At 73.2% G+C, this 227589-nt stretch carries 214 protein-coding genes, 4 tRNA genes and 1 other RNA gene (2 of these 219 cut by a window edge); 128 read left to right on the top strand and 91 right to left on the bottom strand.

Annotation, left to right across the window (positions count from 1 at the left end):
- On the bottom strand, positions 1–430 hold the beginning of the coding sequence (locus J2S58_RS05150) for an FGGY-family carbohydrate kinase (RefSeq protein WP_205257565.1). Its footprint begins 1148 nt before the window's first position; 430 of the gene's 1578 nt are visible here — the first part of the coding sequence; its start codon is at positions 428–430; the stop codon falls past the left edge of the window.
- 154 nt (positions 431–584) lie between these two features.
- Between J2S58_RS05150 and J2S58_RS05145 the strand changes: the two genes are divergently transcribed.
- The gene (locus J2S58_RS05145) at positions 585–1580 is read left to right on the top strand and encodes a LacI family DNA-binding transcriptional regulator (protein ID WP_205257564.1); all 996 of its coding nucleotides are present in this window, start codon (positions 585–587) and stop codon (positions 1578–1580) included.
- 53 nt (positions 1581–1633) lie between these two features.
- The gene (locus tag J2S58_RS05140; protein WP_205257563.1) at positions 1634–2041 is read left to right on the top strand and encodes a VOC family protein; all 408 of its coding nucleotides are present in this window, start codon (positions 1634–1636) and stop codon (positions 2039–2041) included.
- Between the two features lie 27 nt (positions 2042–2068).
- Here the strand turns inward: J2S58_RS05140 and J2S58_RS05135 are convergent, their stop codons facing one another.
- The gene (locus J2S58_RS05135) at positions 2069–3019 is read right to left on the bottom strand and encodes an acyl-CoA thioesterase (protein ID WP_205257562.1); all 951 of its coding nucleotides are present in this window, start codon (positions 3017–3019) and stop codon (positions 2069–2071) included.
- 193 nt (positions 3020–3212) lie between these two features.
- Here J2S58_RS05135 and J2S58_RS05130 point away from each other — a divergent pair, with 193 nt between their 5' ends.
- Together J2S58_RS05130 and J2S58_RS05125 are read left to right on the top strand one after the other, a co-directional pair.
- Positions 3213–3560 carry a BlaI/MecI/CopY family transcriptional regulator gene (locus tag J2S58_RS05130; protein WP_205257561.1) on the top strand — a complete coding sequence of 116 codons (348 nt, stop codon included), beginning with the start codon at positions 3213–3215 and terminating at the stop codon, positions 3558–3560.
- Between the two features lie 8 nt (positions 3561–3568).
- Positions 3569–4558 carry a M56 family metallopeptidase gene (locus J2S58_RS05125; protein WP_205257560.1) on the top strand — a complete coding sequence of 330 codons (990 nt, stop codon included), beginning with the start codon at positions 3569–3571 and terminating at the stop codon, positions 4556–4558.
- Here J2S58_RS05125 and J2S58_RS05120 read toward each other — a convergent pair.
- From J2S58_RS05120 to cei, 9 genes are all read right to left on the bottom strand, one after another.
- A complete protein-coding gene (locus tag J2S58_RS05120; RefSeq protein WP_205257559.1) occupies positions 4472–5446 on the bottom strand; it encodes an ECF transporter S component in 975 nt (324 codons plus the stop codon). The genes J2S58_RS05125 and J2S58_RS05120 overlap by 87 nt on opposite strands.
- The gene (locus J2S58_RS05115) at positions 5443–7107 is read right to left on the bottom strand and encodes an ABC transporter ATP-binding protein (protein ID WP_205257558.1); all 1665 of its coding nucleotides are present in this window, start codon (positions 7105–7107) and stop codon (positions 5443–5445) included. Before J2S58_RS05115 ends, J2S58_RS05120 begins: the two co-directional genes overlap by 4 nt.
- On the bottom strand, positions 7104–8366 hold the full coding sequence (locus tag J2S58_RS05110; protein WP_306826451.1) for a CbiQ family ECF transporter T component: 1263 nt from the start codon (positions 8364–8366) through the stop codon (positions 7104–7106). The genes J2S58_RS05115 and J2S58_RS05110 overlap by 4 nt, the downstream gene beginning before the upstream one ends.
- Positions 8279–9460, bottom strand: coding sequence for a hypothetical protein (locus tag J2S58_RS05105; protein ID WP_205257557.1), 1182 nt, complete (start codon positions 9458–9460; stop codon positions 8279–8281). Before J2S58_RS05105 ends, J2S58_RS05110 begins: the two co-directional genes overlap by 88 nt.
- Positions 9460–11577: a hypothetical protein gene (locus J2S58_RS05100; RefSeq protein WP_205257556.1), complete on the bottom strand. Its 2118-nt coding sequence runs from the start codon at positions 11575–11577 to the stop codon at positions 9460–9462. The genes J2S58_RS05105 and J2S58_RS05100 overlap by 1 nt, the downstream gene beginning before the upstream one ends.
- A 360-nt stretch (positions 11578–11937) precedes the next feature.
- Positions 11938–12354 (bottom strand): hypothetical protein, encoded by a 417-nt coding sequence (locus tag J2S58_RS05095; protein WP_205257555.1) that lies wholly within the window; start codon positions 12352–12354, stop codon positions 11938–11940.
- Between the two features lie 100 nt (positions 12355–12454).
- A complete protein-coding gene (locus J2S58_RS05090; protein WP_205257554.1) occupies positions 12455–13792 on the bottom strand; it encodes an RNA polymerase sigma factor in 1338 nt (445 codons plus the stop codon).
- A 294-nt stretch (positions 13793–14086) separates the two neighbouring features.
- Positions 14087–14881 carry a polyphosphate--glucose phosphotransferase gene (gene ppgK / locus J2S58_RS05085; protein WP_205257553.1) on the bottom strand — a complete coding sequence of 265 codons (795 nt, stop codon included), beginning with the start codon at positions 14879–14881 and terminating at the stop codon, positions 14087–14089.
- Between the two features lie 147 nt (positions 14882–15028).
- Positions 15029–15781, bottom strand: coding sequence for an envelope integrity protein Cei (gene cei, locus J2S58_RS05080; protein ID WP_205257552.1), 753 nt, complete (start codon positions 15779–15781; stop codon positions 15029–15031).
- Between the two features lie 554 nt (positions 15782–16335).
- Between cei and J2S58_RS05075 the strand changes: the two genes are divergently transcribed.
- The 4 genes from J2S58_RS05075 (at position 16336) to J2S58_RS05060 (ending at position 18421) form a co-directional block, all read left to right on the top strand.
- Positions 16336–16635: a DUF4193 domain-containing protein gene (locus J2S58_RS05075; protein WP_205257551.1), complete on the top strand. Its 300-nt coding sequence runs from the start codon at positions 16336–16338 to the stop codon at positions 16633–16635.
- A gap of 32 nt (positions 16636–16667) precedes the next feature.
- Complete coding sequence (locus J2S58_RS05070; RefSeq protein WP_306826446.1) at positions 16668–17192, top strand: pyrophosphohydrolase domain-containing protein; 525 nt, start codon at positions 16668–16670, stop codon at positions 17190–17192.
- Positions 17193–17297: 105 nt separating this feature from the next.
- Positions 17298–17663 carry an OB-fold nucleic acid binding domain-containing protein gene (locus tag J2S58_RS05065; RefSeq protein WP_205257550.1) on the top strand — a complete coding sequence of 122 codons (366 nt, stop codon included), beginning with the start codon at positions 17298–17300 and terminating at the stop codon, positions 17661–17663.
- Positions 17660–18421: a DUF3159 domain-containing protein gene (locus tag J2S58_RS05060; RefSeq protein ID WP_306826444.1), complete on the top strand. Its 762-nt coding sequence runs from the start codon at positions 17660–17662 to the stop codon at positions 18419–18421. Before J2S58_RS05065 ends, J2S58_RS05060 begins: the two co-directional genes overlap by 4 nt.
- An 84-nt stretch (positions 18422–18505) precedes the next feature.
- Here the strand turns inward: J2S58_RS05060 and J2S58_RS05055 are convergent, their stop codons facing one another.
- Positions 18506–19159, bottom strand: a complete 654-nt coding sequence (locus J2S58_RS05055) for a potassium channel family protein (protein ID WP_205257549.1) — start codon at positions 19157–19159, stop codon at positions 18506–18508.
- Positions 19159–19824 (bottom strand): potassium channel family protein, encoded by a 666-nt coding sequence (locus J2S58_RS05050; RefSeq protein ID WP_205257548.1) that lies wholly within the window; start codon positions 19822–19824, stop codon positions 19159–19161. The genes J2S58_RS05055 and J2S58_RS05050 overlap by 1 nt, the downstream gene beginning before the upstream one ends.
- A 211-nt stretch (positions 19825–20035) precedes the next feature.
- Between J2S58_RS05050 and J2S58_RS05045 the strand changes: the two genes are divergently transcribed.
- Both J2S58_RS05045 and J2S58_RS05040 read left to right on the top strand, forming a co-directional pair.
- Positions 20036–22090: an APC family permease gene (locus J2S58_RS05045; protein ID WP_205257547.1), complete on the top strand. Its 2055-nt coding sequence runs from the start codon at positions 20036–20038 to the stop codon at positions 22088–22090.
- A complete protein-coding gene (locus J2S58_RS05040; protein ID WP_205257546.1) occupies positions 22087–23385 on the top strand; it encodes a class I SAM-dependent RNA methyltransferase in 1299 nt (432 codons plus the stop codon). The genes J2S58_RS05045 and J2S58_RS05040 overlap by 4 nt, the downstream gene beginning before the upstream one ends.
- A gap of 45 nt (positions 23386–23430) precedes the next feature.
- On the opposite strand, the gene J2S58_RS05035 is transcribed toward J2S58_RS05040, so the two are convergent.
- Positions 23431–24186 carry a glycerophosphodiester phosphodiesterase gene (locus J2S58_RS05035; protein ID WP_205257545.1) on the bottom strand — a complete coding sequence of 252 codons (756 nt, stop codon included), beginning with the start codon at positions 24184–24186 and terminating at the stop codon, positions 23431–23433.
- A 346-nt stretch (positions 24187–24532) separates the two neighbouring features.
- Here J2S58_RS05035 and dxs point away from each other — a divergent pair, with 346 nt between their 5' ends.
- Genes dxs through J2S58_RS05020 form a run of 3 tightly spaced genes read left to right on the top strand, consistent with a single transcriptional unit; the run spans position 24533 to position 28590 of the window.
- The gene (gene dxs, locus J2S58_RS05030) at positions 24533–26521 is read left to right on the top strand and encodes a 1-deoxy-D-xylulose-5-phosphate synthase (RefSeq protein ID WP_205257654.1); all 1989 of its coding nucleotides are present in this window, start codon (positions 24533–24535) and stop codon (positions 26519–26521) included.
- Between the two features lies 1 nt (position 26522).
- Entirely contained in the window at positions 26523–27236 is a 714-nt protein-coding gene (locus J2S58_RS05025) for a response regulator transcription factor (protein WP_205257544.1), read from the top strand.
- 52 nt (positions 27237–27288) lie between these two features.
- Positions 27289–28590, top strand: coding sequence for a sensor histidine kinase (locus J2S58_RS05020; protein ID WP_205257653.1), 1302 nt, complete (start codon positions 27289–27291; stop codon positions 28588–28590).
- A gap of 48 nt (positions 28591–28638) precedes the next feature.
- On the opposite strand, the gene J2S58_RS05015 is transcribed toward J2S58_RS05020, so the two are convergent.
- Positions 28639–30471, bottom strand: a complete 1833-nt coding sequence (locus J2S58_RS05015; RefSeq protein WP_205257543.1) for a bifunctional metallophosphatase/5'-nucleotidase — start codon at positions 30469–30471, stop codon at positions 28639–28641.
- Between the two features lie 202 nt (positions 30472–30673).
- Here J2S58_RS05015 and J2S58_RS05010 point away from each other — a divergent pair, with 202 nt between their 5' ends.
- Positions 30674–31474 (top strand): GolD/DthD family dehydrogenase, encoded by an 801-nt coding sequence (locus J2S58_RS05010; RefSeq protein WP_205257542.1) that lies wholly within the window; start codon positions 30674–30676, stop codon positions 31472–31474.
- 67 nt (positions 31475–31541) lie between these two features.
- On the opposite strand, the gene J2S58_RS05005 is transcribed toward J2S58_RS05010, so the two are convergent.
- From J2S58_RS05005 to J2S58_RS04975, 7 genes are all read right to left on the bottom strand, one after another.
- Positions 31542–33662 carry a 3-hydroxyacyl-CoA dehydrogenase NAD-binding domain-containing protein gene (locus J2S58_RS05005; protein WP_205257541.1) on the bottom strand — a complete coding sequence of 707 codons (2121 nt, stop codon included), beginning with the start codon at positions 33660–33662 and terminating at the stop codon, positions 31542–31544.
- Positions 33659–34987, bottom strand: a complete 1329-nt coding sequence (locus tag J2S58_RS05000) for a thiolase family protein (RefSeq protein WP_344470286.1) — start codon at positions 34985–34987, stop codon at positions 33659–33661. The genes J2S58_RS05005 and J2S58_RS05000 overlap by 4 nt, the downstream gene beginning before the upstream one ends.
- A gap of 175 nt (positions 34988–35162) precedes the next feature.
- Positions 35163–36515 (bottom strand): HRDC domain-containing protein, encoded by a 1353-nt coding sequence (locus J2S58_RS04995; protein WP_205257540.1) that lies wholly within the window; start codon positions 36513–36515, stop codon positions 35163–35165.
- An 82-nt stretch (positions 36516–36597) separates the two neighbouring features.
- Positions 36598–37281: a helix-turn-helix transcriptional regulator gene (locus tag J2S58_RS04990; RefSeq protein ID WP_205257539.1), complete on the bottom strand. Its 684-nt coding sequence runs from the start codon at positions 37279–37281 to the stop codon at positions 36598–36600.
- A 176-nt stretch (positions 37282–37457) separates the two neighbouring features.
- Positions 37458–38057 carry a DUF3000 domain-containing protein gene (locus tag J2S58_RS04985; RefSeq protein ID WP_205257538.1) on the bottom strand — a complete coding sequence of 200 codons (600 nt, stop codon included), beginning with the start codon at positions 38055–38057 and terminating at the stop codon, positions 37458–37460.
- A gap of 73 nt (positions 38058–38130) precedes the next feature.
- Positions 38131–38541: a peptide-methionine (R)-S-oxide reductase MsrB gene (gene msrB / locus J2S58_RS04980; protein WP_205257537.1), complete on the bottom strand. Its 411-nt coding sequence runs from the start codon at positions 38539–38541 to the stop codon at positions 38131–38133.
- Positions 38542–38583: 42 nt separating this feature from the next.
- Positions 38584–40185, bottom strand: a complete 1602-nt coding sequence (locus J2S58_RS04975; protein WP_205257536.1) for an alpha/beta hydrolase — start codon at positions 40183–40185, stop codon at positions 38584–38586.
- A 149-nt stretch (positions 40186–40334) separates the two neighbouring features.
- Between J2S58_RS04975 and zapE the strand changes: the two genes are divergently transcribed.
- From zapE to J2S58_RS04945, 6 genes are all read left to right on the top strand, one after another.
- Positions 40335–41333 (top strand): cell division protein ZapE, encoded by a 999-nt coding sequence (gene zapE / locus J2S58_RS04970; protein WP_205257535.1) that lies wholly within the window; start codon positions 40335–40337, stop codon positions 41331–41333.
- Positions 41334–41411: 78 nt separating this feature from the next.
- The gene (locus J2S58_RS04965; RefSeq protein ID WP_205257534.1) at positions 41412–42278 is read left to right on the top strand and encodes a PPK2 family polyphosphate kinase; all 867 of its coding nucleotides are present in this window, start codon (positions 41412–41414) and stop codon (positions 42276–42278) included.
- Between the two features lie 64 nt (positions 42279–42342).
- Positions 42343–43005 carry a 2-phospho-L-lactate guanylyltransferase gene (gene cofC, locus J2S58_RS04960; RefSeq protein ID WP_205257533.1) on the top strand — a complete coding sequence of 221 codons (663 nt, stop codon included), beginning with the start codon at positions 42343–42345 and terminating at the stop codon, positions 43003–43005.
- 53 nt (positions 43006–43058) lie between these two features.
- A complete protein-coding gene (locus J2S58_RS04955) occupies positions 43059–43556 on the top strand; it encodes a hypothetical protein (protein WP_205257532.1) in 498 nt (165 codons plus the stop codon).
- A complete protein-coding gene (locus tag J2S58_RS04950) occupies positions 43546–43974 on the top strand; it encodes a DUF3817 domain-containing protein (protein WP_205257531.1) in 429 nt (142 codons plus the stop codon). Before J2S58_RS04955 ends, J2S58_RS04950 begins: the two co-directional genes overlap by 11 nt.
- 109 nt (positions 43975–44083) lie before the next feature.
- Positions 44084–44548 (top strand): VOC family protein, encoded by a 465-nt coding sequence (locus J2S58_RS04945; RefSeq protein WP_205257530.1) that lies wholly within the window; start codon positions 44084–44086, stop codon positions 44546–44548.
- Between the two features lie 57 nt (positions 44549–44605).
- On the opposite strand, the gene J2S58_RS04940 is transcribed toward J2S58_RS04945, so the two are convergent.
- From J2S58_RS04940 to J2S58_RS04925, 4 genes are all read right to left on the bottom strand, one after another.
- Positions 44606–44680, bottom strand: a tRNA-Val gene (locus J2S58_RS04940).
- A 25-nt stretch (positions 44681–44705) separates the two neighbouring features.
- A tRNA-Cys gene (locus tag J2S58_RS04935) sits at positions 44706–44779 on the bottom strand.
- Positions 44780–44809: 30 nt separating this feature from the next.
- Positions 44810–44881, bottom strand: a tRNA-Gly gene (locus J2S58_RS04930).
- A gap of 85 nt (positions 44882–44966) precedes the next feature.
- Complete coding sequence (locus J2S58_RS04925; RefSeq protein ID WP_205257529.1) at positions 44967–45428, bottom strand: SsgA family sporulation/cell division regulator; 462 nt, start codon at positions 45426–45428, stop codon at positions 44967–44969.
- A 301-nt stretch (positions 45429–45729) separates the two neighbouring features.
- On the opposite strand from J2S58_RS04925, the gene J2S58_RS04920 reads away from it, so the two are divergent.
- Positions 45730–45804: transfer RNA gene (locus tag J2S58_RS04920), tRNA-Val, on the top strand.
- 141 nt (positions 45805–45945) lie between these two features.
- Here the strand turns inward: J2S58_RS04920 and J2S58_RS04915 are convergent.
- Positions 45946–46887, bottom strand: coding sequence for a YihY/virulence factor BrkB family protein (locus J2S58_RS04915; RefSeq protein WP_205257528.1), 942 nt, complete (start codon positions 46885–46887; stop codon positions 45946–45948).
- 454 nt (positions 46888–47341) lie between these two features.
- Between J2S58_RS04915 and thrS the strand changes: the two genes are divergently transcribed.
- From thrS to pdxS, 9 genes are all read left to right on the top strand, one after another.
- Complete coding sequence (gene thrS, locus J2S58_RS04910) at positions 47342–49432, top strand: threonine--tRNA ligase (RefSeq protein WP_306826417.1); 2091 nt, start codon at positions 47342–47344, stop codon at positions 49430–49432.
- A gap of 70 nt (positions 49433–49502) precedes the next feature.
- Positions 49503–50000 (top strand): HIT family protein, encoded by a 498-nt coding sequence (locus J2S58_RS04905; RefSeq protein WP_205257650.1) that lies wholly within the window; start codon positions 49503–49505, stop codon positions 49998–50000.
- Between the two features lie 165 nt (positions 50001–50165).
- Positions 50166–50876 (top strand): phosphatidylinositol phosphate synthase, encoded by a 711-nt coding sequence (gene pgsA / locus J2S58_RS04900; RefSeq protein ID WP_205257649.1) that lies wholly within the window; start codon positions 50166–50168, stop codon positions 50874–50876.
- A complete protein-coding gene (locus J2S58_RS04895; protein ID WP_205257527.1) occupies positions 50873–51829 on the top strand; it encodes a phosphatidylinositol mannoside acyltransferase in 957 nt (318 codons plus the stop codon). The genes pgsA and J2S58_RS04895 overlap by 4 nt, the downstream gene beginning before the upstream one ends.
- Positions 51826–53151 carry a glycosyltransferase family 4 protein gene (locus J2S58_RS04890; protein WP_205257526.1) on the top strand — a complete coding sequence of 442 codons (1326 nt, stop codon included), beginning with the start codon at positions 51826–51828 and terminating at the stop codon, positions 53149–53151. Before J2S58_RS04895 ends, J2S58_RS04890 begins: the two co-directional genes overlap by 4 nt.
- A gap of 37 nt (positions 53152–53188) precedes the next feature.
- Positions 53189–53662: a hypothetical protein gene (locus J2S58_RS04885; RefSeq protein ID WP_205257525.1), complete on the top strand. Its 474-nt coding sequence runs from the start codon at positions 53189–53191 to the stop codon at positions 53660–53662.
- Between the two features lie 175 nt (positions 53663–53837).
- Positions 53838–54824: an NUDIX hydrolase gene (locus J2S58_RS04880; protein ID WP_240189118.1), complete on the top strand. Its 987-nt coding sequence runs from the start codon at positions 53838–53840 to the stop codon at positions 54822–54824.
- Positions 54825–55128: 304 nt separating this feature from the next.
- The gene (locus tag J2S58_RS04875) at positions 55129–56223 is read left to right on the top strand and encodes a DUF3048 domain-containing protein (protein WP_205257524.1); all 1095 of its coding nucleotides are present in this window, start codon (positions 55129–55131) and stop codon (positions 56221–56223) included.
- A gap of 182 nt (positions 56224–56405) precedes the next feature.
- Positions 56406–57296, top strand: coding sequence for a pyridoxal 5'-phosphate synthase lyase subunit PdxS (gene pdxS, locus J2S58_RS04870; RefSeq protein WP_205257647.1), 891 nt, complete (start codon positions 56406–56408; stop codon positions 57294–57296).
- A 35-nt stretch (positions 57297–57331) separates the two neighbouring features.
- Here pdxS and J2S58_RS04865 read toward each other — a convergent pair whose 3' ends face one another.
- Both J2S58_RS04865 and yczR read right to left on the bottom strand, forming a co-directional pair.
- A complete protein-coding gene (locus J2S58_RS04865) occupies positions 57332–58108 on the bottom strand; it encodes a DUF2127 domain-containing protein (RefSeq protein ID WP_205257523.1) in 777 nt (258 codons plus the stop codon).
- 44 nt (positions 58109–58152) lie between these two features.
- Entirely contained in the window at positions 58153–59655 is a 1503-nt protein-coding gene (yczR, locus tag J2S58_RS04860; RefSeq protein WP_205257522.1) for a MocR-like transcription factor YczR, read from the bottom strand.
- 93 nt (positions 59656–59748) lie between these two features.
- On the opposite strand from yczR, the gene yczE reads away from it, so the two are divergent.
- Entirely contained in the window at positions 59749–60444 is a 696-nt protein-coding gene (yczE, locus tag J2S58_RS04855) for a membrane protein YczE (RefSeq protein ID WP_205257521.1), read from the top strand.
- 61 nt (positions 60445–60505) lie between these two features.
- On the top strand, positions 60506–61099 hold the full coding sequence (gene pdxT, locus J2S58_RS04850; RefSeq protein WP_205257520.1) for a pyridoxal 5'-phosphate synthase glutaminase subunit PdxT: 594 nt from the start codon (positions 60506–60508) through the stop codon (positions 61097–61099).
- 137 nt (positions 61100–61236) lie between these two features.
- Here the strand turns inward: pdxT and J2S58_RS04845 are convergent, their stop codons facing one another.
- A complete protein-coding gene (locus tag J2S58_RS04845; protein ID WP_205257519.1) occupies positions 61237–61557 on the bottom strand; it encodes a hypothetical protein in 321 nt (106 codons plus the stop codon).
- A 163-nt stretch (positions 61558–61720) separates the two neighbouring features.
- Here J2S58_RS04845 and J2S58_RS04840 point away from each other — a divergent pair, with 163 nt between their 5' ends.
- From J2S58_RS04840 to J2S58_RS04785, 12 genes are all read left to right on the top strand, one after another.
- On the top strand, positions 61721–62674 hold the full coding sequence (locus J2S58_RS04840) for a helix-turn-helix domain-containing protein (protein ID WP_205257518.1): 954 nt from the start codon (positions 61721–61723) through the stop codon (positions 62672–62674).
- A 102-nt stretch (positions 62675–62776) separates the two neighbouring features.
- Positions 62777–63544: a YebC/PmpR family DNA-binding transcriptional regulator gene (locus J2S58_RS04835; protein ID WP_205257517.1), complete on the top strand. Its 768-nt coding sequence runs from the start codon at positions 62777–62779 to the stop codon at positions 63542–63544.
- A 170-nt stretch (positions 63545–63714) separates the two neighbouring features.
- Positions 63715–64386, top strand: a complete 672-nt coding sequence (gene ruvC, locus J2S58_RS04830; protein ID WP_205257516.1) for a crossover junction endodeoxyribonuclease RuvC — start codon at positions 63715–63717, stop codon at positions 64384–64386.
- Positions 64383–65006: a Holliday junction branch migration protein RuvA gene (gene ruvA, locus J2S58_RS04825; protein WP_205257646.1), complete on the top strand. Its 624-nt coding sequence runs from the start codon at positions 64383–64385 to the stop codon at positions 65004–65006. Before ruvC ends, ruvA begins: the two co-directional genes overlap by 4 nt.
- Before the next feature lie 122 nt (positions 65007–65128).
- Entirely contained in the window at positions 65129–66166 is a 1038-nt protein-coding gene (gene ruvB, locus J2S58_RS04820; protein ID WP_205257645.1) for a Holliday junction branch migration DNA helicase RuvB, read from the top strand.
- Between the two features lie 248 nt (positions 66167–66414).
- Positions 66415–66849, top strand: coding sequence for a preprotein translocase subunit YajC (yajC, locus tag J2S58_RS04815; protein ID WP_205257515.1), 435 nt, complete (start codon positions 66415–66417; stop codon positions 66847–66849).
- Between the two features lie 156 nt (positions 66850–67005).
- Entirely contained in the window at positions 67006–68958 is a 1953-nt protein-coding gene (secD, locus tag J2S58_RS04810) for a protein translocase subunit SecD (protein ID WP_205257514.1), read from the top strand.
- 67 nt (positions 68959–69025) lie between these two features.
- Entirely contained in the window at positions 69026–70342 is a 1317-nt protein-coding gene (secF, locus tag J2S58_RS04805; RefSeq protein ID WP_370881853.1) for a protein translocase subunit SecF, read from the top strand.
- Positions 70343–70347: 5 nt separating this feature from the next.
- Positions 70348–70896: an adenine phosphoribosyltransferase gene (locus J2S58_RS04800; RefSeq protein WP_205257512.1), complete on the top strand. Its 549-nt coding sequence runs from the start codon at positions 70348–70350 to the stop codon at positions 70894–70896.
- A 186-nt stretch (positions 70897–71082) separates the two neighbouring features.
- Positions 71083–72348: a serine hydrolase domain-containing protein gene (locus J2S58_RS04795; protein ID WP_205257511.1), complete on the top strand. Its 1266-nt coding sequence runs from the start codon at positions 71083–71085 to the stop codon at positions 72346–72348.
- A gap of 54 nt (positions 72349–72402) precedes the next feature.
- Positions 72403–73212 carry a tyrosine-protein phosphatase gene (locus J2S58_RS04790; protein WP_205257510.1) on the top strand — a complete coding sequence of 270 codons (810 nt, stop codon included), beginning with the start codon at positions 72403–72405 and terminating at the stop codon, positions 73210–73212.
- A 218-nt stretch (positions 73213–73430) separates the two neighbouring features.
- The gene (locus J2S58_RS04785) at positions 73431–75776 is read left to right on the top strand and encodes a RelA/SpoT family protein (RefSeq protein ID WP_370881833.1); all 2346 of its coding nucleotides are present in this window, start codon (positions 73431–73433) and stop codon (positions 75774–75776) included.
- Between the two features lie 14 nt (positions 75777–75790).
- Here the strand turns inward: J2S58_RS04785 and J2S58_RS04780 are convergent, their stop codons facing one another.
- Together J2S58_RS04780 and J2S58_RS04775 are read right to left on the bottom strand one after the other, a co-directional pair.
- Positions 75791–77155, bottom strand: a complete 1365-nt coding sequence (locus J2S58_RS04780; protein WP_205257509.1) for an MFS transporter — start codon at positions 77153–77155, stop codon at positions 75791–75793.
- A gap of 268 nt (positions 77156–77423) precedes the next feature.
- A complete protein-coding gene (locus J2S58_RS04775; protein ID WP_205257508.1) occupies positions 77424–78473 on the bottom strand; it encodes a hypothetical protein in 1050 nt (349 codons plus the stop codon).
- Positions 78474–78739: 266 nt separating this feature from the next.
- Between J2S58_RS04775 and J2S58_RS04770 the strand changes: the two genes are divergently transcribed.
- Complete coding sequence (locus tag J2S58_RS04770) at positions 78740–83473, top strand: RHS repeat domain-containing protein (protein WP_205257507.1); 4734 nt, start codon at positions 78740–78742, stop codon at positions 83471–83473.
- A 199-nt stretch (positions 83474–83672) separates the two neighbouring features.
- Here J2S58_RS04770 and J2S58_RS04765 read toward each other — a convergent pair whose 3' ends face one another.
- Positions 83673–84755 carry a sensor histidine kinase gene (locus tag J2S58_RS04765; protein WP_205257506.1) on the bottom strand — a complete coding sequence of 361 codons (1083 nt, stop codon included), beginning with the start codon at positions 84753–84755 and terminating at the stop codon, positions 83673–83675.
- Between the two features lie 119 nt (positions 84756–84874).
- Entirely contained in the window at positions 84875–85564 is a 690-nt protein-coding gene (locus tag J2S58_RS04760; protein ID WP_306826398.1) for a response regulator, read from the bottom strand.
- A 135-nt stretch (positions 85565–85699) separates the two neighbouring features.
- Between J2S58_RS04760 and J2S58_RS04755 the strand changes: the two genes are divergently transcribed.
- Entirely contained in the window at positions 85700–86047 is a 348-nt protein-coding gene (locus J2S58_RS04755) for a hypothetical protein (protein WP_205257505.1), read from the top strand.
- Between the two features lie 80 nt (positions 86048–86127).
- Here J2S58_RS04755 and J2S58_RS04750 read toward each other — a convergent pair whose 3' ends face one another.
- Complete coding sequence (locus J2S58_RS04750; protein WP_306826394.1) at positions 86128–87114, bottom strand: peptidylprolyl isomerase; 987 nt, start codon at positions 87112–87114, stop codon at positions 86128–86130.
- Positions 87115–87317: 203 nt separating this feature from the next.
- On the opposite strand from J2S58_RS04750, the gene J2S58_RS04745 reads away from it, so the two are divergent.
- The 3 genes from J2S58_RS04745 (at position 87318) to J2S58_RS04735 (ending at position 90508) form a co-directional block, all read left to right on the top strand.
- Complete coding sequence (locus J2S58_RS04745) at positions 87318–87980, top strand: MBL fold metallo-hydrolase (RefSeq protein WP_205257504.1); 663 nt, start codon at positions 87318–87320, stop codon at positions 87978–87980.
- Between the two features lies 1 nt (position 87981).
- Positions 87982–89262: a histidine--tRNA ligase gene (hisS, locus tag J2S58_RS04740; RefSeq protein ID WP_205257503.1), complete on the top strand. Its 1281-nt coding sequence runs from the start codon at positions 87982–87984 to the stop codon at positions 89260–89262.
- 370 nt (positions 89263–89632) lie between these two features.
- Positions 89633–90508, top strand: coding sequence for a hypothetical protein (locus J2S58_RS04735; RefSeq protein WP_205257502.1), 876 nt, complete (start codon positions 89633–89635; stop codon positions 90506–90508).
- A gap of 39 nt (positions 90509–90547) precedes the next feature.
- On the opposite strand, the gene J2S58_RS04730 is transcribed toward J2S58_RS04735, so the two are convergent.
- On the bottom strand, positions 90548–91084 hold the full coding sequence (locus J2S58_RS04730) for a PASTA domain-containing protein (RefSeq protein ID WP_205257501.1): 537 nt from the start codon (positions 91082–91084) through the stop codon (positions 90548–90550).
- A gap of 140 nt (positions 91085–91224) precedes the next feature.
- Between J2S58_RS04730 and J2S58_RS04725 the strand changes: the two genes are divergently transcribed.
- Positions 91225–92283, top strand: a complete 1059-nt coding sequence (locus tag J2S58_RS04725; RefSeq protein WP_205257500.1) for an Rv2578c family radical SAM protein — start codon at positions 91225–91227, stop codon at positions 92281–92283.
- A gap of 49 nt (positions 92284–92332) precedes the next feature.
- On the opposite strand, the gene J2S58_RS04720 is transcribed toward J2S58_RS04725, so the two are convergent.
- Together J2S58_RS04720 and J2S58_RS04715 are read right to left on the bottom strand one after the other, a co-directional pair.
- Positions 92333–93385: a D-2-hydroxyacid dehydrogenase gene (locus J2S58_RS04720; protein ID WP_205257499.1), complete on the bottom strand. Its 1053-nt coding sequence runs from the start codon at positions 93383–93385 to the stop codon at positions 92333–92335.
- A gap of 112 nt (positions 93386–93497) precedes the next feature.
- Positions 93498–95459 (bottom strand): DEAD/DEAH box helicase, encoded by a 1962-nt coding sequence (locus tag J2S58_RS04715; protein ID WP_205257498.1) that lies wholly within the window; start codon positions 95457–95459, stop codon positions 93498–93500.
- A gap of 367 nt (positions 95460–95826) precedes the next feature.
- On the opposite strand from J2S58_RS04715, the gene J2S58_RS04710 reads away from it, so the two are divergent.
- The 5 genes from J2S58_RS04710 (at position 95827) to J2S58_RS04690 (ending at position 100588) form a co-directional block, all read left to right on the top strand.
- Complete coding sequence (locus J2S58_RS04710) at positions 95827–96054, top strand: YdeI/OmpD-associated family protein (protein WP_205257497.1); 228 nt, start codon at positions 95827–95829, stop codon at positions 96052–96054.
- 156 nt (positions 96055–96210) lie between these two features.
- On the top strand, positions 96211–98001 hold the full coding sequence (gene aspS, locus J2S58_RS04705) for an aspartate--tRNA ligase (RefSeq protein WP_205257496.1): 1791 nt from the start codon (positions 96211–96213) through the stop codon (positions 97999–98001).
- Between the two features lie 27 nt (positions 98002–98028).
- Positions 98029–98970 carry a DUF389 domain-containing protein gene (locus J2S58_RS04700; protein ID WP_205257495.1) on the top strand — a complete coding sequence of 314 codons (942 nt, stop codon included), beginning with the start codon at positions 98029–98031 and terminating at the stop codon, positions 98968–98970.
- A gap of 130 nt (positions 98971–99100) precedes the next feature.
- Positions 99101–100003, top strand: coding sequence for a mechanosensitive ion channel family protein (locus tag J2S58_RS04695; protein ID WP_205257494.1), 903 nt, complete (start codon positions 99101–99103; stop codon positions 100001–100003).
- 102 nt (positions 100004–100105) lie between these two features.
- Positions 100106–100588: a VOC family protein gene (locus J2S58_RS04690; RefSeq protein WP_205257493.1), complete on the top strand. Its 483-nt coding sequence runs from the start codon at positions 100106–100108 to the stop codon at positions 100586–100588.
- A gap of 33 nt (positions 100589–100621) precedes the next feature.
- Here the strand turns inward: J2S58_RS04690 and J2S58_RS04685 are convergent, their stop codons facing one another.
- The 3 genes from J2S58_RS04685 to J2S58_RS04675 all read right to left on the bottom strand — a co-directional run bounded on the left by J2S58_RS04685 (position 100622) and on the right by J2S58_RS04675 (position 105056).
- Positions 100622–101587 (bottom strand): glycoside hydrolase family protein, encoded by a 966-nt coding sequence (locus J2S58_RS04685; RefSeq protein ID WP_205257492.1) that lies wholly within the window; start codon positions 101585–101587, stop codon positions 100622–100624.
- A 142-nt stretch (positions 101588–101729) separates the two neighbouring features.
- The gene (locus tag J2S58_RS04680) at positions 101730–103700 is read right to left on the bottom strand and encodes a glycoside hydrolase family 16 protein (RefSeq protein ID WP_205257491.1); all 1971 of its coding nucleotides are present in this window, start codon (positions 103698–103700) and stop codon (positions 101730–101732) included.
- 483 nt (positions 103701–104183) lie between these two features.
- Entirely contained in the window at positions 104184–105056 is an 873-nt protein-coding gene (locus J2S58_RS04675) for a helix-turn-helix transcriptional regulator (RefSeq protein WP_205257490.1), read from the bottom strand.
- A gap of 102 nt (positions 105057–105158) precedes the next feature.
- On the opposite strand from J2S58_RS04675, the gene J2S58_RS04670 reads away from it, so the two are divergent.
- Positions 105159–105857, top strand: coding sequence for an SDR family NAD(P)-dependent oxidoreductase (locus J2S58_RS04670; protein ID WP_205257489.1), 699 nt, complete (start codon positions 105159–105161; stop codon positions 105855–105857).
- 12 nt (positions 105858–105869) lie between these two features.
- Here the strand turns inward: J2S58_RS04670 and J2S58_RS04665 are convergent, their stop codons facing one another.
- Positions 105870–106739 (bottom strand): GAF and ANTAR domain-containing protein, encoded by an 870-nt coding sequence (locus J2S58_RS04665; protein ID WP_205257488.1) that lies wholly within the window; start codon positions 106737–106739, stop codon positions 105870–105872.
- 325 nt (positions 106740–107064) lie between these two features.
- Between J2S58_RS04665 and J2S58_RS04660 the strand changes: the two genes are divergently transcribed.
- From J2S58_RS04660 to J2S58_RS04650, 3 genes are all read left to right on the top strand, one after another.
- A complete protein-coding gene (locus J2S58_RS04660; protein WP_205257487.1) occupies positions 107065–109800 on the top strand; it encodes a circularly permuted type 2 ATP-grasp protein in 2736 nt (911 codons plus the stop codon).
- Positions 109797–110681 carry a transglutaminase family protein gene (locus J2S58_RS04655; protein ID WP_205257486.1) on the top strand — a complete coding sequence of 295 codons (885 nt, stop codon included), beginning with the start codon at positions 109797–109799 and terminating at the stop codon, positions 110679–110681. The genes J2S58_RS04660 and J2S58_RS04655 overlap by 4 nt, the downstream gene beginning before the upstream one ends.
- Before the next feature lie 158 nt (positions 110682–110839).
- Entirely contained in the window at positions 110840–111901 is a 1062-nt protein-coding gene (locus J2S58_RS04650; RefSeq protein ID WP_205257485.1) for a zinc-binding metallopeptidase family protein, read from the top strand.
- A 24-nt stretch (positions 111902–111925) separates the two neighbouring features.
- Here the strand turns inward: J2S58_RS04650 and J2S58_RS04645 are convergent, their stop codons facing one another.
- From J2S58_RS04645 to J2S58_RS04625, 5 genes are read right to left on the bottom strand one after another with little or no spacing between them, the layout of a single operon-like run.
- A complete protein-coding gene (locus J2S58_RS04645; protein WP_205257484.1) occupies positions 111926–112936 on the bottom strand; it encodes an asparaginase in 1011 nt (336 codons plus the stop codon).
- Entirely contained in the window at positions 112933–113859 is a 927-nt protein-coding gene (locus J2S58_RS04640; RefSeq protein ID WP_205257483.1) for a polysaccharide deacetylase family protein, read from the bottom strand. The genes J2S58_RS04645 and J2S58_RS04640 overlap by 4 nt, the downstream gene beginning before the upstream one ends.
- A gap of 56 nt (positions 113860–113915) precedes the next feature.
- Positions 113916–114464 (bottom strand): amino acid synthesis family protein, encoded by a 549-nt coding sequence (locus tag J2S58_RS04635; protein ID WP_205257482.1) that lies wholly within the window; start codon positions 114462–114464, stop codon positions 113916–113918.
- Positions 114464–115054, bottom strand: a complete 591-nt coding sequence (locus J2S58_RS04630) for an amino acid synthesis family protein (protein ID WP_205257481.1) — start codon at positions 115052–115054, stop codon at positions 114464–114466. The genes J2S58_RS04635 and J2S58_RS04630 overlap by 1 nt, the downstream gene beginning before the upstream one ends.
- Positions 115051–115734, bottom strand: coding sequence for a GntR family transcriptional regulator (locus J2S58_RS04625; RefSeq protein WP_205257480.1), 684 nt, complete (start codon positions 115732–115734; stop codon positions 115051–115053). Before J2S58_RS04625 ends, J2S58_RS04630 begins: the two co-directional genes overlap by 4 nt.
- Before the next feature lie 185 nt (positions 115735–115919).
- Between J2S58_RS04625 and J2S58_RS04620 the strand changes: the two genes are divergently transcribed.
- From J2S58_RS04620 to J2S58_RS04585, 8 genes are all read left to right on the top strand, one after another.
- A complete protein-coding gene (locus J2S58_RS04620; protein ID WP_205257479.1) occupies positions 115920–116750 on the top strand; it encodes an alpha/beta fold hydrolase in 831 nt (276 codons plus the stop codon).
- Between the two features lie 44 nt (positions 116751–116794).
- Positions 116795–117910, top strand: a complete 1116-nt coding sequence (locus J2S58_RS04615) for a BMP family lipoprotein (RefSeq protein ID WP_205257478.1) — start codon at positions 116795–116797, stop codon at positions 117908–117910.
- 88 nt (positions 117911–117998) lie between these two features.
- Complete coding sequence (locus tag J2S58_RS04610; protein ID WP_205257477.1) at positions 117999–119540, top strand: ABC transporter ATP-binding protein; 1542 nt, start codon at positions 117999–118001, stop codon at positions 119538–119540.
- Positions 119537–120616: an ABC transporter permease gene (locus J2S58_RS04605; protein WP_205257476.1), complete on the top strand. Its 1080-nt coding sequence runs from the start codon at positions 119537–119539 to the stop codon at positions 120614–120616. Before J2S58_RS04610 ends, J2S58_RS04605 begins: the two co-directional genes overlap by 4 nt.
- A gap of 1 nt (position 120617) precedes the next feature.
- On the top strand, positions 120618–121562 hold the full coding sequence (locus tag J2S58_RS04600; protein WP_205257475.1) for an ABC transporter permease: 945 nt from the start codon (positions 120618–120620) through the stop codon (positions 121560–121562).
- Position 121563: 1 nt separating this feature from the next.
- Positions 121564–122583, top strand: a complete 1020-nt coding sequence (locus tag J2S58_RS04595; protein ID WP_205257474.1) for a nucleoside hydrolase — start codon at positions 121564–121566, stop codon at positions 122581–122583.
- Positions 122580–123362 carry an SDR family NAD(P)-dependent oxidoreductase gene (locus tag J2S58_RS04590; RefSeq protein ID WP_205257473.1) on the top strand — a complete coding sequence of 261 codons (783 nt, stop codon included), beginning with the start codon at positions 122580–122582 and terminating at the stop codon, positions 123360–123362. Before J2S58_RS04595 ends, J2S58_RS04590 begins: the two co-directional genes overlap by 4 nt.
- A gap of 17 nt (positions 123363–123379) precedes the next feature.
- Complete coding sequence (locus J2S58_RS04585) at positions 123380–124150, top strand: SDR family NAD(P)-dependent oxidoreductase (RefSeq protein WP_344470275.1); 771 nt, start codon at positions 123380–123382, stop codon at positions 124148–124150.
- Between the two features lie 37 nt (positions 124151–124187).
- On the opposite strand, the gene J2S58_RS04580 is transcribed toward J2S58_RS04585, so the two are convergent.
- The 5 genes from J2S58_RS04580 to J2S58_RS04560 all read right to left on the bottom strand — a co-directional run bounded on the left by J2S58_RS04580 (position 124188) and on the right by J2S58_RS04560 (position 129644).
- On the bottom strand, positions 124188–126014 hold the full coding sequence (locus J2S58_RS04580) for a glycoside hydrolase family 15 protein (protein WP_205257471.1): 1827 nt from the start codon (positions 126012–126014) through the stop codon (positions 124188–124190).
- Between the two features lie 90 nt (positions 126015–126104).
- Complete coding sequence (locus J2S58_RS04575) at positions 126105–126773, bottom strand: DedA family protein (protein ID WP_205257470.1); 669 nt, start codon at positions 126771–126773, stop codon at positions 126105–126107.
- Between the two features lie 50 nt (positions 126774–126823).
- Complete coding sequence (locus J2S58_RS04570; RefSeq protein WP_205257469.1) at positions 126824–127486, bottom strand: response regulator; 663 nt, start codon at positions 127484–127486, stop codon at positions 126824–126826.
- A complete protein-coding gene (locus tag J2S58_RS04565) occupies positions 127483–128772 on the bottom strand; it encodes a sensor histidine kinase (RefSeq protein ID WP_205257468.1) in 1290 nt (429 codons plus the stop codon). Before J2S58_RS04565 ends, J2S58_RS04570 begins: the two co-directional genes overlap by 4 nt.
- A complete protein-coding gene (locus J2S58_RS04560; RefSeq protein ID WP_205257467.1) occupies positions 128769–129644 on the bottom strand; it encodes a phosphatase PAP2 family protein in 876 nt (291 codons plus the stop codon). The genes J2S58_RS04565 and J2S58_RS04560 overlap by 4 nt, the downstream gene beginning before the upstream one ends.
- 224 nt (positions 129645–129868) lie before the next feature.
- Between J2S58_RS04560 and J2S58_RS04555 the strand changes: the two genes are divergently transcribed.
- The 3 genes from J2S58_RS04555 to J2S58_RS04545 all read left to right on the top strand — a co-directional run bounded on the left by J2S58_RS04555 (position 129869) and on the right by J2S58_RS04545 (position 132097).
- The gene (locus J2S58_RS04555) at positions 129869–130654 is read left to right on the top strand and encodes a dienelactone hydrolase family protein (RefSeq protein WP_205257466.1); all 786 of its coding nucleotides are present in this window, start codon (positions 129869–129871) and stop codon (positions 130652–130654) included.
- 190 nt (positions 130655–130844) lie between these two features.
- On the top strand, positions 130845–131402 hold the full coding sequence (locus J2S58_RS04550) for a hypothetical protein (RefSeq protein WP_205257465.1): 558 nt from the start codon (positions 130845–130847) through the stop codon (positions 131400–131402).
- A gap of 89 nt (positions 131403–131491) precedes the next feature.
- Positions 131492–132097: an ANTAR domain-containing protein gene (locus J2S58_RS04545; protein WP_205257464.1), complete on the top strand. Its 606-nt coding sequence runs from the start codon at positions 131492–131494 to the stop codon at positions 132095–132097.
- A 13-nt stretch (positions 132098–132110) separates the two neighbouring features.
- Here J2S58_RS04545 and J2S58_RS04540 read toward each other — a convergent pair whose 3' ends face one another.
- Both J2S58_RS04540 and J2S58_RS04535 read right to left on the bottom strand, forming a co-directional pair.
- The gene (locus J2S58_RS04540; RefSeq protein ID WP_205257463.1) at positions 132111–133007 is read right to left on the bottom strand and encodes an alanyl-tRNA editing protein; all 897 of its coding nucleotides are present in this window, start codon (positions 133005–133007) and stop codon (positions 132111–132113) included.
- Complete coding sequence (locus J2S58_RS04535) at positions 133004–133618, bottom strand: TetR/AcrR family transcriptional regulator (RefSeq protein WP_205257462.1); 615 nt, start codon at positions 133616–133618, stop codon at positions 133004–133006. The genes J2S58_RS04540 and J2S58_RS04535 overlap by 4 nt, the downstream gene beginning before the upstream one ends.
- A gap of 116 nt (positions 133619–133734) precedes the next feature.
- On the opposite strand from J2S58_RS04535, the gene J2S58_RS04530 reads away from it, so the two are divergent.
- Positions 133735–134454, top strand: a complete 720-nt coding sequence (locus J2S58_RS04530) for an SDR family oxidoreductase (protein WP_205257461.1) — start codon at positions 133735–133737, stop codon at positions 134452–134454.
- A gap of 32 nt (positions 134455–134486) precedes the next feature.
- Positions 134487–135479, top strand: a complete 993-nt coding sequence (locus tag J2S58_RS04525; protein ID WP_205257460.1) for an NADP-dependent oxidoreductase — start codon at positions 134487–134489, stop codon at positions 135477–135479.
- Between the two features lie 24 nt (positions 135480–135503).
- Here J2S58_RS04525 and J2S58_RS04520 read toward each other — a convergent pair whose 3' ends face one another.
- The 3 genes from J2S58_RS04520 to J2S58_RS04510 all read right to left on the bottom strand — a co-directional run bounded on the left by J2S58_RS04520 (position 135504) and on the right by J2S58_RS04510 (position 140273).
- On the bottom strand, positions 135504–137648 hold the full coding sequence (locus J2S58_RS04520) for a tetratricopeptide repeat protein (RefSeq protein WP_205257459.1): 2145 nt from the start codon (positions 137646–137648) through the stop codon (positions 135504–135506).
- A gap of 41 nt (positions 137649–137689) precedes the next feature.
- Positions 137690–139018, bottom strand: a complete 1329-nt coding sequence (locus tag J2S58_RS04515; RefSeq protein ID WP_205257458.1) for an ATP-binding protein — start codon at positions 139016–139018, stop codon at positions 137690–137692.
- A 109-nt stretch (positions 139019–139127) separates the two neighbouring features.
- Positions 139128–140273 carry an NAD(P)/FAD-dependent oxidoreductase gene (locus tag J2S58_RS04510; protein WP_205257457.1) on the bottom strand — a complete coding sequence of 382 codons (1146 nt, stop codon included), beginning with the start codon at positions 140271–140273 and terminating at the stop codon, positions 139128–139130.
- A 238-nt stretch (positions 140274–140511) separates the two neighbouring features.
- Here J2S58_RS04510 and J2S58_RS04505 point away from each other — a divergent pair, with 238 nt between their 5' ends.
- Both J2S58_RS04505 and J2S58_RS04500 read left to right on the top strand, forming a co-directional pair.
- Positions 140512–141801: a replication-associated recombination protein A gene (locus tag J2S58_RS04505; protein WP_205257642.1), complete on the top strand. Its 1290-nt coding sequence runs from the start codon at positions 140512–140514 to the stop codon at positions 141799–141801.
- 2 nt (positions 141802–141803) lie between these two features.
- Positions 141804–142811, top strand: coding sequence for a quinone oxidoreductase family protein (locus J2S58_RS04500; RefSeq protein WP_205257456.1), 1008 nt, complete (start codon positions 141804–141806; stop codon positions 142809–142811).
- 23 nt (positions 142812–142834) lie between these two features.
- Here J2S58_RS04500 and J2S58_RS04495 read toward each other — a convergent pair whose 3' ends face one another.
- The 3 genes from J2S58_RS04495 to J2S58_RS04485 all read right to left on the bottom strand — a co-directional run bounded on the left by J2S58_RS04495 (position 142835) and on the right by J2S58_RS04485 (position 146773).
- Positions 142835–143416 (bottom strand): maltokinase N-terminal cap-like domain-containing protein, encoded by a 582-nt coding sequence (locus tag J2S58_RS04495; RefSeq protein WP_205257455.1) that lies wholly within the window; start codon positions 143414–143416, stop codon positions 142835–142837.
- Positions 143417–143661: 245 nt separating this feature from the next.
- The gene (locus J2S58_RS04490; RefSeq protein WP_205256104.1) at positions 143662–145425 is read right to left on the bottom strand and encodes a glycoside hydrolase family 13 protein; all 1764 of its coding nucleotides are present in this window, start codon (positions 145423–145425) and stop codon (positions 143662–143664) included.
- A 130-nt stretch (positions 145426–145555) separates the two neighbouring features.
- Entirely contained in the window at positions 145556–146773 is a 1218-nt protein-coding gene (locus tag J2S58_RS04485; RefSeq protein WP_205256105.1) for a cation:proton antiporter domain-containing protein, read from the bottom strand.
- A 342-nt stretch (positions 146774–147115) separates the two neighbouring features.
- Here J2S58_RS04485 and J2S58_RS04480 point away from each other — a divergent pair, with 342 nt between their 5' ends.
- From J2S58_RS04480 to J2S58_RS04440, 9 genes are all read left to right on the top strand, one after another.
- Entirely contained in the window at positions 147116–147469 is a 354-nt protein-coding gene (locus tag J2S58_RS04480; RefSeq protein WP_205256106.1) for a hypothetical protein, read from the top strand.
- A gap of 134 nt (positions 147470–147603) precedes the next feature.
- A complete protein-coding gene (gene alaS, locus J2S58_RS04475) occupies positions 147604–150285 on the top strand; it encodes an alanine--tRNA ligase (RefSeq protein ID WP_205256107.1) in 2682 nt (893 codons plus the stop codon).
- Positions 150282–150764, top strand: coding sequence for a Holliday junction resolvase RuvX (gene ruvX / locus J2S58_RS04470; protein WP_205256108.1), 483 nt, complete (start codon positions 150282–150284; stop codon positions 150762–150764). Before alaS ends, ruvX begins: the two co-directional genes overlap by 4 nt.
- Positions 150761–152089, top strand: a complete 1329-nt coding sequence (gene mltG / locus J2S58_RS04465; RefSeq protein WP_205256109.1) for an endolytic transglycosylase MltG — start codon at positions 150761–150763, stop codon at positions 152087–152089. Before ruvX ends, mltG begins: the two co-directional genes overlap by 4 nt.
- Position 152090: 1 nt before the next feature.
- On the top strand, positions 152091–152954 hold the full coding sequence (locus tag J2S58_RS04460) for a shikimate dehydrogenase (RefSeq protein ID WP_306826360.1): 864 nt from the start codon (positions 152091–152093) through the stop codon (positions 152952–152954).
- Between the two features lie 152 nt (positions 152955–153106).
- Positions 153107–153778 carry a prepilin peptidase gene (locus tag J2S58_RS04455; RefSeq protein WP_205256110.1) on the top strand — a complete coding sequence of 224 codons (672 nt, stop codon included), beginning with the start codon at positions 153107–153109 and terminating at the stop codon, positions 153776–153778.
- A 107-nt stretch (positions 153779–153885) separates the two neighbouring features.
- Positions 153886–154539 (top strand): SAM-dependent methyltransferase, encoded by a 654-nt coding sequence (locus tag J2S58_RS04450; protein WP_240188659.1) that lies wholly within the window; start codon positions 153886–153888, stop codon positions 154537–154539.
- A 216-nt stretch (positions 154540–154755) separates the two neighbouring features.
- Positions 154756–157203, top strand: coding sequence for a phosphoketolase family protein (locus tag J2S58_RS04445; RefSeq protein ID WP_205256111.1), 2448 nt, complete (start codon positions 154756–154758; stop codon positions 157201–157203).
- 21 nt (positions 157204–157224) lie between these two features.
- The gene (locus J2S58_RS04440) at positions 157225–157434 is read left to right on the top strand and encodes a hypothetical protein (protein ID WP_205256112.1); all 210 of its coding nucleotides are present in this window, start codon (positions 157225–157227) and stop codon (positions 157432–157434) included.
- Between the two features lie 37 nt (positions 157435–157471).
- Here the strand turns inward: J2S58_RS04440 and J2S58_RS04435 are convergent, their stop codons facing one another.
- From J2S58_RS04435 to arsM, 3 genes are read right to left on the bottom strand one after another with little or no spacing between them, the layout of a single operon-like run.
- Positions 157472–157894, bottom strand: a complete 423-nt coding sequence (locus J2S58_RS04435; RefSeq protein WP_205256113.1) for an arsenate-mycothiol transferase ArsC — start codon at positions 157892–157894, stop codon at positions 157472–157474.
- Positions 157895–157943: 49 nt separating this feature from the next.
- A complete protein-coding gene (arsB, locus tag J2S58_RS04430; RefSeq protein ID WP_240188661.1) occupies positions 157944–159059 on the bottom strand; it encodes an ACR3 family arsenite efflux transporter in 1116 nt (371 codons plus the stop codon).
- Positions 159056–159877 carry an arsenite methyltransferase gene (arsM, locus tag J2S58_RS04425; RefSeq protein WP_240188664.1) on the bottom strand — a complete coding sequence of 274 codons (822 nt, stop codon included), beginning with the start codon at positions 159875–159877 and terminating at the stop codon, positions 159056–159058. The genes arsB and arsM overlap by 4 nt, the downstream gene beginning before the upstream one ends.
- An 87-nt stretch (positions 159878–159964) precedes the next feature.
- Between arsM and J2S58_RS04420 the strand changes: the two genes are divergently transcribed.
- Both J2S58_RS04420 and J2S58_RS04415 read left to right on the top strand, forming a co-directional pair.
- Entirely contained in the window at positions 159965–160339 is a 375-nt protein-coding gene (locus J2S58_RS04420) for an ArsR/SmtB family transcription factor (protein WP_205256115.1), read from the top strand.
- Positions 160340–160615: 276 nt separating this feature from the next.
- The gene (locus J2S58_RS04415; protein WP_205256116.1) at positions 160616–161659 is read left to right on the top strand and encodes an NAD(P)-dependent alcohol dehydrogenase; all 1044 of its coding nucleotides are present in this window, start codon (positions 160616–160618) and stop codon (positions 161657–161659) included.
- A 50-nt stretch (positions 161660–161709) separates the two neighbouring features.
- Here J2S58_RS04415 and J2S58_RS04410 read toward each other — a convergent pair whose 3' ends face one another.
- Both J2S58_RS04410 and J2S58_RS04405 read right to left on the bottom strand, forming a co-directional pair.
- Entirely contained in the window at positions 161710–162918 is a 1209-nt protein-coding gene (locus J2S58_RS04410) for a cysteine desulfurase-like protein (protein WP_205256117.1), read from the bottom strand.
- 44 nt (positions 162919–162962) lie between these two features.
- Positions 162963–163442 carry a MarR family winged helix-turn-helix transcriptional regulator gene (locus J2S58_RS04405; protein ID WP_205256118.1) on the bottom strand — a complete coding sequence of 160 codons (480 nt, stop codon included), beginning with the start codon at positions 163440–163442 and terminating at the stop codon, positions 162963–162965.
- Positions 163443–163505: 63 nt separating this feature from the next.
- Between J2S58_RS04405 and J2S58_RS04400 the strand changes: the two genes are divergently transcribed.
- Complete coding sequence (locus J2S58_RS04400; RefSeq protein ID WP_205256119.1) at positions 163506–164453, top strand: NAD-dependent epimerase/dehydratase family protein; 948 nt, start codon at positions 163506–163508, stop codon at positions 164451–164453.
- A gap of 111 nt (positions 164454–164564) precedes the next feature.
- On the top strand, positions 164565–165191 hold the full coding sequence (locus J2S58_RS04395) for a hemerythrin domain-containing protein (protein ID WP_205256120.1): 627 nt from the start codon (positions 164565–164567) through the stop codon (positions 165189–165191).
- 18 nt (positions 165192–165209) lie between these two features.
- Here the strand turns inward: J2S58_RS04395 and J2S58_RS04390 are convergent, their stop codons facing one another.
- Entirely contained in the window at positions 165210–165902 is a 693-nt protein-coding gene (locus J2S58_RS04390; protein WP_205256121.1) for a FadR/GntR family transcriptional regulator, read from the bottom strand.
- 281 nt (positions 165903–166183) lie between these two features.
- On the opposite strand from J2S58_RS04390, the gene J2S58_RS04385 reads away from it, so the two are divergent.
- The 4 genes from J2S58_RS04385 to J2S58_RS04370 are packed head-to-tail and all read left to right on the top strand — an operon-like array spanning position 166184 to position 170339.
- Positions 166184–167167 carry an ABC transporter substrate-binding protein gene (locus tag J2S58_RS04385; protein WP_205256122.1) on the top strand — a complete coding sequence of 328 codons (984 nt, stop codon included), beginning with the start codon at positions 166184–166186 and terminating at the stop codon, positions 167165–167167.
- A gap of 16 nt (positions 167168–167183) precedes the next feature.
- Positions 167184–168788 carry an amino acid ABC transporter permease/ATP-binding protein gene (locus tag J2S58_RS04380; RefSeq protein ID WP_205256123.1) on the top strand — a complete coding sequence of 535 codons (1605 nt, stop codon included), beginning with the start codon at positions 167184–167186 and terminating at the stop codon, positions 168786–168788.
- Between the two features lies 1 nt (position 168789).
- Positions 168790–169212 (top strand): RidA family protein, encoded by a 423-nt coding sequence (locus J2S58_RS04375; RefSeq protein WP_205256124.1) that lies wholly within the window; start codon positions 168790–168792, stop codon positions 169210–169212.
- Positions 169209–170339 carry an acetamidase/formamidase family protein gene (locus tag J2S58_RS04370; protein WP_205256125.1) on the top strand — a complete coding sequence of 377 codons (1131 nt, stop codon included), beginning with the start codon at positions 169209–169211 and terminating at the stop codon, positions 170337–170339. The genes J2S58_RS04375 and J2S58_RS04370 overlap by 4 nt, the downstream gene beginning before the upstream one ends.
- A 7-nt stretch (positions 170340–170346) precedes the next feature.
- Here the strand turns inward: J2S58_RS04370 and J2S58_RS04365 are convergent, their stop codons facing one another.
- Both J2S58_RS04365 and J2S58_RS04360 read right to left on the bottom strand, forming a co-directional pair.
- Complete coding sequence (locus J2S58_RS04365) at positions 170347–171231, bottom strand: metallophosphoesterase family protein (protein ID WP_205256126.1); 885 nt, start codon at positions 171229–171231, stop codon at positions 170347–170349.
- Positions 171228–171923 carry a hypothetical protein gene (locus J2S58_RS04360; RefSeq protein ID WP_205256127.1) on the bottom strand — a complete coding sequence of 232 codons (696 nt, stop codon included), beginning with the start codon at positions 171921–171923 and terminating at the stop codon, positions 171228–171230. The genes J2S58_RS04365 and J2S58_RS04360 overlap by 4 nt, the downstream gene beginning before the upstream one ends.
- 72 nt (positions 171924–171995) lie before the next feature.
- On the opposite strand from J2S58_RS04360, the gene J2S58_RS04355 reads away from it, so the two are divergent.
- From J2S58_RS04355 to J2S58_RS04340, 4 genes are all read left to right on the top strand, one after another.
- On the top strand, positions 171996–172553 hold the full coding sequence (locus tag J2S58_RS04355) for a hypothetical protein (RefSeq protein WP_205256128.1): 558 nt from the start codon (positions 171996–171998) through the stop codon (positions 172551–172553).
- Between the two features lie 90 nt (positions 172554–172643).
- The gene (locus J2S58_RS04350) at positions 172644–173234 is read left to right on the top strand and encodes a carboxymuconolactone decarboxylase family protein (protein ID WP_205256129.1); all 591 of its coding nucleotides are present in this window, start codon (positions 172644–172646) and stop codon (positions 173232–173234) included.
- A 66-nt stretch (positions 173235–173300) separates the two neighbouring features.
- Positions 173301–173759, top strand: a complete 459-nt coding sequence (locus J2S58_RS04345; RefSeq protein WP_205256130.1) for a MarR family winged helix-turn-helix transcriptional regulator — start codon at positions 173301–173303, stop codon at positions 173757–173759.
- A complete protein-coding gene (locus J2S58_RS04340) occupies positions 173756–174016 on the top strand; it encodes a hypothetical protein (RefSeq protein ID WP_205256131.1) in 261 nt (86 codons plus the stop codon). The genes J2S58_RS04345 and J2S58_RS04340 overlap by 4 nt, the downstream gene beginning before the upstream one ends.
- A 33-nt stretch (positions 174017–174049) precedes the next feature.
- On the opposite strand, the gene J2S58_RS04335 is transcribed toward J2S58_RS04340, so the two are convergent.
- From J2S58_RS04335 to J2S58_RS04315, 5 genes are read right to left on the bottom strand one after another with little or no spacing between them, the layout of a single operon-like run.
- On the bottom strand, positions 174050–174949 hold the full coding sequence (locus J2S58_RS04335; RefSeq protein WP_205256132.1) for an LLM class flavin-dependent oxidoreductase: 900 nt from the start codon (positions 174947–174949) through the stop codon (positions 174050–174052).
- 41 nt (positions 174950–174990) lie between these two features.
- Positions 174991–175617, bottom strand: coding sequence for a peptide deformylase (locus J2S58_RS04330; protein ID WP_205256133.1), 627 nt, complete (start codon positions 175615–175617; stop codon positions 174991–174993).
- A gap of 9 nt (positions 175618–175626) precedes the next feature.
- On the bottom strand, positions 175627–176742 hold the full coding sequence (locus J2S58_RS04325) for a glycoside hydrolase family 76 protein (RefSeq protein WP_205256134.1): 1116 nt from the start codon (positions 176740–176742) through the stop codon (positions 175627–175629).
- Between the two features lies 1 nt (position 176743).
- Entirely contained in the window at positions 176744–177691 is a 948-nt protein-coding gene (locus tag J2S58_RS04320) for an SURF1 family cytochrome oxidase biogenesis protein (RefSeq protein WP_205256135.1), read from the bottom strand.
- Positions 177688–178200, bottom strand: a complete 513-nt coding sequence (locus J2S58_RS04315; protein WP_205256136.1) for a low molecular weight protein-tyrosine-phosphatase — start codon at positions 178198–178200, stop codon at positions 177688–177690. Before J2S58_RS04315 ends, J2S58_RS04320 begins: the two co-directional genes overlap by 4 nt.
- Before the next feature lie 128 nt (positions 178201–178328).
- On the opposite strand from J2S58_RS04315, the gene J2S58_RS04310 reads away from it, so the two are divergent.
- The 5 genes from J2S58_RS04310 (at position 178329) to J2S58_RS04290 (ending at position 182887) form a co-directional block, all read left to right on the top strand.
- Positions 178329–179162 (top strand): Nif3-like dinuclear metal center hexameric protein, encoded by an 834-nt coding sequence (locus tag J2S58_RS04310; RefSeq protein ID WP_205256410.1) that lies wholly within the window; start codon positions 178329–178331, stop codon positions 179160–179162.
- 81 nt (positions 179163–179243) lie between these two features.
- On the top strand, positions 179244–179972 hold the full coding sequence (locus tag J2S58_RS04305; RefSeq protein ID WP_205256137.1) for a zinc ribbon domain-containing protein: 729 nt from the start codon (positions 179244–179246) through the stop codon (positions 179970–179972).
- A complete protein-coding gene (locus tag J2S58_RS04300; protein ID WP_205256138.1) occupies positions 179969–181159 on the top strand; it encodes a bifunctional RNase H/acid phosphatase in 1191 nt (396 codons plus the stop codon). The genes J2S58_RS04305 and J2S58_RS04300 overlap by 4 nt, the downstream gene beginning before the upstream one ends.
- Before the next feature lie 98 nt (positions 181160–181257).
- Complete coding sequence (locus J2S58_RS04295; protein WP_205256139.1) at positions 181258–182397, top strand: serine hydrolase; 1140 nt, start codon at positions 181258–181260, stop codon at positions 182395–182397.
- Positions 182398–182428: 31 nt separating this feature from the next.
- Positions 182429–182887 (top strand): ArsR/SmtB family transcription factor, encoded by a 459-nt coding sequence (locus tag J2S58_RS04290; protein ID WP_205256140.1) that lies wholly within the window; start codon positions 182429–182431, stop codon positions 182885–182887.
- A 29-nt stretch (positions 182888–182916) separates the two neighbouring features.
- Here J2S58_RS04290 and J2S58_RS04285 read toward each other — a convergent pair whose 3' ends face one another.
- The gene (locus J2S58_RS04285) at positions 182917–184206 is read right to left on the bottom strand and encodes an ArsB/NhaD family transporter (RefSeq protein WP_306826358.1); all 1290 of its coding nucleotides are present in this window, start codon (positions 184204–184206) and stop codon (positions 182917–182919) included.
- 62 nt (positions 184207–184268) lie between these two features.
- Between J2S58_RS04285 and rnpB the strand changes: the two genes are divergently transcribed.
- The 3 genes from rnpB to J2S58_RS04270 all read left to right on the top strand — a co-directional run bounded on the left by rnpB (position 184269) and on the right by J2S58_RS04270 (position 185823).
- Positions 184269–184688, top strand: an RNA gene (gene rnpB, locus J2S58_RS04280) — RNase P RNA component class A.
- Between the two features lie 92 nt (positions 184689–184780).
- Positions 184781–185098, top strand: a complete 318-nt coding sequence (locus J2S58_RS04275) for an ArsR/SmtB family transcription factor (RefSeq protein ID WP_205256141.1) — start codon at positions 184781–184783, stop codon at positions 185096–185098.
- Positions 185098–185823 (top strand): cation transporter, encoded by a 726-nt coding sequence (locus J2S58_RS04270; protein ID WP_205256142.1) that lies wholly within the window; start codon positions 185098–185100, stop codon positions 185821–185823. The genes J2S58_RS04275 and J2S58_RS04270 overlap by 1 nt, the downstream gene beginning before the upstream one ends.
- 163 nt (positions 185824–185986) lie before the next feature.
- Here J2S58_RS04270 and J2S58_RS04265 read toward each other — a convergent pair whose 3' ends face one another.
- The 3 genes from J2S58_RS04265 to J2S58_RS04255 form a co-directional block, all read right to left on the bottom strand.
- Positions 185987–186634, bottom strand: a complete 648-nt coding sequence (locus J2S58_RS04265; protein ID WP_205256143.1) for a hypothetical protein — start codon at positions 186632–186634, stop codon at positions 185987–185989.
- A gap of 365 nt (positions 186635–186999) precedes the next feature.
- Positions 187000–187329 (bottom strand): cold shock domain-containing protein, encoded by a 330-nt coding sequence (locus J2S58_RS19175; protein ID WP_205256144.1) that lies wholly within the window; start codon positions 187327–187329, stop codon positions 187000–187002.
- 26 nt (positions 187330–187355) lie between these two features.
- Positions 187356–188570 carry a pyridoxal phosphate-dependent aminotransferase gene (locus J2S58_RS04255; RefSeq protein WP_205256145.1) on the bottom strand — a complete coding sequence of 405 codons (1215 nt, stop codon included), beginning with the start codon at positions 188568–188570 and terminating at the stop codon, positions 187356–187358.
- Positions 188571–188681: 111 nt separating this feature from the next.
- On the opposite strand from J2S58_RS04255, the gene J2S58_RS04250 reads away from it, so the two are divergent.
- The 6 genes from J2S58_RS04250 to J2S58_RS04225 all read left to right on the top strand — a co-directional run bounded on the left by J2S58_RS04250 (position 188682) and on the right by J2S58_RS04225 (position 195027).
- Positions 188682–189506: an SGNH/GDSL hydrolase family protein gene (locus J2S58_RS04250; RefSeq protein ID WP_205256146.1), complete on the top strand. Its 825-nt coding sequence runs from the start codon at positions 188682–188684 to the stop codon at positions 189504–189506.
- Positions 189507–189656: 150 nt separating this feature from the next.
- Positions 189657–190037 carry a YbjQ family protein gene (locus tag J2S58_RS04245; protein ID WP_205256147.1) on the top strand — a complete coding sequence of 127 codons (381 nt, stop codon included), beginning with the start codon at positions 189657–189659 and terminating at the stop codon, positions 190035–190037.
- Between the two features lie 469 nt (positions 190038–190506).
- Positions 190507–191943 (top strand): RNB domain-containing ribonuclease, encoded by a 1437-nt coding sequence (locus J2S58_RS04240; protein WP_306826357.1) that lies wholly within the window; start codon positions 190507–190509, stop codon positions 191941–191943.
- Between the two features lie 88 nt (positions 191944–192031).
- A complete protein-coding gene (locus tag J2S58_RS04235) occupies positions 192032–192229 on the top strand; it encodes a hypothetical protein (RefSeq protein ID WP_205256148.1) in 198 nt (65 codons plus the stop codon).
- A gap of 89 nt (positions 192230–192318) precedes the next feature.
- Positions 192319–193260, top strand: a complete 942-nt coding sequence (locus tag J2S58_RS04230; RefSeq protein ID WP_205256149.1) for a DMT family transporter — start codon at positions 192319–192321, stop codon at positions 193258–193260.
- 69 nt (positions 193261–193329) lie between these two features.
- The gene (locus J2S58_RS04225) at positions 193330–195027 is read left to right on the top strand and encodes an alpha/beta hydrolase (protein ID WP_205256150.1); all 1698 of its coding nucleotides are present in this window, start codon (positions 193330–193332) and stop codon (positions 195025–195027) included.
- Positions 195028–195049: 22 nt separating this feature from the next.
- On the opposite strand, the gene J2S58_RS04220 is transcribed toward J2S58_RS04225, so the two are convergent.
- On the bottom strand, positions 195050–196297 hold the full coding sequence (locus J2S58_RS04220) for an ATP-grasp domain-containing protein (protein WP_205256151.1): 1248 nt from the start codon (positions 196295–196297) through the stop codon (positions 195050–195052).
- Positions 196298–196416: 119 nt separating this feature from the next.
- Between J2S58_RS04220 and J2S58_RS04215 the strand changes: the two genes are divergently transcribed.
- The 6 genes from J2S58_RS04215 (at position 196417) to J2S58_RS04190 (ending at position 201275) form a co-directional block, all read left to right on the top strand.
- The gene (locus J2S58_RS04215; protein WP_205256152.1) at positions 196417–196746 is read left to right on the top strand and encodes a hypothetical protein; all 330 of its coding nucleotides are present in this window, start codon (positions 196417–196419) and stop codon (positions 196744–196746) included.
- Positions 196743–197777, top strand: a complete 1035-nt coding sequence (locus J2S58_RS04210; protein WP_205256153.1) for an FAD:protein FMN transferase — start codon at positions 196743–196745, stop codon at positions 197775–197777. Before J2S58_RS04215 ends, J2S58_RS04210 begins: the two co-directional genes overlap by 4 nt.
- Complete coding sequence (locus tag J2S58_RS04205; RefSeq protein WP_240188666.1) at positions 197774–198436, top strand: ferric reductase-like transmembrane domain-containing protein; 663 nt, start codon at positions 197774–197776, stop codon at positions 198434–198436. The genes J2S58_RS04210 and J2S58_RS04205 overlap by 4 nt, the downstream gene beginning before the upstream one ends.
- A complete protein-coding gene (locus J2S58_RS04200) occupies positions 198433–199710 on the top strand; it encodes an NADH-ubiquinone oxidoreductase-F iron-sulfur binding region domain-containing protein (RefSeq protein ID WP_205256154.1) in 1278 nt (425 codons plus the stop codon). Before J2S58_RS04205 ends, J2S58_RS04200 begins: the two co-directional genes overlap by 4 nt.
- Complete coding sequence (locus J2S58_RS04195; RefSeq protein ID WP_205256155.1) at positions 199704–199937, top strand: ferredoxin; 234 nt, start codon at positions 199704–199706, stop codon at positions 199935–199937. The genes J2S58_RS04200 and J2S58_RS04195 overlap by 7 nt, the downstream gene beginning before the upstream one ends.
- Before the next feature lie 87 nt (positions 199938–200024).
- Positions 200025–201275 carry an MFS transporter gene (locus J2S58_RS04190; RefSeq protein ID WP_306826356.1) on the top strand — a complete coding sequence of 417 codons (1251 nt, stop codon included), beginning with the start codon at positions 200025–200027 and terminating at the stop codon, positions 201273–201275.
- A 10-nt stretch (positions 201276–201285) separates the two neighbouring features.
- On the opposite strand, the gene J2S58_RS04185 is transcribed toward J2S58_RS04190, so the two are convergent.
- Positions 201286–202035, bottom strand: a complete 750-nt coding sequence (locus J2S58_RS04185) for an esterase family protein (RefSeq protein ID WP_205256156.1) — start codon at positions 202033–202035, stop codon at positions 201286–201288.
- A 13-nt stretch (positions 202036–202048) separates the two neighbouring features.
- Positions 202049–203116 carry an alpha/beta hydrolase gene (locus tag J2S58_RS04180; protein WP_205256157.1) on the bottom strand — a complete coding sequence of 356 codons (1068 nt, stop codon included), beginning with the start codon at positions 203114–203116 and terminating at the stop codon, positions 202049–202051.
- A gap of 142 nt (positions 203117–203258) precedes the next feature.
- Between J2S58_RS04180 and glnA the strand changes: the two genes are divergently transcribed.
- The 3 genes from glnA to J2S58_RS04165 all read left to right on the top strand — a co-directional run bounded on the left by glnA (position 203259) and on the right by J2S58_RS04165 (position 206427).
- Positions 203259–204599, top strand: coding sequence for a type I glutamate--ammonia ligase (gene glnA, locus J2S58_RS04175; RefSeq protein ID WP_205256158.1), 1341 nt, complete (start codon positions 203259–203261; stop codon positions 204597–204599).
- Positions 204600–204789: 190 nt separating this feature from the next.
- Positions 204790–205089 carry a DUF2750 domain-containing protein gene (locus J2S58_RS04170; RefSeq protein ID WP_205256159.1) on the top strand — a complete coding sequence of 100 codons (300 nt, stop codon included), beginning with the start codon at positions 204790–204792 and terminating at the stop codon, positions 205087–205089.
- A 612-nt stretch (positions 205090–205701) separates the two neighbouring features.
- On the top strand, positions 205702–206427 hold the full coding sequence (locus J2S58_RS04165) for a hypothetical protein (RefSeq protein WP_205256160.1): 726 nt from the start codon (positions 205702–205704) through the stop codon (positions 206425–206427).
- A gap of 49 nt (positions 206428–206476) precedes the next feature.
- On the opposite strand, the gene J2S58_RS04160 is transcribed toward J2S58_RS04165, so the two are convergent.
- The 3 genes from J2S58_RS04160 to J2S58_RS04150 all read right to left on the bottom strand — a co-directional run bounded on the left by J2S58_RS04160 (position 206477) and on the right by J2S58_RS04150 (position 208063).
- Positions 206477–207004: a hypothetical protein gene (locus tag J2S58_RS04160; RefSeq protein WP_205256161.1), complete on the bottom strand. Its 528-nt coding sequence runs from the start codon at positions 207002–207004 to the stop codon at positions 206477–206479.
- 93 nt (positions 207005–207097) lie between these two features.
- Entirely contained in the window at positions 207098–207418 is a 321-nt protein-coding gene (locus tag J2S58_RS04155; protein ID WP_205256162.1) for a DUF2087 domain-containing protein, read from the bottom strand.
- Between the two features lie 6 nt (positions 207419–207424).
- The gene (locus J2S58_RS04150; RefSeq protein WP_205256163.1) at positions 207425–208063 is read right to left on the bottom strand and encodes a DUF3043 domain-containing protein; all 639 of its coding nucleotides are present in this window, start codon (positions 208061–208063) and stop codon (positions 207425–207427) included.
- 197 nt (positions 208064–208260) lie between these two features.
- On the opposite strand from J2S58_RS04150, the gene J2S58_RS04145 reads away from it, so the two are divergent.
- Positions 208261–208560, top strand: a complete 300-nt coding sequence (locus tag J2S58_RS04145; protein ID WP_205256164.1) for an antibiotic biosynthesis monooxygenase family protein — start codon at positions 208261–208263, stop codon at positions 208558–208560.
- A 49-nt stretch (positions 208561–208609) separates the two neighbouring features.
- On the opposite strand, the gene J2S58_RS04140 is transcribed toward J2S58_RS04145, so the two are convergent.
- From J2S58_RS04140 to J2S58_RS04120, 5 genes are all read right to left on the bottom strand, one after another.
- Complete coding sequence (locus J2S58_RS04140) at positions 208610–209764, bottom strand: zinc-binding dehydrogenase (protein WP_205256165.1); 1155 nt, start codon at positions 209762–209764, stop codon at positions 208610–208612.
- Between the two features lie 66 nt (positions 209765–209830).
- Positions 209831–211123 (bottom strand): MFS transporter, encoded by a 1293-nt coding sequence (locus J2S58_RS04135; protein WP_205256166.1) that lies wholly within the window; start codon positions 211121–211123, stop codon positions 209831–209833.
- 9 nt (positions 211124–211132) lie between these two features.
- Positions 211133–211996 carry a fumarylacetoacetate hydrolase family protein gene (locus J2S58_RS04130; RefSeq protein ID WP_205256167.1) on the bottom strand — a complete coding sequence of 288 codons (864 nt, stop codon included), beginning with the start codon at positions 211994–211996 and terminating at the stop codon, positions 211133–211135.
- Positions 211993–212754, bottom strand: coding sequence for a hypothetical protein (locus tag J2S58_RS04125; RefSeq protein WP_205256168.1), 762 nt, complete (start codon positions 212752–212754; stop codon positions 211993–211995). The genes J2S58_RS04130 and J2S58_RS04125 overlap by 4 nt, the downstream gene beginning before the upstream one ends.
- Positions 212754–213800 (bottom strand): NAD-dependent epimerase/dehydratase family protein, encoded by a 1047-nt coding sequence (locus tag J2S58_RS04120; RefSeq protein ID WP_205256169.1) that lies wholly within the window; start codon positions 213798–213800, stop codon positions 212754–212756. The genes J2S58_RS04125 and J2S58_RS04120 overlap by 1 nt, the downstream gene beginning before the upstream one ends.
- A gap of 124 nt (positions 213801–213924) precedes the next feature.
- On the opposite strand from J2S58_RS04120, the gene J2S58_RS04115 reads away from it, so the two are divergent.
- From J2S58_RS04115 to J2S58_RS04105, 3 genes are all read left to right on the top strand, one after another.
- Positions 213925–215157: a PucR family transcriptional regulator gene (locus J2S58_RS04115; protein WP_205256170.1), complete on the top strand. Its 1233-nt coding sequence runs from the start codon at positions 213925–213927 to the stop codon at positions 215155–215157.
- Between the two features lie 146 nt (positions 215158–215303).
- Complete coding sequence (locus tag J2S58_RS04110; RefSeq protein WP_240188667.1) at positions 215304–215693, top strand: HesB/IscA family protein; 390 nt, start codon at positions 215304–215306, stop codon at positions 215691–215693.
- 218 nt (positions 215694–215911) lie between these two features.
- Positions 215912–216967, top strand: a complete 1056-nt coding sequence (locus tag J2S58_RS04105) for a carbohydrate kinase family protein (protein ID WP_205256171.1) — start codon at positions 215912–215914, stop codon at positions 216965–216967.
- Between the two features lie 44 nt (positions 216968–217011).
- On the opposite strand, the gene asnB is transcribed toward J2S58_RS04105, so the two are convergent.
- The gene (gene asnB / locus J2S58_RS04100; RefSeq protein ID WP_344470180.1) at positions 217012–218940 is read right to left on the bottom strand and encodes an asparagine synthase (glutamine-hydrolyzing); all 1929 of its coding nucleotides are present in this window, start codon (positions 218938–218940) and stop codon (positions 217012–217014) included.
- A 359-nt stretch (positions 218941–219299) separates the two neighbouring features.
- On the opposite strand from asnB, the gene ctaC reads away from it, so the two are divergent.
- Positions 219300–220247 (top strand): aa3-type cytochrome oxidase subunit II, encoded by a 948-nt coding sequence (ctaC, locus tag J2S58_RS04095; protein WP_306826355.1) that lies wholly within the window; start codon positions 219300–219302, stop codon positions 220245–220247.
- A gap of 65 nt (positions 220248–220312) precedes the next feature.
- Complete coding sequence (locus J2S58_RS04090) at positions 220313–220717, top strand: aa3-type cytochrome oxidase subunit IV (RefSeq protein ID WP_205256417.1); 405 nt, start codon at positions 220313–220315, stop codon at positions 220715–220717.
- Between the two features lie 93 nt (positions 220718–220810).
- Here the strand turns inward: J2S58_RS04090 and J2S58_RS04085 are convergent, their stop codons facing one another.
- The gene (locus tag J2S58_RS04085; RefSeq protein WP_205256173.1) at positions 220811–221716 is read right to left on the bottom strand and encodes a siderophore-interacting protein; all 906 of its coding nucleotides are present in this window, start codon (positions 221714–221716) and stop codon (positions 220811–220813) included.
- Positions 221717–221937: 221 nt separating this feature from the next.
- Here J2S58_RS04085 and J2S58_RS04080 point away from each other — a divergent pair, with 221 nt between their 5' ends.
- From J2S58_RS04080 to J2S58_RS04065, 4 genes are read left to right on the top strand one after another with little or no spacing between them, the layout of a single operon-like run.
- A complete protein-coding gene (locus J2S58_RS04080) occupies positions 221938–222966 on the top strand; it encodes a FecCD family ABC transporter permease (protein ID WP_370881852.1) in 1029 nt (342 codons plus the stop codon).
- The gene (locus tag J2S58_RS04075; RefSeq protein ID WP_306826353.1) at positions 222963–224036 is read left to right on the top strand and encodes a FecCD family ABC transporter permease; all 1074 of its coding nucleotides are present in this window, start codon (positions 222963–222965) and stop codon (positions 224034–224036) included. The genes J2S58_RS04080 and J2S58_RS04075 overlap by 4 nt, the downstream gene beginning before the upstream one ends.
- On the top strand, positions 224033–224881 hold the full coding sequence (locus J2S58_RS04070; protein ID WP_205256174.1) for an ABC transporter ATP-binding protein: 849 nt from the start codon (positions 224033–224035) through the stop codon (positions 224879–224881). Before J2S58_RS04075 ends, J2S58_RS04070 begins: the two co-directional genes overlap by 4 nt.
- Positions 224882–224927: 46 nt before the next feature.
- Positions 224928–226076, top strand: coding sequence for an iron-siderophore ABC transporter substrate-binding protein (locus J2S58_RS04065; protein WP_306826352.1), 1149 nt, complete (start codon positions 224928–224930; stop codon positions 226074–226076).
- 62 nt (positions 226077–226138) lie between these two features.
- Here J2S58_RS04065 and J2S58_RS04060 read toward each other — a convergent pair whose 3' ends face one another.
- Positions 226139–227589, bottom strand: partial view of an FtsX-like permease family protein gene (locus J2S58_RS04060; protein ID WP_240188723.1) — the 3' portion only. Its footprint extends 994 nt past the window's final position; only the last 1451 of its 2445 coding nucleotides appear in the window; its start codon lies off the right edge, out of view; its stop codon occupies positions 226139–226141.

Raw genomic sequence — 227589 nt, 5'->3', positions numbered from 1 at the left:
GCTCGTCGGCGGGCATGGCCTGCAGGAAACGGGCGAGCTGGTCGGTGCCGCGGCGGTCCGACCCCAGGGGGGTGACGGCCAGCGGATCGGCCGACCCGCGCCCCCAGGGCACCAGGGCCTCGCCCAGGGTGGCGATGGCCAGCGCGGTGATCCGGTCGCCGCCGACCCGGGCGGCGACGGCCCGGACGGCCCCGTCGACGGCGGCGTGCACGTGGCGGGCGTCGAGCTCGACGATGCCGGGCCGCGGGTGGGACTCCGCGTAGTGCCCGGTGGCCCCGGCGATCTCGACCAGGTCCGTGTCGTAGGCGACGACCCGGCACCCGCTGGTGCCCAGATCGATGCCCAGGACGCTCACCGCAGCTGCCCCCTCGTCGGTACCCCGGTGGTCGGGCCGGACTCCGCGGAGGGCGGGATCGACGGCGACGGCCACGGAAACGTTTCCGCAGTTTACGGTCGTCGTCCGGGTCGGTCAATCGCCGGGCCGGGGTGATGGGTACGAGACCGGTTACGGTAGGGCCAATCTGCCTGCCAATCCTCGCGGGCGGCCAGGAAACGTTTGTCCGGGTGACGGTGCGGGAGGTGCGATGGCCACGATCAAGGACGTCGCCCAGCGGGCCGGCGTCGCCATCTCCACCGTCTCCCGCATCCTCAACGGTGACCCGCGCGCGCGGCCCGAGACGGTGCAGCGGGTGCGGGCGGCCGCCGCCGATCTCGGGTACGCGCCCAGTGCGCTGGGCCGCGGTCTGCGCACCCGGTCGCAGTCGGTCTGGGCACTGGTCGTCGCCGACATCGAGAACCCGCTCTTCACCGGGGCCACCCGGGGGGTCGAGGACGTGGCCAGCGCCGCCGGCTACTCGGTGCTGCTCGGCAATTCCGACGAGGACGCCGTCAAGGAGCAGGAGTACCTCCGCGTCGCGGGGCGGATGCGGGTGGCCGGGATGGTCCTCACCCCGACCTCGCCCCGGGTGGACGTGACCGCTCTGCGCGACTCGGGCATCCCGGTCGTCTGCATGGACCGCCCCCTCGGTGGGCGCCCACCGGCCACCGACGTCGTGCTGGTCGACACCCGGACGGCGGCCCACCAGGCCGTCACCCGGCTCGTCGCCGAGGGTGCCCGTCGGGTGGGGTGCGTGACCGGTGCCCGACGGACCTTCACCACCACCGAACGGGTGGCCGGATACACCGAGGCCCTCGTCGACGCCGGTCTGCCCGTCGACCCGGACCTGGTGCGCTACACCGACTTCCGGGTGGACTCGGCCCGGGACGCGACCGCCCGCCTGCTGCGCGAGGGAGTGGACGCGCTGGTGGTCACCAGCAGCCTGATGACCGTCGGTGCCCTCGGCGCCGTGGCGGAGGCGGGCCGTCGGATCGGGCCGGGCCTCCGCCTGGCCACCTTCGACGACGCCCCGTGGACCTCACTGCTCTCCCCGGACATCGTGCTGGTCTCCCAACCCGCGTACGAGCTGGGGGCCGAGGCCGGCCGGATGCTGCTGTCCCGCATCGCGGACGCCGACCAGCCCGTGCGCAGCGTCACCCTCACCGCGACGGTGGGGAGCCGGACCCGGTCCACCGTCCGCTGACCGCCCCGTCTCCAGCGGCGGCACGGGCGCCCCGGGTGGGTGACAATCGCCGGGTGGACGTCCTGGCCAGTCGCATCCTGCTCCGCCCCGCCGACCGTGCTCGGTCCCAGGCGTTCTACCGGGACGTGCTGGGGCTGGCCGTCTCCCGGGAGTTCGGTCCGCCCGACGCCCCGGGCCTGGTCTTCCACGCCGGCACCGGATTCATCGAGGTGTCCGGGTCGGGCGAGCCGGGCCGCGCCGGGGGTTCGACGATCTGGCTGCAGGTGCGGGACGTGCGCGCCGAGCACGAACGACTGGCCGCGGCCGGGGTGCAGGTGCTCCGGGCGCCCGTTCAGGAGCCGTGGGGGCTGATCGAGATGTGGATCGCCGACCCGGACGGCAACCGGCTGGTGATCGTCGAGATCCCGCCCGACCACCCGATCCGGCGGGACGTCCGGCCGCCGACCGGGCTCGGCGGCTGACTCCCGTCCGCGGCCGGTGGGGCGGTCTCAGGACGGGTGGACCGGGCTGAGCCGGGACCGCAGCTCCATCAGGTGCCGCGCGTGGGTGTCCAGGCGGATGTCCTCGGCGGTGCTCGGTGCCCACCGGGGCGTCGGGGTGGGGCGGCCGTCGGTGTCCAGGGCCACGAAGACGGTGAGGCAGTGGGTGGTCAGCCGCCGTTTGGTCTCCCGCGGATCGCCCGACCGCACGTGCACCGAGATGTGCATGCTGCTCCGGCCGGTGTAGATCAGCCGGGCGGTGACCTGCACCAGATCGCCGATGAGGATCGGGGCGTAGAACCGGATCCCGCCCGAGTACGCGGCGATGGCCTTCCCGCCCGTCCACCCGGCAGCGCAGACGTACGCGGCCTCGTCGATCCAGCGCATCACCGTGCCGCCGTGCGTCTTGCCGCCCCAGTTGACGTCGGACGGGGCGGCCAGGAACTGCAGTGTCGCGGTGGCGGCGGTGCTGTCCCCGGTGTACGTCTGCTCCTTCATGGCCGCCTCGATGTCCCGCCGCAGCGCGATCTTGTCGGCGGCCGCGGCGTCCCGGGCCCGGTCGTCGGGGGTCGCCGGCACCCACGGCGGGACCTCGCGGGGGCGGCCGCCGTCGCCCACCGCGACGAAGATGACGGTGCAGGAGGTGGCGGGGGAGTACCGCCCGTCCAACGGATCGGCCGAGGCCACCGTCACCTCGATGTGCATGCTGGACCGGCCGGTGTGCACCAGGACGGCGCGGGCCTCGACCAGTTCGCCGGAGGAGATGGGCCGCGAGAAGTTCACGTTGCCGACGTACGCGGTGACGCAGTACCCGCCGCTCCAGCCGACCGCACAGGCGTACGCGGCCTTGTCGATCCACTCCAGCACCCGGCCGCCGGCCACCGCCGAGCCGCCGAGGAACGCGACGTCCGTCGGGGCGGCGAGGAACCGCAGCGTGATGGCTCTGGCGCCGGTGCCCATGGTCCGTCCTCCGCATCCCGCCGTACCCGTCGCATCCCGGCTCCGGGGGAGCCGGCGCCGGCGGACGGACCGTCATTGGACCGCATCCCGCCCCGACCCGGCACCCCGGGGCGTGACCCGCCCGAGGTGTGACATCGGCGGTCATGTTCTACGTGTGGTAGAACCCGAACGCGGTGTGTGACAGGATGCCGGTATGGCGGGACGGGGCGAACTGGAGCGGGCGGTCATCGACGCCCTCTGGAACGCCGACGGCCCGATGACCGCGCGAGCGGTCGCCGATGCCCTGCCGGGCCGTGAGCTGGCAGTCACCACCGTGCTCACCGTGCTCTCCCGGCTGGAGACCAAGGGCGTGGTGCGCCGGACCCGGGACGGGCGGGCGCACAGCTACGAGGCCGTCGCCACCCGCGAGGAGCACACCGCCTCGTTGATGCACGAGGCCCTGGACACCGCCGGTGACCGCGACGCCGCCCTGGCCCGCTTCGTCGGGCAGGTCTCCGCGGAGGACCTGGACGCCCTCCGGCGCGCCCTCGACGGTCGCTGAGCTCGGCGGTGGCGCCGCCGGCAGAGCTGCTGGCCCTGGGGTCGACGATCACCGGGGTGGTGCTGACCGCGCCGGTCAGCGCGGTGCTGGCCCGGGCGAGCTGGCCGGCCCGGACCCCCCGCGCCGCCCTGGTGTTCTGGCAAGCCGTCTGCCTGGCCGCGGGGCTGTCGCTGGTCGGCGCGGGTGTCGTGCTGGCGGTCGCGCCCTTCCCCGGGTCCTTTCCGCACGCGGCCTGGACCGGGCTGACCCATCTCGTCACCGGTCGGGTGTTCGGCGAACTGCCCGCCTGGCGGATCGCCGCCGGGCTGGCCGCGGTGCTGCTGGCCGGCGCGCTGCTCACCGTGCTGATCCGGTGCGTCGTCCTCACCCTGCGCCGGCGCCGCGCCCATCGCGAGCTGCTCGACCTGTTGACGGCACCGAGCCCGTTCACCGGAGGCGGGGCCCGGGAGGCCGCGGCCGACGTCAGCATCCTGGACCACGACCGCGCCGTGGCCTACACGCTCCCCGGCTTCCACGCCCGCATCGTGCTGTCGGTGGGGATGCTGGACCTGCTCGACGTCGACCAGCTGGGCGCCGTGGTCGAGCACGAACGCGCCCATCTGCGATCCCGGCACGACCTGCTGGCCCTGCCGTTCCAGGCCTGGGCGGCGGCGCTCGGCCGCGTGCCGGGGGTGCGCCCGGCCCGCCGGGCGGTGGCCGAGCTGACCGAGATGCTCGCCGACGACGCGGCCTGCACCCGGAGCTCGCAGGCCACGCTGGCCGCGGCGCTGGCCCGCGTCGCCCTGGCCGACGGTGGCCGGTCGGCGAACCGTCCGGCGGCGGCGGCGGAGCTGCCGACCGCATCCGGGGCCGCCGAGGTCGACGGCGTCCAGATCACCCGCCGGGTGCGCCGGTTGCTGGACCCGGCCCCGCTACCCGGCGCGGTCACCGCGCTGGTCTACCTGGCCGCCGCCGCCCTGCTCAGCGTCCCCCCGGTACTGCTGCTGCTCGGCTGGTGACCCCGGCCGGGCGGGAACGCCGCCGGTCGCGGCTGCCGCATCGGCCGGTCGGAACGTCACCGGCGCGCCGAAGGCCGCCCGCCGCACCGCCCGCCGCAGCACGGCCAGCACGGCCGGGCCGAGCAGGGCCAGGGCCAGGGCGTTGGTGACGGCCCGGCCGGTGTCCCAGGCCGTCGAGGTGAGCAGGGTGAACCGCAGGAACCGGCCCAGGTTCTCCCCGAGCGGCGCCCCGGGCACGTACGACAACAGCGACGAGCTCGACCCGGTCGCCCCCGTGCCGGTGACGAACGGCCAGAACCACAGGTTCATCAGCAGCCCGAACCCGTACGCCGCGACGATTCCGTAGACGATGAGCAGGGCGATCTCCGCGACACCGGTGATCGCCCGGCCCGCGACACGGCGGGGGAGCAGCCCGGCGAGCATCCCCACCCAGCCCGCCGCGAGCATCTGGAACGGCAGGAACGGCCCGACCCCGGCGGTGAGCAGCGCGGAGGCGAACAACGAGGTGTTGCCGAGGACGAAACCGAAGCCCGGCCCGAAGACCCGTCCGGCCAGGATGAGCAGGAAGAACACCGTCTCGATGCCGTTGGTGCCCGCGCCGAGCATGCGGACGGCCGCGTTCACCGCCGAGAGCACGCCCAGCATGGCCAGCGCCCGGCTGTCCATGCCGCCGTCGCCGATCTGGGCGAGGACGAGGACCACGAGCACCGGCAGGATGACCATGAAGACGAACGGGGCGTCCGCGGTATGACCCTGCGCCAGGGAGTCGGCCGGCGGGGCCTGCAGGAGCAGCGGCCAGGCGAACACCAGCAGCCCGGCGACCGAGGCGATCGCCAGGACCAGGGCCGAGGCCCGGGACACCGGGACGACGGCGGGCGGGCGGGTCATCGCCGCCCCGCCAGCGCGGCGCCGACCTGGTCGGTGGTCAACCAGCGCTGCGGGGCGAGCACCTTCGCCACCTGCGGGGCGAACATCGGCGAGGCGTGCACCACCTCGACGGTCGGCCCGTCGGCGACGATCTCCCCCCCGGCCATCACCACCACCCGGTGGGCGGTCCGGGCCACGAACTCCACGTCATGGGTGGCGACGAGCACCGCGGTGCCCGCGGCGGCCAGCTCGGCGAGCACGACGGTCAGCGCGGCCTTGGCCGGGTAGTCCAGACCGCGGGTCGGTTCGTCCAGCAGCAGGACCGCCGGCCGCGCGCTGAGCTGGACGGCCAGCACCAGGGCCAGCCGTTGCCCCTCGGACAGATCGCGCGGGTGCTGGGCGGGATCGATGCCCGGGACGAGAGCGGCCAGCAGGGCGGCGCAGTCACCGGCGGCGGCGCCGGACTCCCGGTCGGCCTCGGCGCACTCGGCCCCCACCGTCTCGAGGTACAGCAGATCGGCCGGGGTCTGCGGCACCAACCCGACCAGCGCCCGGGCCTGCCGGGGCCCGACGGCCGCCGGATCCGCACCCCGCACGGCCACCCGGCCGGCCCGCCGCCGCCCGGCCCCGCTCAACGCCCACAACAGACTGGACTTGCCGGACCCGTTGCGGCCCATCAGCGCGGCCACCTCGCCGGCGGCCAGGGCCAGGTCGACCCCGGACACCGCGACGGTGGTGCCGTAGGCGACGACCACCCCCGACGCCCGGAGCAGCTCGGCCGGGGCCGGCACGGTGCCGGCGGGGGCGGCTGGACCGGCGGGGCCGGCGGGGAAGGCGGCCGGATCGCTGTCGGCGAGCCGTTCGCGCAGCGGCCCGGCGGCCCGGCGGGCCGCCCGGACGGACAACGGCAGCGGCGACCACCCGGCGATCCCGCCCAGCCGGACGACGGGCGGGACGAGCGGCACCGCCCCCGGACCGGCGAGCAGTCCGGCCATCATCTCCGCCGGCGACCCCGCGGCCACCCGGCCGTCCACCCCCACGGTGACGAGCAGATCCGCGTACTCCACGACCCGTTCCAGGCGGTGTTCGGCGATCAGCACGGTCACCCCGAGGTCGTGGACCAGGCGCAGCAGGGTGGCCAGCACCTCCTCGGCGCTCGTCGGGTCCAGCGCGCTGGTCGGCTCGTCCAGCACCAGGATGCGCGGCCCCGCAGCGAGGACTGAGCCGATGGCCACCCGTTGCTGCTGGCCGCCCGACAGCGACCGCAGCGATCGCCCGCGCAGCTCGGCGATGCCGAGCACGTCGAGCATCTCCTCGACGCGGGTGCGCATGGTCTGCGGCGGGACGGCCAGCTGCTCCATGCCGAAGGCCAGCTCGTCCTCGACGCTGTCGGTCACGAACCCGGCCAGCGGGTCCTGGCCGACCACGCCGACCACCCGGGCCAGCTCACGGGGCGGATGGTCCGCGGTGCTCAGCCCGGCCACGGTCACCCGGCCGGACAGCGTGCCCCCGGAGAAGTGCGGGACCAGGCCGTTGACCGCGCCGAGCAGGGTGGACTTCCCGGCGCCGGTGCGTCCGACGACCAGGGCGAGATCGCCCTCGGCGATGTGCAGGTCGACCTCCCGCAGGGTGGGGGCGTCGGTGTCGGCATAGGTCAGCGAGACCGCGGCGAAGTCGATCACCGGCCCGCCCCGGCGGGCGGCAGGGGCGGGGCCAGCAGGGCGGGCAGGGCGGCCAGCACCACGGCGGCCAGCAGCAGCGGCGTCAGCTGGGGCAGGGCCGGCGGTGCCACCGCGGGGTACAGCGGGGCCGGCGCGTACTCGGCGAGGGCGATCAGGATGCCGCCGACCCCGAGACCACAAGCGGCGACGAGGGTCTCGCGCACCCGCCAGGGGTCGGGGCGGTAGCGGGTCCGGCGCACCCGGCGACCGGCCACCCCGAAGCCCAGCGCGCCCACCAGCAGCCCGCCGACGATCGCCCCGGTCCCGACCGCAGCGGGGATGCCCCCGTCCAGGACGGCGTACACGCCCACGCACAGGGCGAGCACCCCGACCAGCAGCAGGGCCGAGGTCACCCGGGCGGTGCGCACCGGGACGGGTCCGCGGCGCCCGTAGCCGCGGGAGTCCATCGCCGCGGCCAGCAGCAGCGAACGGTCCAACGCGTCGGTCAGCACCGGGATGACGATGCCCCGCAGCGTCCGGCGCCCCCGCCGCGGGCCGGCCCGCAGAGCCCGGGCCCGCCGCACCCGGCGGAGCGACTCGGCCAGCTGGGGGAACACCGTCACGCTGACCACCAGCACGGTACCCAGCTCGTACAGGGCCGACGGGACGGCGGCCAGCAACCGCCGTGGGTCGGCCAGGGAGTTCGCCGCACCCACGCACACCAGCATGGTGGCCAGGCGCAGACCGTCGTAGGCGCCGCCCAGCACCGCCTCCGCGGAGACCGGCCCGAGCAGCCGGAGGCCGGGGACGAGACCGCCCAGGTCGAGGGTGGGCAGGGAGAGGAGCACGGTGGTCCCCTCGCCGGCGAAGACGATCCGGAACAGCACCCGGATGGCCACGACGACCGCACCGAGGATCAGGTAGAGGCGGAACGAGGTGGCCCACGGGGCGGACGGCCGCCGGGCCATCACCACCAGCCCGGCCGCCGCGATCAGCAGCAGGAGCAGGACGGGGTTGGTGGTCCGGGTGGCCGCGACGGCCAGACCGAGCGCCCACAGCCACCAGGCCCCCGGGTGCAGGTACCGCGGCCGGACCCAGCGGCGCGGCTCGGACCCGGCCGCCCCGGCCTGTTCGGCGGGGACGCCGGGGCGGGCGGGATGGCTCGCGCGGGGGGCCGGGCCGGTGGTCGTGATCAGTCCTCCACCCGCCGACGCCGCGCCAGGACCAGACCTCCCCCGGCGAGGGCGGCGAGCAGCACGACACCCCCGATGGTCCACCACCCGGCGCCGGACCCGCCGGACGCGGCTGCGGCGGCGTCCACGTCGGTGGTGGTGGGCGCGGTGGTGGTGGACGCGGAGGTGGGGGGTGCGGTGGTGCTGGACGCGGTGGTGGGAGCCGATGTGCTGACCGCGGTGGTCGGGGCCGACGCCGTGGTGACCGGGGTGGCCTCGGTGGATGCGGCCGGGCCGGATGCGGCCGGATCGGATGCAGGAGCGGGTGGCTCGCCGGCCGCCGGGTCGGTGGTCCCGGCCGCACCGCCCGCCGCGGCGGTGGAGGTGGGTGCGCCGGCGGCCGAGCCGTCGTCGGCGTTGCCGCCGCTGTTCGCGGAGCCACTGCTGTTGCCGGAGCCACCGCTGTTGCCGGAGCCACTGGTGGTGCCGGGGGCCGGTGCTGCCGGGGCGGCGGCCTGGGTGGTGGCTGCCGGGGCAGGAGCAGGTACGGCGGGAGCAGGTGCGGGGGCCGGTTGCGGCGCAGGTGCAGGCTCCGGCGCGGGAGCCGCGGGGAGGCGCGGGCTGACACCCGGCGGGGTGCCGTCACCGGCCGCGAACGACCAGCCCTCGAACCCGCCGAGCTGTACCCGACGGTTCCCGGCCCCGGCCGTGTTGTAGCCCCACGAGCCACCGTCCTGCGCCGACCAGTACGACCACGTTGCCGCGGCGGGCGGGGTCTCCACGCACTGCTCGGTGTATCCGGGGTCGGTGGGGAGCGGGACGATCTCGTCCGCCGCCGGGCGGCCGTCCAGCCGGCAGACGAAGCCGCCGCCGTCGCTGACCGTGCCGGTGGTGGAGATGCCGGCCGCGGCCAGCGCCTGCAGACCGGTGGCCCCGCGGGACAGACCGCTCGCGCAGCGCACGATCGTCCCGCCGCCGAGGGATCCGAAGTCGACGACGACGGTGACGGCGGCGGTGTCACCGGCCGTGCAGTAGCCGTCCCGCGCGGCGGCCGCCGTGTGAACCGAGTCCCCCGGGAGAGCCGAGATGCGCTGCGGCACAGCGCCGTGGGACTCAGCCGCGTGGGCGGGGGTGCCCATCAGGGCGGTGGCCGCGATCAGGATCGCGGCCACCGCACCCGACGGGCGGCGGAACAGGCGCATCAGGACTGGTGCCTGCCCCGACCGTGCCGACGACCGAGGAGCAGCAGGCCCCCGCCCAGCACGATGATCGCCGCACCCACGCCGGCCAGCGGCAGGGTGGAGGAGGAGACACCGGTCTCGGCCAGCGGCCGGTTCGGCAGCGGGCTGACCGCGATCACGGTCTTGGTCGCCGAGGCCTTGGTGGGCGTGGTGATCGGAACAACCGGGTTGACCGGAGCCGGCGCAGGCGGGTTCACCGGCTGGGGCGGGTCGACCGGCGGGACCACCGGGTTCGGATCGGTGCAGCTCGACGCCGGCAGTTCCTCGGCGCCCTCGGCGGTGATCGAGTCCAGCGTGGGCACCCCGAGGCCGAGCACGGCCTGGGCGGTGGCCCGCTTCCACTGATCGGCGGAGACCTCGTCGATGCCGAACTCGAGACCGTCGGCGGCGGCCTGCGGGTCGTAGGCGATGGCGCCGAGGTCGGCCTCGGTGAAGGCGCCGGCGTCCAGGCTGGGGCAGGCGACCTGGTTGGCGGCGATGAACTCGGCGCCGTCCAGTCCGGGCTCCGTCACGGTGCCCAGGGCCTGCACGGCCAAGCCGGTGCTGTTGGTGTTCGATCCACCGAAGCCGGCGGTCCAGCCGCCGTCGGCCTGCTGGTTCGCTGCCAGCCAGGCGAGACCGGCGGCGACCGGGCCCTCGATCGTCTCGGTGGCCGCGGCCACGGCCTGCACGGCGATGGCGGTGCTGTCGGCGTCGACCGCGTCACAGGGGGCGGTGGCGTCGAAGCCGTAGCCGCCGACGTTCGGCGAGGCCGGATCGGCGCACTGGGCGGCGATCAGCCAGTCCACCGCGTCCGCGGGGACGCCGGCATCGGTGCGGAGCAGGGCGAGTACGGCCAGGGAATGGACCAGCGGGAAGTCGTTCGGCCCGAACTGCCCGGTCGCGTCCAGTGCGGCGCGGAGCTCGGCCAGCAGGTCACGATCGCCGGCCGGGGTGGGGAAAGCAGTGGGATCGACGCCGGCGATCTCCAGGGCCAGCGCGGTCTTCGCGATGGCGCCGGCCTTGGTGGCGCTGGCGGCAGGAGCACCGATATACGCCTCGCCGGATCCGGCGAGGGCGATGGTGGCCGCGCCGATGGCGTCCGGGCCGACGCCGGCGGCGGACAGCCCGATGATCGCGTCGGCGGTCAGGCCGTAGTCGTCACCGAGCAGGCCGCCGTCGGCGACGACCTGACCGGCCAGCCACTGCGCGGCCGCACGGGTGCGCTCGCCCTCGGACGGGCCGTAGGCCGCGGGGAACAGGATGAGGTCACGGGCACCGGCGACGGGGGTGCTCGGGTCGGTGCTGCTCGGGTCGGTGCTGCTCGGGTCGGTCGTGGTGGGGCTCGTGGTGGCGGTCGTCGTGGGCGGCGTCGGCTCCGTGGTGACGCCAGTGGTCGGCGGCGTGGTGGCGGTCGTCGACGCGTCGCTGGTGCTGGTGCTGGTGCTGGTGTCGCTGGTCGACGGATCACCGGTGGAGGTCGCCGTGGTGGGCGTGGTCTCCGTCGGAGGGGTCGTCGGTTCGGTGGTCGTCGGTTCGGTGGTCGTGGGCTCGGTGGACGGCACAGCTGCCCCGAGCAGCTCGGGCACGGTGATCCGCGGCTCCGGCGAGTCGGCGTCGTTGAAGTCGGGGTCGACGATGAATCCGAGGGCGGTGTCGACCGGGAGCCCGGGGGAGACGGTGCCGTACTGCGCGGCGTTCCACTCGGCGGTGGGGGTGCCGGGCAGGGTGCCACCGGCGGTGGACAGCCAGAACGACCAGTACCCGGTCGAGGGGGCGGTGACGCCGTCGATGGTCGTCACGAAACCGGCGGGCTCGAGGACGAAGCCTGCGGCAGCGGCGGCGGCGCCGATGCTCGTCTGCGCACCCGGGGCGCAGCCGATGCTGGCCGAGTCGGTGGCGGGCGCGAAGTCGACGACGACGGTGACCCCGGTGCCGGGGGCACAGGCCTGGCCGGTGACGGCGGCCGGGGCGGCAGCGGCGGCGGACGGGGCGACGGCGAGGCCGACCACCGATCCACCCGCGGCCAGGGCCAGGACGGCGGCCGCGGAGGCCAACCGGTGACGGAGGCGCGGAGCGCCGACGGACGGGACGGGCATGGGTCCTTCTTCCACGAGAGGGACGAAGGAGGCACCCGCCCACCGGGGACGGCGGAGTCCGGGCGCAGGTGCGCACACCGCTCAAGGACGGTCCGAAGGCCGGCCGTGAGCGTCGACTCCGTCCGGGGACGGCGGTCCGGGCCCCACCCTGCGGTCCTCGACAGAGGGGAGCGAATCCACGTCCGGCGGGTGTCCGGCTGCCCGACCGGCCCGCGCGGAGCGGGACCGGATCGGATCACGGTTGCGGGTCAGCGCCGGACTTGCGCCGGCTTCCCCGGAACGGGCGTGGGCGTGCCTCGCGGCACTCGCGAATCGTACAGGCCGCTCACACGCCCTCCACACGCGGTGGGGACGTGGGCATCAGCTGTCGTGCGGTTCGGCGTCCGGAGCCGCCGGCACGGCCCGGGTCTCCGGCAGGGTGTCGCCGCGCAGGCCGGAACCGATCTCCTTGGCGTCGGCCAGGGCGTCCTCGCTGGCGGCGAGGTGGTCGTCAGCGTCGCGGATCCCGGGGGTCTGCAGATCGGCCGGCGAGGCGAACGGCGAGGCCCCGTCGTCGTCCGCGGCCGCCTCGTTGGCGCCGGTGTGCTCACCGGCGCCGGTGCTCCCGCCGGCCGAACGCTCCTCGTCGGTGCCGCCGAGGGTGGGATCGGCGTCGGTGTCGTCGCCCGCCGCCGGTCCGGCCGGCACCAGGGCGGAGGCGCTGTCCAGGGCACTGCCGGAGGGGCTGTCCACCGGGGCGTCCGGGGAGCCGTCGGGGGCGGGGGCGGAAGACGTCATCGTCGATCTCCTGATCTGGGGTGGTTCGGGCGTGCGGCGGGAGGACGGGAAACGACAGTGCCCCCGGACGAGGTCCGAGGGCACTGACGTTCGGTTCGATCTATTCGAGGTAGTCGCGCAGCACCTGCGAGCGCGACGGGTGACGGAGCTTGGACATCGTCTTGGACTCGATCTGCCGGATACGCTCACGGGTGACCCCGTAGACCTGGCCGATCTCGTCCAGCGTGCGCGGCTGGCCGTCGGTGAGCCCGAAGCGCAGGCGGACGACGCCGGCCTCCCGCTCGGAGAGCGTCTGCAGGACGGCCTGCAGCTGGTCCTGCAGCAGGGTGAACGAGACGGCGTCCACGGCCACCACGGCCTCGGAGTCCTCGATGAAGTCACCGAGCTGCGAGTCGCCCTCGTCACCGATGGTCTGGTCGAGGGAGATGGGCTCCCGGGCGTACTGCTGGATCTCCAGCACCTTGTCCGGGGTGATGTCCATCTCCTTGGCGAGCTCGTCGGGCGTGGGCTCGCGGCCCAGGTCCTGCAGGAGCTCGCGCTGGATGCGACCCAGCTTGTTGATGACCTCGACCATGTGCACGGGGATGCGGATGGTGCGGGCCTGATCGGCCATGGCGCGGGTGATGGCCTGCCGGATCCACCAGGTCGCGTAGGTGGAGAACTTGTAACCCTTGGTGTAGTCGAACTTCTCGACCGCGCGGATCAGACCCAGGTTGCCCTCCTGGATGAGGTCCAGGAACGCCATGCCGCGCCCGGTGTAGCGCTTGGCCAGCGACACCACGAGGCGGAGGTTGGCCTCGAGCAGGTGGTTCTTGGCCCGGTCGCCGTCCCGCTTGATCCAGTTCAGGTCACGGCGCATCTGGTTGGTCGGCTTCTCGCCGGCCTCGGCCATCTGCCGCATGCGCTCGGTGGAGTAGAGGCCGGCCTCGATGCGCTTGGCCAGGTCCACCTCCTCCTCCGCGTTCAGCAGGGCGACCTTGCCGATCTGCTTCAGGTAGGCCCGGACGGAGTCGGCGGAGGCGGTGAGCTCGGCGTCCTTGCGGGCCTGCTTGAGTGCCTCGGACTCCTCCTCGTCGTCCCAGGAGAACTCCTCGGCCTCGGCGGCCTTCGTCGCCGGGCCGACGGCGGCGGTCTCGGTCTCCTCGTCGGTGGCACCACCGGCCGCGGACACCGCGGGGGAGTCGGGGGTGGTGGCGGGGACCTCGACGACGTCCACGGTGTCGGTGGCGTCCAGCTCCTCGACCAGCTCCAGGGCGCCGGGCTCGGCCTCACCCTCGGCTTCGGGGGCGGCGACCACGGCGGGTGCGGCCTTGGTGGCGGCCTTGCGGGCCGGGGCCCGTCTGGCTGCCGGGGCGGCGGTGGGGGCTGCCTCTCCGTCGGTCACTGCATGAGCCGCGGTTCCGCGGCGTGGAGTACGGGAGGTTGTTGCGCCTGCCACTGATGCCCTTTCGCTTCAGTCGTCCGCTGGCCCAGCAGACCTGACCACCGGGGTGGGGTCTGAATGGGAGGGCCCTGTGCACTCGATCTGGAACCGGGATTCGGCTCTGCCGGACGACCGTTCCAGTGTAACGGCGCGATCCGTCGGTCACGACCCCGAACGGGCCCCTCATGCGCCCGGACGGGGGTATCGACGCCGGTCACGGACCCGTCCGGCGGAACGGGTACCGCGTCGCGAGCCCCCGTCCGGTGCGGATCCCGGGCCGAACGGTGCGATCGTGCCGCGGCGGTGGGATCAGTGCGGGGAGGGGCCGGCGGGGGTGACCCGACGGTCCAGCGCGGCCTCGTTGGCGGCCAGGGCCGATCCGACGATGCCGGCGTTGTTGATGAGCTGAGCGACGGCCAGCGGGGTGCGGGTCTTCAACAGCGGCACCCATTTGTCCGGCTTCTTGGAGATGCCCCCGCCGAGGATGATCAACTCCGGCCAGATCAGGTTCTCCAGGGTCACCAGGTACTTGGAGGCTCTCTTGGCCCAGTGCTCCCAGCTCAGCCCGTCCCGCTCGCGGGCGGAGGCCGCGGCCTTGTGCTCGGCGTCGTGGCCGTCGATCTCGATGTGGCCGAGTTCGGCGTTGGGCACCAGCTTGCCGTCGTGGATCAGCGCGATGCCGATGCCGGTGCCGAAGGTGACGGTGACGACCAGGCCGCGGTGGCCACGCCCGGCGCCGTAACGGGCCTCGGCCAGTCCGGCCGCATCGGCGTCGTTCAGGTAGAAGCCCGGGCCGGCCAGCTTGGGGCCCACGGTGTCGGCCAGGGAGGTGCCGATCCAGGCCTTGTCCATGTTGGCGGCGGTCTGCACGACGCCGTTCAGCACGACGCCGGGGAAGTCGACACCGCAGGCACCGTCGAAGGAGAAGGACTGCGCGACCTTGCCGACGGTCTCGGCCACCGCGTCCGGGGTCGCGGGCTGGGGGGTGTCCAGCCGGAAGCGCTCACCGATCAGTTCGCCCTTGGTCAGATCGACCAGCCCGCCCTTGATGCCGGTACCGCCGATATCGATGCCCAGAGCCTGGTCCGCTGAGATGCCGGCCATGTGGATCCTCCCCAACCTCGGTGGTGTGTCGGTGTCGTCCGTCCGGCACCGCTGCCGGGCCCGGTGATCGTACTGACCGCCGTCCGGCTCCCGCGGGTGAGCCCTGCCCGTCCGCAGGTGGGTCGGGGAGTCGTCGGCGAAGGGCGGTCAGGTCGCGCAGGTCGCCTGCGGCAGCGGCGGGATGGTGGCCTGGGGCCGGGGCGCGGCCGTCTGGCCCTCGATGACCGCGGGCGGAGTGGCCGCCTCCTGGATCGTCCTGAGCTCGGCCTTGACCTCGTCGGTGACCGGTGCGTAGAGGTACCGCGCGCCCAGCGCGAGATCGACGGAGTCGTCGACGCGGCCGTCGAGGACCAGCTGCGCGCACGGCGCGAGGATCAGGACCGTCCGGGCCGCCGCGGCACCCGCCGGGCCGTACCGGATCTCGCCGACGCAGCGCAGGTCGCTGGCCACGTACAGCGGGTCGTTGCCGCTGGTGCGGATGGACGCGAACCCGGCGGCGCGGAGCTCGTCGGTCACCGCCTTGGCCTGGCCACGCACCGTGCTGGCGTTGAAGACGGACAGTCCTATGGTGGTCGGATCCGCGGGGCGGATCCCCGCCAGGGTGGACGCGTCGGTGAAGACGCCCAGCGTGGTCGGGGCGGCCGGGGTCGACGGCGTGCTGGATGCGGTGGTCTCGGCCGCCGGTTCGGACGCGGCGGTGGAGCTCGCCGCGCTGCGGGTGGTGTCCGCGGTGGTCACCGGGGCCGCGCCGGGGGTGTTGCAGCTGCGGCTCTGGGACGGGTCGGGGCGCAGGGCCTGGAACCAGACGATGCCGGCCCCCAGCAGCAGGACGGCCACCACCGACAGGACCGGCCAGTAGCGCCGCCGCCGATAGCGCTCGGGGGCAGTGTCGACACTCACCGGTCACGTCCTCCTGGCTGTCCTGGCGCGCGGGTGCGGGCGTGGCGCAGTCGGGGTGCCCCGTCGGCCAGGGTGCCAGGGTAGTCGGTGGCCCCCACCACGCCCGGACGCGTGACCGGACGACGGGCGCGTGTCCATCGCCCTCCGGCCGGCACCTCCCGTCGGCGGGGAGTCCGGGAGCGGGGTGCGTCCCGCCCGGCCGCGGACTTGGCCTGGATCCGCCCGCCGATCGGTTCGAGGAATTCCGTGTGCTCCGGGGCGTTATGGGCTAAGGTGCGGCGGCGCGCACCGCTCGTTCCCCCGGCGCCGGCTCGGCCGGCGGTCCTGTTCGAGCGGATTCGCACGGTCTCCCGCGTTTCAACGACGAACAGTCCGGGCACACACCGACGGTCGTCGACGTCATGCCTCCCGCTCACCCCACCCGGTCCCGACCGGCGGGGAGGGGGCTGGTCGATCGATCCCGTGGGCCGACACCGCCGGGCCCGGCTGCGGCGCCGCATCCGCGCCTGCACCACCACCAGTACCTCGAACCACACGAAGTGAGGACCCACCTGATGGCCACCGATTACGACGCCCCGCGTCGCAACGAGACCGACGAACCCTCCGAGGACTCCCTCGAGGAACTCAAGGCGCGACGCAACGAGGCGCAGTCCGCCGTCGTCGACATCGACGAGGGCGACACCGCGGAGAGCTTCGAGCTGCCCGGCGCCGACCTGTCCGGCGAGGAGCTGACCGTCAAGGTCATCCCCAAGCAGGCCGACGAGTTCACCTGCACCTCCTGCTTCCTGGTGCAGCACCGCAGCCGCCTGTCCTCCGACAAGAACGGCCAGATGATCTGCGTGGACTGCGCCTGACCGGTTCCCCGGCTGCCCGACCCCCGGGTCGGGTGGCCGCCCAGGTCGGCGAGTTCCACCGTGCGTACGGGCTGCCCATGCGGACGGAACCGACCGCCGGGGTGGACCTCGCCCAGGTCACCCTGCGCCAGTCGTTGATCGACGAGGAGGTCGGCGAGCTGGCCGCGGCCGCCCGGGCGGGCGACCTGGTCGAGGTGGCCGACGCCCTGGCCGACATCGTGTACGTCGCCTACGGCACCGCCCTGGTCTACGGGATCGACCTGGACGCGGTGATCGACGAGGTGCACGCCTCGAACATGACGAAGCTCGGCGCCGATGGCCGGCCCGTGCGCCGCGCGGACGGCAAGATCCTCAAGGGGCCGGGATTCCGCCCGCCCGACATCGCCGCCGTCCTGGCCGCCCGTCCGGACCCGGCACCCACCGCCGCCGAGTCACCCACCGCGGCCGAACTGCCCACCGCGGCCGAATCACCCACTGCCGCTGAGTCGTGCACCGCCGCCGGGGGGCCCACCGGTATCGGCCACCCACCGGTGTCGGGATCTTCACAGCCCGACTGATCCCCCATTCCTCCGGGTGACCCCGGCCCCGCCGGACGAGCACTACCCTGGCGGGCGTGCACGTGGGACCCGTCCGGGGTCACCACGCAGGAGAAGGTGACGACTATGGGAAGCCTCGTCGGTTGGTTCAAGAAACTGACCAGTGATGAAGCTGAATTGGACGCCGACGCGCTCACCGAGGAGGCCGACGCCTGTGGTGCCCAGCGCGCCGCGGTCTGCTGCCAGGGTCAGCGGGTCACGCTGCAGGGCCGACTGCGCTACGTCGACCTGCGCCCCACCGAGGGGCAGGCCAAGCTCGTCGCCGAGCTGTTCGACGGCACCGACGGGGTGATGCTGGTCTGGCTCGGCCGCCGGTCGATCAGCGGCATCGAGCCCGGCCGCACGGTCAAGGTCCGGGGTCGCGTCGCCGTGCGGGACGGTCAGAAGGTCATCTACAACCCCGATTACGACCTGCTCCCGGCGCACGCGTGAGTTCTGCCGGCTCCTCCCCGCACGGCCCGACCGAGGCCGGGACCACCGCCTCCGGTGGGTCCGGACCGGATGCCGCTGCCGACGTCGTGCGTCCCCTCGCGGGGGACGACGACAGGGCGGCGGCCGAAGCTGCCGCGGATCCACCCGCGAAGCCCACCCTGCTCGAGCAGATGGGCGGCCCGATGGGCATGGTGGACTCCGCCGTCCCCGTCGCGGTGTTCATCCTGGGCAACACCCTCGGCGGACTCGGCTGGGGCATCGGTACCGCACTCGGATCGGCGGTCGTCCTGGCCGGGATCCGGCTCGCCCGCCGCAAGCCCATCACCCAGGTCGTGTCCGGCATCTTCGGCGTGGGCATCGCCGCGTTCATCGCCTACCGCACCGGCTCGGCCAAGGGGTTCTTCCTGCTCGGCATCTGGAGCTCGGTGGCTTACGGCGCCGCGTTCGCCCTCTCCATCCTCGTGCGCTGGCCGTTGGTCGGCGTCATCTGGGAACTGGTGAACAGCCGGGGGACCGCCTGGCGCGCCGACCGCCGGTTGGTCCGCAGGTACAGCCTGGCCACCGGGGTGTGGGTGCTCGTGTTCGCGGCCCGGTTCTTCGTGCAGAACTTCCTCTACGACCAGGACGAGGTCGGGTGGCTCGCCACCGCCCGCATCGTCATGGGATATCCGCTGTGGCTGGTCGCCCTGGGCATCACCGTGCTGCTGGTCCGCGGGCACCTGCGCTCCCGGCCGACGGCCGCACCCGCCGCCGGCTGATCCCGCCGACGACCGACCCGTCCCGGAACACACGGAACCCGGACCGCCCCCCGTGGGGCCGGTCCGGGTCTCGTCGTCGTGGGGTCAGCGCAGCGCGTCCCGCACGTCGTTCTCGACCTCCGGGGAGGCCACGAACATCAGCTCGTCGCCGGGTTCCAGAGGTTCGTCGGGCTGGGGGACGATGACCCGCCCGCCGCGCAGGATGGCGACCAGGGCCGCGTCCCGCGGCAGCACCAGATCGCGCACCGGACGCCCGGCCATCGACGTGGTGCTGGGCAGGGTGACCTCGACGAGGTTGGCCTGGCCCTGACGCAGGGTGAACAGCCGGACAAGGTCGCCGACCGTCACGGCCTCCTCGACCAGGGCGGCCAGGATGCGCGGGGTGGACACGGCGACGTCCACGCCCCAGGCGTCGGTGAACAGCCACTCGTTCCGCGGGTCGTTGACCCGCCCGACCACGCGGCCGACCGCGAACTCCGTCTTGGCCAGCAGGGAGAGCACCAGGTTGACCTTGTCGTCACCCGTGCAGGCGATGACCACGTCACAGGTCTGCAGGCCGGCGTCCTCCAGGGAGGCGAACTCGCACGCGTCGGCCAGCACCCACTCCGCCGCCTCGATGCGGTGCGGCTTGATGGCCTCCGGGTCGCGGTCGATGAGCATGACCTGGTGGCCGTTCTCGGTGAGCTCCCCGGCGATGGACCGGCCCACCGAACCGGCACCCGCGATGGCGATGCGCATCAGACACCGTCCAGGGGGGACACGGCGGACCGCTCGGTGACCTCGACGATGGAAGCGGCGAGCACGGAGGCGTAGACGAGGTCGCCGTCCTGCACGACGGTCTCGGACGTCGGCAACAGCCCGTTGCCGAACCGCACCACGAAGGCGACGTGCACGCCGATGCCCTCCTCGAGCTCACGCAGGGGCCGGCCGATCCAGTCCCGGTGGTACGGCAGGTTGGCGATGGACACGGTGCCGGACGGGTCGCGCCACTCGCTGATCAGGCCCTCGGGGATGAGCGAGCGCAGCAGCCGGTCGGTCGTCCACGGCACCGTCGCGACGGTGGGGATGCCGAGCCGCTCGTAGACCTGCGCGCGCTTGGGGTCGTAGATGCGGGCGACCACCGTGGCCACGCCGAACTGCTCACGGGCCACCCGGGCGGCGATGATGTTGGAGTTGTCACCCGAGGACACCGCCGCGAAGCAGTGCGCCTCGCGGATGCGGGAGGCCAGCAACGTGTCCCGGTCGAAGCCGACGCCGGTCACCTGTTGCCCGTGGAAGTCGGCGCCCAGCCGGCGGAAGGCGGCCGGGTCGCGGTCGATCACCGCCACGGAATGGCCGGCCCGGGCCAGCTGGCGGGCCAGGGACGAGCCGACACGGCCGCACCCCATGATCACGATGTGCACGCCTGGGCGCCCTTCGCTGCGATGTTCGACGGCCGCCGGAGGCTGCCGACCGGGACCGGGAACAGATCCGGCCGGGGCAAAGTACCCGGTGCAACGTACCCCCGCACCCGCCCGTCCCGACGGGCGGCGGCCGGGTCCGGCGAGCACCGGAAGATCACAATCACCGCAGGCTGCCCGTCACCGTCGGTCGGGGGTCGTAGGCTCCGGCCTTGTGTCCAGACTGACAGCCGCGGCCAAACGATTCGTGGTCGGCCGCCCGTTCCGCAGCGACCGGCTGGCGCACACGTTGCTGCCCAAGCGGATCGCCCTCCCGGTGTTCGCCTCGGACGCGCTGTCCAGCGTCGCGTACGCCCCGGCCGAGATCTTCACCGTGCTCTCCGTGGCCGGTCTGGCCGCGTACACCTACGCCCCCTGGATCGCCATCACGGTCGCCTTCGTGATGGTCGTCGTCGTCGCGTCCTACCGGCAGAACGTGCACGCCTATCCCAGCGGTGGTGGCGACTACGAAGTGGCGACCAAGAACCTGGGGCCGAACTTCGGCCTGCTGGTGGCCAGTGCCCTGCTGGTGGACTACATCCTCACGGTGGCCGTCTCCACCGCGGCCGGGGTGGCCAACATCGGGTCCGCCCTGGCCGTCGTCGGTGCGCACCCCGTGTGGTTCTCGATCCTGATCATCACCCTGGTCACCGCGGCCAACCTCCGCGGCATCCGGGAGTCCGGGTCCGCCTTCGCGATCCCGGTCTACGCCTTCATCGTCTCCATGATCGCCATGCTGCTCACCGGCTTCGTCCGTTGGCTGCTGGGATCGGAGATGCGGGCGGAGAGCGCCGGCTTCCACCTGCAGCCCGAGCACGCCACCGCCGGTCTGGCCCTGGTCTTCCTGCTGGCCCGGGCGTTCTCGTCCGGGTCGGCCGCGCTGACCGGGGTCGAGGCCATCTCCAACGGTGTCCCGGCGTTCCAGAAGCCCAAATCCAAGAACGCGGCGACGACGCTGGCCCTGATGGGCGGCCTGTCCCTGGTGATGATGCTCGGACTGGTCGGCCTGGCCATCGCCACCGGCGCGCAGATCGCCGACGACCCGGCCCGCCAGCTCGTCGGCGCCCCCGAGGGCTACTACCAGAAGACGCTGATCGCGCAGATCGCCCAGGCGGTGTTCTCCGGCTTCCCGGTCGGGTTCTACATCGTCTCGTTCACCACCGGCCTCATCCTGATCCTGGCCTGCAACACCGCGTTCAACGGCTTCCCGGTGCTGGGGTCGATCCTGGCCCAGGACCGCTTCCTGCCCCGCCAGCTGCACACCCGCGGTGACCGGCTCGCGTTCTCCAACGGCATCGTCTTCCTCGCCGTGGTCGCGTTGATCCTGGTCATCGCCTTCCAGGCCGACGTCACCTCGCTGATCCAGCTGTACATCGTCGGGGTGTTCGTCTCCTTCACCTGCTCGCAGGCCGGGATGATCCGGCACTGGAGCCGGCTGTTGTCCACCGAGAAGGATCCGACGGTCCGCCGTCGGATGCGCCGCAGCCAGACCATCAACGCGGTCGGCTTCTGCTGCACCGCGGTGGTCCTGGTCATCGTGCTGATCACCAAGTTCCTGGCCGGGGCGTGGATCGCCATCGCCGCCATGGCCGTCATCTTCGTGACGATGAAGGCCATCCGGAAGCACTACGACCGCGTCGCCCGGGAGATCGCCGCCGACGAGGACGATCTCGTGCTGCCCAGCCGTGTGCACGCCATCGTGCTGGTCTCCAAGATCCACCTGCCGACCATGCGGGCGCTGGCCTACGCGCGGGCCACCCGCCCGGACACCCTGGAGGCGGTGACCGTCAGCGTCGACCCCAAGGACACCGAGGCCCTGGCCCGCGAGTGGGAGGACCGGGACCTGCCGGTGGCCCTCAAGGTCATCGACTCACCGTTCCGCGAGGTGACGCGGCCGATCCTGGACTACGTCCGGCGCATCCGGAAGAACGCCCCCCGGGACCTGGTCGCCGTGTACATCCCGGAGTACGTGGTCGGGAAGTGGTGGGAGCAGATCCTGCACAACCAGTCCGCGCTGCGCCTCAAGGGTCGTCTGCTGTTCACCCCGGGGGTGATGGTCACCTCCGTGCCGTGGCAGCTGTCCTCCTCCGAGGCGCTGGACGACCGTCTCCGGCAGCGCGCGGACCGCGAACTCGGCCTGCGTGGCCGTATCCCCAGCTCGGCCATCCAGCCCGGCGCCGCCTCCGAGCAGCCGGGCCGCCTGCGCGCCCGCGATCAGGACGAACGATGAGTGCACCCGTGCTGACCCAGCCGGTCCCGGCCGCCGACGACCTGACCCCCGGGATGGTGGTCCGGGTCGACATCGGCCCGGTCGCCCACGGCGGCCACTGCGTCGCCCGCTACGACGGCCGGGTGATGTTCGTCCGGCACGCGCTGCCCGGCGAGGTCGCGCTGGTGCGCATCACCGAGGCCAAGGCCGGTTCCTTCGGCCGGGCCGACGCCGTGGAGATCCTGCAGGCCGACCCGGAGCGGGTGGACGCACCCTGCGCCCATTTCCACCCCGGTGGCTGCGGGGGCTGCGACTTCCAGCACGCGTCGCCCGATCTGCAACGCCGGCTCAAGGCCGAGGTGCTGGCCGAGCAGCTGCACCGACTGGCCAAAATCGACCGCCCGGTGACGGTGGAGGCCCTGCCCGGCGACGGTTTCGGCTGGCGCACCCGGGTGCGTTGGGCGCTGGATCCGGACGGACGGATGGGTCCCCGCTCCTACCGTTCGCACCGCGTGCAGGCGGTCAACCTGTCGGCGCCGTGCCTGATCGCCGCGCCGGGGCTCAACGAACTGGCCGCGACCCTGGACGGGCCGCCCGGTGGTCGCCCGACCGCCCCCACCGGCCCGGCCCGGCGTCCGGTCCGCCGCGCCCCCGCCGGCCGCCACCGCCGGCCCGAACTGCCCGAGGTCACCCTGGTGCGCACCCAGGACGGTGAGCGGCTGGCCGTCTGGGCCGGTCAGCCCGGAGCGGAGATCTCCGAGCACGTCGCCGACCGGGACTTCGTGGTCGCCGCGGACGGCTTCTGGCAGGTCCACCCGGCCGCCGCGCAGACCCTCGTCGACGCGGTGCTGACCGCGCTGGACGGCGTCGACCTGGTCGGCGGCACCGGCTGGGACCTGTACGGCGGGGTCGGGGTGTTCGCCGAGCTGCTGGCCGACGCCGTCGGGATCACCGGATCGGTGGTCAGCGTGGAGGGCGACGCCCGGGCCACCGCACTCGCCCAGCGCAATCTCGCCCGGCACCCGCAGGCCCGGGCCGTGCACTCCTCGGTGGAGGACGCGCTGGCCGGTCTGGGCGACGAGGTCGACGTCATCGTCCTCGATCCGCCGCGGTCCGGCGCCGGCCGGAAGGTGTGCGCGGAACTGGCCGCCCGCCGCCCCGCGGTGATCGTCTACGTGGCCTGCGACCCGGCCGCGCTGGCCCGGGACGCCGCCGCGCTGGCCGAGGCCGGCTACGTGATGACCGACCTCCGCGCGTTCGACGCCTTTCCGCAGACCCACCACCTGGAGTGCGTGGCCCGCTTCGCCCCGGCCTGAGCCGGCCCGTGCGGTGCGGTGCGGTGGAGTGCGGTGCGGGGTCGGTCAGCGCGGCGCCGCGGCCTGCCAGGCGACCAGCTCGGCGGGCCGGTTGGTGATGATCGCGTCTACCCCGCACCCGGTGAGCGCGGCCCATTCCCGGGGGTCGTCGCTGGTCCAGGCGGCCACGGCGACATCGGCGGCGTGCAGGGCGTCGACGAGCCCGGGCCGCCCGGTGAGCTGCGCCGCCGGCGGGTTGTAGGCCTGCACGCCGAGCCGCCGGCACACCTCGACCGGATCGCCGTCGACGTCCTCGACGAGCAGGCCGAGCGGGCGGTGCGGGTCCAGGTCCCGGGCGTGCCCGAGAGCGGCCCGCTCGAACGACTGGAGCACGACCCGGTGGTCGTGCCCGGCGGTGCGGATCTCCCGCAGCAGGGTGCGGACCTGCCCGCGGGAGTGCTCGCCCTTGATCTCCAGCAACACCCGTCGGGTGGCGTCGAGTCGGGTCAGCAGGTCGGCGAACCGGGGGACCGGGGTGCCGGCGAAGGCCGCGCCGAACCACGCACCGGCGTCCAGCGCTGCGATCTCCCGGGCCGAGCGCTCCCTGACCGGACCGGTGCCGGTGGTCGTCCGGTCCAGTTCGTCGTCGTGCAGCAGCACCGGGACCCCGTCCATGGTGGGCTGCACGTCGCACTCCACCCAGGCCGCGCCGGCCGCCCAGCCGGCCTCGAAGGCGGGGAGCGTGTTCTCCGGGGCGACGGACGAGGCGCCCCGGTGGGCGATCACCAGCGGGGTCGGCCCGTTGCGCCGCAGGGGGTTCATGATCGGCCACCCTAGCCACGAGTGCGCCGTCGCACCGGGTGGGCGGGTCCCGGTGGATCGCAGCATGCACCGGGCCCCGGACCAGGTCGGACGCGACACGGACACCCCGGGAGCCCGGGCTGCACGCTGCCGGGCGTTGGCTGTCCGTATCCTAGTCGTCACGATGAGCCATCGAAACGCGTCGCGCCGGACCCCCGCCGCCGCCCCGCCAGCGGGTCGGCGGGGTACCGTCGACCTGCGGGATCGACCCGTGCGCTCCCGCTGCCGACCGGCACGGGCGGCGGAACGAACGTGGCGGCCTGAGGGCCGCGAGCGAGGTGGAGGACGGGTGGCGCAGCGAGGCCCGATGCCGGTGTTGGGCCGGGTCACCTCACCGGCCGATGTCCGGGCGATGTCGGTCGCGGACCTGAACCGACTGGCCCAGGAGATCCGGACGTTCCTGGTCGAGAAGGTGTCCCGCCGCGGCGGGCACCTCGGCCCCAACCTGGGTGTGGTGGAGCTGACGCTGGCCCTGCACCGGGTGTTCGACTCGCCCGCCGACCCGTTGATCTTCGACACCGGGCACCAGGCGTACGTGCACAAGATCGTCACCGGCCGGGCCGGCGAGTTCGACCGGCTGCGGACCCGGGGCGGTCTGTCCGGGTATCCCAGCCGCGCCGAGTCCGTCCACGACTGGGTGGAGAATTCGCATGCCTCCACGTCGCTGTCCTACGCCGACGGGCTGGCCAAGGCGTTCGCACTGCGCGGGGAGCGGGACCGCACCGCCGTCGCCGTCATCGGTGACGGGGCTCTCACCGGCGGGATGGCCTGGGAGGCGCTGAACAACATCGCCGCCGGGCAGGACCGTCCGCTCGTGGTCGTGCTGAACGACAACGGCCGGTCCTACGCACCGACCACCGGTGGCATGGCCCAGCGGATGGCCGCGCTGCGACTCAAGCCCGGGTACGAGCGATTCCTCGGCCAGGTCAAGTCGACCCTCCCGCGGACCCCCGTCGTCGGCGGGCCGCTCTACGGGATGCTGCACGCGGCGAAGACGGCGATGAAGGACTGGCTGCTGCCGCCGACCATGTTCGCCGATCTGGGCCTGAAGTACCTGGGCCCCATCGATGGTCACGACATCGTCGAGCTGGAGACGGCGTTGCGCCGGGCCAAGGGCTACCGCGGTCCGGTCCTGGTCCACGTGCTGACCAGCAAGGGACAGGGGTACGCCCCGGCCCGGGACGACGAGGCCGAGCAGATGCACTCGCCGCCGGCCTTCGATCCGCTCACCGGCAAGCCGGTGGCCGCCGCCACCGCGACCTGGACGGCGACGTTCGGCCGGGAGATGGTGCGGATCGGCACCGAGCGACCCGACGTCGTCGCCATCACCGCGGCCATGTCCGGCCCGACCGGTCTGCAGCCGTTCGGCGCGGCCTTCCCGGACCGCCTGTTCGACGTGGGCATCGCCGAGCAGCACGCGATGACCTCGGCGGCCGGCCTGGCCATGGGCGGCATGCACCCGGTGGTGGCCGTCTACGCCACCTTCCTGAACCGGGCGTTCGACCAGCTGCTGATGGACGTGGCCCTGCACTCGCTGCCCGTCACCGTGGTGCTGGACCGGGCCGGGGTCACCGGCGAGGACGGCCCCAGCCATCACGGCATGTGGGACATGTCGTTGGCCGGTCTGGTCCCCGGGCTGCGGCTGGCCGCGCCCCGCGACGCGGTCACCCTGGCCGAGGAGCTCGCCGAGGCGATCGACACCGACGACGGCCCGACCGTGCTGCGCTTCCCGAAGGGCGCCGTCCCGGCGTCCGTGCCGGCGCTGCGCCGGGTCGACGGGGTCGACGTGCTCGCCGAACCGGCCGCCGGCCAGGACCCGCACGTGCTGCTCGTCGCCGTGGGCGGCTTCGCGGCCATGGCCGTCGAGGTGTCCGAACGCCTGGGCGCCCAGGGCATCGGGGTGACCGTGGTCGACCCGCGCTGGGTGCTGCCCGTGCCGACCGCACTCGTCGCGTTGGCCGCCGGGCACCGCCTGGTGGTCACCGTCGAGGACGGCGGTCGCTCCGGGGGTATCGGCGCGGCCATCGCCGATCTGCTCACCGGCAGCGGCATCCCGGTGCGCTGCTGGACGCTGCCGCAGGAGTTCCTCGAACCCGCGCCCCGGGCCGAGCTGCTCGGCGATCTCGGGCTCTCGGCCCAGTCCATCGCCCGGGGCATCACCGAGGAGTTCGCCGGGCAGGGCGACCACTCCGGGCAGGACTCCGCCCGGGGCTCCTCCACCGACAGCGGCTCCCCGGCGCCGGGTGCATCCCGCACCGCGCCCACCGGGGGCCACCCGACCGGATCGGACAACTGACATGCGCGTACTGGTGGTCGAGGACGCCCAGCGACTGGCCGATGCCATCGCCCGGGGACTGCGGGCCGAGGGCATGGCCGTGGACGTGGCCTACGACGGTACGTCCGGCCACGAGAAGGCCACCTTCACCCGGTACGACGTGGTCGTGCTGGATCGCGACCTGCCCGGCATGCACGGCGACGACCTGCTCGCCGAGCTGGTCTCCGGCGGCGGACTGACGCGCGTGCTCATGCTCACCGCCTCCGGTGGGATCGAGGACCGGGTCGACGGGCTGTCCCTCGGCGCCGACGACTACCTGTCCAAGCCGTTCGCGTTCCCCGAGCTGGTCGCCCGGGTACGTGCACTCGGCCGGCGCGCCACTCCGGCCACCCCGCCGGTGCTGCGCATCGCCGATGTCGAGATCGACCCGGCCAAGCGCACGGTCACCCGGGCCGGCCGCGCGGTCGAGCTGACCCGCAAGGAGTTCGGCGTGCTGGAGGTGCTGGTGTCCGCCGGCGGCTCGGTCGTCTCCAGCGAGGATCTGCTCGAGCGGGTGTGGGACGAGAACGCCGATCCGTTCACCACCACCGTGCGGGTCACCGTGATGACCCTGCGCCGCAAGCTCGGCGAACCGGGTGTCATCGACACCGTGGTCGGCGCCGGCTACCGGGTCACCCCGACCCCGTCCACCCCGGTGGAGACGTCCGCGCCGGCGCCCGCCGAGACCGGCGCCTGACCGCGCGACGGTCGGCGTGAGTGCTGCCCCGGGGGCGGGCGGAGCTGCGGGGATCGCGGTGACCGGTCCGCCGCCCCGACCGGACCGGTCGGCCTGGAGCGACCGGGTCGGTCTGCGGCTGCGTATCACCGTGCTGACCACGGCGCTGCTCGCCCTGATCGGCGCGTTGCTGCTGGGTCTGGCCTACGTGCTCGTCGGGCGGGTGATCGCCGCGCTGCCGCAGTTCCCCCCGGGCACCGAGGTGATCCTGGAGGGCCGGGTCGTCGACGCCGAGCTGGCCTCGCAGATCATCGTCGAGGAGGGTCGGCGGACCGTCCTGCTCGTCGGCTTCATCGCCTTCCCGCTGCAGGTCATCGCCGGGGCCGTGCTGGCGTGGATCCTGATCGGCCGGGCGCTGACCCCGCTGACCATCCTGACCACCGCCGCGCGGGATCTGTCGACGTCCTCGCTGGACCAACGGATCCGGCTCACCGGGCCACGGGACGAGGTCGCCGAACTGTCCGACACCTTCGACGACATGCTCGACCGGCTGCAGGGCGCGTTCGAGGCCGAGCGCCGGTTCGTCGCCAACGCCTCGCACGAGCTCCGCACCCCGCTGGCGGTGATCCGCACCGAGATCGACGTGACCCTGTCCGATCCGCATGCCGATCCGGCCGAGCTGCGCCGGATGGCCGAGGTGGTGCGCGAGGCCACCGACGGAGCCGACCGCCTGCTGTCCGCCCTGCTGGTGCTGGCGCGGACGCAGGCCCGCGGGGTGTCCGAGATCCGGCCGGTCGACATGGCCCTGCTCGTCCCCGGTGCACTGCACGGCATCGAGATCGAGCGGGCCGAGCGTGGGGTGCACGTCACGGTCGACGGCGGCCCCTGCCTGGTGGCCGGTGACCCCGCCTTGTTGCAACGGCTGGTCGGCAACCTCGTGGAGAACGCGGTGCGGCACAACGTGCCCGGGGGTTGGCTCCGGGTGACCACCGAGCCCGCCCCGGCCGTCCTCGTCCCCGCCGCAGCGGGCGCCACCCCCGCCCCGATCGGCGGCGCGGAGGCCGGTGTCGACCTTGGCGAACCGGGGGTCGCCTACGCGGCACTGGAGGTCGCCTCGTCCGGTCCGGTCGTCGACGCGGCCACCGTCGAGGAGATCTTCGAACCGTTCCGGCAGGGCCGCCGGGCCCGGACCTCGCACGGCGGCAGCGGTCTGGGCCTGTCCATCGTGCGGGCTGTGGTCAGCGCCCACGACGGGCTGCTGTGGGCGCGACCCGTCGACGGCGGCGGGCTCAGCATCCGGGTGCTGCTCCCGGCCGTCGACCCGGCCACCGTCGCGACCGGACCCGGCGCCCCCGGCCCGCTGCTGATGGGCTGACCGACCGGGGGCGGGCGCCCCCGGTCGGCCCGTTCCCGGGTGCCGGGGTCAGCCGGAGATCTGCAGCGGTGCTCCCTGGTAGGTCAACGACCAATCGGTGGAGGCGAAGACGGCCGGGTCGATGGTGCCGTTGGCGGTGACCCAGTCGATGATCAGCTGCCGGATCTCCACCTGGGCGTTGTAGACCACGGTGGCGTCGGCGGTGTGCGGGAAGCTGCCGCCGCCGGACGCCCGGTAGTTGTTGATGGCGATGACGAACCGGCCGGCCGGATCGAGCGGGGCACCGGCGTAGGTCAGGTCGACGATGCGCGAGCCCACCGGCTGCCCCAGGTCGATGCGGTAGGCCAGCGGGGCGGTCAGGCCGCCCATCACGTCGTAGTTGTAGTCCGGGGTACCGCCGGGCGCCGTCGCGGTGACGGCGTTGGTGACCTCGTCCGGGGTGAACGGCCCGGCCGAGGTGACGGCCCGGAAGTACCGGGCGGAGAACTCCAGGTACTCCCGGACATCGGAACCCGACATGAGCACGGCCTGCAGGGTGTTGTCGAAGATGTAGAGCCCGGCGACGTCCCGGACGCTGACATCACCCTGGGGGATGGCCGCCTCCCGGTTGAACGGGGCTGCGATGGACAGGACCGGCAGCGCGGCGTACTCCGTCCCGGTCAGCACGGTGCGCACCGCGTCGGCCTGCACGTAGTTGACGAAGTCGATGGCCGCGGTGTCCTCGTAGCGGGCGGTGGCCGCCGACATGGCCACGGCGGACGTCCCGACGACGGAGTTCACGTAGTCCAGGACGACCTGGTGATCGGCCTGCAGCAGCTCGACGACGGCCGGGTCCTCCGCGACGGTGTTGCTGTTCAGCACCTGCGCGGTGACCGAGGTGACCTCGAAACCCCGCGCCGCCGGCCGGACGTCGATGGTCAGCACGGACAGCCGCATGCCCCAGCGCAGTGGCTCGGTGAGCACCACCTCCCGGCCGGTGACCGTGTTGACGACCCGGCGCTCGGCGATCTCCTGGTGCGCGTGACCGACCAGGATGGCGTCGATGTCGGGGACCTGCTCGGCGACCAGGGTGGCCGCGTTCTCCGGCCACGGCAGCGCGTCGCCGTACGACGACGAGGTGTCGGCACCGGAGTGGGCGGACACCACGACGACATCGGCGCCGAGCTGCTTCATGATCGGCACCCAGTACGCGGCCTGCTCGACCAGGCCGGGGAACTCCATCCGTCCCTCGACGTTGGCGCGGTCCCAGATGGCGATACCCGGGTTCGTCAGGCCCAGCACGCCCACCCACAGCGGCAGCCAACGGCCCGGCACCCACACCGGCTTGATGACGAAGGGGCGGAACGCGGGCCGGCCGGTCGCGACGTCGACCGCGTTCGCTCCGAGCAGGGGGAAGTTCAGCTGCTGCTCGAAGGTGCGCAGCAGCGGGATGCCGTAGTTGAACTCGTGGTTGCCCAGGGCGGCGGCGTCGTAGCGCATCGCGTTCATCGCGGCGGCCATCGGGTGGATCACGCCGGGCCCGATCGGGGTGACCTTGGCGTAGTAGTAGGCCAGGGGGGTGCCCTGGATGGTGTCGCCGGCGTCGATCAGCAGCGTGCTGGCCGCGCCGCGTTCCGTGCGCACGGCCTCGACCAGGGTGGACACCTTGGCCAGCCCGACGTCGTTGTGCGGGGTGTCGTCGTACTCGGCGTCCTTGAAGTAGTCCCAGTTGAAGATGTTGCCGTGCAGGTCGGTGGTGCCCAGCACGGTCAACCGGTAGGGGTCGGTGGACCCGCCGATGTCGCGGGCGGCCGCGGTGTCGGTGAAACCGACGGAGGCCAGGACGGCGGCGGCGGAGGCGGCGCCTCCGCGGATCAGGGAACGGCGCGAGAGGGGGCTCATGCGGGCAACTCCAGGTGGGGGGACGGCGACTTGTGGTCGTCACCGACGCTAAACCCGCGCACCGACACCCGCCCAGGGACCATCCGGTTGACGGCCGATGTCCGTTCCGTGCCCGGCGGTGGGTGTCGCCGCGTGCGTCCCGGCCGGCCGCCGGCGTGCGAGGCTGGCCGCTGCACCCGCCGTCCCCGTCCCCGGAGGCTCGATGACCAGCGCACCCACCCCCGTTCCCGGCACCGACCCGCAGGACGGCGACGTGGACCTGACGTTCCGGCTGGACGGCCGGGTCGCCCTGGTCACCGGCGCGGTCTCCGGCATCGGCCGGGCCATCGCCGAGGTGTTCGCCGAGCGGGGCGCCCGGGTCGTGGTGGCCGATCTGGACGCGGCCGCGAGCCGGGCGGGGGCCGCGACGCTGGGCGGTGACGCGGTCGGGGTGGGCTGCGACGTCACCGATCCCGGGTCGGTGCAGGCCGCGGTGGACCAGGCGCTGGCCGCCACCGGGGGGATCGACGTCCTGGTCAACTGCGCCGGCATCGTCGACCTCGCACCGGCCGAGGAGCTGACCGCCCGGGCGTGGGACCGCACGCTGGCGGTCAACCTGACCGGTACCTTCACCGCCTGCCAGATCGTCGGGCGGGTGATGCTCGAGGCCGGCGTCGGCACGATCGTCAACCTGGCCTCGCAGGCGGGCACGGTGGCGCTGCACGAGCACGCCGCGTACTGCGCGTCCAAGGCCGGGGTGCTCGCGCTGACCCGGGTGCTGGCCAGCGAGTGGGGCGGTCGCGGGATCACCGTCAACGCGATCTCGCCGACGGTGGTGCTCACCGATCTGGGCCGCACCGCATGGGCCGGGGAGAAGGGAGAGCGGGCCAGGGAGCAGATCCCCACCGGCCGTTTCGCCCTGCCCCGGGAGGTCGCCGGAGCGGCGGTGTTCCTCGCCTCCGGTGCCGCCCGGATGGTCAACGGCGCCGACCTCGTCGTCGACGGCGGGTACACCATCCGCTGACCCTGTTCACCACGGGCCGCACCGGGGTGGTCCGCCGGCCGGCCGCCCCCGGCCGACCGGCGGAGTCTCAGGCGTGCGGCAGGGTGGCCACACCGCGGGGGGCGAACCGGCGCCCGGTGACCTGCTCGGACACCCCGGCCCGGTCCAGCAGCGGGGTGATGCCGCCGTTCCAGAACGGGAACCCGGCACCGGTGATCATGGCCAGATCGAGATCGGCCGCCTCGGCCACCACGCCCTCGTCCAGCATCCGGCGGGCCTCGTCGGCCAACGCGGCCAACGCCCGGTCGCGGACCTGCTCGCCGGTGGACGGGGCGTCGCCCTGCTGCCAGAGCGCGGCGATGTCCGGATCGAGCCCCTGGCGGCCCTTGTCGTCGTAGCCGACCAGGATGCGGTGCTTCCCGTCGACGATGCGGCGCAGGTTCTCCGAGACTCCGAACCGGTCGCCGAACGCTTCGTGCAGGGTCTCCGCGACGTGCAGCGCGACGGCCGGCCCGACCAGCTGCAGTAACAGGATGGGGGTCATCGGCATGCCCAGACCGGCCAGGGCCTGATCGGCGACGACCGGGTCGGTGCCCTCGTCGATGGCCGCCAGGACCTCGCCCATCATCCGCAGCAGCAGCCGGTTCACCACGAACGCTGGGGCGTCGGCGGTGAGCACCGGCCCCTTCTTCAGGCCCTTGGCCAGCGCGAACGCGGTGGCCAGGGTGGCGTCATCGGTGCGCTCGGTGCGGGCGATCTCCAGCAGCGGCATGGCCGAGATGGGGTTGAAGAAGTGGAATCCCACGACCCGCTCGGGGTGGGCCAGGCCCTGCGCCATGGCGCCGACCGACAACGACGAGGTGTTGGTGGCCAGCACCGCAGTCGGCGGGACGTGCTCCTCGAGCCGGGCGAACACCTCCCGCTTGACCGTCAGCTCCTCGAACACCGCCTCGATGACGAAGTCGGCATCGGCGAACGCCGCGTAGTCCAGGGAGCCGGTGACCAGGGCGGCCAGCCGGTTGGCCTCGGACTCCGACATCCGCCCCTTTCCGGCCCGCTCGGCGATCTTGGCGTGCACCGCGGCCACGCCACGGTCCAGGCGGTCCTGGTCGACGTCGGTGAGCACCACCGGCACGTGCAGCCGCTGGGCGAACAGCAGGGCGATCTGGCCGGCCATCAGCCCCGCCCCGACCACCCCCACCTTGCCGACGGGTCGGGCCAGCTTCGGGTCGGGTGCGCCGACCGGCCGCTTGGACCGCTTCTGCACCAGGTCGAAGGAGTACAGCCCGGCGCGGAACTGCTGGCTGTCGATGAGATCGGCCAGGGCGTTCGCCTCCGCGTCGAGCCCGGTGGTGAGGTCGGCCGTGCGGGACAGCTCGATCATCTCCAGCGCACGGTAGGGCGCGGGAGAGGCGCCATGGGTGCGCATGTCAGCGATGATCCGGCCGCGTTCCAGCGCCTGCGACCAGGTCTTGTCGTCCGCGCCGGCGAACTCGGTGCGCGGCACCGAGATCGAGCCGCCGATGACTGCGCCGGCCCAGGCGAGCGACTGCTCCAGGTAGTCCGCCGCGTCGAGGACGACGTCGACGACGCCCAGTTTCGCTGCGTCCTTCGGACGCATGATGCGGTTCTGGCTGAGCGCGTTCTCCACGATGACGGTGACCGCGTTCTCCGGGCCGATGAGCCGCGGTAGCAGCTGGGTGCCGCCCCAGCCGGGCAGGATGCCCAGGAACACCTCGGGCAGGGCCATCGCGGCGGCGTTCGCGGCCAGTGTGCGGTAGTGGCAGTGCAGCGCCACCTCGACACCACCACCGAAGGCGGCGCCGTTCACGAACGCGAAGGTGGGCACGGGGGAGTCGTGCAGCCGGCGCAGCACCCGCTGACCCAGACGCCCGATCTCCAGGGCGGTCTCCCGGTCCGGGATGAGGGCGATCTGGCTCAGGTCGGCCCCGGCCAGGAAGATGAACGGCTTCCCGGTGACGGCGATACCGACCGGCTCGGCGGCGAAGGCCGCGTCCAGCGCCGCGTCGAACGCGGCCAGACCCAGCTGCCCGAGGCTGGACGGGCGGGTGTGGTCGAGCCCGTTGTCCAGGGTGATGAGCGCGATCCGGCCGGTCAGGCCGGGCACGGTCACCAGCTGCAGGTGCGCCTGGGTCACCACCTCGGGACGGGCGGTCGGGGTGGTCCGGTCGGTGGTCGGCGCACTCACTGCTGGCTCCCCGGGGTGGTGGTGGACGCGTCGGTGGTGGATGTGGTGGACGCGGCGTTCTGCGGATCGAGGGCGGCACCGAGATCCCCCGCGGCGTCAGCGATGTCGCCCACGGCGGCGGCCTGCTCCGGGGTGAGGTCGAGCGATCCGACTCCGTCGAAGTGCGGGTTCTCCCAGATCACCGTGCCGCCCATGCCCAGCCCCACGCACATGGTGGTGAGGCCGTACCGCACCTCGGGATGCTCGGCGAACTCCCGGGCCAGCTGGGTCATCAGCCGCACCCCGGAGGAGGCCAGCGGGTGTCCCATGGCGATCGCGCCGCCGTAGGGGTTGACCCGGGGGTCGTCGTCGGCCAGGCCGAAGTGGTCGGTGAAGGCGAGCACCTGGACGGCGAAGGCCTCGTTGATCTCGATCGCTCCGATGTCGTCGATGGTGAGACCGGCCTTGGCCAGAGCCTTCTCGGTGGCCGGGATCGGTCCGGTGCCCATGGTCTCGGGGGCCACCCCGGCGAAGGCGAAGGCGACCATCCGCATGCGCACCGGCAGGCCGAGCTCTTCGGCCACGTCGGCGGCCACGAGCAGGCAGCCGGTGGCTCCGTCGGTCAGGCCGGAGGCGTTGCCCGCGGTGACCCGGCCGTGCGGGCGGAACGGGGTCCGTAGTCCGTCCAGCGCCTCGGCGGTCGTGCCGGGACGGGGCAGCTCGTCGTGATCGGCCAGGCTCCAACCGTTCTCGGTGGAGCGGGTGGCGACGGGGACGAAGTCGCCGGTGATCTTGCCGGCGGCCAGGGCGGCGGCGTACCGCTCCTGGCTGGCGACGGCGTACGCATCGGCGCGGGCCTTGGTCAGGCGCGGGTAGGCGTCGTGCAGGTTCTCGGCGGTGGCGCCCATGTTCAGCGCGTCCGGGTCGACCAGCCGGTCGGCGACGAAGCGCGGATTGGGATCGGCACCCGCGCCCATCGGGTGGTGGCCCATGTGCTCGACGCCGCCGGCGATGACGGCGTCGTACGCGCCGACGGCGATCCCGGAGGCCACCGTGGTCACCGCGGTCATCGCGCCGGCGCACATCCGGTCGATGGCGAAGCCGGGGACGGAGCGGGGGAGCCCGGCGAGCAGCGCGGCGGACCGTCCGATGGTCAGTCCCTGGTCGCCGGTCTGGGTGGCCGCGGCGATGGCGACCTCGTCGATGCGCTCCGGCGGCAGCTCGGGGTGCCGGCGCATCAGCTCGCGGATCACCTTCACCACGAGGTCGTCGGCCCGGGTCTCGGCGAACTGACCCTTGGCCCCGGCCCGCCCGAACGGGGTCCGGACGCCGTCGACGAAGACCACGTCGCGCAGGGTGCGGGCGGCGGCCGGGCCGGGCGGGCGTCCGGTGGCGGGGCGGTCGATCTCGGGGCTGGTGGTTGGGCTCACGCGAGTGGCTCCTTCTCGTCCGGACACCGGGCCTCGACCGGCCGCAGGCGCCGGTACCCGATGGACGACACCATACCTACTCGCCGGTAACTTAGCCCTCCGACGGGGTGGCGACGGGCGCGGTGGCCGCGTCGGACAGCGCTCCGCGCACCTCCGGCGAGACCAGCTCCACCTGCCACGGACGGGCCCCCAGTCCGGACAAGGCGGTGGCCACGTCGCCGTCGTCCGGCGGGCTCCAGAGCACCCGACGCAGCAGGTCCGGCGACACGAGGTTCTCCACCGGGACCGACACCCGCTCGGAGAGAGCGGCCATCCGGGTGCGCGCGGCGGCGAGCCGGGCGGCGGCGACCGGATCCTTGGCCGACCAGCGCGCCGGGGCGGGCGGGCCGTCGACGACGAGCCGGACGGTGGGCAGCCGGTCCTCGGGGAGGGCCAGTCCGCGGGCCACTGCGGCCGCCCACAGGGCGGACGTCCGGCGCTGCATGCGTCCGGAGAAGACCGGCAGGGCGACCAGCGCGGCCTCGGTGGTGGGTTTGGCCGTCGCCGCCGCGATGATGGCGGTGTCCGGGAGCACGCGGTGCGGGGCGAGGTCCCGGCGCCGGGCCAGCGAGTCCCGGGCCAGCCACAGCTCGCGGATGACGGCCAGGGCGCGTCGGTCGTGCAGCCGGTGGATGCCCGAGGTACGGCGCCACGGGTCCACCCGCGGCGGCGACGGCGGCGCCGCCACGATGGCCGCGAACTCCTGCCGCGCCCATTCGCTCTTGCCCTGCCGGGTGAGCAGGGCGTCCATCGCGTCGCGCAGTTCGACGAGGACCTCGACGTCCAGGGCGGCGTACGTCAGCCACTCCCGGGGCAGCGGTCGGGTCGACCAGTCGGCGGCCCCGTGCCCCTTGCGCAGGTGCAGGCCGAGCATCTGCTCGACCAACGGGCCCAGCCCGACCCGGGGGAGCCCGGCCAGCCGGCCGGCCAGTTCGGTGTCGAACAGCGTCCGCGGACGCATGCCCAGTTCGATCAGGCAGGGCAGATCCTGACTGGCCGCGTGCAGCACCCATTCCGCATCGGCCAGCGCGTCGTCCAGCACGGCCAGATCGCCCAGGGCGGCGGGGTCGAAGAGCGCGGTGCCGACGTCGTCCCGGCGCAGCTGCACGAGATAGGCCCGGGCGCTGTACCGGTAGCCGGACGCTCGTTCCGCGTCCAGGGCCACCGGGCCGCCGCCGGCGGCGAGCCGTCGGGCCCACTCCATGACCTCGACCGGGTCGGTGATCGGCAGGACGTCACCGTCACGCGGGGCGAGCAAGGGGATCAGCTCAGGGGCGTCGGCATCCGCCGGGACGTCGACACCGGGACCGGACCCGTCCGGCGCCTCCGGTGCGAACGGGGCATGGGGCGGGTCGACGGTGGTCAACGGGGCACCGCCGATGGGCGGGGTCGGGGCGACGGACATGCCCGGAACTTATCGTGCGCAGGCGCGTCCGACGGCGAGCCGCCCCCGCGGCGGGGTGAGGGACCCGGCGGGGGCGGGTGGCTCAGGAGATGACCCCGGCCCGCATGGCCAGGGCCACCATGTGCGCGCGGTCGCCGGTGCCGAGCTTGCGGCCGATCCGGGCGAGGTGGCTCTTCACGGTGAGCGCGGACAGCGAGAGGCGGTCGCCGATCCACTTGTTCGAGCGGCCGTCGGCCACCAGTCGGATGACCTCGATCTCCCGGGAGGACAGCTCGTGGATGCTGCTCGGGATGCTGGCCGCGGCCGGGTTGGCGCGCCGACCGATGAGGACACCGCTGACCCCGGCGCCGACGGCGTCGATGACCGGACCGATGTCCGCGGTGGGGGCCAGGGCGACCACGCGATTCCACCCGGAGCGGCGCAGGGTGGTGATGAGCTCCGGTGTCTGCGTCCCGAAGGTCAGGCTGACCAGGGCCAGATCACCGCCGGTGGACTCCGCGGCGATCTCCTGCACGGCCTCGAGGGACCCTGCTTCCTGGATGCGCCCGATACCGATGTCGGCCAGGCTGGCCTGCAGTGATTCCCGGGTGGCGCGATCGGGATCGACGAGCAGGACGGTGGCTCCGCGCAGCGGCACACCTCCGGTGGCGGGTGCGGCATCGTGCACCGGGGTCCGTGGCGAGGGCAGCAGGCCGTTGACCGGCAGCTCACGCGCGCTGTCGGGCGAGTGCATCGCCGCCGACAGACCGATGGACGGTGTGGTCATGCGTCCTCCTCGAACCGGTCGAAGCCCGGCCGACCGGTCCTCGTCCCGCCGGGGCGGGGCGTCCGTGTCGTCACTGAGCACGGGATGCGATCACCCAGTCGGCGGCCGGGGGGCCGTCGCTGTGCAGACCACACGCGTCGAGGTGGGGGCGTCCTGAGCTGACCCAGGGTAACCGATCAGCGTACGTTCGGGGGGCCGATCCGTCCGATTGTGGTCACTCCCTCAGGTGGTAACCCGGCTGCCGCAGCCAAAAGGTTCCCGAATGCCTGGAGGTGTAGGCCAGTTCGGGGGTCCGGGGTCCACGAAGCGCGAAGTTCGAGATCGTCGACCCGGTGCGGCCCGGAGATGTCACCGAATCGGGTCGAGGAGGTCGCCGTCACGGTGCCGCCCAGGGCCGAGTAGTCCGCGCCGGTCTCGGCCAGCGCCTCGACCAGCCAGCTCCAGGCGACCTCGGGCAGCAGCGGGTCGACGGCGATCTCCGGATCGACCTCGCTCGTCGCGAAGACCACGATGCGCAGCGTGCCGCCCCATGCGTCCACCCCGTCGGGGTCGTGCAGCAGGATCAACCGACCGGAGGCGATCTCGTCCTCCCCGTCGGGGGCGGGGATGGTGGCCGACATCGCGTGCGACCACGGCGCCAACCGCCCGGGTGCCGGGAGGGTGCCGATCTCGATCTCCCGGCGCAGGACAGCGGTCTGCAGGCCGGCGACCGCCTCCTGGAAGGCGATCGGGCCGGCCGGGTCGACCGGGGTCAGCGGCTGCGCGGACACGCTCATGACCGGACCCTACGGCCGCGTCATCGGCGTGTCGGGGACGCAACGCCGGTGGGCGGGTGGCGTCGGGCCGCTGTCACCCGGCCGTGGGGGCCAGGGTCAGCGACACCGAGTTGATGCAGTAGCGCTGGTCGGTCGGGGTCGGGTACCCCTCGCCCTCGAAGACGTGGCCCAGGTGCGAGTCGCACCCGGCGCAGCGCACCTCGATGCGGACCATGCCCAGCGTGCGATCCGTGATGAGGGTGACGTTGTCCGACTCGGACGGCGCGTAGAAGCTCGGCCACCCGCAGTGCGACGCGAACTTGGTCTGGGAGCGGAAGAGCTCCACGCCGCACGCGCGACAGGAGTAGACGCCCTCGGTGGTGGTGTCGGTGTACTCACCGGTGTACGGGCGTTCGGTGGCGGACTCACGCAGGACGGCGTAGGCGAGCGGGTCGAGCTCGGCGCGCCACTGCTCCTCGGACTTGACGGTCTTGGGCTGGGACATGGCGTCCACGGTACGCACGGGGAGCGCGGCGACCGGGTGCGATCAGGGCGGGCAGAGGGTGTCCCGGGCCGGCGCCCGGGCGGTGAGGAGGTACCCGTCGACCGCCGCGGTGACGCACGCCGAGGCCGGGTAGCTCCCGTGCCGGCCGGACTGCCAGCTCACGGCGGTGCCCGGGGCGAGTTGGCCGGTGACCGCCTGCACGCCCACGTACGGGCTGACCGGGTCGCCGACGGCGCCGAGCACCACGATCGGCGCGGCGCCGGTGGCCCGGACGGTTCCCAGGGCCACCTCCGGCGCCGGCCAGGACGAGCACAGTGCCGCCCGGCCGACCAGGTACGGACCGAACAGAGGAGCGGCGGCGCGGGCCTGCGTGAAGGCGGCGGCGAGGGTGTCGCCGGTGAGTCGTTCGGCGGAGTCGTTGCAGGCGTACAGCAGCAGATCGCTGGTCAGCTCGGCCGAGTCGCTGCCGCCCTGCTGCAGGTACAGCCGGGCGGTCAGTGCGGACGGGTCGCCGATCTGTGCGCCGGCCAGGTCGTCGGCCAGGGCCGGCCAGCCGTCCGGGTCGCCGAGCTCCGTGGACAGCAGCAGCAGCACGCCGCCGCCGGTGAGCTGCCCGCCGCGGCCGTCGGCGGCGTCCAGGCTCTGCACCAGGCCCTGCACCGCGGCGCGCGGGTCGTCGCCCAGGGCGCAGCCGCCGGGGAACCCGGGACAGGCCGCGGCGAACGCGTCCAGGGACCTCTCCAGGGCCGCGCCGGTGGTCGCCGCCCGCTGACCGGGGGTGGCCGCCGGATCCCACGGGCCGTCGAGCACCACCGACCCGACCCGGCCGGGATACCGGTCCGCGTAGACGGCGGCCAGCGTGGCGCCGTACCCGCGACCCAGCAGAGCCAGGGTGGGAGTGCCGAGTGCGGCTCGGACGGTGTCCAGGTCGTCGGCGGCGAACGTGGTGTTGGCCTGGGTGAGCCCGGGGCCGACCAGGTCCGTGCAGTCGAAGGCCAGCGACCGCGACAGGGCCGTCACGGCGGCCGCGCCGGCACCGGTGGACGGGTCGGCGGGGAGGCCGACGAAGCCTGCCTGGTTCGTCTCCGACACGCAGTCGGTGGCCGACGAGGCCCCGGTGCCGACGAGATCCACGGTGACCACGGCGTACCCGGCCTGCAGGTCCGGGCTCAGTGCGGCCGCCTCCTGCGCGACGGCCGACCGGCCGAGGCGGCCGGGGTCGTCGCGGAGCACGACCAGGGTCGGGGCGTCGTCGGGCAGGCCCGGCGCCCGCGCCCGGGCGATCTCCAGGAAGAACGAGTCGAAGCCGCCGGAGTCGTCCCGGGCCACCTGGACGGACGCGCAGTCGACCGCGAACGCCGCGCCCGCCCCGTCCGCCGGCACCTCCGGGTCGCACGTCGTCCACTGCACCGGCGCCGATTCCCGCCCCGAACCGCCCGGGCCCACCGGGACCGAGCTGCCGGTGGTCGCGGCCGACGTCGGCGGCGGGAGCTCGCCACCGGGCCCGGAGGTGGCCAGCTCCGGCCGGGTGGACGGGCCGATCGAGCAGGCGACCGCGCCGGTGAGCAGGGCCGCGGCCAGCGCGAACGCGGCGAGCGGGCGGACCCGCCGTCGGCGGGGCGTCCCGGCCCGCGGACTCGGCACAGCGGGGATCGGGGCCACCCAGCCATCCCATCACGGCCCGGCGCGGGGGTTCCGTCCGCGCAGGTCGGGACGGGGGCGGTGCGGACCGCCCGGTGACCTCGGACTCACGGCGCCGGGCGGGACGCACTGGAGCCCTAGGGTGACCCGTCGTGTCCGTCGTGCATCTGGCCGATCAGGCCCCGGTCGTCAGCCCGGACGAGTTGATCGCCGGTCTGGTCCCGCCGCTGCGGTTCGCCCAGGCCCGGTTCGAGACCTACCGGCCCGACCCGGCCGAGCCCTCGCAGAGCCGGGCGAAGGAGGCGTTGACCGCCTTCGCCGACCGGATCGCCGCCCCGCCGAGGAAGAAGTGGTTCGGCCGGGCGGAGCCCGAGGCCGGTGCGGTCTACCTGGACGGTGGGTTCGGCGTCGGCAAGACCCACCTGCTCGCGTCCACCTGGCACCGCGTGCCCGGCCCCAAGGCCTACGGCACCTTCGTGGAGTACACCCACCTGGTCGGCGCACTGGGCTTCGCCACCACCGTGCAGCGCCTCTCCGGGCACAAGCTGCTCGCCGTCGACGAGTTCGAGCTCGACGACCCGGGCGACACCATGCTGATGACCCGGCTGCTCGGCGAGCTCGCCGACGCCGGGGTCTCGCTGGCGGCCACCTCCAACACGCTGCCCGACAAACTGGGTGAGGGTCGGTTCGCCGCCGAGGACTTCAAGCGCGAGATCCAGGCGCTGTCCTCCCGGTTCGACACCCTGCGGGTGGACGGGCCGGACTTCCGGCACGCCGGGCTGGCCGCCGCGCCCGCCCCGGTGTCCGACGCCGACGTGCAGCTGCGGGCCGGGTCGACACCCGGGGCCAGCCTGGACGACTTCGACGCGGTGACCGCCACCCTCGGCCGGCTGCACCCGTCCCGGTACGGCCGCCTCGTCGACGGCGTCTCCGCCGTGCACCTGCGCGGGGTCCGGCCGCTGACCGATCAGGCGGTGGCGCTGCGCTGGGTCGTCCTCATCGACCGGCTCTACGACCGCACGGTGCCGGTGGTGGCCTCCGGGGCGCCGCTGGACCAGCTGTTCTCCCCGGAGATGATCGCCGGCGGTTACCGCAAGAAGTACCTGCGGGCCACGTCCCGGCTGCTCGCGCTGGCCCGGGAAGCGGGCTGACCACCCGGCTGTGAGCGGAACGTCAGGCCCGGGTCGGCCGGCGTGGTCGGATGCGGGCGCGTCTGGCAGGCTCCCGGCATGGCGACCTCCGGGCATGATCACCCGTCCTACAGCGAGACCTTCGCCCTGCCCGCGGGGCGCCCCGCGCTGAGCGATCTGCCCACTCGGGCGACCCCGGTGGGGCCGCAGTCGAAGAAGGACGCCGCGGCGGCGTTGGCCGAGCTGGCCCCCACCCTCGAGGGCCTGCAGGAGCGGCTGTTCGCGCAGTCCACCGCGGGTGCGCAGAACCGGCTGCTGCTCGTCCTGCAGGGCATGGACACGTCCGGGAAGGACGGCGTCGTCAAGCACGTGCTGGGCCTGGTCGACCCGGGCGGGGTGTCGCTCGCCTCCTTCAAGTCGCCGACGAAGGAGGAGCTGAGCCACGACTTCCTCTGGCGCATCGAGAAGCAGGTCCCGCCGGCCGGGGTGATCGGGGTCTTCAACCGCAGCCACTACGAGGACGTGCTCATCGTCCGGGTCCGCAACCTGGTCCCGGAGCCGGTGTGGCGGGCGCGGTACGGAGCCATCAACGACTTCGAACGACGACTGACCGGTGAGGGCGTCACCGTCGTCAAGTGCTTCCTGCACATCTCCGCCGACACCCAGCTCGAACGTCTGCGCGCCCGACTCGACGACCCGACGAAGTACTGGAAGTACAACCCGGCCGACGCCGCCGAGCGCGCCCTGTGGCCGCGTTACCAGGACGCCTACGCCGACGCCCTCGCCGAGTGCTCGAACCCGGACGCCCCGTGGCACGTCATCCCGTCGGACCGCAAGTGGTACCGGAACTGGGCCATCGCCGCGCTGCTCACCGAGAAGCTCGCCGAGCTCGACCCGCAGTACCCGCCGCCGGCCTACGACATCGGCACGGAGAAGGACCGGCTCACCGCCCTGGCCGACGTCTGACCACCCCGAGGTGTCGCCGGTCACTGTGGCCCGACCCGGCTCGCGGGAGCGGGAGAATGGGGGAGTGACCGCCGCCGACCTCCGCCCGCCCCCCACGGGGTGGACCGTCGTCGTGCCGGTGAAGTCGACCAGCCGCGGGAAGTCCCGGCTCGACGTCGACCCCGCCGTGCGGCCGGGCATCGCGCTGGCCATGGCCCGGGACACCCTCGCGGCGGTGACGGCGGCCCGGTCGGTGGGCGCCGTGCTGGTCGTCGCGGGCGACCCGGCCGACGTCCCGGCGCTGATCGGCGACAGCGACCGGGCCGTGCTCCTCGACCCGGTGGACGATCTCAACGCCGCCATCGCCCTCGGCGTCCGCCAGGCTGCGGCCCGGGGGGCCACCCGGATCGCCGTCCTGCCCGGGGACCTGCCGTCGCTCCGTCCGGTCGAACTCGACGCCGCGCTGACCCTCGCCGCGCACCATCCCCTCGCCGTGGTCCCCGACCAGGACACCCTGGGCACCACCCTGCTCACGGCCACCGATGTCCGGTTGCTCGTCCCGGCGTTCGGCCTGCACTCCTTCCGTCGACACCAGGACGCCGGGGCCGTTCCGCTCGACCTGCCGGCCGGCTCCGGTCTGCGCCGGGACGTGGACGAGATCGACGATCTCCTCCGGGCCGGCGGGACGAACACCCTCGCCGCGCTGCGGGACGCCGGCCTGCTGCCGTGTGCGGCGGCGGCCCGGTGACCGCCCTCACGCCATCCACCGGTGAGCGGGCGGGCCGGGGGTACCGTTCAGGCGTGCCTCGACGATTCCTGAGCCCCGGGTGGGTGGTCGGCCACGTCGTCGTCCTGGCGGCCGTGCTGACCTGTCTCCGCCTCGGCTGGTGGCAGTGGGATCGGGCGCACGCGAGCACCGGGACCGGCCAGAACTACGGCTACGCCCTGCTCTGGCCCGCGTTCGGCGCCGCGTTCATCTACATGTGGACCCGCTTCCTGCAGCTGGAGCAGCTCAAGGACGCCGAGGACGCCGACCGCGTCGACGCCGAGTCGACGGAACTGTCCGACGACGAGTTGGCCGCATTCACCGGCGACGGCTCGGACGACGAGGAAGAGGCCGCCCTCGACCGCGCCGAAGCGGCCGAGGCCGCGCGCCGCGAACGGCTGCAGCGCCCCTCCGAGGGCGTCGTGGTCGGTGTGGCCACGGTGGGCGCCGAGGACGACGACGACCCCGAGCTGACCGCATACAACAGGGCGCTGGCCGCCCTGGCCGAGGAGGACCGCCGCCGTGCCCGTTGAACCCCGTCAGGACGACGCCCGTCAGGCCGGCCAGGACGAGGCAGTGACACCCGCGGCCGCCCCCGGTCGTCCCACGGTCGCCACCCGCAAGCCCGGCGGGCCGGTGCCGGCGAAGATCCGCAAGGCCCTCGGCCGGTACCGCATCTCGGCGTTCGTCGTCGGCTGGGGCCTCATCCTCCTGGTGCTGGCCATGGTGCTGAAGTACGGCTTCGACATGGGCCAGTTCGTCGCCATCTGGGGCCCCATCCACGGGGTGCTCTACGTGGCCTACGTGCTGCTGGCCTTCGACCTCGCCTACAAGGATCGCTGGTCGTTCGTCGGGATCCTCGGCGTGCTGCTGGCCGGGGTCGTCCCCGGGGTGTCGTTCCTGGCCGAGCGCCGGGTGCACCGGCGCGTGCTGGCCCGCCTGCCCATCTGACGATCCGCCGGCGGACTGCTGTCAGGCCTCCGCGGAGTTCGTCCGGCCGACGGGGGGGTGCCCCCGGGCATCCAACGCACGGACCCGCGTCACCCGCGATGCTGGTGTCATGACCGAACCCCGTGTGCAACAGCTCCGTGTCGTCGTCGTGGCCGAGACCGACCAGGACTACGAGGCAGCCGTGGCCTTCTACAGCGATGCCCTGGGCCTGGCCGAGTCGGCCGCGTTCGCCGAGGGCGGTGACGACCGGGTGGTGATCCTCGACGCCGGCCGGGCCACCCTGGAGATTGCCAGCCCTGCCCACCACCGGGCCATCGACCGGGTCGAGGCGGAGGGGCGGCCGAGTCCGCGTATCCGGCTCGCGTTCGAGGTGCAGGACACCGCGGGGTGCACCCGGGAGCTGGCCGGGGCCGGTGCCGACGTGGTGGCCGAACCGGTGATGACTCCGTGGCGCTCGATCAACGCGCGGTTGGCGGCCCCGGCGGGGCTGCAGATCACCCTGTTCCAGGAGACGGAATCCGCCGAGGTGCGGGCGGCCCGGACCGGCTTCACCCGGGAGAGCGAGCGGGACTGACCCGACCCGGGACACGCGAAAGGCCCCGGAGCGGACTCCGGGGCCTTTCGCGACATCTGGTGGGCGATACAGGGATTGAACCTGTGACCTCTTCCGTGTCAGGGAAGCGCTCTCCCGCTGAGCTAATCGCCCGGGACCGGCCCGGTGAGGACCGTCGTGGAGGTGGGAACGGGATTCGAACCCGTGTACACGGCTTTGCAGGCCGTTGCCTCGCCTCTCGGCCATCCCACCGAGTGAGGCTCTGGGGTCAGATCCTCTCCGAGCGGACGACGGGATTCGAACCCGCGACCCTCACCTTGGCAAGGTGATGCGCTACCACTGCGCTACGTCCGCTTGTGCCTCTCACGTCCCCGGGGGGTCGTTCCTGGCGCTCGTGAACTCTAACCGACGCGGAGGGGTGCTCCAAACCGCGTGGTGGTCAGAGCTCCAGGCTGGGGTCCGCCACCGCCTCGGGCACCGGGAGGACGGACAGCAGGGTGAGCTCGTCGCCCAGGTCGAAGAACGTGTTCTCCTGACCGGCGGGCACCGCACCGAGGCAGCGGCCGAGGAAGGCGAGGACGTCGTCGCGGTCGAGCAGCAGCACCGCCTTGGAGGAGACGCCGTGCAACTCCAGGACGACCCCGTCGTCCGTGGGGTGGAGACGGACATCACCGAGGCCGGCCGGCATGAACGCGCCGGTGACGACCAGGTCGCGGGCGAACTCCCAGGACACGGCCGGGCTCTGATCGAGCGAGAGGACCAGCTGGACGGCGTACGGGTCCGACGTGCGGTACCGCAGCTCGGCGCGCAGGGGCGGGTTGTCGGCCGCGGACACGAGCGTGGCGCGGGCCTCCCCGGAGATCACCCGGTGGGCGGGGCGGTGCGGGTGGAGCTGACCCATGACTCGTCCGTCCTGTGGCCTCGGGAGGTAGGTAACTGGCCTGTCGTCGCCCGGGCCAGGGATGTTGCAGGAAGGACGCACATCCGTGGCGCAGGTCACCTCTTCACCGGAGATTCACCCGTTGGAAGGATCATGCCGACCCGCCTTGTCGCTGCGACGAGCCCGTCACCCGTCCAGGACGGCCCGGCAGCAGGGTCCGCGAGCAGGGGGCGAGCGGGTGGCACGGCGGGTGGCCGGAATCAGGTAGTGTTGGCGAGCCTGCGAACGGCCCCCCAGCCGTCAGCAGCGAGCATCACCTGCAGGGCGATTAGCTCAGGGGGAGAGCGCTTCGTTCACACCGAAGAGGTCACTGGTTCGATCCCAGTATCGCCCACCACAATCGGGTGCCGGGGTCTGTCTCCTCCAGGAGGCAGGCCCCGGTTCTCGTTCTGGTCCGTTGTCGTCAGCTGCTCGCCGCCCGTGGACGAACCCCGCGCAGGGACCGATTGACGGACGCGCCGGAGCACGCCGGGCAGAGTCACGACGACGGTACGGCCGTACCCGAGGGCGCCCGGCGGACGGCGTTGATCTCGGCCCCCAGGAGCAGGCTCACCATCAGGAGATAGAGCCAGGTCAGCAGGATCAACCCGCCTCCCATCGATCCCAGGGCCGGGCTGAATGGTGCGGCCACGGAGACGTACAGAGGGAGCAGCCCCGTCGACACGGCCCATCCGATGACGGTGAAACCCGCCCCGGTCAGTCCCGATCGTCGTCGACGACGACCGCGGGGTGTCTCCTGGGCCAGGAGCACCATCGCGAGCCCGAGGATAATCACCCCGACGAGGGGCCATCGAGCCCACATCCAGATGGTGTCGGCGATTTCGCCCACATGGTCGCGCCCGACTCTCCGGCTGTGACCGAAGAGCGGTCCGAGAGTGAATCCGGCCAGGATGACGTTCCCGATGACCAGCACCGAGACGGCCAGCACGGCCGCCCGTACCCATTCGCGGCGCGGGCTGCGGGGGGCGACGCCCGCGATGGCGGCGAGCGCGCGTTGCAGCGACCGCATGCAGCGGGTCAACAGGAAGACCGCGGCCAGGGTTCCGATGCCGAGCAAGCTGCGATCTGTGGTCTGCAAGAGCGAGTCCGCCGAATCGGCGGCCACGCTGCCTCGACTCGTCAGCACGACCCGGAGCAGTCGAGCGAGATCGGCCGACACCAGCTCGGCTGCGTCGCCGCCGAAGAGCGGACGTTCGATCCGCAGGACGGCGATCACGGTGAGAACGGTCGGTACCAGGGCGAGTGCGGCGAAGAACGCCGATTCGGCTGCACGGCCGGTGACGTAGTCCTGGCCCGCCGCGCTCGAGACACGGCGGACGGCGAGAACGAACCGCCGGTGTGCCGGGCGGCGGACAGCTGGGGCGCCCTCGGCGCCGGGTGACGGGTGAGGTGCAGGCCGAGGGGGTCCACCGCCGGTCATCCCGATCCCTTCCCCTCCTGGTGGGATCCACGACACGCAGTCGCGGGTGTCGACGACCGACCCCTGACCCCGGGTGGTGAGTCCTGGGAATGGGCTGTCACCGGTACCCGGTGACGATAGGCGCGGAAGTTCCGTCGCGGGCTTCCCGTGTGCGAGGTGTCGAGTGCACGGGAAGCCGCGTCGCCCCGGGGAACGGTCTGGTGGAACGGCGGACGGGGTCGGTTCCCCGCGGGAGAGCCCCGAGCCTCGTCGGCGGCAGGTCCGACGGGGCGGCCGGAAGCGATGCCTCAGGTCGGCGGTGCCGGGCCACGGCTCCGGGAGCCGTCCGGGACTGCGACTAGCATCGGGACGCCGAGCGGATGGACCCTTCGATGGGAAGCACGCGCGGCGTCGCGTCCCGCTGTCCGATGCGTCCGTCCCCCCACGTCTTCCAGCCCGACCGAGGAGTCCACCCGTGTCCAGCCCTGCCGACGTCCTGCCCCCACCCATCGTGCGGGTGCCGGCCGGGACGACCGCCGGCGCCGCCGTGCGCGCGGCCGGCCTGCCCGGTGGGGACCAGGCGATCGTCGTCGTCCGGGTGGACGGACAGCTGCGCGACCTCTCCTGGACCGCGGACGTCGACACCGACGTGCAGGCGGTGGCCGCCGACACCGCGGACGGTCGCTCGGTCATCCGGCACTCCGCCGCCCACGTCCTGGCCCAGGCCGTCCAGGAGCGCTTCCCGACGGCCAAACTGGGCATCGGCCCGCCCATCACCGACGGCTTCTACTACGACTTCGACGTCGAGAAGCCGTTCACTCCGGAGGATCTGCAGGCGCTGGAGAAGCGCATGAAGCAGATCGTGAAGGCCGGCCAGCGGTTCTCCCGCCGGGTGTACGCCTCCGTCGAGGCCGCCCGCGAGGAACTGGCGGACGAGCCGTACAAGCTCGAGCTCGTCGGGCTCAAGTCGGCGGTGGAGCAGGGCAGCGCCGACGCGGGGGAGAGCGTCGAGGTCGGCGCGGGCGAGCTGACCGCATACGACAACCTGCACGCGCACACCGGCGAACGGATCTGGGGCGATCTGTGCCGGGGCCCGCACGTGCCGACCACCCGGATGATCCCGGCGTTCTCGCTGACCCGGTCGGCCGCGGCGTACTGGCGCGGCAAGGAGACGAACCCGCAGCTGCAGCGCATCTACGGCACCGCCTGGGAGTCCGCTGAGGCCCTGCAGACCCACCTGGAGCTGCTCGCCGAGGCGGAGCGACGCGATCATCGCCGGCTCGGCGCCGAGCTCGACCTGTTCTCCTTCCCCGACGAGCTGGGCTCGGGCCTGCCCGTGTTCCACCCCCGCGGCGGGATCGTCCGGATGGAGCTGGAGCAGTACTCCCGGCAGCGGCACGTCGAGGAGGGCTACGAGTTCGTCAACACCCCGCACATCACCAAGGGGCGGTTGTACGAGATCTCCGGGCACCTCGACTGGTACCGCGACGGCATGTTCCCCGCCATGCACCTGGACGCCGAGACCGTCGTCGACGACAAGGGCGTGGAGACCGTCCGCAAGCCCGGCCAGGACTACTACCTCAAGCCGATGAACTGCCCGATGCACAACCTGATCTTCGACGCGCGGGGCCGCTCCTACCGCGAGCTGCCGCTGCGGTTGTTCGAGTTCGGCAGCGTCTACCGGTACGAGAAGTCCGGCGTGATCCACGGGCTGACCCGCGTCCGCGGGATGACCCAGGACGACGCGCACATCTACTGCACCCGCGAGCAGATGCGCGACGAGCTGACCAGCCTGCTCACCTTCGTGCTGCAGTTGCTGTCCGACTACGGCCTGGACGACTTCTACCTCGAGCTGTCCACCCGCAACCCCGAGAAGTCGGTCGGCTCGGACGAGGTCTGGCAGGAGGCCACCGACACCCTCGCCGAGGTCGCGCAGGCGTCCGGGCTGAGCCTTGTGCCCGATCCGGGTGGGGCCGCGTTCTACGGCCCGAAGATCTCCGTCCAGGCCCGCGACGCCCTGGGTCGCACCTGGCAGATGTCCACCATCCAGCTCGACTTCAACCTGCCCGAGCGGTTCGGCCTGCAGTACACCGCGCCGGACGGGACCAAGCAGCAGCCGGTGATGATCCACCGCGCGCTGTTCGGCTCCATCGAACGGTTCTTCGGGGTGCTCACCGAGCACTACGCCGGGGCGTTCCCGGCCTGGCTGTCCCCGGTGCAGGTCGTCGGCATCCCCGTCGCCGACGCGTTCGCCGACCACCTCCAGGGTGTCGTCGGCAAGCTGAAGGCCCAGGGCATCCGGGCCGAGGTCGACCACTCCGACGACCGCATGCAGAAGAAGATCCGCAACCACACCACCGGCAAGGTGCCGTTCATGCTGCTGGCCGGCGAGCGGGACGTCGAGGGTGGCGCGGTGTCGTTCCGCTTCCGCGACGGCACCCAGGTCAACGCGGTCCCGGTGGACACCGCCGTCGCCGCCATCACCTCCTGGGTGAAGCGCCGGGTGAACGCCTCGCCCACGGCCGAGCTGCTGGACCTGGGGCAGACCGGGGCAGCCGGTGAGTGACGACGGGGCGGGCGGGCGGGCTGCGGACGACCCGTTCCGGCAGGACGGCATCGGGGTCGACGACGGGCTGATGCGCCTGTGGGCGCCGCACCGGATGGACTACGTGGCGGGCGGGGCGAAGGTCGAGCCCGGCGCCCCCAGCTGTCCGTTCTGCCGCATCCCGGGCCTGTCGGACACCGACGGTCTCGTGGTCGCGCGGGGCGAGCACGTCTACGGCGTGCTCAACCTGTACCCGTACAACCCGGGCCATCTCATGGTGGTGCCCTACCGGCACATCCCGGACTACACCGACCTGACCACGGCGGAGTCGGCGGAGTTCACCGCCTTCACCCAGCGGGCGCTGGCCGTCCTGCGGTCGGTGTCCGCACCGCACGGGTTCAACCTGGGCATCAACGCCGGGGCGGCCGGCGGCGCCGGCATCGCCGAACACCTGCACCAGCACGTCATCCCGCGCTGGGGCGGCGACGCGAACTTCATGCCGGTCATCGGGCACACCAAGGTGCTGCCCCAGCTGCTCGCCGACACCCGCGGGTTGATCGCCGGGGCCTGGGCGCCGCTCGGCGACTGACCCACCGGCCGGCACACCCGACAGTCCGCGCCGGGACCGCCGGCCGGCACCGCCGCGGCGGGCGTGGACGGCCTCGTCGGCGCCGACGGCGACTATCGTCGGCAGACACGTTGCTCCGGCGCGGCCCTCCTCCGGGCGCGCGGAGCCCCACCGGATCGGATGCAGATGCTCAACTCGCTGGCCCGCGCCTCGGTGTCCCGGGTCACCGACCCGGTGGGCCGGGCCGCTCTGCGCGTCGGGCTCAACCCCGATCTGGTCACCGTCCTCGGCACCGTCGGCGTCGTCGTCGGCGCGCTCGCGCTGCTGGCCCCGGGGTACCTGTTCGCCGGCACCATGGTCGTCACCGCGTTCGTGCTGTTCGACCTGGTCGACGGGGCGATGGCCCGGGCCCGCGGGTACGGCACCGACTTCGGCGTCGTCCTGGACGCCTCCTGCGATCGGATCGCCGACGGCGCCCTCTTCGGCGCCCTCGCCTTCTACGCCTTCACCTCCGGTCAACGGGTCCTCGGCATCGCCGCCCTGATCTGCCTGGTCACCGGGCAGGTGATCTCCTACGTCAAGGCCCGTGCCGACTCGGTGGGCCTGAAGATCGGTGGGGCGCTCGCCGAGCGGGCCGAACGGAACGTCCTCGGGTTGGTCGGCGCCGGGTTGGCCGGACTGGGCGTGCCGTACGCGCTGGACGTCTGCCTCTGGGCGCTGGCCGCGGCCGGTCTGGCCACCGTCGTGCAGCGGTTGATGCAGGTCAAGGGGGCCTGGGACGCGCGGATCGCCGCCGACCCGGCATCCGATCCCGCCCGCACGGCCGTCCCACCGCCCGTGCGACCCGACTCGGCCGGCCGTCGCCGCCGCTCCGACCTGCGCCGCTCGGCCCGGTGAGCGGCACCCCACCCAGCCGGCGTCAGGAGCTCACCGATCGCGCCGTCGCGGCCGGCTACGGCGCCGGCTGGCAGCTGGTCCGTTCCCTCCCCGAGCCGGTGGCACGCGCCGCGTTCCGGGCCGCCGCCGACCGGGCCACCGCCCGGCGGGGTCCGCGGGTCGTCCAGCTCGCCCGCAACCTGCACCGGGTGCTCGGTGCATCCGCGACCCCGGCCACCCTGTCGGCCGTCGTCGCGGACGGCATGCGTTCCTATGCGCGGTACTGGCTGGAGACGTTCCGGCTCCCCGCGATGGATCACGCGCAGGTGGTGCTCGACGTGACCGCCGGCACCCACGGGTTGGAGAACATCGAGAACGCGCTGGAGGCCGGCCGGGGTGTGGTCTGCGTCCTCCCGCACACCGGCAACTGGGACGTCGCCGGGCTGATGATCGCCCAGCGCTACGGCTCGCTGACCACCGTCGCCGAACGACTCAAGCCCGAGTCCGTCTACGACCGGTTCCTGGCCTTTCGGGAGTCGTTGGGCATGGAGATCCTGCCGCTCACCGGCGGCCCGGCCGTGTCCCAGGTGCTCAAGGAGCGGCTGCGGGCCGGTGGCATCGTCTGCCTGCTCGGCGATCGGGATCTCACCACCCGGGGCATCGACGTGTCGTTCTTCGGGGAGCCGACCCGGATGCCGGCCGGCCCGGCCCTGCTCGCCGCCACCACCGGCGCGGATCTGCTGCCCTGCCTGCCGACCTTCACCCCCACCGGCTGGAAGGTCGTCATCGGTGAGCCGATGCCGTTGCCCGGCGGGCGGCTGGCGACCACCGTCCGGCAGACCACCCAGCAGCTCGCCGACCGGTTCGCCCGCGACATCGCCACCGCCCCGGCCGACTGGCACATGCTCCAGCCGCTCTGGTTGGCCGACCTGCCCGCCGCGCGCCGGGCCGCGCTGACCGGGGCGGCCCGGTGAAGATCGGCCTGGTCTGCCCCTACTCGTTCGACGTCCCGGGCGGCGTGCAGGCGCACGTGCAGGACCTGGGTCGGGAACTGGTCCGGCTCGGACACCAGGTGTCCATCCTGGCCCCGGCCGCCGAACCCGCCGCCGATCCCGCCCCGACCGCCGAACCCGGCCCGGCCGCGGCGGGGACGGTCGAGTCCGACGCCGAACCCGCCCGCCGGGAACGCCGCGCCGGGGCCCGCCGGTACTCCCTGGCCCGGTGGACCGGCGGTGGTGACGACCAGGACGCCCCGGAGGACGGGGATGCCGACGCGACGGGGGAGGGCGGGAACACGGTCGACTTCCCGGACTACTTCGTGCCCGCCGGCCGCAGCGTGGGCATCCCCTACAACGGCTCGGTGGCCCGGCTGTCCTTCGGCCCCGTCTCCTACAACCGGGTCCGGAAGTGGATCCGGGCCGGTGCCTTCGACGTCCTGCACGTGCACGAACCGGTCGCGCCCAGCCTGTCCATGCTGGCGCTGATGGTGGCCGAGGGTCCGATCGTCGCCACCTTCCACACCGCCAACCCGCGCTCGCGGATGCTCACCGCGTTCCAGCCCGTGCTGCAGCCCTTCCTGGAGAAGATCACCGGCCGGATCGCCGTGAGCGAGCTCGCGCGTCAGGTCCAGGTCGAGCACCTGGGCAGTGACGCGGTGATCATCCCCAACGGGGTCGACGTGCCCTTCTACGCCGCGGCCGGCCCGCTGCCCGGGTATCCGCGCACCGGCGGCACCATCGGGTTCATCGGACGCTACGACGAGCCGCGCAAGGGCATGGACGTGCTGCTCGAGGCCCTGCGTCTGCTCGCCCCGCACCGTCCGGACCTGCGGTTGCTCGTCGCCGGCGGCGGCGACGCCGAGGAACTGCTGGAGAAGGCCGGGCCCGCCCTGGCCCCGCACCTGGTCATGCTCGGGCGGGTGTCCGAGGCCGACAAGGCCTCGATGCTGTCCTCGGTCGACGTCTACTGCGCGCCCAACACCGGCGGGGAGAGCTTCGGCATCGTCCTCACCGAGGCGATGAGCGCCGGGGCCGCCGTCGTCGCCAGTGATCTCGAGGCGTTCCGCCGGGTGCTCGAGGACGGCACCGCCGGGGTGCTGTTCCCCGTCGGCAACGCCCCCGCCCTGGCCACCGCCCTGGCCGACCTGATCGACGACCCGGCGCGCCGCGCCGTGCTGAACGAGCGGGCCATCGCCGCGGTCGCGGCCTACGACTGGCCGGTGGTCGCCGCCACCGTGGTCAAGGTCTACGAGACCGTGGTGGCCCGCGAGTCCCGCACCGTCGTCGAAGCGGACTGACCGGCGCGATCCGGGCGGGCCGGAGATACTGCCGGGCATGCGACGCAGACCCTGGTGGCTCACGGCGGACGGGCCCGGGCGGGCGGTTGCGACACTGGTCCTACCTGCGTTCCTGTTGCTGGTCAACGGTCGGCAGCTACTCCGCGACGGCGTCCGGTGGTGGGACATCCTCTTCGTGGCCGTCGTGCTCGTCCTGATGGCGTGCTCCACAGCCACGCTGATCGCTTTCCGGCGCCGCCCCGACTGGATCGACGCGGACTGGGAGCCCGGCGCCACGAGCCTGTGGTGGGCCCGGTACGGGCGCCGGCTGCTGCTGGGCCTGTTGATCGTGGGCGCGGTCATGACGATCACGGGCATCGTGGGCGCCGTCTCCGGCAGCGACACCTGGGGTCCGATCGTGATGGCCGTGGGGCTGCTCGTCGGCGTCGCCGGCGGGCTGCGGCTGTCCGCGTTCGACGCGTTCGGCCCGCGGGGCTTCGCCGACGTCGATCGGGACCGCAGCACCCGCTGACGCCGGGGACCCGGCGGCGCCCTCCCGTGGCCCGTCCGGCGGGGTCGTCGTCCTCCGCACGGGCCGCCGGCCGCCGCCGGCTGGCGCGGACCTGACCGTGGGCATGCCATCCTGGGCACCGCCACCCGCCCCGCGCACCGTCCGGTGACCGGCCCGTTCCCGACCAGGAGGACAGTTGACCACCCTGTTGGTCGTCGTGGCCGTCCTGCTCGTGGCCCTCGCCGCCCTCAAACTGTGGTCGACCGCCAACCGGCTGGATCGGCTGCACGTGCGCACCGAGGCGGCCTGGGCGGCGCTGGAGGGGGCGCTGGCCCGGCGGGTCGTCGCCGCACGGGCGGTGGCCGCCGCCGGCGGGCTCGACCAGCCGCACGCCGACGAGCTGCGCGCCCTGGTCACGGTGGCCGACACGGCCACCCGCGCCCACCGGGCCGATGCCGAGAACGATCTGTCCCGGGCGCTGGTCGCGCTCCCGCCCGTGCACGAGCCGGAGCTGGCCCTGCAACTGGCCGACGCCGGAGAACGGGTCACCCTGGCCCGACGCTTCTACAACGATGCCGTCCGCGACACCCGGGCGCTGCGCGGTGACCGGTTCACCCGGGTGTTCGGGCTGGCCGGTCGGGCCGCCCTGCCGGACTACTTCGAGATCGCCGAGCACCGGCGCCCCGAACCCGTCCGACGGACGGCGGCGCGGGTGCTGCTGCTCGACGACGCCGACCGGGTCCTGCTGCTGTCGGGCACCGACCCGCGGGCCGGGGCGAGCTGGTGGTTCACCCCCGGCGGCGGGGTGGAGTCCGGGGAGGACCTGGCCCAGGCCGCCGTCCGGGAGGTCGCCGAGGAGACGGGCCTCCAGCTCGCCCCGGGCGATCTGGTCGGTCCGATCTGGCGGCGGACGGCCCGGTTCGCCTTCGTCGGGGTCGATTACGAACAGACCGAGTTCTACTTCGCCGCCCGGTCCGGCGCCCACCCGGGGCGCGACGAGCTGGACACCAGCGGTCGCACCGAGCTCGAACATCAGACGTTGACCGGCCACCGCTGGTGGGAGCACGACGACCTGGCCGAGATCCGCGAACAGGTCTTCCCGGTCGAGCTGGCCGACCGGCTCACCGAGGCCCGGCTGGCCCTGGACCGCGGCGAACCCGCCGAGGTCGTCGAGGTCCGCTGACGTCCACCCTGCTCCACCGGCTGGGTCGCCTCCCCGCGTGGCTGGTCCGGTGAGGATGGCCGCTGCGGCCCTCGGTGGCGGCCCGGTGACGCTCCGCCGTCGGCCGCCGATCGGGTTGCCGGCACGACACGCCGTCCGGAACGCGGCCCGGGACCGTCGATCTCCTAGGTTGAGCCGACCGGACACCCGTCCGAGGATGATCATCCGGCCGGCCGCCCCGCGGTCCCGGCCGCAGCCGACGGAGGTGCGCGTGGTCGTCCGGCCGGGCCGAACGGGTCGCCCCCCACGGCCGCACCGTCTCCCGGTGGCCCTCGTCCTCCTCCCGCTGATGCTGTCCGCGTGCAGCGGGGGACTGCCGCCGGTGGCCTCGGCCGTGCCGTCGACGTCCCCGTCGGTGACGGTTCCGTCGTCGTCCGCGCCGCCCCCCGCCACGACCTCGGCGTCGCCGACACCGTCACCCACCCCGACCCCGACCCCCGAACCGGCGCCCGCGCCCGCGCCGCCGCCCGAGCCGGAACCGGCCCCCGCGCCGCCCGCGGTCGACCCGCTGACCGGGGGTGCGCCGATGCTCACCCCGGTGGTCGCGGTCAAGATCGACAACACCGGCGCAGGTCAGCCGCAGTACGGCCTGGCCGACGCCGACATCGTCTACGTGGAGGAGGTGGAGGCCGGACTGACCCGGCTGCTGGCCGTCTTCCACACCGTGCTGCCCGACGAGGTCGGCCCCGTCCGCAGCGTGCGCACCACGGACGGTGAGGTGCTCAGCGCCTACGGCATCCCGATCCTGGCGTTCTCCGGTGGGGCGGGCGGTCCACTGGCCGCCCTGCAGCGGTCGGGGGCGATCGACGGCTCGGGGGTGGCCGGGGCTTACTGGCGGTCCTCCGCCGCCCGGAACCCCTACAACCTGCACGCCAACCTGGACCGGGTGGCTTCCTCCATCCCCGGCTGGACCGCGCCGAAGGACCTGGGCATGGTGTTCGCCGCGCTCGATCCCCGGGTGGCCGCGGCCCCGTCCCAGAGCTCGATCAGCGCCCGCTTCCCGACGTTGACCCAGACCTTCACCGTCGATGCCGGTGGGCAGTACCGGGTCGGCCGCGACGGAGACCCGCTCTCCGACGCCGACGGCCGGCCCGTCGTCGCCGACAACGTGCTCGTGCAGGACGTGCAGTCCGAACCGGACGGCACCGTCGACTCGGTCGGCTCTCCCTCCTACGTCTCGCACACCGTGGGGTCCGGGACCTTCGCCCTGCATCGCGACGGGCACGTGCTGACCGGCACCTGGAGCCGGCCCGCGGCCGATCAGCCGACCAGCTATCTCGACGCCGCGGGGGTGCCCGTCCCGTTCAAGCCGGGCCGCACCTGGGTGGTGCTGGCCACACCGGGCACCGACATCCGCTGACCGGGCCGGCGAGGGAGATCCGACGCACGACGGGACCGCCCGGCGCGCTTACGATGAGCCCCGGCCAGGCACGGTGGACAACCGCCCGCCGCCCCCGGTCCGCCCAGAACAGGAGCACCACCGTGTCCGCCAGCACCGACCCGCGCCCCGCCACCTCCCCCGACGACCACGACGGCGCGGTGATCGGGTCCTCGGTCACCGGCACGGCCCGGGTCAAGCGCGGCATGGCCGACATGCTCAAGGGCGGCGTGATCATGGACGTGGTCACCGCCGACCAGGCGAAGATCGCGGAGGACGCCGGCGCGGTCGCCGTCATGGCCCTGGAGCGGGTGCCCGCGGACATCCGCGCGCAGGGCGGCGTGTCCCGGATGAGCGACCCGGACATGATCGACAGCATCATCGCCTCGGTCTCCATCCCGGTGATGGCCAAGGCGCGCATCGGGCACTTCGTCGAGGCGCAGATCCTGCAGTCCCTCGGCGTGGACTACCTGGACGAGTCCGAGGTGCTCACCCCGGCCGACTACGCCCACCACATCGACAAGTGGGCGTTCACGGTGCCCTTCGTCTGTGGCGCGACCAACCTGGGCGAGGCGCTGCGGCGCATCACCGAGGGTGCGGCCATGATCCGGTCCAAGGGCGAGGCCGGCACCGGTGACGTCTCCAACGCGGTGACCCACATGCGCACCATCTCGGGCGAGATCCGCCGCATCGGTGCGCTCAGCCCGGATGAGCTGTACGTGGCCGCGAAGGACCTGCAGGCGCCGTACGAGCTGGTCGCCGAGGTGGCCGCGGCCGGTCGCCTGCCCGTCGTGCTGTTCAGTGCCGGCGGCATCGCGACCCCCGCCGACGCCGCGCTGATGATGCAGCTGGGCGCCCAGGGCGTCTTCGTCGGTTCGGGCATCTTCAAGTCCGGCAACCCCGCCCAGCGCGCCGAGGCGATCGTCGCGGCCACCACGTTCTACGACGACCCGGACGTGCTGGCCAAGGTCTCCCGCGGCCTCGGCGAGGCCATGGTCGGGCTCAACGTCGACGAGATCCCGGTCGCGCACCGGCTGGCCGAGCGCGGCTGGTGACCTCCCGCGGTGCCGTCATCCGGTCCGGGTGACGGTCACCGCCGGGCCGGGGCGACGTCCGTCCCGGCCGCGGCCCGCTCGACCGAGAGCAGGCTCTCCGCATGGTGTTCGGCCCGCCAGGCCGCGCCCCCGCCGCGGATCCCGAAGAGCCGCTTGGACCACAGCAGCCAGAGCACCGCGGCCAGGTTGATCGCGAACAACAGGATGCGCAGCCAGGTCACCCGCTCCAGGATCTCGCGGATCTCGATGGGCAGGAACAGGCCGGTGGCGACCACGGCGAGGTACTCGCCCCAGCGGCGCATCATCCACAGCCCGTAGGCCTCGGCGAACTCGATGACGGCGTAGGCCCCGAGCGCGACGGCCAGCCAGGTCAACGCGGTCGGCGACCACCCCAGGAAACGGTCGATACCGCTGACCAGGGACGAGCTCTCGACGTTCCAGCCGATCTGGTCGGCCAACGGGCGGAACAGGCTCAGGTCGGTGTCGAACGCCTGCTGGACGCTCTCCCGGCTGCCGCGGAACCGCAGGATCAGGTAGACGATGCCGAGGACGACCAGGCCGCGGAACACCCGCTCCACCGCGAGCACCCGCATGATCGTCCGGTCGCGCAGGAGCTTGCCGCGGGGCACCTCCGGCGCGTCGTCGGCCGGTCCCGAACCATGCGGCTCGCCGGGGACGAAGTCCCCGCAGCGCAGGCAGCGCCAGGCTTCCCCGATAGGCGTGTCGACGCGCAGTCGGGCGGCGAGTCCGGGCTCGTCGGGGGCGTAGGTGGCGTGACCGCGCACGCCGCACGACCGCAGATTCCAGTCCATCCGCGCAGATTAGGGCCCGGGGGGCTGTGCCCGGGGTGAACGGGTCAGGTCAGCCATCCGGCCGGGAACTGCGCGGCCGGGGTGCTGGCCGCCGCGGCGGCGACGCCGGTCAGCCGGCGGACCGCCTCCACCAGGCGGGCCGGGTCGGCGGTGATCGGCAGGCGGACGAACGACTCGAGGGTGCCGTCCGGTCCGAAACGCGACCCGGGGGCCAGCTGGACGCCGGCTCCGACGGCCTGCCGGGTCAGCTCGGCGGCGAACGGACCGGGCAGCTGCACCCACAGGCACAACCCGCCACCGGGTCGGGTCGGCCGCCAGTCCGGCAGCTCCCGGGCCAGCGCGCCGAGCAGCGCATCGGCGCCGGCGGCCAGCCGGGCGCGTTGCACCGTCAGCCCGGGCTCGGGATCGGCGAGCAGCTCCACCGCGATCAGCTGGTCCAGGATCGGGCCGGCCATGTCCGTCAGGGCCCGGGCCCGGGCCAGTCGGCGGATCGACGCCGGGCTGGACCGGATCCATCCGACCCGCAGGCCACCCCAGAACGCCTTGGACATCGACCCGAGGGTGAGCACCCGACTGCCGTCGTCCAGCGCCGCCATCGACGGGGGCATCGCCCCGTCGACGGCGAAGGCCAGGTCGCGGTTGGACTCGTCGGCCAGCACCAGCGTGCCGGCCGATCGGGCGGCCGCGAGGATCTGCTCCCGGGTGGCGGTGTCCATCAGCGCACCCGTCGGGTTCTGGAAGTCCGGGATGAGGTAGGCCAGCCGGGGGGTGGAGTGCCGCAGCGTGGCGGCGACCAGTTCGACGTCCCACCCGCCCCCGACGGGCGCGGTGGGTAGGTGCAGACCCACCGTGGTGGGCACCCGACCGCCGGCCAACAGGGCGTCCAGCGCGACGGGGTAGGTCGGACACTCCACCAGGACCCGGTCGCCCACGACCGACAGGGTGTTCACGGCCAGGGACAGCGCGTGCTGGGCGCCGTTGGTGATCAGGATCTGCTCGGCCGTGGTCGGCGCACCGCCCCGGCTGTACCGCTCGGCGATCGCCTCCCGCAGCTCGCGCAACCCGAACGGCTGGTAGCCGTCGGCGGCCAGGTACCGGGGGAGTCGGGTGGTTGCCCCGGCCAGCGCGGTGCGCAGGGCGTCGGCCGGCGCGGGCAGGCATGCGGTGGTCAGGTCGATGGGATCCGCGCCCAGCGGGGTGTCCCAGCCGTGGATGCCCGCGGGCCCGAACGGGGCCCGGGGCGGGGCGGTCGCCCGGCCGGGGGCGTCGGGCAGGCGGAGTCGACTGCCCGAGCCCCGTCGGGAGGAGATCCAGCCCTGTTCGCGCAGCAGCGTGTACGCCGCGCCGACGGTGGTCCGGGACAGGTCCATGCCGGTGGCCAGCTCCCGCTCGCTGGGCAGGGTGGCGTCGAGCGCCAGGCGACCGTCCAGCACGCCGGCCCGGATGCGGCCGGCCAGCCAGCGGTAGACCGGGTGCTCCGCCGCGTCGACCGATCCCACGTACCGGGCCAGTGCGGCGGCCGACACCCGGGCGGTGGTCCCACTCATGCGCTGCCGCCGGCCGACCGGTTCCCATTCATCAGGCCACTTTCCCGCAGGTGGACCTTTCTGTCCAGGCCAATCGGGCGCACAGTGATGAGTATGGCTCGCTCGTCCGTCCTCGCCCGTGCATCGCACCTCCTCGCCCCCGTCCCGACCGACCGCCGTCCCCGCCGCTTCGCCCAGCTCCTGGTCGGGCTCCTGCTGTACGGGTTCACCATGGGGCTGATGGTGCGGGCCGCCCTCGGGCTGGACCCCTGGGACGTCTTCCACCAGGGGTTGACCCGGCTGGTCCCGCTCTCCTACGGCACGGTCATCACCATCGTGTCGGTGCTCGTGCTGCTGCTGTGGATCCCGCTCCGCCAGCGGCCGGGGGTGGGCACCATCGCCAACACCCTGATCATCGGCTGGGCCACCGATCTGACGCTGGCCGTGGTGCCCCCGGTGCACGGGCTCACCGGGCAGATCCTGATCCTTCTCGCGGCGGTGCTCGGCAATGCCCTGGCCGGCGCGCTGTACCTGGGTGCCGGCCTCGGGCCCGGCCCCCGTGACGGGCTGATGACGGGGCTGGTCGCCCGCGGGGTGGGGTCGGTGCGCGTGGTCCGCAGCGGTATCGAGCTCACCGTGCTGGCGGTGGGCTGGCTGCTCGGCGGCATGGTCGGGGTGGCCACCGTCGTGTACGCGCTCGCCATCGGCCCGCTGCTGCAGTGGATGCTGCCGGCGTTCGCCGTGGGCCGGGTGCGCGGGCCGGTGCCCCCCTCGGTCGACGACGTGCTGTCCGGTCCGGAGGGCCGCTGACGGCCCGTAGCCTTCCGGACGTGACCTGCACCAGCACCGCCCGTACCGCACGGACCCCCCGATGAGCCCGACGAGCGATCCGGTGATCGGTGTGCTGGCCCTGCAGGGCGACGTGGAGGAACACCTCACCGCCCTGGCCAGCCTCGGGGTGCTGGCCCGGCCGGTCCGCCGGGCGGCGGAACTGGCCCGGCTCGACGGCATCGTCATCCCGGGCGGTGAGTCGACGACCATCTGCCGGCTGCTCGACGTGCTGGATCTGCGCACCGCGCTCACCGGCGGCCTGCAGGCGGGGCTGCCGGCCTTCGGGTCCTGCGCCGGGATGATCGTGCTGGCCCGCGACATCCTGGACGGGCGCCCCGATCAGCGTCCACTGGGCGCGATCGACATGGTCGTGCGGCGCAACGCCTTCGGCCGGCAGGTGGACTCCTTCGAACGGTCCGTCGCCGTCGCCGGGCTCGACTCGCCGATGACCGGCGTCTTCATCCGGGCCCCGTGGGTGGAGGAGGCCGGTCCCGGGGTCGAGGTGCTCGCCGAGGTGGACGGGCACCCCGTCGCCGTCCGGCAGGGTTCCGTTCTCGCCACCGCCTTCCACCCCGAGGTCGGCGACGACCTCCGCCTGCACGAGATGTTCCTGGCGATGGTCTCCGGCGGCTGACCGCCCTGCCTGAATGCGCCCCGCCCTGCGTGGACGCGCCCGCGTTGCGTGAACGCTCCCGCGATCAGGGGCGCGAACGACAGGTGCGGGCGCGTGTGCCGCCCGACCCGGTGCGGGTCGGGCAGCACGGGAGTGGCTCAGCAGCCCCCGCCACCGTCGCCGCCTCCACCACCCCCGCCGCCGTCCCCACCACCGCAGGACCCGCCGTCCCCGCCCCACCCGCCGTGCCCGCCGCCATGCCCGCCGCCGGATCCACCCCCGTGCCCGCTCCCGCCGAGGAATCCACCGAAGCCGGCGCCGGCCGACGACCCGCCGCCGGTGTCGACGAACCGGCTGCGTCGGCGGTCGCACTCGGTGCAGCGCTCGGTCCAGGAGATCGCCCGGGTGATGGTGCGGCCGGCCACCGATCGGTCGGTGGTCCAGCGGTGCAGGCCGAGTGAGCATCGCAGGGAGGTCATCGGGGGTGTCCTTCCGCCGTGGTCCGGGCCGGGGGTCCGGGTCCGGGGATCGTCCGACGGGACCGCCGGACCGATGCCCGAACCGTGACAGCAGCCGTTCGCTCGTGCCAGAGTGCTTGCACAATTGCAGGAGAGATCCCTGCACGACGGCCGGGGAGGGCCCATGAGTGCTCCGGAGTCACCGTCGGTCCGCGAGCGCAGGCTCGCCCACGAGCTGCGGGAAGCCCGGGTCCAGGCGGGCTTCCCGGCCGGCGAGGTCGCCCGTCTGCTGGGGTGGTCCGCGTCCAAGGTGTCCCGGATCGAGACCGGCCGGATCGGCATCTCGGGGGCCGACCTGGACGCCGTCCTCGCCGTGTACGCCTTGTCCCCGGAACACGCCGCCCACCTGCGCCGGCTGGCTCCGTCCGCCCGCACCCGGGGCTGGTGGGACGCGCACGCCGAGTCGTTGTCGCCCGGGTACGCCGGCCTGCTGCGCCTGGAGGCCGGGTCCAGTGAACTGCGTACCTACTGCGCCGTGCTGCCGCATGCCCTGCTGATGACCCCGGAGTACGTGCGCCGGGTCGTCGGTGCCACCTGGCAGGTGCCCTCGCCGGCGGAGACGGATCGCCGGATCCGGGTGTGCCTGCGTCGGCAGGAGGTGCTCCCCGGCCCGGACGGGGGGCCGGGACCGAACGGGCTGACCGTGCGCGCGGTGATCGACGAGGCCGTGCTGCGGCGGGCGGTGGGCGGTGACGACCCGGCCGCCGACCGGGCCGTGCGTCGCGGTCAGCTGCGGCACCTTCTCGAGCTGGCCGCCCGGCCCGGCGTCGACCTGCGGGTCCTGCCGTTCGCCGCGGGCATCCCGCCGGTCAGTGCCGGCTCGTTCTCCGTGCTCACCTCGCGGGCCACGGCCCGGCCCGACGTCGTCTACCTGGAGAACAAGACCCGCATCTCATTCGTCGAGGCGGACACCGAGGTGCACCGCTACGTCCGCGACCACGAACTGCTCACCGCGATGGCCCTGCCCCGCACACGGTCGCGCGAATTCCTCGCCGCGGTGCTCGACGAGCCGGACGATGCCCCGGAGCTGGGCGGGGAGGTCGTCGAGGTCGTCGGGGGGACGCGGGCGGGCACCTAGAATGGTCTCCGCGCGCCAGCGACGGCTACCCGGCCGTCCACCAGGTTGCTCCCGGTCGCCCGGTGAGCCGACCGTCGGCGCCCACCGCGATCGAGGAGCGCCATGTCAGGCCATTCCAAGTGGGCCACCACGAAGCACCAGAAGGCCGCGAAGGACGCCAAGCGCGGCAAGCTGTTCGCGAAGCTGATCAAGAACATCGAGGTCGCGGCGCGGACGGGCGGCGGCGACCCCGACGGCAACCCCACCCTCTGGGACGCCATCCAGAAGGCCAAGAAGACCTCCGTGCCGAACGAGAACATCGACCGCGCCGTGAAGCGCGGGTCCGGCGCCGACGGCGGCGGCGTGGATTACCAGTCCATCACCTACGAGGGCTACGGCCCGGCCGGTGTCGCGATGATGATCGAGTGCCTGACGGACAACAAGAACCGGGCGGCCTCCGAGGTCCGGGTGGCCGTCACCCGCAACGGCGGCAACATGGCCGATCCGGGCAGCGTGGCCTACCTGTTCAGCCGCAAGGGTGTCGTGGTGGTGCCGCGCGAGCACAACGGCGCCGAGGTCACCGAGGACGACCTGACCCTGGCCGTGCTGGAGGCGGGCGCCGAGGAGGTCAACGACACGGGGGAGTCCTTCGAGGTCATCTCGGAGGCCACCGACCTGATGGCCGTGCGTACCGCGGTGAAGGACGCCGGCATCGAGTACGACTCGGCCGACCCCACCTTCATCCCGTCGCTGCAGGTCCCGCTGGACATCGAGGCGGCCCGGAAGTACATCAAGCTCATCGACGCCATCGAGGAGCTCGACGACGTGCAGAACGTCTACACCAACGCCGACATCTCCGACGAGATCGCCGAGCAGCTCGACAACGAGTAGCCCGCTGCCCGGGTCGACCGGCCCGGGAGGGCCCGGGTGGGCCCTGGCCCCCCCGAGCCCGGTCGCCGGGCGGCGTGGCCTCCCCGGCGCGGCCCGGCCGGCCCGGTACCGTCCCCGTGCGAACAGGTGTTCTCATGCGGCGTCAGCCGTCGTCGTCGGGGGGGTATGCCGTGCGGGTTTTGGGGGTCGATCCCGGCCTGACCCGCTGCGGGGTCGGGGTCGTCGACGGGACGGCCGCGGGGCTGCAGCTGGTCGACGTGAGCGTGGTGCGGACCCCGTCCGAACAGGACCTGGCCCTGCGCCTGGTCACCGTGGCCGATCACGTCGAGGCCGCGCTCGATCGCTTCCGCCCCGATCGCGTCGCCATCGAGCGGATGTTCACCCAGCAGAACCTGGGCACGGTCATGGGGACGGCGCACGCCGCCGGCGTGGTCGCTCTGGCCGCCGCCCGCCGTGGCATCCCGGTGGCCTGGCACACCCCGAGCGAGGTCAAGGCCGCGGTGTCGGGGAACGGCTCCGCGGACAAGGCCCAGGTCACCGCCATGGTCACCCGGCTGCTCCGGCTCGCCGTGGCGCCCCGCCCGGCCGACGCCGCCGACGCCCTGGCCCTGGCCATCTGCCATCTGTGGCGCTCCCCGCTGCAGGCGCGCATCCGGGCGCACACCGCCGTCACCTCCCCGGGCTCGCATGCGTTGACCGAGCTCCAGCAGGCGGCGCGGTTGCGCGCCCGCCGCACCCAGGCCCGGCTCGACGAGGCCCGCCGCGATCAGATCCGGCAGACCGCCGCCCGGCGGGCCGCCCTGGGCGGCGGCGCCCCCGAGCAGCCGCGGTGGTCGTCGTGATCAGCTCGGTGCGCGGGACGGTCGCCGCCATCGCGCTGGACCACGCCGTCATCGAGGTCGGCGGGGTGGGTCTGGCCGTCCGGGCCACCCCCGGCACCCTGGCCACCCTGCGCCGCGGGGACCAGGCCCGGCTGGCCACCACGCTGATCGTCCGCGAGGACTCCCTCACCCTGTTCGGTTTCGCCTCCGACGACGCCAGGGAGCTGTTCGAGCTGGTCCAGTCGGTGACCGGGTTCGGCGCCAAGATTGCGCTCGCGCTGCTGGCCGTGCTCGAGCCCGACCAGTTGCGGCGGGCCCTGGCCGCCGGCGACACCACCACGCTGACGCGCGCGCCCGGGGTGGGCAAGCGCAGCGCCGAGCGGCTCGTGCTGGAACTCAAGGACAAGGTCGGCGGGACGGCCGTGGCTGCGCCCGCCGGAGTCGCGCCGCTCACCGGGGGATCGGTCCTGGCCTGGCGGGACCAGCTCGTGGACGCCCTGGTCGGGCTGGGGTTCACCGCCAAGCAGGCCGAGGACGCGACAGCCACCGTCGCCGGCGAGACCGAGGACCCCGCCGTCCGGGACGGTGACGTCGGAGTGCTGCTGCGCCGCGCCCTGGGCCTGCTCGGACGGTCCCGATGACCTGGCGGGACGACGCGGCAGATGACGGCGACGCGCCGGACGACGCGGGCCGGGACGACCACTCCGACGGTTCCTCCGACGACTTCTCCGATGACTTCGCCGACGCGTTCCCCGTGGGGGACATGCAGCCGGGGGAGGTACCGGCCGACGGCGATGTCGAGGCGTCCCTACGGCCGCGGTCGCTCACCGAGTTCGTCGGCCAGGTGCGCGTCCGGGAGCAGTTGGAACTGGTCCTGTCCGGGGCGAAGCTGCGCGGCACCCCACCGGACCACATCCTGCTGGCCGGCCCGCCCGGCCTCGGCAAGACCAGCCTGTCGATGATCATCGCCGCCGAGCTGGGCGCGTCGCTGCGGTTGACGTCCGGGCCGGCGCTGGAACGGGCCGGCGATCTCGCCGCGATCCTGTCCAACCTGGTCGAGGGTGACGTCCTGTTCATCGACGAGATCCATCGCATCGCCCGCCCGGCCGAGGAGATGCTCTACCTGGCCATGGAGGACTTCCGGGTCGACGTCATGGTGGGCAAGGGCCCCGGGGCCACGTCCATCCCGTTGGAGATCGCCCCGTTCACCCTGGTCGGTGCGACCACCCGGTCGGGTCAGCTGACCAGCCCTCTGCGCGACCGGTTCGGTTTCACCGCGCACATGGAGTTCTACACGGCGGCCGAGCTGACCCGGGTGATCACCCGGAGCGCCACGATCCTCGAGGTCGACCTGCGGCCGGACGGGGCCACCGAGATCGCCGGCCGGTCCCGCGGCACCCCCCGGATCGCCAACCGGCTGCTCCGCCGGGTGCGCGACTACGCGCAGGTCAGAGCAGACGGGGCGATCACCAGGGAGGTCGCCCGCGCGGCCCTCGCGGTGTACGACGTCGACGTGCTCGGCCTGGACCGGCTGGACCGCAGTGTGCTGACGGCCCTGTGCGCGTCCTTCGGTGGCGGCCCGGTCGGGCTCACCACGCTGGCCGTCGCCGTCGGTGAGGAGGCCAGCACCGTCGAGGAGGTGTGCGAGCCGTTCCTGGTCCGGGTGGGCATGCTGGCCCGCACCCGACAGGGTCGGGTGGCCACCCCCGCCGCCTGGGAACACCTCGGCCTCACCCCCCGGCCCGGTTCGCCCGCCGCCCAGGACCCGCTGTTCGATGCCGGTGCCACCGACCAGGACTGACCACGTCGCTGCGGTGCGGCCCGGGGTTGGCCGGCTCGGACTCGGTTAGGGTGGGGTCACTCCACGGTGTCGTGACCCCGGCCGGCTCTACGCGGTGGAGGGAACGATCGGGGCTCGCCCCCCGTTCCCCGGAGGAACGGCGCAGCGCCCGTGCGGAGGCAATCCCCCAGGGGATGGATCCGCACCCGAGCGACGACGAACGCAGACCAGCGCCCGACCGGCGCAGTGAACGATCGAGGGAGAAACCCATGGAAGGCCTACTTCTGCCCGTGCTGCTCTTCGCGGCATTCGGCTTCCTGATGTACAGCAGTGTCCGCAAGCAGAAGCGTCAGGTCGCCGAGACCCGCAAGATGCAGGACTCGCTCCGCATCGGCGCCCGCGTGATGACCACGTCCGGTCTGCACGGTGAGGTGACCGCGGTCGTCGACGACACCATCGAGCTGGAGATCGCCCCCGGCGTGCGGACCACCTGGATCCGCGCCGCCGTGCGCGAGGTCATCGTGCCCGGCCCGGAGACCGAGCTCGACGAGGTCAGCTCGTTCGACTCCGCTCCCGAGGACGCGTCCTCCCTCGGCGGTTCGCTGAACGGCTCGTCCTTCCCGGACACCTACGGCACCGAGCCCGGAGCCCGACCGGCCGAGCCGCTCGACCTGCGCAAGGACCCCACGCGTCGCGACTCCTGAGGTCGCGGCAGTGAGCTAGCATCCCCGGACGCTCCGTGAACGTTCACCCCGGATCGTCCGTCCCTGGGGGCGGGACCTCGTCCTTTATGTTCGTCCGACCGGCCCACGGCGATGATGCCGTGGGCCCGTGTCGTGTCGTGGAGAGATAGGCGTGTCGTGGCAACAGCAGCAAGGCAGTTCCGTCCGTGGCGATCGATCCTGATCTTCTGCATCATCACGGCGGGTCTGTACGGCCTGGTGTTCCTGACGCCGGGATCGACCACGCCCAAGCTCGGCATCGACCTGCAGGGCGGCACCCGGATCACCCTCACGGCCCGCACGCTCGACGGCTCCGAGCCCTCCCGCACGGCAATGCAGCAGGCCCGGACGATCATGGAGGGCCGGGTCAACGGCTCCGGTGTGGCCGGCGCCCAGATCCAGATCGACGGTTCCCGCCAGCTGGTCATCACCGTCCCGGGCAACGAGGACCTGAACAACCTCACCCGCAGCGCGCAGCTCAACATCCGGCCCGTGGCCGTCGACCCGTCGACCTCGCAGCCGATCGTCACCGTCCCGGGGGCGGCGTTAACCCCGTCGACGGCGCCCGCCACCGGTACCGACGGCGCCCCGGCCACCAGCGGTGCCACCTCGACCACCGGTGAACAGGTCGCCCCGGCCACCACCGAGAGCCCGGCTGCCGAGACTCCTGCTGCCGAGACTCCTGCTGCCGAGACTCCTGCCGCCGAGACTCCCGCGGCCGAGACCCCGGCCAGCCAGGGCCTGCGCGCCGACCAGGGTGCGGTCCGTGCCGCCCCCGGGAGCGAGACGCCCGCCGCCGAGACCCCGGCGGCCGAGACTGCGGCCGTCGAGACCCCCGCGGCGACCCCGTCCGCGGACGGCTCCTTGCCCGCCACCACCGTCTCGGCGACCCCACCGCCCACCGACGCCAGCGTCACCGCCGCGTCGGCCGCGGAGACCTCCGGCTCGGTGGCCCCCACCTGGCCCACCGGCAGCGACCCGGCCAACCCGACGCAGCCGCTCCCGGGAGATGACGCCTCGTACCAGGCCTGGATCACCTCGGCCACCACCGCTCTGCCCGCACTGACCTGCGAGGACCTGGCGCCGTACCGCGGGCTGGACGACCCGGCCAAGCCACTCCTGGCCTGCAGCACCGAGGGTGACGCGCTGTACCTGCTGGAGCCGACGCTCATCCCGGGCACGGAGATCGACACCGCCACCGCCGGGTTCAACGCCCAGCGCGGTCTGTGGACGGTCAACCTGAACTTCAAGTCGGCCGGGTACGCGACCTGGTCCTCCTACACCGCCGGAAACATCGGCAAGCTCACCGCGATGACGCTGGACGGCCAGGTGCTCAGTGCGCCCAGCATCAACCAGGCCATCACCACGCCGGGCACCGAGATCAGCGGGGCGTTCAACCAGGAGACGGCGAACGCCCTGGCCAACTCGCTGAAGTTCGGTGCGTTGCCGCTCGCCTTCGACCGCGCCGAGTCGGTGAACGTCAGTGCCCAGCTGGGCCTGGAGTACCTGCAGGCCGGGCTGATCGCCGGCGGAATCGGGCTGCTCCTGGTGATCATCTACTGCCTGGTCTACTACCGGATGCTCGGTGTGGTCACCATCCTGTCGCTGGTGCTCTCGTTCGGGTTGGTCTACGCCATCCTGGTGCTGCTCGGCCGGTGGATCGGGCTCAGCCTGGACATGGCCGGCGTCGCCGGTCTGATCATCGCCATCGGCATCACGGCGGACTCGTTCGTCATCTACTTCGAGCGACTCAAGGACGAGGTCCGCGAGGGCCGGTCCTTCCGGTCCGCGGTGCCGCGGGGTTGGGTGCGGGCCAAGCGCACCATCCTGGCCGCCGACGCCGTCTCGTTCCTGTCCGCCGCGATCCTGTACGTGCTGGCCGTCGGCGAGGTCAAGGGTTTCGCGTTCACCCTGGGCCTGACCACGGTGCTCGACCTCGTCGTCGTCTTCCTGGTGACCCACCCGCTCGTCCACCTGGCGTCCGGCTCCAAGGCCTTCGCCTCATCGAAGTTCTCCGGGTTGGGCGGTGTGGCCAAGGCCGGTGCCCGGCAACGGACCGCCGCGGCCCGTCTCGCTGTGAAGGAGGCCTGACATGGCCGAGATCCGTCGCACCACCGTGCCGACCGGGCCGGGCGGCCCGCTCCCGGACGACCTGGGCGTGCCCACACCGGCCCGCTCCGGGTCGGCACCGCTGGGGGCCGCTGCGGCGGACGTCACCGATCCGGCCGATCCGACCGACGGTGTCGGCGCCGTAGGTGGGGCCACCGACGAGGGACTGGCCCCGGCCAAGGCGGCCGCGGCGCGCGGCGGGTTCTTCGGGCGGTTGTCCACCGGCACCGGTGCGTTCAACATCCTGGGGCCCCGGCGGATCTACTACATGGTCTCCGGATTCCTCGTCCTGGCCTCGATCCTGCTGATCCTGTTCCGTGGGTTCACCTTCGGCATCGACTTCGCCGGCGGTACCCGGATGGACTTCGCGCCACCCGCCGGGCAGCAGATCTCCACCTCCCAGGTCGCCGAGGTCGTCAACGGGGCCATCGGCCTGGAGCCGGACTCCGTGCAGACGGTGGGTTCGCGCATCCAGATCAGCACCTCGGCGCTCAGCGTCGACCAGGTGACCGCGGCGAAGAACGCGCTGGTCGCGGCCTACAACCCGGACGGCGGGGTGTCCGACTCCGCGGTCTCGGAGACCTGGGGCGGGGAGATCTCCCAGCGCGCCCTCGTCGCGGTGATCGTCTTCCTCGTCGCCGTCGCCGCGTTCCTCTGGATCCGGTACGAGAAGCGGGTCGCGCTCGGCGCCGTGGTGTCCACGCTGCACGACCTCGTCGTCACCGCGGGCATCTACTCGCTGATCGGGTTCGAGGTCACCCCGGCCACCGTCATCGGCCTGCTGACCATCCTCGGGTTCTCGCTGTACGACACCGTCGTGGTCTACGACAAGGTGCAGGAGAACACCAAGGGGTTGACCTCGCTGAACCGGCGGACCTACCCCGAGGCGGCGAACCTGGCCATCAACCAGACCCTGATGCGCTCGATCAACACCTCCTTGATCGCCCTCCTCCCGGTGGCCGGTCTGCTCGTCGCCGGCGTGGCCATCCTGGGCTCGGGGACGCTGAAGGACCTCGCCCTGGTGCAGCTGGTCGGCATGATCGTCGGTGCCTACTCGTCGGTCTTCGTCGCCGTCCCGATCGCGGTGGACATGAAGCTGCGGGATCCGGCCATCAAGGCGCACACCGCCCGGGTGCTCGCCAAGCGCAAGAACGAGGGCCTGATCGTGGACGCGGACGGCGACCCCATCGGCCGGACCGCCGGCACGGCCGTCCGCCAGCCCGTGGCCGCGACGGCGCCCCCGGCCGTCGGCGCCGGTCTCGCGCCCAGTGCCGCCCCGCGCCCGGGCTCCCGGCCGGTCCGGCCCACCGGCCGCAGCGGTCGGCCGTCCGCGACCGCCCGCCCGACCGGCAAGCGCGGGCGCTGACCGGCATGACCGGCGGACTGCCGCCCGGGACGGCGCACCGGGCGGGAGTCGCCCTGGACACCCTCGTCCGGGTGCAGCAGGACTTCCCGATCCCGGGTGTCCTCTTCCGCGACCTGACCGCCGTGCTGGCGAACGCTCCGGCCCTCGCCGACGTGGCCGACGCGCTGGCCTGGGCGGAAGCGGACGTCGATCTGATCGCCGGGATCGAGGCGCGCGGGTTCCTGCTCGGCGCCGCGGCCGCGGTGCGCCGGGGCCTGGGCGTCGTCGCCGTCCGCAAACCCGGCAAGCTGCCCGGCGCCGTCCTGGCCGAGGACTACGCCCTGGAGTACGGCCGCGGGCGCCTGGAGATGCATCCCGACGACGTCCCGGCCGGGGCCCGGGTGCTGATCATCGACGACGTGCTCGCCACCGGCGGAACCGCGGCGGCCGCCTGCCGGTTGATCCGCCGGGCCGGCGGGATCGTCGCCGGGATCTCGGTGGCCGTCGAGCTGCCCGCCCTGGGGGGTCGGGCCGCGACGGGCGAGGTCCCTCTGCACGCCCTGCGTGCCTGGTGAAGACGAGCCGGATGGACACGCCGGTCCGGCGACACCGCACGGCGTGGGTCACCCCCACCTGACAGCCCCACCTGCGACGATGACGGCGACGTCGTCCCCGGAGCCGATGGTCGTCCCGGTGCGGTCGGCTCCCCGCCAGTCGAGGAGCCCCATGCCGTCCGATCGTGCCGTCCCGCCCTGTCCGCCGTGACCGTGACCCGGCGCCAGGCCCTCGTCGCCGGCCTGGCCGGTGCCGGTGCCCTGCTCGCGGCCTGCGGCGGGGAGCAGCCCGTCCCGCGGACGCCGACCCGCTCCACCGTCGGGCTGACCACGCTGTCCGAGCCGCCCGCGTCCTCCGAGCTGCAGACCACCACCCCGGTCACCTCCGCCGCCGCAGGCACGGTCGCCCTGGACGCCGCGACCCGGACGCTGCTGGACGGGGTGTTCGACGCCGCACTGACCAGCACCGGGGTGGCCGGGCTGTCGGCAGCGGTGTGGATCGGCGACCAGGAGTGGACGCGCACCGCCGGCTATGCCGATCTGGAGACGCAGGAGCCCTTCGACCCGGCGGCCCACGTGCGCATCGCCAGCATCACCAAGACCTTCACGGCCACCGCCGTGCTCATCCTGGTCGACCGGGGTGAGCTCGCTCTCGACGACGTCCTGGAGTCGTACGTCCCCGGCATCGCGAACGGCGACCGGATCACCGTCGAGGACATGCTCGGCATGCGGTCGGGGGTCTTCGACTACACCTCCGATCCCGGGTTCCTGGCCCGCTTCGACGCCGATCCGACGGCATCCTGGTCCGACGAGCAGACCGTGGCCGTCATCCGGGCGAACCCGCCCGCCTTCGCGCCGGGGGAGCAGGTGGTCTACGCGGACTCCAACTACGCCCTGCTCGGCATGGTGATCGAGGCGGTGACCGCCGTGCCGGCCGGGGAGTTCATCACCAGCGAGGTGATCGAGCGGCTGGACCTGCCCGACACCAGCTACCCCACGACGACCCGCATCCCCGACCCGCACCCGACCGGTTACCTGCCGCAGGGCACCCTCGCCGCCGGGCAGCCGTTCGACAACGAGGCCGACCCGCCGGAGATCGTCGACGAGCTGAACCCCGCACTGGCCGGTACGGCCGGCGCGATGATCAGCACGCTGGCCGACCTGAAGGTCTGGGGGACCGAGCTGACCGACGGCAGCCTGCTGGCCCCGTCCACCCACGCCGCGCGGCTCGGGGCGATCCGGCAGATCACCGGGCAGAAGATCAACGTCGGGTACGGCCTGGGCATCCTCGGACTCAACGAGTTCCTCGGTCACGACGGCGCGATCCTCGGCTTCAGCTCGGTGGTGATGCGCCGCCCGGAGACCGACACCACCATCGTCATGGTCGCCAACGAGTCGACCAACAGCACCACGCCGACCTTCGAGGCCGCGCTCGAGGTGATCAAGGCGCTCTACCCCGACCAGGTGCGCTGAGCGTTCACCGGCCCGACACCGGTGGCGTGCCGACCGTCCGGCACCATCGTGGGTATGCCCCCCGCTGATCACGCCACGCAGACCGCCCCGCCCGGCACCGTTCCGGCCGCCCGGGACGGGGTGCCCCCCACCCGGCTGTCCGGCACCTGGAACTTCCGGGACCTGGGCGGTACCCCCACCGCCGACGGCCGGCACATCCGGCCGGGGGTGCTCTTCCGGGCGGCGACCCTGCAGGCCCTGGACGAGCGCGGCCGGGCCGATCTGGTCGCCCTCGGCATCCGCACCTCCTACGACCTGCGCGGCCCCCGGGAGATCGCCCGCACCGGGGCGGACACCGTGCCCGCTTCGGTCACCGTGCTCGTGCGACCGTTCAACGCCGAGGAGGACGAGACCCCCGCGCACGAGACGCACGAGGAGGAGCGGGAGAGCCCCCGCACCCCGGCGGACGGCATGCGCGCCTACAACGCGTCGCTACCCGGTTCGCCCAACGCCCAGTCCTCGCTGGCCGAGTACCTGCGCGTGCTCGCCGGGGAGGGCGGCACCCTGGTGCACTGCGCGGCCGGGAAGGATCGCACCGGCTGGGCGGTGGCCGTGGCCCTGCAGATCGCCGGGGTGGACTGGCCGACGATCATGGCCGACTACCTGCTCTCCAACGACGCGGTACCCGAGCTCGCGGCGTTCATGCTCGCCGAGTACGGCCCGGACACCGTCACCGACCCCGCCCTGCTGGGTGTGGACAGCAGCTACCTGCAGGCCGCCCAGGACGCGATGCTGGCCGAGTTCGGTTCCCTGGACGCCTATCTCGAGGCGATCGGGCTGCGGCCGGCGGAGATCCACCGACTGCGGGACCGGCTGATCGTCTGACGGTGGCGGCAGCAGTGCCCGCAGCGGCGGTGGCCAGGGCCAACTGCGGGACCCCGGGCGGCCCCGCGCCCGCTCCGCCGACGTATATCCTCGCCAGGCCGCAGGAAGACGTCGGTGCGGGAAGCGGGGTGCTGATGAGCGTGGATGGGATCACCCCGGTCGGCACCGGGTCACGGTCGGACCTGGCGCCCACGGGCGGCGATGGCCCGGTCGGTGACGTGTCCCCCCAGGTGGACGTGGCTGCCCGGCAGCCGCCCGTCCGGGTGGGGTCGACGGCAGTGCCCCCGGCCCGGCCGGAGCCGGCCCCCACCCCGTCCGCGACCCGCCGGGTCCGGGCACGGTTGACCCGCCGGATGAGCGGCCAGCGCACCGCGGTGACCGCGCCCGGCCGCACGGTGTTGGAGCCGCTCTTCGCGGTGCACCGCAATCTGCATCCCAAGGCCGACGTGAAGGTGCTGGAGCAGGCGTACGAGGTGGCCGAGCAGGCCCACCGCGAGCAGTTCCGGAAGTCCGGGGACCCGTACATCACCCATCCGCTCGCCGTCGCCACCATCCTGGCCGACCTGGGGATGGACACCACCACGCTGGTCGCCGCCCTGCTGCACGACACGGTCGAGGACACGCCGTACACGCTGGACGATCTCAACCGGGACTTCGGCGAGGAGGTCGGGCACCTCGTCGACGGGGTCACCAAGCTCGACAAGGTGCGGTTCGGGGATGCCGCCGAGGCCGAGACCATCCGCAAGATGATCATCGCGATGGCGCAGGACCCGCGGGTGCTGGTCATCAAGCTGGCCGACCGGCTGCACAACATGCGCACCATGCGGTTCCTGGCCCCGGACAAGCAGGCCCGCAAGGCCCGCGAGACCCTCGAGGTGATGGCTCCGCTGGCCCATCGCCTGGGCATGTCGACCATCAAGTGGGAGCTGGAGGACCTGGCCTTCGCCATCCTGCACTCCAAGCGGTACGACGAGATCGTCCGGCTGGTCGCCGATCGCGCGCCCTCGCGAGACGTCTACCTCGCCGAGGTGACCCAGCAGCTGGACGCCGAGCTGTCCGGCGCCAAGATTCCGGCGCAGGTCGTCGGCCGGGGCAAGCACTACTACTCGATCTACCAGAAGATGCAGGTCCGCGGGCGCGAGTTCGACGAGATCCACGACCTGGTCGCCGTGCGGATCATGGTCGGCACCGTCCGCGAGTGCTACGCCGCCATGGGCGTCGTGCACGCCCTGTGGTCGCCCATGCCCGGCCGGTTCAAGGACTACATCGCCCAGCCCCGCTACGGGGTGTACCAGTCGCTGCACACCACCGTCATCGGGCCGCAGGGCAAGCCGCTGGAGGTGCAGATCCGCACCTACGAGATGCACCACACCGCGGAGTACGGCATCGCCGCGCACTGGCGGTACAAGGAGACCCGGGGCACCCACACCGGCCCGGCGGCCGCCGTGGACGAGGTCGCCTGGATGCGCCAACTGCTCGACTGGCAGCGGGAGGCGGGTGACGCCGGCGAGTTCCTGGACAACCTGCGCTTCGAGATGGCCTCCAGCGAGATCTTCGTCTTCACCCCCAAGGGCGACATCCACACGCTGCCGGTCGACGCCACGCCGGTCGACTTCGCCTATTCGGTGCACACCGAGGTGGGCAACCGGTGCATCGGTGCCAAGGTCGACGGGCGCCTAGTCGCGCTGGAGAAGCCCCTCACCAACGGACAGATCGTCGAGATCTTCACGTCCAAGGCACCGAACGCCGGGCCCAGCAGGGACTGGATGGGCTTCGTCAAGTCCTCCCGGGCCAAGACCAAGATCCGGCAGTACTTCGCCAAGGGCCGCCGTGAGGAGGCGGTGGATCTCGGCAAGGACGCCATCGCGAAGGCCGCGCGCCGGGCCGGCCTGCCCATCCAGCGGCTGGTCTCGCACAACGCGCTGAACGCCGCCGGACACGAACTGGGATACAAGGACATCGCCGCGCTGTACGCGGCCGTCGGCGAGAACCAGGTCTCGGCGCAGTCGGTGGTGGCCAAGGTCGTCGCCGCCCTCGGTGGCGAGGAGGAGGCCGGCGAGGCGATCGCGGAGAAGTCCGCGCCGTCGGTCACCCGGCGCGCCCGGCCCACCCCCGACGCGGGCGTGCTGGTCAAGGGCCTGACCGACATCCAGGTCAAGCTGGCCCGGTGCTGCACCCCGGTGCCGGGCGACGCCATCCTCGGGTTCATCACCAAGGGCGGCGCGGTCTCCGTGCACCGCACCGACTGCACCAACGCCGAGGCGCTGCAGGAGGAGCAGGCCCGGCTGGTCGACGTCAGCTGGGACCCGCACTCCGCCTCGGTCTTCCTCGTCGCGGTGCAGGTCGAGGCGATGGATCGGGCTCGGCTGCTGTCCGACATCACCAAGACCCTCGCCGACGAGAAGGTCAACATCCTGTCGGCGAACCTGTCGATGTCCAAGGACCGGATGGCCATCACCCGCTTCTCCTTCGAGATGGCCGACCCCAAGCACCTCAACCACCTGCTGCGTGCGGTACGCGGGGTGGAGGGCGTCTACGACGTCTACCGGGTGACCAGCGCCTGACCTCCTGCCCTGCTTCAGGACCGGGACAGGGCGGGCAGCGTCTCGGGGCACGCGCGGCCCGTCGGTCCGGGCACCTCGTCCAGCAGCCGACCGCGGGTCTCCGGCAGGGGGATCACGGTGATCAGCGAGACGAGCAGGCACACCACCAGGAACCCGGTGAAGGCACTCGAGCCGTACCGACCGGTCAGCCAGGCCTGCAGATAGGGCGTGCAACCGCCGAACACCGAGACGGTGATCGCGTAGGGCAGGGCGCTGCCGAGGGTGCGGATGTGGGTGGGGAACAGCTCGCACATGACGGCCGGGGCCACCGAGAGCGGCGCGGCCAGGAAGAACAGCGCGATCACGAGGGCGAGGAGCAGGGCGCCGGGGTCGGCGTTCACCAGGGCGCTCAGCGGGAAGGCGGCGGCGATCGAACCGAGGAAACCGACGGCCAGCACCGGCCGGCGGCCGATCCGGTCGGACAGGGCTCCCCACACCGGCAGCCAGACGATCAGGGCGACCTGGGCGACGGCTGTGGCGGTCAGCACCGTGCCGGCGTCGACGTGCCGCTCGGCGATCAGGTACGCCGGCAGCGCGACGACCCAGAAGTAGGTCGCGACGGCCAGGCCGGTGCAGAGCCCGACGACCAGGGCGACGGGTCGGCGGTGGTCGGACAACCGCGGCCGCGCAGCGGGGACCGGCGCGTCGGCCGCCGGGACGAACATCGGGGACTCCGGCATCCGGCGGCGCATCACCAGCACCCACAGGGCGCCGCACCCGCCGAGCAGGAACGGCACGCGCCAGCCCCAGGCATGCATCGTCGTCGTCGGGAGCACCACGGTCAGGGCCAGGGCGGTCACCATGCCGGCCAGGGTGCCGACGGCGCCGAAGAGGTAGACCAGGCTGGAGAACACGCCGCGACGGCGGACCGGCGCGACCTCGGCGAGGTAGGCCTGGGTGGCGGGTTGATCTCCGCCGTAGGCCGTGCCCTGCGCGATCCGGGCCAGCACCAGCAGGGCCGGAGCCCCCCATCCGAGGACGGCCCAGCTCGGGCACAGCCCGATGACCAGACCACCCAGGGCCAGCAGGAGCACGGTCAGCCGCATCGACACCGCCCGCCCGCGCCGGTCGGACAGGCGCCCGAACAGGTACCCGCCCACCGGTCGGGCCAGGCACCCCACGGCCAGCACGGCCATGGTGGCGAGGAACGGCTGCACGTGGTCGGCCGGGAAGAAGCTGGCCGCGAAGAACGGGGAGAAGGTGGCGTAGATGCTCCAGTCGAACCACTCCAGGGCGTGGCCGCCGCCGGCGAGCAGGACGGTGCTGCGGCGGGTCGGGGCGGTGGGCCGGGGGGCGGCTGAGGTGGCGAGCCGGGCGGGGTGGGGGATCGTGGTATTCACCGGGGGATGCTCCTGGGGCTGGGCGACGACCGGTCGTGGGTGCCGGCTGCACGGTGTCCACGTTAGGAAGGCCGACGCCCCCGATCATCAGCACAGCGGCCGATCCGGGAGCCCGGCAGTAGGCCGGAAGGCCGACGACGTGGCGGCCGTGGTCGTCGGCGTTCGGACTCCCGCCCACCTGTGGGTCAGCGGTGGTCCAGCGCCCGAGGCTCTGCCGGCAGTACCCCCGACGACCGGCCGGTCGTCGGGGGTCCGGGAGCGGGGAGTGTCACGGCAGGGTGATCGAGAAGGCGACCGCGCTCTGGCCGCCGTTGGACCCTCCCTGCGTCACCGTGCAGTTCACCGTGTTCAGCGAGGTGGGCGAGCTGATCGTGCACGTCGACTCCTGCTTGGTCGGGTCGTCGAGGTCCATGTCGACGTTCAGGTGGAGCTGGGTGCCGGCCAGCCGCACCCAGGGGCTGGTCGGGTCGGTGCCCGCCGGTGCCTGCGGCACCTCGTAGACGACCTGGAAGCTGGCGTCGTGCTGAGTGGACCGGTAGCCGCCGTAGAAGGCGTTGCCGTCGTGCGTCGCGTCCTCCGGTGCGATGGTCGCAGCGGTGACGTCCTGGTCGGTTCCACGGGGGTCCAGGAGCAACCCGCCTGCCGTCTCGTCCCCCACCTTGACCAGCGGTACTCCGGGCAGGCCGTTGTGGATCTGCACGGACAACGGCCGGTCGGCGAACGTGGTGGTGGTGACGGCGTGGTCGGGATTGTCGGTGGGTGCCTGGATGTCGGCGGTCAGGTAGTCGGAGGAGCTGGATGCCGAGAACTTGTCCTGGCCGCTGTACCAGACCTCTGAGTCGTACCCGACGGTGGCGGCCTCGACTGCGCCGGTGGCGGTGAAGGGAGCGTCCGACACACCGTAGGTCACCCTGGTGATGGCGCCGGTGGCGGCGTTGGCGGCCTTGTTGACGAACTGGAGACCCGGCGCGCCTCCGGTCAGCGTTGCGGCAGGTTCCTGATCCGTGCTGTAGCTGCTGTCGTCGTCGTGTCCGCTGTCGATCTCGTCGGTCAACCGCGTGAGGACGAAGTATCCGTCGGCGTTGACGCCGGGGTGGGTGAACTGCATGACGTTGTCGACCGCGACGTTGCAGGCGCTGCGGTTGTTGGGCGCGGTCGGGCAGTAGGTCATCGAGTCGGCGAACGCCGGTGCGACGCCCACGACGGACGCGGCGGCGGCGATGCCCAGTGCGCCGACGAGGAGGGCGGCGGCGCGGCGGCGCGGGGTGCAGCCGGCGGGCGTGCGGGCCGCAACGGTGTGAGAGCGGTTGTCAGGCATGGTGTCCTCTTGCTGGCGTGTGCGGAGCGATGGCCCCTGGTGGCGGTGTCCGGAGCCGGTCGGTCCGGCGACGAGGGCAACGCTACGAATGCCCACCGGCGCCCGGATCTGTCCGACGGTCGAACGTCCGGGCCGTCGGTAGGCCCTCCGGCCTACCGGCCGACGCACCATGACCGGCCCCGCGGTAGACGTCCTGGCCCCGGCTTCTTCCTAGCGTTGCGGGCAGTGACGACTGCGTGCCGCGGTCGCTGGAGGAGGGGAACGAGATGGGACGCAACGGGGAACGCCGCGATCGACCGGTCGGCATCGAGCGCCGCGGACCGGCCTGGGCGCGGCGGGGTGCCCAGGCGGTGGTCATCGCGGTCACCGCGTCGATGGTGGCCACCGGGGTGAGCTACGCCGGCCCGTCGGGTCCGGCGGCCACCCCGGCCGTGGCGAGCGCCGCGGCGTTCACCACCGCCCCAGGCGGTGACCCGACCACCCTGTCCTGGGCGGGCGGGACCACGGCCGGCGGCCAGGCGGTGCCGGACCAGGCGCACGCAGTCGTCACGCAGACCAGCGGTCTGGCCACGTCCCTCACCCCCGCGCTGCAGGCCTCGACCATTCAGTCCGGGCTCTACTCGTTCACCGTGGGCAATGTGGCGACCGGGACGCCGGTGGGTCAGTTCACGCTGTCCTCGTCCGGCTCGTCGGTGCGCATCCCGGCCGGCAAGCTCAGCGACGGGTCTGCCTACCAGTGGTCGGTGACCGCACCGGACGGGTCGGTCGCCGGCCCGTTCCTGTTCCGGGTCGACACCCGCCGGGCGGGTCTGCAGGCCACCGACTCGATCGGGGCGCTGTCGGTCGCCCTGGGCACCGGGGAAGTCGCGACGGCATGGACGTCACAGTCGGTCAGCTCCGCGGCCGGGACCGCGGCGGTCGGCCTGTCCTTCGAGGCCGACCAGCAGGCTTCGCCCGGCCTGCCCACCGGGTGGGCGATGACCGCCGGCTCGGCATCGCCCTACCGGTCGTTGACCGTCGACCCGGGTGGGGCCGTCGACCTGCACCAGGTGAACGGGGCCACGATCACCTACCGGGCCGCGGCCGGTCAGGCCTATCTGCCCGTGTGGGGCACCGGTGAGCAGGCGCCCACCGCCACGCTGTCCACCGTCGTGCGCAACGGCGACGGGACCTGGACGGTCACTGATCCCGACGGCACGACCACGGTGTTCGGCGCCACCCCCGACCAGCCCGCCGACGCGAACCCGGTCACCGCGCAGGTGGTCTCGGTGACCGCTCCGAACGGGTTGGGTTTCGGGCAGACGTGGAGCGGCGGCCTGCTGACCGCGATCACCGACCCGGTCTCCGGGCAGCAGATCACCCTGCAGTACGGGCCGCAGTCCGGCACGTCGCCCGCCGGGTTCGTCCCGGCCCCGGCCGGGATGCTGTCCGGCGTCACCTTCTGGGACGGCTCGCACGCCCGGGTGCTGTATGTGCCCGGCGCGAACGGCACCGTGCAGATCGGCCGTCTCGTCGCCGACAGCGACGCCGGACCGGCCGCCTCCGTCACCGACTACGGATGGGACGCCGCCGGCCGGCTGGCGGTGCTGCGTTCCCCGACGGCCGCAGCCGTGCTGGCCGCCGGCGTCCCCGGCTATCAGGCGACAGGGGTGACGGCCCAGATCGGTTACGACGACCAAGGACGCGTCGACGCGGTCCTGGCGCCGGCCGCCGCCCCCGGTGGCGTCGCGGTGACCCGCCACTACGCCTACGCCCTCACCCCGGCCGACCAGGCCGACCCGGCAGGCACCCTGCAGACCACCATCACCCAGGACGGTGCAAATCCGCCGGCCGGGTTCGTCCAGCGGGTGGCCACCGATCCGGTCACCCTGCTGCCCATGTCCAGCTGGGACGCCGACGGCCGTCAGGCCACCACCACCTGGGATCCGGCCACCGACCACCAGCTGGTCACCACCGCGAGCGACGGCAGCACCACCACCCGGACGTACGATCCGGTCACCGGCCTGCTCAGCAAGGTGGTCGGCCCGGTCCGGGGCACCGCGGACGGCTCCACGCCGACCGTCACCTACGGGTACGACCAGACCACCACCGGGCAGAGCAACACCTCGGCCGGCACGACCAAACCGATCAAGGGCCTGCTCACCCAGTACTGGGCGAACCCCTCCGCGACCGGCGCGCCCTCGGCCACCGAGACGGGTCCGCAGGTGAACGGCGCCGCGGTGTCCTCGCTGGCCGTCAACTGGCCGACGCCGCCGGTGGCGACGACCGGCGGCTGGTCGGCGCGAATGACGGGGACCTGGCAGGTCGACGCCGCCGGCACCGACACCGTCACGGCCGGACCGTCCGGCGCGGCTGCGCTGTGGATCGACGGCGTCTCCTGCCCGGGCGGAACCTGTACCGGCGTCGCGCTGACCGCCGGCCTGCACAGTGTCCGCATCGACCTGTCCGAGCCGAGCCCGACCCCGGGCGGCGCCGGCTCGGTGAGCCTGGCCGCCGCGCCGACCGGGCAGCAGCCGACGCCGATCCCGCTGGATCACCTGCACCCCGGCACCGGTCGGCAGACTTCCACCAGCACCTCCGACGCCCTGGACGGCACCTCGCCGACCACGCTGACCAGCACCGCAGCCTTCGGTGACGCCCAGGTGGCCGATCCGACCACACTCACCAGCCCGTCCGGGCTGACCGGCACCCGCAGCTTCGAGCCGGTCGACCCGGCGAAGGGCCAGTTCGGCCGGGAGACCGGCTTGACCTCACCGGCCGGCGACACCACGACGCTCGGCTCCTGGGGCGGCGCGGAGACCGCCACCGCCCCCGGGACCACCACGGCGGTGAACCAGGCCGGGCTGACCAAGACGGTCAGTGACCCGGCGCGCAGCGGATCCGGCGCCGGCCCGGTCGTGTCCACCACCTACCACGACGCCGCCGGCCGATCCGATGCCGTGGTCACCGCCGAGGCGACCGTCAGCACCGCCTACGACCCCGCCGGGCGTCCCACCACGGTGACCACCACCCCCACCGGCGCCGACCAACCCGTGAGCACGCTGATCACCCAGTACGACTACCAGGGCGACCCGCTGCAGACCGCGACCACCAGCACCGTCCACAACGGTGACGGCACCACCGATACGCGCACCAGCATCACCGCGGTCGACCTCGCCGGCCGCACCGTGTTCGAGCGGGACGGGTGGGGGACGACCAGCGCGACCACCTACGACCCGGTCACCGGCCAGGCCGCCACCACCACCACCACCAGCGCACCGACCGACGGGGCCGCGCCGACGGTGAAGACGACGAGCAACACCTACAACTCCGACGGCACCCTGCACGGCACCTCGGTCACCACCCAGCCGGCCGGAGCCCCCGGCAGCACCGTCTCCGCCACGCTGACCTGGGCACAGAACGGCGACCTGCAGTCCGTCGCCGAGAGCAACGGCGCCGTCACCACCTACACCACCGACGCGGACGGCCGCACCTCGGCCGTGTCGACGACCACCGGCGACCACCAGGTGCTGACCGACTCCCGGTCGTTCTCACCCGCCGGGCGGGTCCTCGCCGAGACCCTGGCCACCCCGGGCCACCAGTCCGCCTACAGCTACCGGTACGACGTCGACCAGCGGCTCACCGCGGCGACGCTGACCACCGACCAGACCGTTTCCCACACCGGCTGGGCCTACACCTACGATGCCGACAGCAACCGCACCGCCCAGACGGTCACCAACCCCGACGGCAGCACGGCGACCTACTCCTCCACCTACGACCCCGCCGGCAGCCGCCTCACCGGTACCACCGACCCGGCCGTGGGCGCCCTCACCTACGACACCACCGCCGGCAGCGACCTGATCGGGATCGGCGCCACCCACCTGGCCTACGACGCCGAGGACCAGCTGGTCTCGGTGATCGATCAGCAGGAGACGACCAGCTACCAGCGCGACGCCGCCGGCACGATCGTGGCCCGCACCAGCACGCCGTCGACCGGTGCCGCCACCACGGCGGCGACGACCGAGCGGTACACCCTGGACGGACTGACCCTCGACAACCAGAACCACCTCGTCCAGGACGTCACCACCCTGCCCGGCGGGGTCACGGTGAGCACCCCCGCGGCCGGCGTGGCGGTGTGGAGCCAGGACGACCTGGGTGGGGCGGCCTGGGTGACGCTGACGGCCACCGGAACGGTGACCGGGACGCCCGCCCTCTACGACCCGTTCGGGCAGCTGCTCACCGGCGCCCCCGCCGATGGGACGGTGGCGGGCGTGACCGGGCCGGACCTGCCCGGCTGGGGCGTCGGCATGACGGCCGTCCCCACCACCGGTCCCACCCTGCTCCTGGACGGTGCGCGGGTCTACGTGCCCGCCCTCGGGCGGTTCACCACCCCCGACCCGCAGGTCGGCGGCAGCGCCAACCCCTACGACTACGCGAACCAGGAACCCATCACCACCATCGATCCCACCGGGCAGAGCACCCTGACCGACGTCGTCGGTGCCGTCGTCGGCACGCTGGTCACCGGGGTCCTGCTGCTGGCGTCGGCCTTCGTCATGCAACCGGAGATCGCACCGGCGACGGTCGTCATGGGACGGGCCACGGCCACGCTCGTCTCCCGGGCTCTGCTGCGATTCATGGTCGGTGTCCGGCAGGTGGGCTCCATCGCCTCGGGGGCGCTCGCCGGTGCCGCGCTCGGAACGGTCGGCGCCGCCGCGGGGGATGCCGCCGCACAACTCACCGGCCACCTCACCCAGGACACCGGCTGGAGCTGGTCGAAGTTCGGTGACGCAGTCGCGAGCGGCGCCGCTCTCGGCGCTGTTCTGGGCATGGTCGCCGGCCCCATGGCCGCCGGCGTCGGGAATTACTCGATCCGCTTCATCCGTTGCCTCGGTGGCAGGATGCCGATGGGATCGCTGCCGATGACTCCTCCGGTGATCCGTACCGCCTCGGCGGCCCTGTGGAATGCGATGGCCAGGGGAGCGGCCGAGAGCCCCGTGGGTCTGGTGCCCGCGTCGCTCTGATCGCCCCCACCCACCGGCGACCGGTACCCACCTCCCACCCCGTTCCGGCCCGGTCCCGCACCCTGCGGGACCGGGCCGGAGCCGTCGAAGCTGCTGAGCGACGGCAGATGCGAGGGGTTCGACCACCTCCCGCTCCGGCCGTCCCGGTCGGCGGAGCGATGCTCCTGCAGGGCATCGGAGAGCGGGCGGACGGGGAAGATCAGTGCGCCGACTGCTCGCGCACCACCGCGCGCACGCTCCAGCCCCGGGGGCGGAGCGGTCCGGCGGACACCTCGCCCGCCCACTGCTCCAACCGTTCCTGCATGCCGGTCAATCCGTGGCCGGACGAGGACACCGGTGCCGCGCGGGGAGCGCCGGTGTCCGCCCCGCCGTCGTCGGTGACGATCAGATGCAGCCCTGTGCTGTCCCGATCGAGCGAGACGGTCACCACCGCACCGGGACCGGCGTACTTGAGGGCGTTGGTCAAGGCCTCCTGGGCCACTCTGTGCAGGGCGGCGCGCAGTTCGGCGGGCAGTCGGGCCCACAGCTCGCCACCCGTGCTGTCGACGGCGAGGCCGGCGGCGCGCAGCGGTGCGGCGAGATCGTCGACGGGGTCTCCCGGGTCGACCTCCGGACCGGGGCTGCGCAGCACCCCGAGCATGCGGCGGGTCTCGGCCAGGGCCTCGCGACCGGTGGTGGCGATCATCGTCATGGCCGGTCCGGCGCCGTCCGGGGAATCCGGGTCGGGCAGCACCGTGACCGCGGCCTCGGCCAGGGTGACCATGACGGTCAGGTGATGCCCGACGACGTCGTGCATGTCGCGGGCGATCCGCAGCCGCTCGGTGGTGGCGGCCAGTTCCCGTTCGCGCTCCTGCTCGCGTTCCAACGCCTGGGCCCGCTCCCGCCACTGGCGCACCAGGTCACGGCGGCTGCCGCGGTACAGGCCGATCCCGGTCGCGGCGGCGACGACGGCGACGATCAGACCGTAGATCAGGGCCGCGTCGGCGACGGGACGGAACACCAGGTGGGAACCGACCAGGCCGGCGACGACGACGGCCGCCACCGGGGCGACGACCCGGGCCCCGGCCGCGCCGACCGTGTACAGCGCCACCAGGACGACCAACGCCAGGGTGAGTTGAGGTTCGACGAGCCCGCAGGCGAACCACAGACCGACAGCGGCGGCGACGACGGCTCGGGGCGCCACGCGCCGCAGCAGGACCAGGACGACACCCGCCACCAGGAAGGGCACCGCGACCGCCAGGCTGGTGACGTCGGGCAGATCGGCGAGGAGGGCTGCGAGCACCGCCGCGGCGACCGCGCTGTCCAGGAGCCAGGACCGACGTGGCCGGTGGAGTGCCCGCCGGATGCGCCGCGCCAGGGGAACCGGTGAGCCGCTCGTCACCGGGGCGGACACCGGACCCGTCACGCCGCGCCGGGCCGGACCACCCCGGCCTCGTAGGCCAGGATCACGGCCTGGACCCGGTCGCGCAGACCGAGTTTGGCCAGGATTCGCCCGACGTGGATCTTCACCGTGCCCTCGGCGATGTACAGCTTCGCGCCGATCTCCCGGTTGGACAGCCCCGCGGCGAGCTCGGCCAGCACGGCGTTCTCCCGGTCGGTGAGGGTGGCCAGGGCCGCCGCGTGGGCATCGGGTTGCGCGCCGTCCGGGGCGGGCAGGGCGGGCACGCAGACGTCCAGCAGGCGACGGGTCGCCTCCGGGGCCAGGAAGGCCTGCCCGCCGTGCACCGTGCGGATCGCGGCGACCAGGTCGGCCGGCGGGGTGTCCTTGAGCAGGAACCCACTGGCCCCGGCGCGCAGCCCCTGCACCACGTACTCGTCCAGGTCGAACGTGGTCAGGATGATCACCTTGACCTCCGGATGGGCCGCGAGCAGTTCCGCGGTGGCCGCGATGCCGTCCATCACCGGCATGCGGACGTCCATCAGCACCACATCGGGCCGGGTGGTGCCGGCCATGGTCACCGCGACCCGACCGTCCGGGGCCTCGCCGACGACCTCCATGTCGGCCTCGTGCCCGACGATCATCCGGAATCCCAGGCGCAACAGGGCCTGGTCGTCGACCAGCAGCACCTTGATCCTGTCGATCGTGTCCACAGCTCAGCCCCCACCCGCACGCGTGTTATCACAAGTAGTCACGGATGCTAACTCGCAGTTGTGAACACCCAGCGAGGTCCGCGGTCGTAGGCCGATCGACCGACCCGTCGGCGCCCACGCTCGGCCGACGGGCCGATGTGGGTGTCCGGCCGCCGGGCCATGCTGATCAGGACGGGAACGACGGACGGCCCCGCGGCCGACACCTCCTCCCGCACAACGACTCTGCCCCATCCTGACCTGGAGGTCCCCACGAAGATCGCTCTCGCCGCCCTGTTCGCCGGAGCGCTGGCCGCGTTCCTGCCCGCCCTCGCCGACGCCCCCGCGGCCCCGGCCACCCCCTTCCTGGCGCCGGCCGCGAGTGGGGCGTGGGTCGGCGGCTACGAGCAGGACGTCACCGGTGGGGTCGCGCACGGGGCACCCCGGATCCAGAACGGGGTCGCCTACCTGGACGGGGGCGTGTCCGGCGGAGTCGAGCTCATCTGACGTCGAACCGGTTCCGCCGAGAACGCGACAGCCCCCGGGACGAGGGGTCCGGGGGCTGTCGGGTGGTGCCGGTGCTGACGTCAGCTGGTCGGTGCGGCCTCGCTCGTCGCGGGGTCACCGGTCGTGGGGTCCTCCGTCGCGGGATCGGACGGCACGGCCTCGCTGGGCACGGTCTCCAGGCCCGGGTCGGTGGGCACCGCGTTCGGGTCCGCGGCAGTGGTGGTCGGGTAGGAGCCGGTGCCGTCGAGCGATCCCTCGGGGACGCTGACCGAGGTCAGGGTGACCGTCTCGGACGGCGGGCCGTCCTGGACGTTCTTCACGGCCCCCTTCGCGCCGATGGCCTGGATGACGCCCAGGCCGTCCGCGCTGACCTGGCCGAAGACGGTGTAGCCGGGCGGCAGGGTGGAGTCGGCGTAGACGATGAAGAACTGGGAGCCGTTCGTCGCCGTACCCGGGCCGGTGTTGGCCATGGCCACGGTGCCGGCCGGGTAGGTCTGCGTGGTCGCGGTCGAGGTCGGATCGACGGCTGCCTCGTCGGCGAAGGTGTAGCCGGGGCCGCCGTTGCCCTTCCCGCTCGGGTCACCGCACTGCAGGATCTTGAGCGCGTCGGCGTCCGTGACCCGCCAGCAGTCGGTGGCGTCGTAGAAGCCCTGCGAGGCCAGGGACAGGAAAGAGTTGACGGTGCAGGGGGCGTCGGTGCGGTCCAGGGTGACCGGGACGTCGCCCGAGTTGAACGCCAGGGTGACGTCCACCGTGCCGGAGTTCAGCGGGGAGAGGTTCGCCGGGGCGCTGACCTCCTTGGCCGCGGTCCCCGCCGCCGGGTACGAGCACGGGGTGGTGGGCTCGGTCGAGGTGCTGGTCGCCGAACCGGTGTCGCTCGGGCTCGCCGTGGTGGTGCTGGCCGGGCGGGTGACGAGCCAGACCGTGGTGGCCACGACGACCACGCCCACGACGACGCCGAGGATGACGAGGCGTTGACGGCGGCTGCGCGCCTGCTGCTGGCGGCGCTCGAGCTGTCGCTGCAGCTTGCGCTTCGCAGCGTCCCGTCGTTGTTGGTTGTCCGACACCCGGTGTTCCCTCCGCAGCAGATCGGGCCCTGCTCTGACGAGGGGGCCCGGCCGGTGAGTCTAGGTGACCGCACGGAGCCGCCCCGTGCCCGTGGGCCGGTGCAAACCCGGGGAAACGGCTGTGTGTCGGGCGCGGATCGTCCTCCCGCGGGGCCCTCGGCGGGACGACCGGGCGGCACGGGGGCCGGCGTTAGGGTGACCGGGTGTTCATCGCGGGGTTCCCGGCCGGGTCGTTCCAGGCCAACTGCTACGTGCTCGCCGCCGAGCCCGGCGGGGACGCGCTGGTCGTCGATCCCGGTCAGGACGCCCTGGTCCGGCTCGAGCCCCTGCTCGCCGAGCACGGTCTGCGTCCGGTGGCGGTGCTGCTGACCCACGGGCACCTCGATCACATCGCCTCGGCGGCGGCGCTGTGCCGGTCGGCGGGGATCCCCGCCCACCTGCACGCCGCGGACGAGGTCCTGCTCGACGATCCGCTGTCCGGGCTCTTGCCTGAGCTGCGCGCCGCCCTGGCCGGGATGCCGTTGGACGGGCTGCGCCCGGAGGTGGTGCACCCGTTGGGCGGCGAGCTGGTGGCCGGCGGGCTCCGGATCGCGGTGCATCACACCCCCGGGCACACCCGCGGGTCGGTCGTGTTCCGCCTCGCCGCGGCGGACGACCGCCCCGAGGTCCTCCTCACCGGCGACACCCTGTTCGCCGGCTCGGTCGGCCGCACCGACCTGCCCGGCGGGTCCACCGCCGAGCTCACCGCGTCGCTCCACGACCACCTGCTCACCCGGCCGGACGACGCCGTCGTCCTCCCCGGCCACGGACCGACCAGCACGATCGGCGCGGAACGCGTCGGCAACCCCTACCTGCAGAGGGTCTGACATGACCAGCACCACCGGCCCCACCGGGCCGTTCGCCGCACCCAAGGGCGTCCCGGACTACGTGCCGCCGCGGTCCCGCGCGTTCGACGCCGTGCGCCGGACCCTGCTGGCCGCCGCCGACCGTGCCGGGTACTCGCCCATCGAACTGCCCGTCTTCGAGGACACCGCCCTGTTCGCCCGCGGGGTGGGGGAGAGCACCGACGTGGTGGCCAAGGAGATGTACTCCTTCGCCGATCGCGGCGGCCGGTCGGTGACCCTGCGCCCGGAGGGTACGGCCGGGGTGATGCGGTCGGTCATCGAGAACCGGTTGGACAAGGGCTCGTTGCCGGTCAAGCTCGTCTACTCCGGCCCGTTCTTCCGGTACGAGCGCCCGCAGGCCGGCCGGTACCGGCAGCTGCAGCAGGTCGGCATCGAGGCGATCGGTTCGGACGACCCGGCCCTGGACGCCGAGGTCATCGCGGTGGCCGACGAAGCGTTCCGCGCCGTGGGGCTGGCCGGCTACCGCCTGGAGCTGACCTCGCTGGGCGACCACACCTCGCGGCCGGCCTACCGGGAGTTGCTGCAGCGCTTCCTGTCCGACCTCCCGCTCGACGAGGCGACCCGGGAACGGGCCCGGCTCAACCCGCTGCGGGTGCTGGACGACAAGCGTCCGGCGGTGCAGGAGATGCTCGCCGACGCGCCCCTGTTGCTGGATCACCTGGGCGCCGAGAGCGCCGAGCACTTCACCGAGGTGCGCGCGCTGCTGGACGCGCTGGGCGTGCGGTACGTCATCAACCCGCGGATGGTGCGCGGGCTGGACTACTACACCCGCACCACCTTCGAGTTCGTCCACCCGGGGCTGGGTGCGCAGTCCGGCATGGGCGGCGGCGGGCGGTACGACGGTCTGATGAGCGAGCTGGGCGGGGCGGCGTTGTCCGGCATCGGGTTCGGCATCGGCGTCGACCGCACCCTGATGGCCGCCGAGGCCGAGGGCGTGCAGGTCGGATCGTCGGCGCGGTGCGAGGTGTACGGGATCCCGGTCGGGCCGGGGACCACCGGGCCGCTCGTCGCCCTGGCCGGCGAACTGCGCAGGGCCGGCATCCGCACCGACCTGGCCTACGGCGGCCGCGCGCTGAAGAGTGCGATGAAGCTGGCCAACGACTCCGGCGCCCGGGTGGCCCTGTTGCTGGGCGAGAACGAGCTGGCCGCAGGGACGGTCACCGTGCGCGATCTCGGCTCGGGCGAACAGGCCTCGATCGCGTCCGGTCGCGTGGTCGAGCACGTGGTGAGCCTGCTGGGCTGAGGTCGACCCGGCCGGATGATCTTTTTCGGCATTCCACCGGGTGATCGTCGGGGGGCACGCGGCGGGTGCGTGACCGGCCGGTGATCGGTCTCACCCGGTGGGGGCGCCCGTCGTCCGGTGGCGGCCACCGCCGAGTCGGTCCGGTCACCCTGTGCGCCGTCGGCCTCCTGATGCCGACGGCGCCGGGTACTCCGCAGACCTTTCCCTCCTCCGCTCCCTGCCGCAGACTGTCCGCAGAGGGTCCGGCGACTTCGCCGTGTGACGCGCATCGGGCGTGTCCGATCTGTCGCCTCGTTCCGGGCGAGATCGCGATCCCCGCATCATCTCTCGCCGTGCCGTTCGGCATGCCGAAACACCCTGTGAGGACGCGATGACGGCCGACCGCACCACTGCGACACCCACGCTCACCGGCCGCACTCCGCTCCGGGTCGTCGGGTCGTCCCGCCCGTCCGCCGCTGTGGCGGCGGACGACGCGCCCGTCGGCTCGGTCGCCGACGCGGTCGCGGCCCGCACGGTGCAGATCCTGCGCCGGGCCGGCATCCAGAGCATCGTGCTCAGCCGGCCGGCCGTGCACGGGCGCTCGCTGTCGTCCGCCTCCCGCCGGACGGAGGGCACGCTCGAGCTGCTCGTGGCGCCCTGGGCGGTGGACACCGCCCAGCTGCTGCTCCGGCATCACCGGTACACCTGGCGGCTCCAGGGGGTCCGGGACGGCGGTCACCCCCGTGACGTCACCGCCTGGACCGTGCCCGAACGCCCGGACCTGGTGCTCGACCTGTACTGCGGGTTCGCCGGCGTCGGTGACCCCGACCGGTTCTTCACCGAGATGTGGAAGTCCCGGCAAGTCGTTCCCCTGGCCGGCATCGACGCGTCGGTACCAGGCCCGTCCGGCGCCGCGCTGCTGCTCCTGCTGCGGGCGGCCGTCCCGGGGCGATCCACGATCGGTGTCGAGCAGATCCGTTCGGCAGCAGCAGATTTCGATGTGATCACCTGGGTGAGGGCCGGGGCCATGGCCCGGCAGTCCGACGCACGGGACGCGGTGGCCACGGGTGCCGCCGTCCTCCCGGCCGGAGCGGTACCGGTGGACGTGGTGGTCGGAGCCCATACCTCGATCGCCGAGCCGGCCCGCTCCGTGTGGGCTCCCGGTGGCGCGGCGACCTCCGCGCTCACCCGCGCCGGGGCGGCCACCGTGGGTGTCGTCCGCCAGGCCCTGCCCGGTCTGCGCGCCCGCTTCCGCCCCGTGCGCTGACCGGCAGCCGGTTCGGGACCGGCCACCGCGCCCCGACGGTCAGCACTCCGCCGTGGAGTCGGCCACGGTGAGGGTCGCGGGGGCGGGACCCTCCCGGGCGCCGGGCGGCGGGGTCTGTGCACACACCACACCGAAGTCCCCGGAGTCGCCCAGGTCGACCCCGGAACGGTCCAGCAACCGGACCGGGGTGCCGGCCAGGAGGCGTCGGGCCTCGCCCATGTGTGCCCCCGTCAGATCGGGCATCAAGGCGGTGTCGTCCCCGGTCTCCTCCTCCGGTCCGCCCTCGTCGGCGGATGTCGGCGGCGTGGAGCCGAGGCCGGTCCGTCCCTGCAGGGTCGGTGCGTCCGCCGTCCCGCTCGCCACGGGGCCGGCCGGGGCGGGGGACACCGTGGTCGGTCCGGCCGATCCGGTGGTCGTGGTCCGGCCGTCGGTGCCCGCGCAGCCGGCGGCACCCCAGCCGAGGGCGAGGACCACCAGGGTGACCCCGGCCCGCCCACGCCAGGAGTGCGATCGCCCGGTGTCCCGCATCCCGCACCCCCATCCCGGCGAGCCGAGGACCGCTCCCGACTTCACCATCCGTCACGTGCTCGCACTCAAGGTAGTCATCGTCGTGTCTGCTGCGTGCTGTGCCGGGACGACGCGCTCATCCACGGAGAACATCCCGGGCGGTGCCGAACAGGGTTGACCACGTGTCGAACACGTGTTCGACTGACCGGGTGAGATGGGAACCCCTGGCGCTGGCCCACGATGATGCCGCGGCGCTGCCCGGCCTGAACCGGCTGGCCGGTCTGGTCCGCACCGTGCGGACCCCGGACTTCGCCGGCATCACCTTCCACGAGGTGCACTGCCGGTCCGGCCTGAACCGGGTCCCGTCCACCTCGCCGATGCCCTTCGGCTGGACGGTCAATCCGTACCGCGGCTGCAGCCACGCGTGCGTGTACTGCTTCGCCCGCAACACCCACACGTACCTCGAGTTCGACAGCGGCGCGGACTTCGACAGCGAGATCGTGGTGAAGACGAACATCGGCGCCGTGGTCGCCAGGGAGGTGCAGTCGCCGCGGTGGGCTCGGGAACACGTGGCCATGGGGACCAACACCGACCCCTACCAGCGTGCGGAGGGGCGGTACCAGCTGATGCCGGAGATCATCCGGGCGCTGGCGGGCAGTGGCACCCCGTTCTCGATCCTGACCAAGGGCACCGTCCTCGCCCGGGACCTCCCGGTGCTCGCCGCCGCGCGGACGGACGTGCCCATCGGGATGGGCGTCTCGCTCGCCCTGCTGGACCCGGCGCTGCAGGCCGTTCTGGAACCGGGCACGCCGACCCCGCGGGCGCGCCTGGAGCTGATCCGTCGGATCCGCGATGCCGGGCTGCCCTGCGGAGTGCTGATCGCCCCGGTGTTGCCGCACCTCACCGATTCCGCGGAGCAGCTCGATGCGGTGGTCGCCGAGGTCGTCGAGGCGGGGGCCACCGGTATCAGCTGCGTGCCCCTGCATCTGCGGCCCGGGGCACGGGAGTGGTTCCTGCGATGGCTCGGGCAGCACCACCCCGAGCTGACCGAGACCTACCTCCGCCTCTACGCCCACGGGTCCACCCTGCCCCGGCCCTACCGGGAGCGTCTGCAGGCCACGGTGCGCGAGCTGGCGCGCAGCCACGGTCTGGCCTCCGGGACGGACCAGCTGCGTGGACTGCCCGGTGACGAGACCGCGGGGTTCCCGGCCGGCAGTATGCCCGACCTGCCCGCCCGCCCGGCCGAGGAGCCGGCCACCCTGTTCTGAGCGGTCGGCCGGGCGTGGGCATCGGGCCGACCTGCCCGCGTCGTGCGGGTCAGTAGAAGTGCTGGGTGTCGACGACGTTCCGCATCGGTTCGCCGCGGAGGAAGTGGGCGAGGTTGTCGGCGAACAACTCGGCGATCTGTCGGTCCTGGTGCACCGAGAGGGCCGCGGTGTGCGGGGCGATGACCACCGACGGGATCTCCCAGAGCGGCGAGTCGGTCGCCAACGGTTCCTGGGCCACGACGTCGAGGTAGGCGGCGGACAGATGCCCGGACCGCAGCGCCGCGATCATCGCGGCCTCGTCGACGACGCTGCCGCGGCCGACGTTGACCAGAACCGCACCCGGCTTGGTGGCCGCGATCATGGCTGCGTCGTACAGGTTCTCGGTCTGTTCCGTGCCCGGCAGGGTGATGACCACGGCGTCGGCGCGGCCGACGACCGTGGGCAGATCGGCGGTGGCGAAGACCTCGTCGACGTGCTCGACGGGCTCGACGGCGCGCTTGACGCCGAGCACGGTGGCGCCGAAGGCGTTGAGCAGGCGTGCCGTCTCCTGGCCGATACCGCCGAGACCGATGACGGCGACGGTGGACTCGGCGATGTGCCGCATCAGGTAGTTCTCCGCCGGCCAGTGGTGGGCGGCCTGGTCGCGCTGCAGGCGGTCCAGTCCCTTGAACCCGGCGAGCACACCGAACAGGGCGAACTCGGCCAGCGGTCCGCCGTGCACGCCGGCCGCGGTGGTGAAGGTGACCTGCGCCAGTGCTTCCGGTGACAGCTCCGCGGCCTTGACGGTCGACCCGCCGCCGGCCGCCATGGCCTGCACCCACCGCAGGCGGGGGTTGGCGGCGATGGCCGGGGCCAGGGTCGAGGCCTGCACGTCCGGGATGCCGTACAGGATGTCGGCCCGGGCGAGCAGGGCGTCGAAGGCGGCCTGCTGCTCCGGGGTGCGCCGGAAGTCGGGGTCGCCGGAGTGATCACCCGGGTAGCGCTGGGCCGGGAGGAGGGTGTCGTCGACGAGCAGTTCGACCCGGGGGTCGACGTCGGTGATGAGGTGGCGCAGATCGGGGGCGAGCGGGGTGGCCAGGGCCACGCGGACGGTGTCGGTCACCCCGACAGCCTGCCAGTCGTCCCGGATCCGCCTGGCCGGGGGAGACCGGCCCGGCCCGGGACGCGGAAACGGCCGCCCCCGTGAGGGGACGGCCGTTTTGGGGTGGATCAGGTCAGCGCGCGAAGGAGCGACGCTCGCGGAAGCCGCCGCGCTCGCCGCCGCGGCCCTGGCCGCGGTCGCCACGCTCGTCGCGACCCGGGCCGGAGCGGCGCGGTCCGCGGGGGCCCGCGGCGGCCGGCGGGGCACCGTGATCGGGCTGGATGCGCAGGCTCTGCCCGCTCACCTTGGCGTTGCTGATCTTGCCGATGGTGGCCGGGTTCAGGTCGCCGGCGATCTCGACGGTGCTGTACGTGTCGTAGATGTCGATCCGGCCGACGTCCTTGCCGGCCAGGCCGCCCTCGGCGGTGATGGCACCGACGATGCCGGCCGGACGCACACCGTGGTCCCGACCGACGGCGAGGCGGTACCGGGGGCCGGCCGGGCCGCGATCGGCCCGACGCGGGCGGTCGGCGCCGAAGGCGGCGTCGCGACCCGGGCGCTCGGCCACGAAGGTGGACGGGGTGGCCTCGGGACGGCGGGTGCCGTCGTCGCCGGCGGCCAGCGCGAGCAGCGCCGCGGCGAGCTCCTCGACCGTGACGTCGCCCAGCGCGAGCCGGGCGGTGACCGCGGCACGGTAGGGGGCCAGGCCGGGGCCGTCGAGACGGGTGACCGCGGTGGTCAGCTGCTCGGTGGCCACGTGCGCGGCCACCTGGGCGGCGGTCGGCGGGGTGATCTGCTCGAGCTTCTGGCCGGTGACCCGCTCGATGGAACGCAGCCGGGCGGTCTCCCGCGGGGTGAAGAAGGTCAGCGCCTCGCCGGTACGGCCCGCGCGACCGGTCCGGCCGATGCGGTGCACGTAGGACTCCGCCTCGGTGGGGGCGTCGAAGTTGACGACCAGGTCGATGCGGTCGACGTCCAGGCCGCGGGCGGCGACGTCGGTGGCCACGAGGACGTCCAGACGGCCGTCCTTGAGGCGCTCGATGATGCGCTCGCGCTCCTTCTGGGGCACGTCGCCGTTGATGGCCGCGGCGGACACGCCGCGGGCGATCAGCTCGGCTCCGACCTCGTCGCAGGCGCCCTTGGTGCGGACGAAGACGATGCTGGCGTCGCCCGGGTGCACCGAGAGGTAGCGGGTCAGCACGTCCACCTTCTCGCGGAACGGCACGACCGCGTAGGTCTGCCGCACGCCGGCGACGGTGGACGACTGCCGGCTGACGGTGACGTCGACCGGGTTGTTCAGGTGGCGCTTGGCCACCGAGCGGATGGCCGGCGGCATGGTCGCGGAGAACAACGCCGTCTGCCGGTCCTTGGGGGCGTCGGTCAGGATGCGGTCGACGTCCTCGGCGAAGCCCATGCGGAGCATTTCGTCGGCCTCGTCGAGCACCAGGAAGCGGATGCCGGTGACGTCGAGGGTGTTGCGCTCGAGGTGGTCGATGATCCGGCCGGGGGTGCCGACGACGACCTGGGCGCCGGAGCGGAGGGCGTTGCGCTGCGGCAGGAAGCTCGCGCCGCCGTAGATGGCGACGACGTTCAGCTTGTGCTGGTGCTGCGCGAACCCGGAGATCGCCTCGGCGACCTGCTGGGCCAGCTCGCGGGTGGGGGTCAGCACCAGGGCCTGGACCTGCGGGATCGACGGGTCGACCGCGGCCAGCAGAGGCAGACCGAAGGCCGCCGTCTTGCCGGTGCCGGTCTGCGCGACACCGGTGATGTCACGACCGGACAGCAGGGCCGGGATGGCCTGCGCCTGGATGGCGGTGGGGACGGTGTAGCCGAGGCTGGTGACGGCCCGCATCAGCGAGGCGGGCAGGCCCAGGGACTCGAAGCCGGGCTCGGCGGGGGAGGCGAGCTCCTCGACGTCCTCGTCGAGGTCGGAGTCGAGCTCGGCGGAGTCGATGTCGGCGGAGTCGATGTCCGCGGCGACGACAGGAACGTCGACGTCGGCGGGAGCGGTGGTGACGTCGTCAGCGCGGACGTCGGTGACGGTCGGCAGATCGGAGGCAGCATCGGACGGAACGGAGACAGCAGGGAATGACATTTAAGCCCATCACTTGCGGGGAGGAGCAGAATCGATCCGGTTGATCGATACGGGTCGCAGGCCCCGAAAGATGAAGTATCCGTCGTCGAGGAAGCGCGACACGCTCCAGGAGAACCCCAGCTTAGCGGACGCACGGCTGCACGCCGGGGTGAGCTCACGCACAGTTCTGGATCTTCCTCGCCACCGGCCCCCCTCACCCGGCCGGCGGAGCCCTGCCGCCACCCGGTCACCGGGAGTACCGGGCGCGGCCGTCGGCGCGGGAGTGATCCGCCCGTCGGGACCCCGCACGCCGGGCCCGATCGGAGCAGACTGGAGCCCTAGTCGGCAGGGCGCCGGCGGGACCACCGGACGAACAGGAGTGCACCGGATGATCTCCGACAACGGCGTGGCGATCCCCGACGACATGGCCACCGTGCTGACCGACGACGGGGCCGCGTTGACCGCGTTCCAGGCGCTGCGGCCCGACGACCAGCTGAAGTGGGTGCGATGGGTGACGGCCGACGGCCGGGCCGCCGACCGCACCGAACGGCTCGGGCAGCTGGCCTCCCACGTGCAGCAGTTCCACCGCCCGGCACAGGAGCACCTCTCCGTCTGAACCGTGGGTGTTCCGCCGGGCCGGCCCTCCGCCGTGTGACCGGGTGGTCCGCGTGCGGGGTGGCCGGGCGGTCGGCGGACGGACATCCACCGGACCGTGCGCCGTAGGATCGATCGGTTCGGATTTCCTGCGTGATCGACCTGAGGGATTGTCGCTGTGCTTCGCGATCGAGATGCCGGTTCCCTGCGTGCCACCGACGAGGGCAGTTCGGTGGTGTTGGCCGGTTGGGTGGCCCGCCGCCGTGACCACGGCGGGGTGATCTTCATCGATCTGCGCGACGCCAGCGGCGTGGTGCAGGTGGTGTTCCGCTCCGGCGAGGTCGCCGAGCAGGCCCACCGCCTGCGCAACGAGTTCTGCCTGCTGGTGCGCGGCACCGTCGAGGTCCGTCCCGAGGGCAACGGCAACCCCGAGCTGCCGACCGGTGACATCGAGATCTCGGCCACCGGCTTCGAGGTGCTCAGCGAGTCCGCGCCGTTGCCGTTCCAGATCGACGACTCCTCGGCCCAGGTCGGTGAGGAGGCGCGGCTGCGCTACCGCTACCTGGATCTGCGCCGGGCCCGCCCGGCAGCCGCGTTGCGGCTGCGCAGTGCGGTCAACCGCGCCGCCCGCACCGTGCTGGACGACCACGAGTTCGTCGAGATCGAGACGCCGACCCTGACCCGCTCCACGCCGGAGGGGGCGCGGGACTTCCTCGTCCCGGCCCGGCTGCGGCCCGGCAACTGGTACGCGTTGCCGCAGTCCCCGCAGCTGTTCAAGCAGCTGCTGATGGTGGCGGGGATGGAGCGGTACTACCAGATCGCCCGCTGCTACCGCGACGAGGACTTCCGCGCGGACCGCCAGCCGGAGTTCACCCAGCTCGACGTCGAGATGTCCTTCGTGGACCAGGACGACGTGATCGCGCTGGCCGAGGAGATCGTCTCGGCGCTGTGGAAGCTGATCGGGTACCAGATCCCGACCCCGTTGCCGCGCATCACCTTCGCCGACGCGATGGACCGGTACGGCTCCGACAAGCCGGACCTGCGCTGCGATCTCGAGCTGACCGAGCTGACCGGGTACTTCGCCGCCACCCCGTTCCGGGTGTTCCAGGCGCCGTACGTCGGCGCTGTCGTCCAGCCCGGCGGGGCGTCCACCCCGCGTCGTGGTTTCGACGCCTGGCAGGAGTGGGCCAAGCAGCGCGGGCACCGCGGTCTGGCCTACGTGACGGTGACCGCCGGCGAGGACGGCGAGATCGTGCTGGGTGGCCCGGTGGCCAAGAACATCTCCGAGGACGAGCGGGCCGGGCTGGCCGCCGCCGTCGGCGCGAACGTCGGGGACGCCGTGTTCTTCGCGGCCGGTCCGCGCCGTTCGGCCCAGGAACTGCTCGGCGCCGCCCGGCTGGAGATCGCCCGCCGCGGCGGCCTGATCGACGAGTCCGCGTGGGCGTTCTGCTGGGTGGTGGACGCTCCGCTCTTCCAGTCCACCGAGGAGTCCGACGACTTGGCGGTGGGCGGCGGCGCCTGGACGGCCGTGCACCACGCGTTCACCTCGCCCAAGCCCGAGCACGTCGACACCTTCGACACCGATCCGGGCAGCGCGCTGGCCTACGCCTACGACATCGTCTGCAACGGCAACGAGATCGGTGGTGGCTCCATCCGTATCCACCGCCGCGACATCCAGGAGCGGGTGTTCGCGGTGATGGGCCTGGACGAGGCGACCGCCCGGGAGAAGTTCGGGTTCCTGCTCGACGCGTTCACCTTCGGCGCCCCGCCGCACGGCGGCATCGCCTTCGGGTGGGACCGGATCGTCATGCTGCTGGCCGGGGAGGACTCGATCCGCGAGGTCATCGCGTTCCCGAAGTCCGGCGGCGGCTACGACCCGCTGACCGGCGCCCCCGGTCAGATCACCGCCGCGCAGCGCAAGGAGGCCGGGGTCGACACCCCGCCGCCGGCGCCGCGTCCCGCCGGCTGACCCGACGACCCGACGGCGGAGGCCGGGATGCTGCATCTGCGACTGCTGGTCCCGGCTGCGCTGTCCACGGAGGTCATCGCCCTGCTCGAGGGCTGGACGGGTCTGGCTCACCTCAGCGTGGTGACCGGGGCGTCGCGGCTGCCCCTCGGCGACCTCGTGGAGGCCGACGTCGTGCGGGAGTGCGCCGACGACCTGATCGGGGAGCTCGTCGCGCTGGGTCTGGACCGCGACGGCTCCATCGCGGTGGACGCCACCGAGCTCAGCGTGTCGACCCGCGCCGAGCGTGCCGCGGTGCAGGCACCGGGCAACGCGACCGACGCGATGGTCTGGCGAGACCTGGAGGCCCGGGTCGGCCAGGACGCAGAACTCACCGGCACGTTCCTGACCTTCCTGACCATCGCGACCCTGCTGGCCGGCATCGGGATCGTCACGGACTCGGCGATCACGATCGTCGGAGCCATGGTGCTCGGGCCGGAGTTCGGCCCGCTGGCCGCCATCGCGGTGGGGCTCGTCCGACGCCGACCCGCTCTGATGCGGCGGGGCGTGGTCTCCCTGCTGATCGGATTCGCGCTGGCCATGGCGGTGACCGCGGCAGCGGCGTTCGTGGCGGTCCGGACGGAGGTGTTCTTCCCGGAACTGGTGGACCTCAACATCGAGACGGAGTTCATCTACGAGCCGGGATTCCTCTCCTTCGTGGTGGCCGTGCTCGCCGGTGCCGCGGGGATGTTGTCGCTGACCAGCCGGCAGTCCACCGCCCTGGTCGGTGTCTTCATCTCGGTCACCACGGTGCCGGCGGCCGGGTACGTGGCCGTCGGGCTCGTCCTCGACGAGTGGGACAAGGTGGCCGGTTCGGCCGCCCAGCTCGGTATCAACGTGGTCGGCATCGTCGCGTCGGCGGTGACGATGTTGCTCCTCCGTCGCGCCGTGCGACGACGCTCGATCCGTCGGGCCGCCGTCCGGGCCGCCTGACCCGGTCAGCCCGGGGGCGGCCGGGGACATGGCGGCCGGGCCGGCGCCCGGGGTTGCCGCGTGGTGACGATGCTCCCGTCGGGCCCCGGGGAGTTGATCGGGCCGGGGGTCGATGCCCACCATGGCAGCCATGACCAGTGCGCCGTCCGTCCCGCCCACCGACCCGGTTCCGGCCGAACCGGCCTCTCCCCGCTCGGGGTCGGTCCCGGCCGAACCGGAGACCGAGAGCCTCGGTGTGCGGGCCCGCCGCCGGTCCCGGAGCGTGCTGGGCGCGGTGAACAGCCGCACCAAGCCCGACCTGAAGCGGGCCGTGCCGACGCTCCTCATCAGCCTGATCGCCTTCGCGGTGGGGGCGAACCTGGGCGGGGTCCGCAGATCCACCCAGGCCGAGTTCGACCTGTTCGGTTGGCGTTTCGACATCCCCGCGCCCGGGGTGGTGGCCATCGTCATCGCCCTGACCGTCGTCTTCGTGGTGGCCGGCGTGATCGCCGGCCGGTCCATCGCCCGGGAGCTCGGCCGGGTCAGCGAGGCCAGGGCGAACGTGGAGGCCGGCTCGGCGATCCGGCTGATCTGCATGATCCTGGCCTACGTCACGGTCGGCTTCGGGGTGTTGTCCCTGCTCCAGGTCAACCTGGGCAACCTGCTCATCGGCGGCGCGGTCACCGGTGTCGTCGTCGGCATCGCCGCCCAGCAGACGCTGGGCAACTTCTTCGCCGGCCTGGTCCTGCTGTTCGCCCGGCCCTACGTGCCCGGGCAGCGGGTGAAGGTGCGCAGCGGTGCCATGGGCGGGCCCTTCGAGGGCGTCATCGTCGGCGCCGGGATCATGTACACCGTCATCGACACCGACGAGGGGATGGTCAGCATGCCGAATGCCGGCCTGCTCGGCAGCGCCATCGGCCCCGCCCCGGAGCCGAAGCCGGAGGGGGAGACGGTGGCGGACGGTGAGGCCCCGGCCGAAGCCGCCGACCAGCACCGTCCGCCCGTCGACCTGGTGCACCACGGACGGCGCCGCAAGCACGACCACTCCGACTGAGCCGGGCGGCCGGACCGGACCCGGACCGATGACTTCTGCGCCTCGATACGGTCTGACCCGTGTGCGTGCCGCGAGGGCCGCCGGAACGACGGAGGTTCTCAGATGGCGGTGATGACCACCTGCCTGTGGTTCGACGACCAGGCCGAGCAGGCGGCGGAGTTCTACCTGTCGGTGTTCCCGAACTCCGCGATCACCGGGCTGACCCGGCAGGGGCCCGGTGGACACGGCGAGCCGGGCCAGGTGGTGACGGTGACGTTCGACCTGGACGGCCACCCGTTCATGGGGCTGAACGGCGGCCCGATGTTCTCCTTCTCCGAAGCGATCTCCTTCCAGATCCCGTGCGCCGACCAGGCCGAGATCGACCGCTTCTGGGCGGCGCTGACCGCGGACGGTGGGCAGGAGGGCCGGTGCGGTTGGCTCAAGGACCGCTTCGGCGTCTCCTGGCAGGTCATCCCGGCCGACATCGGCGAGCTGCTGGGCGGGGAACCGGCCGCGGCCGGGCGGGCCACCGCCGCCATGATGACCATGGGCAAGTTCGACGTGGCCGCACTGCGGGCCGCCCGCGAGGAGCCGGCCGTCGTCTGACGCGGCGGCATCCACGCCGGGCCGTGCGAGGGGTCAGTCCGGCTGGATCAGGGCACCGGCCGCCTCCACCACGAGGCGGCCGGCATCCCACCGCACCGGCATCGGGTCGGTGAGCGAGCCGACGAACCCGTCCGGGCCGTCGTTGCGGAAGGCGAGCATCACCCAGGCGCCGGTGCGGTCCTGCATCAGCTTGCCGACGTACAGGCGCTCGTCGGTGAGCCGGGTGGCATGGGCGATGTCGAACGGTCCGACGGGCGAGTCCGCACGGGCCGCCCACACCCCGCCCGGCCCGCCCGCCTCCGCGCGGGCGGCGGCGAACTCGGTGGCCAGGCAGTTGAAGATCAACACCCACCGCCCGTCCACCCGGACCAGCTGGAGCACCTCGAGCTGCCCGAAGCCCGTCCCGGGCGCGGTGAGCGGCGGCAGCACGTCCCAGGTGGCCAGATCGGTCGAGCGGGCGTACCCGACGACACCACGATCGTCGACCGCCCCGTGCCGCGCCCGCGCGGTGACGAACATGTGCCAGCCGTCCCCGTGCGGGTCCGCGAACACCCACGGATCGCGGAAGTGTTCGTCCCGCCAGAACGACTGGCCCAGGGTTTCGTACCACCGGGGGTCGGCCCGGAGCAGTGGCCCGGGCTGCTTGTCCCACCGCAGCAGATCGGTGCTGGTGGCCACGCCGATCTGCTGGAGCAGACCGTCGGTGTGCACGGTGGTCCCGGTGTAGAACAGGTGCCACGTGCCGTCGGGCCCGCGCACCACCGACCCCGTCCAGGTGGCGGTGGCGTCGAACTCGCCCGCCTCCCCGTGCACGAGTGCGTCGGCCACCCGCTGCCAGGTGCGCAGGTCGGTGGAGACCGCGTGACCGATGGAGGCCCGCAGGTGTCGTCGGTCCGGGTCGTGCAGGGCCCGGGAGGCGTACAGGAAGAACAGGTGATGGGTGGGTCCGTCCTGGACGGTCCAGAAGTCCCACACCCAGGAGTCGGGAAGCCGGAACACGATCGTCGCCTCTCGTCGTGCGGTGTCTGTCGGGCGGTGCTGGGCGGGCGGTGCTCGCCGCGCGGTGGGCGTCCGCTGCGTGCCGACGGGCCTCACCGTGGTGCCACGGTGACGCCCGTCGACGGGTCCGGTTGCCCGGGGGTCAGCCGGTGTACTTCCAGACGCTCACCCAGTCGATGAGCACGTGCCCGTCCGTGGTGGCTGCGGGCCCGTCCCCGGTGGTGCCCGTCTGCAGCACCCACTGCATGGCCTTGGTCGGCACGTTGTTGGTGACGGTCTGCAGGGTGGTGCCGTCCAGCACGTAGTTGATGCGGCCGGGCAGCCACTCGATGGTCGCGGTGTGCCATCCGGTGAACGCCACTGCGGTGTCCAGGTAGGAGCAGTTCTTCTGCGGGTTGCCCACGCAGTGCGTGTAGGCCCACATCGTGGAGTCCAGACCGCCCTCCGGGTAGTCGATCTCGCCGTCGGCCCACACACCGCTCGACGGCCAGAGCAGACCGGCCATGCCGTACCCGGGCAGGGCGTCGGCCTTGAAGCGCACGGAGTAGCGGCCGTACACCTGACCGGTGACGGTGCCGCCGGAGGTGAGCAGCGGGATGGGTGCGGCGCTCTTGGGTCGGCCGTCGGAGCCGGTGCGCAGGTGCATGTCGAGCACCCCGTCGTGCACCGAGATGATGTCCTGGTCGTAGTCGCCGCGCTGCGAGGTGTCGGTGAACCCGTCGTAGCTCTTCCACTTCGCCCCGTAGACGCCGGGGAACAGACCCTCGCCCTGGGCGACGCCGAAGTCCTCGCTGAAGATCTGGGTGAAGCCCGGCAGGTCGCCCTTGGGCATCGGCTCGCCGCTGGCACCGGCGTCCACGGCGCCGGCCGCGGCGACGGTGAAGGTCTGCGGGGTGCCGAATCGGTACCAGCCGGTGCCGATGCGAGCGCAGCCCAGGTAGGTGTAGGTGCCGGGGACGTAGACCCGGGTGGCGGTGACGACCCGCGGGGTGGGGCTGAGCAGGACGTCGGTCTCCTTGGGGAAGTCCTGGTCGACGCCCCGGGCGTCCTTGACGCAGATCCCCACCTGCGACGCGGTGGCCAGGCGGGTGGCGCTGATCGCGGCGGTGGCGGTGACCTGTGCACCGGACACCGTTGCCGCAAGACCGGTTGCGGAGTAGGTGGTCTGGAAGATCGGGATGATCGGTCCGTTCGGCACGGCGACGGTGAAGCTCTTCCGCTCGCCGACGTCGTACCACCCGCTGCCGATCTTGACGCAGCCCCAGTAGGTGTACGTGCCCGGGTCGAAGGACTTGGTGGCCGTCTCGGCGAAACCGGCCGGGGTCAGGGCGACGGCACTCTCCAGCGGGAAGTTGCGGTTGACGCCGTCGGAGTCCTTGACGCAGATGCCCGCGCTGGCCGCGGTCGTCGGCCGGGTGGCGGTGAGCCGGGCCGTCGCGGTGACCGACTGGCCGCTCACGACGGCCTGGAGGTCGGCGGACCCGTAGCTGGTGGGGCCGGTCGGGGCCGGGGTGGTGGTCGGTGCCGGGCTGGTGGACGGGGCCGGGCTGGTGGAGGGGGCCGGGGTGGTGGAGGGGGCCGGGGTGGTGGAGGGGGCCGGGGTGGTGGAGGGGGCCGGGCTGGTGGACGGTGCCGGGGTGGTGACGGGTGTGGTGGTGACGGGGGCGGCCGCACCGGTGATGGTGAAGGTCTGGCGGGCACCGATGTTGTACCAGCCGCCGTTGATCTTCGCGCAACCCCAGTAGGTGTAGGTCCCGACCGGGAAGCTGCGGCTGAGCGTGGTGCTCCATCCGGCCGGGGTGAGCGTCACAGCGGCGACGCGCGGGAAGTCGCGGTAGGTCCCGGTCGCGTCCTGGGCGCACACCCCGGCCTCGGTGGCGGCGGTGGCCACCGCCGCGGTCAGGGTCACCGAGGCGGTGGCCGCGGTGGCGGTCGTGGTCACCGACAGGGCGGGGGCCGCGTACGCCGGGCCGACGGCAGCTCGGACGGTGCCGAGAGATGGTGCGATGGAGGCCATCTCGGCCGCCTGGGCGGGAGCGGCGGCCAGCACGGCGACGGCAGCCAGACCGGCGGCCAACAGGCTGCCGGCGCGCCGGGAGAAGGCTCGGGACATGGGAGGTCCTTCGGTTGACGGGTGAGGTCGGAGCGGGTTCGCGGAGATCCGCGACGAGGGGGTGCGGTGGGTCCGGCGAGGGCCGGGACGGGACGCGTTCAGGGACCACCGGGGCGTGCGTGACGGACCCGGCGGGAGCACGCTCGGGCCGGACGGCACGGAGCGGGGACACGGGCACGGTCACCCGTTTCAGTGCCGACGGGTGGTCTCCGGCAGCGGGGCGATCGGATCGCTGCGTCGGCCGGAAGTGGTGTGCTGCACCGGACGTTAACAGTGCTCCCGCCGGCACGGCAGGGGATCGACGCGGATCCACCCGCCCGGAAGAGGACTGCATCCCAACGGGTTCGCGAGTGACGACGTGCGGCGACGGGTACTCACCATCGGCATGCGTGCGCACCCACCGGGCCGTTCCGGGAGTCGGGCTGGGCGGGGGTGTGTCAGCTCAGCGTGAGCGGCCCGGGTCGGCGGTGACCGGGCAGGGCGTCACCGGCCGGCCGGTGTGGCGGCGCCGGCGACGAGGGCCAGCCGGTAGGAGGTCTCGTCGGGAGTGTCGGGTGCCGCGGTCATCACCACGATCTTCAGGGCCGCGTCGCCGTCGGTCAGCACGTCGCAGTCCACCGTCACGGGGCCGACCGACGGATGGTGCACCACCTTGTGGTCCTCGCGGTGCGCCCCCACGGCGCCGGCCGACCACAGCGCGGCGAAATCCGCGTTCCCGGCTCGGAGATCGGCGATCAGGCGGCGCAGCCGGACGCTGTGCGGGTGGCGACCGGTGGCCGAGCGGAGATCGGACACCACGGCCGCCCGCACCGCGGAGTCCGACGTGGAGACCACCGGCCAGTGGGGGGTCACCGGTGGGCGACCCGCGACCGGGAAGTGGAAGCGCGCGAAGTTCCACCGGCCGCCTTCCGATGACGCCGGGTCCCCGAGCAGGGCGGACCATCCGCGGTTCCACCAGACGAGCTCCCAGTCGGCGGCGAAGACCGCGACGGCGACATCCCCGAGACGGTGGAGCACACGGTGCACCCCGGGCGGGATGTGGTCGTCGATCTCGCCGCGGTCGGGGGGCGCGAGCCGGGCCAGCGAGAACAGGTGGTCGCGTTCGGCGGTGCTGAGCTGCAGGGCGCGGGCGAGTGCGGCGACCACCTGCGCGGACGGGGTGGTGGCCCGGCCCTGCTCCAGGCGGACCACGTAGTCGACGGACAACCCGGACAGGTCCGCGAGCTCCTCCCGGCGCAGCCCGGTCGCCCGCCGGGAACGCCCGGGCGGCAGGCCCGCGGCGGCGGGGGACAGGCGGTCCCGCCAGGCCCGCAGGGTGGCGCCCAGCGTGGCCCCCGGAGTGCTGTCACCGGTCATGGGCACCAGTGTCGTCCCGCACCGAGTCCCCGGGGTGGTACTGGACGTCCCCCCGTCGCGCGGTCCCTGTCGGCCGCCCGGACCGGGGTCCACGATGACGGTATGACAACCACTTTCATCACCGGGGCCAACAAGGGCCTGGGCCACGAGACCGCCCGTCGGCTGATCGCCGCCGGCCACACCGTCCTGATCGGCGCCCGCGATCCCCGGGTCGGCGCCGCCGCCGCCGAGGAACTCGGCGCTCGGTTCATCCAGCTCGACGTCACCGACGACGCGTCGGTGGCTGCTGCGGTCGCCGACGTCGAGAGGCACGAGGGAGTCGTCGACGTCCTGGTCAACAACGCCGGCATCGCCGGCAGCGCCGCGTCCCCGACCGACCTGACGGCGGCCGACGTGCAGGCGGTGTTCGACGTCAACGTGCTGGGGATCGTCCGCACGACCACCGCTTTCCTGCCCCTGCTCCACCGTTCGGCCGACCCGGTGATCGTCAACGTGAGCAGCGGCCTGGGCTCGGTCTCCATCACCCGCGACGAAGCCCGCGTGGAGTCCCACGTCGTCGCCCCGGGGTACACCGCGTCCAAGGCGGCGGTGTTCATGTTGACCGCGCAGTACGCCAAGGCGTTCCCCGACATCCGGATCTGTGCCGCTGACCCCGGCTACACCGCCACCGACCTCAACGGGCACAACGGCCCGCAGACCGTCACCGAGGGCACCGATGCGATCGTCGGGCTGGCCACCGAGGGTCCGGGCCACGGCACGGGTCGGTTCGTCGATCGGCACGGGGACCTGCCCTGGGGTTGAGCCGGGCGGGGGTCACCTCCGGGGCGGGCCGGGTTTCCTCACCTCGCCGGCCCGCCCCGCAGCCGGACGGACCGGTGCCGACCGGTCCGCCTCCCGGGCCTGCTCGACGAGCCCGGGTGCGCCGCCGGTCGGTATCCGACCGACCTGCCCCGGGCCCTCCTGGGCGATGCTCACGGCGATGTCGCGCAGTTTGCGGTTGGTCGCCTGAGACGCGGCCACCAGCAGTTGGAAGGCGGCCGGCCCGGACAGCGAGAACCTCTCCATCAACATGCCTTTGGCCTGTCCGATGACGTCCCGGGTGACCAGGGCCGCCTGCAGGTCGCCCAGCTCCTGGGCCCCGACCAGGGCGACGGCGGCATGACTGGCCAGCAGCAGGCCCATCTGCTCGTCGACGGCGTCGAACGCGCCGGGGGCACGGGAGTACAGATTCAGGGCGCCGACGTCCTTGCTACGGACGAACAGCTGGAAGGCCAGCATCGAGCGGATGCCGAGATCGACGGTGCGCTGGGCGAAGTCCGGCCAGCGCGTCTCGGTGGCCAGGTCCGCCGACGACACGGTGGCCTGGTCGGCGATGGCGGACAGGCAGGGGCCCTGCCCGGTCTCGTACTGGACCTCGTCGACGGCGCCCACCAACGGATCGGTGCCCGCGGTCGTCCGGGGGATCCCGTCGACGATCTGCGTGATGCCCGCGAAGTCCGCACCGCGGATGTTGGCGACCGCTGCGTCGACCACGCCCTGCAGCGTCTGCGCCAGATCGGGAAGCTCCTGCAGCGAGCGGGCCATCCGGGAGAGCACCGCGCCGACACCTTCATCGGGGGTGGCCGAAGCCGTGGTGCGACCCCGCTCTTCCGTGGACCTGCCCTGCTCGGCATCCGCCGTCATGTCCTGACCCCTTCCGGCCGTCCGCGGCCCGGGAACGTCGGGGTTGCACCCGGCCGTCCCGCGGCCGCCGGTACCGATGCGGACATTCCCACGCCAGCCGCCGGTGGGCAAGGGGGGCGGTCCAGCAGCCGGACCGGTGCCGCTCCTGGGGACCACCGGCCGGGAGGAACGGCGGTGACCGACGGTCACGATCCAGAGGCATCGGCGGCCCGCGTGGTCCCACCGGGTGTGCTCCGCCCCCGGGGCTCGGGTTTCGGGTCCCGGTGGGCGACAATGCGCGGATGTCGTCCTGTGCCGGTTCGCCGCGGCGGCCGGCGGGATCGGCATGACGACGATCCCGGTGGCCGGCGTCCTCCCCACCCGTGATCCGTCCGGTTCGGCGGTTCGGCCCGATCCGGCCCGCCCGGATGGCGGAACGGCGCCGTCGCCGGACGGGGACCGCCCCGACGCGGTCGAGGGCTACCTGCACCGCGCCGGCGGCTCCCGGTACGCCGAGATGACGGGACCGGACTCGAGCGTCCCGCTCCCGGGTTGGCGGGCCGTGACCGACACCCTGGTCCGGCTGGGTCCGTCCGGGGCCGCCGACCTGGTCGAGGTGGTGGACCGGCTGGTCGAGGACGACGGCGTCACCTACACCCCGCACGACGGCGCAGCCGTCCACGCACCGGCGGTGGGGGAGCACTTCGGGCCGTTGCCCCAGCCCCTCGGCTCCGCCGGATGGCGGCTGGACCCCCTGCCCGTGGTCGTCGACGCGGCCGACTGGGCCATCGTGGAACCGGGCCTGACCCAGCGCTCCCGGCTGCTGGACCTGCTCCTGGTCGACCTCTACGGCCGGCGGCGCACCGTGGCCGAGGGGTTGCTGCCCCCCGAGCTGGTGTTCGAGCACGAGCACTACCTGCGGGCGGCACACGGCATCACCATCCCCGGCGCCCACCAGCTCGTCTTCCACGCCGCCGACGTGGCCCGCGGCCCCGACGGCTCCTTCCAGGTGCTGGCCGACCGCACCCAGACCCCGTCCGGGTCCGGGTACGCGATGGTCGACCGGCGGGTGCTCACCCGGGCCCAGCCCGATCTGCTGCGGACCGCCGCCCCGCGGGGGCTGAGTGCGTTCTTCCACACGATGCGCCTGAGCCTGGCCGCGGTCGCGCCGACGACGGTGGAGGACCCGCGCATCGTCGTGCTCAGTCCCGGCACCCATGCCGAGGCCGCCTTCGACCAGGCCTATCTGGCCTCCCTGCTGGGAGTCCCGCTGGTGGAGAGCGCCGATCTGGTGGTGCGCGGCGGCAGTCTGTGGATGCGGTCGATGGGCCGGCTGGAACCGGTGCACGTGGTCGTCCGCCGGGTCGACGCCGCACTGGCCGATCCGCTCGATCTGCGCCCGGGGTCACCGGTGGGGGTGGTGGGCCTGACCCAGGCCTGCCGGCAGGGCACGGTCACCGTGGTGAACACACTGGGCAGCGGTGTCCTGGAGAACCCGGGCCTGCTGCCGTACCTGCCCGCGCTGTCCCGGTGCCTGCTGGACGAACCGTTGAGCCTGCCGTCGGTGGCCACCTTCTGGTGCGGCGATCCCCGGTCGTTGTCCCATGTGCTCGCCCACCTGGACGACATGGTGGTGCGCCCCACCGGTTCGGGCGCCTGGTCGGTCCCGGCCCGGATGTCCGCCGCGGAGCGGACGGACCTGGTGGGGCGCATCCGGTCCCGGCCGACCCGGTGGGTCGGCCAACGACATGAACCGTGGTCGCAGACCCCGGTGGTCGACGGGAACCGGTTGGCCGCCGCCGAGACCAGCCTGCGCCTGTTCACCGTGGCCGCCGCCGCCGGGTACGCCGCCATGCCCGGCGGACTGGCCCGGGGGGTCGTGCCCGACGGGACCGGGCCCGACGGGGTCGCCGCGCCCGGGTTCGGGGTCGCGAAGGACGTGTGGGTGCAGTCCGGCCTGGCGGATCCGGCCGAGCGCCGCCGGGACCGGGTGTGGCTGCACGAGGGGCCACTGGTCGCCGCGGTGCCCGCGGAGGCGATGTCCTCGCCGCGCGTCCTGGAGGACCTCTTCTGGCTGGGCCGCTACGCCGAGCGGACGGAGGACCTGACCCGGCTCAGCATGGTGGCCCGCGCCCGTGCCGAGGAGTTCGGTTCGCGTTCGGACCATCTGGGTGCCGGGTGCGTCCCGGTGCTGCTGGCCGCGGTGTCCCGGGTCTCCGGGACGACCCCACCGCGGGCCGGGATCGACCCGGTCCGCTGGATCGGTGAGGTGATGGTGCGGCCGCACGAATCCGGTTCGGTGGCCCACTCCCTCGCCGCCCTCCGGGAGAACGCCCGCTCGGTGCGCGATCAGCTCTCCGACGACGCGTGGCTCGTACTGGGTGGGGCGGACCGTGCAGTGGGTGACCTGGCCGCGTCGTCCGCCACCGCCGGCGCCCTGGGCTCGCCGGACGACGACGTGCAGACCGCGCAGGAGGCCCTGCTCGCCGCGCTGCTCGGACTGACCGGCCTGATCGGCGAGAACATGATCCGCGATCCGGGCTGGTACCTGCTGGATCTGGGCCGGCGGCTGGAGCGCGCCCTGCAGGTCACCGCGCTGCTGTCGGCCACCGTGACCACCCGGCGGACCCCCGCCGTCGACTCGGTGCTCGCCGAGTCGGTGCTCGCCGCGGCGGAGTCCGGGGTCACCTACCGGCGGCGCTACCGGGGGCGCATCCAGATCGGCACGGTCCTGGATCTCCTGCTGCTCGACCTGGGCAACCCGCGGTCGGTGGCCTTCCAGATCGCCCAGGCCATCGGCGACCTCGCCGTCCTGCCCGACGCGTCGTCGACCTCGCGACCCCGCCGGCTGCTGGAGGACATCGCCGCACTGCTGCGCCGCTGCCGCCCCGTGGACCTGGAGACCGCCGACGCCGGGGGTGAGCGGGCCGAACTGCGCGACCTGCTGGACCAGATCCACCAGGAGGTCCGTGCCGCCGCCGAAGCCGTCGGTCGGCAGTACTTCTGGCGTCCCCGGCCGATGCGTCCGATGGGAACGCAGTCGCAGCACCGTGGCCCGGACGCGAACGGCCGGGGTCGATGACCGCCGTCGAGTCGGCACCGGTGCGCCGCTACCGGATCCAGCACCGCACGACCTACCGGTACTCCGACGACGTCTCCGTGTCCTTCGGGCGGGCGTTCCTCACCCCGCGGACGCTGCCGCACCAACGATGCCTGGACCACCGGGTCTCGGTGGACCCGGATCCGTCGGACCACTCCACCGGGGTGGACGTGCACGGCAACCGGGCCACGTACTTCTCGGTGACCAGTGCGTACACCCGGCTCGAGGTCACCGGGACGTCCACCGTCGAGGTGAGCGACCCGGTCCGGGACCCGGCGGTGGAGTCCGCCCCCTGGGAGGCCGCCCGCCCGGCGGGGGTGGATCCGCTGGCCGTCGAGTACTGCCTGGATTCCCCCCTCGTCGAGGTGGACGACGCGGTACGGCGGTACGCCGGGGCCACCTTCCTGCCGGGTCGGCCGCTCGGGGAGGCGGTCGACGAGTTGACCCACCGGATCCACTCCGACTTCCGGTACGACCCCCGGGCCTCGTCGGTCACCAGCAACGTGCCCGACCTGCTGGCGAGCCGGGCCGGGGTGTGCCAGGACTTCGCCCATCTCGCGGTCGCCTGTCTCCGATCGGTCGGCCTGGCCGGTCGGTACGTCTCCGGATATCTGGCCACCACCCCGCCCCCGGGCCGGGAACGGATGGTCGGCGTGGACGCGAGCCACGCCTGGGCGGCGGTGCGGGGACCGGACGGGAGCTGGCTGGCCTTCGACCCCACCAACGACCACCGCGCCGGCGACCGGTACACCACGGTGGCCTGGGGGCGCGACTACGGCGATGTCTCCCCCCTGCGGGGCGTGTTGTTCACCCACGCCGAGAAGAGCGAGATGACCGTCTCGGTGGACGTCGCTCCGGAGTAGCCGGCCGATCGACGTGAGAATGGTCGCGTTCGCCGTCCCGCTGCGGGGGATCGGGCCTGACCGGGGACGATCGCCGCCCCCGCGCCGGTAGCGTCAGGCCCGCCACTCGGGTCCGTCCGGTCACCCGACTCCCCGGGCGTATCGAGAGCGAGACCAGCGTGCGCGACTTCGCGTGTCCGAACTGCGGCCAACGGTTGGCTTTCGAGAACTCCCGCTGCCTGAGCTGTGCCCACGACATCGGGTTCGACCTGGCTTCCCGGTCGTTCCTCATCGTCGGGCCCGACGGGTCCACGGCCAGTGTCGACCCCGCCGTCTCGCAGGACCCGCTGGCCGTGGCCGCGCCCCCGCTGCCCGAGTCGCGGCGGTGCGCCAACGTGCACATCGCCGGCTGCAACTGGCTCGTCGCCGCGGACGGCCCCGGTCCGCTGTGCCGGTCCTGCTCGCTGACCCGGACCCGCCCGGGCGCCTCGGCGTCGTTCCAGGCCCACAGCCAGTTCGCCGCGGCCGAGGCGGCCAAGCGGCGGCTGGTCGTCGAGTTGGTCGAGCTCGGCCTGCCCATCACCGACCGGATCGCCGACCCGGACCGGGGTCTGGTCTTCGACCTGTTGTCCAGCGAGCACGAACCGGTGATCACCGGTCACGCCGACGGGGTCATCACCCTGGATCTGGCCGAGGGTGACGACGTGCACCGCGAGCAGTTGCGGGTGTCGATGGACGAGCCGTACCGGACCCTGCTCGGACACTTCCGCCACGAGACCGGCCACTACTACTTCTTCGTGCTGGCCGAGACGGGCCCGGCCCGGAGCGAGTTCGAGAGGCTCTTCGGCGACCCGGACACCGACTACCAGGCCGCCCTGGACCGGCACTACTCGCAGGGCGCCCCGGCCGGCTGGGAGCAGGACTACGTCTCGTCCTACGCCACGATGCACCCGGCGGAGGACTGGGCCGAGACCTTCGCGCACTACCTGCACATCCGCGACACCCTGGACACCGCAGCCGCTTTCGGCATCGCCCCGGCCGGTGCCACCGCCGACCACCCGCTCGCCGGTGACGCCGGGTTCGACCGGATCATCGAGCTGTGGCTGCCGCTGGCCTGGTCGCTGAACATGATCAACCGGTCGATGGGCCACTCGGATCTGTACCCGTTCGTGCTGGCCCCGCACGTGCTGGACAAGATGCGCCTGGTCCACCGCCTCGTGGCGGTGGCCGTCCCCGCCTGAGCACGACCGGGCGGCGAAGTCGGCTCAGCCCGACGCCTGCTCGTAGGCGGCCGCCAAGGTCGGGAGTGGCGCTCCTGCGGTGAGATGGGACATCAGCAGGATGCGGGCCTTGAGGGGGTCGAGCGCCCCGGCCGAGACGACGCCCCTCCCGAGCAGATCCCGCTCGGAGCCGGGGTAGCCCGCCGAGATCCGGTTGAGGTCGCCCGACCCGGTCCGGGAGGCCATCACGACCGGCATCCTGGCCACCAGGTCGTCGATGACGGGCAGCAGTCTGGCCCCCACGTGACCGGCGCCCAGTACTGCGAGCACGAGACCGTCCGCGCCCGAGTCGCCCACCGACCGCAGCAGGCGGTCGTCGTCGTCGAAGCAGTGCTGGACGAGCGGGACCGCGGCCGGGCGGACCTGCTCGGGCCAGACGTACACCGGCGAACGCCGGGTCGGGCGCAGGCCGAGCCGCACCCGGTCCTCCACGACGGATCCGATCGGCCCCGGCGTGGACACGAACGCCCCGGTGGCCGTCGTGTGGGTCTTGCGCACCGCGCGCGCCAGGTGGACGACGTCGTCGAGGACGACGAGCACGCCCAGTCCCACCGCACCGGGGTGCGCCGCGGTGCGGACCGCGGCCAGCAGGTTTGCCTGGCCGTCGCTCCCCGGTCGTCCGGGATTGCGCATGGCGCCGGTCACGACGACGGGGGTGTCCCCGGGCGACAGCAGGTCCAGCAGGTAGGCCGACTCCTCCAGGGTGTCGGTGCCCTGGGTGACGACCACGCCGTCGATGCCGTCGCGCCGGGCCCCGTCGATCCACCGAGCCACCTCCGCGATGTCGGTGGCGCGGAGATCGGCCGACATCCGGGCTCCGGCGACCACGGGCCGGACGTCGGCCACGGTCGCGAGCTCGGGGATCGCGGACACCAGATCGGCGGCCGTCAACGGTGGCCGCGCGCCGTCGGGACGTTCGGCGGGAGTGGTGATCGTCCCGCCGAGCGAGAGCACCGCGATGCGCGGCAGCCCGGACGGGTCGGCCTGCGGGGTCACCGGGTCCCGGCGCCGAACTCGCGGTCGAACGGGTAGCGGGAGTCGGTCGCGAACGGGTACCGGCGTCGGAAGTCGTCGACGATGGACTCGCAGGTGGTGATGCTGACTCCCTCGTGGCCCAGCATGTGCTCGATGAGCCGCTCGATCATGAGGAGCACCTGCGGCCGGCCGGCGACGTCCGGATGCAGGCAGATGGGGAAGGTGGCGTAGTCGTACTCGCGGTACACCCAGTCGAACTGGTCGCGCCACAGGGTCTCGATGTCCCGCGGGTTGGCGAAGCCGTAGCTGTTCGGGCTGCCCTTGACGAACATCATCGGCGGCAGGTCGTCGAGGTACCAGTTGAACGCCAGGCTGACCAGGTCGATCTCGGTCCCGCGGACGAGGGGATGCATCCACTCGGCTGCGGTCTTCGCGTAGTCGATCTTCGTCCAGCTGTCCCCGGTGCGGGCGTAGAACGGCTGGAAGTCGTGCAGCACCTGGGTGCGGTCGTAGGAGATCCCGTTGCGCAGCAACAGGTCCGCCTGGATCGTGGTCATCTCGCCCCAGGGTGCGATGTACCCCTTCGGACCGCGCCCGGTGAGCTGCCGGATGAGCTCGATGGAGCGGTTCAGCACGTCCTCCTCCTGCTGGGGGGACATGTCACGGGGGTTCTCGTGGGAGTACCCGTGGGCGCCCACCTCGTGGCCGCCGGCCACGACGAGCTCCATGCTGCGGGGGAAGGTCTCGATGGAATGGCCGGGGGCGAAGAAGGTGGCCTTGAGGTCGTACCGGTCGAAGAGCTTGACCAGCCGGGGCAGGCCGACGTCACCGGCGAACAGGCCGCGCTGGATGTCCTGCAGACTGTCCTCTCCGCCGTAGGAACCCAGCCAACCGGAGACGGCGTCGACGTCCACGCCGAAACTGACCTTGATGTCCTTGGGCATTGCGCGTCCTCCTGGGTGTGGTGCCCGCGCTGCGGGCCGGTGGTGCGGGGATGGGGTCAGGCCCGGCGGAAGGCCGGGAGCCGTTGCAGCGGACGGCCCTGGGCGGCCAGGGCCAGGGCGACGACGATCTCGTCCGGCCCGGGGGCGTCGGGGATGCGCATCTCGATGCTCTGGTGGTGGGACCGGATGGTCGCGTCCATGACGTGCTTGAGGGGGATGTCGAAGGTGGTCCCCGCCGCCGCCCGCTTCTCCACCGCCGGCAGCAGGGTGAGCGCGGCCAGTGGTTCGCGCAGATGGTTCCCGAAGGCCAGGGTGTGGATCAACGCGGAGCCGTGCTCGATCTCCCCGGACGTCCCGACGATCGCCGCCTTGCCGTACGCCTCGGCCGGGGCCCCGAGCGCAGCGATGACCAGCGGGGCCAGGTGTGCGCCTATCGCCGGGGCGATCTCGTCGGCCACCGGGCCCAGATCGGCCACGTGACCTCGGCCGGCCCACGGGTTCGCGACGACCACGGCGACCACGGCGACCCGGGCCGGCGGATCCACGCTCACCCCGCCCTCTCGCAGGGTCTCCTCCACCATGGTCACGGTCTTGCGGATCAGCATCACGGCCTCCAGGCGGTGGGATCGAAGGGTGCGTCGGTGCGTCGGTCGCCGATGCGCGGATCGGGCCGGGTTCCGGTGGACACCGCGACCAGGACGACGATCTCGTCGGGGTGCGGGGCGTCCGGGACGCAGACCTGCACTCCCTGGTAGTGGGCGCGGTCGGTGGCGTGCGTGCGGTGGACCAGGGGGACGGTGAGCAGGACACCCTCCGGCCCGCGGGTCTCGGTGGACGGCAGCACCGAGGTGCCGTCCACCCTGTCCCGCACCACGTCCGAGAAGTAGGGATTGTGGATGAGCGCAGCCCCGTGTTCCAGCTCCACCCCGGTGCCCACGGCCACCGCCTTGCCCACCGCGGCGGCGGTGGCGCCCGCCGGCAGCGCGGCCAGGGCCCGATCCATCAGCAGTCGGGCCAGCGGCGGGCACCCCTGCCGCACCGGCGAGGACAGGTCGCGCACGTCGCCCCGCCCGGACCACGGGTCGGTGAGCACCGCCGCCGCCACGACCTGCTGCAGATCGGCGTCCAGCACCCGGCCGGCCTCGGTGTGCACGGCCTGCCTCATCACGTGGACCCGGCGGATCTGCAGACTCACGCATCGCTCCCGGGGCGCTCGTCGTGATCGGCGAACATGGACTCGACCAGGGCCTCCTGGCTGGCCCGGACGTGGTTGCGCATCAGGCGTTCGGCGGAGGCGCCGTCCCGGCTCTCGATGACCTCGAGCAACCGACGGTGCTCGTTCTCGCTCTCGGCGAACCGTCCGGGGGTCGACAGGGAGGTGCTGATCAGTCGCGGGTAGGCGAGCTGGTTCATCAAGGTGGTGTGGTGCGCGCGCAGTTTGGCGTTGCCCGCCCCCAGCACGATCAGGTCGTGGAACTCGGCCACCAGTTCGGTGTACGTCTCGACATCGTCCCGCTCCAGGGCCAGATCGGAGCGGGCGACGTTGTGCCGCAGCGCATCCAGCTCGGCGACCTCCCCCCGGGCGGCCAGGAACCGGGCGGCGGCACCCTCCAGCACCTCCTTGACCTGGAACAGCTCGATGATCTCGGTGCGCGTGGGGGTGCTGACGAAGGTGCCGACCCGCGGCCGGACCTCGACCAGCCCCTCGGCCTGGAGCTGCTTGAGGGCCTCGCGTACCGGCGTCCGGCTCACCCCGAAGTCCTGAGCCAGCGACACCTCCGACAGCGCGGTGCCGCTGCTCATCTCTCCGGAGATGATCCGCCGGCGGATGCCGTCCACCACGGTGGACTGCCGACTGGATCTCGACTCTTGCATGGCACAGAGCCTAGGAGTGAGGGTCGGGACCGTCAAGACAGCGCCTCAGGCATGGCACAGACCCGCCGGACGGACGACTGAATACTGCTCCAGGTGGGTGCATTTCCTCGTCACGGAGCTGTAACACGAGAAACCAGACTGAGTCTTGACATGCATCGGTGGCCGTCCCTACCGTCCTGTCTGCCATGCATGAAGACCTTCAGGTGCCCCTCCGTCGGGCGCAGACGACCTCCCGGCCCCACCTCGCCTACGTCGACGTGGGGCGGGTCGGTGACCCGCCGGTGGTGCTGCTGCACGGCGTCGGGAGCTCGGCGTCGACCTGGGCGACGCTGCTCCCGCTGCTGCCGGCCGACCGCCGGTACATCGCGGCCGACTACCGCGGGCACGGGGACTCCGAACCCGTGGGGGAGAGCTACTCCCTGCAGGACCAGGTGGACGATCACATCCGTCTGCTGGACGAACTGGGTGTCGGGGCCGCGGTCGTCATCGGCTTCTCGCTCGGCGCCGTGGTGGCCCAGGCGGTCGCGGTCGATCACCCCGAGCGCACCACGGCGCTGGTGCTCCTGAACTCCATCGGGGGTCGCGACGAGGCCCAGCGCACCCGGGCGCTGGACCGCCTGCAGGTCATCCGGACGACGGACCCGGCCGAATCGGCCCGGGCCAGCGTCGAACGGTGGTTCACCGAGGCGTTCCGCCATGACCGTCCCGACCTGGTCGCGGCGGAGTGTGCGGTGGTGGCCGGGGTCGACCACCATTCCTACGGGTCGGCCTACGAGATCCTGGCCACCACCGATCTTCTCGACCGGGCGGACGCCATCACGGTCCCCACCCTGGTGGTCACCGGCGAGGACGATGCCGGCTCGACCCCGGCGATGTCCCGCGCCCTGGCCGCCCGCATCCCCGGCGCGGACCTGGTCATCCGTCCCGGGCTCCGGCACTACCTGCACATCGAGGACGCGCCTGTCCTCGCCCGGCTCATCACCGACTTCCTGGCCGGCCACGCTCCCGTGGCCTGACCGCCGCCCCGCCACCCGCCCCGTCCCGCCCCGAGGAGATCCCCATGACGAGATCCACCTGGTCCGCCGCCATCGCGCTGACTGCCACCACGACCCTGCTGCTCAGTGCCTGCGGAGGCGCGTCCGGCACCGCGACGAGCTCGTCGGCCGCATCGGCCGCGACCTCCGCCGCCGGCGGTTCGTCCGCGAGCTCCGCCGCGACCGCGTCGGCCGCTCCGTCGGTGCCGGCCGAGGCGTTGAACATCATCGCCCCGCTCAGTGGCCAGCTCGGTGATCAGAGCTTCATGGACTCGGCCAACGACGGCCTGCAGCGTGCCGCCGCCGATCTCGGGGTGTCGGTCAAGGTCATCGAAGCCGGTGCCGACGACGCCCCGGCCTGGGAGCGCAATCTGACCGAGGCGTCCGCCACCGGGGAGAGCGGGCTCATCGTCACCGGTGGAACCGTCATGGCCTCCACCCTGGAGAAGGTCGCCGCGCAGTTCCCCGACCAGAAGTACCTGATCTTCGACAGCCCGTCCGTGGGCCCGAACACCACCGGCATCTCCTACGCCCAGAACGAGGGCGCGTTCCTCGTCGGTGTCCTGGCCGCGCTGATCACCACCAACCCGGACACGTTCCCCCGGGCCACCGGCAGCAAGAAGATCGGCCTGGTCGGCGGGATGGACATCCCGGTCATCCGGGACTTCGCTGTCGGCTACGAGCAGGGTGCCAAGTCGATCGACCCGTCCATCACGGTGGATCTGCGCTTCGTCGGCGACTTCGAGAGTGCCCAGGGTGCCTACGATCTGACCAAGGCGATGTACGGCGACGGGTCCGACGTGGTCTACCAGGTGGCCGGGGCCGCCGGGCTCGGTGTGCTGCAGGCGGGTGCGGACAACGGCCGCTACGCGCTGGGTACCGACTCCGACCAGAACCAGCTGCACCCGGAGTCCACCCCGGCCAGCGCGATCAAGGCCGTGGGCAACACCGTCTACTCCGGCATCCAGGCCTTCCAGGCCGGGACCCTGGAGATGGGCACGACGATCGTCGGCAACATCGCCAACGACGGCGTGGGTATCGCGTTCAACGACGCCCTGGTGCCGGCCGACATCCAGGCCCAGGTCGAGGCGCTGAGCCAGAAGGTGGTCGACGGCACCATCACCGTCGACACCGCTCTCTGATCCCCCGCGTTCTCCGACCCCGCGCACGGTGGCGTCCCGTCCGGGGCGCCACCGTCGATCACCACCGACACCACCGCCGAGGACCGTCGTGACCACTGCCCGCCCCGTCGCCCGCCAGGGTGACCCACCCCTGCTCGTCATGCGGGGGATCCGGAAGACCTTCGGCTCGCTGGTCGCCGTGGACGACGTGGACCTGGAGGTCCGGGCCGGGGAGATCCACGCGCTGCTCGGGGAGAACGGGGCGGGCAAGTCCACCCTGATGAACTGCCTCTTCGGGCTGACCCGCCCGGACCAGGGGGACATCCTGATCCGGGGGGAGACCGTGCACGTTACCTCTCCCCGGCGGGCCCTGGCCCTGGGCATCGGCATGGTCCACCAGCACTTCAAGCTGGTGCCCTCGCTCTCCGTCGCCGACAACGTCTTCCTGGGATCCGAACCGCACCACGGTCCGTTCCTGGACCGTCGGCACAGCCACCGGGTTGTCGGCGAACTGGCCGAACGCTACGGCCTGGACGTCCGTCCCGACGACCTGGTGCGCAGCCTGTCGGTGGGCGCCCAGCAGCGGGTGGAGATCCTCCGGGCCCTGGCCAAGGACGTGTCCGTCCTCGTGCTGGACGAACCGACCGCCGTCCTGACCCCGGCCGAGACGGAGCGCTTCTTCCAGGTCGTCCGGGGCTTCGCGGCCGACGGACTGGCCGTGGTGCTGATCAGCCACCACCTCCGCGAGGTGCGCGAGGTGGCCGACACCGTGACGGTGCTGCGCCGGGGTCGCCGGGTCGCCCACGAGCCGATCCACGCCGTGACGAACGCCGAGCTGGCCGGCCTGATCACCGGCGACGCCCCTCCGGCGGACAGCGAGGTGCCGTTCGGAACACCCGGCGACGTCCGACTGCGGGTGGAGGGCATCGAGCTGGTCAGCGGCCGCGGCAAGACGGTGGTCGACGGCGTCGACCTGACCGTGCGGGCGGGCGAGATCGTGGGCGTGCTGGGCATCGCCGGCAACGGGCAGACCGAGCTGGTGGAGGCCATCACCGGGCTGCGCACCCCGGCCGCGGGTCGCGTCCTGGTCGGTCCGGTCGACGTGACCGGGGCCGGGCCGTCGGCGGCGCGGGCGGCCGGGATGGCGCACGTCCCGGAGGACCGCATCGGGCGGGGCATGGCCGGCAACCTGTCCGTGGAGGCCAACATCACCGCCGGCCACCTGGGATCACCGGAGGTCGGCGGCCGGCTGCTGTCGGCGCCCCGCATCCGCCGGCTCGCCGCCGGGCTGATGACCGCCTTCGACGTCCGGGCCGCGTCCCCGCGCCAGTTGATGCGTCGGCTGTCCGGCGGCAACGCCCAGAAGACGGTGCTGGCCCGGGAGTTCTCGCGCGACCCGGACCTGGTGGTGTGCGCCGAGCCGACCCGCGGACTGGACATCGCCGCGGCCGCCTTCGTCCGCCGGGAACTGGTGGCCCGCCGCGACTCCGGTGGCGCCGTGCTGCTGGTCTCCAGCGAGATCGAGGAGGTCGTCGCCATCGCCGACCGGGTCCTGGTGATGTCCCGGGGCCGGATCGTCGCCGAGTTCGTCGACCGTCGGCCCACCGAGGCCGAGGTCGGCCGGGCCATGCTGGAAGGAAGCTCCTCGTGACGACGCAGATCCCCGCCCCCGACCCCACCGAGAGCTCCCCTCGGGTCGGCTGGCTGCGGGCCGGGGCCCGCCGCGTGGTGCCGCTGGGCCTGCGCCAGTCGGTGCTGGCCGTCGTCCTCGGCCTGGTCGTCTGCTTCGGGGTCATCCTGCTGGTGGCCGACGACCCGGCGACCGCGTTCTCCTCGTTCCTGACCGGGACGTTCAAGACCCGGTACGCCTTCGGCAACATGATCGCCATCGGCACGGTGCTGATCTTCACGGCGCTCGCCGCGACCGTGTCGTTCCGGGCCGGCGCCTTCAACATCGGCACCGAGGGGCAGCTGGTCCTCGGTGGCCTGGTCGCCGCCGTGGTGGTGGTGGCGGTCCCCGGCCCGGGGATCCTCGCCCAGCTCGTCGCGCTCGTCTGCGCCGCCCTCGCCGGTGCCGCGTGGGTGGCCCTGCCCGCCTGGCTGCGGATCCGCTTCGGCACCAACGAGATCCTGACCACGCTGATGTTCAACTACATCGCCGCGGATCTCGCGCTGTTCCTGGTCAACCGGTTCTTCCGGGACAAGACCTCGGGGGCGGTGGAGACGCCGCCGCTGCCCACCGACCTCTGGTTGACCCGCCTGCTCGTGCCCTCACCGGCCAACGTCGGCGTCATCCTGGCCCTGCTCGTCGCGGCGGGTGCCTGGCTGGTGTTCGACCGCACCCGCACGGGACGGCGGATGGAGATCGCCGGCGTGCAGCCGGCTTTCGCGGAGTACCTGGGCATCCGGTCCACCCGCTACCTGCTCACCTCACTGCTGAGCAGCGGCGCGCTCGCCGGTCTGGGCGGCGGGGTCGCCGTCCTCGGCATCACCCACGCCTACGTCTCGGGCTTCTCGCCGCAGTACGGCTTCCTGGGTATCACGGTGGCCCTGATCGGGCGGCTCCGGCCCGGCGGGGTCGTCCTGGCCGCCTTCCTCTACGCGATGCTCATGACGGGAGCGACCTCCATGCAGTCGGCCTCGAACGTGCCGTTCGCCCTGGTCTTCGTGCTGCAGGGCGTCCTGGTCCTGCTCGTCACCAGCCAGCGGATCGGTGGGAGGTCCTGACATGAGCGGTGTCTCCGGATTCCTGGCCATCCTGCTGACCAGTCTGGTGCCGATCCTGGCCACGGCCATGGGCGGCATGTTCGCCGAACGGGCCCGCGCGTCCAACATCGCGTTGGACGGCTGCATGCTGGTCGCCGCCCTCGCGGCCCTGGCCGTGGGCACCGCGGTCGGCAACCCGTGGGTGGGCGTGGTCGCCGGCATGGTGGCCGGTGCGTTGTGGGCGGGGGTGCTGTCCGCGGCGGTCTACGGGCTCGGCTGCGACCTCATCATCGCCGGTATCGCGGCCAACCTGTTGGCCGTCGGGGCCAGCCTGCTCGTCGTGCAGGGCGTGTTGGGGTCCACCGGCACGTACGCCCCGACCGGCACCACCCTCATCCCGCGGCCCTCGCTGGGGTTCCTGGCCGACATCCCGGTCATCGGGCCCGCCCTGCAGAACCAGAGCGCCCTGGTCTGGGTCACCGTCCTGGTCACGGTGGCAGCTTCGATCGTGCTGCAGCGCACCCGGTTCGGCCTGCACGTCAAGGCGGTCGGGGAGTCCGACGAGGCGGCCCTGGCCGTGGGTGTCAAGCCCGTGCAGATCCGGGTGGCGGCGCTGCTCATCAGCGGTGCGCTGGCCGGCATCGGCGGGGCCTACCTGTCGATCAGCTCGGTCGCCTCCTTCAACTCGCAGCTCACCGGTGGTCTGGGGTTCATCGCCTTCGCCGCGGTCGTCTTCGGGCGGGCCACCCCGTGGGGCACGATCGGCGCGTCCCTGCTGTTCGCCGCGGCCACCTCGGTGGCCGTCCGGCTGCAGGGCACCGATCTGGGTCTGCAGCAGATCGTCCATGCTCTCCCGTACGTGGCCACCGTGGTCGCGCTCGCCGTCCAGGCCGTCCGGGAGAGCCGACGTCGGCGCTACGACGTCTCGATCACCCAGTACGTCCCCGCGATCATCCCGAAGGGCTGACATGTCCGTTCCCCCCGCCCCCCAGACCAGCTCGACCGCCGCCGCGTCCGGACCCGATCGCACCCCGGTGCTGGTCGACTGCGACACCGGGATCGACGACGCGATGGCGCTGCTGTACCTGCTGGCGCACCCGGACGTCGAGGTGGTCGGGGTGACCACCGTCTTCGGCAACAACACCGCCGCGCGCTGCGCCCAGAACACCCTGCGCGTGCTGGAACTGGCCGGGCGGCACGACATCCCGGTCGCAGTGGGCGCCGAGCAGCCGCTGGTCGGCGAGGTGACCTACCTGGCCACCCACGTGCACGGCGAGGACGGGCTGGGGGACACCGGGCTCCCGGCGGACATCCACGGTCGGCCCGTCGACGCCACCGCCGTGCAGCTCATCGACCGACTGTCGGCCGAGTACGCCGGCCGCCTGCGCATCCTGGCCCTGGCGCCGCTGACCAATCTGGCCCACGCCCTGGACGAGATCCGGGACATCACCGCCCGGGTGGTGGACGTGGTGGCCATGGGCGGCGCCGCGGATGCCCCCGGGAACCAGTCACCGGCTGCGGAGGCCAACGTCATCCACGACCCGGAGGCGGCCCAGCAGGTGCTCACCGCGGCGTGGCCGACGACCCTGGTGCCGCTGGACGTCACCATGCGCGAAGTGCTGACGGACGAGCACCGGCTCACCCTGGCCGCCGGGTCGCCGGCGGCGGCGTTCGTCGCCGCGGCCGCGGACTTCTACATGGGCGCCTACGGTCGGGAGTCCTTCGGGAAGCGCAGCTCGCCCTGTCACGACGCCCTGGCCGCCGGGGTGTTGACCGGTGACGTCGTCCCGCTCTCCGCGCCGACCATCGACGTCGTCGTCGACACCACGGACGGCCCCGGCCGCGGCGCGACCATCTGCGACACCCGGGCCCGCTATCGAGGGTTCACCGATCTGGCGCCCGGCAACTGCACGGTCGTGCTGGAGACCGACGGCCGCTTCCCGGATCTGCTGGTCGACCGCCTGCTGCACCCGGCGACGCGGTCGTGACAGGGAGGTTCACCGACCGGGTGGTGGTGGTCTCCGGCGCGGCCGGGGGCATCGGACGCGCCCTGGTCGGCCGTTTCGCCCAGGAGGGAGCGCATGTGGTGGCCACCGATCGGGACGAGGCCCTGCTGGACGCCCCGGCCGTGCGTGACCACGCCGACCGGGTCCGCCCCGTGCTGGCCGATCTGACCGATCCCGTCGCGGTCGCGTCGGTGCTGTCGGCGGCGACCGCGGTGACCGGTCGGGTGGACGTCCTGGTCAACAACGCCGGGCACTTCGGCGGCTCCACCCTGCTGGACACCACCGACACCGAATGGGACTGGTACCTGGATGTCAACCTGCGGACGCAGTTCCTCATGAGTCGCGCCTTCGTCGGGGCGATGGTCGGCCAGGAAGCGGTCGCCGGCGTGCGGGGGCGCATCGTGAACACCACCTCCCAGCTGGGCATCACCGCCCCGCCGGCCGCCCTCGGCTACACCGTGGCCAAGGCCGGGGTCATCGCCCTGACCCGGTCGATCGCCGTGGACTACGCGGGTGCCGGCATCGTCGCCAACGCGGTGGCCCCGGGGCGGATCATCACCGGCGACCACCCGGGGGAGGCCGACTACCTGCGGGACGGGACCGTGGACACCGCCACCGCGTATTCGTTGCGGCGCACACCCTTTCCGCGACTGGGTGCGGTGACCGACGTCGTCGGGTCCGTGCTGTTCCTCGCCGGCGACGACTGCACGTTCGTCTCCGGCGCGGTGCTCAGCGTCGACGGCGGCTGGACGGCGTCATGAGCCCGGGAACGTTCGACCTGGCCGGACGGGTCGCGGTGATCACCGGAGCCGCGTCCGGCATCGGGGCGGCGACCGCAGTGCGCCTGGCCGCGGCCGGTGCGGCCGTCGTCGTCGGCCACCATCCGCCGGACGGCCACGACGTCTCCGCCGTGCTCGACGAGGCGGTGGCCCGGGGGGCGGACCGGGACGCGCTGCGCGTCGTGCCCGTCGACGTCCAGGACCCCGCGTCGGTGCAGGAACTCGTCGACACGGCGGCGCGGGCCTTCGGCCGCGTCGACGTGGCCGTGGCCAACGCCGCCATCGCCCGCACCGCGCCGCTGCTGCAGATGACCGAGGCGCAGTTCACCCAGACCCTGGACATCGACCTGGCCGGGGTCTGGCGGCTGTTCCGCTCGGCCCTCACCCCGATGCGGGCGCAGGGTGGCGGACGGTTGCTGGCCACCACGTCCACGGTCGGCAACCACGAGGCCTGGGTGGACCACGCGCACTACGCGGCGGCCAAGGCCGGGGTCAGTGGGCTGGTCCGCAGTCTGGCCGCCGAACTGGGACCGGACGGGATCACCGTGAACGCGGTGGCGCCCGGGATCATCCGCACCCCCCAGACCCTGGACGCGGTCAACTCGCTCGGCGCGGCCGGGATCGACCGGACCGCGGGGCAGCAGCCGGTGCGCCGAGTCGGGGAACCCGCCGACATCGCCGCGGCATTCCACTACCTGGCCAGTGACGAGGCGTCCTTCGTCACCGGCCAGGTGCTGGTGGTCGACGGCGGGCGCACCCTGGTGCGCTGACCCGCCCGGCCGCGGACACTCGGCTGGGCGGTGGGTCTCACCGGGGCCGGTTGCGTTCCAGGTTCACCGCGCTGCTGATCAGCCCGATGTGGCTGAACGCCTGCGGGAAGTTACCGAGGAACTCGTCGGTGTGCGGGTCGATCTGCTCGGGCAGCAGCCCGACGTGGTTCACCCGGGCGCACAGGCTGTCGAACAGGGCCTGGGCGCGGTCGAACTCGCCGGAACCCACGAGGTTGTCCACCCACCAGAACGAGCACAGCAGGAACGAACCCTCCTCGCCTTCCAGCCCGTCCGGCGACTCGGTGTGCAGATACCGGTAGAGCAGACCGGTGTCGGTGCCGGCCGCGAGTCGCTCGGCCACCGCCCGGGTGGTGGCCGCCATCCGGGGGTCGTCCTTGGCGACCACGCGGCGCAGCGGCAGTGCGAGCAGGCTGGAGTCCAGCGTGCCGGGCTCGTCCAGGTGTTCGTTGAAGATCCCGCTGTCCTCGTCGAACGCACGCTCCAGCAACTCGGCCCGGATCGTGTCCGACAGCTCCCGCCAGTGCGCGACGTGATCGGTCCGACCGGTCGTCTCGGCGATCCGGGACAGCCGGTCGGCGGCCACCTGGCACATGGCGACCGAGTAGGTGAACGGCCGGCCGGTGTCCCGGATCTCCCAGATGCCGTGGTCCGGCGTGCGCCAGTTCTCCTCGGCGAGCCGGCCCAGCGCCAGCAGGGCCTCCCACCGGACGTCGTCGAGCTCACCCCCGGCGCGGACGAACTGCCAGGCGCAGTCGAGGATCTCGCCGTAGACGTCGTGCTGGATCTGATCCGCGGCGCCGTTGCCCCACCGCACGGGCGGCGACCCCCGGTAGCCCTCCAGATCGGGATCCTCCGTCTCCGGCCCGAGCGGCTCACCGTCCAGGGTGTAGAGCAGGTGGGGGCGCTGGTGCCGCATGCAGTTGTCCAGCACCCATTCCAGGAATCCGTCGGCCTCGGCGCTGAGGCCGATGCGACGGAGCGCGTAGACGGTGTAGGCGGCGTCACGCACCCAGGTGAAGCGGTAGTCCCAGTTCCGCTCGCCACCGATGGCTTCGGGCAGCGAGGCGGTGGGTGCGGCGACGATGGCGCCGTTGGGAGGGAAGTCGCAGAGCTTGAGGGTGACGGCGCTGCGCCGGACGAGATCGACGTGGCGGCCGGTGAAGTCGATGCATTCCGCCCAGTCCCGCCATACCTGTGCGGTGCGGTCGAGCGCGGCCCGGGCGTCGTCGGGGGAGTGCACGTCGGTCGGCCCGTCGGCCCAGCGCAGCACCAGGGCCACCGACTCGCCGGCGGTCAGGGTGACCCGTCCGTCCAGGTCGGCCAGGCCGGGGACCTCGCGGGTCACGGTGAGCCGCACGGTGGACCCCGCCCCGGTGACGCTGACCGCCCGGTCGTCGCCGTCGGCCTGCACGCCGCCCCGTCCGCTCAGGGTCGTGCGCAGCTCGACGGCGCCGTCGGTGACCGTGGCCAGGCGGACCAGCTCGCCCACGGCCGAGGACGCGTGCTCGACGAACGCGGAGTCGACGGTGAGGGCGTCCAGGATCTCCACGGTGCCGGTGTCGGTGGTGAGGACCGTGCGGGTCACCGCGGTGTCGGTCAGGTACTCCTGGTGCAGCGAGCGGATGGCCGCGTCGTCGGCCGGCCGCAGGGTCCACTCCCCACCGCGGGTCCGGTCCAGCAACGAGGCGAACAGGGCCGGTCCGTCGAAGCGGGGGAGGCAGAGCCAACGGATGGCGCCGTCCGTCCCGACCAGTGCGGCCGTGACGCCGTCGCCGATCAGGGCGTGGTCCTCGATACGGGGATAGCCGTCGACGGTCTCGCTCGCGGGGGGCAGGGTGATCATGATCCGACCCTGCCACAGCGGACCGGGGACCTGCGGTGAACCGGATCCACCGAGGTGGCGTCGCATCACAGCGGCACGGTCGGGCGGGGCTCAGGCCACGGAGCCGGGCGATCGCCCGCGTCGACGGCGCAGGTGGGACACGGCGGGGACGGCCAGGCCGACGACGACCACCAGCACGGCAGCGACGGAGATCAGATCGATGTGGTCGCGGACGAAGGGAATCCGCCCGAGGAAGTACCCGGCCAGGGTGACGGCGGTGACCCAGAGGACGCCACCGATGGCGGAGTACAGGGTGTAGACCCGCAGGTTCATCCGCGAGACGCCGGCCATGACGGTGGCCAGGGTGCGGACGACGGGCACGAACCTGGCCAGCACCACGGCGATCCGTCCGTAGCGCGCGAAGAACGCCTCGGCCCGCTCGACGTACTCCCGCTTGAGGAAGCGCGACCGGTCGGTGAACACCGCCGGTCCGACCTTCCGACCGATCGCGTACCCGACCACGTTGCCGACGAACGCCGCGACGGCCAGGACGGCGATGAGCACGGCCACCGGAACGTGCAGCCCCTGGCCGCCGGTGCGGGCCGAGGCCGCGAGCAGCCCGGCGAGGAAGAGCAGGGTGTCGCCGGGCAGGAAGAAGCCGAGGAGCAACCCGCACTCGGCGAAGATGATCAGCGCGACACCCAGGGTGGCCCAGGAACCGAATCCGTCGATCATGGTGGCCGGGTCGAGCCAGCCGGGGAGCAGGGCGGCGCTGGTCATGGTGGGCCTCTCGGGGCATGAGTGCGGGGGCGGGACGGACGCGACGGGGCTCAGGATCCGGCGGTGGGTGCGAGCCCGTTCTGGAAGGCGAACACCACGACCTGGACACGGTCGCGGAGTTCGAGCTTGGTCAGCACGCGCCCGAGATGGGTCTTGACCGTGGTCTCGGACAGGAACAGCTGTTCGGCGATCTCCGAGTTGGACCGGCCGGTCGCCACCTGGACCAGCACCTCCCGTTCCCGCGGGGTCAGCCGATCCAGCAGCGGGGCACCGGGACCGGGGGCCCCGGGAAGGCTGGAGGCGAAGGTGTCCAGCAGACGGCGGGTGACCCGGGGTGCGATGACCGCATCACCCCGGGCGACGGTACGGATGGCGGAGATCAGTTCCGCGGGTTCGACGTCCTTGAGGAGGAACCCGCTGGCCCCTGCGTGCAGCCCGGCGAAGGCGTACTCGTCCAGGTCGAACGTGGTGAGGATGAGCACCCGGGACCTCGGTGCTCGCTCCACGACCTGCCGGGTGGCCTCGATGCCGTCCGTACCGGGCATCCGCACATCCATCAGCACGACGTCCGGATCGAGGCGGACGGCCAGCTCCACGGCCTGACCGCCGTTGTCGGCCTCCCCGATGACGGTGATGTCGGGCGTCGACCCGAGGACCAGGCGGAAGCCCATCCGGATCAGCGGCTGGTCGTCGGCCAGCACGACCGTCGTCACGCCGCGGGTCCGTGCGTGCGGGCGAGGGTCGCCGTGACCTGCCAGCCGCCGCCCGGGCCAGGGCCGGCCTGGGCCGAGCCGCCGAACAGGGCGGCCCGCTCGCCGATCCCCAGGATGCCGTGGCCGGTGCCCCGGCCCCGGTGGCCGGTGTCCGGTCCGTCGTCGGTGATCCGGACCCGGAGCGCCGGGTCGTCGTACTCCAGACCCACCTCCGCGCGGCTCGCCCCGGCGTGTTTGACGGTGTTGGTCAGCGCCTCCTGCACGATCCGGTACAGGGCGGTCTGGGCGGTCGGGGTGACGTCGAAACGTCTGCCGTGCACGGTCATGTCGACCGTCAGACCGGTGGACCGGACCGTGTCGAGCAGGGTGTCGAGCGTGGCGATGGTCGGCGCCGGTTGCCGGGTGGCCGCGGACTCGTCGTCGCGCAGGACCCCGAGCACCCGCCGGGTGTCGGCGAGGGCGTCCCGGCCGGTGCGCGACACCTGCGCCATGGCGGCCCGGGCATCCTCGGCGCGGTCGGTCATCCGGGCGCCGTCGGCCAGCGTGATCATCACCGACAGGCTGTGGGCCACGATGTCGTGCATCTCGCGCGCGATCCGCGCGCGTTCGCCCGCCGCGGCGATGGCGGCCTGCTGATCGCGCTCCCGCTCCAACCGTTCCGCGCGCTCCTGCAGCACGGCGTAACCCCGCTGCCGGCTCTGCACCGTCGTGCCCAGGAGCAGCGCGGCGACCACGACGCCGGACAGCTGCACGAAGGTGCGGACCGGGCCGTCCTCGTGACCCCAGGTGAGGGTGGCCAGGACGACCCCGATCTCGAGAACGGACGCGGCCAGCAGGGCCCGGCCCCGACGACGGTGCGCCGCCACGGTGTAGAGCGCGATCAGCAGGGCGAGGTCGGCGGCGAGCTCGATCCCGGTGAGCCACTGCACGAACGCGATCGCGGCCAGGATCCCGAACACCACCAGGGGCGCCCGCCGGCGGAACACCACGGGCAGCCACAGGGCGACGTGCAGCGCCAGGGCCGTCCCGCCGCCGTTGCGTCCGACGGCGTCCGGCAGGGTGCCCAGGGCGAGCAGCAGGGCCAGGGCCGCATCCGCGGCCAGCGGATACCGGTTGGCCCGGCCGACCAGTGCCGCGGCCAGGCCGGCGCCGTCCTGGACCCGGGAGCGCCACCATCGCGGCCGCCCGACCGCTGCGGCATCGCGACCTCCGGTCCCCGGCATGAGGCGAGCCTGCCAGGAGCGGGCGGACGGGAGCGTGTGACGCAGGCTCGTCGGAGCGGTCATCCGGGAGCACCCGTCCACATCCGACCTGGCCGGTGGTCGAGCAGGGTGGCCGAACCACCCCGGAGCAGGACGGGGTGACGCCGCCCGAGAGTGCGCACGGTGAGGCAGGCCAGCAGCCAACCGGCACCGGTCAGCCAGCCACCGGCGACGTCGGTCGGCCAGTGGACACCCAGGTACAGCCGGCTGGCGCCAATGGCCAGCACCGCCGCCGCGACCAGGGCCCACCCGGCAGCACGTCGCCCGGCGGAGGAGAGCCGGGGGAGGAACACGATGGCGAGGACCCCGAGCACGGCGACCGACGCCAGCGCATGCCCGGACGGGAACGACTGATTGGTCTCGGTCACCAGGCGGAAGCCCTCCGGTGGCCGGACCCGACCGACGATCGGCTTGGACACGGTCACCAGCAGGCCCGCTCCGGCGGTGACCACGGCGACCAGAACGGCATCCCCGCGGCGCCCCGCCCGCAACCACAGCCACACCGCGGCCAGTGCGGCCAGGACGGCCATCACCCCGGTGCTGCCCACCTCTGTCGCCACCTTCGCCAGGACGGTCGTCAGGCCGGTGCGGTGGGTGACGAACCAGGACCAGACGGGCCGGTCGACCGCGGTCAACCCGTCACCCTCGGCGGCGGCATCGGCCAACCACCCGATGAGCAGCGCGATCAGCAGCAGGGTCGACCCGCGCACCACCAGGAACTCGCGCAGACCGCGATCGGCCCCCCGGGCCCGGAGCCGGGCCACCGCACCCACCACGAGAAGAGCCACGCCGACCAGCAGGTAGGGCATCCAGGTGACGCCGATCGCCGCGTCGGCCGGGGTGGCCGGGGCGTCCTGGGCCAGCACGGCCGGGAGCAGGGCGGGGACGCGCGACATGCTGACCTCGGGGTTCGGACTCGGCTGGACGGGGGTGCGATCAGGCACTCCGGCGGACAGGGTCGACGCTAGGAGGCCGACCGGGTCGCGCGCGTCCACCCACGGGCTCGTCCGATGGGCAGGCAGTGGCACCGGAGGTCGACCCCGGGTCCTTCTCGAGGATGACAGGCGGGCCACGGTCGTGCCCGGGCGCGGCGGGGTGGCCCGCGCGTAGCGTCCTGGGGATGACGCACGACGCCGATCTCAGCCCCGCCCTGCAACAACTCCTGGACTCGGTGCCGGAGTCGGGCCCGATCACCACCGACACCGTGCGGTACGCCGAGGGGGACACCGAGCTGGAGGGTTTCCTCGCCGCGCCGGCCGGGTCCGGTGGGACGCTCCCCGCCGTGCTCGTCCTGCACGACTGGTTCGGCGTCGTCGACCACGTCAAGGTGCGGGCCCGGATGCTCGCCCGACTGGGGTACGTCGCGCTCGCCGGCGACCTGTACGGCGCCGATGTCCGGCCCGCGAGCAACGAGGAAGCGGCCGGTCTCGCCGGGCGGTACTACGGGGACGTGGAGCTGTTCCGGGCCCGGGTGCTGGCCAACCTCGACGCGCTGCGTGCCGACCCCCGGGTCGACCCGGACCGCGTCGTGGTCATGGGGTACTGCTTCGGCGGGTCGGCCGCCCTCGAGGTGGCCCGCGCCGGTGCCGATGTCCGCGGGGTGGTGGCCTTCCACGGCAACCTCGGCACGGGCGCCCCGGCCGTCCCCGGCAGCATCACCGCATCCGTGCTCGTGCTCACCGGGGCCGCCGATCCGGTGGTGCCCGACACGGCCGTGGCCACGTTCCAGGACGAGATGCGCCACGCCGGGGTCGAGGACTGGCAGGTCGTCACCTACAGCGGGGCGATGCACGCGTTCGCCGTGCCGGACACCGATGCCCCCGGGATGGGCGCGGCCTTCCAGGAGAGGGCGAACCGCCGCTCCTGGCGGGCGATGGAGGACTTCCTGGCCGAGGTGTCGGCCTGACCCTCCCGGCCCGCCACGCGCTCGGGATCGGCGCCGCCCGGTCCCCGTCACACCATCGCCCGTTCGGGGGCCGGGCCGGGTAGCCTGACGTCGCTGATCCGCCAGCCGACCCGGGGTCGATGTCGCCGCGTAGCCGCCGCATCGTCGTGCCGGGCACGCATTCAGGTTCCACCCCGCCGACGGGGCTCCCATGCACACCGATCCCGCCTCCCACCCCTTCCTCCCCGACCGCATCCGGTCCTGCGCCGCGCGACCCACCGTCCGTCGGACGGGTCCGCACCGGTCGACGGACCCCGAGCCGGGTGACCCGACCGGGGTGGGTCGATCGGGCCGCCGCGAGGTCGGGGCCTCGGCCGGTGTCATCGCGGCCGCGTGCGCGGCCGCCGTCGAGGCCCTCCGCGACCGGCTCGCCGCCCGGCTCCGCGAGTCCGCCCTGCGGGAACTCGGCCGCGCGGTGGCCGACGTCCTCGACGATCCCGCCCTGTGCTGGGAGGTCGTCGCACCCGGCCACCGGGACACCGACCCGACCGACGGGCTGGAGCTGGACGGCCGTGGCCGGCTCGAGTGCCTGGTGCCCGATGTCGGCCGCCGGGACCCGGGTCTCCGTCCGGGCTACCGGGTGGTGACCAGCGACGAGATCGATCTCGCGCCGGGGCGGCGTGCCGCGCTCGACGCCTGGCTCGACCGCGAGACGGCCGCGCGGAACGAGCAGGAGACCCGGGCGGGCCGGCCGTGGCCGCGGCCGTGACGGTGGGGATCGAGGCCCACGCCGGCCCGCCACTCGGGCCGAGCCGGGGCGCACCCGCCGGCCGGGCGTGCGTCGAGTCGGGACGGGACGTGATCGCGGCGGGCGAGCCGTCGGGGGCCGGCACGGTCCTGGCCCGTGCGTTCGGTGTCGTGGCCGGTTCCCTCGACGCCGGTGCCGGCACCACATCGACCCTGCACACCGTGCTGCGGCTCGCGGTGGAGATGGTGCCCGGGGCATCGTGCGCCCAGGTCGTCCTGGCCGCCGACGGTCGGACCGTGCACGCCCCGCACGGTCGGTCGCTACCGGCCCAGGGGCTGCCCGGTCCCGTGCCGGACGGCGGGAGCTGTCCGTCGGGGACGGGCCGCTGCCGTCTGGATCTCGCCCTGACCTCCGGGGGTCGGGAGGTCGGGTCGTTGACCCTGTGGTGCCGCCATCCGCCGTCGGGCCACGAGCACGACCGGCGGGTCGGTGAGATCCTCGCCGCCCACGCCGCGGTCGCCCTGCGCCATGCCCTGCGGTACGAGGAACTGGCCGCCGCCCTGGACCGGGCGGACGTGATCGGGCGGGCCAAGGGCATCCTCATGGCCCGTCACGGGCTGGATTCGCAGCAGGCGTTCGACGCACTCCGCACCCGGTCGACGGCCCACGGGCACGATCTGCAGGTGTGCGCGGCGGAGGTGGTCGGTCGGGAGTGACCTCCGGGGCTCGTCAGCCGGCCGGCACCGACGTGGTGACGGTCAGCGCATCCGCCGCCTCGGACAGCTGGTGCTCGACGGTGATCCCGGCCAGCTCACCGGTGGATGCGACATGCGTTCCGCCACAGGGCAGGTCGACCTCGATGCCGTCCAGGGTTCCGCACCACCGGCGGCGCGCGGACAGGGTGCCGTCGCCCGCCTCGACGTGGGTCGCGGTGTCCTGGGCGAGCCAGCGGTCGAGCGTGGCCGCCTGCGCGGCCGCGACCGCGGCCAACTCGTCGGTCAACCGGGTCCCGTCGAACCCCTTCTTGCGCAGCGACTTCCCCAGTCGGTACACGTCCACGGCCCGACGGGGGGACAGGGTCGAGGAGGTGATCGCGAGTCGGTCGAACGCCGGGTGGCCCAGCGGGTCGGTGGCGACGGATCTGCTCCACAACGGGGCCAGCGCCGCGTCGAGGGCCAACGCGCCGAGGTGGCAGGCGGAGTGGGCGAGGGACAACGACCGGCGCCACTCGGCATCCACGATCACCTCGACACGCTCGCCCAGGGTCAGCGACGCACCCGGGTCGACCAGGTGCACGACCACCTCGTCGCCGGGGACCCGGCCGGCCGAGACGTCCACGGTGAGCAGGCCGTCGTGCAGGACGCCCTGTCGGACGTCGAGGAGGGCGTGGGTCCGTGCCGCCGAGAGCAGCTCGCCCCGGTCGGCCGGCTGGTCGGGCCAGGTGGGGGACACCGGGTGGGCCGCGGTGGCGTCCAGCACCACACCCAGCACGCCCCCGCCGTCGCGCCCGGTGAACCGGGCCAGGCCGACGACCGTTCCCGGACCGTGGGTCCCGCCCGTCGGGTAGGACACCCGGGTGGCCGTGGCGGAGGGGTGCAGGACGGTGTCGGTGACCGGGTGGCTCATGCCGTGACCTTCCTGGACGGGTGGGGGAGCAGGGCGCGGATCTGCGGGCGGATGTCGTCGAGCACGTCCGACACCGAGCTGTCGACCGCGGGCGCGGACGCCATGGCCAGCAGCATGACCGCCGAGACGACATGGGCCAGGACGCCTGCGGTGTCCGGCCCGATGGCGGGATCGTCGGCCAGGACGTCGGCGATCGCCTGTTCGGTCCGCCCGGCCAGTGCGCGGGCCTCCCGGTGGTGGGGCTCGTCGGGATCGCCGAACACCATCTCCCGGAGGTACGTCCGCCCGTTGCTCGGCCGGCTGCGGTTGCACGCCACGACCTCGGCGACGATCGCCATGACCGCGGTCAGGGCGTCGGGGGCGCCTTCCGCGGCGGCCCGACCCCGGTCCAGGGCGGCGGCGTAGGTCGCGTTCTGCACGAGCAGGAGCAGCTCGCCCTTGTTGCGCGCGTACAGGAAGAGCGTTCCCGTCCCGATGTCCGCCCGCTCGGCGATCTCCTGGGTGGTGACCTCGTCGATGCTCCGCTCGGCGAACAGCTCACCGGCCGCGGCCACGATCCGGCCGAGCTTGTCCTGCTTGTTCCGCTCGCGGCGGCCCACGGACCCGGTCATCCTCCGGCCACCTCCTGGAATAGAATCTGAGTGCGGGCAGTTCTGAGGGTAGTCAGTATTTGCCGACCCGTCCGGGCAGCCGTCGGCCGCCCGATCCACCCGCACAGGAGCCTGCCATGCCCGCACTGCACGACGCCGTCGTCCTGGTCACCGGAGCCAACGGAGGCATCGGGACCCATTTCGTCCACGACGCGCTCGCCCGGGGCGCCGCCAAGGTCTACGCAGCCGCCCGCCGCCCGCTGACCTGGGACGACCCCCGGATCGTCCCGCTCACCCTCGACGTCACCGACCCCGCGTCGATCGAGGCGGCCGTGCAGGCCGCACCGGACGTCACCGTCCTGGTCAACAACGCCGGCGCCTCGGTGACGAGCCCCGGGATCCTGAGCCATACCGACGCCGAGATCCGGACGAACGTCGAGACCAACTTCCTCGGTCCGCTGTTCGTGGCCCGCGCCTTCGCGCCGGTGCTGGCCGGCCGGCCCGGCGCCACCGTCATCGACATCCACTCGGCGCTGAGCTGGTACGCCGTGGCCGGCATCTACAGCGCCACCAAGGCCGCTCTGTGGTCGGTCACCAACTCCCTGCGCCTCGAGCTCGCCCCGGTCGGGGTGCACGTCGTCGGCGTGCACGTCGGCTACGTCGACACCGCGATGGCCGCACACGCGACCGACCCGAAGCTCGACCCGGCCGAACTCGTCCGGATCGTCCACGACGCCGTCGAGGCCGGCGAGTACGAGGTGCTCGCCGACGAGACGTCCGTGCGGGCGAAGGCCGGTCTGAGCGCGCCGCTCACCGTCGTCTACCCGCAGCTGCCCGTCCCCACCGCCGGCCGCTGAGCCCGGCCCCGAGCACCCAGGAGCATCGCATCATGAAGGCATTCGTCGTCACCCGGTACGGGCAACCGCTGAACGAGGTCGAGGTCCCCGAACCCACGGTGGGGGAGCACGACGTCCTCGTCGAGGTACGGGCGGCCGGGTTGAACCAGCTCGACGAGAAGATCCGGACGGGTGAGTTCAAGCAGATCCTCCCCTACCCGCTGCCGTCGCCCCTCGGCCACGACGTCGCCGGCACCGTGGTGCGCGTGGGCGCCGGAGTCCGGAGGTTCGCTCCGGGCGACGACGTCCACGGCCGGCCCCGGGACGGTCGCATCGGGACCTTCGCCGGCCGGATCGCCGTCGCCGAGGACGATCTCGCCCCCGTGCCGGCGTCGATGACGATGGCCGAGGCGGGTTCGCTGCCGCTGGTGGCGCTGACCGCCTGGCAGGCCCTGGTCGAGCGGGGCCGGCTCCGACCGGGCCAGCGGGTGTTGATCCACGCCGGTGCCGGTGGGGTGGGTGCCCTGGCCATCCAGCTGGCGAAGCACCTCGGGGCCACCGTCGCCACCACCGCGAGCGCGGCCAACGCCGAGTTCGTCCGGGGCCTGGGCGCCGATGTCGTCATCGACTACCGCGCGCAGGATTTCACCGAGCTCGTCGAGGGCTACGACCTCGTCCTGGACAGCCAGGGCGGCGAGATCCTGACCCGGTCGCTGTCGGTCCTCCGGCCGGGCGGGAAGGTGATCGGCATCGCCGGCCCGCCCGATCCCGCCTTCGCCCGCGCGCGGGGCCTCAACCCGGTCCTGCGCCTGGCGATCACCGCGTTGAGCGGCAAGGTCCGACGCCGCGCCCGCAAGCTCGGCGTCGGCTACGAGTTCCTCTTCATGCACGCCGACGGCGACCAGCTCCGGCAGATCGACGGTCTGGTCGAGCAGGGCGTCCTGCATGCCACGGTGGGTCGGGTGGTCGCTTTCCCGGAGATCCCGCAGGCGCTGCGGACGCTCGGGAAGGACGGGGTGCGCGGCAGGACGGTGGCCACCCGCTGAGTCCGGCCCCGGGCGCCGGGACCGTCAGCCGCCGGCGGTCCGGTCGGCCGGATCCGTCGGCGTCCAGGTGGTCAGCAACTCCTCGTCGGCGGGCCCGGTGCGGTCGGGAGGCGCGCGTCGGAAGATCGGAGCGGGGGTCGGCACCGTCCGGCCGACCACCCGCACCCGCTCCTCCAGGGCGGCGCGGACCCGGCCGAACGTCACCGAGGCCGCGATCATCGCCAGGCCGCAGAGCAGGGCGATCAGCGCGGCGATGCCGCCGAGGGCGAACGGGGCGAGCAGGACGGTCAGCGCGGTGACCAGGGGGAGGACGACACCCGCCCCGAGCACCCACCCCAGCGCCGTCCGCACCCGGGCGGCGGACAGGAACAGCCGGCGGGACCCGGCCGGGAGCCGGGTGATCACCCGGACCCCGCCGAGCGCGCCGATCAGCGCCGCCCCGGCCAGGAGGACCGCGGAGAACATCACCGCGTCGGCCGACCGGAAGCGGTTCGCCGGGTCGGGCACGGTGGCCACCAGGAACAGCGCGGCGACCAGCAGCGCGGCGCTGGTCAGCAGCAACCACCGGTGCAGGGACCGGCGGAAGCGGCGGGAGGCCGGTGCGGGGGCCGGTCGGGGCCGCCCGGCGCCCGGGGCGCCGACGTACCCGGGGAGGAAGCTCAGCGCCCGGGTCCACATCAGCCAGGGGCCGAACAGGGCGGCCAGGACGACCAGCGGGACCCCCACGACGGCGGCGGGTGGATGCAGGGGCGTCAGCAGGACGGGCACGGCCAGTGCACTGCCGATCAGGGGCCAGCGCAGGGTCGTCGCCGCCAGCTGCCGGGTCACCACCGATTCCAGCCGGGTCCGGGGCCGCAGGGCCACCCCCGCCGCGGCCACCCCGAGCACGCCGGCCGCGCCGGCCACCAGCAGCCACCCCCGGGTCCCGCCGTCGCGCACCGCCCAGCACGCGGCCGCCACCCCACCGGCGATCAGGACGAGGGCGGTGGTGAACGCGCGGATGCGGGTGAACGCGCTGACCACCGGGCGGGCGTCCGGGATGACCTCGGCGAAGGTGCGCATCGGGTGCAGGGGGACGGTGAGGAGCAGGAACAGACCCAGCAGCAGCGCGCCGAGAGATCCGCCCAGCAGCATCAGGTCGGCGGACCGCCGGCCGATCAGCCCCACGACCCCGAGGGCCACGAGAGCACCACAGCCGAGGCCGCCCACCACGAACGGCACCGAGAGCAGGGTGCGGCGGGCCACGGGTCGCAGGGTCGGCCCGCGCAGCGACCTCGCCGCAGCGGCGGTGCGGACCAGGGCCAGGGTCGGCAGCACGATCAGGCCCAGGCTCACCGGCAGCCACCGCCACTCCTCGGGCAGCCAGGAGCCGAACAGCAGCACCGTCGTGAGCAGCACCGCCAGGGCGAACCGACGGTGCAGACCCAGGGACAGCCACCGGGCCGCGTCGGGATCGCCGGCGGCGACCATGGTCGACACCAGGGCCGAGTCGTCGACCGCCGGCCCGCGTCGGCGGTGCACCACCACCAGCGGCGGAAGGGTGTCGGCGACCGTCCGGGCGTCGAACAGGGCGTCGACGACCTCGCGCCGCAGTTCGGCCCGCGCCGCCGGGTCGGCGGTGACCCGGGCGGTCAGCCGGGCCAGGGCCCAGCGACTGCCGGCCCGGTCGAGGCCGGCCATCAACGGGACGGCCGTCGGGTGGTCCGGCTGCGTCGCCAGCACGCTGCCGATCGCACCGACCGCCCGCTCCCGGTCGTCGGTGGCCAGATACCCGAGGGCCAGCGCCAGCATGGCCTCGGCCTCGTCCGGGTCCTGGACCACGGCGATCTTGGCCACCCCCAGCGCGGCCAGCGGGCGGGCGGCGGCGCGCAGCGACTGGGCCAGCCCTACCAGCGTGGCCGTCGTCCCGCCGCTGCTGTGCACGGCGTCCTGCGCCACGGGGACCGATTCCACGGCCCGGCCGGTCGACCGCAGCACCGCGGCCAGCAGACGCAGGCCCCACTCGTCGTCCGGTTCGTGCGCGAGTGCCGCCCGCACGGTGGTCTCCGCGGCCGGCAGGTCACCCAGATCCAGCTGGGCGCGGGCGGCCCAGCGCAGGGCGTTCGCGTCGTCGGGGTGCTGCGCGAGGTGGGCGCCGATCTCCTTCAGGGCCTCCGCCGGGTGCCCCACCTCGAGGTGGGCCTGCCAGCGCCGCGGCCCACCGCCGGCCGTCAGAGGAGTTTCCGCTCGGCCAGGTAGGCCAGCAGGTCGTCGTACTCGCCCCCGGCGTTGCCGTAGGCGACGACGGTGCGGGCGGATTCCAGCCAGGGCAGGGTCGACGGCCCGATCTCGGCCAGCACCCGGTCGAAGTCGGCCATCCCGATGGGCCGGACCTGCCCGGCCCGCACCGAGTCGGCCAGGGCGAGTTCGGCAGCCGAGTCGCAGAGATGCTTGAGGTCGGCGCCGGAGTAGTCGGCGGTCGCGGTGACCAACCGCTCCACCGCGATGCCGGCCACCGGACGGGTCGACAACTGGGCCCGCAGCATGGCGCGGCGGGCCTCGGTGTCCGGCGGCAGGACGAGCACCGTGCGGTCGAAGCGGCCCGGCCGCCGCAGGGCGGGGTCGACGTCCCACGGGGCGTTCGTCGCGCCCAGCACGAAGAGGTCCTCGTTGTCCGCGCCGACCGAGTCCATCTCGGTGAGCAGCTGCTGCACCGCACCCCGCAGGCCCGACCAGCCGGACCCGATCCGCGACCGCCGGTGCCCGATGGCGTCGACCTCGTCGAAGAACAACACGCACGGCCCGTTGCGCCGGGCGTACCGGAACAGCTGCTGGATGTTCTTCTCGGCCGCCCCCAGCCAACCGTCCAGGATGTCGGCCATCGACACACTCGTGAACGAGGCGCCCATCTCGCCGGCCAGGGCCCGGGCGATGTACGTCTTGCCCACCCCGGGCGGCCCGTACAGCAGCAGGCCGCCCCGCAGGGTCTTGCCGAACGCGGCCGCCATCTCCGGATTGCGCATCGGACCGAGGAACGCGACCTCCAGTCGGTCCTTCACGTCCTGCATCCCGGCCACGTCCGCGAGACGGATGTCGACGGTGCGTTCCACCTCCACCGGGGCGTCGTCGAGGTCCTCGGCGACGAACGGCGGCGGGACGTCCACACCCACGTCGTGCTCGGCGGCGGACCAGTCGAAGCTCGGTGTCCCGTCCGCTTCGTCCGCCGGCTCGTCGGCGTCCGGTGCGAGCCCAGGGGTCTCGTCCTCGTCCGGTCGGCCCGATGGGCCGGGCCCGTCGGGGGCCGGCTCCCCGGCGGCGCCACCGGACGGCCGGGTCGGGTCGGGTCCCGGTGCGCCGCCCAGGACCCGCTGCAGCGCGGCCCGGGCGGGAGCCGAGGTCGGCTCCCGGCTCAGCACGGCGGCGACGGAGGCCAGGGCCTCCTCCCGCCGTCCGGCTGCCAGCAGCAGGTCGGCCAGATGCAGGCGGACGACCGCGTTGGCGGGGTCGGCCTCCAGGACGGCCTGCAGGGCCGTGATGACTGCGGTGTCGTCGGCGGGCACGGGCCGGAGTCTAGGTCCGGAGCCGGGCCGGATCCCGGTGTGTCGCTCTCCCGGGAGCAGTCACGCCGGTCGAACCGGTGACGGTGGCTGTGCGTCGTCTGGCGCCGGGTCAGCGAACGAGCCCGGCCACCATCCGGGGTCGCAGCGTGCCGTCGGCCAACCCGAAGTGCACGAGGTCGTCGAACGAGCGCTGTCGACGGGCGGCCGAGCGCACCCCGGCGTCGATGACGGCGGGCCAGCGGCCGGCCGAGGCGACCAGCGAGGTGTGCCGCAGGTGCCGACCCAGCCGGTGCCGCATGGCCCGCCGGTACACCGCCCCCGCCCGCGCTCCCCGGACGGCGGCGCCCCCGGCCAGCGCGCCGGACACGATCGCGTAGTAGATGCCCTCCCCGGTCAGCGGGTGGATGAGCGACTGCGCGTCGCCCACGAGCAGGACCCGGCCGTCGGGTATTCGCGGCCGGCCGGTGGACAGTGGCAGCCGGTGCCCGCGCAGCCCCTGGACCTCGCCGACATCGGGCAGCAGGCGATGCAGTGACTCGGCCATCTCCGCCCGACTCACCGGCGGGCCGTCCAGCAGATGCCCGTACCCGACATTGGCGGTGCCGTCGCCGACCGGGAAGTTCCAGGCGTAGGCGGGCCAGCGGCGGTCGGTCATCGTGATCATCTGGGTGCGGGCGTCCGCCGGGACCGGCGCGTAACCGCGCAGGGCGACGGCCACCGTGCCCGATCGGGGAGCGGGCACCCCGGCGGCCCGGCGGACGAGCGACTCGGCCCCGTCGGCCCCGATCACCGCCCGGGCCCGGAGCAGCCCGTCGACCTCCACTCCGTCGGTCCGGACGACCACCCCGGTCACCCGGTGCCGGCGCAGCTCGACCCCGCGGGCGGTCACGTCGGCGACCAGCCGGGCGTCGAACACCCGGCGCGGGACGACGTGCACCGGGTGGGCCATGTCCCGTTCGGCCACCGGGCCACCCGGTCCGGTCAGCCGCAACCGACGGAGCGACGGGTAGCCCTCGGCCACGGCTCCGGTGTCGAATCCCAGATCCCGCAACGCATCCCAGGCCTGCGCGGCGATGCCGTCGCCGCACACCTTGTCGCGGGGGAAGTCGGTGCGGTCCAGCAGCAGCACCCGAGCGACCGGGTCGGCCTGCCGGGCCGCGGCGGCGGCCGCGCACCCGGCGGGTCCGGCGCCGACCACGATCACGTCCCAGGCCGTGGCGCGGTCGGCCGGGGTGACGGTGCTGCGAGAGCTCACCCCGGCCACGCTACGGACCCGCCTCCGTCTCCCGGTCGGCCGGCGCACGTCCGCCGTGGCGCGGGCGCGTGGCCGCGGCAGGCGGGCGGTAGCGTCGGGCAGCGTGAGCGACGGGGACCTGGGACTGTTCGCGGTGGCGCAGCCCGACGGCGGGCCGGCCGGCGCCCCGGTGGCGCCGCGCCCGAGTGGCCCGACGGACGACCGCTCGCGGGACCCGAAGGCGCCGCTGGCCACCCGGATGCGTCCGCTCACCCTGGACGAGGTGGCCGGGCAGAAGCACCTGCTCGGCCCGGGCGCCCCGCTGCGCCGGTTGGTCGAGGGCGGTGCGCCGTCCTCGATGCTGCTGTACGGGCCCCCCGGGACGGGCAAGACCACGCTGGCCATGCTGGTGGCCGGGGCGACCGGCCGCCGCTTCGAGCAGCTGTCCGCGGTCTCGGCCGGCGTCAAGGAGGTGCGTGCGGTCATCACCGGCGCCCAGCTCTCGCTGCGCACCACCGGTGAGCAGACCGTGCTGTTCATCGACGAGGTGCACCGGTTCTCCCGGACCCAGCAGGACTCGCTGCTCGGCGCGGTGGAGGACCGCACCGTCATCCTCATCGCCGCCACCACCGAGAACCCGTTCTTCTCCGTGGTCTCCCCGTTGCTGTCCCGCTCGCTCGTGCTGCAGCTGCAACCGTTGCAGGACACCGAGATCGACGAGCTGGTGGAACGGGCGGTGCGGGACGACCGGGGACTCGGCGGTCGGTACACCCTGGCACCGGACGCCCGGGCGCATCTGCTCGCGCTGGCCGGCGGGGACGCCCGGCGGGCGCTCACCGCCCTGGAGGCCGCAGCCGGGTCGGTGCCCGAGCCGGGGTCGGACGCGCAGGGGCCGGCCGAGATCGATCTTCCCGCGGTGGAGCGGGCGGTCAACCGGGCCGCGGTGCGCTACGACCGCTCCGGCGACCAGCACTACGACGTCATCAGCGCCTTCATCAAGTCGATCCGGGGCAGCGACGCCGACGCCGCCGTGCACTACCTGGCCCGGATGATCGAGGCGGGGGAGGACCCCCGGTTCATCGCCCGGCGGTTGATGGTGCACGCCAGCGAGGACATCGGCATGGCCGACCCGACCGCGCTGACCACGGCGGTCGCCGCGGCCCAGGTCGTCCAGCTCGTCGGCCTGCCGGAGGCGCGCATCGCCCTGACCCAGGCGACCATCCACCTGGCCACCGCCCCCAAGTCGAATGCGGTGATCATGGCCATCGACGCGGCCATGGCCGACGTCCGGTCCGGGCTGGCCGGCAGTGTCCCGCCGCATCTGCGGGACGGCCACTACCCGGGCGCGGCGGCGCTGGGGAACGCGAAGGGTTACGTCTATCCACACGACCGGCCCGATGCCGTCGTCGCGCAGCAGTACCCGCCGGACGAACTCGTCGGGCGGGACTACTACCGTCCGGTGGACCGCGGCCATGAACGCACCGTGGCTCAGCGGGTCTCGTGGCTCCGGCAGCTGATCCGCACCGGCCGTCGTCGAACAGGGGAGTGACCATGCCGTCGAACACGTCACCCAGCGGGGTCCCGCAGCGGACGTCGGCCATCCGGGTCAGCCGGACCGGCGGCCCGGAGGTGCTCGAACCGGCCGAGATCGACGTCCCTGCACCGGGTCCCGGTCAGGTCGTCGTGCAGGTCGCGGCGGCCGGGGTGAACTTCATCGACATCTACCGGCGCAGCGGGGTCTACCCGACCCCGCTGCCGAACGTTCCGGGATCCGAGGGCGCCGGGACCGTGCTGGCCGTCGGTCCGGACGTGGACACCGGTGTGGCCGTGGGGGACCGGGTCGCCTGGTCCGATCTGCCCGGCTCCTACGCCGGGGTCGTCGTCGGTGCCGCGGACGTCCTGCTCCCCGTGCCCGACGGGGTCGATCTCGAGCAGGCCGCCGCGTTGCCCCTGCAGGGGATGACCGCGCACTACCTGGCCGCCGACTCCTATCGGATCGCGCCGGGGGACACCGTGCTGGTGCACGCCGGGGCGGGCGGCGTGGGTCTGCTGCTCACCCAGATCGCGAAGATCAAGGGCGCCCGGGTGATCACCACCGTCTCCACGGAGGCCAAGGGCGAGCTCTCCCGGGAGGCCGGGGCCGACGAGGTGCTCGTCGGCTACGAGGGTTTCGTCGACCGGGTCCGGGAACTGACCGGCGGGCAGGGCGTGCAGGCCGTGTACGACGGGGTCGGTCTCGACACCTTCGACGGATCGATGGACGCGCTGGCCGTGCGCGGGTTCCTGGTCCTGTACGGCGGGGCCAGCGGTCAGGTGCCGCCGGTCGACCCGCAACGCCTCAACCGCGGCGGCTCGCTGTCGCTGACCCGCCCCACGCTGGTGCACTTCACCCGCACCCGGGCCGAACGGCTCGCCCGGTCCGACGAGCTTTTCGGGTGGATGGCCGAGGGGCGCCTGATCGTGCGCGTCGGTGGTCGGTACCCGTTGGCCGACGCCGCCCGGGCCCACGAGGACCTGGCCGCCCGGCGCACCACGGCCAAGCTGCTGCTCGTCCCCTGAGCGGACCCCAGCAGCACCACCAGCTACCGCAGCACCACCAGCGGGCCGCGCAGGCGCTCGCCGTCCGGTGTCGTCCAGGTGCCGCTGACCCCACCGCCGTCGGGGACGGGTCCGGCGGCCAGCCGGTGCACGATGCGCAGGTCGGCCACCGAGACCGTCCCGCTCACCCCCTCGACGCGGACGGACGGGTCGAGGGTGTCGGTCTCGCTCTGCGCTTGGGCCTGCACCGCGCCGTTGCAGAACGCGGCCAGGGCGGACAGCAGGACCGGGTCGTGCTCGCCGTCGTAGACCCAGCGGGTGCCGAGCACGCCGTGCTCCGCCCGGCCGATCAGGGCCCCGTCGGTGGGTGAACCGTCGTCGCCGGTCGGCGGAGCCCCGCGGTAGGTGACCGGCACGTGGTAGACGACCGGGTCCGCGCCGGCCGTGTCGACCACGTGCATGAACTCGATGCCCACCTCGCCGGCCGGGTCGTCCAGCCGGAAGCCGCCGGCCCGGGCCAGTTCCGGGGCCGCATCCTGCCGGACGTACCAGGGTCGGTTCACGATCCAGGCGGCGACCAGGTCGAGCTTGCCGGGGGTGAGGGTGGTCCGGAAGATGGTGGACACGGTCGTCCTTCCTGCTCGGGGGTGATCATCAGTGTCTCCGATGTCGCGGCCCGACCTGGCTGCAGAACCCCTCGGCGATCAATCCGCCCTCGCACGCCGTGGTCGGGGCACGGGCGTTCGCCGAGGAGAACGCCTGACCCACCGGTCGGCCGGGTGCCCCTCGTGCCGTGCCCCGGGGTCGGGAGACCCGGCGGGCCCGGGTCGGCGTGCTGCCGACCCGGGCCCGGGTGATCCGTGCGTGCCGGTCAGCGCACCCAGACCGCGGCGTCGCCGGGCAGGGTGCCGTCGCCCGGCAGCTCGACACTGGCCAGCACGACCTCGCCGGCGGGCAGCGGGATCGGGGTCGAACCGGTGTTGCAGACGACGCGGATCGCCCCGTTGCGCAGGGCGACCGCGTCGGCGCCCGGGGTGGACTCCCAGCTCAGCGAGCCGGCGCCCAGCTGGAACTCCCGGCGGGCGGCCAGCGCCGCCGTGTACATCTCCAGGGTCGATCCCGGGACGCCGCGCTGCTTGTCGCGGGCCAGCCGCGCGTAGGCGGCGGGCTGGGGCAGCCAGGTGAGCCCGGTCGGGCCGAACCCGGCCCCGGGTGCGTCGCCCTCCCACGGCACCGGGACGCGGCAGCCGTCGCGGCCGGCCTCGGTGTGCCCGGAGCGCCACCAGGTCGGGTCCTGACGCAGGTCGTCGTCCAGATCGGTGTGCTCGGGCAGGCCGAGCTCCTCACCCTGGTACAGGTAGGCCGAACCGGGCAGGGCCAGCATCAGCAGCGTGGCCGCCCGCGCGCGGCGCAGGCCCAGCTCGGCATCGGGCTGGTCGTCCACCGCGCGGATGCCGGCGTGCAGGCCGCCGGCCCGCTTCAGGCCGAACCGGGTGGCGTGCCGGACGACGTCGTGGTTGGACAGCACCCAGGTGGTGGGTGCGCCGACGGAGTCGTTGTTGGCCATCGAGGCCGAGATGACCTCCCGCAGGGTCGCGGCGTTCCACGGCGCGGCCAGGAAGTCGAAGTTGAACGCCTGGTCCATCTCGTCCGGGCGGACGTAGAGGGCCAGCCGGGACAGCGGCTGCACCCAGGCCTCGGCGACCAGCATCCGGCCGGGGGTGTACTCGTCCAGCACGGCCCGCCAGCTGCGGTAGATCTCGTGCACGCCGTCCAGATCCAGGTACGGCGAGGGCGCGCCCTCGATCTCGGACTCCCCGTCGGGGCTGGTGAAATGACCGGCCGGGTGGCCGTCGGAGTCCAGGGCCACGTCGGGCAGGGCCTGGTCCTTGATCATCGAGTTGGCCACGTCGACCCGGAAGCCGTCCACCCCGCGGTCGAGCCAGAACCGCAGGATCGACAGGAACTCCTCGCGGATCTCCGGGTTCTCCCAGTTCCAGTCGGGCTGCTTGGTGTCGAACAGGTGCAGGTACCACTGGCCGGGGGTGCCGTCGGCGTTCGTCGTCCGGGTCCAGGCGGGGCCGCGGAACATCGACGGCCAGTTGTTCGGCGGCAGGGACCCGTCCGGGCCGGAGCCGTCCCGGAAGATGTACCGCTCGCGTTCCGGGGAGCCGGGGGCCGCGGCGAGGGCCTCCCGGAACCAGCGGTGCTCGTCGGACGAATGGTTCGGGACCAGGTCGACCACGAGCTTCATGCCCAGCTCGTGGGTGCGGGCCAGCAGTGCGTCGAAGTCGGCCAGGGTGCCGAACAGCGGGTCCACGTCGCGGTAGTCGGCGACGTCGTACCCGGCGTCGGCCTGCGGCGAGGTGTAGAAGGGCGACAGCCAGACGGCGTCCACGCCCAGGTCGGCGAGGTCACCGAGACGAGCCGTGATGCCGGGCAGATCGCCGATGCCGTCGCCGTTCGCGTCCGCGAACGAGCGGGGATAGATCTGGTAGACCACCGCCGTGCGACGCCAGTCGTGCGCGTCGACACCCTCGGGAGCGCCGCCGTGACGGATCTCGGTGGAGGGGCCGTCGGCGGAGGCGCGGCCGGCATCGTCCGTGCGGCTGGTGCTGGGGGTGGACGTGGTCATCGGGTGTGCGGTCTCCCTGGGCTCGGTGGTCGGTGCGCGCGGAGGTGCGGTCGAGTGCCGATCGACGGGCGACGGCCCGTGAAGGATCCCGCCGAGGAGTCCCGCACGACAAATCCCGGCCCCGATCCGGTCATCCCCGCGGCGGCGACGGGAAGAGCCGGCGGGCCACCGGGGCTGCGCCGATCCCGTGCAGCAGCAGGCTCACCGACACGGTGAGCACCATGATCTGCAGCACGGTGATGGTGGTGTCGTCGTCGATGGCGTTGACCGCCAGCAGACCGAAGACCAGTGAGGTCACGCCCCGCGGGCCCAGGAGGGACAGGGCGAAACGCTCGGCGGCCGTCGTGCCCGACCGGACGAGGGCCAGCCCGACGGGGACCAGGCGCAACAGGGTGAGGGCCAGCACGGAGACCACCACCACCGGCCAGTCGACGCCGGAGAAGAAGACGACCCCGGCGAGCACGCCGAACACGAACCACAGCCCCAGCGAGGTCGTCTCGACCACGTCCTTGGTGAAGCCGGTGAACTGCTCGGTCTCCTCGCGGAGGATCAGGTGCACGGCCACCCCGCTGATGAACGCGGCCACGAACCCGTTCCCGTCCAGCAGCACCGCGATGCAGTAGGTGGTGAGCGGAACGGCCAGCATGCCGATGCGGATCGAGGTGTCCTCGCTCCAGCCGCGTGCCCGCGCGACCCGGACGAGCAGTCCGTAGACGGTGCCGGTACCCAGCCCGACGGCCAGCGCGACGGCGCTCGCCCCGAGCGCCTCGGCGAGCACCGCGGAACCGGACTCCGATCCAGGATCGGATCCGGCGGCCGACGTGGTCACGGCGGCCAGGGCGACGGCGAAGACGGGGGCGACGATCCCGTCGTTCAGGCCGCTCTCCACGTTCAGGGCCGAGCGCACCCGCAGCGGTAGTCGGGCCTCGGCCAGGATCCCCGGCGCCGGCGACAGGTCGGTGGGCATCACGATGCAGGCGATGACCACGGCGAGAGCCACGGGGTGTCCCGGCAGGACGAGCACCCCCACCGCTGCCGCGAGGGCCAGGGAGAGGGGCAGAGCGACGAAGAGCAGGCGGCTGGAGACGGCGGGGCTCGATCCGAGCATCCGCCCGCGCACGGCGATGGCGTCGGAGAACAGCAGGGTGGCCAGGATGAGTTCGATGATCTGCTCGGTCACCGGGAAGTCGAGCACCTCGATGATCTCCGGCCGGACGAACAGGCCGACCACTGCGCCGAGCACGGCGAGGACGAGGGCCGGCGACACCCGCCACGTCTCGAGGCGACCGGCGGCCAGCGACCAGACGGCGATGCTGCCCACGCAGCACAGCAGGGATGCGGCGAGCACTACGCCGACCCGGCGGGAGCCACACAGGACACCGGACGCCCCTTCCGTGCGGGGTGGGACGGACACCGGTGGCGGCGGTCGGGCGGACCCCGCGTGCCGCCGACAGGGCAGCGAAACACAGCGTCGGTGAGGTCGGGCTCAGGTGAGGTGCACCCCGGTGCGTCCCGCCGAGGTTCCCGTCCGACGGACCACGCCGTATACCCTCAGCCGAACGCGATGACGCCCCCGGCACCCGGCGGGCCCGTCGCGTGGTCCGTGGAGGGCAGGTCGGTCACCACAGGGGCCGGGCGGGGACGCGGTGTCGTCCCGGGCCGGCAGGTCGGGGAAGGAACGCCAGCACACGTGAAGCGCATCCACTATTTCGCGGCCGGGGTCGCCCTGGGCGCGATGTCCATGCGACGCACCCGGCGGGCCAAGGAAGCGGCGCGGGCCGCGATGGCCGCCCAGCTGACCCCGTCGGCCATCGCCGCCGACGTCGCCGACGCCATCGCCGAACTCGGCAACGCGGTGGGCTCCTTCGCCTCCGACGTCCGCCAGGGTGCGCTGAACCGGCAGGCCAGCTACCGCCCGGTCATCGACAACACCACCGGCGCCGTGCTCATGGTCGGTCCCGAATCCGCCGGGCCGGACGCGTCCCCTCCCACCGTGGTGGCGGCCGACCCGCCGCCGCGCCGGTCGGCCCGCCGCAGCGCCTGACCTCCCCGGCCCCCCGGCACCCCCCCCGCGGGCGCCGGCCCCCGCGCGACCGTCGATCCGGCGGACCGCAGCCCAGCAGATCCGATCGAGCCCGGCACGGGCCCGGTCCCCGGCAGTGATGGAGCGATGACCCCGTGCAGACCCATGAGATCCGGCAGCGGTTCCTGGATCACTTCGAGCGGGCCGGGCACACCGTCGTCCCCTCCGCCTCGCTGATCAGCGAGGATCCGACCCTGCTGTTCACCGTGGCCGGCATGGTCCCGTTCAAGCCGTACTTCCTCGGCCAGAGCACCCCGCCCTTCCCGCGGGCGACCAGCGTGCAGAAGTGCGTGCGCACCCTGGACATCGACAACGTCGGCATCACCACCCGGCACAACACGTTCTTCCAGATGGCCGGGAACTTCTCGTTCGGCGACTACTTCAAGGCCGGCGCGATCCAGCACGCCTGGACGCTGCTCACCGGCTCGCTGGCCGACGGCGGGTACGGGCTCGACCCGGACCGGCTGTGGGTGACCGTGTTCGAGAAGGACGACGAGTCCGTCCAGCTGTGGCAGGAGATCGCCGGGCTGCCCGCCGAGCGCATCCAGAAGATGGGCATGGCCGACAACTTCTGGTCCATGGGCGTCCCCGGCCCGTGCGGTCCGTGCTCGGAGATCTACTACGACCGCGGGCCGTCCTTCGGCCCCGACGGCGGGCCGCTCGCTTCCGACGAGCGGTACCTGGAGGTCTGGAACCTCGTCTTCATGCAGGACATGCGGGGCGAGTCCAGCGGTCTCGGCGGATCCCACGCCGCCGACTTCGACATCCTCGGCCCGCTGCCCAGCCAGAACATCGACACCGGACTGGGTGTCGAACGGATGGCGCTGGTCCTGCAGGACGTCGACAACGTCTACGAGACCGACCTGTTGCGGCCCATCATCAGCAGGATGGAGGAACTGTCCGGCCGGACGTACGGGCAGGACCCCCAGGCCGACATCCGCATGCGGGTCATCGCCGACCACAGTCGCTCCGCCACCCTGCTCATCGGCGACGGGGTCACCCCCGGCAACGAGGGCCGCGGGTACGTGCTGCGCCGGCTGGTCCGGCGCACCGTCCGCGCCGCTCGGCTGATCGGCGTGACCGAGCCCGTGATCGGCACCCTGTTCGGCGTCGTGCGGGACCTGATGAGCCCGTCCTACCCGGAGCTGGCCACCGACTTCGCCCGCATCGAGAAGATCGGTGTCACCGAGGAGAAGGCGTTCCTGCGCACCATCGCGTCGGGCACCAAGCTGTTCGCCGTGGCCGAGCAGGAGACCAAGGCCGAGGGTGCCACCGTGCTGCCCGGCGCCACCGCGTTCACCCTGCACGACACCCAGGGCTTCCCGATCGACCTCACCCTGGAGATGGCGGCCGAGGCCGGGCTGACCGTCGACGTCGCCGGGTTCACCCGGCTGATGGAGGAGCAGAAGACCCGGGCCCGGGCCGATGCCAAGGCACGCAAGGGTTCCCTCGCCGACCTCTCGGTCTACCGGGGTCTGCTGGCCGACGGCCCGACCCGGTTCACCGGGTACTCCGAGCTCGTCTCGGAGGGCATTGTCACCGGTCTGCTCGTCGACGGCGCACTGGTCGACACCGCCGCCGAGGGGCAGGTGATCGAGCTGGTGCTCGATCAGACCCCGCTGTACGCCGAGTCCGGCGGGCAGGACTCCGATGCCGGGTGGATCGTCGGACCGCACGGCCGCGCCGAGGTGCTGGACGTGCAGAAGGTCGACCGCAAGCTGACCGTGCACCGCGTCCGGGTCACCGACGGCGAGCTGGTCGCCGGCTCCACCGTCACCGCGCACGTCGATCCGGAATGGCGCCTGGGTGCCCGACAGGCGCACTCCGGCACCCACGTGGTGCACGCCGCACTCCGGCAGGTGCTCGGCCCGCAGGCCCTGCAGGCCGGCTCGTACAACAAGCCCGGCTACCTGCGGCTGGACTTCTCGTTCGACACCGCGCTCACCGCGGCGATGCGCAGCGAGATCGAGGAGGTCTCCAACCGGGCCATCCGCGCCGATCTCGGGGTGCGGGTCGTCTACGGGACCCAGGCCGAGGCGGCCGCGATGGGCGCGATCGCGCTGTTCGGCGAGACCTACGACGACACCGTCCGGATCGTGGAGATCGGCGGGCCGTGGTCGGTCGAGCTGTGCGGTGGCACCCACGTCGAGCACTCGTCGCAGATCGGACCGCTCGCGCTGACCAGCGAGTCCTCCGTCGGCTCCGGGCTGCGCCGCGTCGAGGCCGTCGTCGGCTTCGAGGCGTTCCAGCACCTGGCCGCCGAGCGGGCCCTGGTCCACCAGGTCGCCGGGCTGCTGAAGGTCCCGGCCGCCGAGGTGCCGGGCCGGATCGAGACGCTCACCGAGCGGCTGCGCCAGGTGGAGAAGGAGCTGGCCGCGGTCCGCGCCGCCCAGCTGACCGGTTCCGCCGCCGCCATGGTCGACGGGGCCACCCGGGTCGGGGCCGTCGATCTCGTCGCCGCAGCCCTGCCCGAGGGCACCTCGGCCGCCGACGTCCGCACCCTGGCCACCGATCTGAAGAACCGGATGTCCGGTCGGCCGGCCGTGGTCGCCCTGTTCGCGCCGTCCGCGGACGCCGTGGCCTTCGTGGTCGCCGTGACGGCGCCCGCGGTGCAGCTCGGGGTCAAGGCCGGCGACCTGGTCAAGGCGTTCGTCCCGCAGGTGGGGGGCCGCGGGGGCGGCAAGCCGGACATGGCCCAGGGCGGCGGCAGCAACCCCGCCGGCGTCCCGGCGGCCATCGCCGAGCTGCGCAGCGTGTTGGGGGACGACAGGGCGTGATCCCGACCCCGAGTGGTACGGAGGGTGACCGGCGCCGGGGGGTGCGCCTGGGAATCGACGTCGGTACGGTGCGGGTGGGGGTCGCCAGGAGCGACCCCCTCGGCATGTTGGCGGTGCCGGTCGCGACCCTGAAACGGGACGTCGGCAAGGGCACCGACCTGGACGAGATCGTGCGGCTGGTCGAGGAACACGAGGTGGTGGAAGTGGTGATCGGGCTTCCCCGGACCCTGCGGGGCGACAGCGGCCCCGCCGTCACGGCCGTCCGCGCCTACGCCGACGCGCTCACCGCACGGCTGACCACCGCCGGCCGGGGGATCCCGCTGGAGTTCGTCGACGAGCGGCTGACCAGCGTCATCGCCAATCGCGGCCTGGCGGACCGAGGCATGTCGGCCAAGGCAAGAAGATCGGTGGTCGACCAGGTCGCGGCGGTGTCGATCCTGCAGAACCGACTCGACACGCTGGCCCGGGCGTCCTCGTGAACCACGGACTCGGGCTCTTCGACCGGCACGACGGCGAGACCGGAGACGTCGACCCGGCCGCCCTGCGGGCCGCGCTGGACGCCGACCCGGCCCGGGCCGACGACCGGGAGCGAGCCCGCCCGCCGGTCGGCCCGCCCGCCGAGCACCCGCAGGAACGGGCCGCCCGCATGCGCCGTCGCCGCCGGCGTTCGACGCTCGTCGCGCTGACCGTGCTCGTCGCGCTGGTCGCCGGTCTCGCCGTCGGATTCACGATCTGGCGGAAGTCCGTCACCACCATCCCGGACTACGTCGGCGCGGGCGCGCAGTGGACCGTCGTCCGGGTGCAGAGCGGGGACACCCTGGACTCCATCGCCGCGACCCTGACCGACGCCGGTGTGGTGGCCAGCGACGAGGCCTTCACCGCCACCGCGGCCCAGGACGCCGACGTCAAGGCACTGCGGCCGGGGTACTACAAGGTGCGCGTCGGGGCATCCGCGGCGGAGGCGGCCAACACCCTGGTCGATCCGGCCAACCGCGTGGGCGCCCTGCGACTCATCCCGGGACGTCAGCTGGCCGACGTGGCCACCAGCGCCGACGGGGTCGCGAACGGATCGGTGCCGGGGTACGTCACCCAGATCGCCGAGGCCGCGTGCGTCCCGCTGGACGAGGCGGGCACCGACCGCAGCGCCTGCTTCTCCGCGGACGACCTGTGGGCGGCGGCCGAGACCACCGACCCGGCCCAGCTCGGCGTGGTCGAGTGGGCCGTGGACGCGGTCCGCGCCGCTCCGGACCCCCGCAAGCGACTCGAGGGCATGATCCTGCCCGGGGACTACAACGTGCCGCCGAACCAGAGTGCGGTGGACACGCTGAAGTCCGTCGTCACCGCCTCCGCGGCCTCCTGGTACACCAGCGACGTCGTCGCCCGTTCCGCGAGCACCGGGTTGACCCCGTACCAGGTCGCCGTGGCCGCGTCGCTCGTCGAACGGGAGGGCATCACCGCCGACATGCCGAAGGTCGCCCGGGTCATAGACAACCGGCTCGCGGTCGACATGCGCCTGCAGTTCGACTCGACGGTCAACTACGCGCTGGACCGCGCGCAGATCGCCACTTCGTCGGCCGACCGGGACACCGCCGGGCCGTACAACACCTACCTCAACACCGGTCTGCCGCCCACACCGATCTCCTCGCCCGGCCCGGATGCGATCGCGGCGACCCTCGCGCCGGCGCAGGGGCCGTGGATGTACTTCGTCAAGATCGACCAGACCGGGGCGTCCTGCTTCAGCGTGACGCTGCCCGAGCACGAGGCGTGTATCGAGCAGGCCCGGGCCAACGGCGTCTTCGGCTGACGTGGCCGCCCCCGTGTCCGGGGATCCGTCCGGCCGCCGTCGCGCCGCCGTGCTCGGTTCGCCCATCGCCCACTCCCTCTCCCCGGTGCTGCACCGCGCCGGATACGCCGCGACCGGACTGGACTGGAGCTACCAGGCGATCGAGTGCGACGCCGCGGCCCTGCCCGCTCTCGTGGGCGGGCTGGACGCGTCGTGGGCGGGCCTCTCGGTGACCATGCCCGGCAAGGCCGCCGCGGCCGCCGTCGCGACCGAGCGGTCCGACCGGGTCCGCCGCCTCGGGGTGGCGAACACCCTGCTGCGTCGGACGGACGGCTGGGCCGCGGAGAACACCGACGTCGACGGGGTGCGCGGGGCCCTGCGCAGTGCCGGCGTGCCGTCGGTCGACCGGGCGGTGGTGCTGGGCGGCGGCGGGACGGCGATGGCCGTCGTGCTGGCCCTGGCCGAGATGGGCGCCCGGTCCCTGGTCCTGGTCGGACGGCGCCCGCAGAGCACCGCCGGTGCCGCCGCGCTGGCCCGGGACCTCGGGCTCGACGTGACGGTGACCCCGTTCGACGTCGACCCGGTGGCGGCGGCGGCCCGGAAGGCGGATCTCGTCGTGTCCACCGTCCCGGCCGGCGGCGCCGACGCCCTGGCCGCGGCGGTGGCTCCGGCCCCGGTGCTGCTCGACGTGGTCTACGCCCCCTGGCCGACCGTCCTGGCCGCCGCCGGCGCGGCCGACCGGGTGGTCGTGACGGGCCTGGACATGCTGCTGCACCAGGCGCTCCGGCAGTTCGAGCTGATGACCGGGGTGTCCGCCCCGGCCGCGGCGATGCGCGATGCGCTGCGGGCCGCGTCCGGGACCGACCTGGCGCTGCCGGTCGACTGACCCGGGCCGAGGCGTCCCGACGGGGGACGGCGGTGCCTCGTGGTCACCGCCCCGACGGCCGACCGCCCCCGCGCGGGTGGACCTCGGCGTTGCGGGGGTGCACCTGGGGACAACCGGGTCGGTGCCCGGACCCGCCGTGTCACCGTGATCGCATGCTCGGTGATCGACTCGACGCCTGGACGGCCTCCTGGTGGGTTCTCGTCGTCGTCGGCCTGCTCACCGGCGCCGGGGTGGGGGTCGGGATCCGGAGCGTGCTGGCCCGGTTGCGCCGGGGTGCCGTGCTGCGCCCCGGCGGGGTGGAGATCGCCTGCGCCGTGGTCACCGCCGCCTCGCTCGCCGCGGGCTGGGGCACCGCGCGGCTGGTGATCCTGCTGTGGGCGGGTTGGCTCGGCGTGGCATTGGCCGCGGTGGACCTGCGGCACCACCGCCTCCCCGACGCCCTGACCCTCCCGGCGTGGGGGGTCAGCGCCGCCCTCGTCGTCGGGACCTCGCTGTGGTCGCCGGGGTCGGGCAGCGTGCCGCGCGCAGTGCTCGCGGCCGCCCTGGTCGGCGGTCTGTTCTGGCTGGTCTGGCGGATCGCCCCGGCGGCGATGGGCCGCGGCGACGTCAAGCTCGTCCCGGCCCTGGTGCTGCTCACCGGGTACCTGTCCTGGGGGGCGGCCGTGCTCGGTGTGGTGCTCGCCTTCGTCACCGGCTCCGTCGTGTCGCTCCTCGGCCTGCTCAGCCGGCGGATGACGATGCGGTCCGCGCTGGCCTTCGGGCCACATCTGCTGGCCGGGTGCTGGCTGGTGCTCGCCGTGCCCGGGTGGTCCGCCGGCGGTTGAGCCGTGCTGAACCGGCAACAGGGCTTGCCAGGCGCGGTCAAGAGTCCGCACAGTGGGAGCCGGCGGAGCGCCCGACCGCCGCCCGACAGCCCGACCGAGGAGTTCCGATGACGTCCGGAGCAGTGCCCGACGCGACCATGAACCTGTTCACCCCCGAGTTCTGGGACGAGCGGTACGCCGCCAGCCAGCAGATCTGGAGCGGCAACCCCAACCCGCAGCTGGTCCGCCACGCCGCCGGGCTCACCCCCGGGACCGCGCTGGACGTGGGGTGCGGCGAGGGGGCGGACGTGCTGTGGCTGGCGCGGCAGGGCTGGCAGGTGACCGGTCTGGACGTCTCGGCCGTGGCGCTGGCCCGCGCGGCGCGATCGACCGCGCAGGCGGCCGAGCCCGGCGTGGAGCAGCGGATGTCGTGGCAGCAGGCCGACATCCTGACCTGGCGGGCGGAGCAGCGGTACGACCTGGTCTCCGCCCAGTTCATGCACCTGCCCCGCCCACACCTGCAGCGGGTGCAGCAGGAGCTGGCCGCGGCCGTGGCCCCGGGTGGCGCACTGCTCGTGGTGGGCCACCATCCCGACCACCCGCGGCACTCCGGGCACGAGGAGTGGCCGGACATGCAGTTCACCGCCGAGCAGGTGGCGGAGTCGCTCGACCCGACGCAGTGGCGGATCGTGGTGTGCGACGCCCCCACCCGGCCGGCGGTCATGGAGGGTGTCGAGGTGACGGCGGTCGACGCCGTGCTGCTCGCGGTGCGGGTGGTCTGAGCCCACCACCGGGAGGGGGGCCGGCCGGTGAACATCTGGTGTCCGGACGGACGCCGGGGTGCCGGACCGGCCCAGCGCGCCTACGGTGGCGTCATCGACAGGGGTGACGTGCCCGGTGGGTGCACGGCAACGGTGGGGGCCCGGGGAAGGTGGCCCCGTCGGTGACGGGCCGCGCCCCCGACGGTCGGTGATCGTGCCGGCCACCTGGAGGACCGCATGACCGCTGCCGCCACCGCCTCGACCACCGCGAACCCCGGACCGCTGTCCGCGACCGAACTCGACGACATCCACGCCTGGTGGCGGGCGGCGAACTATCTGGCCGTCGGGCAGATCTACCTGCTCGACAATCCCCTCCTCGACCGGGATCTCGTCGCCGAGGACGTGAAGCCGCGGCTGCTCGGGCACTGGGGTACGACACCCGGCCTGAACATGGTCTACGCCCATCTCAACCGGGTCATCCGGGAGCGGGACGTGAACGCGATCTTCCTGGCCGGCCCCGGGCACGGCGGTCCCGCGGCGGTGGCGTCGACCTATCTGGACGGCACCTACAGCGAGGTCTACCCGCACATCACGCAGACCACCGACGGCATCCGGAAGCTGTTCCGGCAGTTCAGCTTTCCCGGCGGTATCCCCAGTCATGTGGCGCCGGAGACGCCCGGGTCGATCCACGAGGGCGGCGAGCTCGGGTACGTGCTCTCGCATGCCTACGGGGCGGCGCTGGACAACCCCGATCTGGTCGTCGCCGCCGTGGTCGGCGACGGGGAGTTCGAGACCGGCCCGCTGGCCGCGTCCTGGCACGCGAACAAGCTGCTCAGCCCGGTGACCGACGGCGCGGTGTTGCCGATCCTGCACCTGAACGGCTGGAAGATCGCCAACCCGACCATCCCGGCGCGGATCCGCCGCGAGGAGCTGCACGATCTGCTCCGCGGCTACGGGCACGAGGTCATCACCGTCGAGGGCGACGACCCGATGCTGGTGCACCAGGCCATGGCCGCCGCGATGGACACCGCGATCGACCGCATCCGGGAAATCCAGGCCGGGGCCCGCACCGGCGGGGTGACCGAGCGCCGGCCGTGGCCGATGATCCTGATGGTCACCCCGAAGGGGTGGACCGGTCCCAAGGAGATCGACGGTCTGCGGTACGAGGGCACCTGGCGTTCCCACCAGGTGCCGCTGACCGAGACCCGCACGAACGCCTCGCACCGGGCGATGCTGGCCGAGTGGATGCGTTCCTACCGGCCCGAGGAACTGTTCGACGCCGACGGCCGGGTGATCGAGCGCATCGCCGCGTTGGCGCCCGTGGGGGATCGACGGATGAGCGCCAATCCGCACGCCAACGGCGGCCTGCTGCGCAGACCGTTGATCCTGCGGGACTTCCGGGAGCGCGGCGTGGAGGTGACGGCCCCGGGCGCATCCATCCACGAACCGACCCGGGTGATGGGGCAGTACCTGCTCGACGTGATGATCGACAACCTGGACAACTTCCGGATCGTCGGCCCGGACGAGACCGCGTCCAACCGACTGGACGCCGTGTACGCCACCACCGACAAGGTGTGGCAGGGCGAGATCCTGCCCGTGGACGTGCATCTGGCCGGCTCGGGTCGGGTGATGGAGATCCTGTCCGAGCACACCTGCCAGGGGTTGCTGGAGGGCTATCTGCTGACCGGTCGGCACGGGGTGTTCTCCTGCTACGAGGCGTTCATCCACCTGGTGGACTCGATGTTCAACCAGCACGCCAAGTGGCTCAAGGTGACCCGGGAGATCGGGTGGCGGCGGCCGGTGGCCTCGCTGACCTATCTGCTCACCTCGCACGTGTGGCGGCAGGACCACAATGGTTTCTCCCACCAGGACCCGGGTTTCGTGGACCACGTGGTCAACAAGAAGGCCGACGTCATCCGGGCGTACTTCCCGCCGGACACCAACACGCTGCTGTCCACGATCGAGCACTGCCTGGCCTCGGTGAACTACGTCAACGTGATCGTGGCCGGCAAGCAGCCCTGTTTCGACTGGCTCACCCCCGACGAGGCGGGCGATCACTGCGCCCGCGGGCTCGGCATCTGGGACTGGGCGAGCAACGACGAGGGCAGCCCGGATGTCGTCATCGGGTGTGCCGGGGACGTACCGACCCTCGAGGCACTGGCGGCGGTCTCGATCCTGCGGGAGCACCTGCCGGAGCTGCGGGTCCGCTTCATCAACGTGGTCGACCTGATGCGTCTGCAGAGCGCGGGGGAGCACCCGCACGGGTTGTCCGACCGCGACTTCGACACCCTGTTCACCGCCGACGCCCCGGTGATCTTCGCCTATCACGGCTATCCCTGGCTGATCCACCGGCTGACCTATCGACGCACCAACCACGCCAACATCCACGTGCGCGGCTACAAGGAGGAGGGCACCACCTCCACCCCGTTCGACATGGTGATGATGAACGACATGGACCGGTTCCACCTGGTCATCGACGTCATCGACCAGGTGCCCACCCTGCGCTCGCACGCGGCGCTGCTGCGTCAGCAGATGGTGGACGCGCGGGCCGAGGCGCAGCGGTACACCCGGGAGCACGGCGACGACCTGCCGTCGGTGCGGGACTGGACCTGGGGCGACGTCGGACCGGACAGTGCCGAGCTGACCGCGGCCGCCAACACCAGCGCCGATTTCCCGACGGCCTGACCCGACCCCGGGAGCCGACCCATGTTCAGAGCCGAGTCGCTCGAGACCATCGCCGACGTGCTCGACCACACGGCGCGGGCGGACACCGCGCCGGGAACGGTGCAGCGGCGGCACGCCATCGCCACCCTCGACGTGCTCGCCGAGGACCTCGTCGGGCGCGACACCCCGCGGGCCCTGGAACTGAAGGCCCGGGTGCATGCGCTGCGGGACAGGCTCACCGCCGGCGGGTGAGCCTGCCCGGGCCGGGCACCGTCGGCGGGCCGACCGGTCAGGACGTCGCCGACGAGCTCAGCTCCGCGGTGAGCCGGCGGACGCGGGCGGCGATGTCGTCGCGGATCAGACGCATGCGTTCGAGGCCGTCGATGCCGCGTTCGGAGGGCTCGTCGGTGTCCCACCGGACGACGGGGGTGCCGTCGGTGGGCTCGACCCGGGCGTCCCGGCCGAGGGTGACGACGAGGTCGGCGTCGGCGATGAGCTGATCGCTGACGGCCCTGGGCTGCTGCTCGGCGATGTCGACGCCGACCTCGAGCAGGCTCTGCGCGGACAGGGCGTTGACCGTCGCCCCGGGGTCGGTGCCGGCGGACTCGACCCGGACGGCGTCCCCGGCGGCCTGACGCATGAGGCCGGCGGCCATCTGGGACTTGCCGCCGTTGCGGACGCAGACGAACAGCACGGACGGGCGGTGGGACACGCGGGCTCCTGGGGGACGAGCGGGTCGGATGGGGAAGTCGACGCTGTGGTCAGCGGCGGGTGCGGGTGGCCGCGGGCAGGGTCGGGTCGCCGGGGAACAGCCGCCGCCCGGCCCACAGGGCGACGTACACCAGGGCGACCAGGGCGGGCACCTCGATCAGCGGTCCGACCACCCCGGCCAGGGCCTGCCCGGAGGTGACACCGAACGTGCCGATCGCAACCGCGATGGCCAGCTCGAAATTGTTGCCGGCGGCGGTGAACGCCAGCGTGGTCGTCCTGGCGTAGCCCAGGTGCAGGGCGCGCCCGGCCAGGAACGAGACCCCGAAGGTGACGAGGAAGTAGACGACCAACGGCAGCGCGATGCGGGCGACATCCCAGGGGCGGGAGGTGATCTGCTGACCCTGCAGCGCGAAGAGCACGACGATGGTGAACAGCAACCCGTACAGCGCCCACGGCCCGATCCGGGGCAGGAACTGGGACTCGTACCGCTCGCGGCCCATCCGCCGCTCCCCGACGGTGCGGGTGAGGAACCAGGCCACCAGCGGGATGCCGAGGAAGACCAGCACGCTCGCGGTGATCGCCCAGACGGAGAACACGGCACTGGTGGTCTGCAGACCCAGCCAGCCGGGCAGCACCTGCAGGTAGAACCAGCCCAGGGCGCCGAACGCGACGACCTGGAAGACGGAGTTGATGGCGACCAGGACGGCGGCGGCCTCGCGGTCACCGCAGGCCAGCTCGTTCCAGATCAGCACCATGGCGATGCAGCGGGCCAGCCCGACGATGATCAGCCCGGTGCGGTACTCGGGTAGATCGGGCAGCAGCAGCCAGCCCAGGGCGAACATCAGCGCCGGCCCGACGAGCCAGTTCATCACCAGAGACGCGATGAGCAGACGCCTGTCGCCGGTGACGCGGCCGGTCTCGTCGTACCGGACCTTGGCCAGCACCGGGTACATCATGATCAACAGCCCGATCGCGATGGGCAACGAGACGGAGCCGATCCGCACCGCGTCCAGGACGCCGGCGATGCCCGGGACGACCCGACCCAGCAGCAGCCCCAGGGCCATCGCGGCGATGATCCACACGGGGAGGAACCGGTCCAGGGTGGACAGCCGGGCCAGCACCGGCGCGCCGGTGCGGCCCGGCGTCGGGGTCGAGATGTCAGTCATGCGAGGCGGTTTCCTTCGTGCAGCAGGGGGCGGTGCAGCAGATCGGCGGGTCGGCCGGTGGGCTTGGTGGCGCGGACGATCGCCGCGTGCATGCCGGGTGCGGCTTCGTGGGTGAAGGTGACGCCGGGGTCGGTGAAGCCGGCCGCGGTCAGCCCCTCGAGGTACTCACGGCGGGACAGTGCCCCGGCGATGCAGCCCACGTGGGTGCCGCGTTCGGCCCGGTCGGTCGTGCTGAGGTGGTCCTCGGCGACGACATCGGAGATCCCGATGCGCCCGCCCGGGGTCAGCAACCGGAACATCTCGGCCAGCACGGCGGGCTTGTCGGTGGACAGGTTGATCACGCAGTTGGAGATGATCACGTCGACCGCGCCGTCGGGCAGCGGGACGGCCTCGATCTGCCCGGCCAGGAACGCGACATTGCTCGTCCCGGCCCGGGCGGCGTTGGCCCGCGCGAGGTCGAGCATCTCGGGAGTCATGTCCACCCCGTAGGCGAACCCGGTCGGCCCGACCCGCTTCGCGGACAGCAGGACGTCGATCCCGCCGCCCGAACCCAGGTCCAGGACCCGTTCCCCGGGGTGGAGGTCGGCCACCGCGAGCGGGTTGCCGCAGCCCAGCGAGGCGAGCACCGCCTCGGCGGGCAGGTCGTCGGTCTGGCCGTCCGCGTACAGGGCGGCACCGAAGACGGCGGTCTCGTCACGGTCGCTGATCGCGGCCAGCGCATCGGCCGGCCCGCAGCAACCCACCCCTGAGCTGACGGTGCTGGCGGCAGCGGCATACCGGTGGAGGACCTCCCACCGCACCGCATCGGACTGCGTCATCACCACTCCTGACATAGACGTCGGTCGATGGGTCCAGCGTGGACCCAGGGATCGACGAGTGTCAATGCGACGGGGCATACTCGCCGGATGGAGTCCTCGCGCACGGTGTCGCTGCCCTCGGTCGACCTCGCGTGCTGCGCCCCCCTTGTCCGCGCCCCCCTGGACGCCCGGACCGCGGCCGATCTCGCGCGCACCCTCAAGGCCCTGGCCGACCCCGCCCGGTTGCGCCTGCTGTCCATGGTCGCCGCCCACGACGGGCAGGAGGCGTGCGTGTGCGACCTGACCGAACCGATCGGGCTGTCCCAGCCGACGGTGTCCCACCACCTCAAGGTGCTCGTGGGCGCCGGTCTGCTCACCCGGGAGAAGCGCGGCGTGTGGGCCTACTTCTCCCTCGTCCCCGGCGCCCTGGACTCCCTCGGCGCCCTCCTGTCCACCCAGCTGGACGTCACCGGCCTCCGCTGACCTGACCGGCACGGCCGGCCGCCGCGGACCCGGACCGCTCCCGACCGGCGCCGCCGGCCGGTGCGGGCGGGGCGCGACCACCGTGTCGCCGGCGCCCTGCTCGAACGGCTGTCGGGCGGGACAGGTACTGACAGGGCCTCTCACGCCCGGCCCCCCGCAGGGCACACTGGACCGGTAGCGCCACCCGGTCGGCCGGGCACGGGGTCCGACCCCCTGCCCCGGAACACCTGCCCGCCCGGTGGCGCTCAGCCCTGTTCACCCGTTTTGAGGAGTTCTGTGCTCACCGTCAAGGCCTACGCCGCGCCGTCCGCGACCGACCCGCTGATCCCCACCACGATCGAGCGCCGGGACGTCGGTGCGAAGGACGTACTCATCGAGATTCGGTACGCCGGCATCTGCCACTCCGACATCCACACCGTCCGCGGCGAGTGGGGCCCGATCAGCTACCCGCAGGTCGTCGGCCACGAGATCGTCGGTGTCGTCACCGAGGTCGGCCCCGAGGTCACCCTGCACCAGGTCGGCGACCGGGTCGGCGTCGGCTGCATGGTCAACTCCTGCCGCGAGTGCGACAACTGCCTCGCCGGGATGGAGCAGTACTGCCTGAACGGCAACACCGGCACCTACGCCGCCACCGACAAGGACGGCACCACCACGCAGGGCGGCTACTCCACGCACGTCGTGGTGGTCGAGGACTTCGTGCTCAAGGTCCCCGAGGCCATCCCGTACGAGAAGGCCGCCCCGCTGCTCTGCGCCGGCATCACCACCTACTCGCCGCTGCACCACTGGAAGGCCGGCCCCGGCAAGAAGGTCGCGGTCGTCGGCATGGGCGGGCTCGGCCACATGGCCGTCAAGATCGCCCACGCGATGGGCGCCGAGGTCACCGTCCTGTCGCAGACGTTGAGCAAGAAGGACGACGGGCTCCGCCTGGGCGCCGACCATTACTACGCGACCAAGGACGAGGAGACGTTCGAGAAGCTGACGAACACCTTCGACCTGATCATCAACACCGTCTCCGCCGTCATCGACCTGGACGCCTACCTCAAGCTGCTCCGGCTCGACGGCACCCTGGTCAGCGTGGGTGCCCCGGCCCAGCCCCTCCCGGTCACCGTGTTCACCCTGTTCGGCAACCGGCGCTCGTTCGCCGGCTCGGGCATCGGCAGCATCGGCGAGACCCAGGAGATGCTCGACTTCTGCGCCGAGCACGGCATCGCGCCGGAAACCGAGCTGGTCTCCGCCGATCAGATCAACGAGGCCTACGAGCGCGTCCTGGCCTCGGACGTGCGGTACCGCTTCGTGATCGACATCAACACCCTGAACTGACCCACCCCGGCCGTCCTGCCTCGTGTGGACGGGGCGGGACGGCCGGGCCGTCAGGCCAGGAACTCCCGCAGTCCGGTCAGCAGTCGCTGCACGTCCTGGGCGTCGGAGTACGGGGCGAGCCCGATGCGCAGGCCACCCGCGGTGCCCAGGCCGAGCGCCCGCGAGGGCTCCAGGGCGTAGAACGAGCCCGCCGGGGCGTTCACGTTCCGCTCGGCCAGGAACCGGTGCGCGTCCCGGGCGTCCCGGCCGGTGAAGGTGATCAGCAGGGTCGGCGTGCGCTCGGCGGCCCGCGACCACGACGTCACCCCGGGCAGGGCGGCCAGTTCTGCCTCCAGGCCCTCCCGCAGCTCGTCCTCGTGGCGTTCCACCGCGGTCATCCCGGCGATGAGCCGTTCCCGGCGGGTCCCGTCGGCGCCGCCCAGGCCGGCCAGCACCTCGATCGCCGCGGTCGTGCCGGCCAGCAACTCGTAGGGCAGTGTGCCCAGTTCGAACCGCTCGGGTACGGCATCGCTGGAGGCAGTCAGCTTGGCCGGCCGCAGCCCGGCCAGCAGCTCGGGGCTCCCCGCGACGATCCCGCAGTGCGGTCCCAGGAACTTGTACGGCGAGCACGCGAAGAGATCCGCGCCCAGGGCGACGACGTCGACGGGCGCGTGCGCGGTGAGATGGACGCCGTCGACGAAGAACAGCGCGCCCACCGCGTGGACCGCGTCGGCGATCGCCCGCAGCGGGGGTCGGGTACCGATGAGGTTTGAGGCCCCGGTCACCGCGACCAGCCGGGTGCGGCTCGAGATCACCCGGCGGACATGGTCCTCGGTGAGTTCCCCGGTGGCGGTGTCGAAGTCGATCCACCGGACGGTGGCCCCGGCGGCCTGCGCGGCCAGCGCCCACGGGGTCACGTTCGCGTCATGATCGAGCCGGGACACCACGATCTCGTCCCCGGGCGACCAGGTGCGCGCCAGGGTGTCGGCGAACTGGAACGTCAACGCGGTCATGCTGCGCCCGAAGACGATGCCGGCCGGGTCGGCCCCGAGCAGATCCGCGGCCGCCGCCCGCGCAGCGACCACCACACCGTCGGTGAAGCGCTCGGCCGCGGTGACCGTGCCCCGGTTGGCGAACGAGGTCGTCATCGTCGCGGCGACGGCGTCGGCGACCGCACGCGGTATTTGGGAGCCACCGGGGCCGTCGAAGTGGGCGGTACCGGACTCCAGGGCGGGGAACTGCCGACGGAAGGCGGCGACGTCGTAGCGCGGTGCGGTCATCGCCGGAACCTACCGGCCCGTGCCGGCACGCCCGGCGGTGCGACTCAGCCCGGGCCCCGATCCGCGCCGTCCGCCGCGTCCAACAGGGTGCGCAGCGCACGCGCGAACCGGCGGGAGTCGTTGCTGCTCAACGGTTCCAGGAATTTCGCGTCCACCACGGCGATCTCACGTTCCGCGTCCTGGTAGGTCCGTTCTCCCTCGGGGGTGAGGGCCAGGACGTTGCGGCGCCGATCGTGCGGCGAGGGCTGTCGCCGGACCAGCCCACGGTCCTCGAGGTCGTCGAGCATGGCCACCATCGACGTCCGGTCGATGCCGAGCAAGGCGCCGATCTCCTGTTGGGAGGTCGCCGCGCCCGTGGCGATGACCCGGACCACGCCGAGATCGCGACTGGTCAGGCCCAGGGGTGCCAGGGCGGCGTCACTGGCCCGCTGGTGGGCGAGGTGCACGTGCTTGACCAGGTAGCCCAGCGCCTCGTCGTACCGACCGGCGGGTGACGGGTCGGCGGTCACGTCGTCGTCTGCCACACCGTGATGCTACCTTCGGACTGATCGTCAGAGATGCTGACGATCACAAGTAGGGAGTACACCATGATCCTGGTGACCGGCGGGTTCGGATTCATCGGCTCGCACGTCGTCCGGGCGCTCCACGACCAGGGTGTGCGCACCGTGGTCGTGCAGCGCGGCCGGGCGGCCGTCCCGGAGCACCTGGCCGATCTCCCGGTCGCCGTCGTGCGGGCGGACGTCGCCGACCTGGCCGACCTGCGGGCGGTGGGGGAGCGTCACTCCGTCACCGGCATCGTGCATCTCGCCGGCTACCCGATGCCCGACGGTCCCGAGGGTCGGCGCACCGGGATCGACCCCACGCAGCGATGGCTGCAGGGGTTGCTGAACATCGGCCGGGTGGCGCAGGAGTGGCAGGTCGACCGGGTCGGCCTGGCCAGCACCATCGGCGTCTACTTCGGCACCGGACACCGCGGCGTGCTGACCGAGGATCTTGCGGTGACCCTGACGGCGCCGCATCCGATCCCGCGGGCCAAGAAGATCACCGAGCTGCTCGGGGAACACCTGGCCGAGACCACCGGCCTGGACGTGGTGCACTACCGCATCTCCGGGACCTGGGGCCCACTCGGGCACGCCGATCCCTTCTTCGCCGCGCCCGCCCTCGCCCACGCCGCTGCCGCCGGCACGGTCCCGGACCTGGCCGCCCTGGCCGGGGCGCCCCGCCTCGGTGACGGCCTGGACCTGAACTACGTCAAGGACACCGGCCGGGCCATCGCCCTGCTCCAGCTGGCGGACCGCCTGCGGTACCGGACCTACAACGTCGCCGCCGGCCGGACGACCACCAACGCCGAGATCATCACGGCCCTGCGGACGATCGCCCCGGACGCCGATCTGGCGCTGCCCGACGGCGGGGAGGCCGGGGACCCGATGGACATCACCCGACTGCGGGAGGACACCGGATACGCGCCGCGGTACGGCACCGTCGAGGCGGCCGACGACTACGTCACCTGGCTGCGCGCGGGCCATCTGCGGTGAACACCGCCGGGGCGTGCCTCCGTCGGTCGACGGGCACCTGACACCATCGGAGGCGATCGGGGCACTCGCCCCCGGAGGGGGGACCATGACGACACGACCCGGCGGCGGACGGTGAGCGAGCCCGGCCGCACGGCGGCCGGCGCCTTCGCCGTGGTGCCCACCCCGGACGACGGCGTCCGGCGCAGCGACCGGCGCGTGTTGGACGAGAGCACCCGCCCCAGTGGGCCACCCGCCGACCCCGGCCGTGCGTACACCCCCGCCGAGCAGGCGGAGGGGCGGCACCTCGTCGACGTCCACGATCACCTGCGGGCGGAGCTGCTGCAGGTGCAGGCCCTCGTCGCGCAGGTGGTCGTCGGCACCCTCGACGCCGGGGCGGCCCGGTCGGCGGTGAACGCGATGACCCTGCGGCAGAACAACTGGACGCTGGGCACCTACTGCCAGTCCTACTGCCGGGTGGTCACGCTGCACCACACGCTCGAGGACCAGGCGATGCTGCCGCACCTGCGTCGCGCCGACCCGCGCCTGCGCCCGGTGGTCGACCGGCTCCAGCAGGAGCACCTGGTCATCCACGAGGTGCTGGAGGGCGTCGACCAGGCCCTGGTCGCTCTCGTCACCGGCCCGGACGGAATCGCCGCACTGCAGGGCGCCGTCGACCTGCTGAGCGACACCCTGCTCTCCCACCTGTCCTACGAGGAGCGCGAGCTGGTCGAGCCGCTCGCCCGGCTGGGCATGTACTGACTCCCGTCGGCGACGCGGTCAGCAGCCCTCGATGAGCCCGCGGACGTCGTCCAGATGGCGCTCCATGGCCTCGCGGGCCGCGCCGGCGTCCTGGGCGCGGACGGCCCGCAGGATCTCGGCATGCCCCTGGGCGGAGTGACGGCGGCTGCGCGCCGTGGAGTGGGAGAGTCGGCGGACCTCCATCGTCCACTCGGTCATCAGGGTGTGCAGGGTGGTCAGCAGGGGATTGCGGGCCGCGTGGGCGAGCAGCAGGTGGAACTCGATGTCCAGCTCGAGCGAGCGCGTGGCCCGCAGATCCGGGGTGGTGCGGTCCAGCACCTCCTGCAGCTGCAGCAGGTTGGACGCCGTCGCCCGGGTCGCGGCCAGGGCGGCCACCGACGGTTCCACCACCAGCCGGAGCTCGGCGGCGTTGTCGCGCACCGAGGCGCCCCCGGACAGTCCCAGCAGTTCCTCCACGGCCGCGGACCGTTCGAGCACGGTGGTGCCCCGCCCGGGCCGCCGTTCGATGAGGTTCTTGGTCTCCAGCTCGTGCATGGCCTCGCGTAGCGAGGCGCGGGAGACCGACATCGTCCGGGCCAGGTCGCGTTCCGCGGGCAGGCGGCTCCCCGGGGGCAGTGCCCCGGTGGCGATCAGCCGCTCGAGATGAGCGGCCAGGGACACGGAGATGTTCTGGCTGCGGTGCAGCATCGGCGGGATCTCGGCGGGGCTCACGACAGACCTCCTCGCGGAGCCGGACCGGCCCCGGGGCGGACGCTACCCGTGGTCCGTTGGTCCGGCCAACGGACCATGTGACGATCTCGCACGCCCGGGTAAACGTCCTGTTAAACGCCGAGGATCGAGGCGGGCAGGCGGTTACCGGGGGATACGGTCATCCGCAATTGGTCAGACCATTCGACCAGACATCCCCGCGGAGCTCTCCGTGACGGCGACGACGCCGACCCCCACACCACCGTCCTCCCGGCCCCGCCGCGCGGACGACGAAAGGACCTGCCATGAGCGACCTCTGCGCCTCCCCGCGCCCGTCCCGGCGCCTGCACCGGGCCGCCGGACTGCTGGCCACGGCCGGCCTCGCCGTCACTCTCGCCGCCTGCGGCGGCGGGTCCACCGCCGGCTCCGCGGTGACCACCCCGCCGGCCGCGGCATCCGCGGCGTCCTCGGCCGAGCAGGTGTCCTCGTCGCTGGCCGACTCACCCGCCTGCACCGCGCTGCGCGCCGAGCACCCGGACCTGGTCGGCACCACCCAGACCAATGCGCTCAACCCGCACACCCCCGGCTACGAGGTCATCGACCAGGAGGACCCGACGAAGTTCCAGGGCTTCGACATCGACCTGGGGAACGCGATCGCCTCCTGCCTGGGCTTCACCGTCGACTACGTGGCGGTCGGCTTCTCCGAGCTCATCCCCACCGTCGCCAGCGGGCAGGCGGACTGGATCGTGTCCAACCTGTACGCCACCAAGGAACGGGCCGCCGGCGGGGTCGACTTCATCAGCTACTCCAAGGTCTTCGACGGCATCCTCGTCGCGAAGGACAATCCGAAGACGATCACCGGCATCGACACCTCCCTGTGCGGACTGACTGTCGCGCTGAACAAGGGCTACGTGGAGGTCCCACTGGTCGAGGGCGTCGGACCGGACTGCGTGGCCGCGGGGAAGCCCGAGCCCACTGTCAGCCTGTTCGACTCCAGTGCCGACTGCGTGCAGGCCATCCTGGCCGGCCGGGCGGACGCCTACATGAACGACGTCAACACCGTCACCCGGTTCATCGCCGAACACCCCGCGGATCTCTCCTCGGCCGAGACGGTGATGCTCGACTACACCATCGGCATCGGCGTCCCGACGGGCAAGACCGCGTTCCGGGACGCGATCCAGGCCGCGCTCACCGCGGTGCAGTCCACCGGTCTGCAGGCCGAGCTGGCCACCAAGTGGCAGCTGGACGCCAACGCGGTGGCCGAGCCGACCATCCTGACCGCGGACTGATCGGGCACGCCGCGAGATGAGCGACTTCCTGCACTACCTGAGCCTGCCGTACCTGTTGGACGGCATGCTGATCACCCTGCAGCTCACTGCGATGGGCTTCCTCGGCGGCCTGGTGCTGGGGCTCCTGCTCGCGGCCATGCTGTTGTCCCGGTTCCGCCCGGTCGCCGTGGTCGCCCGCGCCTGGACGACCCTGTACCGCGGCACACCGCTGATCCTGCAACTGGTCTTCGTGTTCACCGTCCTCCCGCACGCCGGAGTGGTGCTGCCGCCGCTGCTGGCCGGCGGCGTGGCCCTGGCCCTCAACGAGGCCACGTTCTTCGCCGAGATCTTCCGGTCCGGCGTGCGGGAGGTCGACGCAGGCCAGAAGGCGGCCGGACGGGCGCTGGGTATGACCCCGGCGGTGCTCATGCGCCGGGTGGTGGGCCCCCAGGCCCTGCGGGCGATGGTGCCGGCGCTGGGCAACGAAGCCGTCTCCACGATGAAGAACTCGGCGCTGGCGTCGATCATCGCCGTGCCCGAGCTGACCCTGCGGACCCAGCAGCTGGCGTCCGCGACCTTCGACTACTTCTCCATCTACTTCGCCACCGCCGTGATGTACCTGGTGCTGACCGGGGCGCTGACCCTGGTCCAGCTCGGGGTGGAGCGGGCGATGGACCCGGACCGACGGGTCTGGCCGTGGCAGCGCGTCACCGTACTACCCTCCCCGCTCCGGCCCGTCCCGGCCGGTGGGCCGGCCCCGTCGGCCGTCCCGGACGAGGCCCTGGTGCCGGTCGGCCGACTGCGGGACGACGCCGACCGCGCCGAGCGTGCCGCCCGCACCCGGGCGGACCCGCCGCCCCGCGGGTTCGGCGAGGCGATGATCCAGGCCCGGGAGGTGCGGAAGTCGTTCGGGGACACCGAGGTCCTGCGCGGGATCGACCTGACGGTCCGGCAGGGCGAGGTGGTGGCCCTGCTCGGGCCGAGCGGATCGGGCAAGAGCACGCTGCTGCGCACCCTGAACCACCTCGAGGGGCTCAACGGCGGATCGGTGCTCATCGGGGACACCCCCGTCGGGTACGACCTCCGCGGCAACGAACTGGCCGAACGGGAGGTGGCCCGTCAGCGGGTCGCCGCCGGGGTCGGCATGGTCTTCCAGACCTTCAACCTGTTCCACCATCTCACCGCGCGGGAGAACATCGCCGCTCCGCTCCGCTGGGTGCACGGTTGGTCGGCCGCGGACGCGACGGCTCGGGCCGACGAGCTGCTGGACCAGGTCGGGATGGCCGATCGGGCCGACGCCCTGCCGCGGCAGCTGTCCGGCGGGCAGCAGCAGCGGGTGGGTATCGCCCGGGCGCTGGCCGCCCGCCCGGCCGTCCTGCTTCTCGACGAACCGACCAGCGCCCTGGACCCCGAGCGGGTCGCCGAGGTGCTGCAGGTGATCACCGCGCTGGCCCGGGACGGCGGACTGACCATGGTCATCGCCACCCACCAGTTGCGGTTCGCCCGCGAGGTGGCCGACCGGGTGGTCTTCATGGCCGGCGGCGTCGTCGTCGAGGAGGGTCTGGCGGACGACGTGATCGGCCACCCCGTGCAGGAGGCGACCCGGCGGTTCGTCCGGGCCATGGATGCGGCGGAGGTCTGACATGCCCGACACGACAGCCGGTCCTGTGCGGCATCTGCTCACCGGACGGCCCGGCGTCCCGACCCCGGTCGGGCCGTTCGTCCATGCCGTCGCCTGGGGTGATCTGCTCTTCGTCACCGGCCAGATGCCGACGGACCCGCTCACCGGCGAGGTGGTGCCGGGCGGGGTCGTCGCGCAGACCCGTCAGGTCATGGCCAACCTGGCCGCCGTGGTGCAGGCGGCCGGTGGGGAATTGGCCGACACCCTGCAGGTGCGCGCCTATCTCACCGACTTCGCCGATTTCGCCGTCTTCAACACCGAGTACGTCCGGTGGTTCCCCGCCGGTCTGCCCGCCCGTACGTGCATCGGTGTCACCGGCCTCGCCGTCGGCGCCGTCGTCGAGGTCGACCTGGTGGTCGGCCTGAGGAACCAGGAGAACGCATGACTGCCGGCACGATCACCGGGTACGCCCTGCAACCGGGCGACGGCCCCCGCCCGGGCCGGCACTACCTGCCCTCACGAGCCGGGGAGGTGTCCTGGGGATGGTTGCCGAACGCCGTCACCCCGCCGGTGCTGGAGATCGACAGCGGCGACACCGTCACCGTCGACACGCTGAGTCACGAGGGCCTGCTCGCCGATCAGGGCCGTGACCCACGGCGCTATTTCGCCCAGTTCGGGGTGGGCGAGGTGCTGCAGGACGCAGTCGAGGTGGCTGCGAGCGCCATCCCCAACACCGCCGAGGACGGGCCCCACGTGGTCACCGGCCCGATCCGGGTGGCCGGCGCACGCCCCGGCGACGTCCTCGCGGTGCAGGTGCTGGACCTCACCCCCCGGGTTCCGTACGGCCTGATCAGCAACCGGCACGGGTTCGGGGCCCTGGCCGGGGAGTTCCCGCGGGACCGGCACTCCTCGGCCACCCGGGACCGGGACGCCATGGTCAGTGACGGCACGGTCAGCCACTTCAGTTGGGTCGAACGGGTGGACGGGGCCGACGTGGGCTTCCTGGACGCCGGCGCCGGGCGCACCGTGCGTTTCCCGATCGCCCCGTTCCTCGGTCTGATGGGGACGGCCCCGGACACCACCGATCCGGTCCCGTCCGTGCCGCCCGGGGAGCACGGCGGGAACATCGACGTCAAGCATCTGACCGTGGGTTCCACGCTCTACCTGCCGGTCCTGGTGGACGGCGCGTCGTTCTCCACCGGGGACCCGCACTTCGCCCAGGGCAACGGCGAGGTGGCGCTGACCGCGCTGGAAGCCTCGCTGCGGGCGACGCTCCGGCTCACCGTGCTGCCCGCCGCGCAGCGGGCCACGGTGCTCGGCAGCGCGGGCGGACCGCTGGTGGAGACCGCCACCCATTGGATCCCCACCGGTCTGCACCACGATCTCGACGAGGCCATGCGCAATGCCGTCCGCAACGCCCTGGGTTTCCTGCACACACGCTTCGACGTCCCGGAATCCGTTGCGCTGGCCTACCTCTCGGCGGCGGGTGACTTCGAGGTCAGCCAGGTGGTCGACGCGGTCAAGGGCGTGCACTGCATGATCGCGAAGGCCGACTGGGCGGCCTGGATGTGAGCTGCGGTCACCGGACGATCGGGTGGCGGGCGATCAGCTCGGCGCAGGCGGCCTCGTCCATCGCGAAGGCCTGCGGTGCGCCGAGACTCTCGTCCAGCGGCAGGACCGACACGGTGACCGTGTCCGGGTAGAGCCGCACCAGGTTCAGCGATCCGGCGACCACGGTGCGCTCGTGGCCCGGTCGGGCGAGTGGGTCGACGCGGATGGCCGTCGATCCGGCGACGGCGACCGGGACGCCGGCCAGGGAGCCGGACTGGGCCAGGTGGTGGTGGCCCGCGAGGACGAGCCGGACGTCGGAGCCGGCGACGGTCGCGGCGAGCGCCCGCCGCGAGGCCCGCTCCAGGGTGAAGTACGCGAGCAGGGGCGACGGCGGCGGCACCGGGGCGTGGTGCAGGACGACCACGCTGCCGTGCTCGGCCGGGGTGGCCAGGGCCGCAGCCAACTCGGCCAGGTGCTCGGGCTCGAGGCGACCGTGCCCGGCCCCCACGACGGTGGAGTCGAGCACCAGGATGCGTAGTCCGGCGATGTCGTGGTGCTGCAAGATCTTCCCCGGTTCGTCCGGACGGCCCAGCAGCTCGGTGTGCAGGGTGGTGCGGACGTCGTGGTTGCCGGTGGCCCAGACGACCGGCGGGCCGAGAGAGCCCAGCGCGTCGGCCAGTCGCCGGTACGCCGCCGGGTCTCCGGTGTCGGTCAGATCGCCGGACACCACCAGGGCGTCGACGCCGACCCCGTCGGCCACGGCGCGGGCGATGAGGTCGGCGGCCGCGGCCAGCGCCCGGTCGGCGTCGATCACCCCGTTGTAGAGCACGCCCGCCGACGTCAGGTGGGTGTCGGACAGGTGCAGCAGGGTGTGGGTGGCGATCTCCACCGGCTCGCCGTCGGGGGTGCTCACGGTGCGGTCCTCTCGCTGGGGATGCCCGGGCCCAGGGCGGTGACGAGATCGGCCAGGCTGCGGACGGTCACCTCGGGTGCGCCGACCCGCCGGTCGAACCGGTCCAGGACGGTGACGGCGGCGCCGGCCCCGCCGGCCTCGGCGGTCGCCGCGCTCCACGCATCGGCGACGACCAGGACCGGGCCGACCGCCGTCTCGGTCGCCCAGTGCGGCGCGGCGGACAGCTGGACCCGGCCGTCGGGGATCACGGCGGCCAGCACCTCGGGCGCCGCCGGATCGTCCGGCGGGTCGGCGACCAGGTGGACGGGCCCCACCTGGGGGTGGGCGAGCAGATCGGCCAGACCGTCCGCCGGATCGAGCATCCAGGCGGTGCGGGCCAGATCGATCCGGGCGGCACGGTGGGCGGCGGCCAGATCGTCGTCGGAGACGCCGAGGGCATGGGCCGTGACGGCCACGGCCTGATGACCGTTCTGCGCCGCAGCGAGATCGACCCCGGCGGGCAGCAACCCGCGGCGGCGCTCCAACAGGCCGCGCATCGCCGCGATCAGCGTGCGTCGGCCGTCATCGGTCAACGTCGTCCCCGCATGCCGCGCGAACGCCTGGACGGCCACGTCCCCGGAGAACACGGTCCCGTCGACGCCGAGCAACCACACCGCCCACCGGGCGTCCGGGACGATCGGGGGCAGGGTCATGCCGTGATCCTATGGAGCCCGAGCGGACGGCCGACGACGTCGGCCGGGCGGGATCGGAAGGGTGGTCGTGGGATGTCGGTGCAGACCGCTCGACGTCGGGCCCGGGCCCGTCTCGTCCTCGCCGGGATCGCCGGTGCGGCCGGGCTGCTGGGCGTGATCGGGTCGTTCCAGACCTGGATCAGCGCGCCGACCGAGACCGGGGGGGTGGCCCGGGTGTCCGGGTGGGGCGCGATCAGCGGGGACAGCCAGCTCACCGGCACCGACCTGAACGACGTCCTCGCCGGGGCCTCCACCTACCGCCCGGGCATGCTCGCGCTGGTGTTCGGCGCGTTGGCCGTGGTCGCCGCGATCGTCATCGCCTCGGTCGTCGTCCCGCCGCGACCGCACCGCATCCCGGCTGTCGTGCTGGCGCTGTGCGGTGTCGTCCTCGCCGGCTGGGGCGCGGTCCGGGCCCTGTCGCCGGGGGACGCGGGGGTGTTCCTGGCCGGCGAGGCCTCCGCCGGCCCGGGGCCGTGGCTCGTGCTGGTCGCCGGGGTGCTCGTGCTGGTGGTGGCCGTGCTGGTGCTGGCCGGGCGACTGGACCCCCCGCGACCGCCGGAGCGGTTGCGGCGGGGGATCCAGCCCCGCTAGATCGGGTCAGCCGGCCTTGCCGGCCAGGGCCGGGCGACGGTGGTGACGCGTGGTCTTCCCAGGTTCGGCGGGCGGGAGGATGCTGCACCGATGTTCCTGGCCGAGCCACCGCCGACGCCCGAGGTGCTCGCCGCCTACGCTGACGACCGCGCGGCCGGTGGTCACGTGGACAACCTGACCCGGGCCTGGTGCTGGCGACCCGACGTGATGGACCTGGCCGCCGACACCCGCGCCGCCCTGCTGGCGTCCAGCGAACTGACCGAGCGGGAGGTCGCCGTCCTGGTGACGGCGACCGCAGCCGCCCGGCAGGACTCGTACTGCGCGCTGGCCTGGGGGAGTCGGTTGGCGGCCCACGCCGACCCTGACACGGCGGCGGCGGTCGCGGCCGGCACCACCGCCGGCCTCGGCGAACGGGAGGCCGCCCTGGCCCGGTGGGCGCGGCAGGTCGTCACCGATCCGAACGGCACCTCCACCGCCGGTGTCGACGCCCTGCGGGCCGTCGGTCTGACCGATCGGGGCATCTTCGAGGCCACCACGCTGATCGCCCTGCGTCTCGCGTTCAGCACCGTCAACGACGCGCTCGGCGTCGAACCGGACCGGCAACTCGCCGACGGTGCGCCACCGGCCCTGGCCCGTGCGGTCACCTACGGGCGCGCCCCGGCTGTGGCCCCGTCGTCCTGACGGATGTGACGACGATATCCGAACGTGCGCAAATCATTGGTGTCACAATTGTTGTAGCATGAACCCATGTCGTACCACGTGAAGGACCCGTTGGCCCTGGAGGAGCAGGTCTGCTTCGCCATGGTGGTCGCCGCCCGCAGTGTGCTGTCGGTGTACCGGCCGCTGCTGGAGCCGATGGGGCTCACCCACCCGCAGTACCTCGTCCTGCTCGCGCTGTGGCAGGAGGCGCCGCTGTCGGTCAAGGAGCTCAGCACCCGGCTGCAGCTGGACCCGGGAACGCTCTCGCCCCTGCTCAAGAGGTTGGAAGCGGCCGGTCACCTCACCCGGCAGCGCTCCGCGGAGGACGAACGGCAGTTGGCCGTCACCCTGACCGAGCAGGGCCGCGCGCTGCGCACGGAGGCGCTCCTCATCCCGCCCGCCGTCGTCCGCCGGCTGGGTCTGGGCGAGGCGGCCCTGCGCGACCTGCACACCAGCCTGACCGCGGTGATCGCCGCGGCGGCCGACGAGAACGGATCCCCGGCATGACCACCCCGATGCTGACCGACGCCGCCCATGTCGTGCACGGGTGGGCCGCCGCGGCCCCCGACGGGGGCGGTGGCTTCAGCTGGGGAACCCTGCTGCTGTTCATCGGTGGTGCGTTCCTGCTGGCCGTCGTCTCCGGGCTCGGCATCCTGGCCCGGATGCGCGACCGTCGACACGAGCAGCGCCGGGACGAGCGCCTGCGGCTGCAGCGTGAGGAGCAGGCGGCGGCGGCGGTCGAGGACGGATCCGACCGGGCCTGACGGTGTCCGACGGGGGTTGACCGGGTCCGCGGATCAGTCCATCACCCCGCCGTCCCGCAGTCGTCCGGCGACGTGGTCCAGGACGGCGGGATCGCCGGAGTGCACACCGGAATTTCGGGGCCAGTGGACCAGGACGTCGGTGAAGCCCAGGGCCCGGGCACGCCCGGCGGCGTCGTCGAAGACGTCCGGACCGCTCAGCGAGAACACCGGTGCGGAGTCCAGATCGAGCATCCGCCTACCCGTCCCCAGTGACCGGCCGACCTCCGCGCAGATCCGGTCGTACCGGCCGACCAGGGCGGCGAGATCGCGCCACCAGGCCTCCCACCGTGCGCCGGTCGTGGCGGCGGACGCGTCGTGCGGGGGGCCGGTCGTGGCCCAACCGTCGTACCCGGCGGCCACCCGCATGCCCCGCGGGCCGTTGGCGGCCACCACGAGCGGGATCCGCGCCCGGGAACCGGCCGGGTGCATGCGGGCCCGCGCCGCGGTGAAGAACTCGCCGTCCCGGGAGGTCTCCGGGTCGGTGAGGAGCGTGTCGAGCAGGTCGACGAACTCCACCAGTCGGTCCATCCGCTGCCGGGCCGGTAGGACAGATCCGCCGAGAACCTCGGCGTCCCAACCGGTCCCGCCCGCGCCGACCCCGGTGATCAGCCGCCCGGCGGAGATGTCGTCGAGGGTCATCAGCTCCTTGGCCAGGGTCACCGGGTGGCGGAAGTTCGGCGAGGTCACCCAGGTGCCCAGCTGCAGCGTGGCGGTCACCGTGGCCGCGGCGGTCAGCGTGGGAACCGTGGCGTACCAGGGCTCGTCGGCCAGGTCGCGCCAGGCCAGGTGGTCGTACGTCCAGCCGTGGGCGAAGCCGCGTTCCTCCACCGACCGCCAGCGGGGCGCCGCCTCGCGCCAGGGGAGCTGGGGCAGCAGGACCACACCGACGCGCATGGCCTCACCGTAACGGCGCCGCGCCGACCCAGGGCCGGGATCTAGAAGCCGAGCAGCTCCCGGGACAGGCCCACGTCCGGCCGGGTCCAGTGCTCCTGGAGCACCTGGGTCGAGGCCAGCGACCGGGTGTAGGCCCGGTCCAGGTACAACGTGCCGTCGAGGTGGTCGGTCTCGTGCGCGACGATGCGCGCGGGCCAGCCCCGCACCTCCTCGTCGAGCTCGGCACCGGTCTCGTCCTGACCGCGCAGCCGCACGGTCAGCGCCCGGCGGACGACGGCCTGGTACCCCGGCACCGACAGGCAGCCCTCGTAGAACTCGGCGGCGACGTCGCCGACGGCCTCGTACCGGGGGTTGACGATCACCCGGAACGGCACCGGACGTCGGTCGCGGACCAGGGACGCCTCGGTCGGCAGGGGGCTCGGGTCCTCGATGACCGCGATGCGCACGCCCAGCCCGATCTGCGGTGCGGCCAGACCCACCCCGGGTGCCTCCCGCATGGTGACCCGCATGGCCGCGAGCAGGTCGGCGAGCAGTGCCGGGGGGAGTTCGCCGTCGTACGGGTCGGCCGGACGGCGCAGCGCGGGGTCGCCGGCCAGCACCAGCGGAAGCGGCGCGCCGGGGGCCAGCAGGGCCTCGACGCGGTCGATCAGGGTCACGGGGGAGCTCATGGATGCACCCTAGGCAGACGCGGTGCCGCCGGCCCGTCCGGTGACCGCAGCGGCGGCCTCCAGCAGCATCCAGGCCGAGAGCTGCACGGCCAGATCGTGTTCCGGCAGGCCGGGATCCTTCTCCCGCCGGGCGCCGGGCAGCGGGGCGGGGGTGGTCCAGTCCGCCCCGAAGAGCGGCCCGCCGGTGCTCTCCACCCGATGGGCCCAGGCGGCATCGGCCGAGTCGACGAGCAACCGGGCCGCCGTGGCCCGGGCGTCCGCGTCGGCTGCCGTCGTGCCGGGCAGGTGCAGGGCGATCTGGGCCAGGTAGCGGGCCAGGATGCCGGTGAACAGGCCCGGGTCGGCCCCGCCGTGGCCGATGAGCACCCCGCCCACGGTCAGTCGCCGGTCGACCGCGGCGACGAGCCGGTGGATGCCCCGCGGGTCGCGGCCCGTGCGCCGGACCAGCTCCAGTTCCGCGCCGAGCACGGTGCCCTGGTTGTACGTCCAGATGTCGGGATTGACCTCGCCGTGCAGCACCCCGTCCCGGACGAGATCGGTCTCCGGGTGCCGGAGCAGTCCGTCCATCCAGTCGACCATGGCCGCGGCCCGTTCGACGTGGCCGGTGCGGGCGAGCAGGATCGCCGCCGGACCGTTGGCCGGCGCGTTCTTGAACGCGTCCCGCCGCCGCCACGGGATCCCGCCGCCCTCCTCGTCCGACCAGGCGTCGAGCATCTCGGTGGTCAGTCGGTCCACGGCCCGCCGGTGTCCGCTGCCGACGGTGGCATCGGCGCGCAGCAGGGCCAGGGCGAGCCAGCTCATGTCGTCGTAGTAACGGTTGCGCCAGCGGAACCCGTTGCGCAGGAACGGCGTCCGCGCCTGGGCCCGGATCCGGCGGCGGCGCGTGGCGTCGGGAGCACGGAGCTCGGCGTCGACCAGGCAGTCCAGCAGATGGGCCTGCCACCAGTAGTGCCAGCGGCCGAACAGGGCGTGGTTGGGCACGGGCGGCCAGCTGACCACCCCCAGGGCCGTCCCGGGCAGCCCCCAGAGTCGGCGTACGTGCCGAGCGGTGACGGCCCGTTCGGCCGCCGCGGCCCGCCCGGACGGGCCGGGGTCGTCACCGGCCGCCGGCGGACGTCCCGTCACGTCAGTCGTCGTACAGCTGGGAGCGGTCGAAGCGGCGGGACCGTCGTCCACCGGTCGCGGCCGGTTCCCGCTCGTCGGCCCCGTCGGTACGGGCCCCGTCGGTCCTGGTGAGGGTGGGCTCCGGCTCGTCGCCGGAGTCGTCGTCCCGGTCGTCGTGCGCGTCCCGGGGGTCGAACGCCTCCCGATAGACGAAGAAGCCCATGCCCAGGAAGGCGATGACCCCGAACGCGATCCACTGGAACGCGTACGACAGGAACGGGCCCGAGTCGATCTGCGGGACGCCGACCGGGACCAGCACGCCCGGTGCCCCCTCGACGAGCTGGACGTAACCACCGAGCACCGGGCCGGAGACGCCCGTCGCCGCGGTGAGCTGGGGACCGTTGATCGCCCAGGCCTGCAGCACCCCGTCCTGGACGCTGGGCATCCGGTTCCGGGGGTCGGTCTGGTCGAGCTGGACCCGCCCGGTGACGGTGACCCGCCCGGCCGGCACCGGCGCGGCACTGCCGGCCGTCTCGAACGGGATGTACCCCCGGTCGACCATGAGCAGCGTGCCGTCGTCCAGTTGCAGCGGCACGATCACCTCGGAGACCGGCTGGCCGTTGGCGTCCTGCCGCAACCGGACGTAGACCGTCGCATCCGACAGATAGGTGCCGGTGGCCGTGACCGGATGCCACACCGCTTCCGGGGCGGGCTGCCCGGCCGTGGACATCAGCTCGGCGACCGGGACGGCGGGCGCCGCGGCCGCCGCGGTGATGGAGGCGTTCTGCGCGTCCCGCTCGGTGTGCCGGTCCCACTGCCAGGGGGCGAGGACGGCGAAGCAGGCCAGCGCGAAGAGCAGTGCGCCGGCCACCGCGGCGATCCACCCGGGGGTGGCCAGGAAGGCCCAGCGCCGGCGAGGCGGTGGTGCGTCGGCGGCGGTCGTCTCCCGCAGGTCGGGTCGGCTCGTCACAGGCTGCGCCGGATCTCGTCGAGCACACCGGGGACGGCGGCGCGGGTCATCGTCATGACGTCCTCGAAACCGGAGTCCGGCCCGTAGTAGGGGTCCGGCACCTCGTCGTCGTCGGCCGCCGGGTCGAAGGAGCGGAGCAGGCGGACCTTGTCCGGCTCGTCGGTCATCCGACGCAGCTCCCGCAGATGCCCGCGATCCGCCGCCAGCACCAGATCGGCGGTGGCCATCTCCGCGACGGTGATCTGCCGGGCGCTGTGGTCGGTGGGATAGCCGTGTGCCCGCAGGACCCGGACGGCCCGGGCGTTCGCGCCCTGCCCGACGTGCCAGTCGCCGGTGCCCCCGCTGGTCACCCGGACCCGGTCGGCCAGACCCGCCTCGTCGACCGCGGCGCGCAGCACGTGCTCGGCGATGGGGGAGCGGCAGATGTTCCCCGAACAGATCACCGTGACGTGGAAGCGGGGGTCGGCACCACCGGGCGAGGGCCGGTGGGCGGGGCGGTCGGCAGGCACCCGTCCATTGTCCCCCGTCCGGCGCGGGCGCGAGCGCCCCCGGGTGCGCTGCGGCGCCCGGTAGGGTCGGCGCCCGACACGCCCGGGCCGGTCCGGGCGTCCGGGCAGGGCGGGGGCGCGCGGTGGGTGTGCGACTGGGGGAGCTGCTCGTCGGTCTGGACCGGGCCTACCCGCCGGAGCGCGCCGAGTCCTGGGACACCGGCATCGGGTTGACCTGCGGTGATCCGGAGTCCGTCGTCGACTCCGTGCTGCTGGCCGTGGACGCGAACGCCGCCACCGTCGCCGAGGCCGTCGATTTGGGCGTCGATCTGCTGCTCACCCACCACCCGCTGCTGTTCCGCCCGGTGCAGTCGGTCGCCGCGGACCGGCCCAAGGGCGCCCTGATCCACCGGTTGATCACCGCGGGGGTGGCGCACGTCGCCGCCCACACCAACGCCGATGTCGCCGTCGACGGGGTGAACGACGCCCTGGCCCGGGCGCTGGAACTCACCGAGCTGCGGCCGCTGCGGCCCACCGACACCCCGGGGGTGGGTCTGGGCCGGGTGGGTGTGCTCGGCGAACCGCTGCGGCTGGCCGCCTTCGCCGAGTTGGTCGCGGCCCGGCTGCCGGCCACGGTCGGCGGTGTGCGCGCCGCGGGCGACCCCGACCGCACGGTGCGCACGGTGGCCGTGTGCGGGGGCGCCGGGGACTCCGAGCTGGGTCGGGCGAGCGACGTCGGCGCCGACGTCGTCGTCACGTCCGACCTGCGCCATCACGCCGTCGACGAGCACCTGGCCACGCCGGGTGCCGCCGCCGTCGTCGAGGTCGCCCACTGGGCCGGGGAATGGCCCTGGCTGGCGCACGCGGCCCGGCTGATCCAGGCCATCGGGGCCGGTACGGTCGTCACGACGGTCTCCACCCGGCGGACCGACCCGTGGACGGTGCACGCGGCCTCCCGGTCGCTGCCCCCGCCCGGGCCGTGAGCGCCGTCCGCTCTCGACCCGCACCCGCCCCACCGCTCGACCGCACCAACTCCACAGCTCCATGACGGAAGGACGTGCCCCGTGGCAGTCAAGGCCGACCCGTTCCTGCAGCGGAAGCTGATCGATCTCGCCGCCCTGGACAAGGCGCTGGCCGGCGCGATGCACCGCCGCCGCACGCTTCCCGAGCTGGCCGTCATCGCCGAGCTGTCGACGCGGGTCGCCACCCTCCGCGACACCGTGGTGGTCTCGCAGACCGAGGTGGGCGACCTGGACCGGGCCGCCCGCAAGGCCGAGCAGGAGATCGACCAGGTGCGCACCCGCTCCCGCCGGGACGCCGAGCGGTTGGCCTCCGGGGCCGGGAACGCCCGCGACATGGAGAACCTGCAGCACGAGATCCAGTCCCTGGCCCGCCGCCAGGGGGTGCTCGAGGACGACGCCCTGGAGTTGATGGAACGCCGGGAGACCGCCGAGTCGGCGCTGACCGCGGCGACCACGCAGCTGGCCACCGCGCAGCAGGAGCTGACCGCGGCGCAGACCCGCCGCGACGACGCGTTCGCCGACGTCGACGACCAGTCCGGACGGCTGCGCGGTGAGCGCACCGCGCTGGTCGCGGCACTGCCGGGCGATCTGGTCGCCCTGTACGAGCGGATCCACGCCTCCGGGAAGGTCGCCGCGGCCATGCTGAACGGCGCCCGCTGCGAGGCCTGCCGGATCGATCTGGACCGGGTGGCCCTGTCGAAGATCCACACCACCGGGGTGGACACCGTCGTGCGGTGCGACGAATGCGGCGCCATCCTGATCCGCGCGTGAACGGGGACCCTGTGCAGTCCGAGGGCACCACCGCCGGGGTCGGCACCGTCACCATGTATGCCGACGGCGGTTCCCGGGGCAACCCGGGGCCGGCCGGGTACGGCTCGGTGGTCTTCGACCGGGACGGGGCGGTGCTCGCCGAGCGGGCCGCCTCCGTGGGGCGGGCCACCAACAACGTCGCCGAGTACTCGGGGCTGATCGCCGGGTTGGAGGCCGCCCGCGACCTGGGGGCCCGCCGCGTCGACGTCCGGATGGACTCCAAGCTCGTGGTCGAGCAGATGTCCGGCCGCTGGCAGGTCAAACATCCGGACATGAAACCGTTGGCGCGCAAGGCGTCCGGTCTCGTCGCCGGATTCGACACGGTGACCTTCACCTGGGTCCCCCGCGCCCAGAATTCGCACGCCGACCGGCTGGCCAACGAGGCCATGGACGCCACCCGCGACGGCGGCACGTGGACCGAACCCGGACGCGCTCCGGCTCCCGCCCCGCTGGTCGAGGACGGACTGTTCGGGCCGGACGGGACCGTGGGCGAGGACGGGCCGGACCCGGCCGCGGCCCTGCCCGACCCGCACCCGTCCGGCGCCACCCAGGTCATCGTGGTGCGCCACGGGGAAACCGTGTGGGGGGCCCAGGGCCGGTTCGTCGGTCGCAAGGAGGTGCCGCTCAGCGCGCGGGGCGAGGCCCAGGCCGCCGCCCTCGCGCAGCGGTTGCGCAAGCACGCGCCGGCCGTCGTGCTGAGTTCGCCTCTGGGTCGCTGCCGGGCCACCGCGGAGGCCATCGCCACCGCCACCGGCGCACCGATGCTCGTCGAGGACGCCCTGCTGGACGGCAAGCTCGGTGACTGGTCGGGCCGGCGGCCGGGCGAGATCGCCGAGGGCTGGCCCGCGGAGTTCGCCGTGTGGCGGTCGGACCCGGACGCCGCCCCGCCGGGTGGGGAGTCCTTCCAGGAGATCCGGGACCGGGTGTCCCCGCTGCTGGGCAGCCTGGCCGAGCAGTACCGCGGCCACACCGTCGTGCTGGTGACCCACGCCGCGACGAGCAAGATGCTGCTCACCGCGGCGATGGACGCGCCCACCCGGCTGGCCTACCGCTTCCGGATCGACACCGCGTCGATGTCCGGCATCACCGTCGAGGACGACGGGGACGTGGTGGTCTGGGCGGTCAACGAGACCGGGCACCTGAGCTGACCCGGGACCGGTTCGCCGCCCTGGCATGACCGGTGGGGCCGCCCCTGGGCCCCTCTGTATTCTCTGGTTCTACGGAATTCCAGAGGAACGGAGACGAGATGCGCCGCCCGACCGCTGCCCTGCCCCTCGGCCTGCTGCTCGCGGCCTGTGCCGCCACGCCGTCCGCCGCTCCCGCGTCGAGCAGTGCGACGCCATCGCCGAGCACCGCTGCATCCGCCAGCGCCGCTGCATCCACCACCGCCGCCGCCGTGGGGACGTCAGCGTCCGACCCGGAGGCTGCCTGTGCCGCACCGGCCGCGCCCGATCCGTCGACCCCGGCGGGGTTCCTGGGCTGGATGGCGGCGCACCCGGACCAGGTCTCGCTGGTGCTCGGGACCGACGCCCATCTGCCCGACACCGATCGGCCGCTGGCCTCGGCCCGCAAGGTGGTTCACCTCGCCGCCTGGGCGGCCGCGGTGCGGGACGGCGTGCTGGTCGCCGACCGGACCGTCCCGGTGGCGGATTGGGAGCGCTGGTACCTCCCCGGCACCGACGGCGGTGCGCATGTCGCGGCGCTGACCCGGCTGGGCATCGCCCACGACGGGGTCCGGGCCACCGACCCGACCGCCGCCGTGCCGTTGTCCGACGTGGTCTCGGCGATGATCCGGGAGAGCGACAACGCCGCCCCGGACCTGCTGCGCGATCTACTCGGCCCGGAGGCGCTGGCCGCGACCGCCGCGGAGCTGGGGTGGGCCGGCGCCCCGACGGCGAGCTTCCTGGGCGACTTCCTGACCCTGCTCGAACCGACCGTGGGCGATCCGGAGGCCGCCGCCCGGCGGTACGTCGACGATCCGGCCGAGGCCGCCCGGGTGCAGTCCCTGCCGCTCCCGGCCCCGGCCGTCCAGGCCGAGTGGGCGGCGGGATCGACCTCGGGTTCTGCCGCCGGGCTCGCCGCGATGCACGCCGCGATCAGCGCCGGTGGCCTGCCGGAGGCCCGTGCCCAGCTGGAGTGGCAGCCGGCCCCCGCGGGCCATGCCGGTCTGGGGTTCAAGGGCGGATCGCTGCCTGGGGTGCTGGCCGAGGCCGTCGCGTTGCGCCCCGAAACCGGTGCAGACACCGTCGGGGTGCTGCTCGTCCAGGGGTTGAGCCCGGACGAGTGGTCCGCCGCCCTGGCGGCCGGGCTCACCCACCAGCAGGTAATGCTCGCGGCGATGACCGACCCCGCCGCCGCGCGACAGCTGGACTGTGCGCTGGCCTGAGGGTGCGGTGACCGGGTGCGACGATGGGTCGGTGAGTGAGCCCATCGACATGCTGGAGCGGCTGGACCGGCTGGAGCAGCGGGTGGCCGCCCTGGAGGGGCCGGCGCGGCCGACCGGTGAGGCGGGCACCGTCGCCTACTCCGGTCAGGTCCGGCTGCACGGCGAGGTCGGCTGGCAGATCGAGTTCGACGCGGCCGCCGTCCTGGACCTCCCGTCCGCCGCGGTCGTCCGGGTGCTCGCCGCCCTGGGGCACACCGTTCGGCTCCAGCTGGTGCACCGGCTGCTCCGGGGCCCGGCCACCGTCGCCGAACTCACCGAGGCGGTGGGCGGGTCGTCGGCCGGCCAGGTCTACCACCACCTGGCCACGCTGACGGCGGCCGGTGTGGTGGAGGCCGGAGGCGGTGGGCGCCATCGGGTTCCGGCCACCGGCGTCGTGCCCGTCCTCGTGGCGCTACTCGCCGCCGGGGACCTCGGCGGCGCGCTGCGCTGACCGCCGTGCTGCCGCCCCGAGCGGGCACCTCAGAACAGCTGCAGCGCACCCCAGAGGGCGACCGTGGCGCCGACCACGCAGACCGGCACGGTCAGCAGACCCAGCAGCGTGAAGGTGCGGATCGACGAGTCGAGCTGGTGCCCGCGCAGGATCCTGCGCCAGAGCAAGGTGGCCAGCGACCCGGTGTACGTCAGGTTGGGGCCGATGTTGACCCCGATCAGCACGGCCAGCACGGCGCCCGTCGCCGGCTGGGAACCCAGCGCGGCCAGCAGGACGAGGGTGGCGGGCAGGTTGTTCACCACGTTGGACAGCACGGTGGCGATGCCGGCCAGGGCCAGCAGCGCAGCCAGGGACTCGCCGGAGGGCAGCAGACCGGCGAGCGCGTCCTGCAGGCCGTGGCCGGTGGCCGCGTCCACCACGACACCGAGTCCGGCGACGAACAGCAGGAACACCGGGCTGGTCGCCCGCACCACCTCGGGCACGGTCACCTGCCGACGGGCGAGGCCGCGCACGGCCAGCACCACCGCCCCGATGCCGGCGACCACGGCCGGTTCGACGTCGAACGCCGGACCGACGGCGAAGCCGGCGAGCAGCAGGCCGAGCAGGATCAGGGTGACCTTCGGGGCGGTCAGCGGCGCTTCCTCGACACTCGCCCCGTCGACACCACCGGCGGGGACGGCAGAGGGGGCGCCCAGCTCGGCCCGGAACCACCACCGGATGACGACGTACTCGACCACCAGGCAGATCACCCACGGGCCGACCATCAACCCGGTGAAGCCGAGGAAGGACAGCCCGGCCGCCTGGTAGGCCAGCAGGTTGGTCAGGTTGGACACCGGGAACAGCAACGACGCCGAGTTGGCCAGATGCGCCGTGGCGTAGACGTGGGCGTTCGGCGCCACCCGCAGGCGGCGGACCGCGCGGACGATGACCGGCGTCAGCAGGACGACGGTGGTGTCCAGGCTGAGCACGGCCGTCACCACCGCCGCCGCCACCACGACCAACCCGAACAGTCGGACGCCGTCGCCGCGACTCCGCCGGGCGAGCTGTTGCCCGAGCCACCGGAAGACCCCGTCGGTGTCGGCCAGGTGGGCGACCACGAGCACCGCGGCCAGGAACCCGATGGTCGGACCGAGCCGGGCCAGGGTCTCGCCGGCGACGTGCCACGGCACCAGGCCGATGAGGACGGCGAGCAGGGCGGCGGGGACGGCGACGACCGCCTCGGGCAGTCCCCGGGGCCGGACCACCGCGAAGACCAGCACCGCCGCCAGCAGGGCCACACCGAGGACGGTGGCGAGTCCGTCGGGCCAGGAGATGGTCACTGCACCGAGCCGGATCGCGATGTCACGAGCGGGGAGCGTACGGCAGTAGAATCCTCGCCGGACGAGTCGGTCGGGCGACCGCGTCGGCAGGATCCGGGGTGACCGGGGTGCTGCCGCCGAGGAAAGTCCGGGCTCCACAGGGCAGGGTGGTTGTCAACGGCAACCCAGCGCGAGCTGCGGGACAGTGCCACAGAGAACAGACCGCCTGGCGGCCTCCGGGCCGCCCGGTAAGGGTGAAACGGTGGTGTAAGAGACCACCAGCGTCCCGGGTGACCGGGACGGCTCGGTAAACCCCACCTGGAGCAAGGTCGAGAGCGCCGCCCCTCGGGGCGGTGTGCGCAGACGTTCGAGGGCTGCCCGCCCGAGTCTGCGGGTGGACCGCTGGAGCGTGTCGGCAACGGCACGCCGAGATGGATGGTCGCCGAACGGGATCGCCGCAAGGCGCCCGGGAACAGGACCCGGCTTACAGACCGACTCGTCCATCAAACGACCGCGCGGGCGCACGGGGCGTCCCGCAGGTCCAGCACTTGCTGAATACACCGGAGTCTGTACTGTCTCGTCCGTGGAGACACTCATGCATGCGTCAGTGCTGGCCCGGTTCGGGCATGCCCTGTCCGACCCCACCCGGGCCCGGGTGCTGCTGGCCCTGCGGGACGCCCCGGGGTATCCGGCCGATCTGGCCGAGCTGCTGGGGGTGTCCCGGCAGTCACTGTCCAACCACCTCGCCTGCCTGCGCGGGTGCGGATTGGTCGTCACTGTTCCGGAGGGCCGGCGCAGCCGCTACGAGCTGACCGACCCGAAGTTGGCGCACGCGCTCACCGATCTGCTGGGCGTGGTCCTCACCGTCGACCCGGACCACTGCGCCTCGGCCGCCGAGAACGGTTGCTGCTGATGGCCCCGCCGCCCGCCACCCTGCCCCCGCTCGCCGGACCGGGCGCCGCCCGGCGGGCGGTGCTGTCCCGCCGCGTCCGGCTGTTCGTGGCCGCCACCATCACCTACAACATCGTCGAGGCCGTGATCGCCCTCGGCGCCGGGTCCGCGGCGTCGTCGTCCGCGTTGATCGGATTCGGACTCGACTCGATCATCGAGGTGACCTCGGCGGCCGCGGTGGCCTGGCAGTTCGCCGGCCCGGACCCGCGGGTCCGGGAGCGCACCGCGTTGCGGGTCATCGCCTGGTCGTTCTTCGCCCTCGCCGCCTACGTCGCGGTGGACGCCGTCAGCGCCCTGGTCGGTGACTCGGAGTCGCGGCACTCCACCGTCGGTCTGGTGCTCGCCGCGGTCAGCCTCGCGGTGATGCCGTTCCTGTCGTACGGACAGCGGCGCGCCGGGCGCGAGCTGGATTCCCGTTCCGCGGTCGCGGACTCCCGGCAGACGTTGCTGTGCACGTACCTCTCGGCGGTGCTGCTCGTCGGCCTGGCCCTGAACTCGCTGTTCGGCTGGTCCTGGGCCGACCCGATCGCCGCGCTGGTCATCGCCGCGGTGGCGGTGAAGGAGGGCCGGGACGCCTGGCGGGGCGACGCCTGCTGCGCGCCGGTCGTCCCCGGCCATCCCGCCGGGGCTGACGGTCCCGACGTAGAACCGACCGGCGGGTGTGGCGGCGACTGCGCCTGCTGCTGACCGGCGGGTGGGACGCCGAAGGCGCCGCCGACAACAGCTCTCGGCGACGCCCGCGTACCCGATGCGCCCTGGACGGGCACCGGTCAGAGCAGCTTGCCCGGACTCCGTTTCTCGGGGTGATCGGGCGGGCAGGGTGGTCGGCGCGAGGGCCGGACCGCGAGGGTCAGACCACGAGGCCGGTGCGGTCGACACGGCGGTGGTAGGCCATGCCGGCCTTGCCGCCGAGCAGGGCTGCGCCCAGGCTGACGATGACCAGTGCGGCGATGGCGATGATGCCGGCGGTGGTGACGTCGCCCTCGTCCAGGGGGATGCGGGGCAGGTTCAGGTTGGACAGCACGTCGAACTTGCTGCCGAAGATCAGCACCAGCACGGCGATGACGACGGCGAAGAAGATGCTCCACAGCCAGACCGCGAGGCCCTGCTTGGTGCCGTTGAAGCGGGCCATGCGCCCGGCGACGTAGCCGCCGGAGAAGTAGGCCAGGGCGATGATGACCAGCAGGGCGATGGCCCCGATGAGGCCGATGGTGCGCGCCGTGCCGGTGGCGGCGGCCGCCTGGTCGGTGATCTCCGCGGCGGTGGTGTTGTTGGACAGGCCCAGGGCCACACCGGTTCCGGTGAGCAGCGAGGTCAGCAGGGCGGCGATGCCGATGGCCGCCATGAACCCGAAGAAGGCGGACCCGATCTTCATACCGCCGTACTTCTCGGTCTCCCGAGCGTGGACCGTCTCCCGGTCGACACCGAGGTCGGCTGCGGCGTGCTGGAACGGGCGGGCCCCGTCGGTGGTCGTGCGGTCGTCGTCGATGCTGGACATGGCAACTCCTGGAGTGGTGACGGTGCGACGGGACGGGACGTCCCGGAACGGGTGTGGAGGGTGACCGGACGGACCGGGGCCGGACGCCGGTGGGCGCAGTGGGCAGCGGTGCCCGGCGTTTCGGATGCAGTGATGCGGGAAGCGGGTTCCCGCCGGCTCGGCAGACCGGCGAGGGTCGTGCAGACCGGCGAGCCGTGTCTTCGACCCGATCGAGTGCGCCTTACGGGGTAAAGACAACCACGTTCACCGTGTTTTTACAAGCTAAGGGATCCTGAAAGACCCGACATGTGACAGGGCGCGGTCGTGCAGATCGGCCCGGCGGACCCGACCCGGCGGGGGTGCGGCGGTGCCGACGCCCCCCGGGGTCACTCCGCGGGCCGCTGACCCCGCCGCGGGGTCAACGGTGTGTCCGGAGTGCCGTTCGGGACGGCGATCACCCGTTGCCCGTCACGGCGCAGGGTGGGTGCCGGTCCAGGGCCCGGTCGGCGCACCCGGGTCGCCACGAAGAGGAAGCTGTCCTGCCGGGCCGGGTGGTGGTCGAACTCCACACGGTCACCGGCGTGCAGCTCCCGGTACCCCCGGGCCTGGATCTCCGAGAAGTGGACGAAGGCATCGCAGCCGGGCGGGAGCTCGGGCGAACTGATCGCCCCCCAGCCCTTCTCGGTCTTGAGGAATTTCACCGTCCCGCGTGCCATCGGACCAGCCTGCCCGACGGCGCCGCTCAGCGCAGAGTGGCCAGATGGTCGGCGATGCGGCCGATGGCCTCGGTGAGGGTGTCGACGTCGGGCAGGGTGACCAGGCGGAAGTGGTCCGGGGCGAACCAGTTGAACCCGGTGCCGTGGGTGACCAGGATCTTCTGCGCGCGCAGCAGCCCGATGACGAAGGCCTCGTCGTCGTCGATGCGGTAGACCTCCGGGTCCAGCCGGGGGAAGCAGTACAGCGCCCCGCGCGGCTCCACGCAGCTGACCCCGGGGATCTCGTTGAGCAGACGGGCCGCCAGCTTGCTCTGCTCGTAGAACCGGCCGCCCGGACGGATGTACTCCTGGATCGACTGGTATCCGCCGAGGGCGGTCTGGATCGCATGCTGGCCCGGCACGTTCGCGCACATGCGCATGTTCGCCAGCAGGGTCAGGCCCTCCAGGAAGTCCGCGGCCAGATGTTTCGGCCCGGAGACCATCACCCAACCCGCCCGGTAACCGCACACCCGGTAGGCTTTGGACAGCCCGCTGAACGTCAGGCACAGCACGTCCCGGCCGGCGAACGCGGCGGTGTGGTGGTGGACGGCGTCGTCGAACAGGATCTTCTCGTAGATCTCGTCGCTGAACACCACGAGGTCGTGCCGCCGCGCGATGTCCACCAGCGCCCGCACTGTCGCCTCGGAGTAGACCGCGCCGGTCGGGTTGTTCGGGTTGATGATGACCAGGCCCTGGGTGTTGGGCGTGATCTTCGCCTCGATGTCGGCGAGATCGGGCTCCCAGCCGGAGGTCTCGTCGCAGCGGTAGTGCACGGGGGTGCCGCCGGACAGCGACACCGCACCCGTCCACAACGGGTAGTCCGGGGCCGGGACGAGCAACTCGTTGCCGTCGTCCAGGAACGCCTGCAGAACCATCGTGATCAACTCGGACACGCCGTTGCCGATGTAGACGTCGTCGATCGAGGTGTCCTGCAGTCCGCGGGCCTGGTAGTACTGCGCGACCGCGGTGCGGGCGGAGTAGATGCCGCGCGAGTCGGAGTAACCCTGTGCCTCGGGCAGGCTGTGCACCATGTCGGCCACGATCGACGGGGGAGCCTCGAAGCCGAACGGGGCGGGATTGCCGATGTTCAGCTTGAGGATGCGGTGGCCCTCGGCCTCGAGTCGCTGCGCCTCGACCAGGATCGGACCCCGGACGTCGTACCGGACGTTCTGCAGCTTGCGGCTCTGGATGATCTGACGCATCAGCGCAGGATGTCAGACCGACCGTGAGGGACCGGTGCGGACCTGGTCGGTCGCCGCCCGGCGCCCTGCGTCACTCACAGGACCCAGACCATGCGTCGGCATACTGACGCCATGTCGCCGTTCCGCTTCCGGGTCACACTGGTGGCGGTCGCCGTGGCCGTCACCACCGTGCTGATGATCGACACCTGGTACGTGGTGCTCGCGCCGAAGGCCCGGATCCGTTCCGAGGCGGCGGCTGCCGTGCTGGCCTCGCGACTGTCCTCCGCCGCGGAGATGTCCTCCGCGGCGGCCGAGGTGTCCGCCGACGATCCGACGGCCGCCGTCCCCGTGGTGGCTCCTGCGGGGCTGGTCCTGCCGTCCGACCCGGCCGTTCTGGTGCTGGGCGATTCGTGGGCGGCCGGCTGGGGTTCCGACGACGGTCGCGGTGGGTACATCCAGGAGGCGTTCGACGAGTTGGGCTGGACGCGGACCGTCATCGACGCCGTCGGCGGTATCGGGTACCTGAACCCCGGGGACGACGCGGGGGACTACCAGGACCAGTTCGACGAGCTGGGGGATCTGTCCGTCGGCGATCCCGACCTGATCATCGTGCAGGGCAGCACCAACGACGCGTCGGTGGAGTACGCGGGTCTGCCCGACGCCGCCGACACCCTCTTCGACAGCCTGCAGGCCCGGTGGCCGAACGCCCAGCTGCTCATGCTGGCCGGCGCCCCCGAGGAGATGCCGATCGACCCGGCCGTGCTGGACGTCAACGCGCTGCTCGGTACGATCGCGGCCGCGCGGGGCCTGCCGATCATCGACCCGATCCAGGAGGACTGGATCACCCCGGACAACATCGACGACTACGTCGACATCACCGGGCATCCGAACGACGACGGCCACGCGTACCTGGCGGGTCTGCTGGCGGCGGACCTGCGCGCGCTGACCGGCGGCTGACGGCCAACGCCGACCCCACGGGTCGGCCGACATGCTGATCACGGTGCCTGCGCCCACACTGCTCGCGTCCCCCCGGGACCGGGGCGGCGCCGGAACCCGACCAGCGTGCGCACCCGCGGAACGCCATCGCAGACGAGAGGAACCACACCCATGCTCGCCGTCACCACCAACGACATCCCCGGTTGGCAGATCCAGCGCACCTGCGGGGAGGTCTTCGGGCTGACCGTCCGATCGCGCAACGCCTTCTCGCAGATGGGCGCCGGCTTCAAGTCGATGTTCGGCGGCGAGCTGCAGGGCATGACCAAGCAGCTGGCGGAGAGCCGCAACGAGGTGATGAACCGGATGTTCGAGGCGTGTCGCGCCCGCGGCGGGAACGCGATCATCGGCATGCGGTTCGACACCTCGGAGATGGGCGACACCTGGACCGAGCTGTGCGCCTACGGCACCGCCGTCGTCGCCGTGCCGATGGACGACGGCGCCCGGCAGACCGCCACCGAACTCGGGTACGGCCAGGGTCAGCAGCAGCGCTGATCCGTCCGACCCGCGCCGCTCAGCCCCCCGACCAGGGGGGCCAGTCGGGTCGTTCCCGGCAGGGCGGCCACACCCAGCAGGCATCGCACTCCCGGCACCGCCAGGTGCGGTGCGACTGACCCGCGCACAGGCACGGGTGGTTGCCGACGAGCAGGCGGGTCGGCCCGAGCGGATGCCCGACCGGGCACAGGGTCGGCGCCCGCTCCACGAGGGCACCGTCCTCGCGGCGTCGGTGGTGGGGTTGCTCGCCCGCCCGCCGTACTCCGGCCGACCGCCGGGACGGAACGGCACGGGACTGCAGACCGAGCAGTCGGCCGAGGACGAACAGGATCAGGCGCACCCCCTTATTCGAACACATGTTCGAGCGCACGGGGGGCGGTTCGTCGGGGGTTCACCCACCGGTGGCAGGCTGGGCCCGACCGCCCGCCCCGGCTCCGGGGCGGGCACCGGCTCGTCGAGGAGGTCACCGGTGGTCGTCCCCCGGGTCAGTGCGCCATCGGTCGGCCCCGTCGCCGACCTGGACTTCGCCGCCGTCCGTGCCGATCTCGGCATCGAGGAGGACTACCCCGGGGGAGCGGTCGAGGAGGCCCGGACGGCGGCCGAGCGGCTGCCCGCGGTGCTCGCGACCCTGCCCGACGAGACCGCCGTCCCCTTCGTCACCGTCGACCCACCCGGGTCGCGCGACCTGGACCAGGCGGTCCACCTGTCCCGCCGGGACGGCGGCTACCGGGTCCGCTATGCCATCGCCGATGTCGCGTCCTTCGTGGAGCCCGGCGGGGTGCTGGACATCGAGACCTGGCGGCGCGGCGCCACCCAGTACAGCCCCGACCGGTCGGTGCCGCTGCACCCGACGGAGTTGTCGGAAGGAGCGGCCAGTCTGCTGCCCGGGGTCGTCCGGGCCGCGGTGCTGTGGACCATCGACCTGGACGCGGCCGGCGAGCCGGTGGCCGTCGACGTGCACCGGGCCGCGGTGCGGTCGGTGGCCCGACTGGACTACGCGGGCGTGCAGGCCGATCTCGACGCCGGACGGGCCCACCCGGGGATCGAGCTGCTGCCCGAGATCGGCGCGCTGCGGACGGCCATCGGCCGGGCCCGGCACGCCATCACCCTGGACCTGCCGGACATCGAGGTCGAACGCGGCGGGGACGGCCACTGGACCCTGGTCCGCCGCGCCGTGCTGCCCGTCGAACAGGCCAACGCCGAGATCAGCCTGCTCACCGGGACGTGCGCCGCGGTGATCATGCTGCGCGGACTGATCGGCATCCTGCGCACCCTGCCGGTGCCCGGGCCGGAACAGGTGCAGACCCTGCGCCGGGCCACGGCGGCGCTGGGTATCCGGTGGCCCGCGGAGGAGTCCGCGGACTCGGTGATCGCCCGGATGGACGGCACCCGCCCGATGGACGCCGCCTTCCTGGAGGACGCCGTGCGGCTGCTGCGCGGGGCCGGCTACACCCCGTTCGACGGCGTCGTCCCCGAGCACACCGGGCACGGCGGGGTCGGTGCCGCCTACGCCCACGTGACCGCCCCGCTGCGCCGGTTGGTCGACCGGTACGGCTCGGAGGTGTGCCTGGCGCTGACCGCCGGGACACCCGTACCCGACTGGGTGCGCCGGGCGCTGCCCGATCTGCCCGCCGCCATGTCCGCCGCCGATCGACGCTCGTCGGCGCTGGCGAAGGCGGTGCAGGGGGCGGTGTCCACCGCGTTGCTGGGCGGGCGGGAGGGTGAGGTCTTCCCGGCCACCGTGCTGCAGATCGACGCCGAGCGGGACCGCGCCGTGGTCGTCCTGCACGACCCGCCGGTGCGGGCCAACTGCTCCCCGCGCGGGCTCACCGAGGGGACCGTGGTCGACGTCCGCCTGGTCTCCGCCGACCCGGCGACCCACCGGTTCGTCGTCGAACCCGTCTGAGCCGGTCGGCCCCCGGCCAGGCGGGGAGTCGCGCCCGGCGGGACCCACCTCACGCGCTCGTCCGGCTGCGGTGGCAGCATGCTCACCCATGGGAGACGAGATCGGACAGAGCAACGGCTGGTACTTCAACATCGTGACCAAGCAGGTGGAGAAGGAGGGGCAGAGCAAGGCCAAGGACCTGCTCGGCCCCTACCCGACCCCCGAGGCGGCCGCGAACGCGTTGCAGAGCGTGCACGACCGGGAGCAGCGGCTCGATTCGCAGGATCGGGAATGGCGGGACGGCTGACGACGCTGACCGCCGTGGAACGCCCGCCACGGGCGTGAACACGATCGGTGCGTCCGACCCCCGCGGGCCGGCCCACCCGGGAGGCACGGATGGGCGTCCTGCGCTCGAGCACGAGCGGGCCCACCCGGGCGCCGCGTGACCTGACCTGGTTGATCGCGGTGGCCGCGGCGCTGTGGGGGACCGACGCGCTGCTGCGGTTGCCGCTGGCCGAGACGGTCGCCGCCCCGACCATCGTCTTCGCCGAGCACCTCGTGCTCACCCTGGTGCTCGCCCCCCTGCTGCCGCGGTCGCTGCGCGCCTTCCGGCGTCTGGACGCCGGGGGTCGTTGGGCGGTCGTCGGCATCGGGGTGGGAGCCTCGGCGATCGCCACCACGCTCTTCACGCTGTCGTTCACGGTCGGCGACCCCATCACCCCTGCCGTGGTGCAGAAGCTGCAGCCGGTGGTGGCCCTGGTGGGGGCCGCCTGGCTGCTCGGTGAGCGGTTGTCCCGGCGGTTCTGGTGGTTCGCGCTGCCCGCTCTGGCCGGGGTGTGGCTGCTGGCCTTCCCGGATCCGTTCCACGTCGCGGTCGATCATCTCGTCGCGGTGCTGCTCGCCCTCGGCGCGGCCGTGCTCTGGGCCGGGGGGACCGTCCTGGGGCGGTTGGTCGCCACCCGGCTCGAGCCGCTGGAACTGACCACGCTGCGCTTCTCGTTCGGGCTGCCCGCGATGTTCGTGGTCGTGCTGGCCACCGGCTCCCCGCTGTGGGTACCGGACGTCCCGAGCTCGCTGGCCGTTCTCGGTATCGCGCTCGTCCCCGGGCTCGGCGCGATGGCCCTCTACTACGTCGGCCTGCGGCGGACCCCGGCCTCGCGCGCGACCCTGGCCGAGCTGGCCTACCCGCTGACCGCCGCCCTGATCGGGGTGTTCGTGCTGTCCCGACCCCTGGAGCCGGTGCAGTGGGTCGGTGCCGTCCTGGTGGTCGCGTCCGTGACGGCGTTGTCCTGGCACGAGAACCGCGCCCGGGATCGGGCCCTGGTCACCGTCGCCTGAACCGCAGGGCGGGCTCGGCGGCCGGGGACAACTCACCCCGACCACGAGTCGGGCAGGCACAATCGGGCGGTGATCTTCCGCCGCACCGGGCGTCGTGCCCCGACCGTCCACCGCATCCGCCGCCGTCCGGTCGCCCTCGGCGTGCTGGTGGCCCTCACGCTGACCGGGTGCTCCACGACGGTCGCGGGCAATGCCCAGCGGGCCGCCGACACGGGCGCGGCGACCGGCGGCGGGATCACCGCCCCGTCCACCACCGAGGACCCGGGCCCACCCGCGCCCGTCCCGGCCGGTCTGGAGAGCTACTACGGGCAGACACTCGACTGGGGCTCGTGCACCGACTTCGCGCAGACGGCCGAACAGCGTCAGTACTACGCGAGTCGGGTCCTGGAGTGCGCGCAGCTCCGGGTGCCGCTGACCTACGAGCCGCCCGCGTCCTCCGGCGATCCGGACGTGCTGCTCGCGGTCATTCGCAAGCCGGCCACCGATCAGTCCACCCGCATCGGGTCCGCGGTGTTCAACCCCGGTGGACCGGGCGGCTCCGGGGTGGACATCGTGGCCCAGTTCGGCGCGTTCGGCGTCGGTGGCGATCTCAACCGTCGGTTCGACCTCGTCGGGTTCGACCCGCGCGGCGTCGGGGCCTCGCTCCCGGTGGTCACCTGTCAGACCGGGGCCGAGCGGGACGCCGACCGGGCCGCCTCCGTCCGGCTGGCCACCGATGCCGACGTGCAGGCCGCGGACGCCCGCGCCGAGGCCTTCGCCCAGGCGTGCACGGCGCGGACGGGGGAGGCGCAGGGCATCGACGGAGCGACCTTCCTGGGCACGCTGGGCACCCGGGACGTGGTCCGCGACATGGACGTGCTGCGCGCCGCGCTGGGCGACAACAAGCTCACCTACGTCGGCTTCTCCTACGGCACGCTGCTCGGCACCATCTACGCCGAGCAGTTCGGCGGGAACGTCCGGGCCATGGTGCTCGACGGCGCGGTCGACCCGGTGCAGGATCCGGCGGAGTCCAACCTGGACCAGGCGAAGGGTTTCCAGTCCGCGTTCGACTCCTTCGCCGCCTCCTGCGCACAGCAGCCGGGATGCGTGCTGGGCACCGACCCGGCCCAGGCGTCTGCGGTGTTCCAGTCCCTGACCAGGCCCCTGCTCGACACTCCGCTGCCGCTCGCCGACGGGCGCGTGCTGACGTACTCCGACGCCCTCACCGGCACCATCCAGGCGATGTACTCCGAGACGTTCTGGACGCCGCTCTCCGAGGCGCTGCTCAGCCTGTCCCAGGGCAAGGGCGACCAGCTGATGGCGCTGGCCGACGCGTACCTGCAGCGCGACGCCCAGGGCGGGTACTCCTCGCTGCAGGACGCGTTCACCGCGATCGGCTGCATGGACAACCCCCGGGAGGACGACCCGCAGGAGCAGCTGGCCCTGATCGCCGAGTCGAACGCCGCCGCGCCGTTCGCCGACTCCGGGGAGCCGCCGCTGGTCACCCGGGGGCCGTGCGACTTCTGGCCGGCGGACCCGACCCTCGTCCCGCACGTGCCCGAGGTCCCCGGGCTGGCGCCGGTGCTGGTCATCTCGACGACCGGCGACCCGGCCACGCCGTACCAGGCCGGCGTCGACCTGGCCGAGCAGCTCGGTGGGCGGCTGCTCACCGTGGAGGGGACGCGGCACACCGCCTACCTCAGCGCGGGCATCACCTGCGTGGACGACGCGGCCACGCAGTACCTGACCGATCTGACCCTGCCGGCCGACGGGACGACCTGCTCCTGACCTGGCGCCGGTGGGGGCGGGCTCAGTGCTGGTCGTCCACCCACATGCCGAGCAGGCCGCGGAAGTGCGCCAGGAAGCGCTCGTGCTCCGCCGGCGGGTAAGTGGCGCGGACGGTCTCGACCAGCAGGGCGTCGAAGTCCGACGAGGCGATCCAGTCCCGGACGATCTCCGTTAGCGACGCCAACGACGTCGCGCAGAACTCCTGGTACTCCGCGGTCTGGAAGTACTCGTCCGACATCGCCGCGTACCGGCCGAGCTTCTCGGCCCAGCTCAGGTCCGGGTCGTCGGCGACGTCGAACCAGTCCCGCGTGGTGGTGTCCACCCGCTGCCGCCGGCCGGACACCGCACAGAACACCGACCAGGACACCAGCTGGGTGATCGCCCACGGGAAGTAGTAGTGCAGCGAGGTGATCGAGACGTCCGGGCAGGCGTTGGCGTAGTCGATGGGCTGCACCCGCGTCCCGGTGACCAGGGCCTCGCAGGAATTGAACTCCCACCGGAAGAACGCATTGATGGTGCGGGACAGGGTGAGGATCTCCATGCCCGCCTCGGGCGGCAGGAAATGGTGGGCCACCTCGTACCGGTCGTGCATGGGCAGCTCCGGGCGGAACCGCATGATCTTGGTCTCCGGGCCGATGGTCAGCGACCGGGCGAACGAGTCGAACTCGGACACCGCCCCCTGCAGGTGCATGAGCATCTGCCCCGACTCGTCGTACGCCCGATGCAACTCGGCGGGCCCGTCGATGCGCGAGACCCCGCGCCAGGCACCACCGTCGAACGGCTTCATGTACATCGGGAACCCGACGCGTGCCGCCACCTCGTCCAGATCGAAGGGCAGGTTGTAGGTCTCCGCGGTGTACGCCCACTTCTCGTGATCCACCGGGTTCTTGAACGGCACCAGCACCGTGTCCGGGATGTCGAAACCCAGCCGGATCATCGCGCAGTACGCGGAGTGCTTCTCCATCGCCTGGAAGGTGAACGGGTTGTTCAGCAGGTAGGTGTCGTTCACCAGGGCGGCCTTCTTCAGCCATTCCCGTGGATGGAAGTACCACCAGGCCAAGCGGTCGATCACCACGTCGTACCGCACCGGCGACCGCAGGTCGAACGGCTCGATGGTGATGCGCTCGGTGTCGATGTGGTGCTCCCGGCCGGCGTGCGGGATCGCCCCGACCCTGCGGACCAGGGTCTCGAAGGCCCGCGGCCAGTCGTTCTCGGTGCCGAGCAGCAGCCCGATGAGATGGGTCGTGGAGTCACGCCGCGAGGTGCTCATGGCAGTGATCTTGGCCAATGGGGGCGGGCCGTGCATAGACCCGCCGCGCCGACCGCGCTCCCAGCTGACCGGTGGCCACGGCACAGCGGGCGCACAGCTCCCGGGCCGAATCTTCGGTCATGTCGAACGCATCCGGTCCCGTCCCACCCAGCGGACGACCACCGCGGTCCGCGCTGCTGCGCCGGGTGCGGGTCATCACCACCGCCACCGTCGCCGCCGCGGGGATCGGTGTGGGGGCGCTGGCCGTCGCCCTGGGCGCCGATGCCGCGGCGAGCACCCCGCAGGGCACCACGGCGCCGGACGCGTCCTCGGGGTCCGCCACGACCGGGAGCGCGCAGCCGGGCATCACCCAGCCGGTCGCTCCCGGGACGACCGGATCGTCGCAGGCGCCGACCCGGCGACCCGGTGTGACGTCCGGTCGGGCCGATGCGGGGACGGGGGGATCGTGAGCCGGCGCCACGGGTCCGCCCACGGCCCGGACGACCCTCGCCCGCGCATCGTGCCCGCGGGGCTGACCTTCGACCTCTGGTCCACCACCGGCACGGTGCGGGTCACCGACCCGGCGGCACTGGGTGTGGCCCACCGTGAGCTCCGGGCCGAGCTGGACGACATCGAGATCGCCTGCAGTCGCTTCCGTCCCGACTCCGAGATCACGGCCGTCAACCGGGCCGCGGGTTCGCCCGTCGTGCTCTCGCCGGTGCTGAACGCAGCGGTGACCACCGCACTGCGGGTGGCCCGGGCGACCGACGGCCTCGTCGACCCCACCGTGCTCGGCCCGCTGGTGGCCCTCGGGTACGACCGGGACATCGGAGACCTCCCCCCGGCCGGACTGCCGGTCCAGCCGGGGTCGGGGTCGCGTCGGCACCAGCCCGTCCTGCCCGCGCCGGGGTACTGGCGGATCCGGCACGATCCGGTCACCCGGGAGCTGCTGATGCCCGCGGGGGTGGGGCTGGACCTCGGGGCCACCGCGAAGGCGCTGGCCGCCGACCGGGCCGCCCGACGCATCGCCCGGGCGATCGGGGCAGGAGTGCTGGTCGACCTCGGCGGGGACATCGCCGTCCACGGCCCCGCGCCCCGTGGCGGATGGCGCATCGCCGTCCACGACGACCACCGGGTGGCGGCGACGTCGCCCGCGTCGATCTCGATCACCGGTGGCGGGGTGGCGACGTCGTCGACCACCACCCGACGATGGTCCGGACCGGCGGGTGAGGCCCACCACCTCGTCGACCCGCGCAGCGGCGGCAATCCGGCACCCTGCTGGCGGACCGTGTCGGTGTGCGCGGCCACCGCGGTCGACGCGAACGCCGCGGCGACGGCCGCGATCATCCTGGGCCCGGCCGCACCCGGGTGGCTGGCCGGTCTGGGTCTGCCCGCCCGGCTGGTCACCGCCGAGAGTGGCCCGGCGCCGGCCCGATCCCCGCACGCCCACCCCGTCCGGATCGTGGCCGGCTGGCCCACCGACCAGGAGTGCGCCGCATGATCGACTCGTCCGCCCTGTGGTACCTGAGTCGGGCGGCAGGGGTGGTCGCCCTCGTACTGTTCACCGCTGTCCTCGTGCTCGGCATCGCCACCTCGGGCCGGGCCGGCAGTGCCGTCCTGCCCCGGGCCGGGGTGCTGCGCCTGCACCGCAGCATCTCCCTCTCCGCTCTGGTCTTCCTGGCCCTGCACATCGTCTCGGCCATCGCCGACGGCTACGTCGAACTCGGCGTGGTCGACGTCTTCCTGCCGTTCGGTTCGGCCTGGGACCCGTTCTGGGTGGGCCTGGGCGCGGTGGCCGTCGACCTGCTGCTCGCCGTCACGATCACCAGCCTGCTGCGGCGGCACCTGCCCGTGAGGCTCTGGCGCGGTGTGCACCTCGCCGCGTACGCGATGTGGCCCATCGCCGTGGCCCACGGGCTGGGTAGTGCCGGCGGCGACGGGGTCCGGCCGTGGACCCTCGCGGTCAGCGGGGTGTGCGTGCTCGCGGTGGTCGGTGCCCTGTGGCGGTGGCGGCTGCGGTCGGACCGTCATCCGGACGCGGTGCGCCGCGAGCAGGGCCGGCTCCGCCACGACCTGCGCCCCGCCGTCGTTCCCGTCGATCCCACCCCGGTGACTTCCACCCCGGTCGTTCCCCTCGGAGCCGGGCGGGCCACCCGATGAGCGCCGGTCTGCTCACCGGACCGCCCGTCCGGCCCGTCGTCCCGGCCCGCCTGCTCGACGGGCCGGCGTGCCGGCACCTGTCCGACCACCTGGTCCGGTGGGGGCCGCTGCCGCGGCCCGGCGCCGCGCTGATCGACGAGGTCGTCGCGGCCGGTCTGACCGGGCGGGGCGGCGCCGGGTTCCCCACCGGTCGCAAACTCGCCGCCGTCACCGCACAGGTGCGGGCCACCGGCGGTCCGGCCGTGGTGGTCGTCAACGCCGTCGAGGGCGACCCGACGTCGGCCAAGGACGCCGTGCTGGCCGGGCACGCGCCCCAGCTGATCCTGGACGGCGCCGAGCTGGCCGCCCACGCCGTCGGCACCGACACGGTCCTGGTCGCAGTGCGCGACCAGGGCGGCCCGCAGCGGTGCCTCTCTGCAGCTGTGGCCGACCGCCCGCCCTCGGGTGTGCGCTGGCAGATCGTCCCCGTGCCGGAGCGGTACGTGGCCTCCGAGGCGTCCGCGCTCGTGCACGGCATCACCACCGGGGACTTCCGGCCCACCGGACGCGCGGTGCGGCCGTGGCAGCAGGGGGTGTGGGGTCGTCCGACGCTGCTCGACAACGCCGAGACCCTGGCCCAGGTCGCCGTCCTCGCCCGGATCGGCGCGGTGGGTTTCCGAGCGCTGGGTCGACCCGGGTCGACCGGCACGGAGCTGATCACGGTGACCGGCGCGGTCGCCCGTCCCGGGGTCGTCGAGCTCCCCGCCGGCAGCCCGCTCGGTGCCGTCCTGGCCGCGGTGGGGGCGCCCGCAGTGGGATGGGCGCTGGTCGGTGGTCTCGCGGGCGGCTGGCTCGACCTCGCCCGGCACGCCGACCGGCCCTTCACGTCAGCGGCGCTGCACCCGGTCGGCGCCGGCCGGGGCACGGCCACCATCACCGTGCTGCCCCCCGGCGGGTGCGTGTTGACCGAGACGGCCCGCCTCGTCGGCCATCTCGCGGGAGAGGGTGCGGGCCAGTGCGGGCCGTGCATGTTCGGTCTCCCCGCCCTGGCCGCCGATCTGGCTGCGCTCACCGACGGCGACGCGGCGGCGGCCGTCCGCCTCGATCGGAGACTCCCCGTGGTCACCGGCCGCGGGGCCTGCCGCCACCCGGACGGAGTCGTCGCCCTGGCCGCCTCCGCGCTGCACGCCCTGCGCACCGAGCTCGCCGGGCATCTGCACGACCACCTCGCCCACGGCCGGTGCGCCGCGGTCGGCCCGGTGGTCCGGCTGGGTGCGGGGGACCGGCGATGGTGAGCCGGGGAGCGTCGGTCGCCGGCCGGCGGCTGGAGGTCGATCCTCTGCGCTGCCGCGCCCACGGCCTGTGTGCCGACGAGTTCGGCGAGGGCATCACCCTGGACGAGTGGGGGTACCCGCTGCTCCCGAGCGGCCCGGTGCCGGCGGAGCTGATCCGCCGGGCCCGTGCCGCGGCCAACGCCTGTCCGGTGCTGGCGCTGCGGCTGCAGCGGGTGGACGAACGCTGACCGCCGCGGTCGCCGGCGGCCGGTCCGGTTCGCGGAGGACTCCGCCCGTCTGGTCTGCTGGAGGTCCCGGCGTTCCGGGGGCTGTGCGTGACCGCGCCCGGCCGGGCGTGGGCGGCGGCGGGCGGTTCTCCAGTGCGGGTGCGGGCGTCGGTCTCGTCCCTGTTCTGGGGGCTGCAGTTCGCCCTGTTGAACCCGGCGCTCGCCCTGCTGCTGGTGTCGGTGTACGGCGCCACCGGCGGCCAGGTGGGCGGGATCCTCGCCGCCTACAACACCAGCGCGTTCCTGGCCTCGGTCGTCGTCCCGGCCTGGGCCGACCGGCGGTCGGACTACCTGCGGCCGATGCTGGGGGCCGCCGGCCTGGGGCTCGCGCTAGCCGTGGTATTGGTCTCGACGCGGTCGTTGACGGTGGCCGTGGTCGCCCTGGTCGTGCTCGGGGGCCCCGCCGGGGTGGGCGTCTCCCTGCTGTTCGCCCACCTGCAGCACGCCGGCGCCCGGCCGTCCGACGTGGTCGACATCCGGGCCGTCTTCTCGGTGGCGTTCGTGGCCGGCCCGCCGTTGGCGACGGTGCTGATGGGGGCGTTCGGCGACCGGGCGCTGCTGGTGGCGGTCGTGGCGGTGGCGATCCTCGTGGTGGTCGCGTCGGCGGTGCAGACCGCCGGCCGGACGGCGCGGGCGTCGCCGCCGGCCGACCGGACGGCGCCGCCGGTCGCCGTCGAGCGGGCCGACCCCGCCGACCCGCCGGCGGCCACGGCGTCCCGCACCGCCGTCGTCCTCATCGTGGTGGCCTTCGTCGCGCTGCAGGCGTCGAACACCGCGGAGGTCGCGGTGATGGGCCTGTTCGTCACCGAGCGCCTGGGTCTGCCCGTGCTGTGGGCCGGCACCGCCCTCGGGGTCGCGGCGGCCCTGGAGATCCCGGCCCTGCTGGCCGTGGGGCGACTGGCCGGCCGGGTCCGCATCCTCACCCTCGTGGTGACCGGATGCGTCGCCGGGCTCGGGTACGGGATCGGCATGACGGTCGTGGACGGCACCGTCGGCCTCATCGCGCTGCAGATCCTCAACGCCTGGTTCGTGGCCGTGGTCAACGGTGCGGGGTTGGCCCTGTTCCTGCAGGTCATCCCGCGGCCGGGACTGGCCTCGGGGATGTTCAGCAACACGTTCCGGCTCGGTTCGGTGGCGTCCGGACCCATCCTGGGGTGGGCCTCGACCACCTCGCTGGGTTACAGCGCGGTCTTCGCGGTGAGTGCAGCGTTGACCGTTCCGGCCCTGGTGCTGGTCCTGCTGGTGGGCCGCCGATCGGGGCCGCCGCGGACCCGGACCGTCCGGCTGGCCGGCGGCTGAGACCGGTCGGTCAGCCGCCCAGCGGGGGCAGGTAGGTCGCGGCCTGCGCCTGCCAGCTGTTCCAGTCGTGCGGCCACTCGGTGCCCCAGACCGCCAGCTCGTGCGGGATGTGCAGGTCGGCGAGGACACCGGCCAGGGCGCGGGTGGAGGCGTGCGCGCCCGTGGTGTCCTCCCACCGGCCGCTCCCGACCACCAGCGTGAGGTGCAGCGAGCGCCGCAGGTGCTCCAGATGCCCGCCGTGTTCGGTGGGCAGGAAGCTCATCGGGTCGGTGAGGTAGGTGTCCACGTCCCCCTCGCCCCAACCGCGCCACGCCCACGTCGAGTAGCTGCCCGACAGGGCCACCGCGCGGCCGAACAGGTGGGCGTTCCGCAGCGCGAAGAGCACGGCGTGGAACGCGCCCATGGACGGCCCCGCGGTGACGATGTCCGTGCGGCCGCCGCACCGTTCGTGCACGAACGGCACCACGTGATCGACGATCCACCGTTCGTAGGCAAGATGGGCGCGGGCCCGGTCGGCCAACGGTTTCCAGCTCGCCGACCACGACTCCTCGTCGTGGGACGGCACGCAGAACACGGTGAGCAGACCCTGGTCGATCGCCGGGCGGAGGGCGTCGAGCATGCCGCGGTCGGCGAACTCGTCCGCCCCGAACCCCTCCGAGGGGAACCACAGCACCGGGCGACCCCAGTGGCCGTGCACGACGACCTCCCGGGTCCCGCCGATGGACGGGGAGTCGAGCCGGACGTGGTCGGACCGGGTCACGGTGCTGTCCGGGTCATCGGTCCACCTTCTGCAGAAGATTCTCCAGGCCGGGCGACCAGGCGTCCCGCCAGCCGACGACCGAATGGGCGTCGGGCACGATCCGGAGGTCCACCGGGTGGCCCTGGCGGGTGAGCACCGCGGCCATCGCCCGGTTGTTGGCCAGGTTCTCCTCGACGGCGCCGCAGGTGAGCAGGACGGGCACCGGGCGGGGTGCGGCCCGGGAGAGATCCGGCCCGGCCGCCGTCCGCCGGACGAACGCGGTGATCTGCCCGAAGAACCGGAAATCGCTCTCCTGGGGGTCGAGGTCGGGGGTGAAGAACGACCCGGACTGCAGGGCCAGCGCGGAGAACGACGCCGGGTGCTGCCGTTGGGTCGCGAGCAGGGCGACCGCGCCGAGACTGGCGCCGAGTCCGACGACCGACCCGGTGAGCACCCGCGCGCCGATGGCCGGCAGGACCACCTCGGCCAGGTGGTCGGCGTAGTCCGGGTCGGCGGCGTACCACTCCTCGCGGTGGCCGGGCGCGGCGTCGAGCAGGGCGACCCGGATCGGTCGGTAGAGGTGCGCGGCCCAGCGCAGCAGTGCACCGCGCTCGGCGAGATCGGATCCGTCGTGCACGACGAGCAGGGGAGCGGGGGCGCTCGAAGACAGTCCTGCCGGCGACCACAGGCGGGTCGGCACCGGTGCGGCCAACCGCCCGGCCGGGGTCGGCACCGCACGCAGGGTCCCGGTGTCCGGGGTGTCCAGCCACGCCGGCGACCGGTAGTCGGGGAAGTGCAGTTCCGTCGGCGCGTCGAGGGTGGAGCGGGTGCCGTCGTGGTGGCGCAGCACCGTGCGGTACTCCAGCCGCCAGGCGGGGGGGCGCGGCAGCCGCAGGACCCAGCGTCCACCGCTGAACACGAACTCCGGGGTCGGGTCGGCGGCGGACCACCCGGGTTCCAGGTGGACCCCGTCGAGCTCGGCCGCCGGGTCGTCGACCTGCAGGACGGCACCGTCCGTCGTCACCACCGCCGCGCACGCGCTGACCCGCGCCCGCCGACCGGGCAGCCCGGATTCGGGCCGGTCAGCGGGGGTGGGAGGCATCGGGCCAACCTACGGCACCGGTCGTTCCCCGACCCCGCTCGTCCCGTTCCGGTCCGGCCGCCGGGGGTCCCCGGGCCGCGTCGCACGACGCGCCCGGGAGGGCGGCAACGACGAGCGCGCCGGACGTCCCTAGGCTGTGGGGATGGACCGTCAGCAGCAGTTCGTCCTGCGTACCCTCGAAGAGCGCGACATCAGGTTCGTGCGCCTGTGGTTCACCGATGTCCTGGGCTATCTCAAGTCCATGGTGGTGGCCCCGGCCGAACTGGAGGGCGCCTTCAACGAGGGCATCGGCTTCGACGGATCCGCGATCGAGGGCTTCGCCCGGGTCTTCGAGTCCGACATGGTGGCCAAGCCCGATCCGGCCACCTTCCAGGTGCTGCCGTGGGAGGCGGACCAGGGGCGCGTCTACTCCGCCCGGATGTTCTGCGACATCACCATGCCCGACGGCACGCCGTCCTGGGCCGACCCGCGGCACGTGCTCCGCCGGGTGATGGGCGAGGCCGCGTCCATGGGCTTCACCTGCTACGTGCACCCGGAGATCGAGTTCTTCCTGCTGAAGACCCTGCCCGACGACGGCTCGGCCCCCGAGCCCGCCGACCAGGGCGGCTTCTTCGACCAGGCCTCGCACGACGCCGCGCCGCATTTTCGTCGCCGGGCGATCGAGAGCCTGGAGTCGATGGGCATCTCGGTGGAGTTCTCCCACCACGAGGGCGCGCCCGGCCAGCAGGAGATCGACCTCCGCTTCGCCGACGCGCTGACCATGGCCGACAACATCATGTCGTTCCGGTACGTGGTCAAGGAGGTGGCGATCACCCAGGGCGTGCGGGCCTCGTTCATGCCCAAGCCGTTCGTCGACCAGCCCGGATCGGCCATGCACACGCACTTCTCGCTGTTCGACGGGGAACGGAACGCCTTCTACGACCCCGACGACCAGTACCAGATGTCGGCCACCGGCAAGGCGTTCCTGGCCGGCGTCCTGCGGCACGCCCCGGAGATCACCGCGGTGTCCTGCCAGTGGGTGAACTCCTACAAGCGGCTGGTCGTCGGTGACGAGGCCCCCACCACCGCGTCCTGGGGTCAGGCCAACCGTTCGGCCATGGTGCGCGTCCCGAACTACTCGCCCGGCAAGGCGTCCAGCCAGCGACTGGAGTTCCGCCTGCCGGACTCCGCCTGCAACCCGTACCTGATGTTCGCCAGCGTCATCGCGGCCGGACTCAAGGGCATCCGGGAGAACTACGAACTCCCGGCCCCGGCCGAGGACGACGTCTGGTCGATGTCCGAGGGGGAGCGGCGGGCCCTGGGCTACCAGCGGCTGCCCACCTCGCTGGAGCAGGCGTTGTCCATCATGGAGAGCTCCGACCTCATCGCCGAGACCCTCGGCGAGCACGTCTTCGACTTCTTCCTCCGGAACAAGCGCGCCGAGTGGGAGGCGTACCGCCGCCAGGTCACCCCGCAGGAGTTGCGCCGGTACCTGTCCCTGTAGCTGGACGGATCGGCCGGTCGGCTGGCTGGGTCGGCAAGGGATCTCAGCGGCCTCCCTCGGTGGGGGCTCACACGGTCCGACGTCCCTGCGTTCGGTATGTGGACGTCAGTATTGCCCGAGCCGGAGCGGATGACATGTCTGTCAGTGGTGCGCAGGCGGATGCCTCTCGGAGACGGCCCGTTCGGGGCTGGTGTTCACCATCCAGGACGACGACGGCTTCCCCGCCCCGGAGAACTCCGATGGCCGGCGGGCCATGCCGTTCTGGTCGACCCGCTCCCGCGCCGAGCGGGTGTGCCGGGTCGTCCCGGCTTACCGGCTGTTCCGGGTCGTCGAGATCACCGTGGGGGAGTGGCGGGAGCGCTGGCTGCCGGGTCTGGACAGGGATCAGTTGCTCGTGGGCGTGAACTGGTCCGGGCGCAGGGCCACCGGATACGACGCGACGGCCGCACAGGTCGAGGACCGTCTGAGGTCGCGACGCATCGAGGTCTGAAGTGCGGTTCGCAGGACGCACCGGTGATCCAGCGGCAGCGGTGACCTGCCCCCCACGGCCCGGGTCAAGGCCGCAGCCGTCGCGACCGTGCTCAGCGCTGTGAAGCTGATCTGACCCCCGGTGACCGACACGTGCTGATGGTGACAGGCGAAGGGTCGGTCCTCGACCTCCCACCAGCCGAGGCGGCCGATCTCGGTGGCGAGGTTCAGGCAGGTCGCGCGATCAAGGCGGCGGGGTGGATGTCGTCGAGGATCAGCGGGTGGCGGCCGACGACGATGCCGTCACGATCCAGGAGGAACGTCGGTGTGTGCGGTGTGCGGACGGTGATCTGAAAAGTCTCTTCGCCGGGGACGCCATGGGCCCCACGCCGATGAGGAGGTTGACGGGCCGGTCCGCCGCACGGTCGGGAGATCATTGGTCCCAGCCGAAGTGTCGGATCTCCGCTCGCGTCACGAAGGTCCTCAGGCGTCCACCAGCCTGGACTTGTCGGAGCGAAGCTACCGTCGTGGTGTGCTGATCGCTGCCGGTCCCGCCCGTCGCCTCGGTGGGACTTCCCCGCGTGTGTCCTTCGGCGCAGAGCCCCGCAAACCGGGGACGTGGGCAGGCAGGCGAGTGCTGTCCCTGGACGACAAGCCGGCCTACGAGCTCAGCTTCTGGTGCGGCACCTGCCAGTTCCTCTTCCAACGGCTCGAGGGCGCGAACGACACGCTGTCGCTGCCTGCGCTGACGGAGCGTCTGACGGCAGGACTGGACGAACTCGACGACGAAGTCATCGACGCCTTCTCGATGCTGCTCCCCGAGGGGGACTACCTACCGATCCTGACGAGCATCGAGCCGCAGATGCGGCTGCCGGCCGGCCCCGGGGACTACTTCGCCGAGGAGCAGGTCGCCACCTGGGGTGTCGACTCGTTCTGGGGGCTGCCCGAATACTCCCGGACCGCCTACTACCGAACCTTCCAGACCACGGTCACCCACCAGGCTCACCTCTACGAATTCGTCGTACCGATGCTGCCTCCCGCGTGGAGCGACAAGGCCGTCGTGGCCGAGCACGCTGCCCGGCTATTCACGTCCTCGACACCCACCGCAGTCGCGGTGTCGACGCTCGACGTCTGCGCCCCCGCCGTCGACGGGCGGAGCGAGGACTACTACGAACACTGGGGGCTCACCCACTTCCTGCTGGATGGGCACCACAAATTGCAAGCCGCAGCTCAGACCGGTCGCCCGCTCCGTCTGCTGTCCCTGCTCTCCATCGATGCCTCCCTGGCAAGCCGCGAGCAGCTCGCTCGTGTCCCGGGCCTGCGTAGCCAGCAGGTCGCGACTCGGCCCCTGCGGGCGTAGCGCAGTGGAGGGACCGGCGGCCGGTCGGGTGGGCCGAGTGGTGTGCGGCTCAGTCCAGGTCGACGACCGACCGGGGGGCGGGTGGTGGCGCCTCGTCCTCCTCTCGATGCCGGTGTTCTCCGAGCGCCTGCTCCACGTCCTCGGTGGTGAGATGTCCAGCCCTGACCAGCTTGCGGGCGAACCGGCGAGCCGCGTCCCCACCGCGCCAGCCGGCGTGATCGCTGATCATCCGGCGGAAGTAGCCCCGCATCCAGGCGTCGGGGTCCGCGTCGTACTCGCGGAGCTGCGCCTCCCACTTCGTCAGAGCCACACCCACCTCAGCCAGGGAGTCGAAGGAAGGGGCGCCCGGAACCCGGGAGTGAGCGAGCTGGTCTCGGCCCGGCACCGGCACCAGGGTGAGGGCCTGCAGGTACAGCAGGCCCTGGATGACGAGTTCTTCGTCGGCCTGTCCGTCCTCCAGGTGGGCGAGCGCCCAGTCCGAGGCTTCCCACCGCATGCAGCGGCCGGTCTCGACGTCCTGCCACCACGCACGGACCTGCGCGCGACTCGGTGGTTCCATCCCGGTCGAGGCGCTCATCGGCAGAGCATCTCAGGCGCGCCCCTCGGCCGGGTCTCGCGCCGTTCTGGATCCGTCGTCCGGGCTGACCCCGGCAACGCGCTCGGGAACGGCTCAGTCGGAACCCAGGTCGACGGTGCCACCGCTGCGCCAGTAGCGGCCGTCGGCCCGGTCGAGCAGGCCGAAATCGACGAGTGCCCGGCGCAGGCTCACGAAGTCCGGGTACAGCGCGATGAGCTCGCGGTTCACCTCGGACTCCAGGTAGTGGACGCCGGGGACGAAGCGCTGGGCGATCGCGTCCAGGACGACGGCCTGCCGCGACTGCTTGGCCGGCATGGTCAGCAGTCGACCGTCCGGGTCGAAGTAGCACGCGACCAAAGTGTCCCGCACGGAAGCGGGCGGACGCCGCTCGGGCTGCTCACGAGGTGCCGACACGGTGGATCAGTCGATGGTCTGGCCGGGGACCACCCGGGGGCGGGGGGCCCGCATCTTGCGGAAGAGGATCGCCCGGTTGAACCCGTAGAACCCGAGCGCACGGCCCTTGGTCGACAGGCCCGCCGGATCACCCTTGGGGAACTTCGCCTCGACGAGGCGGGCCATCTTCTTGGAGAAGAACACGAAGTCCAGGATCGCCACCAGCAGCGCGATGAACAGCAGCATCGGCCCGTAGATGGAGACCAGGGCGTTCGGGATCAGGATGACGACGAAGGACAGCAGCGCGAACGGCAGCACCAAGCCAGCAACGTTGCGCCGGGCGTCGACCAGGTCGCGGACGTACGCGCGCACCGGCCCCCGGTCGCGCGGCAGGACGAAGCGGTCGTCACCGGCCATCATCTTCTCGCGGCGCTCGGCCGCCAGCGCGCGGCGCTCGTCCTTGGTGAGCTTGCGGCCCGCGGTGTTGACCTTCGACCGCTTCATCGCCTCGCGCTGCGTCATCGGCGGGGGCGGGACCGGCCCACGCCGACCCTCGGCCTCACGCCTCTTCGGGGTCGGCCGACCCTTGCCGACGGTCGGCTCCACCACCGCCGTCTCGACGACGGGCGCGGCTTCGGGCTCGGACTTGCGACGCAGCAGACTCACACCGACCAGGGTATCGGTCGACGGGGCCGATCCGCCCCGGTCGAATCTATGCGCACGCTGATCGGGGTGCCGCACCAGGACGGCTGTTGCGGAGCCCTTGACGGTGGACGACGCTGCTCGGGGGTGGCACCTGACCGCCCGACGACTGCCCGCCCGCGCGGTCCGCGTCCCGCCGACACCCACAGGAGCTGGTCAGCGTGATCCTGGAGTACATCCGCTACCGCATCCCCACCGAGCACGGCGCCGAGTTCGCCGACGCGTACGCCCGCGCCGCGCGGGTGCTCGACGCCGACGAGCACTGTGCGAGCTGGGAGATCGCCCGCGGCGTGGAACACCCCGAGAACTGGGTCGTCCGGATCACCTGGGACTCCCTCGCCGGTCACGAGCAGGGCTTCCGCACCTCGGCCCGCTTCGCCGAGTTCTTCGCCGCCGTCCGTCCCTACTTCGGTGCCATCCAGGAGATGAAGCACTACGAGGTGGTCCACTCCGACCGGTGAGCGGGGCGGTCGGTGCGGACGAGCGGGGGCAGGGAACCGCCCGTCCGGTTCAGGGAAGGCCGGCCATGGTGATCACGGCACGACCCTGGATCCGACCGGCGGCCAGATCGGCGAAGGCCTCGTTCACGGCGGTCAGCGGATACCGGCGGGTGACGGTCTCGGGGAGGGACAGCGACCCTGCCGTCGTGCTCGCGACCACCGCCGGCAGGTCCACCCGGGTGCGGGCGCCGAAGGACCCGATGACCTGCAGGCCCCGGCGGACCAGATGGGTGATCGGGATGCTGGCCGCGGCCGCACCCGACCCGATGCCGACGGCGACCATCCGCCCGCCGTCGGCGACCATGCCCACGGCTTGCTGGAACGTCTGCGGCAGCCCCAATGCCTCGAACACGACGTCGGCCCCGCGGCCCCCGGTCAGTTCCCGCACCGCGGCGACCGGATCGACCGTGCGCGAGTCGACCAGGTGGTCGGCCCCGAGGCGTCCGGCCGCGGCCAGCTTGTCCGCACCGACGTCCACCGCGATGACGGTCGCGGCGCCGGCGGCCCGGGCCAGCTGCACGATGCTGGACCCCACCCCGCCGACCGCCACCACCGCGACACTCTCCCCGGCCTGCAGGCGCGCGGCGTTGTGCACGGCCCCGTACGCGGTCATCCCGGCGCAGCCCAGGATCGCGGCGGACTCCAGGTCCAACCCGGCCGGCACCGGGGTCAGCGCGGTCACCGGCACCACGGCGTACTCGGCGAACCCGGCCATCGAGTACATGGCCAGGGGGCGCCCGTCGGCCCGGTGCAGGCGGGTCTGACCGTCGTACAGGGTCCCGTTCAGCCGGTTCATCGCGAAGAACGGACCGCACATGTCGTCCCGGCCCCGCAGGCACGCCGGGCACGTCCCGCACGGCATGATGAACGCCCCCACCACCTCCCGGCCCACGGTCAGCTCGCCCGTGGGGGTGTCCGGGCCGAGTTCGGCGACGGTGCCGGAGATCTCGTGTCCCAGCACCGCCGGGGTGGGGAAGGCGACCTCCCCGCGCATGACGTGCAGATCCGTGTGGCAGACCCCGCAGGCGGTGACGGCCACCAGCGCCTCGCCCTGCCGGGGGACCGGCCGGGGGATCCGGAGCAGCTCCAGTGGTCGGTCGGGTGCCTCGAGAACGGCGGCCAGCATGGAGGTGTCGGTCGAGCGGGTGCCGGTGGACGTGGTCATGCGGGTCGCACCCTTCTGTCGAGTGGGTTCGGTGCAGTGCAGTGGGCCGTCGGGCGACGGCGCGGCTCAGGCCTCGGCACTGATCACCTTGTTGGCGGTGTCCGGCACGAACAGGCAGCCGACGAGACCGAGCACGGCGCCGACCCCGCCCAGCGCCAGCGCGATCCGCAGGTCGCCACCGGCGATCGCGATCGCCGCCAACGGGAACAGGCCCGAGCCGATGCCGCGGGCCACGTAGTAGGTGACCCCGGAGCCGAAGGCCCGGTAGCGCGTCGGGTAGTACTCCGAGATCCAGGTGCCCAGCACACCGAAGCCGGCGTAACCGATGGCCGGTCCCATCAGGGCGACGGCCGCGACCCACACGTTGCCCCCGCCGATGAGGGCGAACAGGCCGAACCCGACCACACCGACCAGGCACGCACCCAGCGTGGCGCGGCGCCGGCCGACCCGGTCGGACAGGGTGCCGGCCACGATGTACGACGCGATCCCGAGCAGGGTCCCGACGGTGAGGATCACCGTGGACGTGGAGAGGCTGAAGCCCTCGGCGCGCAGGAAGGTCGGCGCGAAGGTGATGTAGGAGTAGCTGGCCGCGAAGACACCGGTGGTGCAGATGGTCAGGAAGATGGCCCCCCGCACGATCCGGGCGTCCGGGCGGGTCCGGACGGCCTTGGTCTCCTCGCCCGCGGCGACCGCGGCGGCGGTGCTGACGGTCGCCGCGCGGGCGGCCTGCCACACCGTGGACTCGGGCAGCAGGAAGAACGCCGCGCCGGCCACGATCAGGCAGCCGACGCCGATGCCGACGAACCCGGTGCGCCACCCGCTGTCCGAGCCCAGCAGGGAGATGGTGGTGAACAGGACGAGCTGGGTGATCAGCGTCCCGGCGATGAACATCCCCTGCAGGACCGACCCCATGAAGCCGCGCTTCGGGGACTTCCAGCTCTCGGAGAACATCGCGAAGATGACCCCGAACGCCCCGCCCATCGCGAGCCCGGCGACGACCCGGGTCGCGGTGAACAGCCCGAGATCGGTGATGAACCCGCCGACGACCGCGGCCACCGAGTACAGCCCGGTGAACAGGACGAAGGTGATGCGCCGGCCCCACCGGTCGGCGATCCAGCCGAACAGGAACCCGCCGCCGATGGAGGCCAGGCTCTGCAGGGTGATGATCCCGACGATGGTCTGGTTCTCCACGCCGAAGGAGGTCGCCAGGTCGCGGAGCGGGAAGCTGAGCAGGTTCAGCTCCATGCACTCGATCAGCGCGCCGATGATGGCGAAGGTGAGGATCAGGTGGCGCTGGCGGGGGGTGTAGGCCGTGGCCGCCGTGACCGGTGTCGTGGACCGCTCTGTCGCACTGTTCATCTCATGGCCTCAGGGTCGGTGGGGGTCGGTGGCGGTCGGACGGTCGACCAGGGTGTGGCGCATGGTGCCGATGCCTTCGATCGTGGTCTCGAGCACCTGCCCGGCCCGGAGGTAGACCGGTGGCTTCATGCCGAGCCCGACGCCCTCGGGGGTGCCGGTGAAGATCAGGTCGCCGGGCAGCAGGGTGACCGCCGCGGACAGGCGGGCGATCAGCTGGGGGATGGTGAACACCAGGTCCGAGGTCCGCGAGTCCTGCCGGGTCACCCCGTCGACCACCGTGCTCACCCGCAGGTCGTCGGGATCGGTGAACTCGTCCACGGTGACCAGGACCGGTCCGATGGGGGCGAAGCCGCGGAACGACTTCCCCATGCTGAACTGCGGCGGGGATCCCGCGTTCTGCACCGTGCGGTCGGACAGGTCCTGGCCGGCGGTGAGCCCGGCGACGTGGTCCCAGGCGTGCGCCTCGTCGACGTCGCGCGCCTCCCGGCCGATCACGACCACCAGCTCGACCTCCCAGTCGACGGTGTCGCCGGACAGGGTGATCTCGCCCGAGGGGCCGGTGATCGCACTGGGGAACTTGGTGAAGACCAGGGGGGTGGTGGGGACGGGCAGGCCGGACTCGTGCGCGTGCCGCACGTAGTTCAGGCCGATGGCGAAGACCTGCGGCGGGCGGGGGACCGGCGGGCCGACCTCCTCGGGGGTGTGGGTCAGCACCTGCCCGCGGGCGGTCCCCGCCCACTCCCGGAAGGCCGGCCAGTCCGCGAACACCGACTGCGGGTCGGGGCCGAACCGGCCGTCGCTGGCCTCGGCGACGTCGACGGGTCCGTCCGTGCCGAGCAGGGCGAGCCGGCCCCTGATGGTGGCGATCCTCATGCGGGTCCTTCCTGGGCCGCGACAGGTGCCGGGGCCGAACGCATCTCGAAGAGCAGGGTGAATTCCCGGCCGGTGATCCCCGGGAGGAGGTCGACCAGCTCGGCGGTGACGGTGTCCGCGTCCACACCGGTCTGCGGCTCCAGCAGCAGCAGGGCCGACTCGGCCGGCTGCTGGGTCACCGAGGACCGTCCCTCGGCGGTGGACGCCTTCGCCGCGGTCACCCCGGCGTCCGGTTCGTGCAGGGACCCCACGTGCAGCAGGTGACCGGCGATCAGCCGGGGGAGGTGGTCGGTCGTCAGTCGGCGGCGCACCTCGGCCAGGTCGGTGCCCGGCGGGATCTCGACGGCCAGGACCCGGGCGCTCGATCCGAGCCCGGCGACGGCCGTCACCGTGCAGGCGGCCCGCCGGAACTCGACGAACAGGGGCACCACCCGGCGGGTCAGCTCGGTCGGCGAATCCAGGCGCCGCAGGTACTCCGGCGACGAGAGCACCTGCACGTCGTCGGTCTCGTAGACGGTGAGGAAATCGGTGGTGTCGAGGGTGCGCCGCTGGGCGGCGACGAACCGGCGGGCCCGCCGGAAGCCGGGCGTGGACACCCGCTCGACGAGGTGCTGGAAGTTGTACCAGTCCTCGAACAGCGGCAGATCGGCATCGGCGACGGTGATCCAGTTGATCATCGTGCCGCCGCCGGTGAGCGACTCCAGGGGCTGGGACGCGCCGGGCGCGGACGGCATGAGCGACGGCTGCAGGGCCGTCATCAGAACGACCCGTCCCGCTGCTGGAACTTGGTCGGCTTGCCGATCGTCGGGCCGGAACGGGACACCCACGCGCCGACGGTCTCGACCATCTCGCTGAGCGAGGTCGTCGGGAACCCGAAGTGGCGCTGCATCTCCCCGCCGTCCATCACGTAGGCCGTGCCGGACTCCGTGCCCTCGAACACCGGTTCCCGGTCGAACAGGTCGCCGAAACGCTCGGCCAGCCGCCGGATCGAGACGATCTCCGGGCCGGTGATGTTCAGCGCCCGCGGCGGACTGGTGGCCAGGTGCAGCGAGCGGATCGCGGCGGCAGCGACGTCGCGCTGCCAGATGACGCTGGCGTGGCCCATGGCCAGCGGGATCGGCGTGCCGTCGAACACGGCCTGGGCGATCTCCTGCAGGACGCCGTAGCGGGTCTCGATGGAGTAGCCGAGCCGGAACTGCAGCACCGGAGTCCCGTTGATCCGGGAGAAGTGCTCGAACATGCGCTCGCGACCCACGCAGGACGCGGCGTACTCGCCGACGATGCCGGGCCAGTCGGACTCCCGGGAGCCACCGGTGGACGCATCGGCCAGCGGGTAGGTGACCAGCGTGGAGAACACCACGATGCGGGCCGTGCTGTAGCGCTGCGCCACCCGACCCGGCAGGTAGGCGTTCATCATCCAGGTGTGGTGCTCGTTGCCGACGGTGCCGAACTTGTTGCCCGCCATGTAGATGACGTTCGCCGCCTCGGGCAGCGCGGCCAGCTGGTCGTCGTCGGTGAGGTCGGCGGCGACGCACACCACCCCGAGGTCCTCCAGGGTGCGGCGGGCCGCGGGATCGGAGAAGCGGGCCACCCCGTACACCGTCGCTCCGGTGCCGGCCTCGGCCACCGCCCGGGCGGCCATGCCGGCCACGCTCGGGCCGACCTTGCCGCCCACACCGAGGACGACGATGTCGCCGGTCAGCTTGGCGACGTCCTCGATCACCTCCGGCGTCGGGACGGTCAGTGCGGCTTCCAGCTCGGTGATGTCCCGAACGGCGGTGCCCTGTGCGGAGGTGTCGACCATCGTTGGCCCTTCTGTGCCCGGCGTCGTCGTCGGCGCTCGTCGCCGGCGACCCGCCCAGGCTGGCACTGGGGGGATCCCCCCGTCATCCCGGGACGACCCCCGTACTGACCCCTACGGTGTTGTGGTGGTCCCACAACGACGTCGTCCGTTCACCGCCGATCTCGACGCGCTCACGGCCCGGGCCGCCGCCCGGATGTGGAACGTCTACCCGGGGTACAGCCAGGACCGGTTCCCGTACGCCGAGCTCGAGCCGTCGGTGCGCGGCAACCTGGAGCTCGCCGTGCGGGTGCTGCAGCGCGGGACCGGGCCGTTGCCCGCCGAACTGGGCGGCGCGCGCGACCTGGGCGCCCGCCGGGCGGGTCAGGGGGTGCCGCTGGAGTCGATCATCCAGGCCTACCGGCAGACCGAGCGGGTGATCGTGCTGGACGTCCTGCACCAGTCGCGCCGTTGGCCCGTCGCCGAGGCCGAGGGCGTCACGGATCTGGTCATCACCACGTTCGACGACCTGACCGACGCGATGATCAACGCCTACCGGGACACCTCCAGTGCCATCGAGGTCGAGCGGCGGCGGGTGGAGAACGAGGTCGTCACCGCCCTGGCCGGCGGGATCGATGTGGGCGCGGCACGTCTCGAGCAGTGGGTGCGGGCGTTGGACCTGGATCCCGGGGGAGTGTGGATAGCCGCAGCGGTCCGCAGCACCGAGCGGTCGTCGCTCACGGCCCTGCAGGTGTCCCTGCGGCGGCGGGCCGCCGGGCTGGGCGGATCCGGGATCTCCCACGTGCTCTTCGGCGAGACCGACCGGGTGCTGCTCATCCTGGTCTCCGTCGCCGGCGACGAGGACCGCGCCCGGGATGCGGTGCGCACCCTGTTCTCCGGCGCCCGACCGGGTGGCCCCGTCCTGGGCGGGGTCGGCGACCCCTGCCGCACCCTGGGCGAGGCCGGTTCCTCCTGCCGCCAGGCGCAGGATGCGATGCGGGTGGCCCGGTCCGCGGACCCCGGTGATCCGGTCACCCTGGTCGACCATCGCGACGTGCTCGTCGACGTGCTCGTGGACGCCCACCCGGGTGCCGCCGACGCCCTGACCCGGGCCGTGCTCGATCCGCTGGCCCGGTATCCGTACCTGGTCGAGACGCTCGAGGTGCTGCTCGCCCACCACCTGTCCCAGTCCGTCACGGCCCGCGAACTCTTCCTCCACGTCAACACGGTCAGCCACCGGCTCCACCGCATCCACCAGCTCACCGGCCGCCACCCGACCCGTTTCCCGGACGCGGTCGAGATCGCCCTGGCGCTGCGGTGGCGGCGGTTGCGGACCGGCCCGGACGACGGGGGGACGGCCACGGGCGGACCCGGGTCCTGACCCGGGGAAGAATCTCCCCGCCCGCGGGGTTGTACGTCACAACCGGGGCGACCCGGGTCGCACGCGTACCTGCCCGTGCCATCATCGAACTGGCACCATGGGCGGTGACGCCGCATCAGCCGGAACCATCAGGACGAAGGACGGATATGACTGCCGCTGACATCCAGCAGACCTCCACCGAGCAGGCTGCCGCCGAGCCGGTCAAGGCCGCGCACGGCGTGACCCTGTCCGAGACCGCGGCCGCGAAGGCCAAGGGACTCCTCGAGCGCGACGGCAGTGCCGACATGGTGCTGCGCATCGCCGTGCAGCCCGGCGGCTGCTCGGGCCTGCGCTACGAGCTGTTCTTCGACGATCGCCAGCTCGACGGCGACGCCCTCGTGCACTTCGACGGCATCGGCCTGGCCGTGGACCGCATGTCCAAGCCCTACCTGGACGGCGCCGTCATCGACTTCGTCGACACCATCGAGAAGCAGGGCTTCACGATCGACAACCCGAACGCGCAGAACTCCTGCGCCTGCGGCGACTCGTTCCACTGACCCGCACACGCTGAGCTCGAGCGGCCGTCGTGCCGGGCCCCTGCCGGGGTCCGGGACGGCGGCCGCTCGCGCGTGTGGCGGGTAGGGTCGGCGGCGCTGTTCTCTTCCGGTCGGGCGACCATCGGCGAGGGCAGCGCTCTGTGCTGTCCGGGGTCGGCTCGTCTCGGCCCCCGGCCCGAGCGCGCGGTCCCCACCAGTCCCAGACCCGGAGTGTGCCCGTGCCGATCGCTGTCGCCGGATCCATCGCCACCGACCACCTGATGCAGTTCCCGGGTCGGTTCAGCGAGCAACTGCTGCCCGACCAGCTGCACCGCGTGTCGCTGTCGTTCCTCGTCGACGACCTGGTGATCCGCCGCGGCGGGGTCGCCGCCAACATCTGTTACGGCATGGGTCTGCTGGGCGTGCGGCCGATCCTCGTCGGGGCCGTGGGTGCCGACTTCGACCCGTACCGGCAGTGGCTCGTCGCCGCCGGGGTCGACTGCTCCCACGTGCTGACGTGCATGGACGTGCAGACCGCCCGGTTCGTGTGCACCACCGACGCCGAGATGAACCAGATCGCCACCTTCTACGCCGGCGCGATGGCCCGGTCCCGGGAGATCGACGTCGCCGCCCTGTCGGAGGAGGTGGGTGGGCTCGACCTGCTGCTCATCGGCGCGGACGACCCCGACGGCATGGTGCGCCACTCGCAGAACGCCCGGGCGGCCGGGATCACCTTCGCCGCCGACCCGTCCCAGCAGCTCGCCCGGATGGACGGGCCGCAGGTGATCGAGCTGCTCACCGGCGCCTCGCTGCTCTTCACCAACGACTACGAGCTCGGCCTGCTCCGGTCCAAGACCGGGTGGAGCACCGAGAAGATCACCGCGACGACCGGCACCCGGGTGACCACCCTCGGCGCCCACGGCGTGGAGATCGTGCACGCGGACGGCAGCACGCTCAAGGTCGCCGCCCTGCCCGAGGTCGAGAAGGTCGACCCCACCGGCGTCGGCGACGCGTTCCGCGCGGGGTACCTCGCCGGGCAGCACCGCGGGCTCTCCGAGGAGCGTTCGGGCCAGCTCGGCTCGTACCTGGCGACGCTGGTGCTGGAGACCATCGGCACGCAGGAGTACACCGTCGACCCGGTGACCGCCCAGGTCCGCCTGGCCGACGGCTACGGGTCGGACGCCGCCGCCGAGATCGCCGCCGCGATGACCTGGCCGGAGCCCGCCGTGCACCTCGCCGAGTCCGGCGCGGTCAGCACCGACGGCTGGTACATGAACCGCAGCCCGCTGGTCTGAGCCGGGAAGTCCCGGGGCCGGCCGCGGCCGGCCCCGGGGCACCGTCAGAGCCGGACCGGGTAGACCGGCTCGGGGATGCGCGGGGTGATGGCGCCGGTGACGAACACGCCGTGCCAGACCATGAACACCAGCACGGCCCAGATGCGCCGGGAGTGGTCGGCCTCGCCGCGCCGGTGCGCGTCCAGCAGGGCGAGCACCGCGGCGCTGTCCAGGTACTCGTCGGTCTGCGCGGAGGTGATGATGTCCCGCGCCCAGTCGTACGACCCCTCGGCGAGGTAGTGCCGCAGCGGCACCGGGAAGCCCAGCTTGCGCCGGTTGAGCACGTGCGCCGGCACGATCGACTCCATGGCCTGCCGCAGCGCCAGTTTCGTCGTCTGCTTGGTGACCTTGGCCGACGACGGCACGGTGCGGGCGACCTCGAACACCTCGGGGTCCAGGAACGGCACCCGCAGTTCGAGCGAGTTGGCCATGGTCATCTTGTCCGCCTTGACCAGGATGTCCCCGCGCAGCCAGGTGAACAGGTCGACGTGCTGCATCCGCGCCACCGGATCGTTCTCCGTGGTGTGCGCGTAGATCGGATCGGTGACGTCGCGGAACGAGTGGCCGGGGGAGTAGGTGCGCAGCACCGAGGCGAGCTGGTCCTCCCGGAAGATGCGGGCGTTGCCGTAGTACCGCTCCTCCAGGTCCAGCGCACCGCGGCGCAGCAGGTCCTGGCCGCGGAACCCCTGGGGCAGGGCCCGCCCGACCGAGGCCAGACCGCGGCGCAGTCCCTGCGGGAGCCGGGTCAGCGGGGCCAGGCTGGCCGGCTCGCGGTAGATGTTGTACCCGCCGAACAGTTCGTCGGCCCCCTCGCCGGACAGCACGACCTTGACGTGCCGGCGGGCCTCGGCGGCCACGTAGTACAGCGGCACCAGCGCCGGGTCGGCCACCGGATCGTCCAGGTACCAGACGATCGACGGCAGGGCGCTGGTGAACTCCTCCTCGGTGACCGGGCGGACGATGTGCCGTACCCCGATCGCCGCCGCGGACTCGGCGGCCACGTCGATCTCGGAGTACCCCTGGCGCTCGAAGCCGGTGGTGAAGGTGAGCAGGTCCGGGTTCGACCGCTTGGCCAGCGCCGCGATCGCGGTGGAGTCGATGCCACCGGACAGGAACGAACCGACGGTGACGTCGGCGCGCATGTGCTTGGCCACCGAGTCCTCCAGGACCGCGGTGATCCGCTTGACCAGGGCCGCCTGCTCCGCCTCCGCGCCACCGCGGGTCCCCCCGGTGAAGACCGGGTGGAAGTACCGCTCGGTCACCAGGTCGCCGCCCGGTCGCAGGGTGAAGTGCGTGCCCGACTCGATGCGCCGGATCGCCACGTCCATCGTCGCGGGCTCCGGGACGTACTGCAGGACCAGGTAGTGCTGCAGGGCCCGCTGGTCTACCACGGCCGGACCGGTCAGCTCCCGGAGACCCTTGGCCTCGGAGGAGAAGCCGACGCCGTCGGCCGTCCGGGCGGTGAAGAGCGGCTTGATGCCGAACGGGTCCCGGGCCCCGAACAGGACCTGCTCCTGGGTGTCCCAGACGAGGAAGGCGAACATGCCGCGCAGTCGGGACACCGCGCGCGGTCCCCAGTGGTGCACGGCGGCGACGATGGCCTCGCCGTCCCCCTCGGTCGCGAAGACGGTGCCGAACTCCTCCGTCAGCTCGGCGCGCAGCTCCAGGTAGTTGTAGATCTCCCCGTTGAACACGAGTGCGTAACGATCCGGGCTCTCCGGCGGGCCCCAGCGCAACGGCTGGTGCGAGTGCTCGATGTCGATGATGGACAACCGGTTGAACCCGAAGACCACCGAGCCGGCGGCGTCGTCATCGGTCCAGGTGCCCGCTTCGTCGGGGCCGCGGTGGCGGGCACACCGCATACCGGCGGCGACCTGCGCGGTCCGCTGCGTGGCCGTCCCGTCCGCCGAGACGAATCCCATCAGTCCGCACACGCGTGGCCACCGTCCCTGTCTCGTCCTGCGCCGTCCGGCCCTGTCCCGCACTGTTCGGCTCTGTCCCGCACCGCCCGGCCGCGGGCAGATCCTGCGGCGTGCATCCTGCGGGCGGCCGGGGCCAGTATCCGACAGGAACGACGCCGACCGGGTCCGCACCCGCCGGGACCGACCGCCGGGGTGACGTTCGACATGCACCGGACGGCGATCCGGGTGTGCCCGAAGGGGTCGGTGAGGTCGCCGGGCTGTAATCTTCAGATATTCCCCATGGGGCGCCCAGGCGCCTCACCTCCGTCCGGGCCCCGGCCCTGCGGCGGACCGGGGGAACCAGCTTGATCGAGGACGAGGAAGGCACGCACGTGGCACGGTCTGGAAAGGGTCGGCGGCTCGCACTGGCCGCGACGCTCGCCACCGGCGGGATGCTGATCAGCGGCTGCTCCACGCAGGAGTTCATGCGCTTCGGGTGGCCCGATCCGGTCACCGTGCAGGGCGCGCGCATGGGGCAGTTCTGGACGGGTGCGGTCATCTCCGCCCTGATCATCGGCGTGCTGGTGTGGGGCCTGATGTTCTGGGCGTTCATCGCCTACCGGAAGCGGAAGAACTCCCCGTTGTACCCGAAGCAGACCAAGGAGAACCTCCCCCTCGAGCTGATCTACACCGCCGTCCCGTTCCTCATGGTCGGCGTGCTCTTCTACTTCACCGTCACCACCGAGAACTTCGCGCTCAAGCGCGATCCGAACCCGGCCGTCACCATCGACGTCACCGGCTTCAAGTGGAACTGGGACTTCGGCTACCAGGGCACCACCGCCCCGGACGGCCAGGAGGTGCACACCATCGGCTCCAGCACCGAGGTGCCGGTCCTGGTGCTGCCGGTCGGCCAGATCATCCAGTACGAGCTGTCCTCCCGGGACGTCATCCACTCGTTCTGGGTCATCGACTACGTCTTCAAGCGCGACGTGTTCCCGGATCCGGAGCCCAACAACACGCAGAACGTCATCCAGACGACGATCACCCGCACGGGTGCGTTCGTCGGCCGGTGCGCCGAGCTGTGCGGCACCTACCACTCGGCCATGAACTTCGAGGTCCGGGCCGTTCCGCAGGACGTTTACGACGCGTACATCGGTCTGCGCCAGCAGGTCAACCCGGCCACCAACGACGGATACACCGCCGCCGAGGCGCTCCGCCAGGTGCAGACGCAGTTCCCGGACTGCGGTGAGCTGTGCTCGCCGGTCGCCACGTCGACCTACCCGTTCACCACCAACCGGCAGGCCCAGGAGGCCTCCCAGCCGATCGCCGGGGGGAACTGATGTCGACGCACACCGACGAACGTGATCGCGAGGGTCAGGAGAAGCCGGAGGCCGCCAAGGGCGGCATGCTGGTGGAGACCTGGATGTTCCTCGGGTTGACCGGGTTCTTCCTCATCGCGGCGATCATCTACGCCGTGCTGCAGTGGTCCACCGAGCCGGTCGGGGTGGTGGCCCTGTTCCTGACCTTCGGCCTGACCCTGATCATCGGCACCTTCCTGCGGTTCTCCTCGCGCCGTCTCGACGAGGCCCGCCCCGAGGACAACGACGACGCCGACATCGCCGACGGTGCCGGGGACATCGGCTTCTTCTCCCCGGGCTCCTACTGGCCGCTCGCGCTGGCCGCGTCGGCCGCGTTCACCGCCATCGCGCTGGCCTTCTTCCTCATCTGGATGCTGGTCATCGGCATCGGCCTGCTCCTGCTGGCCGTCGCCGGACTGCTCTTCGAGTACCACCGCCGGCCGGCCCACTGACCGTTCGGCTCGCGGCAAAGAAAAGGCCCGTCCCCCCGCAGATGCTCGGGGGACGGGCCTTTTCTCGTCGTTCGGAGTCAACCCCCTTCGGAGTCATTCCGCGTAGGCGGGGCTCCCGTACTTGAAGTAGCCGGTGAAGCACACGTCGTCCTTGGGTACGCCGTGCTGGCGGACCAGGCAGCGCCGCACCTGGGTGGACATCGCCGACTCCCCGGATACCCAGCACCGCGTCCCGGCGGGAACCTCGAGTCCGGCCACCGCGCCGGGCAGCAGCGAGCCGGGCGGGCAGTGCGCATCGGGCCGGACCAGATAGCGGACGTCGGCGTCGGCCGCGGTGGGTAGCTCCTGGCGGTCGCTCTCGCTCGGCACCTCCAGCAGCACCCGGGCCCGCACGGAGGACGGCAGCGCGGCGAGGATGCCGGCGGCGGCCGGCAGCGCCGTCTCGTCCCCGACGATCAAATAGTCGGCCCGATCGGCCTCGACCTCGTGGATGACCCCCTGGTCGATGATGCCGACCGTCATGCCGGGCTCGGCCCGGTTGACCCACCGGGTGGCCGGGCCGGAGTCGCCGTGCCGCACGAAGTCGATGTCCATCTCGGCGACCTCGGGGCGCACCTCCCGTACGGTGTAATTGCGCAGGACGGGCCGGGCCTTGGGGGCCATCGCGACCAGTTCCGGGTACCACTCGGCCGTCCGGGGCAGCACGAGCTCGTCCTGGCCGGGCCGGGGGAGCAGCAGCCGCACGTAGTGATCGGAGCCCAGCGGACGGGAGTCGGCGAACTCCGGAGCGGTGAACGTCACCCGGGCCATCGCCGGGGTGATGCCCTGGACGCGGGTCACCCGGGCCAGCACCGCGGTGGCGCCCTGGCTGCGGGCCCTGCGGACGGCGGGCAGCCGACGCACCGCCTGGGCCACCACCGTGCGGGCGCCGTCGGACACGGTCTCGGCGGCGTGGCTGATCGCGGTGGTCACCGGGGACGTGCGGGTGTGCTCGGCCATCGGACTCCGTGGGTTGAGCGGGTCGAGGGGATCACCCCTCCATGTAAGGTCACCCTAACCGTAGCAAGCCTGGCCTAACCCCGTCGGGTACAGGTGACCACCCGGTGGATCCGGACGAAGGAGGAGCGGTGCCGTCCGTCCCCCGCGCGGTCCCCGGGCAGCCCGGCGACCCGGGGACCGCGCGGCCCGTCGGCGCCCCCGAGACCTCCGGTCACTCGACGGTGCCGGGCAAGGCCTCCCGCTACCTGGCCGCCACCGGGCGGGCCCGGGTCGTCGGCCTCGCGCTGGCCCTGATCGCCGTGCTGGTCGTGGTCGTGGTGTCCATCGCCGTCGGCAGCCGGACCATCGGGCCCGGTGAGGTGTTGCGCGTCCTGTTCGCCGACGACGGGTCCACCGACGCCACCATCGTGCACACCCTGCGGGTCCCGCGGACGGCGATGGGCATCCTCGTCGGGGCCGCGCTCGGGGTCGCCGGTGCCGTGATGCAGGCGCTGACCCGCAATCCGCTGGCCGACCCGGGCCTGCTGGGCGTCAACGCCGGCGCGGCCGCGGCGGTGGTCGTCGGCATCGGCGCCTTCGGGATCAGCTCCGCGCTGGGTTACCTCCCGTTCGCCTTCGTCGGAGCCGCGCTGGCCTCCGTCGTGGTCTACGTCCTGGGTTCGGCCGGGCGCAGCGGAGCCACCCCGGTCCGACTGGCCCTGGCCGGCACCGCCGTCACCGCGGCCCTCGGCGCGGTCGTCGACGCGCTGACCGTGCTCGATCCGGCCACCTTCGACCGTTACCGCTTCTGGGCGGTCGGCTCGCTCGGCGGCCGCGGCGTCGAGGTGTTCTGGGCGGTGCTGCCCACCGCTGTGCTCGGCCTGGTCATCGCGCTCTGCCTGGGGCGGTCGCTGAACGCCCTGGCCCTCGGGGAGGACGTCGGTCGCGCGCTGGGCGCCGGCGTCACCCGGACCCGGCTGCTGTCCGGCCTGGTCGTCACCCTGCTCGCCGGGTCCGCCACCGCCGCCGTGGGGCCCATCCTGTTCGTCGGGTTGGCCGTCCCGCACATCGCCCGGGCGATCACCGGGCCGGACAACCGGTGGGTGCTCGCCTACTCCGCTGTGCTGGCTCCCCTCCTGCTGCTCGTCGCCGACGTGATCGGGCGGGTCGTGGTGCGTCCCGGTGAACTGTCCGTCGGCATCGTCGTGGCCATCGCCGGAGCCCCGGTGTTCATCGCCCTGGTCCGTCGGCGCCGGGTGGCCCACCTGTGACCGCCCTGCAGCCCCGCCCGGTGTCGACCGCCGACCGTCCGCTGCTCCCCGCCGTGCGCGTGGGCGGCTGGAGCATGCGGGTCCGCCGCCGGGCCGTCCTGTCCTGCGTGGGTCTGGCGGTGGCGTGCCTGGCCGTGGTCCTGCTGGCCACCGTGCTGGGCGACTACCCGTTGCCGGTGCGGGACGTCGTCGCCTCGCTGACCGGACGGGGCACCACGGCCACCGACTTCGTCGTGCTGGACCTCCGGCTGGCCCGGGTGCTCTGTGCCATCGCAGTCGGCATGGCCCTGGGAGCCGCCGGCGCGGTGTTCCAGTCGCTCACCCGCAACCCGCTGGGCAGCCCAGACATCATCGGCTTCACCCAGGGCGCGGCGACCGGCGCCCTGCTGCAGATCCTCGTCCTCGGTGGTTCAGCGGCCGCCATCGCCTCCGGCGCCGTCGTGGGCGGGCTGCTGACCTCCCTCGCGGTGTACCTGCTGGCCGTGCGCGGCGGCTCCCTGGGCTACCGGCTCATCCTGGTCGGCATCGGCCTGAACTTCATGCTCGGCGCGGTCAACTGGTACCTGCTGATCAGCGCCGACCTGCAGGACGCGATCACCGCCCGGGTCTGGATCATCGGCAGCCTGAACAGCCGCGGCTGGGAGCAGCTCTGGCCGCTGGCCCTGACGCTGGCCGTCGGCCTACCGGTGCTGATGGCGCTGTCCCGCCCGCTCGGCCAGCTGGAGCTGGGTGACGACCTCGGTCGGCAGCTCGGCGTGCGGGTCGGTGCCGTGCGCATCTGGGCGCTGGTGGTCTCGGTGGTGGTGACCGCCGCGGCCGTGGCCACCGCCGGTCCGATCGCCTTCGTCGCCCTCGCCGCGCCCCAGCTCGCCCGACGCCTCACCGGCTCGCCGACCGTCGGCATCCTGCCTGCCGCGCTGATGGGCGGGTTCGTGCTGGCCAGCAGCGACCTGGTCGCCCAGCGGCTGTTCGCCCCCACCCAGTTCCCGGTCGGCATCGCCACCGGCGCGGTCGGCGGGGTCTACCTCGCCGCCCTGCTGCTGTCCGAATGGAAGAAGGGACGCGGATGACCGCGCAGCACACCGTCCCGGACTCGCCGCCGCAGGGGGTCCCGGGCTCCCCGACGGCGGGTCGACTCCGCGCCGAGGACGTCACGCTGGCGTACGACGAACGGGTCATCACCCGGGGTCTGTCCGTGGTCATCCCCGACGCCGAGTTCACCGTGATCGTCGGGCCGAACGCCTGCGGCAAGTCCACCCTGCTGCGCGCCCTGGCCCGGATGATGCCGCCCCGGCAGGGGTCGGTGCTCCTCGACGGGCAGCTCATCTCCGGGTACCCGTCGAAGGAGGTGGCCCGGCGGCTCGGGCTGCTGCCGCAGAGCTCCACCGCCCCCGACGGCATCACCGTCGCCGACCTGGTCGCCCGTGGCCGCTACCCGCACCAGCGCCTGCTGCGCCAGTGGAGCCGGACCGACGAGCAGATCGTCCTGCAGTCCATGCGGTCGACCGGCGTCGACGCGCTCGCCCTGCGGGCGGTGGACGAACTGTCCGGCGGGCAGCGGCAGCGGGTGTGGCTCGCGATGGCCCTGGCCCAGGAAACCCCCATCCTGCTGCTCGACGAACCCACCACCTTCCTGGACATCGCCCACCAGTACGAGATGCTCGACCTCTGCGCCGATCTGCACGCCGACCACGGGCGCACCCTGGTCGCCGTCCTGCACGACCTCAACCAGGCCTGCCGGTACGCCACCCACCTCCTCGTCATGAAGGACGGGGCGGTGGTCGCCCAGGGCCCGCCGCGGGAGATCGTCACCGCCGAGCTCGTCGAGGACGTCTTCACCCTCGCCTGCCGGGTGATCGACGATCCCGAGACCGGGACACCCATGGTGATCCCGCTGGCCCGCCGCCCCCGCTGACCCCCTGCCCACCACCCCACCCGCACCACCGACCCAGGAGTCACCCGTGCCCATCCCCGTCCCCGGCGCCCCCCGCGCCTCCGTCCGGTCCTCGCGACTGCGTGCCGCCGTCGGCGTGCTGGCCGCCGGTCTGCTGCTGTCGGCCTGCGGTGGCGGCTCCACCGCCGCCCCCAGCTCGTCGGCCGCCCCCGGCAGCACCTCCGCCACCACCCCGGCGAGCTCCGCCGCCAGCAGCACGGCTGCCGCGTCGAGTTCGGCCGCATCGTCCGCCCCGGGATCGTCGAGCACGGCGGCGAGCAGTTCCGCCGCCGTCTCCGCCGGCTACCCGGTCGAGATCCCCAACGCGTTCGGCACCACCACGATCGCCTCCGCACCGCAGCGTGTCGTCGTCGTCGGCTACACCGAGGCCGATTCCGTGCTCGCGTTGGGCACGGTGCCGCTGGCCGTCCAGGAGTTCGGGTTCCCCGGCAAGATCGGCGGCCCCTGGCTCGACGACCTGCTGCAGGGCCAGACCCCGACCGTGCTGACCGGCCAGGAGCTCAACCTGGAGCAGATCGCCTCCTTCACCCCCGACCTGATCATCGGGGTGAACCGCGCGTTGACCGCCGACGACTACGCCGCCCTGACGGCCATCGCGCCGACCCTGGCCCGCCCGGCCGAGTACCCCGACTACGGCGTCCCTCCGGAGGCCGTCGCCCGCACCGTCGCGCAGGCGCTGGACAAGGGACCGGAGATGGAGGCGAAACTGGCCGAGGTCGACCAGACCATCAGTGCCGCGTCCGTCGCCCACCCCGAGTTCGCCGGGAAGACCTTCTCCGCGGTGTGGCCGCGCGGGGACGGGCAGGGCTGGTACGCGTGGACCGCGGTCGACGCCCGCAGCCGCCTGCTCGTCGCGCTGGGTCTGACCGAGTCCCCGACCATCGCCGGGCTCGGCCAGGACACGTTCTACAAGGAGATCTCGGCCGAGAACACCGCGCAGATCGACGCCGACGTGATCGTCGCCATCGACGTGGAGGGTCAGCGGGCGACCATCGAGGCCGACCCGATCTACCAGTCCCTGCCCGCAGTGCAGGCCGGGCACGTCGCCTGGATCACCGACCCCGCCGTCATCGGTGCCTTCTCCTACTCGTCCGTGCTGAGCACGCCGTACGCGCTCGACCCGGTGGTGGAGGCGGTGGCCGCGGCCACCGCCTGACCCCTCGTCGTGACGTCACAGGCCGGCCCGCTCGCGCGGGCCGGCCTGTGGCGCGTCCGGGGTCAGACCTCGGCCAGTGCCGCCGTCGGGGTGGCCCGGGCGGCACGGCGGGCGGGCAGCACCGAGGCCAGCACACCGGCGGCCAGCGCGAGCAGCAGGACCAGGCCGAGCTGCCCCCACGGGACCGACACGACCAGCGGTTCGTCGATCTCGGCGAAGGTGGCGGCCGCCCCGATCGTGCCGTAGCCCACCCCGAGGACGATGCCGACGACCCCGCCCACGGCGGCCAGCAGGGCCGACTCCAGGGCGATGACCAGCCGGAGCTGACCCCGGCGCAGGCCCAGTGCCCGCAGCAGCGCCGATTCCCGGGTCCGTTCGACCACCGACAGGCCCAGGGTGTTCCCGATGCCGACCACGGCGATCACCGCGGCCACCGCCAGCAGCGCCACCACCAGCAGCAGCATCGTGTCCAGGCCCTCGGCCAGGGCGGCGTTCTCGACCGCGGCGCCGGTCAGCGAGAGCGCGTCGTCGGCGACCAGCAGGGGCTTGATGCCGCTGATGACCGTGTCCGCGTCGTCGATGTCGTCCAGCGCTCCCCAGACGGCCCGCGGGGGAGCCGCCGGGTCGAGCAGAGCGAGATCGGTGGCGGTGACCACCGCCGAGGTGTCGACCCCGTCGGCCAACCGGCTGGCCGCCAGCCGCAGGGTCACCGCGGTCCCGTCGCCGGTCAGGGTCACCGGGTCACCCGTGGCCAGGTCGAGCGACGACACCACCCAGTCGGGCAGCGCCACCTCCCCGGCGGCCGGCGCAGCCGACCGCAGAACGGCGTCCGTGGCCGGGGTGGTGCCGAGCACGGTGATCGGGATGTCCGGCGACGAGGTGCCCACCGTGGCGGACGTGCCGGCCACCGGGACCGCGCGGATCCCGTCGAGTGCGTCGACCTGGTCGACCAGTCCGGCCGGGAGGGCTCCCGCGGTCCCCGTCGTGTCCACGATGCTGACGTCCAACGGGTACCGGCCCGCGAGGCTCTCGGCCAGGCTGGCCCGGGCGGAAGCCGCCGCCACCTGCAGGGTGACGATCAGCCCCACCGCGATGACCAGCGCGGTGCTGGTGGCCGCGGAGCGGCCCGGGTTCCGCTGGGCGTTGGCCGCGGCGAGCCGGCCCGGCACCCCGCCGAACCGGGCCGACCCGCCGAGCAGGCGCAGCACCCCGGGGAGCACCGACCGCAGCAGGAGCAGCACCCCGCCGGCCGACAGCACCCCGCCCCCCACCGCCACCATCAGGGACGGCAGCACCACCCCGGCGGCCAGACCGGCCCCACCGGCCAGGGTCAGCGCACCGCCGGCGACCAGCCGCAACCGGCCCGACCGACGTCCCTCGGCCGCGGTGGGGACGGCGCTGAGCGCCGACAGCGGGCTCACCCGCATGGCCCGGGCGGCCGGGGCGAGGGCCGCGGCGACCGTGACGAGCACGCCCACCACGGCGGTGATCCCGAGGGCCACCGGTGGGACGG

Origin of the sequence: Nakamurella flavida (assembly GCF_030811475.1) — a bacterium.
Taxonomy (GTDB): Bacteria; Actinomycetota; Actinomycetes; order Mycobacteriales; family Nakamurellaceae; genus Nakamurella; species Nakamurella flavida.
This window is presented reverse-complemented; position numbering and strand designations above follow the sequence as displayed.

What these genes read in the sequence shown, in the direction of transcription:
- J2S58_RS05145 (WP_205257564.1), top strand. Translation starts at nt 585, where the DNA reads ATGGCCACGATCAAGGACGTCGCCCAGCGGGCCGGCGTCGCCATCTCC.
- J2S58_RS05135 (WP_205257562.1), bottom strand. Translation starts at nt 3,019, where the DNA reads ATGGGCACCGGCGCCAGAGCCATCACGCTGCGGTTCCTCGCCGCCCCG.
- J2S58_RS05130 (WP_205257561.1), top strand. Translation starts at nt 3,213, where the DNA reads ATGGCGGGACGGGGCGAACTGGAGCGGGCGGTCATCGACGCCCTCTGG.
- J2S58_RS05120 (WP_205257559.1), bottom strand. Translation starts at nt 5,446, where the DNA reads ATGACCCGCCCGCCCGCCGTCGTCCCGGTGTCCCGGGCCTCGGCCCTG.
- J2S58_RS05105 (WP_205257557.1), bottom strand. Translation starts at nt 9,460, where the DNA reads ATGCGCCTGTTCCGCCGCCCGTCGGGTGCGGTGGCCGCGATCCTGATC.
- J2S58_RS05100 (WP_205257556.1), bottom strand. Translation starts at nt 11,577, where the DNA reads ATGCCCGTCCCGTCCGTCGGCGCTCCGCGCCTCCGTCACCGGTTGGCC.
- J2S58_RS05095 (WP_205257555.1), bottom strand. Translation starts at nt 12,354, where the DNA reads ATGACGTCTTCCGCCCCCGCCCCCGACGGCTCCCCGGACGCCCCGGTG.
- ppgK (WP_205257553.1), bottom strand. Translation starts at nt 14,881, where the DNA reads ATGGCCGGCATCTCAGCGGACCAGGCTCTGGGCATCGATATCGGCGGT.
- J2S58_RS05075 (WP_205257551.1), top strand. Translation starts at nt 16,336, where the DNA reads ATGGCCACCGATTACGACGCCCCGCGTCGCAACGAGACCGACGAACCC.
- J2S58_RS05065 (WP_205257550.1), top strand. Translation starts at nt 17,298, where the DNA reads ATGGGAAGCCTCGTCGGTTGGTTCAAGAAACTGACCAGTGATGAAGCT.
- J2S58_RS05055 (WP_205257549.1), bottom strand. Translation starts at nt 19,159, where the DNA reads ATGCGCATCGCCATCGCGGGTGCCGGTTCGGTGGGCCGGTCCATCGCC.
- J2S58_RS05040 (WP_205257546.1), top strand. Translation starts at nt 22,087, where the DNA reads ATGAGTGCACCCGTGCTGACCCAGCCGGTCCCGGCCGCCGACGACCTG.
- J2S58_RS05035 (WP_205257545.1), bottom strand. Translation starts at nt 24,186, where the DNA reads ATGAACCCCCTGCGGCGCAACGGGCCGACCCCGCTGGTGATCGCCCAC.
- dxs (WP_205257654.1), top strand. Translation starts at nt 24,533, where the DNA reads ATGCCGGTGTTGGGCCGGGTCACCTCACCGGCCGATGTCCGGGCGATG.
- J2S58_RS05025 (WP_205257544.1), top strand. Translation starts at nt 26,523, where the DNA reads ATGCGCGTACTGGTGGTCGAGGACGCCCAGCGACTGGCCGATGCCATC.
- J2S58_RS05015 (WP_205257543.1), bottom strand. Translation starts at nt 30,471, where the DNA reads ATGAGCCCCCTCTCGCGCCGTTCCCTGATCCGCGGAGGCGCCGCCTCC.
- J2S58_RS05010 (WP_205257542.1), top strand. Translation starts at nt 30,674, where the DNA reads ATGACCAGCGCACCCACCCCCGTTCCCGGCACCGACCCGCAGGACGGC.
- J2S58_RS04995 (WP_205257540.1), bottom strand. Translation starts at nt 36,515, where the DNA reads ATGTCCGTCGCCCCGACCCCGCCCATCGGCGGTGCCCCGTTGACCACC.
- J2S58_RS04990 (WP_205257539.1), bottom strand. Translation starts at nt 37,281, where the DNA reads ATGACCACACCGTCCATCGGTCTGTCGGCGGCGATGCACTCGCCCGAC.
- J2S58_RS04985 (WP_205257538.1), bottom strand. Translation starts at nt 38,057, where the DNA reads ATGAGCGTGTCCGCGCAGCCGCTGACCCCGGTCGACCCGGCCGGCCCG.
- msrB (WP_205257537.1), bottom strand. Translation starts at nt 38,541, where the DNA reads ATGTCCCAGCCCAAGACCGTCAAGTCCGAGGAGCAGTGGCGCGCCGAG.
- J2S58_RS04965 (WP_205257534.1), top strand. Translation starts at nt 41,412, where the DNA reads ATGGCGACCTCCGGGCATGATCACCCGTCCTACAGCGAGACCTTCGCC.
- J2S58_RS04945 (WP_205257530.1), top strand. Translation starts at nt 44,084, where the DNA reads ATGACCGAACCCCGTGTGCAACAGCTCCGTGTCGTCGTCGTGGCCGAG.
- J2S58_RS04925 (WP_205257529.1), bottom strand. Translation starts at nt 45,428, where the DNA reads ATGGGTCAGCTCCACCCGCACCGCCCCGCCCACCGGGTGATCTCCGGG.
- J2S58_RS04915 (WP_205257528.1), bottom strand. Translation starts at nt 46,887, where the DNA reads ATGACCGGCGGTGGACCCCCTCGGCCTGCACCTCACCCGTCACCCGGC.
- J2S58_RS04905 (WP_205257650.1), top strand. Translation starts at nt 49,503, where the DNA reads ATGCGCCTGTGGGCGCCGCACCGGATGGACTACGTGGCGGGCGGGGCG.
- pgsA (WP_205257649.1), top strand. Translation starts at nt 50,166, where the DNA reads ATGCTCAACTCGCTGGCCCGCGCCTCGGTGTCCCGGGTCACCGACCCG.
- J2S58_RS04885 (WP_205257525.1), top strand. Translation starts at nt 53,189, where the DNA reads ATGCGACGCAGACCCTGGTGGCTCACGGCGGACGGGCCCGGGCGGGCG.
- J2S58_RS04865 (WP_205257523.1), bottom strand. Translation starts at nt 58,108, where the DNA reads ATGGACTGGAATCTGCGGTCGTGCGGCGTGCGCGGTCACGCCACCTAC.
- yczR (WP_205257522.1), bottom strand. Translation starts at nt 59,655, where the DNA reads ATGAGTGGGACCACCGCCCGGGTGTCGGCCGCCGCACTGGCCCGGTAC.
- yczE (WP_205257521.1), top strand. Translation starts at nt 59,749, where the DNA reads ATGGCTCGCTCGTCCGTCCTCGCCCGTGCATCGCACCTCCTCGCCCCC.
- pdxT (WP_205257520.1), top strand. Translation starts at nt 60,506, where the DNA reads ATGAGCCCGACGAGCGATCCGGTGATCGGTGTGCTGGCCCTGCAGGGC.
- J2S58_RS04845 (WP_205257519.1), bottom strand. Translation starts at nt 61,557, where the DNA reads ATGACCTCCCTGCGATGCTCACTCGGCCTGCACCGCTGGACCACCGAC.
- J2S58_RS04840 (WP_205257518.1), top strand. Translation starts at nt 61,721, where the DNA reads ATGAGTGCTCCGGAGTCACCGTCGGTCCGCGAGCGCAGGCTCGCCCAC.
- J2S58_RS04835 (WP_205257517.1), top strand. Translation starts at nt 62,777, where the DNA reads ATGTCAGGCCATTCCAAGTGGGCCACCACGAAGCACCAGAAGGCCGCG.
- ruvB (WP_205257645.1), top strand. Translation starts at nt 65,129, where the DNA reads ATGCAGCCGGGGGAGGTACCGGCCGACGGCGATGTCGAGGCGTCCCTA.
- yajC (WP_205257515.1), top strand. Translation starts at nt 66,415, where the DNA reads ATGGAAGGCCTACTTCTGCCCGTGCTGCTCTTCGCGGCATTCGGCTTC.
- J2S58_RS04800 (WP_205257512.1), top strand. Translation starts at nt 70,348, where the DNA reads ATGACCGGCGGACTGCCGCCCGGGACGGCGCACCGGGCGGGAGTCGCC.
- J2S58_RS04790 (WP_205257510.1), top strand. Translation starts at nt 72,403, where the DNA reads ATGCCCCCCGCTGATCACGCCACGCAGACCGCCCCGCCCGGCACCGTT.
- J2S58_RS04775 (WP_205257508.1), bottom strand. Translation starts at nt 78,473, where the DNA reads ATGCCTGACAACCGCTCTCACACCGTTGCGGCCCGCACGCCCGCCGGC.
- J2S58_RS04770 (WP_205257507.1), top strand. Translation starts at nt 78,740, where the DNA reads ATGGGACGCAACGGGGAACGCCGCGATCGACCGGTCGGCATCGAGCGC.
- J2S58_RS04755 (WP_205257505.1), top strand. Translation starts at nt 85,700, where the DNA reads ATGTGGGTGTCCGGCCGCCGGGCCATGCTGATCAGGACGGGAACGACG.
- hisS (WP_205257503.1), top strand. Translation starts at nt 87,982, where the DNA reads ATGACCAGCACCACCGGCCCCACCGGGCCGTTCGCCGCACCCAAGGGC.
- J2S58_RS04735 (WP_205257502.1), top strand. Translation starts at nt 89,633, where the DNA reads ATGACGGCCGACCGCACCACTGCGACACCCACGCTCACCGGCCGCACT.
- J2S58_RS04730 (WP_205257501.1), bottom strand. Translation starts at nt 91,084, where the DNA reads ATGGTGAAGTCGGGAGCGGTCCTCGGCTCGCCGGGATGGGGGTGCGGG.
- J2S58_RS04715 (WP_205257498.1), bottom strand. Translation starts at nt 95,459, where the DNA reads ATGTCATTCCCTGCTGTCTCCGTTCCGTCCGATGCTGCCTCCGATCTG.
- J2S58_RS04710 (WP_205257497.1), top strand. Translation starts at nt 95,827, where the DNA reads ATGATCTCCGACAACGGCGTGGCGATCCCCGACGACATGGCCACCGTG.
- J2S58_RS04700 (WP_205257495.1), top strand. Translation starts at nt 98,029, where the DNA reads ATGCTGCATCTGCGACTGCTGGTCCCGGCTGCGCTGTCCACGGAGGTC.
- J2S58_RS04695 (WP_205257494.1), top strand. Translation starts at nt 99,101, where the DNA reads ATGACCAGTGCGCCGTCCGTCCCGCCCACCGACCCGGTTCCGGCCGAA.
- J2S58_RS04690 (WP_205257493.1), top strand. Translation starts at nt 100,106, where the DNA reads ATGGCGGTGATGACCACCTGCCTGTGGTTCGACGACCAGGCCGAGCAG.
- J2S58_RS04680 (WP_205257491.1), bottom strand. Translation starts at nt 103,700, where the DNA reads ATGTCCCGAGCCTTCTCCCGGCGCGCCGGCAGCCTGTTGGCCGCCGGT.
- J2S58_RS04675 (WP_205257490.1), bottom strand. Translation starts at nt 105,056, where the DNA reads ATGACCGGTGACAGCACTCCGGGGGCCACGCTGGGCGCCACCCTGCGG.
- J2S58_RS04670 (WP_205257489.1), top strand. Translation starts at nt 105,159, where the DNA reads ATGACAACCACTTTCATCACCGGGGCCAACAAGGGCCTGGGCCACGAG.
- J2S58_RS04665 (WP_205257488.1), bottom strand. Translation starts at nt 106,739, where the DNA reads ATGACGGCGGATGCCGAGCAGGGCAGGTCCACGGAAGAGCGGGGTCGC.
- J2S58_RS04660 (WP_205257487.1), top strand. Translation starts at nt 107,065, where the DNA reads ATGACGACGATCCCGGTGGCCGGCGTCCTCCCCACCCGTGATCCGTCC.
- J2S58_RS04655 (WP_205257486.1), top strand. Translation starts at nt 109,797, where the DNA reads ATGACCGCCGTCGAGTCGGCACCGGTGCGCCGCTACCGGATCCAGCAC.
- J2S58_RS04640 (WP_205257483.1), bottom strand. Translation starts at nt 113,859, where the DNA reads ATGCCCAAGGACATCAAGGTCAGTTTCGGCGTGGACGTCGACGCCGTC.
- J2S58_RS04635 (WP_205257482.1), bottom strand. Translation starts at nt 114,464, where the DNA reads ATGCTGATCCGCAAGACCGTGACCATGGTGGAGGAGACCCTGCGAGAG.
- J2S58_RS04625 (WP_205257480.1), bottom strand. Translation starts at nt 115,734, where the DNA reads ATGCAAGAGTCGAGATCCAGTCGGCAGTCCACCGTGGTGGACGGCATC.
- J2S58_RS04620 (WP_205257479.1), top strand. Translation starts at nt 115,920, where the DNA reads ATGCATGAAGACCTTCAGGTGCCCCTCCGTCGGGCGCAGACGACCTCC.
- J2S58_RS04615 (WP_205257478.1), top strand. Translation starts at nt 116,795, where the DNA reads ATGACGAGATCCACCTGGTCCGCCGCCATCGCGCTGACTGCCACCACG.
- J2S58_RS04600 (WP_205257475.1), top strand. Translation starts at nt 120,618, where the DNA reads ATGAGCGGTGTCTCCGGATTCCTGGCCATCCTGCTGACCAGTCTGGTG.
- J2S58_RS04595 (WP_205257474.1), top strand. Translation starts at nt 121,564, where the DNA reads ATGTCCGTTCCCCCCGCCCCCCAGACCAGCTCGACCGCCGCCGCGTCC.
- J2S58_RS04580 (WP_205257471.1), bottom strand. Translation starts at nt 126,014, where the DNA reads ATGATCACCCTGCCCCCCGCGAGCGAGACCGTCGACGGCTATCCCCGT.
- J2S58_RS04575 (WP_205257470.1), bottom strand. Translation starts at nt 126,773, where the DNA reads ATGACCAGCGCCGCCCTGCTCCCCGGCTGGCTCGACCCGGCCACCATG.
- J2S58_RS04565 (WP_205257468.1), bottom strand. Translation starts at nt 128,772, where the DNA reads ATGACCGCTCCGACGAGCCTGCGTCACACGCTCCCGTCCGCCCGCTCC.
- J2S58_RS04560 (WP_205257467.1), bottom strand. Translation starts at nt 129,644, where the DNA reads ATGTCGCGCGTCCCCGCCCTGCTCCCGGCCGTGCTGGCCCAGGACGCC.
- J2S58_RS04555 (WP_205257466.1), top strand. Translation starts at nt 129,869, where the DNA reads ATGACGCACGACGCCGATCTCAGCCCCGCCCTGCAACAACTCCTGGAC.
- J2S58_RS04550 (WP_205257465.1), top strand. Translation starts at nt 130,845, where the DNA reads ATGCACACCGATCCCGCCTCCCACCCCTTCCTCCCCGACCGCATCCGG.
- J2S58_RS04540 (WP_205257463.1), bottom strand. Translation starts at nt 133,007, where the DNA reads ATGAGCCACCCGGTCACCGACACCGTCCTGCACCCCTCCGCCACGGCC.
- J2S58_RS04535 (WP_205257462.1), bottom strand. Translation starts at nt 133,618, where the DNA reads ATGACCGGGTCCGTGGGCCGCCGCGAGCGGAACAAGCAGGACAAGCTC.
- J2S58_RS04530 (WP_205257461.1), top strand. Translation starts at nt 133,735, where the DNA reads ATGCCCGCACTGCACGACGCCGTCGTCCTGGTCACCGGAGCCAACGGA.
- J2S58_RS04525 (WP_205257460.1), top strand. Translation starts at nt 134,487, where the DNA reads ATGAAGGCATTCGTCGTCACCCGGTACGGGCAACCGCTGAACGAGGTC.
- J2S58_RS04505 (WP_205257642.1), top strand. Translation starts at nt 140,512, where the DNA reads ATGCGTCCGCTCACCCTGGACGAGGTGGCCGGGCAGAAGCACCTGCTC.
- J2S58_RS04500 (WP_205257456.1), top strand. Translation starts at nt 141,804, where the DNA reads ATGCCGTCGAACACGTCACCCAGCGGGGTCCCGCAGCGGACGTCGGCC.
- J2S58_RS04490 (WP_205256104.1), bottom strand. Translation starts at nt 145,425, where the DNA reads ATGACCACGTCCACCCCCAGCACCAGCCGCACGGACGATGCCGGCCGC.
- J2S58_RS04455 (WP_205256110.1), top strand. Translation starts at nt 153,107, where the DNA reads ATGCTCGGTGATCGACTCGACGCCTGGACGGCCTCCTGGTGGGTTCTC.
- J2S58_RS04450 (WP_240188659.1), top strand. Translation starts at nt 153,886, where the DNA reads ATGACGTCCGGAGCAGTGCCCGACGCGACCATGAACCTGTTCACCCCC.
- J2S58_RS04445 (WP_205256111.1), top strand. Translation starts at nt 154,756, where the DNA reads ATGACCGCTGCCGCCACCGCCTCGACCACCGCGAACCCCGGACCGCTG.
- J2S58_RS04440 (WP_205256112.1), top strand. Translation starts at nt 157,225, where the DNA reads ATGTTCAGAGCCGAGTCGCTCGAGACCATCGCCGACGTGCTCGACCAC.
- arsB (WP_240188661.1), bottom strand. Translation starts at nt 159,059, where the DNA reads ATGACTGACATCTCGACCCCGACGCCGGGCCGCACCGGCGCGCCGGTG.
- arsM (WP_240188664.1), bottom strand. Translation starts at nt 159,877, where the DNA reads ATGACGCAGTCCGATGCGGTGCGGTGGGAGGTCCTCCACCGGTATGCC.
- J2S58_RS04420 (WP_205256115.1), top strand. Translation starts at nt 159,965, where the DNA reads ATGGAGTCCTCGCGCACGGTGTCGCTGCCCTCGGTCGACCTCGCGTGC.
- J2S58_RS04410 (WP_205256117.1), bottom strand. Translation starts at nt 162,918, where the DNA reads ATGACCGCACCGCGCTACGACGTCGCCGCCTTCCGTCGGCAGTTCCCC.
- J2S58_RS04400 (WP_205256119.1), top strand. Translation starts at nt 163,506, where the DNA reads ATGATCCTGGTGACCGGCGGGTTCGGATTCATCGGCTCGCACGTCGTC.
- J2S58_RS04385 (WP_205256122.1), top strand. Translation starts at nt 166,184, where the DNA reads ATGAGCGACCTCTGCGCCTCCCCGCGCCCGTCCCGGCGCCTGCACCGG.
- J2S58_RS04380 (WP_205256123.1), top strand. Translation starts at nt 167,184, where the DNA reads ATGAGCGACTTCCTGCACTACCTGAGCCTGCCGTACCTGTTGGACGGC.
- J2S58_RS04375 (WP_205256124.1), top strand. Translation starts at nt 168,790, where the DNA reads ATGCCCGACACGACAGCCGGTCCTGTGCGGCATCTGCTCACCGGACGG.
- J2S58_RS04370 (WP_205256125.1), top strand. Translation starts at nt 169,209, where the DNA reads ATGACTGCCGGCACGATCACCGGGTACGCCCTGCAACCGGGCGACGGC.
- J2S58_RS04360 (WP_205256127.1), bottom strand. Translation starts at nt 171,923, where the DNA reads ATGACCCTGCCCCCGATCGTCCCGGACGCCCGGTGGGCGGTGTGGTTG.
- J2S58_RS04355 (WP_205256128.1), top strand. Translation starts at nt 171,996, where the DNA reads ATGTCGGTGCAGACCGCTCGACGTCGGGCCCGGGCCCGTCTCGTCCTC.
- J2S58_RS04350 (WP_205256129.1), top strand. Translation starts at nt 172,644, where the DNA reads ATGTTCCTGGCCGAGCCACCGCCGACGCCCGAGGTGCTCGCCGCCTAC.
- J2S58_RS04345 (WP_205256130.1), top strand. Translation starts at nt 173,301, where the DNA reads ATGTCGTACCACGTGAAGGACCCGTTGGCCCTGGAGGAGCAGGTCTGC.
- J2S58_RS04340 (WP_205256131.1), top strand. Translation starts at nt 173,756, where the DNA reads ATGACCACCCCGATGCTGACCGACGCCGCCCATGTCGTGCACGGGTGG.
- J2S58_RS04335 (WP_205256132.1), bottom strand. Translation starts at nt 174,949, where the DNA reads ATGCGCGTCGGTGTGGTCCTGCTGCCCCAGCTCCCCTGGCGCGAGGCG.
- J2S58_RS04330 (WP_205256133.1), bottom strand. Translation starts at nt 175,617, where the DNA reads ATGAGCTCCCCCGTGACCCTGATCGACCGCGTCGAGGCCCTGCTGGCC.
- J2S58_RS04295 (WP_205256139.1), top strand. Translation starts at nt 181,258, where the DNA reads ATGCGCCGCCCGACCGCTGCCCTGCCCCTCGGCCTGCTGCTCGCGGCC.
- J2S58_RS04275 (WP_205256141.1), top strand. Translation starts at nt 184,781, where the DNA reads ATGCATGCGTCAGTGCTGGCCCGGTTCGGGCATGCCCTGTCCGACCCC.
- J2S58_RS04270 (WP_205256142.1), top strand. Translation starts at nt 185,098, where the DNA reads ATGGCCCCGCCGCCCGCCACCCTGCCCCCGCTCGCCGGACCGGGCGCC.
- J2S58_RS04265 (WP_205256143.1), bottom strand. Translation starts at nt 186,634, where the DNA reads ATGTCCAGCATCGACGACGACCGCACGACCACCGACGGGGCCCGCCCG.
- J2S58_RS19175 (WP_205256144.1), bottom strand. Translation starts at nt 187,329, where the DNA reads ATGGCACGCGGGACGGTGAAATTCCTCAAGACCGAGAAGGGCTGGGGG.
- J2S58_RS04255 (WP_205256145.1), bottom strand. Translation starts at nt 188,570, where the DNA reads ATGCGTCAGATCATCCAGAGCCGCAAGCTGCAGAACGTCCGGTACGAC.
- J2S58_RS04250 (WP_205256146.1), top strand. Translation starts at nt 188,682, where the DNA reads ATGTCGCCGTTCCGCTTCCGGGTCACACTGGTGGCGGTCGCCGTGGCC.
- J2S58_RS04245 (WP_205256147.1), top strand. Translation starts at nt 189,657, where the DNA reads ATGCTCGCCGTCACCACCAACGACATCCCCGGTTGGCAGATCCAGCGC.
- J2S58_RS04235 (WP_205256148.1), top strand. Translation starts at nt 192,032, where the DNA reads ATGGGAGACGAGATCGGACAGAGCAACGGCTGGTACTTCAACATCGTG.
- J2S58_RS04230 (WP_205256149.1), top strand. Translation starts at nt 192,319, where the DNA reads ATGGGCGTCCTGCGCTCGAGCACGAGCGGGCCCACCCGGGCGCCGCGT.
- J2S58_RS04220 (WP_205256151.1), bottom strand. Translation starts at nt 196,297, where the DNA reads ATGAGCACCTCGCGGCGTGACTCCACGACCCATCTCATCGGGCTGCTG.
- J2S58_RS04215 (WP_205256152.1), top strand. Translation starts at nt 196,417, where the DNA reads ATGTCGAACGCATCCGGTCCCGTCCCACCCAGCGGACGACCACCGCGG.
- J2S58_RS04205 (WP_240188666.1), top strand. Translation starts at nt 197,774, where the DNA reads ATGATCGACTCGTCCGCCCTGTGGTACCTGAGTCGGGCGGCAGGGGTG.
- J2S58_RS04200 (WP_205256154.1), top strand. Translation starts at nt 198,433, where the DNA reads ATGAGCGCCGGTCTGCTCACCGGACCGCCCGTCCGGCCCGTCGTCCCG.
- J2S58_RS04195 (WP_205256155.1), top strand. Translation starts at nt 199,704, where the DNA reads ATGGTGAGCCGGGGAGCGTCGGTCGCCGGCCGGCGGCTGGAGGTCGAT.
- J2S58_RS04180 (WP_205256157.1), bottom strand. Translation starts at nt 203,116, where the DNA reads ATGCCTCCCACCCCCGCTGACCGGCCCGAATCCGGGCTGCCCGGTCGG.
- glnA (WP_205256158.1), top strand. Translation starts at nt 203,259, where the DNA reads ATGGACCGTCAGCAGCAGTTCGTCCTGCGTACCCTCGAAGAGCGCGAC.
- J2S58_RS04160 (WP_205256161.1), bottom strand. Translation starts at nt 207,004, where the DNA reads ATGAGCGCCTCGACCGGGATGGAACCACCGAGTCGCGCGCAGGTCCGT.
- J2S58_RS04140 (WP_205256165.1), bottom strand. Translation starts at nt 209,764, where the DNA reads ATGACCACGTCCACCGGCACCCGCTCGACCGACACCTCCATGCTGGCC.
- J2S58_RS04135 (WP_205256166.1), bottom strand. Translation starts at nt 211,123, where the DNA reads ATGAACAGTGCGACAGAGCGGTCCACGACACCGGTCACGGCGGCCACG.
- J2S58_RS04130 (WP_205256167.1), bottom strand. Translation starts at nt 211,996, where the DNA reads ATGAGGATCGCCACCATCAGGGGCCGGCTCGCCCTGCTCGGCACGGAC.
- J2S58_RS04125 (WP_205256168.1), bottom strand. Translation starts at nt 212,754, where the DNA reads ATGACGGCCCTGCAGCCGTCGCTCATGCCGTCCGCGCCCGGCGCGTCC.
- J2S58_RS04120 (WP_205256169.1), bottom strand. Translation starts at nt 213,800, where the DNA reads ATGGTCGACACCTCCGCACAGGGCACCGCCGTTCGGGACATCACCGAG.
- J2S58_RS04110 (WP_240188667.1), top strand. Translation starts at nt 215,304, where the DNA reads ATGACTGCCGCTGACATCCAGCAGACCTCCACCGAGCAGGCTGCCGCC.
- J2S58_RS04090 (WP_205256417.1), top strand. Translation starts at nt 220,313, where the DNA reads ATGCTGGTGGAGACCTGGATGTTCCTCGGGTTGACCGGGTTCTTCCTC.
- J2S58_RS04085 (WP_205256173.1), bottom strand. Translation starts at nt 221,716, where the DNA reads ATGGCCGAGCACACCCGCACGTCCCCGGTGACCACCGCGATCAGCCAC.
- J2S58_RS04070 (WP_205256174.1), top strand. Translation starts at nt 224,033, where the DNA reads ATGACCGCGCAGCACACCGTCCCGGACTCGCCGCCGCAGGGGGTCCCG.